The following is a 166,894-nucleotide window of genomic DNA, read 5'->3' as shown; positions in this document are numbered from 1 at the left end:
TTCGCACCAATGAGAATGGCGAGATTGGTCTAGCCATCCACAACATCCGCAAGGAACCGAAGCTCGATTACCCATATTTGGGGTACAAATTCACTGATGATGAGAAAGCGACACTTCAGACCACGGGTAACCTTGGTAAGGTGGTGGAACTGACACCAAAGAATGGCGAACCATTCTCCGCTTATGTCTCCATTGACCCACTGACCAATGAGTTGGTCGCTCTCCGTGCCGATAGAGTCTCCATTCCGAAGGAGATTAAGGGCGTAGAGCTAACTGACCAGCAGTACAAAGACCTCGTGGAGGGCAAGGCGGTGAAAGTAGAGGGGATGCTCTCCAAGAGCAATAAACCTTTTGATGCGACCCTCCAAGTCAATGCGGAGAAGAAAGGCATCGAGTTTATCTTTGATAATACGAAGAGCTACAAACAGCGACTCGAGCAGTCGCAGGAGCAGCAACAGCCTCGTATTCCCAAGAAGCTATGTGGTTTGGAACTCAGCGATAAACAGCACCAAGCTCTCTCCAATGGTGCCACCCTCTATCTCAAGAATATGGTGGATAAGCAGGGGCAGTCATTCAATGCTTATGTCAAGCTGATGCCCGAGGAGAACCGACTACGCTTCTTCCGCTTCAATCCCGACAAGAAGCAGTCTGCCGATAAGGTGGAGGCGGTAGCCGAAGAGCACAAGACCCAAGTGGCGGTTAATAACGAGGGGAAGACCAACGAAGCGACAAAGAAGTTGGAAGAACCCCTCAAACCTAAGCAGACCCAGCCTACAGAGAAGCAGGCAGAGCAGCAAGCAGAAAAGAAGAAGGTCTCACGAGGTCGTAAACTCTAATCCCCCATAGACTATGACAACATGTATTATTGCAGAGAAGCCCTCTGTGGCTCGTGATATTGCCCGTATCGTTGGGGCAACCCAAAAGCAGAACGGCTATATCGAGGGGAATGGCTATCTCGTCACTTGGGCTATTGGTCATCTTATCACCCTTGCTATGCCCGAAGTATATGGATTTAAGGAGTACCGAGCAGACGACCTGCCGATACTCCCCAATCCACACCAGTTGGTAGTGCGACAAGTCTGCAAGGACAAGGAGTACCACGATGACCCATCAGCCCTTAAGCAACTCAAGGCAATTCGTCATTGCTTTACAGAAGCAGACCAAATCATCGTTGCCACAGATGCGGGGCGAGAGGGCGAACTTATCTTCCGCTACATCTATAGCTACCTTGGTTGCCAAAAGCCCTTCCAAAGACTTTGGATCTCCTCGCTTACAGATAAAGCTATCAATGAGGGACTTAGTCATCTAAAGCCAGGCTCTCAGTACGACAACCTCTACCTCTCCGCTAAAGCGAGGAGCGAAGCCGACTGGTGCGTAGGTATAAATGCCAGCAGAGCCATGTCTATTGCAAGGCGTGGCGGTTACTCTCTCGGGCGAGTTCAGACACCCACCTTGGCGATGATATGCTCTCGCTACCTCACGAATAGAGCGTTTCAGTCAGTGCCTTACTGGAAGCTATCCACTTCCATCAACCACCCCGACCTCACGCTCCAAGCCAACTCTCTGGAGCAATATGATAATGAAACGGCAGCCGAGAGTATGCTCGCACAGCTCCGCTCTCACGGCTCGCTTACGGTCACTAAGGTCACAAGAAAGGTGACGGAGACACCGCCACCTCTCTTGTACGACCTGACCGCACTCCAAAAGGAAGTCAATAGTCGCCACGGTTTCTCTGCCGACAAGACCTTGTCTATCGCTCAGAGCCTCTACGAGAAGAAGGTAACCACATATCCACGCACGGGTAGTCGCTATATCTCGGAGGATCTCTTTGAGGAAATCCCGAAGCTCATCGCCAAGGTGCTGAAGCAGACGCTTCCTATCCCTCTCAATCGCCAATCTGTGGACGATAGCAAGGTGACTGACCACCACGCTATCATCCCGACCGGCGAGGAGTCCCCGATGCTCTCCGCGGATGAGCAAACCATCTACACGATGATTGCCCATCGCTTTGTCGAGGCATTCCTGCCACCCTCCCAGGAGGAGCGAATGCAGGTAGAGATGACAGAGGGCATACATCATTTCATCTGGAAAGGTCAGCGATCAGTTGCCCTTGGCTGGAAGGTAGTACAACGTAAGAGGGACGATAAAAGGAAAGAGAGTGAAGAAGAAGAGTTGGATAAGCTCCCAGCTATCTTGGAGGGCGAAACTCTATCCCTACAGAGTGCCGAGCTACTGAAGCAAGCCACCAAACCAAAGCCACTCTACACAGAGGCGACCCTGCTTTCAGCAATGGAACATGCTGGTAAAGAGGTCGAGGACACGGAGAGTAAGAAAGCTCTTGCGGAATGTGGTATCGGCACACCAGCAACAAGAGCCAATATCATTGAGACCCTTATCCTTAGAGATTTCATCCGTAGGGAGAAGAAGTCTCTCATCCCTACCGACAAGGGACTTGAGGTATTTGAGTTGGTGAAAGAGATGAAGATCGCCAATGCAGAGATGACAGGCAATTGGGAGCTCTCTCTTGCTGCTATTGAAGCAGGAGCTTTAGATATTGGAGAGTTCGAGGAGGGTATCAAGGAGTACACTCGCCAAATATGTAGTGAGTTATTGGCACTGACTGTACCTACCAAGCAGTACCCAGTTTACAAGTGTCCCAAGTGTGGTAAGGAGAGCTTTGCTATTTACAATAAGGTGGCGAAGTGCAAAGATGAAGCTTGTGGCTTCAAAGTCTTTCGTGAACTCTGTGGTACTTTCCTCTCGGATAGCAATATCCAAGACCTCATCACTAAGGGCAAAACACCCACCCTCAAAGGAATGACCAGTAAGGCTGGTAAGAAATTCAATGCCCGATTAGTGCTAAAAGAGGACTTCTCCGCCGCTTTTGAGTTTGAGGTGAGAGCCAAGAAAAAGTAGGAACACCCCACGGAGATAAGCGGTATGGGCATATAAGGCAACCGAGATAGCTATCACGCATGAGCGTTTAATGCCGAAAGCATGAACCTTTGATATATATTAATTGGCTCAATTAGTATATATTAAAGTAGGTGATTAGTATATATTAAGGGTCATGCCATATAGCTATAAGGTTCAAGGGATATCCTATCAGTCGTTCATGTCTGATACCTATAGCGTTCATTCTATTGAGAAAGTATTGCTCATCTATAGTAAGATTTCGATATGGCATACAATAAGAAAAAGGTATTGCTAGAGAATAGCGAGGCAATACGAGTGATCCTTAGACTGGAAAAAGAGAGGAGACTACCGACTACTGAAGAGCGGGAGCAACTGCTCCGCTATCAAGGCTTCGGAGGGCTAAAGTGTATCCTCAGTCGCACCGACAGCGATGAGGATATCCGTTATTGGGCTATGAGCGAGCAGTCGCTCTTTGAACCGACTCGTCAGCTGAAGCAACTCATCTATCGGGATGCTCTGGATGCGAATATGGCGAAGCGGTATTGGGATAGCATTAAGTCGAGTGTCTTGACCTCCTTTTATACCGACCAGCGGATAGTAGATGCGATTGCTCAGGGGATAGAGAGCAGTGGCATTCGGCTCAATCGTGTGCTCGATCCATCGGCAGGTATGGGAGCTTTCACCACTGCCTTTGCTACTTCACCAACTACCAAGGTGTATGCCTTGGAGAAAGACCTCTTAACCGCTCGTATGATGCAAGCCCTTTACCCGATGGGCGAGGGCAATATACAAGTCTATCAGAAACCCTTTGAGCAGGTGGACGACCTTGGGGCAGAAGGAGGTGGCTTCGAACTCATCACCAGCAATATTCCCTTTGGAGACTTCTTGGTCTATGACCGAAGTTTCATCAAGAGTGATGAGGTCATTAAGCAGGCTTCTACCAAGGCAATTCATAACTATTTTTTTGTCAAAGGGCTTGATGTGCTGAAGGAGGGCGGGTTGCTCGCATTCATTACTTCGCGAGGTGTCTTGGACTCACCTAAAAATGAGCCTATTCGCAAGTATCTAATGGAGCATAGTAACCTTGTCTCTGCACTGAGACTCCCCTCTGGCATGTTTTCAGAAAATGCTGGGACAGAGGTGGGGAGCGACTTGATTATCCTACAGAAGCAGAGTAATAAGCAAGAGCTGACTCCCACGGAGAAGCTCTTTATTGAGAGCTATGCTGTGTCTAAGGGTGATGGCTTTAGTATCGCTTTTACCCACAATGCTCTTTTTGAGGGAGAAGAAGCTCGCCAGCGGATTATTGCTACAGACAAAAGAATAGGAAGCGACCCTTACGGCAAGCCCACTTGGGTTTATACCCACGAAGGCGGTGTAGAGGGGATTGCCAATGAAATTAGGGAGCAACTGACTATAGATATGGGTAAACAATTTGACCTCTCCCTCTATGAGACTGGAGTGCTAGGGCAAAAGAAAGAAGTAAAGCAAGAGGAGCAGGAGGTGGTTCAAAAAGAGGCTGAGAATGCCTACGACCTGATGCCTAAGCCACTGCAAAAGCAGATCCCTAAGCTCTATGCCACGGAGAAGATAAAGCTATTGGGGGATAAGGTCGCCTATGGTCGTTACTTTTTTCCGATGGGTGCCTACACCTCTTATATTCTAGAATATGACCCGAAGGAGGAAATCGGTTTTGGCTTGACCACTATGGGCTATGGCTGGGAGCTAGGCTATATGTCCCTTGCTGAGATGAGAGAGGTAAAGGTGAGAGGACTAGGCATTGAGCGTGACCTTTACTTTGAGCCGAAACCGCTTCATCAGATTGAGGAACTAAAGGAGTACGTCGGGGAGCAATACACACATAAGCAGGAAGTGGAGGAAGAGGTCGCTCCCGAGGGAGTGCCAGTACTCTCACTTCAAAAGCTCTATGAGAAGCAGCAGCATCAGCAGGAGGAGAGGGTTATTCGCACTGACTTTGAAGCACCGAGGGAGATGGGTGGTAAGTTGGTGTACTTTGACGATGATCATCACCCGATAGATGACCCAACGCTGTACGATGAGAGGTCTGAGGCATCCATGCTACCACTTTTTGCTCCAGAGGAATATACCCAATGGACAAAGGAGGTGGATCGGGTCAATAAGGAACTTCAGACTGAGAAGAAAGAGAAGTCAAAACAAAGTGTGGCTAAGCCTGCCTCTCCAAAAAGGAGTGCCAAGAGAGCTACTCCTAAGATGACCCAGCCATCACTCTTCTCTTTTGATGAGGAGGGGGATATTATACCCAATAAGGGTAAGCCCATTAAAGAGGTGAAGAAGGTATTTGATACATCTCCTCGACCTTTTCTCTCACTTCCCGATAGTCACCTGCGTGATGGATCCATTGTGGTTCAGAATGGTCAGGTCGGTTTCTTGTCGGGAGTAAAGAGTAGTCCTCTTTTCAATCCGATGGACTTGTCCTATGGACAGCTCTCGAAGCTAAAGGAGTATGTGGAGATAAGGGACAGCTATCACCGTCTTTATGACTATGAGGCTCACAATCGGGTGGAGGATAAGGAGGAGCGACAGAAGCTCAATCGCCTCTACGATGCTTTTGTAGCACAAAGAGGACACTTCAATGACCGCTCCAATGTGGACCTTATCAAGATGGATGCTACTGGGGTAGAGATGCTCTTCTTGGAGCGAAGCATCGATGGAAAGCTGGTTAAGGCAGATATCTTTGACCACCCTACCGCATTCTCAAATGAGGAGCTTACAGTCGTGGCAAACCCTTTGGAGGCACTCTCGGCTTCGCTCAATAAGTTTGGGGAGGTGGACTTGGGCTATATGGCTTCGCTACTCCCCGAAACAGAAGAGAGCGACCTCGTGACCGAATTAGAAGACCGTATCTTCTATAATCCCGAGGTGGGTAACTACGAGATTGCCGATAAGTACATCTCGGGCAATGTCATTGAGAAAGCGGAGCGATTGGAGTCATGGCTCTTGGAGCATCCCGACGTGGAAGAGGCGAAGCGAAGTCTTTCGGCTCTCAAAGCTGCTATTCCTACGCCTGTCCCTTTTGCCGACTTAGACTTCAACCTAGGGGAGCGATGGATCCCGAGTAAGGTCTATTCGCTCTTTGCATCGGATCTCTTTGGCACGGAGGTGGATGTCTCGTACCACGCCAATATGGATGAGTATGCTGTACAGTGTGAGCGTAAGAATGCCAATATATGGAACAAGTATGCGGTGCAGGGGGAGTTTAGGCGGTATGATGGTATCAAGCTATTGGGACATGCTCTGCAGAACACCATCCCCGAAATCAATAAGAGTAAGGAGGTGCCAGACCCAGTGTCGGGTATGATGAAGACGATTAAGGTAAGGGATGGGGAGAAGATTCAGCAAGCCAACTCCAAGATTGAGGAGATACGGCAAGGCTTTGTCGATTGGTTAGGAAGACAGCCTGAGACCTTTAAGGAACAGATGGCTGAGCGGTACAATAAGCTGTTCAATTGCTTTGTCCGTCCCGACTTTGATGGTACACATCAGACTTTTCCTCATCTTGACCTAAAAGGACTGGGTATCCCTGCACTCTATAAGAGCCAAAAGGATGCGGTCTGGATGCTGAAAACAAATGGTGGAGGTATCTGCGACCACGAGGTGGGAGCTGGCAAGACGCTCATTATGTGCGTAGCTGCTTATGAAATGAAGAGACTAGGGCTAGCTAATAAGCCAATGATTATTGGACTGAAAGCAAATGTCTTTGACATTGCAGATACCTTTCGCAAGGCATACCCCAATGCCAAGGTGCTTTATCCTGGGAAGAATGACTTTACGAAGCAGAACCGCCAACGCATCTTCAACGACATCAAGAATAATGACTGGGACTGTATCATCTTGACACACGAGCAGTTTGGAATGATACCTCAATCCTTGGAGGTGCAGGAGGCTATCCTTCAAAAAGAGTTAGACTCGGTAGAAGAAAACCTTGAGGTGCTTAGGCAACAAGGGGTGGAGGTATCTCGCAGTATGTTACGGGGGTTGGAGAAGCGAAAGGAAAACTTGGAGGTCAAACTGAAGACCATTGCTGATGACCTTACAGAGCGTAAGGATGACGCAGTGGATTTTAAGCTGATGGGTATTGACCACCTCTTTGTGGATGAGAGTCATCGCTTTAAGAATCTACTCTTTAACACCCGTCACAGTCGGGTAAGTGGCTTAGGTAATCCAGATGGTTCACAAAGAGCTCTCAATATGCTCTTTGCATTACGCACTATTCAGGAGCGGTCAGGCAAAGACTTGGGGGCTACATTCTTATCGGGTACTACTATCTCTAATAGTTTGACAGAGCTATATCTACTCTTCAAGTACCTACGCCCACAAGCATTGGAGAAACAAGGTATTAATACCTTTGATGCTTGGGCTGCCGTATTCGCCAAGAAGTCCACGGACTATGAGTTCTCAGTTACCAATGAAATCATCCAGAAGGAACGTTTTAGGACATTTATCAAGGTGCCAGAGCTTGCCTCCTTCTATGCGGAGATCTGCGACTTTCGCACAGCCAAGGACATCGGTATCGACCGACCCGAGAAGGACGAAATACTCCACAACATACCGCCCACACCCGAGCAGGAAGAGTTTATTGGCAAACTGATGGAGTTTGCCAAGACGGGTAATGCGGAACTCTTGGGGCGTGCACCGCTGAGTGAGAGTGAGGAAAAGGCAAAGATGCTCATCGCCACAGACTATGCCCGCAAAATGAGCCTTGATATGAGGATGATTTCTCAAGAATACTCAGACCACATTGACAATAAGGCTTCTCACTGCGCAAGGATGATTTGGGAGTACTATCAGAAGTTTGATAAGCAGAAGGGGACTCAGTTTGTATTTTCCGATTTAGGGACTTACAAGCCCAATGAGTGGTCGGTTTACTCAGAGATTAAGAGAAAACTGACGGAGGATTATGGTATCCCATCTTCAGAAGTGCGTTTTATCCAAGAGTGTAAGACGGAGCGAGCGAAGAAGGCAATGGTAGAAGCGATGAAGCGAGGAGAGGTTAGAGTGCTATTTGGTTCTACTGAGATGCTGGGTACTGGGGTGAATGCACAGCAAAGAGCAGTCGCAGTACATCACCTCGACACGCCTTGGCGTCCTTCCGATTTGGAACAACGCAATGGGCGTGCCGTCCGTAAGGGTAATGAAGTGGCAAAACTCTACGCAGATAACAAGGTGGATGTGATTATCTATGCTGTGGAGCGGTCGCTTGATAGCTATAAGTTCAATCTGCTACACAACAAGCAGCTCTTCATCAATCAGCTTAAGAGTAATTCGCTTGGTAGCCGAACGATAGACGAGGGAGCTATGGATGAGGATAGCGGACTAAACTTCTCAGAGTATGTGGCAGTGCTTTCTGGTAATACTGACCTCTTGGAGAAGGCAAAATTAGAGAAGAAGATTACTGCTCTAGAATCGGAGCGAAAGGCTTTTAATCGCGAGCGTGACCAGGCACTGAATACAATTGGAGAGATTGAGTTTAAGGCGAATATCCATAAGAGTAGAATTGCTCAAGCTGAGAGTGACTGGAGCAAGTACAACAGTGTGGTCCAGCGTGATGAAGCAGGACAGCCACTCAATGCAATCGTGATAAAGGGTGTAGAAGGTGTGACTGACGAGAAGCAAATTGCAGAGCGACTGCACGAGATAGCTGAGAAGGCTCGTACAGGCAATGAATATCTAGAGGTAGGGCTGGTGTATGGTTTTCCTATCCTCGTAAAATCGGAGAGCTCTGCTAAGGATGGACTGTTTGCACTGACGCAAAACCGCTTTTTCGTGAAGGGCGAGGGTAATATCTACTACACCTACAACAATGGAACTTTGGCAACCGATCCGAAGCTAGCCTGTCGCAACTTCGTCAATGCTCTAGAGCGTATCCCTAAGGTCATAGAGAGTCATCAGAAGGAACTCATCAAAGTGACTGCCTCCATCTCTACTTATCAAGAGATAGCCAATAGCTCTTGGAAGAAAGAAGACGAACTTCGCTCCCTAAAGAGCCAGGCCTCCGAGCTTGACCGCAAAATCGCACTCTCCCTCGCCACACCCTCTGACACCGATGATTCACCTGAACAGCAACTATCTAACCAAGTCAGCGAAAACCCAATGCAGTCGTCCCGAGCTTCTGAGCAACAAACTATTAAGCCACAAGAGAGCCTATCTCAAAAGCTTGACAGCGACACACTCAAGAACGCTTATCGCCCTAAGTGGCGATAGAAAGGCTTCTGTCAAACTTCACATTGGACATTTTGCAAGTATTTCCAATATCAAACTAGAGCGAATTATCAGCAACAAACAAATCCATTGCCAATAATTCGCCAGTCATATACCCACCCTCTCTATTTGACTACCTGATGCTTATTCTGATAACAGAGCTATCATCAATTATATGTGCATTTAAGGTGAGTTCTGTAGCCGTGAAGCTATTTTCGATATGATGACTTCTATAGAATCCATCACTACAGAGCAATAGGATATCACCTGAACTGAGAGGATATAGTTTAATGGATACAGCATTTCGGAATCCCCTACCACTAATGTATGAAGTAAGAAAGGTTTGTCCATCTTGTTCAACTGCATCATCTTTTGTGAGTTGAGTAATTATTCCGTCACTTTTCTGAAGGTACAATCTAACATCCCCTAGCCAAGTATAGTATAGCACTCCATTTTGGATATATATTAAAGTAAGAGCAACCCCCATTTTATATCCCAGCTCCTTACTCCTCTTAGCCAAATAGTTATCTGCATATTCTATACTTGACGTTAACAAACTGACTACTTCAATACCACTATTGCTATTAAGACTCACGTATTCATTAATAGCATTACACACGAATTCAGAACCTAATTTAGGATAGTCTAAACCACCTACCCCATCAGCTAAAAGGATGAGTTTATCTCCATTAGACAAGCTTTTATGTAGGATATAATCCCCATTCTCATCATCATAGGATTTGCTATGAGTTTCAACTAGAATTTTCATCAGCCTAGTTCTTTTTCGAATACTTGAATCATCTTTTGGAAAGCAAGAAAGACTTTCTCATATGGCAATGATCCATAGTTATCTAATATTTGTTGTATAAGTCGGCTATATTCCTCTTTTTCTATTTCATTTTGAAGGCATTGTGCATAGCGTTTAAGATGTTTTTCAGGAAGTAGTTCAACTATATCATATGCAAGCCAATATGCACCTACTATATAATCATCAAAAATATCCCAGTCATAAACTTCAGAATGAAACTGTCTATCCAGATTTGCAATGAAGTAATTGTCAATGATAAATGCCATGTCCTCTGCATCTTTACTTGTTTGAATATTTCGATCCAGCCAAGCGTTAAATTTTAGGATAAATAGACCATGAAGCGATGCTATCTTTATTTCAAAGCCATTGTCAATACTTACGGTTATGGCTTCGGACAAGACTTCTGAAAAGCCCTTAACAGACATCGCAATATTCTCTTCGGGAGGCCAGTAGATATATCCATCATCTTCTGCGACATCTCCATAAGGAACAATATCCAATTCATACGACCCATAATAGAAACGCTGAAGCATACTTGGGTCTTTTTCAAAACCATTCTCCACAAGGGTATGCGATATCTGACTGAATGCCTCCCAATCTGGAATAGCAATGGCTAAGTCTAAATCTCTTGTTCTTCTTTGAGAACTAACCCCCACTAATTGACGAATCAAAATGTCACGTGCCGTAGCTCCGATAACAAAGAAATCTTGATCTATCTCCTTGAAGCACCGACTAATATTTCTCAGAAGTTCAATCAGTAAGGGATTATCTATCTTTTCACTTGAAATCTGAAAGTTCATTGTCTAACAATTTTTGAGCAGCTTCAATACAACGGCTATTCTCACTTCCTACTAAATCAGCATAAATCAATATATATGGAAGTGTATCTCCTTTCCAAAACTTTCGATATACAAGAATTTCGCCATCTGCTGTACGTACTGCCCCTGTTTTCATTATCATTGATATAGGAATGTCAGTAAAAAGTTCAAAAGACTGGGGTAGAAGATACCCATTGAGTATGTAAGACGCTGCTTCTCCACTCCAATACATTCCTTCTGGCAAGGAGATTTCCTGCCACCTTTCCCTATACTGTTGGCTTCGGAATGCTAACCGAGCAACAAATAGTTTTGGCTTAAGTATCCTATTGTAGTTCTCAGCCCATAGATCAAGCAACTGACGACGCTCCTTTAATACTCTTTTCCTTTTTGAGATCAAGATGTATTTACGTGCTATCAATTCATCAATGATATTTTTTACGGTACCGAGAGAGACATCACTTAGCTCTTTAATCTCTCTGTATGTTTTGCTAACATTGTCAGGATTTTGTAAGAGTAAAAAGATTACTTTTAATCCAGCCTCTTGGAACAGAGGATAGCTTTTCTTTATACTCACAGGTTCTTTCTCCCCTGTATGAGAAAGCTGTAACATCACGTTAGCACCATTCGTATATCTTATTTGGCAATTACCAGCAGTGTCAGCAACATTAATATTATGCCTACGCAAATCTTCGTACAGAAATGGATTAACATAACTAGCCACCAACATGAATGGTTCCTGGTTGTTTGACCTATACTCTTCAACTCTATTTTTTATTCGCAAAAAATTCGTTCCATTGACTTCATTCTCCACTATACAATTGAAGTCAATTCCAGAAATGGTTATTACATACATATTCTCTGAGCCTTTACCATTGTAGCATTTGTACGAGATAAAGTTGTCAACATCATTCCATTGAGTGGCTAATGCTCTCACAGTCTGTTCGATAATTTGTATTTCCTCCATATTTTTGTTCAGCGACATATACTTGTTCAATTTTATTGAACATTGCAAATATACTGAACAAAACAAAAGCTGCCAAATACTAATTCATTTAGTTTAGCTCGTTCAATAAAAATGAACGAGAGCTATAATTTGAACAAACTGTTACCATTCATCTCTTCTACGAAGCATATCATCTATTTCGTGCCTCAAGAAGAGGAGACGACCATTAGCTTTGATAAAAGGTATTTTGCCGAGAGACACCCAGTTGTAGATAGTCTTTTGCTCTACTTTCAAGAGCTTTGACACATCAATAATATCTAAGTATTCTGGTCGCATTGGAGGATGAATAGTCGTTTCTTGGAGGGCAAGCAATTGATTTAGCTTACCCTCCATATTGACAAGCATCTCCTTAAGAAGCTCAAACTCGGATTTGTGCTCAGAAGACTCAGGAGGTTCATTTAAGAAGTATGACATAGCTTCCCTTTTATGTAGTTTCCACTGTTTTCCTGAGATAAGATATCTTGATCTCTCATATAAGCTATGTACTTTTTCGCCGTCCTATCTTTGACATCCATCTCCTCCATCACGGCATCAACCAATTCACTATAGGATATAACCTCACGCCCAGCCATAATCTCCTTGGCAAGAGAGGCTAAATCAACCGTCTTTCTTTTCTCTTTTTCTTCCTTGGACTTCTCACCTCTGTAGGCGAACATGTCCAACTCTTTGTCCCAGCCGAAAAGCATCATCGGTACATCCAAAGGGCTACCATCTCTCACTTTAAGTGCTTTGACTACGGAGAGTTCTGGATTGTCGTCTTTTTCTATTGATAAAATCCCAGCAGCTTTTCGCTGAAGTTCAGAGCCGATATGGCCTCGAAGCTTTACTCCATTTGGAACAAAATGAAGCACACAGATAATACATGTATTGTAGATGCCTGCTAGTCGGTAGAGTTCATCCACTATCGCTATACTCTCGCTTTCATCATTGGCAGACCTAATTAAATCCGCAATTCCATCTATAACTACCAAATGGATACCTCCGTGTTCGTGGTAGAGTAAATCCATACTATCTCTGATTAACCTAAGTCTGTCTTGTCGAGATAAAGAGGCTAAGTAAAGAGAGTGATAGAAAGAAGGAACCTGCACCAGTGATGCTCGTCGCAAGGTCTTTCCAAGATTTTTATATAGCTGTGCTTCTGATTGTTCGGTGTCATAATGTATTACAGCTAAGCCATAGGGATTAGGATTCACCTCCAATCCAAGAGTTTCCTCTGGTACAAGAGCATCATATCTCATTGCTCCAGCAAGAATGGCAGATACAAAGTTGCTCTTACCTGTTCCCTCTCCACCTGTGATACAAAACAAATTATCCTGTGTGCCAAGTGGGACATCATTTACAGAAACGATTGCTTTAGACAAGTCTGGAGGATTGGCATAATCTATCTCACATGACTTCATCATCATTAGAGTCTCCGAGTATATTTCTTGCAGTAAAGTAGCTAGAAGACCTCTTAATTCTTCTGATGTATGTCCAAGGGAGAAAAAGTCAGAGACATCCTTTTCAAATTGACCTCCACTCAGTGGCAATTGAATACTTCTGACCTTGTACTTTTCCAAAGCTACTTTCTGTCTTTCACTCTCTCGAATGCCTGTTTCATCAACATCATATAGGAGTACAATATGCCTAAAACGAAGTGACAATCCATCAATTAGGCTCTCAGGAATTACTGAAGTCTCACTATTGAAGCAGATTGCATTGAAGCCATGTGCTGCAAGTGATAGAACATCTTTTTCTCCTCCAGTGATTAAAAGAACATCTCCTTTTGTTGGTAATTGATCAAGCCCAAAACAATAGAGAGAAGGTTTCCTACCTCCATATAAAAAGCGTAGCTTCGTGCTATTGGGTCTGTAAATCTTGACATAATCATACCCCTTATAGCCATATATTGGCTCCGTGCCAGTTGCTTTTATAGTATAAGCCTCACCTTGTGAATTGATGGATTCAAACTGAGAGATATTGATGACATTGTATCTTTTGAGCGTATTCTCATCTACCCCATATCTTCCCCAAAAGGTAAGAAAGGGCTGCGAGTAGGATATCGTTTGGATTTTATATGGCTTATTATCTATCCTCTCTTCTTCTTGGATAGCTTTAGGTCTAACCCATTTCCTCTGAATATGACGCTTGTCAAAACGTGACGGATAATCATCTGTGACCCTTATCGGGAGCATTAAATCTTGAACTATCAGTTTGAGAATATCAAGAAAATCTCGTCTCGTATCCAATCCATAAAGCTCTCCAACAAACCAAAAGCAGTCTCCAGAGTAACTCGGTTCTCCGTGGTCATGAAACTTGTATGATGTACTTTTAGCATCATAGTAGATATGGCATGAAGGCTTTTTATCGTCATAAAAGGGACTTCTGAAGTTCTTATGAGTGTTCACTTCGAAACCCAAGTAGTGGTTATACACATTCAAACCTCCTTGTGTTAGAGTTAATATCTGTTCTTTATCAATCATCACTCTCTTCTGTTATCGATTTTGTTGAACAACAGCTTAGTATTATATTGTCCTTGTATTTGTTTAATTCTCTTAGGGCATCATCTGAAGTAAGCCCCACAACTGTGAGTCGGTTACTCTTAATAGCATTACATACACTTTTATAAGGATAGCGTACATCACCATTGCCCGTAAATCGGAATGGTATCATTTGTGATTTTCGCCATCGATAGAGTGTGGACTTTGATATGTTTAATACGTTCATCACATCTTTAGAGGTCATCTCAAGCTCTTCGTCTATCTCTTGAAGGAGTGAGGAGCTCCGTTCGACAAAGCCCTCAATCTTCTTAATCCGTTCTAAAAGATCTTGAAAAGCATCACTTTCAAATCCTATTACTTCCATTGGTTTGAATTCTGAATAATAATTATTGATTTTGGATTGCAAGATGACAAATACACCAATAGGTTTTTGTATGCTTCCTCAGTATATATTGACACTGTAATATTTGTGATGGGTGATAATTCTATCAAAGGACTTGCAAGTATTGCATATAGTTTTAATTCATTGCCAAAAAACACACGAGAAATTCTCTCAATTTCACTTGAAGATAGTTCCTTTTCACCTCGTTCCCATCGTGAATAGGTACTAGGTGAAACATTGAGCATTTCAGCGACATCCTCTTGTTTGAGGCTCCTTTGCTCTCTCAATTCTCTCAGAATTATATTTATTCTGTTCATATGTTAAAGTTACCAGCACCTAAGAAATGTACCAACCCGATTATTGCAAGAATATGCACCAATTGCAAGTGTTTTCTCATTAGGTGCATAATTAATAGTTAAGAATACTCTAACTTCCTGCATGCGAATTGATTGCAATGGTGATTGCAAAAATCCTGATTGTTTGGTCAAAATCCTCAATTGGCATACTTTGACACATTAGAAATCAATAATCATACAAGGCTTTAAGAGAACCTCAGGTGCAAGGTGCAAGCCTTCTATATATAGAGGCTTGCACCTTGCACCTGGGTTTGTAGCAGGGAGTAGGTTAATGATTTAATTAACAGAGGTTTGGCTGTTAGTTCGTTTTTCGCTAACTTTGTACCGCTGAGAAGGATGCAAGTGTGTGTTCAATAAGTATTCAGAGTAGTAGTCTGTAGATATTCAAAATCGTGCTACAATTTTGCTACAGTGGTATTAGTGGAAAATTAGTAGACTGTAATTAATAACGACTTAGGACGTTTCCGTTCAAGATCCGTCCATACCGCAAGAAGCTAAAGAGAGGTTTACGAGAGTAATCAGAAAAGGCTTCAAAATCAATAGAAAAGTCGTTGTAAAGCAGGTCTTTACAGCGACTTTTCTCATTTTGGTGCATATCACTGAATGACTAAAAAGCCTTCCTTAAATCTTGAATTTACTGATAAAGAGGCTCTTGCTATAGTTACTTAAATTGAACTCACGTTATTAATAATAGTCTGTAAGAGTTTTATCTAGCGTTTAACTTCCATATTTCTAATAAATTCTATCTATCGCATACGAGAGGAATTGGGAGTATAATCCCGATATTCTTCAATTACCTTTTGTCCTTTATTTAGTCTGTACTTGAGGGAAATCATTATAGATGGTCCTATACTGAGATACTGTCCCCAAAAAGTGTGTAAGTCCCAAGAATGTTATCTTTGAAAAGTTAAAAACAAAAGATAAACAAGAAGATGAGACTTACACAAATGCAATTTAAGGAAATTCTATCAAACTTGATGACAGAGCCAAATGGAGTTGGCCGTTTAATGGAGTTAATCATCGAAATAGCGATGCAAGGGGAGAGGGAACTGTATAAAGAAGATAGTGGCGATGTGAGCAATGGATACCGCTCCCGTCGCATCTTTGCGAGTGGTAATATGCTAGAATTACGAGTACCCCGAACTCGACAGCAGGGCTTCATGCCCTTGATTTTAGGCGTTCTCAAAGATCAAGAGAAAGAGATGGGAGAACTAGCAGGTTATCTATATAGCTGCGGTAATACGATGGAGGATATCTCTGGAGTATTCGAGCGTTTGTATGGTAAACGTTATAGTACGAGTCAAATCAATCGTCTCTCCTTATCGACCCAAGAAGCAGTAGAAGAGTGGCGTCAAAGACGTCTACCGAGGACTTTAGAGGCACTTGTTATCGATGCTACATATCTTCCTGTACGGAGAGGAGAAAGTGTGAGCAAGGAGGCATTTTTTGTAGTGATGAGTTTAGATAGCGAAGGACGTCGAGACATCGTGGGTGTCTATAATAATCCAACAGAGGGAAGCGGCATCTGGGGCGAGTTTTTTGAGGATCTAAAAAGCCGAGGACTCGAAGAGGTAGGACTAATCATTTCAGACGGGTTGAATAACATTGAAGAGGTTGCACGTGAGCACTTTACAGAAGTGGAAGTCCAGCTCTGCACGGTGCATCTACAGCGAGAAATAACTCGAAAGATACGCCCTCGAGATAAGTCAGCCATCGCAAGTGATCTACAGGAGGTCTTTAGTAAAGACGGCTCAAGAAGCTCACCTTTAGATGGCCTAGAGAGCTTTAAAAACTTTGCGTTCAGATGGCGTAAGAGCTATCCTTTTCTCACAAAAATAGCTAACGGTCAGAGGATAGAGTATTACTTCACATACCTAAAATACGACGTCAGTGTTCGCAAGTACATTCATAGTACTAACTGGATAGAACGCTTCAATAGACAGGTAAAGAAAGGGGCTCGATATAAATGTGCATTACCTAGCGTAGAATCCGCTCTACACTTGATAGGTAGTATTGCAATCAATGCAAACTATCTGAAGAAAAGAATAGGAGATCTAACTCTTGGACTTAGGAAGAACAATGAAAAGTAAATAACAACAATGTGCTTTATTTTCCAACACAAAGATATCAACCTAAAAGAATACGGCAAGGCGGTGTCTCCGCGGTGCTACGACAGCCTTGCCTTAATTCTTTATTGGTCTATCTTTAATGTTTATGGAAAACAAAGCGAAAAAATATGTAGGTTTGCTTTTCAGAGACGCATTCTGCCGTACACACTTTTGGGGACACTACCTATACTGAAGAACTTTGAGTAAATAGTATTTTCCAGGAAATAAGACTTACTCATACTATCTTGTTCAAAGATATTATACGCTCCTAAAAAAAGCGTTAGATTGCGTTCCTTAAGAAAGGAATAGTTTAACTCTAAATTCCAACTTGTATTCCACGAACGATCTTGCATTGTACCGAAAAATGGCGGATTATAAGAGCCATAAAGAGCAATAGTAAATCGATTAGTTGGAGAATAATTTACATTAATGTTGTAGTTATGTGACCAATAGGATGAGGGTCTGCCCATAGGGAGCATATAGTTGTTTCTAAAGTTGTACGACTTAGCATAAGTACCATTCGCTTGAAAATGCCCCATTAGTTTGTCTTCAAAAAAAGAGAACGGTAGAACTAGATTTGTAGTGAAATATCGATGATCAGAAATATTCTTAGTTGATCTAATGAAATAATCATTTTCTTTTGTGTATGTACTACCAGGGTAATTAGTTACCCAAGCCAACTTAAAATTAAGCTGTGCATATCCAAAAAATGTATTATTAAGTACAAGTCCATAGCCGTTGCTGGGTTTAAGTCTAGGATTACCTGAGTAGTACATATAATCGCTGACCTGTCGTAATCCAGGAATCATCAATTGGTATTTTGGTCGAATGATATTCGAAACTAGTCCTATCTGAAAAGCATAATTAGAGAAGTCTCCATTCATTAGAAATGATGGGAAAAAGGATGTGTAGCTCTTGGTTGGAGCCTCCCCATCGAGGTCATATTGATAGTATGTAGTTTCCATCCGAAGACCACCCTTAAGTGCTAAGTATTTACTAATTGGATATTGGATATGTGCATAAAGAGCGGGAAGGACCTCAAAACCACCAAAGACGGATCGTCTCCCATCTTGATATAAAGACTTATCCCTCACACCATTATAGTCTGCTTGGAGTCCATAGTTAAGCTTCCAATCCCCAAAAGTAGAGTGTAGATCGGCGTAAATAGTATTAAGGAAACCGCTCATACGTACGTCTGAATGATTATACTGCTCACCATCTGAAGAAATGTAATCCGTTTCTTCATAAACCCCTCCATACGAAAAAGCGTATCCGATATTTCCATTAAAAGTAAGATTGGTAGAAGGTATTTGGTAGGAGAGAGAAAAATTATACAGGTCACTACGCTCCTTCCTTTGGATGAGAGACTTATTGGATGGCGTGTCCCACTGCGATGTTGGCTTACCAGTGTCATAGTATATAAACGCATTGAAGCCCAGACTGTGGCTATTAGAGAGCGTATACCGTAGAGAGGCATTGTAAGTTAGTACATTAAGCCGACCTCTACGACTACTTTTGTAGATAAGAGGTACTTGATTTACGAGAAATAGGCTATCACGATAGTCCGAATAAACTTTTTCATTTGAATATGAAAATGAATTATGAAAGAGCAACCGTCCAATTTTAGTCATGTAGAACAAATTGGCTCCGATATTCTTCACCCCGTCTTGAATAAAAGACGAATAAAGTGACGGTTGAAAAGAGTAGCCTAGAGGGATATTTGGATTTATTTTGACATTGATTACAGCCTCAGTGCTTGCGGAGTATTCACCTGAGTTGATAGGAATAAGCTCGACACTAGAGACAGCATCAGCTGGAAGACTAGAAAGGAATGTAGCCAAAGAGCTAGCGGAAATAAATTGTTTGACACCATTAATATATATGACGGCACTCCTACCATTGAGTGAATAATTGCCTTCACCAGTTTTTATTAAGCCTGGGATTCTCGCGAGTATCTGATCAAATTGCAGATTGGAAATATTGGGAATCCGAGAGATATTCACGATAGTATTTCCATCTTTTCTTGAGAGAAACTCTTGCTTGATGACCACCTCGTCCAATAGAGTTGTTTTAGGATTAAGGTAAACCTCTATTGGGGACTCATTGGAGTAGTTAAGCTCCATAGGCTCATAGGACATGTGCGAAAAGACAAATCGCACCAGTCGCATGTCATCCAAAGGTTGTAGTACAAAACGACCTTTTGCATCAGAATATACACAAATCGAGTCAGACTGTCCATAAGCAGTAATCCGCACTTGATTTATTGCAGCGCCGTCTGTAGAGTCTTTAATGATGCCCGTTATAGATTGAGCAAACAGCATCTGATTTACCAATAAAAACAAAAATACAAGTGTTTTTTTTTATCATTTAAAATATAGAAGTGAGGTTATTTAAAACAACACAATTATAGTTAAATTTTCTATAATAACGAACTTCTTCATATTAAAATTCCGTATGGATAGATTCTAGATCAAAATGTGCAATAAAGCAGAAAAATAACTTCATACTGTCCATCAGTTATTTCCTAGCTTTATTGCATTTTACGTATGAGAGTTGTTGTAAATCAGTAAAGCGATGGGTGAAACGTGTGGTATCAATAAACACATCAGCTGGCACAAAGCCCGCCATAGTTTTGTGATGGGCATGAAAGAAAATAGAAATATTAAAATCCTTCCCAATAGACTAATTCCAAATGACAAGTTCCATTTAGTCTTTTAAAACCTCTTATTAATCAAAAGAAAAATCATAATTATATATGAGATCAACGAAGTAAACCGCAAACATATTGTGAAATATAACAATCAACCATCCTATTAAATGATGTTAACAAGAACACGATTTTAATAATTTTATAACTATTATGATTATAATTGTTATAAAATATATTCTTGAATATTAACTATAAAAGTGAAATAATAAAATGAGAAACAACATTTATTCTACTTATTTACGATAATTGTAGCTGGCATCGTTTATCGATTGTAGTCAAAATAATACAAGACCGATAGAAGTAATAATCAATCTGGTTAGAACTTATAGATGAAGTAGAATATATTTCAAATGTACATGGTTATGATATTTATGCACTTTAAGCAAATGAAAAGAATTTTATGTGGGTCCGGACTTATTGGTTTACTCATGCTAGTGTTCTTCCAAGGATGTGCACCGAAGGGAGATGAAATTATTATCCCTGACATCACACTTTCTGTTGAAGAATTGAAGGCAAATGCAAGTGGAGGTACTTTTACCGTTGATATCGAAAGTAACGTCCAGTGGAATGTAGTCGGAGAGTTTACTGATTGGTATCATGCAAGTAAGATTGATGATCATACTCTTTCGGTAGTCATTGATGAAAATACGACAGCTCAAGATCGTAAAGCCTCAATATTATTAGAGGCACAAGATTCGGAGTTGAAAATTCCCCTTGTTCAAAGAGAAAAAGTTGAGATTCTCTTAGAAAATCATGAGATAAGTTTGCGAGCACAAGCTTCAGAAAGACGTATCGAGGTAGAATCAAACTATGCTGAATGGTCGGTAAAATCTAGTGAAGCGTGGTTGACTGTAACAAAGGAACAGGATAATATTGTAAAACTTGTAGCGGAAGAAAACAAGAGTACAGAAAGTACAAGAGAGGCAGTCGTGACGCTTTCTGTTGATGGAAAAGAAGAGGAAATTCTAGTAAAACAGGATTTTACCACGGTTATAACATTATCTAAAAACGCGATTTCATTTCCATGGCAGGGCGGTGAAGAGTGGATTGAGATAGAATCTAACAAAGAAGTAAGTTTTGACACAAATCTGCCTTCAATATTTGAACTCACAGTAGAGGATAAATCCCCAAATAGCAAAAGACTTAATATAAGGATGGGGCGTTACGATAGTGAACGGCAACTCAATCTCTATCTGAACGTCTCTGCAAACGATGTCGATATACCTATTAGCATATCTGTAGAGCCCTCAATGTTTAGGAAAAATCAAATGGAGGCTCTAAAAGCATTATACATGGCTACCGATGGAGATAATTGGACTAGAAATGACAATTGGTTGTCAGATAAGCCCATAACTGAATGGTATGGTATAGTGGGGGCTGATTATCAAATACCCGAAAAAGAACCAACACTAAGTGTAACGAGTATAAAACTTAATAATAATAATCTTGTGGGTGAAATACCAAAAGAGATAGGTTTTCTGGATGATCTTATGATTCTTGAGTTATCAGATAATCATCTACATGGTACAGTGCCAGAAGAACTCGGCTCTATCAGTAATCTTATTGTGCTGGACCTAAGTAAAAATGAGTATAGCGGTGCACTCCCATCATTTTTATTCAAGGACTTGCATTGTACTAATATCTTAAGGTTGAATGATAATAATTTCGAGGGTTACATAGACCTTGACAAGCTAATCTCTCCAGAGGTCAAGCTGTCAACGATAAAGTTACAAATGAACAAGCTACGTGGTCCAAGGCCAAAACAGCTTAAAAATAGAAACATTGAGATCATAATAGATCCCCAGCAGGAAAACTATGGGTTTGAAGATTAATTATTTTTCACCACACATAGAGAATACTACGATTTTAGAGGTGTAACATAGAATTCATCGTAGTCTCTTTTGATAAGACGAGGGGGTGTCAAAACTTTAATTTTGGCACACCCTCGTCTTCTATTAAAACTTTCATCAGACAGTAATAGATCTCAATGCCATTAGGATTTTACAATACCTCTAACTCACATCCATTATGAGATGAGTTACTTAGTGCAAGCCCTTAAAAACTATACTTCACTTTGACCCATGATTCGGAGTTATTTGCGTACATCGCGAACTTCCCTTTCTTCGCATTGAAATAATCATATCCAGCGGTAAGTTCGACCTGATCATTCAGTGCATATGATGCCGAAAGGCGGTTGAATATGCCCCTGTTCGTTACGTCATAATATGCGAAGGTGGAGATTTTTAGCATGTTTTGGAGAAACTCCTTAGAAATTCTTGCTGTCGCAAGTCCTTCATTCCGATGGATGGAAAGGCCTGTCATATTCCCAGATGTATATTTATGGCTGTATTGCACACTGATGTTCCAGTCGCTACCAGGGTACCAGTCCACTCCCAAAAGAGTATTTATCGAATTACGTCTAGGAGCTTCTTGTTGGATAATACCTCCTTGAGCCTCTCCTATGTAATAGGCGGTTTCACACCGGACAACCATCTGACTGATAGGGAAAGAACAGTCCGCCCCTACCATTGTCATGCGATTGTACTTTCCGGCTATCTGTTGAGAGCGTCCATCCTCAGCCAAATTAATACATAGTGCTGGCATCTTGTTCCATGTTCGTAATGCACTTATAGAGAGGTCTATTCCGCGAAGATTAACGGTTATTCGTCCTCCATACTCCATGTTTTTGAGCCTTTTTTCAGGTTTCCCACTTTCTAAATCTATGGTATAAGGCAGTGGTGTATTCTGAAAACGTAATGCCCATGGGTTTTCTTTATCTATGGGAATGATAAAAAAGTTCACTACAGGATTAAGTAAAGCTTCAAAAGTGATAGACTGCCATGTATATTTTGCACGGAGAGCATTTACAGGTATCCGTATGTCATCGTAGTCTTGAGCCAGAAACTCGCTATAGTCGAAAGGGGATACCTTATCCGTGATACATAGTGCATCAGCCACTCCCCATACAATGATCTGACGTCCTATCCTTAGGTCCAAGTTCCCTTTTTCATAAGAGAGATAAGCTTCACGCAAATTCAAGCCCGATCGCTCCTTTAATAATCCGTTATAAGTAGCATTTAGGGAGACTAAAAGAGCGGCACCGCCTTTTTTAAGCCTTAGCTCTCCGCGGGCACGAGTTCTAGAAGCCATAAAGTCCCGCTTGCCACTTGTCCTTACAGCATGGTAAGTATCAAGGAAGCCTTTCACTCTTACTTGTAAAAAGTCATCGTAGGAATCTTCCATAGCTTCTTCTTCGATATAATTCATACTCTCCGGGACGCTGTCGGTTACTACAGTATCCGTTTGTGCCTTTGCCTGTACTGAGAGTAGGGGTACGAGTATGATGACCCACAAACGTTTCGTCTTCATTTCATAGTCCTTTCTCTAGGTTGGCTACAGTGAAGAGGTTTGGTGAGACTTTTATATCAAATTTTTGATTATTCATACGTAGGATAGTCTTATGTCCAGTTTGCATATTTTCCATCTGCATCAGGTGCATGGTCCAGAATCCTTGCATTAACTCAATATTTGAAATGGTCAGTTGACGATGAATCTTATTGAGTTTGTCATAGTATTCAGCCTTGACAGCCAATAAGCAATCTTGCCTTATCCATGTGATTCGATATGAGTATATTTCGTCTTTGTCCTTGGGGATGGACTTAATTACCCAGCATTTATGCTCATCTATGACCTCCTCTTTTAATAGTTCGTGGGTCTCCTCGTCCACATTACGTGAACTCATGTCGTTATAGGTGAAGTCACTACCCATGAAGTAATCAGTTTTGGATGATTTTCCACTGATTCGACGTGTCTTTTTCATTGCAGGTAAGTATAGCCACTTGTCATCCTGCTTACTAGTATCATCATAGTCCCACGTTAGGAAGCCCGTACCTTTCACATCACCAGGATAAGTAAAAAACATAATCTTTTTTGTATCGTCCCCTATATCTATAGCCCATGATTCGAGTTTACGTACCCTTTTGTGTCCACTCTTTTGAATGAGCGTCATTTCAATCGTAGCATATCGAGTATCTCCGTTAGGCCTGTCCTTAGCTTTTTGCATAATGTCCCTCCCTGATAGATCTGCAGCTTGTCCGCTACTAATCGCTAGTAATGCGATGAGCGATAATAATAAATGTTTCGTCTTCATATTATTCATTTTGTTTGAGCTTAAAATTTTTTCAATGACTTGTCTAACAAATTTAGTTCTGTGTAGTCTCTTTCTTCTTTTTCTTGTCAAATACACCTAAGTACTTGAAAAAAGTTGGGGTAAGGAATAAATCAGCTAGCAAAGCCGATACCATACCTGCTACAGCCAATATGCCCCAGTTACGCATTTGGGTAGCATCTGACATGATGAACCCAGCAAAAGTCGCTGAGATGATGACCGTTGACATCACAATTGCCAGCCCCTCAGTTCGGAATGTTTTATTGATAGCCTGCTCATAATCTCTACATCTGTCGTATGCAACATGGCTGTGATTAATGAAGTGGATAGTGTCATCAACAGCTATACCTAATATCATTGGAATGAGTGAAGCCGTCATCATGTCGAGTGGATAGCCAAGCCACCCCATCATGCCACCAACTATAAGAGCAGGAGCGATGTTTGGGATCATACCTACCAATCCTACTTTCCAATTGCCAAAGATGATGACGAGGATAATACCAATGACCAGAACAGATAGTAACATTGACCACATTTGTCCCCGTTCTACATATTGTTGCATCACGGTGAATTGAGGAATATTTCCTACCACTGATATGTGAGCATCAGGAAATAGATTACGAGCTTCATTCTGAAGATCCTCCATCTCTTTTTCCGCCTCATTAGAGTTATAGCTATTTAATTCTAGCTGCAAACGTAGCCGCTTATAGTCATAGTCCATCCAATATTCCGACTCTGTGCCACCTGCATTCTCGTAAAGCAATAGTAACTGAGCCACCATGTTTGGGTCGTTAGGGATCTTGTAGTATTCCGGCTTATTGCTATTAAGAGTACAGTTCATGTCTTTAACAATGTCCGTAATGGAATTGTGACGTTTAGTCAATTCGTAGCGGTCTGCAATTTTTGCCAGTTCATCCAGCTTCTGCAAGTTGGTTGGTTGCTTCGCATCATTATCATTTGGTAGTGTGATCATGAGATCGTAAGCATACATCGACCCAAGCTCAGTTTCACAAAGGTCTAGGAAGCTCTTGACGTACGGAATTTTGCGACCCATTGTTTTCTCAATGTCAAATGCTGGTTCTATCGAAAAAAGTCCTATACTGCAAAATAATGTGACTAGAATAGATAGAGATACGATCATTTTGTGGTTTCGCATAATATAGCTTCCGAACCTCTCGAAGCGTCCGCCTATATATCCTTCAAAACTCTTAGACATATCTACCGCTGGTTTGCGATCCTTACCAAAAGAGAGTAGTATAGGAGTAATGAACAGGCATGTAAGCAGCACCGCAAGCAGACACAGAGAGGTATTGATACCGATGGCTTTCATTGGGACTATTTTCATTGCGAGGAATGTCATCATGGCAGCTATCGTAGTCAATCCCGATAGTAGGACACCCCAGCCCGTTTCACCCATAGCTTCTTTGATTGATGTATGACGCTTTCCTGTCTCTACGAACTGTGTCTTAAAGAAGTTGTAGAGATGGATATTATAGGCGATAGAGCAGGCAAAGGTCAATATCACTGCTATCATAGCAGTGCTCATATCTATATATAGTCCAGTCCAGCCAATAATCCCAAAGCCTATGAGGAGGCCAAAAGCTGAGGTCAATAAAGGTGCGATGACTCCCCGTATTGAGCGTGTTACGATTAGCATTACTATGATGGAGACGATGAAGGCGAATAGGAATAGTCTGCCCATCTCCCCTTGTAAATAGACGAACTTCTCATAGCTCAGGTAAGGCATTCCAGAAGCACTCGGTGATAACTCCGAGTATTTTGCCTTACGGATGATATGCCCAGCTTCCTTACCCGTAAGCATATCTGGAGCAATGTTGCTTTGCTTTTTCCACTCCGAATCCTCAGGGAAAGGACGTAGTTTTACCATTATCCAGGTCATGGTTCCATCCTTTGATACTAATTTCTTAGCCAGATTGGGTTTGCTATACGCCTTTCGTTTGATTTCTTTCAGTGAAGTGATATCTGAAGGTATTTCCTCAGGTACTATTTGCTCTATAGTCATGCCATCATCCGTTCCTACTGCAAACTCAAGATCGGTAAGGGAAATTACCTTCTCCGCATACGAGAGACTGTCCTTCAGTTCATTACTAAGTTCTCGAATGAGCTTGAGGCTATGGTTGGAGAATATGTCCTCGTTCTTAACGAGTACAGCCACGTAGTAGTCGTTGCCAAATATGGATTCGAATTCTTTGGTTTTGAGTAACATGGGATCATCGCTTACGAAATAGTCGTCAAAGGATGTCTTCATCACGATGCGTTTAGTCCCTACGAAAGAAAGGGCTATGATGGTCAAGAAAAGAACTCCTACGATAATCCGATGGCTAAGTATCCAGTCTGCCAAGGCTTTGAACCTTCTGTTGATTTTGATGATATTCATTCTAGTAATATTTATATATTTCTGTGATGCTCTTGTTGTCTTCTGACCATGCGGGCGAACTCGCCATTTTTGCTCATCAGTTCGTCAGGCGTTCCCTGCTCACTAACTTTCCCTCCATTGAGCACTACTATATGATTAGCATTTTGGACGGTCCTCATACGGTGGGCGATGATGATGACGGTCTTGTCTCGGACCAGTTCAGAGAGCCCTACCTGTATTTTCGTTTCGTTTTCTGCATCTAGGCTTGCTGTAGCCTCGTCTAGGAGTATGATAGGGGCGTTTTTCAAAAGAGCGCGAGCAATGGAGATACGCTGGCGTTCGCCACCAGAAAGTGTCTCTCCATTTTCGCCAATGATGGTGTCATACCCCTGCGGCATACGGCTAATGAAGTCATCGCATTGAGCCAGCTTTGCGGCGTGATACACTTCTTCATCAGTGGCATTAAGCTTGCCGATGCGGATATTATCAGCAATAGAAGCATTGAAGAGTATTACATCTTGGAAGACTATGGAAAAGTGTTGTAATAAGCTCTCTGGGTCAATCATAGAGATATCTTTTCCTCCTATTAGGATCTTACCGCTGTCTATGTCCCAGAAACGGGCAGCCAGCTTTGTCGTAGTACTCTTTCCTCCTCCAGATGGACCTACGAGGGCTGTTACATCACCTTGTCGTGCCGTGAATGAAACATTGTGTAAGACCTGTTTATCAGAATCGTATGCGAAGCTGACGTTCTGAAACTCAATGTCATAGTCTTGTATCTCAACATCCTTGCTTCCTTCTTGTGTCGACATCTCCTCGATCTCCTTCATCCTATTGATACGGACGTCCAGAAATGCGAGTACGGCAAGATTATTACATACATCCTGAATAGGATTGTATATCATTGCTGAGATGAGAAGAAAAGCCATATACACAAAGGCTGAAACTTCATTTTGCTGTAGCAGCCATGCACCCACTAGAATTACTGTGGGCATCCCTAATTTTAGAAACACTGTTGAAAGATTGACAAATACACCTGCTACCAATTCATGGTTAATCAGCTCTTTTTCATAGATATTCAATTGCTGGTCAAACCTTCTGCAGTACTCATTTTCTCCATTGTATGACTTGATTTCCTGTACACAATCTAGTCCGTCTTGAACCTGTTCGGTTACTTCACGCTTCACGTGATAGAGATTCTTGAAGGCTTTGTCCAAATTCTGTCTTGATAGAAATAATGTAGCTATAGCTAATGGCACAACCCATAAAAGTGCAGTTGCCAATCTCCAATCGTAGAAGAATAAACCGATGGAAATAATAACCATACTCAGTATAGAGGCGAATAATTGAGGAATAGCATGGGAGAATGTGTGCTCTAATTGTGTACAATCTTCCATCACCGTAGAGGTGAGGTCTGAAAGATTCCTTTCTCCGAAGAATGATAGCGGCAAGCGACGAAGCTTCTCTGCTACACTGATACGGCGTTGAGCACTTTCCGTATAAACCGTAGTGTACGTGCTATTGTACTGCCATATACTGATGATATACATCACGAATATCAGTACGACAGCTAAGAGGATATAGAACAATAGTGTGTGTCTTTGCATTTCTGGCTCATTGCCGATATATTCCATTAGAAAGAGAAATAAGTACGAGGGCGGTAACATTAATGCAAGATTGAGTAATGTCGAATATACTATACCCTTACGCAAATCTCTAGCTCCTTTTTCCGATAGGGCAAAACGGTTCTGAAAGTATTTAATCATTTTGGGATATTTTTTTTAAGGTTATAATCTCCATGCCACTGCCTTTTGGTACTCATTCCACATTTTATGGTATAGCCCTTTCTGAGCTATCAGTTCAGAGTGCGTTCCTTCTTCAGCTATGCTTCCATCATCCATTACCACGATTTTGTCAGCATCCTCTACGGTCGTTAGCCGATGAGCTATCATAAGAACTGTTTTTCCATGAGTAAGGTGTGCTAGTGCTTGGCGGATCAGATGTTCATTTTCAGGATCTGCGAAGGCGGTGGCTTCATCAAGTACCACGATAGGGGCATTCTTTAGGATAGCCCGAGCTAGTACGATGCGTTGTTGTTCTCCACCTGATAGGTAGGTCCCTTCTGTGCCTATTTTGGTGTTTAGACCTAATGGCAGTTTCTCTATGATTTCACGGCTTTGGGATAAATCAATGGCACGATTAATCTCTTCTTCTGTCGGGGAGAGACTACCATAGCATATATTCTCTAAGATAGAGGTCTTAAAAAGTCGAGTGTTTTGAAAGACAAATGAAACGTTCTGCATCAACTCACTCTTATCCATTTGTCGGACATCAATACCACCTATACTTAGACTACCAGCACTCACGTCCCAGAAACGGGGAATGAGCCGTGCTATGGTGGTCTTCCCACTTCCCGAAGCTCCTACAAGAGCGGCTGTCTCTCCCTCCTTAATGGTGAGGTTAATGTTATGGATCGCATCTGTATTTGCCATATCGTATCGAAATGAAACATCCTCAAACTTTATGTCAAAGTTTTTTGCTCTTTCGGGTGTCTTATTTTCAGGAAGCGGTGGTATCGTCGTGAGCTTTTCTAAACGATCTACGGCTTCATTTGCAAGGAAGAGGTTCTGACCTAGATACATTACCTTCATCACATTGGCGGCGATAACAGGGGTGATCAGCACATAGAGAAAGATATCTGCGATGATGATAGCTGGCTCTCCTCCGTGACCTATCATAATGATGCCTGTGGGCACGAGTATGAAGGCGAATGCATTTATGGCTACGGTGTAGGCGGACATCGGCTTACACCACAGAAGCGTATATTTGATAACAAGGTCGCGGTAGCGTATGATACTGTCGTGAAATTTCTTGAATGAGAATACGGTCTGTTGGAATACTTTTACGACTGGTATACCTCGCACATATTCTACAGCATCAGAACTCATCTTCTCCTGAGCATCTAGATACATCCGCTGAAAATGATTGTTCTTGGGATTCATCATATAGCCCATGATCCCAAAGGCTGTCACTAGCGGTACCATAGATGCTATACCTAACTGCCAATCGACGACTAGGAGAAGGATGATGACTCCAATAGGAGCAACGATACTACTAGCAGCATCAGGTAAGATGTGAGCCACAAAGGTATGAGTCTGTCCTGCATCTTCATCTATTATTTTTCGCATTCTACCAGAGTTCTGTGTGTCAAAGAATCCCAGAGGTGCACGCATCAGCCGATTCATGGCTGTACGTCGCATGTTGGTCTCGATCCTAAACGCGGCAATATGTGAGAGCATCAATGCGGCAAAACAGATCAATACATTGACTACAGATACTATAAAGGCCGCTATCGCGTAGTTCCAAATCGGCGTATCTGAAAGATCCCCTTCGGTAGTGAGCAGTGTGCGAACCACAAGCCACACAAGAATAAAGGGTATGAGTGACAGCAGTCCGTTGATTGCTGATAACCAGATGGAGCTAGGCAATAAAGATTTTCGCCCCTCCATGTAAAAGCGTAATCGTTTGAGTGTTTTTATCATTTTTGTTTATGTTTAGTTTGTTATGGTTTCATTAGTTCTTTCCATCCCGCTAATCCATATGACACGTATTGGTCGAGTGCCAGCCTAATTTCCTCTTGGCTGTAATCTTCATGCTCAATAAGTTCGCAGAAAAGTGTCATCCATGAAGAGCTGGTTATGTGGATTAGGAATGGCGATATATTAGTATTGAGATGAGGATATCGTTGTTTCATAAGCCGAAGATATTCATATCCAATCTCCATTTGATAGTTTATGATTATCTCCTTATATCCAGCTAAGGAGGTTCCTTCTGCATTGAAAAGCAATAGTCGAAGTTCAGCTCGGTAGGTTTCAATAAGTTCGAGCATAGCATATAGGTATTCATTCTGACTTTCACGTAAGTTGAATACGGCTAAGGACAGATATTCCTCTCGGTTGTGTGAAAGGATGTAACTATCTAGTGCAGAAAGGAGAGGTTTCAATACCTCGCAGAATAGTTCGTCTTTGCTACTGAAGTAATGGTATAGATTGCCCACTGTAATGCCAGCTTTGCTCGCAATAGTACGTATGGTGGTCTGTCTTACACCGTTCTTTATGAATTCATTATGTGCTATAGATACTATGCGTTGTCTTGTGTCAGTCTTTAATATTTGCATACCAAGTCGGGATTTTTAATAATGAACAAAGTTCTGTTACGTTCATAAAAAAAAGCACCATTCTTTATTCGAATGATGCTTTGGCTTGATGAGAAAAATCTACTTTTCTCTCTATATGTTTACATGATATAATATTCATTTCTTTACGTTTATACTAAACTAAATCTTTAGGATGTAAAGGTAGAAACGAACGGAGCATATTACAATACCCAAAAATCGGTATTTTATACTACAAGCTCCTGTGTCATCTGTTGTCTATCAAATGAACTCTTCATCTTAGGTTTAGACATATTTTTTTTACGAAAAGTTGCTCGAAGTAAGACTTTTATAGTGTCTTCGGTGAGTCAAAAGTGTAGTGTCAAAGTTCTGGTTATATAGAAGAGAAATGTTTCCTATAGGAAACATAATTTTTTCATATGAGAAGAAGATGCCCTTCCTATAGGATGAATTTTTCTGCTCTATTTATATACAAAAACGTTCATTTGACATTGAAATCAAATGAACGTTTTTGAGGAGAGGATTTGTTTAAAGTCCTTTACCCCTTATTCGGTTGATCGACCTAATTATTATTCTGGACGAGTAATACTCTTAAGTACCTGAATTGTTTGGCCCCCGACGCCTTCATCAATGGATGACTTAGCTACACCACGTCCAGGTATAATCCAAAACTTGTATAGGACTTCTCCACTTTTAGTTTGTCCCATAGCTGATACTGTAGATTCTCCCTTTGCTTCTACTACAATAGTCTCAAAGGTACCAGCTGGTACAGTAATCGTTTCCTGCCCTATGATTTTGTTGCTAACAGTTTGTATATCTACATTTTGTGAGAAGCCCATTGCAGAGACGGTGGTGGTGTACTTATTTAGAGGGAATTCATCACCAATATTACCATTAAGAGGGATGTGAAGAGGCTCACCATCAAGGGAAACACTAGTCCCAGAAGCTCCGAGTTTTGACATCTGCTCTTCAAGTAGTTTTTGCATTTCAGCTAGCGGTTGTATGAGCATGCCTCCTTGGATGATGTAGTTGCATGTGTAGTTTAGTACGCCGAGGTTATTAGGCATATCTTGTTTGATCTCTACTTTGAAGCTATCTCCGTTATTCTCAATAAGTTTGATTTCTTGATCTAACTTCACACCTGCAGCTTGGACTTCGTACGTGTAGAGCGTACCAATTGGGTCCTCAGCTGGGACTATTTGAGCCATTGCACCCTGAACCATAATGATGGAGAGTATGGCGAGGAATAATTTTTTCATTGTAAATGTGTTGTTAATGGTTATCAGATTAATTTTTACTATAGCCAAATGTAATCAAAAAAGGGAAATACAATGTATCTATCTATGATAAATTTCAAGTTTGAGATCAATCAAATAGAATTAATCATTAAGGAATTGTTCGAGCTCTACCGAAACTTTTTCCCAGTTAGCCATCTCGTCCTCAAGTGATTGTGAGGTCTTTTCATATTTATTTAATAACTCTGCAGTCGTTCCTTCAGCTAGTTTTTCCTCAAGCTTAGCGATCGTTTCTTCTAGGCTGGCAATCAGTTCTTCTGACTTCTTGACCGCTTGTTCTAGCTTCCGATGTTCCCGCTGGCGTTCTTTTTGCTGTTCGTAGCTTTCTCGCCCTTCTGTCTTTTCTGGAGCTACCCGCTCCCCCGCACCAGTGGTCTCTTTGTTGATCGGTTGCTCTTGCTGGGTCTGAAGTTTCCATATATAATCCTGCATACCCCCGAGGTGATTGACTACTTTCTTATCCTTAAACTCAAAGACTTTGTCCACCAATCCATCGAGGAAGTCACGGTCATGACTCACTATCAGTACGGTCCCGTCATAATTTTGTATCGCTTCCTTAAGCACCGCTTTACTGCTGAGGTCGAGGTGGTTTGTTGGTTCGTCTAGGATTAAAAAGTTGGAGGGTGAGAGTAAGAGTAGAATCATTGCGAGCCTGCTCCGCTCACCACCACTGAGTACCGATATTTTCTTTTCGGAGAGTTCGCCACCAAACATGAAGGCCCCAAGAATATTATTTATTTGTAAGCGAATGTCTCCTACGGCAGCTTCATCTACGGTTTCATAAATAGTTTTCTGAGGATTAAGCAAGGCTGCTTGATTCTGAGCAAAATATGAGATCTCCACTTGGTGACCATCTTTTATCATACCCTCAAACGGGATCTCTCCCATAATAGCACGTACAAAGGTGGTCTTTCCTGAGCCGTTTTTCCCTACGAGGGCGATTTTATCGCCACGCTTTATCTCTAAGTCTATATCGTCCAAGACATTGTGCGTGCCATAAGATACACTTAGGTCCTTAATTATCAATGGATATTCTCCACTCTGTACAGACATCGGGAAGCGGAAGTGAATGGCACGTCTATCAAGTTCTTCTACCTCTATGCGATCCAGTTTGTCCAACTGCTTAATACGGCTCTGTACCTGCACAGCTTTTGTCGCCTTGTAGCGGAAACGTTCGATGAAGTCCTCCGTTTCCTTGATCATCTTTTGTTGATTCTCATACGCTCTGAGCTGTTGTTCGTATCGCTCTTCTCTCAATTGAATGTAGTGACTATAATTGGTCTTGTAGTCAAATGCTTTTCCCAATGAGATTTCCACGGTACGGGTGGTGATGTTGTCTAGAAAACGCCGATCGTGACTCACCATAATCACAGCTGCTGAGCTTTTTTTGAGAAATCCTTCAAGCCAGATAATGGACTCCATATCTAGGTGGTTTGTTGGTTCGTCAAGAAGAATTAAGTCAGGACGCCCTAGAAGGATCTTTGCAAGTTCTATTCGCATACGCCAGCCACCAGAAAATTCAGATGTCTGTCGGTCAAAATCCTTAGGGTCAAAGCCCAGACCCTTCAGTGTGACCTCAATTTCGGCCTCCATCTGAATAGGATTGTAAAGGGCTAAAAGTTCGGTCATGTTAGAGACCCTTTGCACTAGCTCCATGTAGCTTTCACTCTCATAGTCAGTTCGTTCAGCTAATTCTGCACTGTGTTTCTCGACCGCCTTTTGTAATTCTAGTTCCTTAGAGTATGCGCGGCGAGCCTCTTCTCTTACCGTACGCCCATCTTGAGTGAGTAGGTGCTGAGGTAAGTATCCAATATTCATATCCGATGGTGCAGACACAGTCCCGTGTGTTGGCTCTCTCAGACCTGCGATGATGTTCAGTAGGGTGGTTTTTCCTGCTCCGTTCCTTCCTGCAAGAGCTACCCTTTCTTTAGGATTAACTTGAATATTGATATTATCAAATAGGACATTGGCTCCAAAGTGTACACCTATGTTATTGAGTGAAAGCATATTTATTTATTGGACAGAATGATAGTGGCAATTTCCTCTGTAAGAGCGATCTCATCATCTTCTGTTACTAGGGTTTCAGCAGAAACAGAGAAGTGAGCCCTTTCGTATATTGGGATCCTCTTAGGTAATACGTTTTCTACGTGCTTTCGGATACCCTCATCATCAAGTCCCATCACAGTAGGGCGAGAGTCTCGGACTTCGATAAGTCTTTTGGTTAGGGCTGCCACGGAAGCTTCTAGATATATCACAGTACCACGAGCAAGCATGAGATCAATATTATCATCCCAGGTAGGCATCCCACCACCTGTAGCAATCACAGTGTCTTGTAATTGTGAGATCTCGATTAGAATGACTTTCTCTCTCTTTCTAAACTTCTCGATACCGCAGCCCGCCATCATCCCACCAATGGAGCTGTGGTATTTTTTTTCAAGATACTCATCGGCGTCAAGAAAGTTTAGCCCAAGTCTGCTAGCTAGCCTTTTGCCAATAGTAGTTTTTCCGACCGCTGTAAAGCCAATTAAAAATATCGGTTTCATCTTATTGTGTTCAGTGAATATATCTCTACAAAGTTAATCAATCACTAGCATACGCACAACAATAGACGAGAGCTCTTAATGAGTGGAGGGAAATAGAGGATTATCTGCATTGGTGTTTTAAAAGAACTTGATGCGTAATTAAAAGTCGGTTGTCCTCTTTTGGAGGAATAGCATATCTGATGAATGTTATGGAGGGCTACTTATGGCATGTTTTTGATTTGGCTAATGAGTGATGTCTTAAGAGTAGGCTCACGACTTTTATTTGAGGCGACTACGTATTAATATTATAGGCATAATAGTGTTATTTATATCATATCTAATCCGGAATTTGTAAATGTGAGCTTATTTATCGTAGAACATTAACACTATTATCTCAGTATGCAATGTCTCAATTTGTACTATTTGGCGAATTTTTTAGTATCTTTGTGCGTATTTTTTTATAATAAGAAAGATGAATCTATGAGAAAAAATTTAATTTTATTTGTTTTGTTGTCTAGCTTTGTTTTGTTTATGTCTGCTTGTAATGGCAAAAAGAAAGAAAGCAATGAGGGCAAAGAAGCTGTTAATATAAATAGCATCGAGGCCCTAGATAACCTACAGGTTGATACAAAAGCTAGTTACATTGATTGGGTTGGTAGTAAGCCAGGCACTGATCATATTGGAAAGATTTATCTCCAATCAGGTGTGATAGGAGTAGATAAGGCTCAGAAGGAAGTCCTTTCGGGTAAGTTTATTATCGAGATGAACAGTATTGATAATGAGGACTTGGAGGGTGAGATGAAGGCCAAACTGGAAGGACATCTTAAAAGTGCGGATTTCTTCGATGTTGAGAAGTATCCAACTAGTACCTTTGAAATTGCTGAGGTTACTCCTGTAGAAGGAGAGCTGAATAATTACATGGTTACAGGAAATCTTACCATGAAGGATGTTACCCTAAGCATTAGTTTTAAAGCTATGATAAAAGAAGCTGATGGCGTCTATACTGCAGTGTCAGAGCCTATTGTCTTGGATCGTACTCAGTGGGGTGTTAACTATGGCTCCAAGAATATCTTTAAGGATCTTAAAGATAATATCATTAGCGATCAAATCCAGATGACAGTACACTTGGAAGCAAAGTAAGATAGTATATATCATTTTTTTTGATATATGTAAAAAGAGGAGCCTATTCATTGCGAGTAGGCTCCTCTTTATTTTTGTTTATTTCAAGCCATGTCATCTTATTGATGGGTAGGCTTAAAGTCTCATTTACGCTAATGTGATCTTTAGTGGAGTGGAGTTACTTATGGTGTCACTGACTGGACAACGCTCCTCTACTACTTTGATCCACTTCTTAAGGGTATCATCATCCGCATCGGTATCGGGGATGATTTCGACATCCACTTCCTTAAATCCTGCACGATCTGTAGTTTCTTTACCCATTAGTTTGTCAGAATTCAGCGATCCAGCTATTTTGATCTCCACTCCACGAAGGGTGAATCCCATTTCATTGGCGATGAGATGACACATGACGTTTAAACAACCTGAGAGGGCTGCCAATACATACTCTACTGGATTTGCCCCATCATTGGTACCCCCTTGTTCTGTGGGTTCGTCAATAATCATTTCAAAAGAACGAGCCTTCACGACTACTTTTGTAGGGTTCTTACTGCGTGCTTTTACGCGAAATTTAGAATCAGCCATAAAGTTGAAATTTTAAAGGTTATACATACGCTTGTAACTATTAGATGTACAAGCCGTGAAAAAGTTTGAAGGGCGATGTCTAAAGGACTTACCTCTTTTTTGGGGGATATCTAAGTCAAAGAAAGATGACATAGCTCTTCACATCATATATGCGAAATAATCCAAAGTCTCAGATTTCAAATATATTAAGAAAACCAGAATAGAGTTTCGAAATATATTTTTTAGAATCATAAAAATATATATAACTAAAGAATGAAGTATTAGTATTCATTATAGCGAACTGGTTTGCAAATCTGTAATACTTTTGTAGCATGAGACAACGAGCCTATTACTTGAGAGAGCAAGAAGTAATCAAATATGTGGTCAAATCCGAACACACTGCGTTGTTGACGCCGTCAGAAAATATTTTTATGAAAGATCGGTATTTAAATATATTTGAAACCCCATTTGAAAAAGCATCGCTCTTCAAATGGGGTCCCTAAAGAATTAGTGCCAGTATAATTATTTCCCTATAATAAATGGGTTTTCGTATATAACTTGTTCTTATTATTGGAGATAAAGGGAATGAATGTAGTTGTATTCGTGGGAAGGGTGATCAAAGAAGTCAATTGATATGACTTTCCCATTCAAGGTGTATGGTTTAGATAACTCTCTGTCTTCCTCTTCCCGTTTTATAGCCATTCTTTCAAAGATTTCCGCGTCACTATTTTTGGGGGCTTCCCTTTTAAAAGGGGGAAATGCGACAGGGGTATCTATTAATTTCACATATATTGATGCGTAGATCTGATTGATATATCCAATATATTTATCGTTTAATTTTTGTAATGTCAATTCATACTCTTCTGCTTTTCCTGGTGGAAAAAGTAAAAAAGAGGTTCGTTCGTAATCATTTCCTACAAATAAATTGTAGTTCTTATTAATACCAATGACTTGCCACTCATCTAGTCCATAATACCATCTTGATGTAGGGTAGACATAGTATTCACAAGGATAGCCTTGCTTCTTAAAATCATACTCCCCAAATGTAGCATTAAGTTTCACCCTATAGATCTTGGAAAAGTCAAAATGATCAGCTAGCATTTGCAACTCTTTCCTATAGGTTTCTTTCTCACGTTCGAATTTAAATTTGTTAGAAGACAATTCATCGACCAAAGTTTCGTCCTTAGTCATTTTGATATACGACATAACTAAATCATCAGTGATTTCAATCTTATTTACCCTGATGCAATACGCCCATATTAAGTCATCGGTTAGATCTATGGCTACTTTAGAGGTGGGATTATCGCTAAATCTTAGAACTACCTCATGATTGACTACTGCTTCGTCAATATCTATGTATATTTTTGGATATTCCTCCGAAGGTAAGCTAATAATGAGAATATTACTTTCGCTTGAGCTGTAGGTAATATTCTCATTATGAGGTTTTATATCTATGATGGTTCCTTCCATCAAAACTAGATCGTCAGACTTTACTGGATTTAATGAAGTAAAGTCTGGTGACTCATATAGCGTATAAAGAGACCTGTATTCTCCATATTGATTATAACCGATCCGAATGGTGTCTCCTACAGACCAGGTGGTACCATCTAGAGTCTGGTATGAATTTTGTGCATAGATATTATTCCCACTCCATAATAGGGAAATAAATAATAGTAGATATAAAAAATGTTTATTCATGACTTGAATTATTTGTTATGTGAGACTACGGTATCGACGCTTAGGGATAGCATCCTCGCCTAGGCGGCGGAGCTTATCCTCCTCATATTCAGTATAGGATCCTTCGTAGTAGAAGGTATTACCATCGCCCTCGAACGCTAGGATGTGGGTACAGATCCTATCTAGGAACCAACGATCGTGTGAGACCACGACGGCACATCCTGCAAAGTTTTCAAGTCCCTCCTCTAGAGCACGCAAGGTGTTGATGTCAATGTCATTAGTCGGCTCGTCAAGTAACAATACATTGCCACCAGAGCGAAGAGTAAGGGCTAGATGAAGACGGTTACGCTCACCTCCTGATAACACCTTACAGAGCTTCTCTTGGTCGGCACCATTGAAGTTGAATCGACTGAGGTAGGCACGTGCATTGACTTCTTGGTTTCCCACTTTGATGAGGTCTTGACCTCCAGAAATGACTTGATATACAGATTTCTCTGGGTCGATGTCCTTATGCGACTGATCGGCATAGCCAATCACTACTGTTTCACCGACTTCGAAGGTCCCCTCATCGGCTTTCTCCATCCCCATAATCATCTTGAACATTGTGGACTTTCCTGCTCCGTTAGGACCAATCACGCCCACGATGCCATTAGGAGGAAGCATAAAATTAAGGTCATTGAAGAGTACTTTCTCTCCAAAAGCTTTTTTCACAGAATGTGCCTCGATGACCTTATTCCCCAGGCGAGGTCCATTAGGTATATAGATTTCGAGCTTAGCCTCTTTTTCTTTGGTCTCTTGGTTGAGTAAGGCGTCATAGCTATTCAGACGAGCTTTTCCCTTGGCATGCCTTGCCTTAGGAGCCATCCTGATCCAATCAAGTTCGCGCTGTAGAGCTTTAGCTCTCTTGGTGCTTTGCTTCTCTTCTTGAGCCATACGGGTGCTCTTCTGTTCCAGCCAGCTTGAGTAATTGCCTTTCCAAGGGATACCCTCACCACGGTCAAGCTCTAAGATCCAACCTGCGACGTGATCTAGGAAGTAACGGTCGTGGGTGATGCAGATAACAGTACCGGTATATCTCTGTAGGTGTTGCTCCAGCCAATCTATACTCTCAGCATCGAGGTGGTTGGTGGGCTCATCTAGTAACAAGATCTCTGGCTCTTGGATAAGTAAGCGGCAGAGGGCCACTCTACGACGTTCTCCTCCGGATAGCTCTTTCACCGGTTGATCAGCAGGCGGGCAGCGAAGAGCATCCATAGCTCTCTCGAGCTTGGTGTCAAGGTTCCATGCGTCTGAAGCGTCCAGCTTGTCTTGAATATCAGCTTGTCGTGCTAGCAACGCATCCATCTTTTCTGGGTTCTCAAGTACATCTGGATCACCAAACGCATTATTGACTTCGTCAAATTCCTTAAGTAAGGCTACGGTCTCCGCTGCCCCTTGCATCACCACTTCCTTGACTGTTAAGTTGTCGTCCAATTGAGGGTCTTGCTCTAGATAGCCGACACGATATTCAGGGGATGCATATACCACTTCTCCATTGTATTCGCGGTCTATTCCAGCAATAATCTTGAGTAGGGTAGATTTTCCACTACCGTTAAGCCCCACGATACCAATCTTTGCTCCGTAAAAGAAGCTTAGATAAATATTCTTAAGTACTTGTTTGCTTGGTGGAAAAGTTTTGCTTACGCCCACCATTGAGAAAATGATTTTCTTATCGTCTGCCATTTAAATTATATGTCTAATGTTTTTTACTTACAGTACAAATGTAACTCTTTTACTGGAGATAATGCTTTCAAATATTTAGACTCAATTTTCTTTTTATCGGGTTCTTTGATTTTTATCATTTTTATCATTTTTATCATTAGTAACGTGAGTTCGACCTAAGCGATAGCGATTTCGTTAGTTTTTTTGATAATTTCTAAATTCAGCTCTGGCTTCTTAGGCATTAGGTTGTATGCAATTAAACCACAGATGAGATTAACGACAAAGTTATTCACACTTCTATGTCTTGTATGTTCAATTTGACAGACGTTCTTTAGTAAGTCATTCACGGTTTCGATAATAGCTCTCTTTCGCAAAAGAATTTTATCGTAAAGGGACATAAGTGAATTCTTCATATTCTTCTTGATTTTTGTAATTATGTGTATATCATCAATGAAGAGTTTGTCAAATAGAGATTGAGAGATGTATCCTCTATCTCCTATTAATTTCCCAAAAAGCTTCTTTGTGAAGGCATCGTCCTTGAGTGGAGCCCTATCATCAACATTACCAGGAGTGATTTGATATTTGATAATCTCTCCCTTGTCATTGATGACTATATGTAGCTTAAAGCCATAAAACCATCCCATTGTACACTTTCCTTTTGCACCCCACCCCTTCATTGTTTTGTGACTCCTTTCTCGCTTAATATGACAAGCCCTTAACGGTGTAGAGTCAATGAAGGAGATGCCTGTACACTCCCCCAAACAGCACATATTGAGAAAAGCAATCAGTTTATAGGCTACCTTTTGTTGCAACTCCACGAAGCGATTATAGGAGACCGTTTCGGGAAAAAGAGAGTGACACTGTGTGCAAATGTACTTCAGATAGAAAGACTTCAAATCACGGTAATGAGAGTGGTGAAACATTATGAGAATGGTCATCACCTCACTGTCAGAAAGCTTAAACTTCCTATTTCTTCTTCTCTTTGTCTGACCAGTTTCCATAGAATGAGCCTTCATCACCTGATCAAACTTTTTGGAGAAATCATCTAGAATACAAAAAACTTCAACTATATTTGTGAACATAAAAGTGGTATTTTATTTGTTTATCTTATTGATTATCAGTTATAAAGATACAAATAATTTACCACTTTTCCTAATATAATCTCCTCTATTTTAAACTGTTAGAACATCTAACGACTAACAATATTATATCCTTTTCTTACATCGAACTCACGTTTAGTAGAGGATAAATGATCTCTTAGTGGCATGGATAAATGTATTTAGATGTGAAAGTATTGTTATTCGTGGCGAATTTAGGAAAGATTATACTTTAAAATGATGCCCTTTCCACACGAATTCGTTATCTTTGATACAAATGAAAAAGAGAAAGATTTTAAATATATAAAAATTGAAGATTATGATTAAGAAAGAAATACTTAAGAAGATTAATGAGCAGATTAAGCTAGAGTACGAATCTGCATTTATTTATAAGAGAATGTCTATCATGCTTGGAGATATGGGGTGGCCTGGTCTCTCTCACTGGATGCATGAGCAGTATCGTGAGGAGATTCTTCATGCTGAAGAGATGATTGACTATATTATGTCACGCCGTGAGACACCAGAGTTGGGTGACATTAGGATGCCAGAGCTTAGCCTTAAAACCGTGCTTGATTTCTTTGAGAAGTCTTTTGAGCATGAGTGCTTAGTAAGTAAGAAGATCAATGAGATTGTTACCGCTACTATTGAGCAGCAAGACTATGCGACAGAAAACTTCTTCCGTAAATATGTCAATGAGCAGGTGGAAGAGGAAGATACAGTTTCTGATCTTGTAGATCAAATTAAACGTGCCAAGGATGACGGTGGTTTGGTTATCATTGATGGAAGACTTGGTCAGCGTTGATATAGCATAATTGATATAATACATATGTGCTATAGATGGCGATAATTCCCGATTAGGCATTATCGCCATTTTTGTATTTCCCCAAGAAATACGACTTGTTAGAAACTTTAGTTTGTTTCATAGCATCTATAACCATAAAAAATGACCGAATGAAAAAAAGTGTGTTACTGCTGGTGCTGTTACTTCTCTTCACGGCTTGCCAAGAAGGACCTAATGGTGTGTCACAAGTAGAGAAGCAATCATCCAATAAACAGTTTGATGTTAATCCCGAAGAGGCAAGAGGGCTGGCTCAATCAATTTTGCCAGGAAAGACCTTGGAGATGCTGGAGACGGATGTTGCCGATCCCTCTGCGTATTATGTCTTTAATGCACGTGAAGGAGGCTTTGTGATTGTTTCCGCGTACGTCGCAGCTGAACCGATTCTTGGGTACTCTGAGCTAGGAACTATCGACTCCGGTAATGTTCCATTAGGACTAAAGTCCTTGTTAGATGACTACTCTGGAGAAATCATCTCTGCTCGAAAGATGGAACTCACCCCCTCTCGGAAGCGACTAGAAGAGCGGCGGGCTATTTTACGGTCAGGTGATGAGGCGAAGGTTATTAAAGAGCCAATATTAGGAGACTTAAAGTGGGATCAAGGAAATGGATACAATCTTTTTGCTCCGGATTTTACTCCAATAGGTTGTGTGGCTACAGCCACTGCTATGATCATGAGATATTGGGAATATCCAGAGCGAGGCCAAGGTGTGTATCAATATAATTCAGGCCGTTTTGGTATTCAAGGTCATGATTATAATTATACCCTTCGGTGGGATAAGATGCCTATGAATAAAGAGGCGTTAAGTAGACTGAGTGAGCCAGAAAAGGAAGCGGCCAAGTTTCATACTTCACGATTTAATTATGGTGTGGCTGTTGCTTTGGATATGAACTTTGACTATGGTGAGAATGGTGGCAGTGGAACGTACCAGAAATTTGTCCCAGAGATGTTACACCACTTTTATAAATATCCTCCGACTATCAAAAATCTGTATGCCGATAATTATTCGGCTGATGAGTGGCACCAGATGCTCCGGGCAGAGCTGGATGCTGGACGTCCCGTTCAATATGCTGGCAGGGGAGAAGGAGGAGGACACTCCTTTGTGATTGATGGATACAAAGATAATGGCTACTTCTCTCTCAACTGGGGTTGGGGAGGCATCTCTAATGGGTGGTTCAAGCTATCGGCTCTTTCTCCAGATGAGCTTGGCTCAGGAGGAGGTAGCGGCGGATTTAATATGGATCATGAGATGATCATAGGCTTCGAACCCCCAGTGAGAGTCGAAGGTAAGAATAGTGGTAATGTCGATGAACTCGACTCGCCCTTATTTGATAGTCCTGTGGTACTACCATCCCTGGATCTATACATTAAGTACACGAGGTTCAATCAGATAGAGACTTACTCTACAGCTGGTCGGTATGAGGTGTACACAGATAAGATCATTAATGTCGATAATGGGAAGCTTGATGTGGTTATCAAGCCTCATTTTCTTCGTCCCGATGCAGTGGGATATGTATTATTATCTGTAGATCTCAACCATGATGGCATTTTTAACTCAGAAAAGGATCAGGATATTATTCTTTCCTTTGAGAAATTAACCTCTGGACAGGAGATTAATAAGACGATAGACTTCAATACTCTTAAAGTCAAACCAGTAAAGGGTAAAACCTATACCATGCGTGTGAATATAAGTGCCTATGGGTATTCCAATCCCAACTATATGATCTCTGGAGAAGTAGAGGATTACACTATAATGATAAAGTAACATAAGAATGAAGAGAATAATAATACCGACTATCGTCATACTCCTCCTCGCTTCTTGTGGCGGAAAAAATACTCCTAGTTCTGGAAGAGAAGGTGGAAAAAATAATCCTGAAAAGGTCTCTAACTATGTTGCCTTTTTGATTTCTGAAGATCTGGAAGATGAATATAAAACACTCTTTCTATTCATCGATGCCAAACCTGAGGATCGGAAAAATGTATGGATTGATAAGAATGAGAATGGAAAGAAAGACAGTGGTGAAGAGATTACGAAGTTTGGTCTCCATTACGATAAGGAAAACGAATTGAAATTTACAGCAAAAAAGGAGTTGAGACTACATGGAAAGGTGACACACCTAGCTGGCAGAACCAATTTCAGATTTAGTAAATTTACTTCTGGTGTCAATAAAGACCTGACATACCTTGATTTGAGTACCAATTTTATGAAAGAGATAGATATTTCTGGCCTATCTAATCTCCAGTACCTATCTCTGAGAAATAATGTCATTGAGAAGCTAGACTTGACGAAGTTTCATAAATTAAAAGTCTTAGACTTAGGTTATACTAACTATTTTAGTACCGTTCTGGATAACTGTACTGATCTAGAGTATCTAGATCTTTCCGCCAGATACTTTTCAGGCTTTTCAATGAAGCACTTTACCAAGCTACGTACCTTAATTGTTAGAAATAACGAACTGGAGGAGTTTGATGTCAGCACGCTGACCGGACTTGAGGGTTTAGACTTGACCGGAAATAGAATGAAAAAGGATGCTCTGGAAAAACTATATAAGAGTTTGCCAAATAGGAGGGGGTTGGTACCTGGCGTACTGCTTATTAAAGGTAACCCAGGGGCTGTATTGGCTAATCATCAATTAGCTCAGGATCGTAACTGGCAAGTGGATGACACTTCTGAGCGATTGCGTCCTGGGATGAGAAGAGATAATCTCCCTATCGTGAAATGGTAATTATAATTAGTGTATGATGAAAAAGAACTTACTATATATATTCGTGGGTGTCCTTGTCTTAATGACTGGCTGTAATCAAAAGACCCAGATTATGCCAGAGGAAGAACGGACTCTAGAGCTCACCCTTGATAATGATCAATTGCGAAGCTATATTAAGGATCCTAATGGAGAACAAGTACTATTCCGTTGGGATAGAGGAGCCATGGATATCAAGATTGTCTTTAAACAAGGCGATGTCATGGCTTATCTTGGAGGAGTTCAAACCGAAGCGGTGGAAAATGGGAACGCTATATGTACACTTACGATCCCTTCTTCAATTGATCTCACACGCCCTTTTGACCTATACGGCATCATAGCAGATCGAGTGAAAGTCAAGGATGGAAAGATTTTAGTAGGCATAGCAGCTCACTCTACTTATGACCTGTTGTCATTGTCTCCTAATCGAGATGGTGATGTGCCTGTCTATTTTGAATTAAAAGGCGTCGAAGCACGCCAGAAAAAGCTTTCAGCTACCTTTCACCACTTAGGTGCAATGGCTGTTATTTCTATTAAGAATAGTAGCCCTCTTCCGCTCAAGACCGCGGGCTTTGCGATTGTTCCGCATGAGGAATCTTTGGCTTTTTATCATAAAGGAGCACTTCCTTATGTTGGAAATACAGAATTGCCATACCTTGACTTATTAAACCCAGTTGGTCAACCAGATATGATACTAAGCAATGTTGATTATCCTATGGTGGAGATTCCTGCAGGGGGAGTGTCACATGTAGGCTTTTGGTTTGTCCCATTGTCCCATGAGTCTTCAGACATTAATTTGGTGGCGTACCAATTACCAGATAAAGTTCTGCACTCTGAGACTACTCTGCCGGGTCGTCAATTAAAAGCAGGACAAGCTTATGCGATATATGCAGAGTGGAATGGTGAAAAACTTATGATCCTTGATGAAGAGCCTATGAGGCCGATTCCCGAGGGTTTACCTGTTGCTACGTTTGAAACTGCTAAATCTGCTGGAGAGCAGATCTCTATCGGAGTATTACCGAAGGGTGTCGATAGCGAGCCTTTTGTCTTTGTGGATTTAAATGGTAATGCTCAGCCCGATAAAGGGGAGTATATTACCGACTTTACTAATGATATTATGGCGAATAAGGTGATGGACTTCAAGCTCCAGAATTCCAAGTTTGCTATTTATGGTGATGTGGAGATCTTACAAGTGATTGATTCTGGGGTAACAAAGGCCGATCTTTCAAAAATGCCAAATGTGGAAGTGGTTGATTTTTGGAGGAATAATCTCACTACACTAGATCTCAGTAGTAATATTCATCTAAACACAGTGGCGATTCAAGATAATCAGCTATCTCAGCTGATCTTCCCAAGTGAAAATAGGATTCAGTTTCTGTTTCTCGAAAGTAATAAGCTGAGGTCATTGGACATTAAGCCTTTGTCAAGTCTTACGGAGGCGAACATAGCCAGTAATTTATTTGATTCGGCAGCTCTTAATCAGATATACTCAGATCTTCCGACAGCTAAAGACTTGGATGCATCTTGGAAGTACCATTTGTATGTCTTCTCTAATCAAGGCGTGAGCGGTGCTAATGATAGGTTAGCTACTGATAAGGGCTGGACCATACACGCAGATAATCCACAAAACTAGAGTAATAGTTTGGTCATAAAGCAAGCAGGGAGATGGTGGATATCCACCATCTCCCTGCTTTTCTTATTGGTATAAACGGTTTATAGCTTATTGATAGAGCCTAGTACGTTCTCTATCTTGTGCTTATAAAGGTTCTTAAGGCTTTCACGAGCTGGGCCTAGGTATTTACGAGGGTCAAACTCGGCAGGGCTATCGATAAAGACCTTGCGGACAGCTGCAGTCATTGCCAACCTTCCGTCAGAGTCAATATTAATCTTACATACTGCAGACTTAGCTGCTCTGCGTAGTTGATCCTCTGGGATACCAATAGCATCCTTCAATTTACCACCATGACTATTAATGGTCTCAACTAGGTCTTGTGGTACAGAGCTTGATCCGTGTAATACGATTGGGAAGCCTGGTAGCTTCTTCTCGATAGCTTCTAGGATATCAAAACGAAGTGGAGGTGGTACTAGATTGCCCTTCTCATCACGTGTGCATTGCTCTGGTGTAAACTTATTAGCCCCGTGGCTAGTCCCAATAGAGATTGCTAGAGAGTCCACGCCTGTGCGGCTCACAAAGTCAATCACTTCTTCTGGCTGAGTATAGACATGCTTTTCCGCAGACACATCATCCTCGATACCCGCTAGGACACCCAATTCGCCCTCAACGGTAACATCAAATTTGTGTGCATACTCTACCACTTGCTTGGTTAGCTTAATATTTTCTTCGTAAGGTAGGTGACTTCCATCAATCATCACACTTGAGAAGCCCATTTCGATACAACTCTTACAGAGTTCAAAAGTATCCCCGTGGTCAAGGTGAAGTGTGATTTGAGGCTTTTCACAACCTAGTTCTTTAGCATACTCTACAGCTCCTTGAGCCATATAACGCAATAGGGTTTGATTAGCATAGTTACGAGCACCTTTAGATACTTGTAAAATAACTGGTGAGTTTGTCTCAACCGCAGCTTGGATGATTGCCTGTAGCTGCTCCATATTGTTGAAGTTAAAAGCTGGGATAGCGTATCCACCATCTACTGCTTTCGCAAACATTTCTCTAGTGTTTACCAGTCCTAAGTCTTTGTAATTTACCATGGTTGTTCTTTTTTTATAATTGTCATTTATTCTCATTTTCTCTAAATCTATCTACTACAAATATACCAATTTATTTACTACTTGCTGATGAATATAGAGTGAGATCACTTCTAGATATGTGAATGATACTTAATGCTTATTGTCTTTTATTCTCAGCCTTTTTGCTTACTAAGCCTCGCTGCTTTTATCTCGTGTTTTTCTGTCTCTCAAGTGTCTGGTATCTAATCTTCTACGACCCCAATTGTGTTCATGTTTTCTAAATGCGTTATCCCAATGTCAAGAGGTTGTAGTCTGAACGATGAATAATAGAGATCACTTCAAGTTAGGTATAAGAATAGATTAGTTATACTCCCAAGAACAACGAAGATTTTTCTTGGCAAATAGTCGTCTCACATCATAGCTGAAAAGGGATTTTCATAAGGATTATTTTATTCTGATCTCAATTCGACTCGTATTTTGTGTACCTAAATGATGGTATTTCTTAATAAATTTTTTGCTACTGTGACTCTTTTTTGTAGTTTTGCGTAATGAAAAAGCTAAACCACCATATTGTAGGCTGGGCTCTTTTGCTGATTTTTATCGGTTATTTGGGTTCAATAGTCGCTACTACCCACTTCAACTTGATTGATGGGGTATTGGTGGTCCATGCTCATAAGCAAACTGAAAAGCAGAAGAGTGAGCCGTTCCATAAACATACGGCTAGTGAGCTGGTACAGCTTCATCAAATTTCAGACCTTTCAACGACGGGGATTAATACTACTTTTAGTATTTTAGAGCCCCTCTTTTTCTATATCATAAAGCTTGAAACTTGGGAGCAGATATTTGTCTCTTCCCATTTCTTCCATAAGGTCGTTAGACGTGGCCCTCCTTGTATCGAGCTTTGAGTTGAGAGGAAATAAATCGTTTTTTACATAAATTTTTACATACTGTAATGAAATCATTATTTTGGAGAGGTCTGCTATGGACCTCCGTATTTGCTATGTCCATTATTGGCGTCATGGCAGAGAATTTGGGGTATGCAACTGAAATCCCAAGTGAATCAGAAGTTGCATACAAGCTAAAGGGGAAGGTGGTAGACGCCTATGATGATACCCCTCTTGCATACGCAACGGTTGTTGTGTTAGGTACCTCTTATGGAGCTACTACCAATGTTGATGGTTACTTTGAAGTAAAGGATCTCGTAAAGGGAACCGTGACCGTGAGAGTCTCATTTGTCGGATATGGCACTCGTGAGATCAAGCTTGACTCAAAGGGCGACCACGTGATAAAGTTGGAGCCAACCGCCATCAATATGGAGGAGGTTGTCGTGAGTGCGAGCAGGAACGAGACCCGTAGAAACTTGGCACCAGTCTTAGTGAATGTTACAGATGCTAAGTTGTTTACTAAAGTGAATGCTGTCACCTTGGATGAAGCTTTGAAGTACAATCCTGGTGTGAGAGTAGAGGATAACTGTCAGAACTGTGGATTCAACCAAGTTCGTATTAATGGACTTGATGGGACTTACTCTCAGATTGTTATTAACTCACGCAGCATATTTAGTTCGCTGGCAGGTGTGTACGCACTTGAGTTATTTCCTACCTCTATGATAGATCGTGTGGAAGTGGTTCGTGGAGGAGGCTCTGCACTCTATGGCTCAGCTGCTATTGGTGGTACAGTGAATGTTATTACTAAGACTCCTACTCGAAATACCGCTGAGGCGAGCTACATCATAAGTGGAGTTCAAGATAACTTAGGCACTCCTATGCATGATGCTGGATTGTTTGCATCTGTTGTTGATAACAGTGGGAGAGCTGGAGTGAGTGTATTTGGGAAGATGAAGAGTCGTCCAGGACTTGACCTAAAGCGTCCTGGAAGTGCACAACCTAATGGGAAAGATGGTTTTTCTGACTTGCCACAGCTCCACTTTGCCACCCTTGGTACTTCTGCTTTCTATTCTGTTGGTCCAGCTACTAAGCTGTCTCTCGACTATTTCTATACACAAGAAAAACGTAGAGGTGGGGATCGTCTTGATCGTCCCGAACATGAAGCACAAATTGCCGAAGCAGTCAAGCATAGAATCCATACTGGTATCCTTAAACTGGATCAAAATCTTGCCGATGGTATGGGATTCTTGAATGTCTTTGTCGCTGGGTCGCATATTGATAGAGATAGTTATTATGGAGGTGGAAGCCTTCTAGCTAGAGAGTTGCGTGAGAAGCATGAAGCAGGAACATTAACTAAGGAAGATATTGATGGCCTAGTTGGAGCTTTGGGATCATACGGAAATACCAAAGAAACAACGCTCCAAGCAGGTACTCAGTATAGTCATAATTTTGATAAACTCATCTTTATGCCAGCTGAGTTAACAGCAGGGTTCGAGTTTAACCACAATGATCTGAAGGACATCAGTGGGTATCGTCCAGAAGCTATTGATCAAGTCACCAATACTACAAGTCTTTTCTTGCAAAATGAGTGGAAGAATGATGTTTGGGGCTTCTTGATTGGTGGTCGTTATGATCATGTGGATCTTAAGAATGGTGATGATCCAAGTAAAAAACTAGATATCCTTACCCCACGTGTAACACTTCGATTCAATCCAATTGAGAAATTACACATACGTGCTACGTATGGCCAAGGCTTTCGTTCTCCACAGTTCTTTGATGAGGAACTGCACGTGAATTTTGCTGGAGGTGAAGGTAAGCCAAGTGTTCTTAGTGCTAACTTGCATGAAGAGAAAAGCCATAGTACCAGTCTCTCTGCAGATTATTATCTAGCTTGGGATAATGGATTTAAGCTTAATCTAATGGCTGAAGGGTTTTATACACGTTTGCTGGATAAGTTCAATCATGAGGATAGAGGAGATTATCTAGAGGTTGTTAATGCTAGTAATGCCAGTGTCTATGGTGCTAACTTAGAGTTAAGACTAGCATACACTAACATCGCAACTCTTGATATGGGCTTCACAGCTCAGAGAAGTCTTTTTGATGAAGAGGAGGAAGTCGGTATTGATGGTATTAATAGTCGCGAGTTTATGCGTACTCCTAATACCTATGGATACTTTCTTCTAAATTGGACACCAAGCCATCACTTCTCTTGGAGCTTATCAGGTAACTATACTGGGAAAATGTATGTGCCTCATGAGGCTGGTGATCTCGTCCCAGGTTATATCACTATTCAAGATGGTGTGTTAGAGCGTTCTAAAGCTTTCTTCACTCTCGGAACAAAGGTCTCCTATGCTTTCCACATGGAAGATGCTATGATGGAGTTTAGCATTGGAGCACAGAATATATTTAACTCTTATCAAAAAGACTTTGATGAGGGCTCACAAAGAGCATCGGCCTATATATATGGTCCAAAGATGCCAAGAACAATTTTTGCCGGAATAAAGGTGAACCTGTAATCAACATTTATTTATATATATCCAATAAGTATGGGGTGGTATTGCAAGATAGATTGTAGTGCCATCCTTTTTTTTTATACTCATGTGAGTAATATTTCTTCAGTATATCACTGAACTGTTTATGAATGGTTTAATAGTGTGTATTTGATCACCGATAGATTGAGGATGTACGTAATAAGGCGTATGAGAAGTTTAGAGGAGGATGAAAAACCCAATGAAATAGGTACTGATAATTTATTTTTAATTACCAGTGGACATGTATTTATTAAGTCTCATTTGGACTTCACAAAAGTAAGTGAATTAAGAGGTTAGCGAAAAAAAGAATGAGATTTATTTCAAAAACTAGATAAAAAAAGGTATCTTTGCCATCAACTCCTATAAGGCTGACTTTTATAAGGTAGTCTTTTGACATAGGAGGCAATAAAAAGGACGGAATTTGTAACGATAATAATAAAAGATATATAGTATTATGACTAAAGCTGAACTCGTAGGTGAGGTATCAAAACGTACAGGGATTGAAAAGAAGCTCGTGTTAGAGACATTGGAAGCGATTATGGAAACTACCATGGATGTCCTTCAAGATGATGATGCAGTATATCTGCGTGGATTCGGTAGCTTTAGTGTGAAGAAAAGAGCACCTAAGACTGCTCGTAATATCACAAAGCAAACGACAATACAGATCCCAGCCAGAAAGGTTCCTGTGTTTAAGCCTTCAAAGAACTTTTCGGTGAAGATTGATAAGAATAACGCGTGATAAGGGACAGGGTGCTGAAGTTTGTGTTATAGACCTTAATTTTTTTTTTTGAGATAACAATTATTCCTCACTGATGTGAGAGATACAGTATTCACTATAAAATATAAATAATATGCCAAGCGGAAAGAAAAGAAAGAGACATAAGATGTCGACTCATAAACGTAAGAAAAGATTGCGTAAAAATCGTCATAAGAAGAAGTAATACCAAATGAGTAGAGAGGTGATGAAGATCACATCTTACTCGTCGGGTATATACTAGGTCAAACAACTAATTGATTAGTGTGAGATATTAGAAGCGCAAATATACTGTAGGGGCTCGGAGACATTATGTTTCGGAGTTCGGTATGGCATAAGCCTTAGGATATGTTACACGCACAATAGCATAGTAGCAATCTTAAGGCTTGCTTTCTATTTTTGAGATTAGTCTTCTATTAGTTGTTGGGTTTAGTCATATTAGTAATAGAATATTTAATTTTTTAGTAACCATTATTTCGAGTGAAAAGTGAACTGATCATAGATGTTCGCCAGAAGGAGGTCTCTATTGCGGTCCTAGAGGATAGTCGATTGGTAGAGCTTCAGAGGGAAAAGCAGAATATCGCTTTTTCTGTGGGGGATATCTATTTGGGCAAAGTGAAGAAGATTATGCCTGGTCTGAACGCCGCTTTTGTCGATATTGGTCATCGTAAGGAAGCATTCCTTCATTATCGAGACCTAGGCAATGGCTTTCTGACGGCTAAGAGTTTTCTTGCTGCTCAGCGTAAATTCGGTAAAAGCTTTTCTCCGGAAAAGGTGAAGTTGGAAAAGGAGATAGAGAAGGGTGGTGCTATCGCTGATATGCTCAGTCAGGGCGATGAAGTGATGGTGCAGATTACCAAAGAAGCTATCTCTACTAAAGGTCCAAGGCTCTCGACTGAGCTTTCATTTGCAGGTAGATATTTGGTATTAATACCATTTTCTGAAAAGGTGTCAGTGTCTCAAAAGATCCGTTCTGGGGAAGAACGTCAGAGACTTAAAATGCTGGTTCAGAGTATTAAGCCTAAGAATGTGACCGTTATTGTTCGTACCTCTGCTGAGGGGGTCAAGGTTGCGGAACTCCACCATGAGTTGCGGTCTTTGATCAATAAATGGATGAAAACCATTGAAAACCTAGGCAAGGAGCCCGCACCATCGTCCCAACGTAGTGCGAAGGGTAAGAGTAAAAGTGGTAATGGTCAGAAAGATGATGCCATCGGCATGCTACATCAGGAGAGTAGTCGCACACTAAGTCTTTTGAGAGATACGTATAACTCTGGATTTAAGGACATATACATTAATGATCGTTCGTTAGTTCAGGAGGTCACTGATTATATTGAGTTGATTGATCCAGGTCAAGGACGTATCGTCAAGCTTTATGAGGATAAGAAGCCTATATTTGATGCCTTTGATGTCACGAGACAGATTAAGCACTTATTTGGTAAGAGCGTGACTTATAAGAGCGGAGCTTATCTCATAATAGAGCAGACGGAAGCGATGCATGTGATTGATGTCAATAGTGGCAATCGAGCTAGGGGATCAAAGCAGCAAGAGGATACTGCAGTGGATGTTAATTTGTCTGCAGCCGAAGAGATTGCTAGGCAGATGAGACTTAGAGACCTTGGGGGGATCATCGTGGTGGACTTTATCGATATGGCTCAGGCGGCGAATAGACAAAAGCTATTCGAGACCATGAATGAGTATATGAAAAACGACCGGGCTAAGCATACGATACTACCTATCACTAAGTTTGGTTTGATGCAGATTACTCGCCAAAGAGTACGTCAAGCCATGACGATCGAAACTGATGAAGTGTGTCCATCATGCTTAGGTACTGGGAAGGTCAAGCCATCTATATTCTTTACCGATGAGCTAGAGGATATGATTGCTAGACTGATGACACAAGAGGGAGTGAGTAAACTTGTCTTGCATGTCCATCCATACGTAGCAGCGTTTATAAATAGTCGCAAGGGACTCTTAGGATTTGGTAGTTCATTGTTGGCAAAGTGGAGAGGAAAGTACGGCAAGGGGCTTAATATCGTAGCGGACCAGTCGTTGGGTGTCCTTTCTTATGAGTTCTATGACTCTGAGGATAATGAGCTGTCTCATATCTTGGAGGACAATGATGAAAAAGAGGATGATGAGTAATAATTCCAACTTCTTCTTTCTATGAGAGAAGCTGTTAGTGTAAATGTAATTGAGGAGCTATCTGCATAAGTAGGTAGCTCCTCCTTGTTTTTACGCCATATAATTACCTAAATCTAGCGATACCATCATTTAGCTATAGTCATTACCTTTGTGGGGAGTGAGTGAGAGTGATTTATTAATCAAAAATAATAAAAGTGATGAAAATAGGTGTTTATTATGGGTCTTCAACTGGTACCACTGCTGATGTAGCTCAGAGAATAGCTAATGAGTTAGGAGTGGCCAATGGCGATGTTCACGACATATCAAGTGCTAATGCTGCTGATGTAGGGCAATATGACTTGGTGGTGCTAGGAACATCTACTTGGGGGATGGGAGAGTTGCAAGATGACTGGGTTGAATTTAAGGATCAGCTGAAGCCGTATCTTAAGGGTAAGAAAGTGGCTTTATTTGGGCTTGGTGATTCTGAGGGATTTGGTGATACCTTCTGTGATGGTGTAGGAGAGTTGTACGATGAATTTGAAAATGCGGGATGTACATTTATAGGGGAAACCTCCGTGGAAGGTTATAGCTATGACTCTAGTAAAGCCGAGCGAGATGGGCGACTAGTTGGGCTCTTGCTTGATGAGATGAATCAAGATGACCTAACTGACGAAAGAATTGCGGCGTGGGTAGCACAATTAAAATAAATGTGCGATTCTATTGTTTAGTGTATTAAGTTTTGAAAATGAGTCCTTTATGATTTATCTATAAGGACTCGTTTTCTTTTAATTCAGCAAAAAAGATATTTTTTAGCTGTGAAGATTTGGTCAAGTTGAAAAATACTATTATCTTTGCACAAATCATTAGGATGAAAGATGAGAATACTGACCCATGGTGTAATGGTAGCACTACAGGTTTTGGTTCTGTCTGTTGAGGTTCGAATCCTCATGGGTCAGCTTTTTTTCTCACTTTAGGTTATGTATTATGCTAAGAGCGTCTTCGGTAGGCACATCAGCCTCGAGGGCGCTTTCTGATTTTTTTAGTGGATAGTAAATAAAAACGTGATGGAGAATATGTCTGACCCTTTACTGGTGATGGAAACATCTTGGGAGGTGTGTAATAAGATCGGGGGCATTTATACAGTGCTTAGCTCAAGAGCTTCGACCATGCTCATGAAGCACGGTGATGATGGTGTACTTTTTGTGGGCCCTCTATTGCGTGGGGGAGATCAAGATGATTTCATTGCGGAGCACGATAATCGTCTAGCTTCTCAGCTAACTGCAGATTGTGGACTAGAGGTGAGAATTGGGAGGTGGAACATCCCAGATCAGCCTCGGGTAATCCTTGTGGATTATACCTCTTTGTTTGAAGATAAAGGTGCACTCTATTATGAGATGTGGAGTGCATATGGCATACGAGGTGAGCTGGGTTATGGTGATTACGATGAATCCTGCCTTTTTGCCATTGCGGCAGCAAAGGTAATGATAGCATACCAGAAGGTCAAAGAGTCCAGTCTAGTCGTCTCTATTTTTAACGAATGGACTACTGGGATGGGACTCCTGTACTGTGCACTGCATTCGCCCGCTATACATACTATTTTTGTTACCCATGCGACAACTGTTGGGAGGTCCATTGCTGGTAATGGTAAGCCGTTGTATGGTGAACTGCCTAATTATAATGGCTCTCAGATGGCTGATGAGCTAAATGTTACGTGTAAGCACGTTGTGGAGCGATTAGCTTCTCACCAAGCCGATGTGTTCGCAACGGTTAGCGATGTAACCGCTATTGAAGCGGCTCAGCTTTTGGATAAAAAGGTGGATGTGGTACTGTATAATGGCTTTGAGCCGGCTTTTGTTCCTGATGAAAAAGATCAAGCTATACTAAAAGCAGATGGGCGAAATAAAATCATTCGCGTGGCTGAGCGACTGTATGGTACGACCATTTCCAGTGAGGCCGTAATTATTGCCACTTCAGGTCGGAATGAATACCGTAATAAAGGGTTGGATGTTTTTATTGATGCGCTTGGGCGTATTAAGAATCAAACACTTCAGGATGTTATTGCTGTTATCGCAGTTCCCAGTTGGGTTAAGTCACCGCGGAGAGACTTGGCCTTTGCTCTTGAGCGAAATATTGAACTAACGATGCCGATGCAGAATCCATTTCTGACCCATGAGCTAAATGATCCATGGGGGCATCCCATATTTTCTCAATTAAGTGCCTTGAGAGAGCAGTGGGGGCATGGCGTTTTTCCTCTTTTTGTACCAGCCTATTTAGATGGGAGGGATGGAATTTTAGATCTTGAGTATTATGATTTTCTCTCGGCTCTTGATCTTACCGTTTTTGCTTCTTATTACGAACCATGGGGGTACACCCCTTTGGAGAGCATTGCTTTTGGTATTCCTACGATTACAACTGACAAGGCAGGTTTTGGCGTTTGGGCTGAGAAGCATAGCACCGTTGGTAATGACCTTATGAGTGGTGTTCGGGTATTGCATCGAGATGATTATGACTTTGATGGATTGTCTAAATCGCTAGTGGAGAACATTCTGAGTTATATAGCAAAGTCCGATGAGGAGAAGGCAGAGGCGAGAAGAGCTGCTCAAGAGTTATCAGCTGATGCTGAATGGAGTCGTTTCTACACACTATATGAGAGAGCTATCGAAATGGCTCTTAATAGATAGTTGTAGCGAAGAGTAGGCCTATAGTGCTTTGGTTATAGGTGATGAGCTGACTGAATGACGCTTCTCAGAGTAAGGCTCTTGTAAGTATTGGAGTTTCTTCATATAGGAAGAAACTCTTCTACTTATATAGAAAAAATATCGGTCCTATAGGAAACATTTCTTTTTTATATAACTAAGATTTTTGACGGCTTATAGCTTTCGAATGAGACTGTCATGTACATGAAAATCTTGGCTCTTGAAGAGTGGCGTAACTGCTCTCCCTCGTGAAGCACTATCATCGATATGATCGTGTGTCTGCATGAGTTCAAAAATGTTAAAATGGGACATGATGACTTCTTGCTAGGTCGCTAAAATTTGTTATATTTGCTTAGGAGTATGCTGCAGAGTCTAGGTGAGATTCTTTTTTTGTGGATGCTTATTACTACAGATCTTTTGATATGAGTAGAGAGAGTCAATTGTTAGAGGAGGTGGAGCTTCGAATTGCAATGTTTGGTCGGAAATACAACCAAGTAAATGAGGAGCTCGCTGATGCTATGGCGAAGATTGATTTGCTTACAGACCAAAGTAATAAGCAGCGAGAGGAGATCCAGACGCTAGAGCAGAAACTATCTGTGGCTACTATCGCTACTGGCTCTAGCCCTGAAGCTAATCATGCTTTGTTAGGGCTGAGAGAGGAGCTAGATGGGATAGTTGAGGTCATAGATGAATGTATTACTCTGCTAGAAAAGCGAATAGAGTAGTTACGGTGATAAGATACGATTTGGAGTAGGCGGAAGTCCTCCAAATGCATAATAGTATAAATATAAAGAATAATACTGTACGATTGAGTATGAACCATGGATGGTGAACATTCTGAAATAAACAGATTTATGACGCGAGACATTACGATCCGAATAGAGGATCAACGTCTCTCGCTCACTATCCCGCGTACGGAGATCGCAGAACAGAAAATTCGAAGAGCGGCTGACCAGGTTAATTCTGTGTTAGAGAAGTATAGAGTGGCCTTCCCCGATGCTAAGAGGGATGAGCTTATGACCTACGTAGCTCTTCATATTGCTAACAATGCCCAGACGAGTATGCTAGAGATGGAGGATCTTCAGCTAACTAGTAGATTGGAGAAGCTGGTAAAACAGTTGGATCAGCTCGTATAACTTTAGTCTTATAAATTATCATTACGTAATCTTTAATTCACATAACCTAGCAGATGTTTTTCGATTAATTATTTGTAAAAAAACGTTAGGATATGGGTAACATTTTCGTCGCTATTGGGGTGGCTATTGTGTTTCTTGCTGTAGGAGGATTTTTCCTTTGGAAGGAGCTGAAGAAAAAAGCTATCGAAGAGCGAGATGCATATATTGCAAATGCTAAAGAGGATCTAGAGATACTCAAGAAAAATAAGCTTCTGGAGGTAAGGGAAGAGGCCATAAAGAATAAGGCTGAGCTAGATAAGGAGATGCAGCAACGCCAGAGTCGCGTTCAGAGTTGGGAGAGTAAGCTCAAAAATAGAGAGCATTCACTTCAAGGGCTGCAAGACGACCTCAATAAGATTTCGAGGGAACAAGAGGCCGAAAAAGTAAGATTAGAAAAGTCTCAAAGAGAGAATGAGAAGAAGCTTGAGCAGGGCTGGTCTGATATACAAGCTCGAGAGGCAGCTCTAGAAGTCCTAAAGAGTGAAGCTGAGAAGCAACTAGAGGTCATTAGTGGACTTTCGGCAGAGGAGGCAAAAGAACAGTTGGTTAATAGCATTCAAGATCAGGCTAAGGCTGCTGCGGCATCACTTGTGGCTGATATTATTGATGAAGCTAAGATGACTGCTAATCAAGAAGCCAAGAAGCTGGTTGTGAAGTCTATTCAGCGAATTGCTACCGAAACAGCAATTGAAAATGCTGTGACCGTATTCCATATAGAGAATGATGAGATGAAGGGTCGTATCATAGGCCGTGAGGGTCGAAATATACGTGCTCTTGAGGCCGCTACAGGAGTGGAGGTGATTGTGGATGATACTCCGGAGGCTATTGTCTTATCTTGCTTTGATCCTGTTCGTCGTGAGATCGCTAGACTTACCCTGCATCAGCTAGTCCAAGATGGACGAATCCATCCAGCTCGAATAGAAGAGGTGGTGGCTAAGGTTCGGTCTCAAATCGAGGAGGAGATCGTAGAAACTGGTAAGAGGACGATGATAGATCTAGGTGTCCATGGATTGCATCCTGAGTTGGTTCGCTTAGTTGGTAAGATGAAGTACCGCTCAAGCTATGGACAGAACTTATTACAACACTCAAGGGAGACTGCTAACCTGTGTGCTGTGATGGCATCGGAGCTAGGGCTTAATCCTAAGAAGGCTAAGCGTGCAGGCTTGCTACATGATATTGGTAAGGTGAGTGATGAGGAGCCAGAATTACCACATGCTTTACTAGGGATGAAGATCTGTGAACGATATAAGGAGAAACCAGATATCTGTAATGCTGTAGGTGCTCACCACGACGAAATAGAGATGGAGACACTTATCGCTCCTATTGTTCAGGCCTGTGATGCGATCAGTGGTGCACGTCCTGGAGCGCGTCGTGAAATTGCAGAGGCGTACATCAAACGTCTGAATGACCTTGAGAAATTAGCACTCTCTTACCCTGGAGTGATTAAGACTTATGCTATCCAGGCAGGTAGAGAGCTAAGAGTAATTGTGGGTGCTGATAAGATAGATGATGCAGGTGCTACTCAATTATCAGGAGAGATCGCTCAGAAGATACAGGACGAGATGACCTATCCTGGTCAGGTTAAGATCACAGTGATTCGCGAGACCCGTGCTGTAACCTTTGCTAAGTAATCTGTAGAGAAAGTAACAATAAGAATCATCCTATCAGATTTGAGTGCAGATCTGTGGAGATTTTCTTTAGGGTTAGTTGTAAGCCACTATGGCTGAAAGAGTAGGGATTTGCTGAAGTGCGTAATTTATACTGTATGCTGAAAGCAGTAGATTGCTAAAGTAAAGGACATCGCATTCTCTAATGTACTTTGATATATAACGTTGAAGGAGATGATAAAGGTTGTCTCACTTCAACGTTTTTATTATATCGAGTTTTATTCATCATGAATATTATTTTATGGGGAAGCTTTATGAGCTTCATATGAGTTCTTACTATTGTTTAGTCACTTTATGATAGTAACTTACGGTATCGACTCTGTATAAAATACATTCATGAGGAGCTGATTTTTATTTCAAGAAGGTGAATAGTAGTTATGTTTGTGCGGATTTTTCAGTAACTTTGCAAGCAAATTGTACCTTCATAATATCCAAAACTTATAAATAGGAGGAAAACATGGCAAAAATTCTAGAGCAAGTTTCCCATACATTCGGGGAATATCTACTGATACCAGGACTAACCACCAAAGAGTGTACGCCTGAAAATATCAATCTGTCCACACCACTTACTAAGTATTCACTAGGGGAAAAGCCGAAGATTCAGCTAAATATCCCTTTCGTAAGTGCTATAATGCAGTCTGTATCTAATGATACACTGGCTATTGAGCTTGCTAGGAATGGGGGGATATCCTTCATTTTTGGATCTCAACCTATCGACCAACAGGCAGAAATGGTCCGTAAGGTCAAAAAGTTTAAGGCTGGTTTTGTGACTAGTGATTCTAATCTCAAACCAGAGCAAACATTAGCAGATGTATTAGCTCTAACAAAGAGGACCGGTCACTCTACCATCGCAGTGACAGAGGATGGTTCTCCAAAGGGTAAGCTACTTGGCATCATTACTAGTAGGGATTATAGATTAAGTACTACACCGCTTGAAACAAAAGTCTCGTCATTTATGACCCCTTTTGAGAAGTTGACCGTAGGAAAAATCGGGATAACCCTGAGTGAGGCGAATGATATTATTTGGGATCATAAGTTAAATACACTTCCTATCATCGATGATAATCAAAACCTTAATTTCTTCGTCTTCCGTAAGGACTATGATGCTCATCGCAAGCATCCTTATGAATTGCTAGACCAAGATTCTAAGCAGTTATTAGTAGGTGCTGGGATTAATTCTAGAGATTATCAGGAGCGTGTGCCAGCACTAGTTAATGCAGGAGTAGATGTTCTTTGTATTGATAGCTCTGATGGTTATTCAGAGTGGCAGGAAATGACACTAAGATGGGTTAAGGAGAATTATCCTAATATCCCAATCGGAGCTGGAAATGTGGTAGATCAAGATGGATTTAAGTACTTAGTAGCAGCTGGTGCTGACTTTATTAAGGTCGGTATCGGTGGTGGCTCTATCTGTATTACTCGTGAACAAAAGGGTATTGGTAGAGGTCAGGCTACATCTATTATGGATGTGGCAAAGGCTAGAGATGAATATTTCCAAGAGAGTGGGATATATGTACCTATCTGTTCAGACGGCGGAATCGTGCATGACTATCATATGGTATTGGCCTTGGCTATGGGTGCTGACTTCTTGATGATGGGACGTTACTTCGCTCGTTTTGACGAAAGCCCAACGAAGAAGTTGAGAATGCAGGGTAATTACGTCAAGGAATATTGGGGTGAAGGCTCTAACCGTGCTAAGAACTGGCAACGCTATGATAGTGGAAGTGAGTCTGAGGGGATGAAGTTCGAGGAAGGTGTGGATAGCTATGTGCCCTATGCTGGTAAGATGGCTGATAATCTTATTAGTACTCTAAGTAAGGTTAAGGCTACGATGTGTAGTTGCGGCTCCACTACTCTCAGTCATCTAAGAGAAAATGCTAAGATTACCTTAGTATCATCCACTTCTATTGTAGAAGGTGGTGCTCACGATGTGATTCTTAAGGAGTAATGAACGTTAGATAAATGACTATAGATAGAGGGTTTGGGATATTTTGCCCGAACCCTCCTTTTGTTTATTTCAATGGAAACACTGCAGATAGAGAAAAATTCGTGTCAGATCTCTCTTGGGGAGTATCGACGAGAATATCAAGACGTAGAAAAGTTTCAAGGCTATTGTGCTAAGTGCAGGAACTTTGGTCAGCAATGGGTCTGTCCTCCTTTTGATTTTGACCTAAATGCTATTCTTGATCAATATAGTATGGTTGACATCTTTGGGTATAAGATGCTTTTACCAGAGCGATTGCTAGATAAGAAATTCTCCATGGAGGAGCAACGTGAAATTGGGGATATGTATATGACCCAAGTGAGGGCTATTATTGATCCTGAGTTGTGGGACTTAGAGCAGCAGTATCCTGGTAGTAGAGCCTTTTATGCTGGGAGTTGTCATCTGTGTGACCCATATAAGTGTACTAGAGTGGCGGAAAAACCCGCTCCTTGCCGACATCCGTTAAAGGCCAGAAACTCTCTTGAGAACTTTGGATTTGATCTCAAACGTACTGCTGAAGAGCTTCTTGATACTCCGATGCTTTGGGGTAGGGATGGAATGCTGCCCCCATATTACTTCTTTATAGCGGCGTTAATGTATTGATGATATATAAATTTAGGAGCGTCCGATCCCACTGTATTTAAATCCCAGTTCTCTCAGTTCTTCAGGGACAAAGATATTTCGTCCATCAATGATAAGGTTGCCTGTCATCAGCTCTTGGATTCGTTCCCAGTTGGGTAGTCTAAACTGTTTCCACTCTGTGAGCAAGACTAGTGCATCTGCCTCTTCTACAGTCTCATAGATGTTTGAGCAGAAATGAATGCCTTCGGGAAAGAGTGCTCTGGCATTGTCCATCGCGATGGGGTCAAAGGCTTTTACCACAGCCCCTGCTTTGATAAGGCTATCCAGTAGTATGATACTGGGTGCCTGTCTCATATCATCTGTTTCAGGTTTGAATGACAAGCCCCATATGGCAATCGTTTTTCCCTTAAGGTCACCCAAGTGCGTTTTTAATTTTTCGTAAGGACGATGCTTCTGTAGCTCATTTGCTTCGTGGACTTTTGTCACGATTTGAAGTTCTATTTCATGCTGTCTGGCAGTCTGGATTAGTGCTAGTACGTCCTTAGGAAAGCAAGACCCACCATATCCGATACCTGGATAGAGGAAGCTAGTTCCAATCCTCTTATCTGCCCCCATTCCTTTTCTCACGAGTTCTATATCAGCTCCTAGTTTCTCACTAAGATTAGCGAGTTCATTCATGAAGCTGATACGGGTAGCTAGCATGGCATTAGAGGCATACTTTGTGAGTTCTGAAGAGAGTATATCCATGAAAATAACCCTAAAGTTATTGATTAGAAATGGGCGATATAGCTTGGTCATAATTTCCTTAGCTGATTCACTCTCTACTCCTACGATGACCCTATCAGGACTCATGAAATCCTTTATCGCAGCCCCTTCTTTGAGAAATTCAGGGTTGGATGCTATGTCGAAATGTAGATGATGAAGCCCACGTCCGTCTAATTTCCCTCGGATAATGCGTTGTACTTGGTGTGTGGTCCCTACAGGTACTGTACTTTTCGTAACAATAAGAAGGGGCTGGGTCATGAGATCGCCAATCTCTTCGGCTACCTTATACACATAGCTAAGGTCAGCTGTCCCATCATTAGCAGAGGGGGTGCCTACTGCAATGAAGAGTACAGAGATGTCTCCGATACAATCTCTTAATGAGGAGTGAAACACAAGGCGACCTTCGTCTTTATTTTTTTTGATCAGCTGATCTAGTCCCGGTTCGTATATTGGTATCTCGCCCCGTTTTAGAGCTTCGATCTTCTCTGTGTTTGAGTCAACGCAATTGACCATTAATCCCATCTCTGCGAAGCAAGTTCCTGAGACGAGGCCCACATAGCCAGTTCCAACGATTGCTATTTTCATCTTATTGTTCTCTAATATTCTTAAAAGTCAAGCAACTGATACGTCTTCCTTACATAAGAAATAGAATTTCTTTCTTGGAAGTGCCACCATTCTTTGCGTATCGCCCTTAAATCTTGACTGTTCATTAACTGCATGAGATATGCTCTATTATTTGCCGCTTCCTGAGTTATCAATCCTCTCTTCACAAGGGACGCCTCTATGTTGATATGAGCACGCTCTCCAAAATAATCTACGGGACTTCCCATATCTAGCTCTTCGCCTGTGTCTAGGTTGATTATAGTGATGTCCACCGCAGCACCATAGTTGTGCCTTCCGCCACCATTGCTAGGAGGGGCTACGTAAACTGAGTTCGGTGTCCCTTTTACTGAGTTCCACATCTTACGCTGTACGCTGAGGGGTCTAGCTGCATCATGTATGATGAGCGAATACTGTTCTCCCTTTTCAGACTTCAGTTTACGTTGAGCCTTTCTTAGTTTCTCAGCAAAGTGAGGTAAAAGATACGCCTTTTTTAGGTCACCATACATATTAACGCCTACAAAATTATCTGTGCTGGCGTACATGAGAGATACTTGTATCGTTGGGTCTATTTCTTGGATGTCAACCAATCCGGCAGCTCTCATCTTCTGATCAATAGACTGAGATAAGAGTAGGGTGGGAGTGAGTACAAAAAAGAACAGTTGGAACACCAAACGGTGCACCAACTGCCTATGATTATAACTATAAGTCATAACTATTATTCTTTTCTATCATCCTGCTTACCCATTCATGGAGGCAAGGAATTCGATATTATCTACGGTGTTATCTATCCTAGTCTTTAGGAATTCCATAGCTTCGGCTGTGGTCATCTCGCCAATCAAACGACGAAGTACCCACATACGACTTTGAACATCTGGATTTTGAAGTAGATCATCCCTACGAGTACTAGAGCTCTGGAGGTCAATAGCTGGATAGATCCTCTTATTGGATAGTCGACGGTCTAATTGAAGCTCCATATTACCAGTTCCCTTGAATTCCTCAAAGATCACTTCGTCCATCTTAGATCCAGTATCAGTAAGAGCCGTTGCTAGGATGGTTAGGCTACCACCGCCTTCGATATTTCGTGCCGCTCCGAAGAAGCGCTTCGGCTTTTGTAGTGCATTAGCATCTACACCACCAGATAGTACCTTGCCACTAGCTGGCTGTACGGTATTGTATGCACGGGCTAGACGAGTGATAGAGTCAAGTAGGATTACGACATCATGACCACATTCCACCAATCTTTTAGCTTTCTGCAAGACGATATCCGCGATCTTAACGTGCTGTTCGGCTGGTTCATCAAAAGTAGAGGCGATGACCTCAGCATTCACATTACGAGCCATGTCGGTAACCTCTTCTGGACGCTCATCAATCAAAAGGATCATCATATAAACCTCTGGATGATTGTGTGCTATCGCATTGGCAATATCCTTCAGCAACATTGTCTTACCAGTCTTAGGCTGTGCAACGATCAATCCACGCTGTCCTTTACCAATAGGAGTGAATAGATCTACGATACGCATAGCTTGCTTGTCGTACACCTTGGTGCTAGAGGCCGCCTCTAGTTTGAACTTCTCAGTTGGGAATAGAGGTGTAAGATAGTCAAATGGCACCCTGTCACGAATCTTCTTAGGATCGCATCCATTAAGACGTTCTACCCTCTTCATTGGGAAATACTTGTCTTTATCTCTTGGAAGAGTCACTACAGCCTCTACGACATCACCCGTCTTTAGTCCATAGTTCTTAATTTGCTGTTGCGATACGTAGACATCATCTGGAGATGATAGATAATTATAGTCACTACTACGAATAAATCCATATCCGTCAGGTAAGATTTCTAGTACACCGACAGTATGTAGTGAATCTCCAAAGTCATAATGATGGTCATTCTGAGGAGCCCTATTATTAGATGACTGTTGATTTTGCCCCTGACGGTTGTCATGAGTCTTACGTTGTTGATCTTGTTGCTTGGATTGAGCTTGATGCTCTTGAGGCTTATCTTGCGACTCAGCTTTTTGCTTTTCTTGAGCTGCTGTAGCCTGTTTAGTATTATCCTGTTTTGATTCTTCCACTGTTTTTGTCTCTGCTTTTTTAGGTTGAGTGCCCGAAGACATCATACCTATCATGTCCGTAAGGACAGTTTTGTTTTGTGCATTTCTATTGACAAAAACGGTAGGCTTAGAAGTTTCTTGCTTAGAATCAGTAGTCTTGGTATTCTTGTCATCCTCTGCTGATACCTTGTTATTAGGAGTTTCAGCAGGCTTTTCCTCTTGATTGCTTGCGTCGTTCTTCTTAGATGTATCCGCTTCCTTCTTTTGTGTCGCAGCATTCTTTCTAGGACGTCCTCTTTTTTTAGGAGCAGCCTTTGTTGAAGAGTCTTTGTTATTATCATCTTCAGACTCTTTATTCTCAGACTTTTTCGCTGCGGCTCTACGAGGTTTTTCTGTAGCTGCTTTAGCTTTTTCTATAGCATTCTTTTGGGAATCGTCAGCTTGATTTTTTTTGTTGTTTGTGCGTGTGTTTCTAGTATTTGTTTTCTTTTGCGGTGCTCCCTTCTTTTCAGGTTTGTTGTCGCCGCGCATTTTAGCAGCCATCTGAATAGCCTGTGCATCCAAAATCTGATACTCCAAATTACGTCGGTCTGTATCTTTATTAGAGACTTTGATGCCAAGCTCTTTAGCTACATTTTTCAACTCATCTTCATTGAGTTTGTTTAGCTCAAGTAGCGTGTAACTATTTGCCATAAATATTATATTGGTTTCGATTATTTTATTTGTTCTGAGTCTCACAGGTAAGCAAAGCTTACTCCCGATGATTATTGTTAGAAAAGCACTTGACTTGTTAGTGCAGACGCTTTAAATAAAGTAGTGGTTGACTATACCCAGAGTGGATAATCTTCCAAAAACTTTGAATCTCTAAACTTTGAACCTCTTTGTCTATTGAATATAAGTAAGCTAAGTGTTGTGGGCAGTGATGGATTCGAACCACCGAAGTCGAAAGACAGCTGAGTTACAGTCAGCCCCAGTTGGCCACTTTGGTAACTGCCCATGGTAATTCATCGTGTTTCTAGAAAGTCACACAAGTTCACACTTAGCATCTTTGAGTTGCAAACTTACAAATTATTTTTGATTACTCAAAATATTTTGCAAAACCTCCTTTTTGGAAGTGTTATTTATCTGTTCCCTATTGATAATAGGACTATAATAGACTCTGTTCAACCCATTCTCTAATCTGTTCGTCGCTTTCTTTAGCAAGATCAACAAACAATGGATCCATATGGTCAAGAAAGAACCAACGACTGTCAGTAGAACGTCTGTATAGAATGGCTTCGCCGTCCTCTGAGCCGTGGTATGCACGCTCTACTTCGAATCCCTTTTCTTCTAAAATGTTCTTGACTGTTAGAAACATTTTCTCTCTCTTCTCTACGTACGCACGCACATCAGTATTCGGTATCGCGTATGCGTCAATAATAGTATATCCCTCTATCATTCCGTGGTTTGAGGTGCTAAGGCTCGGTACTTCTCTATAATAGATAGTGGCCTTATCAAAGTCATGGAACATAAATTTGGACAATGGGATAATGTTCCCATGAAATTCTATCTCTGTATAGTCTGGTATTTCCAAGGGTAGTAACCACTCCTCCTCTATTGATCCATCCTTATCATTTAGGACATAGTGGTATCCGGGTAGAAGTTTGGTAAACTCTCTACCCTCTTCAAGTGTCTCAAAACAAAGCCACTGAAACTCTCTGTTTTGCTCTGCAATGGTTAATATGTTCATATCGTTATATTGTCTTGAGAACAAATTTAATCAAAAGTTTTGACCCTGTGATTTTTACATGCTTTGTGATGGGTAACTCACTAACCGAGAGGCAAATTGAATTGTGCACCCCTTTAGCCAAGGTGATAAACTCTATTTTTGCGGCTTATGCCATTTATTAGACTTTTCTAAAGGCTCCTTAAGATTTTCTTTGTTCCAGAGAACAGTGGAAGTTATTTTATCTGTGAAAACTATCCGCAAGACTGCTTGTAGATCGACGAGAGTAACACTTTGCTGTTTTTCGTTGTTAATATATTAGTGTAAGGTGTTGGTAACGTGTGTTTTAAAGCACTTTTGTTCGCTACGTTTATCCCTTTGCTTGCTCATTATAATATGAAGGCATAATAAAGCTATTACGGGTCCTTATTTTGTGGATATGGTGAATATCGTTACTTTTGTTACTCGTGCAATAATGTGCCATAACCCTAAAGAAATCAATCATGAGTGAAGGAATAATACTCAGTATATTGGATACTGATCTATATAAATTTACGACTGGCTATGCTTATGCTAAGCTATTTCCGAGAGCAAGAGGTCGCTTTTCTTTCTTTGATCGGAGTGAGACGATTTATCCTCAAGGCTTTGATAAACTAGTACGCGAGGAGCTGGAGAAGATGAGTCAATTAAAATTAACTGATGAGGAAGCTGATTTTTTACGTCGGGAATGTCCATATCTACCTCCTTTCTACATAGACTACATTAAAGGGTATCAATATGACCCTAGAGAGGTGGATGTGAAGCTAGACGAGGAGGGACACCTGAGTATTTCTGCTGAGGGCCTTCTTTATCGTATTACAATGTGGGAGACACCAATATTGGCTATCGTCTCAGAGTTATTCTATAGGGTAGCTGGAGATAAACCAGATCTTGAGCATGTGCGGACGCAGGCGATAGAGAAGGCGAAGATGATGAAGGAAAATGGCCTTCAAGTATCTATCTTTGGGATGAGACGCCGTTTTAGTAGTAGTGTGGAAGACGAAATCACAGGGCTGCTTAAGAAATATGCAGGAGAAAGTCTCTTTGGTACTTCTAATGTGTATTTTGCTATGAAGCACAACATCCGTGTGACTGGTACTCATCCTCATGAATGGGTCCAATTTCATGCAGCGCTCTATGGATACAAGATGGCTAATTATATGTCTATGGAGCATTGGATTAATGTATATGATGGGGACTTAGGTACTGTATTGACTGATACCTATACCACTGATGTGTTTATGCGGAACTTCAGTAAGAAGCATGCCATGCTTTTCACATCCCTAAGGCATGATAGTGGGGATCCTTATCTTTTTGTGGATAAGGCGGTCAAGCGTTATAAGGAGCTGAAGATAGATCCTATGCTCAAATATCTGGTATTTAGTGATAGCCTTAATATTCCAAAGGCAGTTGATATAAAAGAGTATTGTAAGGGTAAGATCACAGCGACATTTGGTATCGGTACTAATCTAACTAACGATGTAGGCCATGATGTCGTCCCTATGAATATCGTCATGAAGTTAGTGGCGTGTCAGGTATCTCCAACACAGCCTTGGCATCACTGCGTGAAGCTGTCAGATGTTGAGGGAAAGCATACTGGAGATCTTGGAGAGATAAAACTAGCTCAGATGACGTTAGGTATTTCCACTAAATAATAATTGTACTAATCATATTTTAACTGAAAATTTAAAACAACATGAGTACCGAACAGCCGCAAGTTAGGAAGGGTGAGCTTCCCGAAAATGCGTACCGTCCGCTCAGGTCAGGTGAAAAATACATACCTGTAGTGAACTCTAATAAAGTGAAGGAGGTTACCGCTTATAGTGTGGGGTGGGGGATCCTTATGGCCGTGATTTTTAGTGCCGCTACTGCTTATCTGGGTCTCAAGGTAGGCCAGGTATTTGAGGCCGCGATACCGATTGCTATTATTGCAGCGGGTATCACAACCGCGACTAAGAGGAAGAATGCACTTCTCGAGAACGTAATGATACAGAGTATCGGTGCCGCTAGTGGTGTAGTGGTGGCTGGTGCTATCTTTACGATTCCTGCCATATTCATTCTTAGTGATAAATATCCTGGGCAGATGCATGTGGATTTCTTCCAGATCTTTTTGAGTGCTTTGCTGGGAGGAATTCTAGGGATATTGATGCTGGTACCATTCCGTCGTTATTTTGTGAAGGATATGCACGGAGAGTTCCCTTTCCCTGAAGCAACAGCTACAACTCAGGTCTTGCTTAGTAGTGAGAAGGGTGGTGCACAAGCGAAGCCATTGCTGATATCTGGAGTAATTGGAGGTCTATATGACTTTGCGGTATCTACTCTTGGTGCATGGCATGAAGTCTTCAGCTCTAGAATTTTGCTATACGGTGCAGCATTTGCTGAGAAGACCAAGTTGGTCTTTAAGCTTAATACAGGAGCTGCCGTGATGGGGCTAGGCTATATTATCGGGCTGAAGTATGCGGCGATTATCTGTGCAGGTTCAGCACTTGTTTGGTGGGTTATTGTGCCACTTATGAGTGCCTTCTGGGGTGGCGATATTATGGCTTTTGGTGATCCTGCTATTACTATCCCTATTGGCCAAATGTCAGCTGAGGAGATCTTCACTAATTATGGTCGAAATATCGGTATCGGTGGTATCGCTATGGCGGGACTCATTAGTATCTGGAATAGCCGTAAGATTATTACAGGGGCGATAAAGCTAGCAGGTACCGAATTAAAGGGGAAGACAGATTCTGTGAAGTCAGAAGATACCCCTAGGACAGATCGTGACATCAGTATGAAGTTTATAGTCTGGGGGGTGCTTTTAGCCCTTGTTGCTATAGGTCTATTCTTCTATATTGCAGTCGTGCATCATAATGCCTTGTGGGCTATTGTGGGTGTGATATTGGTTGCTATCATCGCATTCTTATTTACGACTGTAGCTGCTAATGCCATTGCAATTGTTGGATCAAACCCCGTATCCGGTATGACTTTAATGACGCTTATTTTGGCAAGTGTCGTATTAGTCGCAGTCGGGATGAATGGTCCTAGTGGCATGGTGTCAGCCCTTATTATAGGTGTGGTCGTTTGTACTGCCTTATCTATGGCAGGTGGTTTTATTACAGACCTTAAGATTGGTTACTGGTTGGGTTCGACACCGAAAGCTCAGCAGAGTTGGAAGTTCCTTGGGACATTAGTAGCAGCCGCTACAGTATGCGGAGTGGTCATCATTCTTGAGAAGGCTTATGGATTTACTGGTGAAGGTTCATTGAGTGCTCCACAAGCTAATGCCATGGCTGCACTGATAGAGCCTCTGATGATGGGTGGCGGAGGAAAATGGGCCTTATACGGTATCGGAGCGTTATTAGCATTGGTGCTAACGCTTATCAAAGTTCCTGCACTACCATTTGCTTTGGGTATGTTTATTCCTTTACAGCTAAACCTTCCGCTAATCGTAGGTGGCTTTATTAGCTGGTACGTAGGATCACGCTCTAAAGATGCTGCCCTTAATAAGGCACGTAAGGATAAGGGTACATTATTGGCGAGTGGTTTTATCGCCGGTGGTGCATTAATGGGAGTTGTTAGTGCTATTCTTAAACTAATGGGCGTAGATCTTATTAGCCAAGTGTGGTTAGGAAATGTTTGGAGCCATGTAGTCACTGTCGTGATGTATATAGCGATATTTTATTACTTAATCCGTTCTAGTAAAAAAGTAGAAGTGGAGTGATTTCCATAAATTGATATCTAAGGGTTGGGTTCATATTATTCTCAGTGATGGAGAATGGAAGTGATGCCCAACCCTTAATTAATTAAAGTTTCAGTATGAAGATTGACCTGAATAGAGAGTTAGAGATAGTCGCTAACGAAATGGCGGCCCTAAAGCTCGACCAAAAGCAACCAAAAGGCCTTTACGAGCCGATGCATTATTTATTAGAGCAGGGGGGTAAAAGATTGAGGCCTTTGATTGTCCTACTTGCCTATCAAGCTTATCGAGGAGAGGATAACTATACCCCAGTTTTGCCTATTCTTAGAGCTGTAGAGCTATTTCATAACTTCTCTCTCTTGCATGACGATGTGATGGATGACGCCCCAATGCGTCGAGGAGTGCCCACCGTTTATAAGAAATGGGGTGCGAATACTGCTATCCTTTCAGGAGATGGAATGTTAGTGGAGGCGTATAGACAACTTGAGGATGTTGAGCCGAAATATCTACCCCAAGTGCTGAAACGTTTTAATGAGATGGCTATAGCTGTATGCGAAGGACAGCAGTATGATACCGATTATGAAGATTGTCCATTATCTCAAATTACACTTGGAGAGTATATGGATATGATTCGACTCAAAACCTCTCATCTCTTTATGGGAGCCAGCTCTCTCGGTGCACTGGTTGCTGGAGCACCTGAAGGAGATGTGGCATTGATGGGACGAGGCGTGGAGTTGATGGGTCAGGCCTTTCAAGTCATGGATGATTGGTTGGATGTTTTTGGAGAAGCTAAGTTTGGAAAGATCAAAGGTGGTGACATTTTTGAAGGAAAGAGAACCTGGCTCTTGATCTCTGCTTATGCTAAAGCTTCAGGGCGTGTATCAGAGATTCTAGCCTTAGATGATGATAGTGAAAAGATATCAAAGATGACTCGCCTCTATGAAGAGATTGGAATTGGAGCTTTGGCACTTAAAGAAGTTGATCTCTTAAGCCAAAGAGCAATCGATTGTCTCGACCAACTTTCAATTCCAAATGAAAGGATCTTAAAGATGAAGAACCTTTTTGCTCACTTGGTAGAGCGTAAGATTTGATTTGAAATATGATAATAGATACACATTCACATATATATTACGTCACGGGAGAGGATTATAGTTATGCTGACGATATAGAGCTAGTCCTAGAGCGTGCTAAAGCTGAGGGTGTTAGATGCGTCCTGCTTCCCAACGTGGATTTAGATTCGTTTCCACAGATGATGAGCTTAGTGGCAAGTAATCCAGAGATGTGCTATCCCATGATCGGGTTACATCCTACTAGTGTCGGGGCAGAATATAGTCATGTTCTAGATCGTCTAGAGATTGAACTACGCCGAGATCCCACTCGGTTTGTAGGGATAGGAGAGATTGGCCTAGATTATCACTGGGATCTGACGTATAAGGAAGAGATGATAAAAGCACTCAGACGACAGATTGGGTGGGCTCTTGAGTATGACCTCCCAGTAAGTGTTCATAGTCGAGATGCAGAAGCCGATGTGATCTCTATCTTATCCGAGTATCCAGATTTGAGAGGAGTCATTCATGCCTATGGAGGAAGTCGAGAGGTGCTCATGAAAGCCCTTTCGTTAGAGAATTTTATGATAGGTATTACTGGAGTATTAACCTTTAAGAATGGTGCCCTGAAAGAAGTCATAAAGGGCGTCTTACCTCTTGATCGAATCGTGATAGAGACGGATGCTCCCTATTTAACACCAGTTCCATATCGAGGGAAGCGTAACGAGCCATCATATCTCAAATATGTAGTGAAAGATCTGGCTAGTTTATATGAATGTGAGGAGGAACAGCTGAAAGATAGACTTTTTGAGAATTCCGTTAAAATGTTTAACTTAGCACTCTAATTTGATCTCTGCGTAAGTATCCTGAGGCTATTGGTGATTTTGTAACGTCAGCTTTGAAATAAGCTAAAGCACAGGAAAAGTGATCTGTTTAACTGGGGCGTATTTGAAAAAGTCCCCCTAAAAGTGGGTAGTTACAAAGAAATAAATTAGATTTGTGGAGTAATTGACGAATATCCCTTAGTGTGGGTTGTTCAAAAAAAGCTATTACGATACGGGAGAATGTAGGCGAGTATGCCTTTTTACTATGGGTGGGAGCAACTGGAGAGATGCTCGAGTGGTTGAAGAGGCACGCCTGGAAAGCGTGTATACGCCAAAAGTGTATCGCGGGTTCGAATCCCGCTCTCTCCGCAAAGTAAGTTGTAGAATGATCTGATTATTAGGTCTTGTCTGCTATTTGCTGGTATTTGAAAAAAGAGATATAACATAGAAAAGTAATTAATCACTAATCTTTAAAAAGAACTTACAATGAAAAGATTTTTAGCAAGCATCGCACTGATGGGCCTTCTTACGCTTGGCTTCACCAATGCAGTTTTTGCACAAGATGAGACAGAAAATGCCGCTGCTCCTGCAACAGAGGAGATGACTCAGGAAGCCGCTGCGGTAGAGGATGCAGTTAATGCTGAGGTTCCTGTAGAAGCATCAACAGGTGGCTTTCACCAAGAACTTAAGTCTAAGTTCATTGATGGTGGTGCTGAGTTCATGGCTGCAGTATCAATTGTGCTTATCCTAGGTCTAGCATTCTGCTTAGAGCGTATCATTTATCTAAACCTAGCAGACGTTAATAACGATAAATTCCTAGATCAGATTAACAGCAAACTTCAAGTGAACGATGTAGAGGGTGCTCTTGCACTTGCACGTGACACTCGTGGTCCCGTTGCATCTATCACATATCAAGCACTTACCCGTCTAGGTCAGGGTCTTGATGTTGTAGAGCGTTCTATCACTGCTTATGGTGGTGTTCAAGCTGGTCTTCTAGAGAAGAACATGTCATGGATTACCCTATTTATTGCAATGGCTCCATCTCTAGGTTTCTTGGGTACTGTAACTGGTATGGTTATCGCGTTCGATACAATTGAGATCGTTGGTGATATTAGCCCAACAGTAGTAGCAGGAGGTATGAAGGTGGCTCTTATTACTACCATCTTTGGTCTTATTGTAGCACTTATCCTTCAGGTATTCTATAACTATATCCTAGCTAAGTATGAGGCTATCCTTAATAACATGGAGGATGCTTCTATTACTCTAGTTGACTACGTTGTTGATCACCAAGTAAAGTACGCAAATAAATAAAATAATCATGGCAGTAAAAAAAATACGGAAAATTTCCAGTACTGTCCTACTGATTGTCGCACTTATCACAGTAGTTGTTTTAGGCATATACATCTTTGGTGGATACGTTGACCCAACCGCTGCTAAGCCAGAGCCAGTCTATACCGACCTACTGATGTACACTTGTTACATCGTATTAGGTGTTACTCTCTTGGCGATGATTGTATTTGCAATAGTAGGCTTTGCTGGTAAACTTAAAACGAACCCCAAAGGTGCGTTGGGTGGCTTAGTAGCTATTGTAGCTTTGGCTGTCCTCCTAGGGGTTACGTATGCGATTGGTAGCACAGAGCGTCTCTCAGTAGGCGCAGATTCGGCGAAATATAACACTGATTTTTATCTAAAGTTTACAGATATGTGGCTCTATAGTATCTATGTTATGTTGATACTATGTGTAGCAGGTCTTATCTGGGGCGCTGTTAGAAATGCTATCTTGAAAAGGAATTAAGTAACAATTTAAAAGAAAGATTATAATATGGCACGTCGAAAGAAAAAGGTTCCTAGTATTAATGGATCCTCAACCGCCGATATCTCTTTTATTCTGCTGCTTTTCTTCCTATTGACTACTTCAATGGGTTCTGATACTGGTATTGCCAGACAATTACCCCCTGCTGTTCCACCAGATCAGCAAGATGTGTCAATTGATGTGAATCGTCGTAACATGCTCCGTGTCTTGGTGAATAACCGAGGTCAAATCCTTGCTAATGGAGAAGAACTTTCTCTAGAGGGCCTTAGGATGAAGATTAAGGAGTTTGTTCTTAACGTGAATGACAAAGAGGATTTACCTGAGCGTTCACTTGTGGAATTCCCATACGTTGGCATGCAGAAAGTCACTAAGAATCACGTTATTTCATTAACGAATGACGTGGATACAAGATATGAGGATTATATTGCTGTTCAGAATGAGCTGACAAGAGCCTATACTGAGCTTCGTGAAGAGAGAGCAATTCAGTTATTTGGAGCTTCTTTTGAAGATCTTTCTACTGATCAGCAGAAAGTCCTTGTAGATATGTACCCTCAGAAGATTTCTGAGGCGAACCCGAAAGAATACGGTAAAAAGTAATCGACTAAATTATTAAAGACACATTATGGCTAGATTTACAAAAGATGGAAGCCGTGAAGTTCCTGAACTGAATACCATGTCATTACCTGACTTGATCTTCGCGTTCTTGTTCTTCATTATGATGGTGACCTCTATCCGTGAAGTGACTATGATGGTGCAAGTTCAGCTTCCTGCAGCTACTGAGCTGACGAAGATGGAGAAAAAGTCGCTTGCTACGTATATTTATATGGGTGAGCCACTGAAGCAGTATCAAGCAAAGTACGGAGTAGAAGCCGCTATTCAGCTTAATGATAAGTTTGCTACTACAAATGATATCTTTGACTATATCGCTCAAGAAAAGTCGTCAATGTCTGAGGCTGATGCACAGTATATGACAACAATTCTTAAGATCGATAAAGATGCTAAGATGGGTTTGATTACAGAAGTAAAACAGAAGTTGAGAGAGGCTGATGCTAGAAAGATTTTCTACTCTGCTCGTAGAGCACAGAAATAAGTAGAAGTCCTTCTAAGAGATATTAGTTACCGTTAGGTAACAACTGAAGATAAGTTCGGTAACCACTATGTTAGTGGTTGCCGAACTTTGTTTTGATACGTGGTACAATAATGAATGTAACACTCTTAAGGAGGTTTCGATGATGTTGCTCGTATTGTTAGAAGAATTTACCCTATGAGAACACCTTTTGTTTCTTATAGGATAAATATATGCGTCCTATAGGAAATGTTTTCTTTTCATATAACTAAAAGTTACTTGTTGTTTTATGAATAGTCTTTTTCATCTCTTTTGAATTATTGTATCTACCTTTTGTAGCTTATTTTGTTTTTATTATTCAGTGATATTGGGCGTATAAATGGGTCGATTGGAATACTCACCGTGATGGTGATAAGGCTTTGGATTTGTGCTATGACAGAATGTGATATAATCTATTTGTTTTGTTTATTCTTACAAATCTATTGATAACCATTTAAAATGTCTTTGAGAATTATAACAAGCTGTATATATGATTTAGCTCAATGAAAATCGTTCTGAAATACGAATATATGACTATTTGTTACTTAGTTATCCCAAGCGTTCTCACGTTTCAAAGCGGTTAACGTTCCAAAAATGTGTATATTTGCTTGTTTAAGAATAGTATTATCTACAATAGAGAGACGTTTCATGGCTTTCGGTTATAAAAAATATGGTAGGAAGTTAATGAACTACCTTAGTTCAAGCTCCCCAGATGAGGATCTAACCCTCAAAAGAGCTGTCACAAAATCTGACATTAAAGAATTTGCTGCATATGGCAATGAGTTATACAAAGGGCACCCTTATTATGTCCCAGATTTGGTGGACGACTTAGTGGGTACGCTATCGAGTGATATCAACCCTGCGTTTGACTTTAGCGAATCTGTTTACTATCTTGCCTATAGAGGTGATAAGATCGTAGGACGAATTGCTGGAATCATTAATCACAAAGCGAATGACACTTGGAATCAAAATCATGCACGCTTTGGATTTGTGGATTTTGAGGATGATAATGCTGTGGTGGATCTTCTTTTTGGTGCTGTTGAAAAATGGGCATCAGCAAAAGGTTGTGAAGCGATTAAAGGGCCTCTTGGTTTTACCGACCTTGATCCTGAAGGCATGTTGATTGAAGGCTTTGACCAGTTAGGGACTCTTGTAGCTCTGTATAACTTCCCATACTATCCGAAACAATTAGAGAGGATAGGATATATTAAGGATATCGATTGGTTGGAATTTAAGATATATATTCCTAAATTGATCCCCGAACGTCATCAGCGTATGAGTGACTTGGTCCGAAGAAAATATGGACTACGTACTGTAAAGGCAAGTAGCAAGAAAGAGTTATTAAGGTATGGAAATAGCATATTCAAACTGATCAATGAATGCTATAAGCCACTTTATGGCGTATCTGAATTATCCGAGAGGCAAATTGATTATTACACCAAGATGTATATGCCGCTTGTGAATCAAGACCTAATAAGTCTTATTATTCGTGAGAAGGATGATAAATTAGTAGCCTTTGGAATTACGCTACCAAATCTTAGTAAAGCTCTTCAAAAAGCGGGGGGCAAGCTATTCCCGACTGGGTTTGTACATCTACTTAAAGCGTTAAAGAGTAAAAGACCAGAGGTGGTTGATCTTTTGCTGATTGCTGTAGCCCCTGAATATCAAAATAAAGGGGTAAATGCCTTGATATTTGAGGACTTGATCCCTGTTATGAATGAGTATCAAGTGAAGTATGTGGAGAGTAATCCAGAGCTTGAGACTAATATGAGTGTTATGCTCCAATGGAATAGCTTCAAGAAAGTTAATCACAAGAAGAGAAGATCTTACATTAAAGATTTACTATAAAAAATAGCTATAAGGAAGGTATTAAAGACTTATGAGTGTGGAAGAAAAGGACGATAAGCTAATAGGAACAACCCCAGAAGGTTCGGTCGCTAACTACAATGATGATAAGGTGGCGACCTTAGATCCGATGGAGCATATCCGGCTGCGTCCCGGTATGTATATAGGTAAGCTAGGGGATGGAACGTCTAAGGACGATGGTATCTATGTGCTACTAAAGGAGGTGATCGACAATTCCATCGATGAGTACACGATGGGATATGGTTCGGAGATCATCATTAATATAGATGAAGATATGCGACATGTCACTATCCGTGACCATGGACGAGGTATTCCACAAGGTTCTCTAGTTAAGGCTGTCGGTACTATGAATACCGGTGCTAAATATGATAATGAGGTCTTTAAAAAAGTCGTGGGGCTAAACGGAGTGGGGTTAAAGGCAGTAAATGCACTTAGCACAACCCTCGTGGTAACCTCCTATAGAGATGGCTATGCTAAGCGAGTAGTTTTTGAAAAAGGAAAGTTGATAGAGGACTGTGAACTCTATGAGACTACTGAAAAGGACGGGACAGAAGTAGACTTTCTCCCAGATGATACACTATTTAAGAACTACCGCTACCAAATAGAATATGTTCAGGAAATGCTACGAATGTATGCATATCTTCAACCTGGACTTAAGATGGTATTGAATGGCCATAAGTTTGTCTCCAAGAATGGACTACTCGATCTTCTTGAAGAGAGCATGACTAGTAACCCTCTATATCCAATCATTCACTTTAGAGGGAAAGACATTGAGGTCGCTATAACTCACTCTACGCAGTATGGAGAGGAGTATTATTCATTTGTAAATGGACAGAATACCATTCATGGCGGTACTCACCTATCCGCATATAAGGAGGCTATTGGGCGTACAATACGAGATTTCTTCGGTAAGAATTTTGATTTTAATGACATTCGCTCTGGCATCACAGCTGCGATTAGTATCCGAATTCAGGAGCCCCTATTTGAGAGTCAAACAAAGACCAAGCTAGGGTCAAGAGAGATTGAAGAGGGAGGTACCTCTATTCAAAAGTTTGTGAATGACTTTCTTAAGGAAAATCTGGACGATTACCTTCATATCCATACTGAGACATCCGAAGCTTTGCTGAAGAAGATTCAAGAGAATGAGCGAGAAAGAAAAGCTCTTTCTGGGATCAGTAAAGCGGCGAAAGAGAGGGTGAAAAAAGCGTCTATTCACAATAAGAAACTTCGAGATTGTTCGCAGCATCTCAATGACCCTAAGTCCAAACGAGGTAAAGAGACTCAGATATTTATTACAGAGGGTCTATCCGCTAGTGGGAGTATTACTCAGAGTAGGGATGCTGAGTATCAGGCCGTATTTTCTCTAAGAGGAAAGCCCCTTAATTGTTATGGGAGGAAGAAAGAAGTGGTCTATGAAAATGAAGAGTTTAACCTCCTTCAGGCTGCCCTAAACATTGAGGATGGTATGGATGGGCTAAGGTATGAAAAAGTGATCGTTGCTACCGATGCCGATGTGGATGGTATGCACATCCGCTTGCTCCTCATAACATTTTTCCTTAGATTTTTCCCTGATCTGGTCCGACAAAATCATGTCTTTATCTTACAGACGCCTCTTTTTAGGGTTCGTGACAAGAAGGATAATAATACTATATATTGTTATGATGAGTCCGAACGTAATGAAGCGATAAAGAAATTGGGCAAAGGATGTACCGTGACACGCTTTAAGGGTCTTGGAGAAATAAGACCCGAGGAATTCAAGGAATTCATAGGCGATAACATACGATTAGATCCTGTAAGTATGAAGAAGGAAGATAATGTACAAGAATTGCTAGAGTTCTATATGGGTAGTAATACCCCTGTACGTCAGGACTTCATTGTTAGCAATTTGGAGCCAGAGGATTAAGATCTATGAAGAAGAGGATAGGTATATACGCAGGGACATTTGATCCCTTCACCATAGGGCACCAACATATTGTAGAGAGAGCAGAGAAACTTTTCGATGAGGTGCATATCCTAATCGGTGTGAATTTTAGAAAGTCTCCCTTCCAGCCTACCGAAAAGAGGCTGGAAAGTATCAGAGATCTCTATAAAGGTGATGAGAAAATAAAGGTGGTTCAGCACGATGGAATCGTCGCGAAGTATGCCATCTCTATCAGTAAGGAAGCTGTGCTTATCAGAGGTATCCGGACTGTGGCGGATATGGAGGCTGAGCGTACAATAGCGGATGTTAATCGTAATCACTACGGGATTGATACCATTTTCCTCTTCTCTGATGCTAAATTTAGCAGTGTGAGTAGTTCATTGGTCAGAGAATTAGCTACCTTTGGAGAGGATTACTCTGAGTACCTTCCTAAGAAGGGACGTGCGAAAAAAGAATCTTAAGTTATTATAGAAAAAGAGATAGTTGTTATGTCAATCAATTACTATGAGGATGGCGTGAAGATACCACCCTTTAGAAGAAGAGAAGTAAATGAATGGATTCGTTCAGTAGCTGAAGTTTACAACTTTGAAGTGGGAGATATCTCGTTTCAATTTTGTGATGATGAGCGTATTCTAGAGGTCAACAAGAAATACTTAGGGCACGATCACTATACCGATGTTATCACTTTTGGTTCACCTGTAGATGATTTACTTTTTGCTGATATCGTTATCGGACTCGAGACGGTGGAAAGTAATGCTAAAGAATACAATGAGCCCTTTCAGCGAGAGCTATTAAGAGTGCTGATACATGGAGTGCTACACTTGTGTGGCTTGAATGACATGACTGACGAGGAGAAAAAAGAGATGCGTGCAGCTGAAGAGAATGCATTGGCTATGTTACCTAACGATCTTAGTGAAATGTGGCGAAAAGGAGCCATGTGAATAGGAGACTACTTATCAATAGACTGAATATATAATCTTTAATGGGAGAGAGAGCAAAAGATGGATAATTGGCCATTTTTTGAAGAACGTTTTGCACCTATTTTAAAATCGGAGGCACCAGTTTATCAAGATGGACTAATCGTGACTCTCCTGTTTTTATTACTTGCGACAGCCACTCTTTTCGTCTTAAGACTCCGATATAAAAAGGATACATTTGGACTCCTTTTTCTCTTATTTTCAGCGATCCAAAGTATATTCCTGGTAAGTGTAACATCAGTATTGTTACTTAAGGTCGAACCGACTGTCTTTTGGGAGAATATTATCAATGGTACGTACATAATTACGACGCTCTGTTTTACACGGCTCATTATATATTTTTGGATATGGATTGCTTTTAGTAGAGGGGCGAATAAAGCCGTTTGGTATAGAGAGTACTTTAAGAATTGGAGTTACTTTGGGTATTCACTTTTTATCCCGATCGTATTATTACTGCTAGGTCCTAAGACTCATTGGATAGCGTTATCGATAGCTGGTGTTTCATATTTAGCATACAGGATTGTTATTCTTGTCCAAAGTTTAATGATTTTCCCATATCTTCGCGGATATCCTTTGCATATTATTTTGTATCTTTGCACCTGTGAAATATTCCCTCTGCTTTTTGTTTTTTGGGGGGTGTAATATGATTTTAGGTAACAGTACAATAGACAATAAAAATGTCCAGAACGATATCGCGCGTCCTAGTTTCGCAGCCTAAGCCAACAAATCCTAAGTCTCCTTATTTTGAAATGATTAAGGAGTACGGCGTCGAAATTGACTTCAAACCATTTTTCAAGATAGAGCCTGTCTCAACTCGCTTTTTTAGAGACCAAAAGATTGATATCCTGGAGCATACTGCAGTTATACTGAACTCTCGGACAATGGCGGACCACTTCTTTGCTATCCTCAAGGAGCTAAGGGTTGAACTGCCAGATGATTTTAAATACTTCTGCTCGTCAGAATTTATCAGTCTGTATTTACAAAAATTCATAACCGTTCGTAAAAGGAAAATCTTTTTTCCAGAAAAGAGTTCTAACACTTCGGATCTTCCTTCTTTGGTAAAGAAACATAACAAAGAAATATTTTTTGTTCCTTCTACTGAAGGTTATAAGGATGACCTCCTCCAAGTGATGGATGAAAAAGATATTGCCTACACACAGGGGATTCTCAGTAAGGTTATTAACTCCGAATTCGCTGATGGAGAAATTGAATCCTATGATATGATTCTCTTTTTTAGTCCGAATGGTGTTAATTCTCTTTTGGAGAATGTTCCTAATTATAAGCAAGGCAATCAGGTTATAGGATGTCTTGGAGAGGGTACATTAAGACAGTTAGAGGAGAGGGGACTAAAGGTAGATCTAGCTGTTCCAAATAAGGAATTTCAAAGCATAACAGGAGCTCTCAGTCACTATCTATCCACACATGGTGTAGATAAGCATGCCTAAGAATAATAGTCTGCCCAAAAAGGAACGGCTCTATCTTCGAGATGAATTGCGATTATTATTCGCTTCACGGAAGAGTTTTGTTTGCTATCCATTTAGGGTCCTCTATACTTGGGTGCCATACCAAGAAGGTATACCGCTCAAAATATTGGTGTCAATCCCCAAAAAGAAGCTAAAGCATGCAGTCGATAGGAATCGGATGAAGCGACTCACTAGAGAGGCCTATAGACTGAATAATCACAAGCTGAAGGAGGAACTTGAATGCCAAGATCAGAAGCAGACTTTGCTTGTGGGATTTATATACCTCTCTGACGGATTGAAGCGGTATGAAAAGGTCCAGAATGCTACGATTAAGGCTCTGGATATACTGATACAATCAATAGATAATAAAGAGGAACTAGAGGGGCTGTCATGAAGTTTTTAAAAGATATTATTAAGGCTATTCGAAGTCTGTTAATTTGGCTTCTGCTGCTTCCTATTCGATTTTATAGAAGGTTTATCTCCCCGATGCTTCCTTCATCATGTCGGTTTACTCCGACATGTAGTCAGTACGGGATGGAAGCCATTAAGAAGCATGGCCCATTTAAGGGCTTGGCATTGACTATCTGGCGTATCCTTAGATGTAATCCCTGGGGCGGTAGTGGATATGATCCAGTCCCCTGAAAGGCTTTACTATGAAAAAGTGGCTCGACTATCATACCCACAAGAATGGATGTGAAAAGTATGTGAATGACGCAGAGGTCATTGTTGTTCAGTCTCTACAGCTTGGGGAGACGCCACATGTACGAGCAGATTATCTTACAATTGGACTTCATCCAATGAGTCTTGAGTCTAAAGCGCTAATGGCTGAACCGACTGATAAGGTCAAGCAGACTCTGAAGAATGCTATCGCTGATGCTCCTAAGCCAGTCATTGCTATAGGTGAATGTGGGTGGGATAATAGGAGCTCACTGTCAGAGGATTTACAAGACTTATTAATGGAGATCCAGATCTCAGTCGCTGAAGAGCTTGGCTTGCCTTTGATACTTCATATTGTATCATATTGGCATGTATTACTAAAAAAACAAAAAGATCATAGATCTATACCCTGGGTCGTCCATGGGTTTAGAGGTAAGCCCCAGTTAGCTAGTCAATTACTTAATGCTGGTATTCATCTGAGTATTCATCCAACTTTAATAGAACATACCTCAGAACTTCCCGAATCATTCTTTATTGAGACAGATGAAAGTACTGCAGACCTGAGGTCTCTGTATCGTCAAGTAGCGAATCAAAAAGGTGTCTCAGAAGAGGTTATCAAAGAAAAGACCATTAACTATTTTTACAATCTACATCTTTTATAATAGAATATAAAAAGGTATATTTGTGAACAAGGAGTCATAGAAAATGGCTTAAGTCTTATTTTTTAACCAGAAAAAAACAATTGTTATGAATAGAAATAATGATGGCGTTAAGGTATTAGTTGGAGTTGCTATAGGTGCTGCTATAGGTGCTGCTATGGCTTACTTTTCAGATGCTCAGAAAAGAAACGAGTTTGTTGATGACGTAAATGACCGCACCGGAAGAGTGCGTGATGACTTTAAGGATGCTTACTATGAAGGTAAGATCCGTGCTCGTAAAGCAAAGAGAGATCTGTCACGTTATATGGCTGATGTCAAGGATGATGCTGGTCAGATATATGATGATGTTGTTTCTAGTGCTAAGACTTTTGGTAAGAAGTCAAAAGAAAGTGCTGAAGAGATCATCGAACTAACCGAGGAGGAATTGTCAGAATTGAAGGCCGAAGCTCGCGAAGAGGCTGAAAAATTAGCGAAGAAATCAAAATAATCCATCTTTTTTGGATAAATAATTCAGATGACAGAATAAGTAGAATTGAGAATAGTGAATATAAACTTAAATTCTGCTCATAGCAAATGGGAACCCATGCCTGCCATTTAATCATGGGCGGTTGCATGGGTTTTCTTATATCTTAATATGAACAACCATTATGCCTAACCATACAATAATATCTTTACTCCAAGGAGCAGTAACAGATGTCCGAAATTTGACAGAAGCGAAGCTGGAACTACTCCAGCTGAAGTTGGCAGATAAAGGGTCATCAGCTGCGGCAGGAGGATTATACAATTTTTTTCTTTTTTTGATTCTAAAGCTATTCGTCATAGTATTTTCTGTGACTGGTGGTTTTGCTTTTTCACTATTGTTCATTAAGAGCGCAGTAGTCTTTGAAACTATAAAGGCTCTCCTTTTTGGGTTCTTATGTATGCTAGGTGTGTTACTTATAGTCGTAGGTATAATGCTTCTTCTTAAGAAGAAATTTACTGAGAGTCTTAGAAGCAAAGTTATCAACGAAGTCATAGATCAGCTTGAAGCTCAGGAGAAAGAGCGTATAATTAAGAGGGCTATGTCTCAAACTTATGATGAGACTCGATGCTACGAAGAAAGTTACGCTAAAATCAGGGAAAATATCACAAATCAGGTAAACGAATAAGGATTTATGAATAGTAATACTTTACAAGTCCCAAAATATAAACAGAGGCTTCTAGAAAGGGAGCGACTATTAGAGCAGAAAGCAGACGATAGTATCCGACAGCTGAAGAGAAAAAAAGAATTTCTTCAAGAGAATGGTAAGGACATGATTACTGATGAGATTGTCGTAAATGTCTCAGAGAAAAATTCATTCTTAGGAAAGGTCGCAAATAAGATCCTCGGAGGAGATAGTATCAAGAATACTGCCTATAAGCAGAAGAGATCTCAGAGATCTTCTGGGCTTCTGCTGTCCGATGGCGTTCTTAGCCGCTTTTCAAGAATGGGGTCCGTCCTGATACCGATGCTTTATACTATTGGTGAGAGGAAGCTACTTAGTTATAGCTTTCGAGGAGCAGGCAAACTGATCCGATTCACCCTTAGGAATCTTTTTGGTCTAAAGCGAAAACGCAGAAGATAATACGATCCTCTGATAAATAAATATCCATCCAACGCTTCGGAATACTGAATAATAATCAGTAAATTTGCTAGTGGTTGGATCGTGAGACTATGCTTCTCACAAATACAGTTTTTGATTCATAAGAATCAGCTGTCAACACTTGTGAAAGACAAGGAACTTAGATAATAAATTAATATAATATTTAACTATAAAAATAGGATTATGATCAAAATTGGTATTAACGGCTTTGGCCGTATTGGACGTTTTGTCTTCCGCGCTGCTCAGACTCGCAATGATATTCAAGTTGTAGGGATTAACGACCTTCTTTCTGTAGATTATCTTGCTTATATGCTTAAGTATGATACTATGCACGGCAGATTTGACGGCACTATCAGCTATGACCTCGACAAAAGCACATTGACCGTTAATGGTAATGAGATTCGCTGTACACAAGAGCGTGATCCAAAAAACCTAAAGTGGGACGAGATTAATGCTGAGTATATCGTAGAGTCAACAGGCCTTTTCTTAACTAAGGAAAAGTCACAAGCACATATCGAAGCTGGTGCTAAATATGTGGTTATGTCAGCACCATCAAAAGATGATACCCCAATGTATGTTATGGGGGTAAATGAGAAAGAATATAAGAAGGGTACCCAACTTGTAAGTAACGCAAGCTGTACTACTAACTGCTTAGCTCCTCTTGCAAAGGTTATTAACGATAACTTTGGGATCAAAGACGGTCTTATGACTACTGTTCATGCAATCACCGCAACACAGAAAACTGTTGATGGTCCTTCTATGAAAGACTGGCGTGGTGGCCGTGCTGCTAGTGGTAACATTATCCCATCTACAACAGGTGCAGCAAAGGCAGTGGGCAAAGTTATCCCATCTCTAAATGGCAAGCTTACCGGTATGTCATTCCGTGTTCCTACTATTGATGTTTCAGTAGTAGATCTTACTGTTAATCTTGAGAAGCCAGCTTCATACGAAGAGATTTGCAAGGTACTTAAGAATGCTAGTGAAAACGAACTAAAGGGCATCCTTGATTATACAGAAGATGCTGTGGTATCATCTGACTTCCTAGGGGACACACACTCATCAATCTTTGATGCTAAGGCAGGTATCGCTCTTACAGATTCATTTGTAAAGCTAGTATCATGGTATGATAATGAGATTGGTTACTCTAATCGTGTGCTAGATCTTATTGCTACTATGGCTAAGATCAACGGATAATTAGATAGATAGAAGTCTAATAATATTTATAAAAGAAGCCATCGCATATTTGCGGTGGCTTCTTTTGTTATTCTCATGAAGCCATTCTAAGAAGTCTGAAGTCTCCCCGTCTTTGTTTGTGTGCCTAAAGAGTAAAGGTCGGAAGATACTGTCCCCAAAAAGTGTGTAAGTCCCAAGAATGTTATCTTTGAAAAGTTAAAAACAAAAGATAAACAAGAAGATGAGACTTACACAAATGCAATTTAATGAAATTCTATCAAACTTGATGACAGAGCCAAATGGAGTTGGCCGTTTAATGGAGTTAATCATCGAAATAGCGATGCAAGGGGAGAGGGAACTGTATAAAGAAGATAGTGGCGATGTGAGCAATGGATACCGCTCCCGTCGCATCTTTGCGAGTGGTAATATGCTAGAATTACGAGTACCCCGAACTCGACAGCAGGGCTTCATGCCCTTGATTTTAGGCGTTCTCAAAGATCAAGAGAAAGAGATGGGAGAACTAGCAGGTTATCTATATAGCTGCGGTAATACGATGGAGGATATCTCTGGAGTATTCGAGCGTTTGTATGGTAAACGTTATAGTACGAGTCAAATCAATCGTCTCTCCTTATCGACCCAAGAAGCAGTAGAAGAGTGGCGTCAAAGACGTCTACCGAGGACTTTAGAGGCACTTGTTATCGATGCTACATATCTTCCTGTACGGAGAGGAGAAAGTGTGAGCAAGGAGGCATTTTTTGTAGTGATGAGTTTAGATAGCGAAGGACGTCGAGACATCGTGGGTGTCTATAATAATCCAACAGAGGGAAGCGGCATCTGGGGCGAGTTTTTTGAGGATCTAAAAAGCCGAGGACTCGAAGAGGTAGGACTAATCATTTCAGACGGGTTGAATAACATTGAAGAGGTTGCACGTGAGCACTTTACAGAAGTGGAAGTCCAGCTCTGCACGGTGCATCTACAGCGAGAAATAACTCGAAAGATACGCCCTCGAGATAAGTCAGCCATCGCAAGTGATCTACAGGAGGTCTTTAGTAAAGACGGCTCAAGAAGCTCACCTTTAGATGGCCTAGAGAGCTTTAAAAACTTTGCGTTCAGATGGCGTAAGAGCTATCCTTTTCTCACAAAAATAGCTAACGGTCAGAGGATAGAGTATTACTTCACATACCTAAAATACGACGTCAGTGTTCGCAAGTACATTCATAGTACTAACTGGATAGAACGCTTCAATAGACAGGTAAAGAAAGGGGCTCGATATAAATGTGCATTACCTAGCGTAGAATCCGCTCTACACTTGATAGGTAGTATTGCAATCAATGCAAACTATCTGAAGAAAAGAATAGGAGATCTAACTCTTGGACTTAGGAAGAACAATGAAAAGTAAATAACAACAATGTGCTTTATTTTCCAACACAAAGATATCAACCTAAAAGAATACGGCAAGGCGGTGTCTCCGCGGTGCTACGACAGCCTTGCCTTAATTCTTTATTGGTCTATCTTTAATGTTTATGGAAAACAAAGCGAAAAAATATGTAGGTTTGCTTTTCAGAGACGCATTCTGCCGTACACACTTTTGGGGACACTACCGGTCGGAATCTTCATTCTCGCAGATTAGTCTTAATGCTACTGACGCAGTTCGCATAAGAGATGAGATACATGAGCCGGACAGAGATAGAATTATTGCAATAAATGGCTGCAAGCAACGAACTAAGGTACGTGACATCGTATGTGAGATGAAGACTATATTAAAATGCAATTGTGAATACTCTTAGAGTCATACAGCCCAATTGAAACATACAAGTGAGATGAGTATAGAGCTCAATTATAACCCTCTAGAAGACAATAAAAAATCATCAATAATAGTGATTAAAGAAATAAATAAAAATTAAAGTCTAAAAGCTTGCTGATTAGTCTTAAAAAATCTATCTTTGTAGTGTACAAAGAAATATCAACCAATTTTTTAGATTTTTTACTGTTATATGTGGTTATTTAATTCATCAATCGGCAGAAAAGTAGTGATGAGCGTCACTGGACTTTGTCTGATTTTTTTTCTGCTTTTCCACTCGGTAATGAACGTTGTTGCTGTCTTTTCTAAAGATGGTTATGATTGGATCTGCCACTTCCTAGGCACGAATGCGATCGTTCAATTCATGGTACCGATTTTGGCACTATTCTTCATTCTACACATCATCTTCTCGATCATTCTTACGCTACAGAACCGTAAGGCACGTGGTACAGATAGGTATGCTATGGCTGGTAAGAGCGAAGTGCAATGGACTGCAAAGAATATGTTTGTTCTTGGTCTAGTCATATTAGGCGGAATTATATGGCACCTAACACACTTTTGGAGTGAAATGCAATTACAAGAGTGGACTGGTGGCGAATCAGCAAATGGCTTTGATTTGATCCTATTCCAGTTCTCTAACCTATGGATTGTTATCCTCTACCTTGTTTGGTTCATATTCATTTGGTTACACCTAACACACGGTTTCTGGAGTGCATTCCAGACAATTGGATGGAATAACGCTAAGTGGTACAAACGCCTTAAGACAATTGGCTACATTGTAGCAACTCTTATTTGCGTAATGTTTGCATTTGTTGCCATCGCCTTTTATCTCAAGAGCACTGGTGCATGGGATAGTGTTGGAGCTATCTGGCATCTTGGTGGCAAAAATCTAAGTCCAGTTCTTTAATCAATCTTAAGCTAGTTAATGTATATGTCACAATTAGACGCAAAAATACCTCAAGGTCCACTGGAAAGCAAGTGGAGCAAGTATAAGGCTAACCAGAAATTGGTGAACCCTGCCAATAAGCGCCGCCTCGACGTTATCGTGGTCGGTACAGGTCTTGCAGGATCATCTGCAGCTGCATCACTGGCAGAAATGGGCTTTCATGTTTATAACTTCTGTATCCAGGACTCACCACGCCGTGCACACTCAATTGCAGCACAGGGTGGTATCAATGCCGCTAAAAACTATCAGAATGATGGCGACTCAGTATATCGTCTATTCTACGATACAATTAAGGGGGGTGACTACCGTGCTAGAGAGGCTAATGTCTATCGTCTAGCAGAGGTATCTAACTCAATCATCGACCAATGTGTAGCTCAGGGTGTACCATTCGCTCGTGAATATGGTGGTACTCTAGCCAATCGTTCATTTGGTGGAGCTCAAGTATCACGTACATTCTACTCACGTGGTATCACAGGTCAGCAACTATTGCTTGGAGCTTATTCAGCTCTTTCACGCCAAGTAGGTCTTGGTAAGGTAGAGCTATTTACTCGCCATGAGATGGTAGAGCTCGTGATGATTGATGGAAGAGCACGTGGTATCATAGTACGTGATCTTGTAAGTGGTAAGCTCAAGAGATTCTCAGCACATGCAGTTGTGATCGCATCCGGAGGTTATGGTAATACCTTCTTCCTAAGCTCTAACGCTATGGAGTGTAATGGTTCTGCTGCTTGGCAATGCTACAAGAAAGGTGCTTATTTCGGCAATCCATGTATGGCTCAGATTCACCCAACATGTATTCCACAGCACGGTGATCAACAGAGTAAGTTGACACTGATGAGTGAGTCGCTTCGTAATGACGGTCGTATCTGGGTACCAAAGAAAATTGAAGATGCTGAAGCTATCCGTGCTGGCAAGCTTCGTCCAACTCAGATCAAAGAGGAAGATCGCGATTACTACCTAGAGCGTCGCTATCCAGCCTTTGGTAACCTTGTACCTCGTGACGTTGCCAGCCGTGCAGCTAAGGAGCGTTGTGATGCTGGATATGGCGTTGGTACAGGACAAGCTGTTTATCTTGACTTTGCAGAGCCAATCCAAAGACTTGGTAAGGATGTCGTAACAGAGCGTTATGGTAACCTATTCCAGATGTACGAAAAGATTACAGCAGATAATCCTTACGAGACACCAATGATGATCTTCCCAGCAATTCACTATACTATGGGTGGATTATGGGTAGACTACGAGCTGATGACCACTATACCAGGTCTATTTGCGATTGGAGAGGCAAACTTTAGTGACCACGGTGCTAACAGACTAGGTGCATCAGCATTGATGCAAGGTCTAGCCGATGGATACTTCATTCTACCATATACTATCCAGAATTATCTAAGTGATCAGATTCAGGTGCCACGCTTCAGCACAGATTTGCCTGAGTTCGCAGCTGCTGAAAAGGAAGTCATGGATAAGATCAATAAGCTTATGAATATCAAGGGTAAGCAAACCGTTGATGAAATCCACAAAAAGCTTGGACAGATCATGTGGGAGTACGTAGGTATGGGACGTGATGAAGCAGGTCTTAAGAAGGCAATCGAATTACTTGCTGATATCAAGAAAGAATTCTGGACAGATGTCCGTATCCCAGGCCAAGCAATTGACTTAAACATTGAGTTAGAGAAGGCTCTTCGTCTAGCTGACTTTATTGAGATCGGTGAATTGATGGCACACGATGCTCTGGATCGCGCTGAGTCATGTGGTGGACACTTCCGCCTAGAGCACCAAACTCCAGAAGGAGAAGCTCTACGTCATGATGATCTATTTGCATATGTTTCTTGCTGGGCTTACCAAGGAGAGAATAAGGCCCCTGTTATGTACAAGGAACCTCTTGATTATGAGTTTATAGAACGTACTCAGCGTAACTATAAATCTTAATGCGAACCCTTATTTAGGACTATTTTAGAGACAGAAAAACTTTATGGATAAGAATATAAATATAAAGGTTAGGGTCTGGAGACAGAGAAGTGCTAAAGATAAAGGGCGCTTCGTTACCTATGATCTAGCTAATATTTCTCAAGGAAGTTCCTTCTTAGAAATGCTAGACATCCTTAACAATCAATTGATTCACGAAGGTGAAGAGCCAATTGTATTTGATCACGACTGCCGTGAAGGAATTTGTGGTATGTGCTCTCTCTACATTGATGGACACCCACACGGCCCAGATAATCTCATTACTACCTGTCAGCTTCATATGCGTAAGTTCAATGATGGTGATACCATTACTATTGAGCCATGGCGTTCTGCTGGTTTCCCTGTCATTCGTGACCTTATGGTTGATAGGACATCGTTTGATAAGATCCAACAAGCAGGTGGATTCGTTTCGGTTAATACAGGTAGTGCGATTGATGGTAACGCTATTCCTATTTCGCACGATACAGCAGAGCTAGCTATTGATGCTGCTTCTTGTATCGGTTGTGGTGCTTGTGTAGCTGCATGTAAGAATGGTTCAGCTATGTTGTTTGTTAGTGCTAAGGTGAGCCAATTTGCATTGCTTCCACAGGGACGTACAGAGGCAGCTCGTCGCGTAAAACGAATGGTAGCAAAGATGGACGAATTAGGTTTTGGTAACTGTACTAATACTCGTGCTTGTGAGGTTGAGTGCCCTAAGGGGGTTTCGATTTCCAACATTGCACGTATGAATAGAGAGTTCATCAAAGCTAAGAACAAAGACTGATACTGCATCAGCATTTAGATAGCTGATGAAATATTATAAAGCTCGTAGAGAAGTCATTTCTCTACGAGCTTTTTGTATATAAAAATCATAATTAAGAAAATACAACGAAATAAATTATCCCAACTAAATAGTAATCTGTAAATTAATATTCATAACTGAATATTAATTTTGAATAAATGTATATGAAACGAATTTGGATAACAATCAGCATCATACTTAGTGTATTTATGCTTAGTAGTTGCTCATCAAAAAGTCAAGTGATGAAGCTTAAGGGAGAGTGGTCAATAATAGAGGCTAATGGACAGCAGATCCAGTTAGAAAATGCATTTATTGGCATAAATCCTGAGAGCAAAACAATTTATGGTAATAGTGGATGTAATAATATCTTTGCTAGTATCGACACCGACGATCACCCCAATGAAATAGAGATAGAGGATCTCGCCTCTACACTATCTTTGTGTGAGCATTCTGACGTTGAGATGAGTATTCAGAATGCCTTGAATAAGGTGGAGAAATTTGAGCTCTCTAAAGACGGCAAAGAACTAAAGATGTATGATGAGGATAAGGCTGTAGTCTTAGTTCTCCAAAAAAGAAGTGATGATCTGAAGGATATCTCTAGTAATCAAGACACAAATGATCTGAACACTCCATCACTTTCGGACCAAACCATCATAAAGCCTTCTGAGCTAGATGGTGAGTGGAGTGTACTTCAGGTAGGAGATCTTATCATCAAAGAGCAAAAACTACAGAAGGAACCCGTGATAGGTTTTGACATAGATAAGCTTTCCATTGGAGGGAACCTGAGCTGTAATAGTTTCTCTTCATCCATAAGTTTTAGTGATGAAGATTCAGAAGACTATGACCCAACATGGATTGATATAGAGGCTATTATGACTACTCGCATGGCGTGTGAGAATATGGATGTAGAGCAAGCACTAGCCAAAGCATTGTCCGATGCTGACCATTTCTATATGAATGAAGATGGGACCGTGAGTTTCTATGCTGGTGGAGAAGAAGTTGTAGTACTTACACGAAAGTAACTATCAATCTTTGTCCATAATTTTTAGGCAACGGTGTTGTCGTTATAAGAAGTAAAAATCCTTCCTATAGGAAACAGAAATTTTTCATATGACTAAGAGAACTGTTTCCTATAGGAAGATTTTTGCCCATCATCTGGATGTCTTCTTCTGAAAAAAAAGACTCCGTCTAGAATTATTACTTCTTTATTTTCAACGTGATTAAGACCTCTCTACCACGTAACTGTGTGCTCTTGAATCCTCTATTTATCCCATTTTGCCACACAAAGCGTTGCTCTCTGATATTCGTAAGATTAGTAAGGTCCACCTGTACTCTATATTTATCATGACTATAATAGACCCCAGCACCTAGAAATAGGAAATTTAATGGTTCCCTTCTCTCATTCTTATCATAGTAATGTTGTAGATTTGCAGTAATACCCCATGCGTCACCGAGGAGAATAGTACTCTTGAAATTTTGTTCAAGTTCCCGTATTTGGCTGACGGTTTGCATTTCTTTAGCCTTCACCCATGAGGCATTCCCTCGTACAGAATAATCTAAGGATACAAAGGAACTACCAGTCCAACTCAACCCCAGTTGTCCCGTAAGAACATCCATCTCAAAAGGTAGCAGTTGTGACTGCTGAAAGGTTTCCCCTTTAGAATATTGATAGCCTATCTCCCCTGTCAGTGTCATATAAATGGAGGACAAAAACTTAGAGACAAAAGAGTACTAACAGAGATGACACATGTTAGGAACAATTGGATTAGTATAAGATAAAGAATACGTTTCATAGTACTGTAGTCCTAAAACTTTCATTGGATGACTAAATTTAGGTATAATTAACTATATAACAAAAGGGTCTCCATAAATTTGATCTTGCAAAAAATGTATCTGATTTGGAGAGATGAAGGAATGTAGCTATATTTGTGGTCTCTTAAGTATGAATCTTTAGCTCAGTTGGTTTAGAGCACTACCTTGACAGGGTAGGGGTCGGCAGTTCGAGTCTGCCAAGGTTCACATAATCTTTAATGAAGCACTCAGTAATAGTTTTTTTGAATAATGAATAAACTATTTCTGAGTGCTTTATTTTTATAACTAAAGCTACTATTGTGCAAGAATAGCATACAGCTTCTTTTCCTAAATACCGACTCAGAGCTTTCAAAATTTTGTTATCTTTGAAGATGTGCTTCGTATTGATATGAAGCGGGTTTATCACCATACATGTATAATAAGTAGGTCAATATAATATGCGACAGTTTATCTTCTTTTTTACCTTTTTATTCATTGTTCAGTCACCTATCTTTTCTCAAAGTAAGCAGGGTTACACCCCTAACTTTCAGAAAAATAGAGAACAAATGATTTCTGCAACTGCTTATGCCGATAGAATCATGAGCGACATGAATAGTGAGGAGAAATTGGCTCAGTTGATAATGCCTATGGTATGGCCAAAAGAGGATGCGACCTCTCAGGCTGAGTGGGATAAACTCGTGGCAAAGGGCTTTGGTGGTGTGCTGTGGCAGAAGGGGCATCCCGAGGCTCAATTGAGACTTACTAATAAGATGCGTCAGTCCGCAAAGGTTCCGATGCTTGTGGCAATGGATGGGGAGTGGGGACTGAGCATGAGGCTCTCTAATACCCTGAGCTGGCCACGTAATATTATGGTGGGAGCCGCTAACAGCGTAGCTTTAGCTGAGCAGTATGGTGCTGCTGTGGCTCAAGAAGCTAAGAGAATGGGCATTCACGTGAATTTTGCACCTGTGGCAGATGTGAATAATAACGCTCAAAATCCTGTGATCGGGACTAGGAGTTTTGGCTCTAATCCACAGAAAGTAGCCACACTGACTCTAGCATATGCAAAAGGTCTTGAGGATAATGGAGTCTTAGCTGTTGCAAAGCATTTCCCTGGTCATGGTGATACTAACGTGGACTCTCATAAGGCTTTGCCTATTATTAATAAGAGTCAGAGTGAATTGCAGGCATTGGAGCTGGTTCCTTTCAAAAGGTTTATAGAAGGGGGTATGGGTGGCATCATGACTGCTCATCTTACTGTACCATCTTTAGATGCTTCACGTAGAGCAGCCAGTGCTAGCCATAAGATTACCACAGACCTCTTACAAAATGAGATGGGCTTTGGTGGATTGATTTTTACCGATGGATTAGCGATGCAGGGGATTTTGGATGGTGTAGGAGGAAGTTCCGTGGCTGTCGAGGCTTTCAAGGCTGGAAATGATATCCTATTAGCTCCAAGTAATCCATACGCATCCTTGAGAGAATTATCACAGGCATTGGAGGCGGGAGAGATTTCTCAGGCTGAAGTAGAACGTAGGTGTCGGAAGGTATTAATATGGAAGTATTTACTAGACGTCAATAAGAATAATCCCCTGCCATCAGCTAATCTTTTGAGTGAGATCAAGCCGAAGGGGAGTGCTGACTTACTTAAGGAGATCAATCAAACAGGTGTTACTCTTCTTAAAAATGAATTAGGTGTAGTGCCAATTAGAGAATTAGGAGGACGTAAGATTGCTTTACTTAGATATGGTAATAGCAGGTGTGGTACACTTTACAGTACTCTAAAGCAATATACACCAATAGACTCATATACATTGAAGAGCGGTGCGTCCGCAGGAGAGCAAAGTCAGGTTTTTGCTCAGCTGCAGAAGTACGACCAAGTCATTGTGGTGGTCACATCACAGAATGCTAGGCCTACATCAGGGTTAGAGGAGTTGGCTAGAAAGACCCCTGTAGCATTGGTCTTTATGACAACTCCATATACAGCACTTCATTATGACCGCGTGATAAAATCAGCATCGGTAGTGGCGATGGGTTATGAAACTAAGGTGGAGGCCCAGCGCTCTATGGCTGAAGCTCTCATGGGCGGGATATCATTTAGAGGTAAGCTCCCAGTAGATTTGTCCCCTTTGTTCAAAGAGGGTGAAGGTCTAGAGACGCTCAAGACTCGTTTGAGCTTTGCTTCTCCCCAAAAAGTGGGTATGAATGAAGACATCCTAGCAGGTATAGATAGAATTGCTGAGGAGGGCATTGCTAAGGGTGCATATCCTGGATGTCAGGTCTTGGTGGCAAAAGATGGTTATATAGTGTATAGTAAGGCTTTTGGCTACAAAGATGCGGCCAAGAAGGAACCCAATAGTACGGAGACGCTTTATGATCTGGCTAGTGTGACGAAAGCCGTTGCGACCACACCATTGGTGATGATGGCAAAGGATGCTAAGCTACTATCGGTGCAGGATCGGATAGGAAAGCACCTAGCTTATTTAAAAGGAAGTAACAAAGAGGGGGTGCGTATTTCGGACCTCCTTTTTCATACGGGTGGTATGCCCGCAGTGATTCGCTTTTACTTTACTTTGATTGATTCCAATAGTTATACCTCACCTCTATTAACTTACCGCCCCAGAGCAGGCTTTCCTGTAAAGATAGCCAGAGATGGATGGGTACGCAAAGATTGGCGATATGAGCCTACAATGGTGCAGCGGGACTCTACTTCTCAATTCCCTGTACGTTTTGCTAAGGGATACTACCTTAGCAGCCATGTGAGGGATTCTATTCAACTGGCTATTCGTGATGCTAATCGGAGGACTCGGGGGTATCGTTATAGCGACATTGATTTTTTGCTCCTTCAGGATATATTAGAGCAGGCATATGAGAAGCCACTTAACCAACTTTTTAGTGAGCAGATAGCTCATCCGCTTGGGGCTAGTCGTTTGCTGTTCAAGCCCTATACTTCGTTCGACGTCAATGAGATAGCGGAGGGGCAAAGAGATGATTTCCTGAGAAAGCAGACTCTCCGTGGTGATGTGGATGATGAAGCTGCGGCAATGCTTGGGGGTGTCTCGGGGAATGCTGGTCTTTTTGGTAATGCAGAAGATATGGCGAAGGTCTTACAGATGCTATTAAATGGTGGCTACTATGGCGGGGAGCGTTACATTGATGGAGCAACGGTAAGAGCATTTACTACAGCCAAACACCCAACCTCTCCTTATGCGTTAGGATTTGATAGGCATCGAGGCAATAAGCGTGGGGCGGTAGCGATGGAGGCTCCTAGAACGACCTTTGGCCATACAGGCTTTACTGGTACCTGTTTTTGGATTGACCCAGAAAATAAGATTATATACATATTCTTGAGTAACCGAGTCGCTCCGATACGATGGAATAATAAACTTTCTGCTCTAGATATTCGCACGCGTATCCAATCCGTCATCTACCAGTCGTTATAATACCGTCTCCTATCCTTGGGTATAGGGCTTTTCTCTCATTCAGACTCCCCGTTAGTTCCGAAGATAAAGTCTGGAGGATTAATTATATATAGGTGTTCGGTAGCACGTGTCATCGCTGTGTATAACCAGCGACAAAAAGATAGATCTATCATCTCCGGTGTGAGGTAGCCAAAGCTGAGGTACACGTCTTTCCACTGTCCTCCTTGAGATTTGTGGCAGGTCATTGCGTAGGCATACTTTATCTGTAAGGCATTAAGGAATGGGTCTTTTCGTAGTTTTGCCACGAGATCTCTCCTATTGGTACATTCAGGATAGTCCTTAAGGACACTTTCGTATAGCTTTTCTCTCTGCTCTTTTGTGAGAGCAGGCGATTCAGTAAAGAGGCTTTCCATGATGATGTTGGCCGAGATAAACCCTCCATTAGAGTCTTCTAGCTCAGCCTCACGGAAGGTGAATCCATGTAGTTGTTGCTCCCTCCTTGTATTCAGAACCTTGAGGATTTCGCCATTAGCAATGAAGCTACTAATCGGCTTGCCATGATCGTCAAATGACTGGTACAGGTAATTATTTCGGACCACCATTAGTCGCTCACCGGGTATGACTTCATCGTCATAGTATAGTGAACGGTATCGGATGGCTTTATTAAATTCCTCCGCGTCACGATTAGATCGCGTCACTAGGATTGTTTCGTCTTGGCCTACATTTCTGAATGAATCCTCCATGCACTCGGGCAAGTCATACCCCGAGATAATGCTTACCTCACCATCCTCTTCAGGCATAGGTAGAAGGGGTTCACTCCATTTACCACCAGTTTGGAGATCTAATATTCTAGCTCTAAGTAGATAACTAAGATAGACAATCTCTCCACTCTTTTCCTGGCGGACAATATCTTTGAGAATGCCTTGATATAAACGGCTGCAATATCCAAGTAGGTAATTGGGGTCGAGGGCTGGGCTAAGCTCCGTCCCGACAGGAGGGAGCTGAGCATCGTCCCCAATCATCAGGATCTTGGTGCCATCCACACTAAAGCAAAAGTCTGTAAGGTCATCTAGTAATCTACCCGATCCGAAGCTTCCATATCCATCATTAGAGTTATTAATCATAGAGCATTCGTCCACGATATAAATAGTGCCATAAGGGTCCTTATTGTACCCAATTTCGTAACTAATTCCGGCACTACTGCTACGCTCTCTATAGATCGTCTTATGTATCGTGTGAGCAGGCATTTCGCAATATCCCTGCAGTACCTTAGCTGCTCTGCCAGTAGGAGCCAGTAGGACTAGGTTGATCCCCATACTGCGAAGCATTTTTGCAAAAGCCCCTACGAGACTACTCTTTCCGGTTCCTGCGTACCCTCGTAATAAAAATATGGAATGATCCTCTTGGTCCTCTAAGAATAATTGTAGCTGGTTAATGACTTCAAGTTGGCTTGAAGTGGGAGCGAAAGGAAAAAAATCTACAATCTTGTGGTCTTTATGTGGCATATTCAATAAAAATAACGAAATTTATGCACCTGATTTATTAGTTAATATGAAGAAAGTTTGCTACTTTTGTCTGTAGTATTTCGACTAATAGTTCGGGTACATTGAATTTGACTGCAAAATAACAAATATATTTCATGGTATGAAGATTATTACAAGAATTTTATTGACTATTGCGATCATTGGTTTGGGCTGGGCGTGTTTCAGCAGTATTCAAGGTCCAATAGATTTTAAGCGAACTAAAGATTCGCGCGACCAAGCTATCATCAAGGAGCTTCAAGATATCCGCAAAGCTCAGGTAGCTTATAAGCAGACTTACAATGTACATGCAGCGTCATTTGCTGAATTAAAGAAATGGCTAGAGAGTGGTTCTGTTCGTTCTGTTCGTAAGGAGATGGAACTGACCGAGGATCAGCTAAAGAAAGGAATGACAGAAGAAAAGGCTGTAGAGATAGTGAAGAAGGCTAAGGCTACAGGCAAATGGAATGAAGCTGAGAAGGAAGGGTTGAGTATTGTTAAGGATGGCGTTCGTAGATCTTTTACTCGTGATACAGTCCTTGTAGATGCAATGAGTGCCGTGTTCCCTAATGGAAGAGACTTATCTAGGTTCGGATATGTACCAGGTACAGATATTATGTTTGATATGGATACCGCTAGTGTACAAACTCAGTCAGGATTCAATATTAAGATATTCCAAGCAAGTGTCCTATTCAAAGATTATCTGAATGACCTCAACCAAAATGAGTTGGCTAACCTCATTGACAAGAAGGAGCAGCTAGGTCACTTCCCAGGTTTGAAAGTTGGTTCTCTAACAGAAATTAATAACAACGCTGGTAACTGGGAGTAATCAAAGTTTAGAATTTATAACAAGATGCGTTCCTCACGACTTTACCAAAGTGTGAGAGAACGCATTTCGTTTTTAATCATCCATGGAGAGAACAGGAAATAGCATCAAGATTGTGGATATTCTACGTAGTGATGAATTGCTGGATCAGGGGCAAGAGATAGCATTCACGACAGAATTACACGTACTTATTAGGGATCAAAAGCTGACCTTGATAGCTGTCCCTCAGTCAGGAGACACATCGCACGTATGGCTCGATACTATTGAGTTAGAGATGCCCTTAATGGATGGGTTAAAGAAGATCTTCTTTGAAAAGCCTATTCTTTCATTACCCTATAAGGCTACTCACATATATTTAGATCAGTGGAGATACACATTGGTTCCGAATGACTTGGATAAAAGTGGGACGCCTGAATTGTGGACTGCCCTTCATACTCCTATTGATGAGCAATATGTCCTCTCTCAGCAGATCGCCTCAGAGCAGCTAAGGCTACATTATACAGTTCCGCTTGAATTATATAACTTTTGCCAAAGGTCTTTTTCTCTACCTACGTATGATCATACTCTACAGCCTTTGATTGCTTTAGCAACACGACTAAGCCGGAAGAGTGAGCCAAAGCTAGTGATGATGAGAATAGGAAAGGCGGTTGTTGATGTTCTCTATGTCGCAGATGGGGTATTAGAACTTGTAAATCGCTATCAAGTGAGAAATGAAGTGGACATTCTTTACTTTGTTACCGCCCTTTGGAGACAGTTTTTTCTCTCCTCAGAGAGTGTCCCTTTATTTTTATATAACAGTGATTCATCTTTCATTACCGATACCTTTTTGGATCAATTAAATGAGTATATTAGCAGAGTGGAACTTAATTATTATCCCGGATTATTGTGTCCAGAGGAGGTGATAAAGCGATATGAAGCAGAGTTACCACCAGAGTTTATACTACAGTTATTATGCGAATAGTCAGTGGTAAATATGGGAAGAGACGCTTTCAAACGCCTTCCAACTTTAAAGGCCGTCCTACTACAGATATGGCAAAGGAAGGCTTATTCAATATCCTATCACATCGTATCGAACTTGAAGGACTACGAGTGCTAGACCTTTTTGCTGGCACAGGAAGTATAGGATTGGAGTTTCTGTCCCGAGGGGCTAGTCATGTGGATGCTATAGAGAAGGATTTTAGGCATATTGCATTCATAAAGAGTGTTGTGGAGGAGTTAGGAGACCCTAATTACAAGGTGTTCAAAAAAGATGTCCTTCATTTCATTAAAGAAAATACAGAGGTGAACGGAATTGACCATCCGTATGATTTGATTTTTGCTGATCCACCTTATAAATTGCAGGAGCTCCCAGAGCTTCCTAGTCGTATTCTGAATAGCCATTTATTGGCATCAGATGGTCTATTGATAGTGGAACATCCACGTGATGTTTCATTTGAACAAGAAGATGGGTTCGAAGAGGTGCGGAGTTATGGATCCGTCCACTTCAGCTTCTTTGTCCCCAGTATGAGTAAATAATTTGATAAAGAAAGTAGTATTATGAGTAGTATTTTAGTAGCATTATTAGTAGGACTAATAGCAGGAGTTATCGCTTCATGGCTTATGCCTGGTGGAGCTTCAGGCTGGATTATGAACATTATCTTAGGGCTATTAGGGGGCTTGGTAGGTAACTGGATTTTTGGACTCCTAAATGTTTCCACAGGAAATGGTTTTTGGGGTGCCTTAATTACAGCTGTCGTAGGTGCATGTATCTTAATCGCACTTTATAACTGGTTGATAAAAAAGAATAAGGCATAAGACCTTCTCTATAGTTAAGAAAAATCGTGACACATAGGAATTATAATCCTGTGTGTCACGATCTTTTTTATCGATTTACAGATGCTTCTGAAAGGTCTTCAATCAAGTTTCCAATAGCTTCCTCTAATAGGTCCAATACCAACGTAAAGCCATCTTGGCCACCATAGTATGGATCAGGGATATGATCCCATTTATTGCCCTCATTAAGGTAGTCTGCCATCTTGATAATCTTCCTGGAGGTCTCCAGTGTAGGAGCTTTGTCATACAGGGCTTGGATATTAGAGTCGTCCATTCCTATCAAGAGATCATATTCATCGTAATCATCAGTTGTGACGGGTCTGGAGATGCTCGTCACGTTGTAATCCCGTTTGCTCGCTTCCATACGCATCCGTCTGTCAGCTGGTTCGCCGTGATGCATCCCATGTATTCCGGCAGAGTCAACATAGAATAGATCATGAAGCCCACGTTCGTCTATAATCTTCTGTGCAATAGCTTCCGCAGCAGGGCTTCTGCAGATATTTCCTAGGCAGACGAATAGTAATTTCTTTTTCATTCTTTCTATAATCTATATGTATTCAAGAGTTATAAAGGATCTACGTCACCATAGATATGCAATTGAGGCCCTCTATAATTAGTTATAATATGTCCTATTGTATCATGTAGCACTTCTCTTAGTTCTTTCGTGGAGTGATTAAGAGGGGTTAGTAATGATAACTTATATCCAATCTCCTGATCCTTTTTGTGGATTGGTAGAGGTGCAGGCCCCATAATAGAGCAGTCCTTAAGCTTTTGTGTCAGTATGTTTTGTGTCTGTAAAGCGGCATTGTATGCTTCCTGCTGTGCTGAACTCTCAAAATAGAGGTCTATATGACGTGAGAATGGAGGAAAGAGTACAGTGTGTCGTTCCTCTAATTCATGATCCAGTAAGAGCCTATAATCATTTTCTAAAAAAGCGGTCAGTGCATTTTGCTTTTCTATGAAATATTGAATGACCATCCGTTTAAGCTTAGTAGCCTCGTCCCTACACTTAACGAGGAAGTGAAAAGCCTGCTCATTCGCTCTGAAGTCCGGAAATGTTGTTAGCAAGTCCAGTTGAAGAATCCCAATAGTTGTGGCTTGACGCAGTAGAGTGTGTGGCGGATCGTACGAAGTACTTAAGATGATTTGTGGCGATTCCGTCGCATTCTTTATTTCGTGATCCATGCAGATATTTACCCCTTTGTAGAGGCGCTCTAGAGCCGATCGCACTCTTTCAATGCCAGTCCCTTCAAGCACTAAATTGGGCTTATGACACTCCGGACATAATGAGGGCAGCGGCTCATAGTGCCCACACACCCCGCATACTAGCTTTTTGCTCTCTTGGAAATATCTGTATATAGTATGACACTTAGGGCATCTTGGACTCTCTCCGCATGCACTACACGTAGCCCGCTTGGCAAAGCCTTTTCTCTGATATAGTAACAAGGCTACGCCTTGCTCCTCTATCGCTTCACGAATGGCACCCATGAGCTCAAAGGAGAGCATACGCCCTTGTACCCTCTGACGCTCGAAAGCTTTGGGCATTGAGATCGTCTGAATGTCTATAGGTCTATTTTCATGCGAAACGCTAGCATAGACATACTTCTTCTGGATCGCATTCATGTAGCTTTCTATAGAAGGGGTAGCGGAGATCGATAGGCTTCTAGCCTTAGAGAAATGGCTCAGCATTATTGCTAGATTAGTTGCTGTAAATCTTGGTGCTGGTTCGTATTGTCGGTACCCCTTGTCCTCTTCGTCCATGACGATAGAGACCCCCAAGTTAGAGAATGGTAGCCATGCCGCAGCACGTAAACCCACATATACCCCTGCGTTGCCTTCGAGGGCTCCGAGCCAACTTTCTTCTCGTTCCTTATCTGTTGTCTCACTATAATAACACTTAATAGCCGAGCCAAAGAGTCCTTTTAGCTGAGGTAAAAGCAGTTCGAGTAGATCCAGTGTTGGAAATAGTAGTAATACTTGCTTCTTATCCTCCTCGAGTACACTTTTGATATATCCAAAAGGGATTCGCTCTTCAGCAGAGCTATTCTCCACATGAAGTAATAATATCTGTTGGCTTCCATAGCGGATCCTCTTGGATAGAGAGTCTTCCGTGGTACCCCTTACTGAGAGTGTAGGGGTTGGATCAGCCAAACGGATAGTTTTCTCCTCGATTATATGATGTTCTTTTAATTGCCGTACTACACCTGCACTGACATCTAACCATTTCGCTAAGTCCGCTAAGGACATAGGATTTTGATTTAGTGGGTCAAACTCCTGTGCAAGTTGGTTCATGGCCTTGGTGACCGCTGGCTTCCTCTTCATCTCAACAAAGAGAGAGGCTTGCCATGCTTCACTATTAAGAAAATGTTCACTTGGGACCCACCCTGTAATCGTACGAGCGGGCTTACGCAAAGCCTGATTCTGCTTGCCGTCGGGACGGATAGCTGAGGGCACGGCGGCTACAAATATATCACCCAGGCTACACATATAATAATGGGCAGCCCACTTCCAGAGCTCTATAATCTCCTTGGGAATAGGAGGGTATGGGAGTACTCTCTCCACATACTTATACCTTATAGGTTTATCTGATTTGACTTGACTAGAGATGGATAAGATGAGCCCTGTGTAGGTCTTCCCCTTACCGAAAGGTACCACCACCATTTTACCCACCAAGTTGTCCCATAGCTCCTCCAGTTCTCCCTTTATTTTATACGTGAAGATAGGATGAGAAAGCGGTAATGGTATAAGGATATTGGCGTATGCCGTCATGTTGCTGGATATTGGATTATCGAGGTGCCTTTAGATAAAAGAATATAGCAATAGGGATGAAAATAATATTGGCAAACCAAGCCGCAACCATAGGAGACATCACGCCACTAATGGCATAAGCACTTGATACGGTGAAGAGTAAGATGTATGCAAATGCTAACACCAAGCCAATGGCCATATTGACGCCCATTCCACCTTTTACTTTCCGAGAAGAGAGTGAAACGCCAATTAGTGTTAGTATAAATGCAGCTGGGATACTTGCGAAGCGGCGGTGGTATTCCACCTCAAAGTTTTGGATATTTCCCACCCCTCTCTTTTTTTGCTCCCCAATGTATTTATATAAATCACGTGTGACTAAGAGTTCGCCGTCCTCCGAAGATATCAGGAGATCGCTGGGGGTCAGGGTCAGAAGAGTGTCTTTGGCTGTCCCTATGCTATTCACCTCTTTTAGCCCCTCGAAGGTTCTTTCGCTATAATCATATATTGTCCAGTGGTATAGACTATCGTAGGAGATACGACTCGCGGTTAGCTGACTAACTAATGTGTTTTCGTCAAACTGTTGTAGGGAAAAGTTGTACCCCATATTCTCTCTAGAGTCAAACGTGCTGAAGTAGGCTATGACACCAGGAGACACCGCTACTTGTATGTTTTGGTCCATCTCTAGTTTCTTATTCATCACCCACTTATTAGTGAAGTTGATCCTAGTATTATTAAGGATGGGGATGACCTCACTGCTGAGGATAAATGAAGATAGAGCAATTACAGCAGCCGATATCATATAGGGCTTGAGGATCCTATTAAAGCTCATTCCTGCCGCCTGCATCGCAATAATCTCGGAGCGTCCAGCTAACTTACTGGTGAAGAATACCACCGTAATGAAGGTGAATAGAGGTGCTAGGAGGACTGCGAAGTATGGAAAAAGAGCTATATAATAATTGAGTATTTCGCTGAACTTAAGACCCGGAGCCATGAAGTTCTCAAGCTTCTCCTGGATGTCAATCACAATGATGATGACCATAATCAGCATGAGAATAAAGGCAAAGGTCCCAAGAAAGAGAGATATAATGTATCTATCTATTCTTAGTAATCCTAATTTGTTATATAGCTTATCCAACCGTTTCATTCTTTCTTCTTCACATCTCTATTATAATCTTTGTTCAAGATTAGGGAGAATATTTCTCTTCCACTCCGTGTAATCACCCGCAATGATATGTTTTCGAGCTGTCTTCACGAGATCTAGATAGAAAGCAAGATTATGGATACTAGCTATCTGTAACCCTAGTATCTCCTCACTTTTGATAAGGTGACGAAGATATGCTTTTGTATAAGCTTGATCAACGTAGCTAGTTCCCATTGGATCAAGTGGTGAGTGGTCATTTTTCCACTTCTCATTACGCATATTCATGGTCCCATTCCATGTAAAAAGCTGCCCATTCCTACCATTACGTGTAGGCATAATGCAGTCAAACATATCTACCCCTCTTTCTATCCCCTCTAGGATGTTGGCAGGAGTCCCCACACCCATGAGATATCTTGGCTTATCTTTGGGTAAGACATCATTCACCACTTCTATCATCTCATACATCACCTCTGTAGGCTCACCCACACTTAGCCCGCCGATGGCATTGCCATCAGCTCCTAGCTCAGCCACACGCTCAGCAGCTTCCCTCCTGAGGTCAGCATAGCCAGCACCCTGAACGATAGGGAATAGGCTCTGTTGGTAACCATATAGAGGTTCTGTCATTTTATGGAAATGGTGGTGGCATCGCTCCAGCCATTTCATGGTTAGCTCTAGTGAGTCCTTGGCATAAGTACGGTCGCAATCTCCTGGAGGACATTCATCAAAAGCCATGATGATATCCGCACCTATTGTCCGCTGTATCTCCATCACCTTTTCAGGGGTGAAGAGGTGACGACTACCATCTATATGACTCTGGAACTGCACCCCCTCTTCTGTGATTTTTCGGCGGTGTGCTAGGGAAAAGACTTGAAACCCACCGCTGTCGGTAAGCATAGGTCTGTTCCAGCTATTGAACTTCTGAATCCCACCAGCCTCTTTGATAATCTCTATCCCTGGTCGTAAGTATAGGTGATAGGTGTTACCTAAGATGATTTCAGCTTTTATATCCTCTCTTAACTCGTGTGCATGTACAGCCTTCACACTCCCAACCGTACCAACGGGCATAAAGATGGGCGTGTGGATAGTACCATGCTCGGTCTCTATTACTCCAGCTCTCGCAGAGGAGCGAGGGTCTGTATTTTCAATCGTAAACTTCATAGCCACAAAGTTACTATTTTCTTGAATTATAATTCCTTCTATTTGTAGAAAATACAGTACTAAATCCTCTTCAGCTGAAGTATGAGATAATATTCATTAGGAAGTATCGTTGATGCAGTATGTCCGTATCTTGTTCTCTACTTCCTTGCCCTCTCCCACTGGCTCACCAGAGTTATTCGTAGCTGCTACCACCCAAAAACTCTCTCAATAAAGAGGTGGATGGAATGTCGTTAATATCAATTGGGGTAAATAAGTTGAGCAGCTGTAATAGCCTATATGCTGTAGGGTATGCTGGGCTTATTTCCTGTACACCCATCAGTGCCTGAGATGCTTGTGGCTTCAGTGCTGAGATTTCGTATAGCATGGCACTATTAAGCATCACATCTGCATTCTCTTGGTATGGGAAGATCCATTTTTCCTCACCTCGTCTCACCTCGTCCCATCGCATGATGGTCTCTTCCGCAGAAGTACCACGATACTTTATGTCGCGTACCATACGGCGTAATAGCCTATTGTCACTTGAGCGGATCCAATTATGCTTATCCAAAGAAAGTGGCGTCAGTGCGGATACGTATATTTTGTACAATGCCTTAGCAGGGATAGGTCCCAACAGTTCGGGATTAAGTGCGTGTATCCCTTCCATAATCAAAACCCCATTCTCCTCGAGCCTCATTTTTTTGTACTCATGATACTCTCGCTCACCAGTAATGAAATTGTAAGTGGGGAGCTGAACCTCTTCGCCAGCTATCAACCTCGAGACATCCTCCTGTAATTGCTTTAGGTCGAGAGCATACAAACTCTCATAGTCAGGATTACCATGCTCGTCTAGAGGGGTGTCCACACGATTAATATAATAGTCATCCAAAGAGATCGCATGAGGCCATATTAGATTGGTAATCAATTGTGTCGAGATCCGCTTAGAGGTAGTCGTTTTCCCTGAGGACGAAGGTCCTGAGAGCAAAACCATTCGAACGCCCTCTTTGCTTTTTTGTGCAATGTTCGAGGCGATGTTAGCAATCCTCTTCTCGTGTATGGCTTCTGCCAAAGAGATGAGATGGGTACTTTTCCCAGATCTAACCGCCACGTTGAGTGGAGCAACATCCTCTATTTCAATCATCTTCATCAGGTTGAGATGATGCTTGAGGGCCGCAAATTGCTTGGGCTGTTGGGTTAGTGGGTATAGTTTGCTAGAGTCTTTCATGTCTGGTACCCGAAGGATGAACCCCTTCTCCATCGGTTCTAACCCAAACTTCCATATCATCCCTGTACGAGGGAGTGTGGGAGATAGGATGAAGTCATGGTACCCTTCGAGCTCGATGATAGGGATGTAGTATGACCCCATCTCGCGGATTAGTTCATCCGTTCCCTTCAATCCTTTGCTCTTAAAGTACTCTCTAGCTTTCTTATTTGGAAGCTTTTGATGGGTGATCGGTAGGTTCTCGTCTATGAGCTCTTGGATCCTATTTTCGAGATCTTTTAAAGTTTCACGCGAAGGCATCGCCTCCCCATTTCCTATAACACCGTAGTAACCATTGGATAATGCGTGCTCGATAGCGATTTCAGGAAGTCCTAAGTCTTCAGCAGCCCTGAATAATAGTAGTGTCAGTGTGCTGACATAGACTCTCCTACCTATCGACGATTCATACCCCAACCACTCAATGGATGCAGACTCGAAGATGGGCTTATCCAAAGGGGTTGGGGTATTATTGATAAGAGCTATCATAGGTAGCCCTCTGTCACACGTCTTTAAATCAATATTACACTCCTCCAATACTTCCAATGCGTTCAGTCCAGGCTGTACCTCACAGACTTGATCAAACTGGGGTAATTGGAGGATAATGTTTTGCAAAATCATATTTTATTCCTTTTCAGTCTCTCTGGTGCAGGTAGCTGTCCAGTTCTTACCGTCTTTGTTGAAGAAAATATTGAGCTTATTCTTAGTGATAGTAATTTTGTTGAGGCCTTCTCCCTTATACTCGTCTGCATTCTCATCGCGAGTCTCTAGCTGGATGTTATTAAGTGCTGGAATCTCGTCAGAAAAGACAAAGGTGTAGCTATTGCCAATCTTTGTAACGGTAACGCTACCATCTTTATTGGAGCGAAGGTCTAATCCACCATCTACACTGCCATAAGTCACAAGTCCATTGTACGTACCAACAAACACTTCGTCCTTAGAGGGGTCACTGCTGCATGCAGTAAAGCCAATCAAAAACATTACGACTAGGCTTACACATGATAATAATAAATTCTTTTTCATTGCTTTATATCTTTTGAAATTTTGTAAATAAATCGAGTGTAAATCTAATCAAAAAGAGATTAATTTTCCACACTTAAATAGCTCGTGAATAGTATGTGTTTGATAGTAAGTGTGTTGAGTTGTTTTTCTTTCGCTGTAGGGGCTTTTTTTAGCTCTTTTATTTTTGCCTGCAATTGGAGATGATTTTGGTGACTCTCGACCTGTCACAGTTTAGTTGAGCATAGGTAACGAGATGAGTGTCTTTTCAGAAGAAGACAATGCCCTGAGGGTTCGAAAAATTTATCCTATGAGAAACGTTTTTCCTGCTCATAGGATAAAATTATTTTTCCCGGTGGAACAGTTTTCGTTTCATATAACTAAAATCATGCGTACTATAGCTTCTCAAAAACAAAGCTCCGTTGTGGCGATTCGCGAACAGTCGGAGGTCTCATATTATCAAGGTCTTACAGCTGTCCTTTTTGTCTATTATTATAGATGTTTTTTTTAGTTCTTTATTTGTCTAAATAAATGCCCTTAACTTTTTGCCTTTCCTTCTCACAATAGCTTTATTATAAATCTGGGAAAATAGTCCTGCCTACAATGTTGTTCGCTAATGAAGTACCCGAAATATGAATCATGTAGGGTCTTCAGTATATGTGGCGAGAGCCTTTCCCTACTGTGGAGTATTGGTGCTCTTGGGATGTTCTGAATTAATTTGTATTTTTGTAGTCTATATATAATCACTAGTTACTTAATAATTATTTATGAGTCTTGACAATAAAGGAGTAGATGACAGGCTACTGAAGAGAATTGATGACATGATTGAGGAGCTACACCTCATTCGTCGTAGTGTCGCAGATCTCCTTGTGGCACAGGCTGATTCAGAAGCCCGTGCGTCAAGTTGTGAAGCTTCGATTACTAGCCTTGAAGACCTTTACCGAAAGGATTTTGGTGAAAAGGAGACCTCACAGAAGGCAGAAGAGTTTCCCTTCGTATCTCCTGAAGGCTTTGATAAGGAACCTATTACAGTTGAGGATCTACCTAGTGAAAAGTCGGTATCATCTATCGGAGGGGATGTAGTGAGTGAAGATGAGCCTAAAGAGGGTGAAGCAGAGTCGTTGGATACCTTTAATGAGTTATTTCATCTGGCAGAGCCCCAAGGTGCTATTAACGATATATTTGTGCCTCTGAATGACGAGAGTTCATTGGATACCATTTTTGAGAAGAGCTTGTCATTTGATCATCTTGTGGATAAGTTTTCATTAGCGGATCGATATTTTTATGCGAATGAGCTTTTTGAAGGGGATCAAGTGGCTTTTGATGAGGCCCTGGCAGATATCCAGAGGTTTTCTAACTGGAGTCAAGTAGAGAGCTATGTTTATGATGTGATTCGTCTTAAGAGGGATAATGCCATTGTCAAAGACTTTATGGCCGTTATTAAGAATGCTAGCCATTAAAAATTGATGATACACCCACTAGTGGTCATACCTACTCCTATAGGTAATCTGGAGGATATTACGTTAAGAAGCTTGAGGCTTCTAAAGGAGGCTGACTTGATATTGGCAGAGGATACGAGGACTACTGCACGCCTCTTGCAAGAATATCAGATCTCTGTACCAATGCGTAGCTATCATATCCACAATGAGCATGCTATAGTAGAGGATGTATCTAAGGAGATTTCCTTAGGTAAAAAGGTGGTATTGGTTTCGGATGCAGGAACGCCTGGGATTTCTGACCCCGGTTTTCTATTGGTCCGAGAGTGTATTAGTCAGGGATTAGATGTGGTCTGTTTGCCAGGTGCTACAGCCCTTATTCCTGCTTTGGTAGCGTCTGGGTTACCTGCTGATCGCTTCTTTTTTGAGGGGTTCCTTCCTCATAAGAAAGGGCGGTTAAGTCGTATAGAGCAGATGATCGAACGCGATGCTACGACGATCCTCTATGAGAGTCCTCGCCGACTGGTGAAGTTGCTAGAGCAGCTCTTGGAGGTCTTGGGTGATGAGCGAGAGGTGGTTGTCGCACGAGAGATTAGTAAGGTTTATGAAGAGTATAAGCGGGGTCTGCCAAGTGCCTTGATCCAGCACTTCTCCCAAGAGGAGCCAAAGGGCGAGATTGTGGTCTTAGTTGCCCCGTGTATAAAGGAAGAGAGAGTACATAAGAATAAGTATAAAGAGTAAGCATATCACAGAGAAGTAAATGAACTTATGAGAAAGAATTTTATAATCGTTATCATGATGGCCACCATGCTGCTGTTTGGAGCATGTAATGGCGAAAAGAGTAGCTCGTACAAGAAGCTACAGAATAGCTATGATTCACTTCTGGTGCAGAATACACGGAATAATCAAGAGCTGGAGAATGTGCTCAATCTTATTATGGAGATTGAGACAGAGATTGACAAAGTCGCAGTTACTGAGAATAGAGTGCGCGTAAGTTCGGCTAATGGAGAGTTGACCGAGGATGGCCGTACTCAATTGATGAATGATATCTCTTATATCACTAATTCTCTTCAAGAGAATAAGGAGCAATTGGCTCGCCAGATCGAAGAGCTTAAGAAGAAAGATATCAACCTTAGTGCTCTAAACAAAAAGATTAATAACCTACAAAAGCAAATCACAGAGAAGGAGAGAGAGATTGCTGAGCTGAATAATCTGTTGGCCGCAAAGGATCTAACTATTCAGGAACAAGGTGAGGCTATCACTAACCTGGAAGAGGATAAGCGTGCTAAGGAAGCAACTATCGCTATCCAAGATAGGAAGCTCACTCAGCAGGAGAAGAAGCTTTACACAGGCTATTACTGCTTTGGTACTGCTAGCGAGCTTAAGGAGCAGAACATCCTGTCAGGTGGTGGACTGTTCAGTAAGGCTAAGGTATTACCTGATGGGTTCAACCAAGATTATTTTATTCAAGTAGATACTCGTCAGATCACTACTATACAGCTATTTGCACCTAAAGCTTTGTTGCGTACAGATCATCCATCTAGTTCGTATGAATTAGTTAAGGATAATGAGGGTAATATGACCTTAAAGATTAATGACCAAGAGAGCTTTTGGAGTCGTAGCAAATATTTGGTTGTAGAGATCACTCTATAAAACGTGATTAAGACGGTCCTCATAGATTTAGACGATACCCTCTGGGCTACGCAGGAGAATAATAAGGCTGCATTGGGTGAGTTGTATTTGCTTCATAATTGGAGCTGTGGCTTTACTTCGTTCGAGGATCTTTTTCAGTACTATTATCCCCACAATGAATACCTTTGGGGTGAATATAGAGAAGGACGGATCAGTAAGCATGAGCTAACGATCCGTCGCTTCTCTTACTTTTTGGAAAAGATAGGCTCCTATACTGAGGATGAGATTCTAGCTCTTAATGAGCAATTCTTAGACCGCACAGCAATGAAAGAGGGGGTAGTAGAGGGAGCCTTTGATCTTTTAGAATATCTTAGTTCTCTATACAAAATCGTAGTGGTCTCTAATGGCTTCGTGGAGGTCCAGTATCGTAAGATGGCATCCGCTGGACTTACCCCATACATCGATGAGGTGGTCCTTAGCGAGGAGGTGGGTGTGAGTAAGCCAGCAAGAGGTATCTTTGATCATGCTTTGAATATCAGTCACGCACGAAAAAGTGAGACCATCTTTATAGGTGATAGCTGGTCAGCTGACATATTGGGGGCTCAGAATGCTGGACTTGCCTCCATTTGGTTCAATCCCAGCAAGGCGATGCCACCTAAGCCTCTCTCTGAGTATCGCTACCCTATATACGAAGTGCATACGTTGTTAGAGATTATACCTCTGATGAGATCTCTCTTATTCAAAAGTTTATAGCAATGAGTAGTCCTTCAATTAATAAGCCAGAAAGATCGTGGACTCAAATCTGGCTTTTGGCTAAAACCTTTTTTATCATCGGCGGATTCACATTTGGAGGTGGTCATGCAATGCTCGAATTGATACGGCGTGAGATCGTTGATCGTAGGCATTGGATGGGAGATGATGAGTTTATAGATCTTTTTGCTGTGGCACAGTCACTTCCGGGCATTTTTGCAGTTAATATGTCTATCTTCGTCGGTTATCGCTTGCAGGGAGTGCTAGGTGCTATTGTATGTGCTATTAGCTGTACATTTCCCAGTTTTGTTATCATTATTATATTGGCTATCTATGCCACAAAGTTTAAGGACAATCCAGCTGTAGAAGCGGTGTTTAAGGGAATGCGTCCTGCTGTAGTTGCGTTGATAGCAGCACCTTGTATCTCCGTATGGCGTACTCTAAGACTTGGTTGGAAATGGGTATGGGTACCTACTGTGGTAGCCATATCAGTATGGTTGTTAGGGATTAGCCCTGTTACGATGATTGTCGTGGCAGCTTTTCTTGGGTGGCTCTACACGATGTTTATCTCAAAGAATTTGATGAAAGGAGGGGATAAGAAATGAGTTTGTACGTACAGCTGTTATTCGTTTATCTTAAGATAGGACTCGTTGGTTTTGGTGGTGGGTATGCTATGCTTTCTCTGATTCAGGAGGAGGTGGTGACTAAGCATCAGTGGCTTTCGCTACAGGAATTTACGGACATTGTGGCGGTCTCACAGATGACTCCAGGGCCAATTGGTATTAATAGTGCTACCTATATTGGATATAGTGTTACTGGCTCAGTATGGGGTAGTATTATTGCCACGTTGGCAGTAATGTTACCATCCTTTGTTATAGTCCTATTAATCTCGCTCTCTTTTGCTAAGATCAAGAATAATAAACACTTCAATGCTATCTTTACAGGAATACGACCTGCAGCTGTTGGGTTGATCGCAGCGGCGGCATTACTTCTCTGTAATGGAGAGAACTTCATTGACTATATCAGTTATGCCATATTTGCAGTAACTTTATTATTGGTCGTGAAGAAGTGGATTCATCCCATCGCGTTGATTGTCTTAAGTGGAATTGCGGGGTACCTTATCTACATCTGAGGGAGCCTTTTTTATATCAATCTACTGCGTTCCGCAGTCAGTATTCTGAAGGGTAAGTACTTTGATGTGCTTTTTAATCTTGAAGGTCAGCCTATTGTGGTTTATTGATCATCAAGCATCTTGTCAGATTTATTTACAACCTGGCGAGAAAAGCATTAGGTGCAACTCTGCATCTGACTTATTGCTGAACTGACTCAGGTTCTACTGAGAAAGCCCGATCTTTCAGCCAATTTAATGCCTCTATTGAGAGCACATTATGATTGAGTGGTTCTGAGGAGATGTATGTGTTTTTCCCAAATAAAGACTCCTCCTTTTGCTTTTCAGAACTATCAGGAGAAGATGCCGAGGTAATGGCTAAAGCACTTATCTCTGGAATAAAGGGCATAGCCATAGTGGATTCGATCTTGTACTTAAAGTCTCTAAAAATAGGGAGTTTATTATTTTCATCAGTAGTACGGATCCCACCCATAGGCCAGAAGCTGGAGGGGTAGTAATCATAGCTTGGGACATTTTTAGGGTGCTTTTGTTGATAACTATATATAGTGTAATTGATGGGGATGAAGTAGAATAACTTTTTTTCAAGCTTCACTTCAAGTTTTGTGATCTCATCATTATGTGTGGCACCCGGTGCACAGTATACCTTTCCTTGTATTTTTGTTCTTCCTGGTAATATACTGAGAATGGCGGCTTTGGCATCACTAAGTAGAATCCCTGTGGAGATAGCAGCACTAAAATCCCATATCCCTCCAAATAGTCCTATGAAATCAGACCTTGCCTCAAAGTTCATGTCAATGTATGGCTCCTTCAGAGCAGCATGTTCCTTATTGTCCGAATTGGATATCGCAAAACATTGCATGCTATATCCCATGTCTCCCTTAGGGAGTCCGGCGTCATTCAGTTTTTTCAGCCAAGTATTATGCTTGGTATTATCTATTATTCCATTTGAGAGTACATTCTGAATGACCATCTGTTCAGCTGAGGCAGAGTGCATCGTGCTCCCTAACTGATTTAGAATATAAAGCTCAGCAGATGGTAGATGCTTTACAAATTGTTCTTTTGTCGAACCCAGTTTTGCTGCACCTTGTACGCCATAAGCCAATCCAAGAGGGAAGTGAGCTCCTAAATGGGGCGTGTCATAACTAACATAACAGCCGACCCCATGAGGGATTTGTTTTTCCTCCATTTGAGTAAGAGTCCATCTCCCTACTAAGCCACCCATGGAATGCCCTATGAGAGTAATTCTTTCATTTGATTGATTTTGTGAGAGGACCTCTTGTAGCCATAATAGGATCACCTTGAGGGTTTCACTATTTGATTCAATGGGGGCTTCGGCATCTCTCCAAGCTACATATATGAGATCCATTTCTGGAAAGACCGGACGCACACTTGTGAGTACCTCTGCTCGTATTGGATTATATAGCCCTATCCGGGTTAAGAAGTTTGGAAAGAAGCCTTCAACTATGACGAGAGGGTGGGTGATCTTTTTTTCTTGATTTTCAGAAGAATAAAGGATGTAGACGTCCGCTTCGGTCTGATTATTTTCGTAGGGTAATCCAAGGAAGACCAGGCTCTCATCCGCAACATCCATGATGGCGGTTGGTTGTAGAGTGCTGGTACCTCGACCTATTTGGGCATATGTAGGTATTGCAGCAGTGCTGGAGAGTATGGTAATGATCATTGTCATCAATGCCATCTTACCAAATCTTATGTGATTTCGTGTGTTCATTTTAGGGTAAAAAGAGTTGGTTGGCACGGACCGAAGCTTTTTCGGTGAAGTGGTGAGATTCCATATCGTTGGATCGCAATGAGGTGCTTTTGTGTGCCGTAGCCCATATTATGCTCCCAATCATATTGTGGATAATCAAGGGCGTATGCTTTCATCATATTATCGCGGTACACTTTAGCAAGAATAGATGCAGCAGCGATACTGGCTACTTTGTCATCACCTCCAACGATGGTCTCGTATGGTATCTCGAGTGTCGAGTGAAATCTATTTCCGTCTATGAGTAGATATTCAGGAGCCATCAGAAGCCCCTTAATTGATTCCGTCATAGCTAGGAAGGTAGCTTGTAGGATGTTTACTCTATCTATATGTGCTGGAGAAATTTCTCCGATAGCATAGGCAATGGCTTGTTCTTTTATTTGGACGGAGAGCATCTCTCTCTTGAGAGCCGAAAGTTTTTTGGAGTCATGCAATCCCTCTATTGAGCAATCCTCTGGTAGTATGACTGCTGCGGCGACCACAGGTCCTGCTAGACAGCCTCTACCCACTTCATCAACCCCAGCTTCGAGTCTATCCTTTTTTATCCTGTTTGGTAACTGTATGGTCGTTTTACTTTTCACCTTTTTGAGTCATTTATCTGGTGGGTGTATGGAAGTTTGGGCTCTTGGTGGATAATGATATGAGTGCTTTCACCGAATTGATCTCTTAGTTTTCTCTCAATGATAATAGTATAATCATGAGCCTCAAAGAGTGTGAGGTTTCCATCTACTCTAATATCTAGCTCAATAGCCATCACATCGCTCCCTAGCATTCTGGTCCTAAGATTATGAGGATCATACACACCCTCTACCTCTCCTGCGATCTTGAGGATTTCCTCTTGGATATCCTTCGACAAACTCCCGTCAGTGAGTTTTGCTAAGGATGGTTTCCATATCTCTAATGCCATGCGGATGATGAGAAGAGCCACAATGAAAGCAGCTAGAGGCTCCAGAAGCCTAGCTGTATCACCAATCAGGATAGATCCTGTGGCTCCTATGAGTACTGCTGTGGCACTCAGCACATCACTCCTGTGGTCTAGTGCTTCGGCATGCAGGGCCTCGCTCTTGGTCTCTTTTGCTTTTCTGAGCGTGTACCTGTAGGCCCCGATTTTTAATACAATTGCGAATAGAGCGACTACTACCACGGTCCACTCAGGCTGCTCTGGCAATAGGCCTTTGGTGAAGTAATCAACAAAGGTGATGGTGGACTTTGCAATGATTATCGCTGATGCTACAATCATCATCGCCGATAGAGTGAAGGCTGCGATGGTCTCATACTTACCATGCCCATAGTGGTGATCATCATCTCTCGGCTTCCCAGAGAGCTTCAGGAAGACATAGACAATGATATTACTGAGAATATCAGCTAGTGAATTGATTCCATCAGCTATCAGTGCAACGCTATTACCAATGACGCCCACAAAGAGCTTCAGTGGCGGTAAAATGAGATTAACCCAGAAACTAACCATGTAAGCTCTCATCTTTTCTTGGTGTCTTACTTCGTTAGCATTGTTATTTATTTCTCTTGACATTACATCAATATTCTTTTGACATCCAATTTATTATCTCTCTTTTACAAAGATACTATTTCTTTTGTTCCAAAGTCCAAACTATTATGAGGTAGGGGCTGACCCTTCGTTCAGCAATCTCTAAATGTTTATGGTCGTATCAATTCTTACAAATGGGTGCTTCGATGGCAAAATAATAGGAGCGAAACCTTATAGTTGGTTTCGCTCCTAAGTATGTTTAATACCGCTATGTATCAGTTTGTCTTACTCAGCAGACTCTTCTTTAGTCTCTTCTTCGTCTTCAGGGTTAAGGATAGCCTTGAATTCTTCAGAAGTCACCTCTTTTTTCTCCAGATTTACCTTCTCCTGCATAGCCTTAGCAAGTTTTTGCTCAAGTAGGTTCATCTCAAGAGAGTAAGCAAAGTTAGAGTCTGACAGTTGCTTCAATGCATATTCTTCAACGAACTTAGGATCAGGGTTTGCCCATCCCATTTGAGCAAATTGACTACGAGTGACCTCCATTGCATAGCTCTTAAGGTCATCTTCAGTAACAGTTACCTCATGTTCTTTCGCTAAGTCACGGACATAGATCTCTTCGCGAAGACTCTTCATGAGTGCTTCTTTGTCCACATCTTTATCAGCATTCTCTTCGCTATCTCTCTGCTTACTTTCCTTATACCACTCTACGATGGTATCTTCAGCAAGTTCCAGCTTTGGAGCCTTCTCAGACTTGATGTAATTGATGAAGTCAAGGCTAAACTTATAGTCAGCGTTAGCTTCTTCACGCTTCATTAAGAACTCGCGAATCTTGTCTTTAGCCTCTTCCTTGTTTGAAACCTCGCCTTCGCCAAAGACCATGTTGTAGAACTCCTTGCCTAGCTTAGCTTTTTGCATAGAGCGGATGGTCTCGATTTGGAAGCTAAATTCCTTATCCTTTAGAGATTCTACCTCTTCTTTGTCAATTCCGAAGAGAGAAGATAGCTCAGCTTCGTTTCCATCAAAAGCCTTATAAGGATTGAATACCACTACAGAAGTCTTAGCAGCATCTATGAACTTAGCTTGTTCGTCTGAGTCCTTCATGAACTGAGGGTAGATAGTCACATTCTCCTTAACGATGCCACCTTCCTTGCGAACATCGCCTTCAACCTCAGCAATATCACCACCTACTACAGCATCAGCTGTTACGGTATCAATATCCTTAAGGGTAGCAGCACTCTGCTGAGCACGTTCGAGTTCTTCCTCTACATCCTTATTCGATACGCTGATATCATACTTGGTAAAGGTTTTGTCCGAAAAGTCAAAGTCATGCTCCTTAGGAAACTCTGCTATATTAAAGTGGATGGTGAAGTCGTCCTTCAGCAACTCTTCATTATTCTTCTCGTCTGGTACTGGTGCACCAATCACGCGAATCTCTTTTTCTTCTAGGAAGTTACCTACAGCTTCACCCACTACACGGTTCAGTACCTCTACACGAATGGCTGGACCGTACATTTTCTGGATCATACCGGTTGGTACCTTTCCTTCGCGGAAACCTGATACCTTAGCGGTCTTTGATACCTTCTTTAGTTCGCTTTTGAAAGCGTCTTCGTAATCTGCTTTTACTAGATCAAGGGCTATCTTGGTTAAGCCACCTTTTTGCTCAAGTATTGAGATATTCATAATAATCTATCTACTATAATGTATTAATTCGAATTTTCAAATATCCGCAAAGTTACTCTTTTTTCTTGAATTATAATAGTTTATACATACCCTAATCACCATATTCGGACAATTAATACCTGGGTCTTACAATGTTATTGCTGGGAAGTGTAAGGGTTGTTATTTAGCAAGTTATGTTTATAATGGTAATGGTATCTTATTATGAACTGAGACCTTTTTTCTGAATCTCTATCACGTTTGACAAAAGCCATTTATTCTGATATGAACCTATTTTGTCTCAATTCATGAGAGAAGGTTCTTCTCTCTTTTCTCGTAACGTTGCTTGATAATCTGCACGTCTCTGAAGAAATGTCACCCCATTTCGGACAGTATTAGATAGTCTGGCAGGACATTTTTTCAATTGTTCAGACAATCCTTTCATGGAATAGACAGTGTTGTCAATCAGCACTTTATGGCAAGGGTATTGCGACTATAGTACTGTAAACGGCTGAAGATAAGCCATAGAAATTATAGCTCATCATGAAGCCACATAAAGAAAGAATATATAATAAATAGAATAAGAAAGGATATTGATTATGACACGTAGTTTTTTTGACGCAGTAAATGCAATGTTACCAACTGTTTGGGATTTTGACGATGCTTACCAACCTGTTCGTAGAAGCCTTAGAAATAGTGCACCTCAGCTAAATGTGCTTGAGAGTGATGAGGATTATACCTTACAGATTGCTGCTCCTGGAATGACTAAAGAAGACGTCGAGGTAAAGCTTGATGAGGAAGATGTATTGGTTATCTCTATGGAGAAGAAGTCTGAGAAAGAGGAGAAGAGCGATGAAGCTGAGACTTCAGACTCTAAAGAGGTTGCAAAGGTTGAGGAAAAGCCAGTCAGATATTTGCGTAGAGAATTTACTCATCAGAGTTTTGTACAGCGTATCTCTTTGCCAGAGGATGTTGATAAGGAAAACATCAAGGGGACCATGGAGCATGGTATGCTAGTAGTGGTACTTCCAAAGGTCAAAGTGGAAGAGAAAAAGCCTGTTGAGAGAATGATTTCTATAGACTAAAGAGTTTAGAAGAATAGGGGAGAGAGATTGAATTAGGTTGATATTTCATTGAGTTTTTGTTTAGGTTTAGTTTTTAATTAGGATTCTGTCCTAAGAATGAGGAGAAGCCCCCTGCTGTGTATTACACATAGCAGGGGGCTTTTTTATACATAGGAATGTACTTTAGAGAAGCTCTTTGAACTTCTTGACGTCAATGATATTACCGTGTCCACCTTCGAAGGTGATGATCTTATCATCTACCATTTTTGAGATCTCCCTAGATAAGGATTGGCGGCGGACGCCAAAGTAACTTGCAAGGTCAGTAATGCTATTCTCAAAATGAAATTCGCCATTGTGATTTATGGTTAGGATGTAGTAGGCTAGTTTTGACCTTATCGTTTCGAAGGAGAAGACCTTAAGTCGCTCAGAGAGATGTCTCATTTGATTTCCCAGCAATCCCAGAAAGCCATACAGAAAGGGAGGGCAATTGGATAGCAAGTACTCAATATCTTTCTTCTGAAAAATTGAGATTTCGGTACTCTCATTGGCGATCACATCCACTGGGAAGCGATTGTTCTTGGTGAAGAGAAAAGCGGAAGCTAGGGGAAAGGGTGCTACTACCTCGCCCACATAGAGAGCAAATCCTTGATCAGATGCCATTTCGGTACGAACCTTTCCCTTGGTGAGGAAATAGAGGGCATTGATGGTCTCTCCTTGGCGTGCGATGATGTCCCCTTTGTCATACTGTACGACGCGGCGAGGCACTTCGGAGATCGTTTGGTAATCTTCGGCTGTGAGATCCTCTGTCTTACAGAAGTAGAGTAATTCCATATCGTTTTCTGAATACTTCATGAGACAAATATACATATAAAACGGAAGGTGTCATATATGTGACGGGTACCCTCTTTTATTCTTTATAGATTTGCCATATGATGCAATAAGAATTGTTTTCAGCTAATTTATTTGTAAACAACTAATCAATATTATTATTTATGGGGATGTTTTGTTACCAATGTCAAGAGACAGCGAAAAATACTGGGTGTGTTCTTCGAGGCGTATGTGGAAAAACTGCAGACGTCGCTAATCTTCAAGACCTTTTGGTCTATCTATGCAAGGGTATTTCGCATATTACCACTTATATGCGTTCAGAGAATATGCCGGTTCCGGCAAGTGTCAATCACTTCATTACCAATGCTCTCTTTATGACTATTACGAATGCCAATTTTGATAAAGAGCGTTTCGTCGTTACCATTAAGGAGGCACTAGCTATACGAGATGAACTTCTAGAGGGGGTAGATATTAATAAGTGTAATAATCCTAACTATGACTTCCTAACATGGCATGCTGATACCCTAGAAGAGATGGAGGCAAAAGCTGAAGTGGTGGGAGTATTACAGACTGAGGATGAGGACATCCGCTCACTACGAGAGTTGGCAACATATGGACTGAAGGGGTTAGCCGCTTATGTTGAGCATGCTTGCAATCTAGGCCATGAGGATGATGATATTTATGCATTTGAGCAAGAGGTGCTATATCAGGTGACACAAGATTTGTCGGTAGACGAACTGGTGGCTCTCGTTCTTAAGACAGGTGAGTATGGGGTTAAGGGTATGGCTCTTTTGGATACCGCAAATACTTCAACATATGGTCACCCAGAGATCACAAAGGTTAACATCGGTGTTGGCAAAAATCCAGGTATCTTAATTTCTGGCCACGACCTGAGAGATATGCAGGACTTGCTAGAGCAGACAGAGGGTACAGGTGTGGATGTGTACACGCATAGTGAGATGTTGCCTGCTCATTACTATCCTGCATTCAAGAAATATAAGCACTTTGTGGGTAACTATGGTAACGCGTGGTGGAAGCAGGTCGATGAGTTTGGTCCGTTTAATGGGCCGGTGATTTTCACTACCAACTGTATCGTGCCACCTAGACCTAATTCAACGTATTCTGATAGGATTTATACTACAGGAGCATCTGGATATCCTGGCTTCAAGCACATTCCTGATCGAAAGGATGGAAAGAAAGATTTTAGTGAAATCATAGAGCATGCAAAACGCTGTGCTGCACCTGTTGAGATTGAGTCAGGAGAGATCATCGGAGGATTTGCTCATAATCAAGTCTTCGCACTTGCTGATAAGGTAGTAGAGGCCGTCAAGAGTGGGGATATCAAGAAGTTTTATGTGATGGGTGGCTGTGATGGTCGTCAGAAAGGCAGGGCTTATTACACTGAGTTTGCCGAGCAGTTATCTGATGACACCGTGATCCTAACAGCTGGATGTGCTAAGTATAGGTATAATAAGTTACCTCTAGGAGATATTAATGGTATCCCACGTGTACTCGATGCCGGGCAGTGTAATGATAGTTACTCACTCGCTTTGATAGCTCTCAAACTGAAGGAAGCATTTGAGTTAGACGACATCAATGAACTACCAATTGTATTCAATATAGCTTGGTACGAGCAGAAAGCGGTCATCGTGTTGCTTGCCCTGCTATCTCTAGGCGTGAAGAATATCCATCTCGGACCAACTCTTCCAGGATTCTTATCACCGAATGTTGCTAATGTCTTGGTGGAGAATTTCGGGATCACTCCTATCTCAACTGTAGAGGAGGATATTGCGAAGTTTGCATAACCCGTAAAGCCTTATTATAATCATTCATAACACCGATGACCTCAAGGAAACTGTTGTTATAAGAGTGGTATAATAAAGTAACAATACGAAAAAAATAATAGTGCTAGTGGTTCTATCGTAAGAGCCATCGGCACTATGTATTTTATGATATACAATGTGCATATAATTCAGAATCGTATTCAAGGTGATGATAGAATGATTGTCAGAATATAAACTCTATTCTTTTTCAAAATTGGAGACCAGTGATAAAATGAAAGGTACTCGCAAAAAAAGAGAGGTTAAAAGGGGTAGAAATTCTTCCTATAGGAAACCGTTCTCCTTCTCATAGGAAAAAATTATTCTTCCTATAGGAAGCGTTTCTCTTTGATATAACTAAAACTTTGCCTGCTTATACCATACAAAGATGATGTTCATGGTGAGGATTTGTTGCATGAATGTATGTTGTTGTTTGTCAGTTGGTTGTGGTGGTTATTTCTCTTTGGTAATGTCCATCTATGCCACTATATACTTATTAGCTTGCGAATTGTAAAGGATTGTCCTTCTGCAGAACATTTTTCATTGGGTACGAGATATGCATTATTTTTTTTGCAGGAAAGGGGCTGTTTTTTCGAGGCTAATTATCGTCTTCAGTGTTGATACTCATTTTTTTAGCTTCGTATAGACACAATGAAAATATATGGTTATTAATTGCTGGGATTTGAATATCTTTGCAGGGTTGTAAATGAATTGTAACAGCGTCTAAAAGCTAAAGGTGATGAAACATAGAATTGAATTAAAATCTCGATGGGCCCTAGTCTCATGGCATATCTTTCTTGCAGCTCTCCTGATGACTCTTTGTCGAATAGTTTACTATGGCTATAACTATAGTTATTTTTCGGATATTGAGTTTGGAGAGTTATTGAGAATATTGGTGGGCGGAGTCCGATTTGATCTTGCCATGATTGGGTATGGACTCATAGGTTATCTATTGCTCACGATCGTGGGGGCTTATGTGCCGAGAGACATAGAGTCAAAGCGTTGGTATAGGGGTCTGAAAAGTCTTTTTTATCTCGTCCCGATGACTTTCTATCTATTGATTAATATCTCAGATGTGGGGTATTATCCGTATGTTTTACGACGAGCTACATCTGAGATTTTCTCTGAGTTTAAGGGCAAGAGTATGGCTGGCTTTTACAAGGAGTTCATTGTGGATTATTGGCAATTGACAATTGTCTTCATATTGCTCTTTGCTATCCTGATGGCTGGCTACTTCATGTTTTATTATAAGCGTAGAGAAGAAGAGCCCCGACGGAAGACGGTGGTGCTGACACTTGTGACCATCCTTGTGACCATAATAGCTATGAGGGGAACTATCTATTTCGGTGAGCACCCCCTTGATGAGGCTATTGTAGAGAAGTACACTAGTAATTATAAGCATCGTCCTATAGTTATTAATACTCCATATTCGCTTTCGGTTAAGGGTAAGCTTAAGTATAGGAAGTATCATTTTTTATCAGATCAAGACCTTTCCTCCTTCTTTGTGCCAAAGTATCAGGCAGCTCCGCTCTCAGAAAATGATAGCCTATATGGGTCGTTCAAGGGGCGTAACGTGATGATTATTCTCATGGAAAGTATGGCTAGGGAGTTTATAGGAGGTTTGAATAAAGAAATCAAAGGCTTTGTAAGCTATACCCCCTTCTTAGATTCACTGCTTCAGAAAAGTTTGTATGCGAAGTATGGGTATGCCAATGGTAAACGTTCCGTAGAGTCTTTCCCTGCTGTGTTCTGCTCTCTGCCAACTTTTGGGGGAACTTTTAATGAAGATAATTGGCAAATGGTGCATTATCAGCATTTTAATAGTATCTCTACAGGTATGCCAAAGTCGATGAAAGCTCATCAGTACGATATGTCCTTCTATCATGGGGATAAGCCGTATGCATTAGGATTTATGAGTTTTTTGGAACGCTTTGGAATGGAGAAGCAATACACTTATAGGGAGTATAATAATCCTTCAGACTACGATGGAAAGTGGGCTATATATGACGCTCCATTTTTGCAAGGCGTAGCAAAGGATATGGATCACCTGAAGTCACCTTTCTTGAGCATCTTTTTCTCAGCGACCAATCATGCACCCTTTAACTTGCCTAGTGGATTTGAAGAGCGATTCAAAGGAGGGTCACTCCCAATACATGCGACTGTACAATACGCGGATTATGCCATAGGGCAGTTCTTTGAAAGCATCAAGGATAAGCCATGGTATGATGATACCCTCTTTGTATTAGTGGCTGATCATACCAATCTGACGGATCATCCAGATTACGATTGTGTGCAAGGGCATTCTGTCATCCCTATTATATTTTATGACCCACGGGGTCAGTTAAAGGGAGAGATCTTTGATTATGTTGTTCAGCAGGCTGATATCTATCCTACATTGATGTATCTATTAGGTGATGATACGCCGATTCTGAGTTACGGGCATAATATGCTGAATCCACAAGAGGAGCATTATGCACTTAATTTCTTATTCGATAATTATATTCTCTTTCACAAAGATGTAACTATCGAGATTGATGTGGATGGAAATGTGAGGACTTCTAAGCCAGCTCCATATCTGCAGACCGAGCCAGGTAAGGATGTGGAGCCTTCACAGGCAATTCGGGCAAAGTACACTCATATCATGGAGGCTATCGTCCAAGACTACAATAATAGAGTGCTCTCGAATGGGTTTACTTTGAGTAAAACTGAGTTGGAATCGGAGTGAAAAAACCATTTGGCGAGTGCTGTGTGCCATTCTTACCTATAGTGTTAGGTCGGGATCGGGGAGGGGATTTGATATTAAGGTAAGTGATTGCACACTCCATTCTATTTTTGTATATTTGCTAATAAATAAATAGGTTTTACACGTGGCTCACATCATGATGATATTGATATTATTGATGGTTTGAGGCTCTATAAAAAGTTGTAATAATGGATAAGAAGTATGCTGCAATAACAGCCGTAGGAGGGTATGTGCCAGATAAAGTTCTGACTAATGAATATATAGCAAATAAGTTGGATACCTCTGATGAATGGATCACCACTAGAGTGGGTATAAAGGAACGACGCATCCTTGATATCCCTGGGGCGGGGTCTAGCTACCTTGGTATAAAAGCGGTGGAGGCTATGCTTCAGAATTATAATGTATCGCCAGATGAGATTGATATTGTTATCTGCTCATCAAATACACCAGATTACCATTTTCCCACAACTGCGTCTCTTATTGCAAAGGCAGTAGGGGTGCCAGTAGGGGTGCCTTGCTTTGATTTCCAAGGAGCATGCCCAGGCTTTTTGTATGGGTTGCAAATTGCGAGAGGTTTTGTGGAGAGTGGTCTTTATAAGAAAGTGCTCTTGATCTCTGCTGAGAAAATGAGTTCTATTACGGACACTGAGAATCGCTCAACTTATCCGCTCTTTGGTGATGCTGGTGGCTGTGTGTTGCTTGAGCCAACTTCTGAGAGGTATGGTATCCTTGATGTTGTTCTTCACAATGACAATAGCGGAAGTGAGAGTCTGATCCTAAAGGCCGGAGGTTCGGCTGTCCCTGCGTCGCATGAGACTGTGGATGCTCGCGAACACTATATCTATCAAGATGGTCAGAAGGTGTTCAAGGCTGCTGTGACGCACATGGGCGATAGTGCTGTAGAGATTATGGAGAGGAATGGACTTACCCAAGATGATATTGCATGGGTGGTTCCTCATCAGGCTAACCTTCGCATCATTAAGGCTACTGCTCGTCGGATGAACTTGGATCCCTCTAAGGTGATGGTTAATATTAATAAGTATGGTAATACTAGTTCGGCTACTATTCCGCTTTGCTTATGGGAGTGGAGGGATAGGCTCAAGAAGGGGGACAATCTTATCCTTACTGCTTTTGGTGCCGGATTTACGTGGGGATCCATTTGGATTAAATGGGCTATCTAAATTTTTGAATAGAGAAGTATGTATAAAAGTGGTTTTGTAAATCTGGTGGGAAATCCCAATGTGGGAAAGTCAACCCTAATGAATCAATTGGTAGGAGATAAGATTAGTATCATTACTAATAAGGCTCAGACCACTCGCCATCGAATTATTGGGATTGTCAATCGTCCTGATCTGCAAATCGTATATAGTGATACTCCAGGAGTGGTGCAGCCTGCTTATAAGATGCAGGAGCATATGTTGAACTTCTCTAAGAGTGCCTTGAAAGATGCGGATATTCTATTGTATGTCACAGATGTGATAGAGAATCCAGAAAAAAACACCGCTTTTGTGGAAGGGGTCAGAGCCCTTGATATCCCAGTATTGGTGTTGATCAATAAGAGTGATCTGAGTACACCAGAAAAGCTGACAGAGTTAGTCTCATATTGGGAGGAGCTTCTTCCGAATGCCCTAGAGGTATTGCCTGTAGCTGCTTTGCATAAAGCAGGAGTAGGATATATTGAGAAAAGAGTCGAAGAACTATTACCTGAAAATCCACCTTTCTTTGAGGCCGATGCCTTTACGGATAGACCAGCTCGCTTTTTCGTGTCGGAGATTATCAGAGAGAAAATCTTTCTGTACTATCAGCAAGAGGTCCCATACTCTACTGAGGTGGTAGTCGAGGAGTTTAAGGATACTGACAACCTCTTGAGGATAAGTGCCACTATTATAGTCGAAAGGGAGTCGCAGAAGGGTATCATAATAGGAGCTCGTGGAGCTGCAATAAAGAAACTGGGGACTATGGCAAGGCATGACTTGGAGAGATTCTTCGAGAAGAAGATTTACCTCCAGCTCTTTGTGAAAGTGGAGAAAGAGTGGAGAAATAAAGATGCTTTGCTGAAGAACTTTGGTTATAAGCTAGATTAAGAAATTTAAGGGAGAGAAAATTATAATATTATGGCAGTAAACAGCCTTGTGGCCATCGTGGGCCAACCAAATGTAGGAAAATCATCGCTATTCAACCGGTTGACAAAGAGCCGTACAGCGATTGTAACAGAAGAGCCAGGAACGACTCGCGATCGTCAATATGGTTCGAGTGAGTGGGGAGGACGTACCTTCAGTGTCGTAGATACTGGCGGGTGGGTCGATAGATCGGATGATATATTCGAGGACGAGATAAATAAGCAGGTGCAGATCGCCATTGAGGAGTCGGATCTAATCCTATTTATGGTAGATATTCAGGCAGGACTTGGGGAGCTTGATGAAGCTGTCGGGCTGAAGCTACGTAAGGCTGATAAGCCGGTGATCCTTGTCGCTAATAAGTGTGACAACTTTAATCTGGAGCCATATGCAGCAGAGTTTTATAAGTTAGGTCTTGGTGACCCTATCCCAATCTCGGCGATCAATGGCTCTGGTACTGGAGATTTGATGGATCTCATAATAGAGAAATTACCAGAGGAGGATGAGCGTACTGCAGAGGAGATGATTATCCCTAGGATCTCTGTCGTGGGGCGTCCGAATGCAGGTAAGTCCTCTCTTATCAATGCCTTTTTAGGAGAAGATAGACACATTGTAACGGATATTGCTGGGACTACAAGGGATTCCATTTACACACACTATAATAAGTTTGGTCATGAGTTCAGTCTTGTGGATACTGCTGGTATCCGTAAGCGAGGTAAGGTCAATGAGAACCTAGAGTATTACTCTGTGCTGAGGAGTATTCGTGCCATTGAGAATAGTGATGTCTGCGTGCTGATGCTTGACGCGACAAAAGGAATCGAAGGACAGGACATGAACATCTTCTCTATTATCCAGAAGAATAGTAAGGGGTTGGTTGTCTGTGTTAATAAATGGGACCTTATCGAAGATAAGACTCAAAAAGTAATCGATGGGTATTCTAATGCCATCAGAGAGCGTCTAGCTCCGTTTACTGATTTTCCGATTATCTTTATCTCAGCTACTGAGAAGCAGCGTATACTCAAGGTGCTAGATTATGCGAGAGATATTTTTGAGAAGAGGAAGAAGCGGATCTCTACAGGTGAGTTAAATAGAGTCCTTCTGCCTATCATAGAGAAGACTCCACCGCCATCTATTAAGGGTAAATATATTAAGATTAAGTACATTACGATGCTTCCTAAGGTGCAGGTTCCTAGCTTTGTTTTCTTCTGCAACCTGCCACAGTGGATAAGGGAGCCGTATAAGAGATTTTTAGAGAATCAGATTCGTGCACATTGGGACTTTACGGGTACTCCGATTAATATATTCATTCGGGAGAAGTAAGTTGTTTTTTTTTGATTCTTCAATAGTAGGGGCTAATTAATGGCAACGGACAAGACTAGACAGCTATTTATTTTTCATGCTCGCAGACTCTTTGCAGAGCAGGGCTATCATGCGACTACGATGAATGCTATCGCGAAGGCGGCTGGCAAGGGTCGTCGTACGCTATACAATTACTTCGGAACGAAGTCAGATGTCTATTTAGCTGTTATCAAAGGGGAGTTAGAGCAGCTATACCAAGAGTTACGCACCTTTGTATATGAGCCAATGAACGCGTCTAAGAAGCTTATGCTGTTCATTGCACAAAGACAGAAATCGGTTGGAGAAGTGGTTCAGCGTAATGGGACGCTTGATGCGGAGTTTTTTTATAACATAGCTACAGTAGAAAGGTCGCGTCTGCGTTTTGATGTATTGGAGCGTCAATTGATTATGAAGATGCTCAATGATGGTATAGAGGATGGCTCCTTTAGACAGTTGGATGTTAAGCGTACCACTATGCTGATTCATGCTTGCCTTAAGGGTTTGGAGGTCCCATACATCAGAGGTCAATTAGGGAAGGATGACTTAGCGTTGGTGAAGACATTTAGGGTCGTCAAAAGTTTGATATTGGAGGGGATAAAGAAGTAAAACGAATAGAAGTAACATACGAAGATGAAGATGTTAGAGGGCAAAGTCGCCATAGTGACAGGAGGTAGTAGAGGTATCGGAAGAGCCATAGCAATAGAGCTGGCAAAGCATGGGGCAGCTATAGCCTTTACGGGTCGCTCTATTAATGAAAATACTAGATCGCTAGAGGCAGAATTGACAGAACTAGGGGTTAAGTCCAAGGCTTACGCTGCTGATGCTGCAGATTATGCTACATCAGAAGAGCTGGTTACGGATGTAATGAAGGAGTTTGGTCAGATAGATATCTTGGTTAATAATGCAGGTATCACTAAGGATGGTCTCCTCATGCGTATGAGCGAAGAGCAATGGGATGAAGTCATAAGGGTGAATCTTAAGTCCGTCTTTAATCTTACTAAAGCGGTAACGATGCCGATGATGAAAGCCCGTCAAGGCTCCATTATTAATATCAGTAGTGTGGTTGGGGTCACTGGCAATGCAGGACAGTCCAATTATGCTGCTTCCAAGGCTGGTATCATAGGCTTTACTAAAGCGACAGCTAAGGAGCTGGGTTCTAGAGGCGTTCGCATAAATGCTGTTGCTCCTGGATTTATTCAGACCGATATGACAGATGTGCTGGATCCTAAGATGATTGAGGAATGGAATAAGGGTATAGCTCTTCGCCGTCCTGGCCGTCCTGAGGAGGTCGCACAAGCTGTGACATTCTTTTCTAGTGATGCTGCAAGCTATATTACAGGCCAAGTACTGAATGTGTGCGGTGGTATGGTCATGTGATTGCCGATGGAGATTCTTTACGAGGATAACCACCTCATAGTGGTTAATAAGGCTGCTGGGGAAATTACTCAAGGCGATAAAACGGGGGATGAGCCGTTGCCTGAACTGATCAAGCAGTACCTCAAAGAAAAGTATAATAAACCTGGGAACGTATATCTCGGGGTGGTACATCGTCTGGACCGTCCTACGAGTGGTATAGTGGTTTTTGCTAAGACCTCTAAGGCCTTAAGTCGGATGAATGAACTCTTTCGTAAGGATCAGGTTCGAAAGGTCTATCATGCTATAGTCGAGGCTCCTCCTGCACAATCAGCAGGAGAGCTTCGACATTTTTTAAAGAAAAATCAGCAGCAGAATAAGTCCTATGTCGTCTCAAGAAACACCCCCAATGCAAAGGAGGCTATCCTTGAGTATCGCACCATTGGGTCTAGTGACCATTACACCCTGCTAGAAGTAGAACTACAGACGGGTAGGCATCATCAAATAAGGGTGCAGCTGAGTAGTATTGGTTCTGTTATTCGGGGAGACCTAAAGTATGGTGCACGGCGTTCTCTGCCTGATGCTTCTATCTCATTGCACGCATATAGTATCACCTTTATTCATCCGGTTACAAAGGAGGAGTTGCATCTTACGGCACCTTATCCAGCTCACGATACCCTATGGCAATATTTTGCTGAGCATAAGCTTTAGGGATATTCCCATATTTCTTTTGATGAGGAGTTTTGACGCAGTCTTGCAAATAATCAGTTAAAAATCCTAAGTACTCCTTCTCTGATCAATTTATAATACATTGGCACGTTCAGTGGCTTCATCACGAAAAAGCCTTCTCCCATTATCGTATCTATTGGGATAAAAAAAGTATCTTTGTGGTAGGACGTAATTATAAGTTATATAGAGAAAATGAGAACAGTAAGTAAATTATTTTTAATGCTTACTCTGTTGCTGTTTTTGCCATGTGCTGATGCGGCAGGGAAGCTTGCTTTGAAGGATATTTATTCTGGAGCGTACAGCCCTAGAAGTGCTGGTTATGGTTTTCGCTCAATGGCTGATGGTAAGTACTATACCGTCATCTCCAATGATGGTACTAAAATCATAAAGTACAGCTATGAGAGTGGGAAGGAGGTAGAGGTCCTCTTTGACACTAAGACAGCAAAGGAGTGTACGTTTGATTCATTTAGTGACTATATCGTTAGTGATAATGGGCAACGTATTATTATATTGCGTGACCGTCAAGCCATTTATCGTCGTAGTGCTACCTATGATGCTTATCACTATGATGTTCGCAGAAATAGGGTAGAGCCTTTGAGTAAAGCCGGCAGTCGTGTGAGAGTACCACAATTTTCTCCTGATGGAAGAATGGCGGCCTATGTGATTGATAATAATATCTATATTAAAAAGTTCGATTACGATAGTGAAGTACAAGTCACTACTGATGGAGAATGGAATAAAATACTCAATGGTGTAACTGACTGGGTCTATGAGGAGGAGTTGTATCTGACTCAGTTAATGGCATGGAGTGAGGATAGTCGTTACTTAGCATTTGTCCGTAGTGATGAAAGTGATGTGAAAACTTATGATATGACCATCTTTGGTTCTGGTAATTATCCTTATACCTATAGTTTTAAGTACCCAAAGGCAGGAGAGGATAACTCCAGAGTGAGCATAAGGCTTTATGCTATAGATGACCGTAAAACCTCTACTCTAGATCTCGGTCTGGATGAGGAGTATTATATCCCTCGCATGCAGTTCTATAAAGATAAGCTGTATATATTCACGCTCAATAGACATCAAAATCATATGAGAGCTTTTGAGGTTAATCCCCAGAGTCGTGTGTCTCGTCTCTGGATGCAAGATAAGGATGAATGGTATGTGGACTCGAATAGCTGGGTGTTACAGCTGGCATTTGATGATACTGGTATCTACTATGTTAGTGAGAGGAGTGGGCGACCTCAACTGTACAGATATAGCCATAGCGGCGTAGAGGAGCAGCAATTGACTGATGGAGAGTATGACATCGATACCTTTTATGGGGTGACACCGAATGGAGAGGTGGTCTATTCTCTAGCATACCCTACACCAATGGATCGTACAGTAGTGGCACGTGACAAAAAAGGCCGCACTCGTTATCTTTCTCCAGAGAAAGGTGTGAGTAAAGCAACGTTTAGTTCAGATCTAAGCTATTATTTGCTTTCTCACCAAACGACGACCGATCTTCCTCGCTATGAGATCTATCGTACAAAAGATGCGAAGGCTGTGACGCTATTAGAGGATAATGCAAGTTTGAAGAATAGGTTATCCCAAATCTCTTATGGTAAGAGGGAATTTATGAGCGTCAAGACCAAGAGTGGTCAAGAGTTAAATGCATGGATGATCAAGCCAACAAACTTTGACCCAACGAAGCAATATCCCTTAGTGATGACTCAGTATAGTGGTCCAGGATCTCAGTCTGTAATGAATGAATACTCATTTGGATGGGAAGAATATTTAGCAGAACAGGGTTTCATTATAGCATGTGTCGATGGTAGAGGAACAGGTGGAAGAGGGAGCCATTTCAAGAAGCAAACTTACTTGAATATGGGCCTTATGGAATGTCAAGACCAGATCGAGTCTGCTCAAGCCTTAGGAGAGCTTCCATATATTGATGCTAGTCGTATAGGTATCTTTGGATGGAGCTTCGGGGGTTATACAGTATTGATGTCAATGACCCACGGACAAGGAACCTTCGCTGCAGGAGTGGCAGTGGCTCCACCTACAGATTGGGCACTATATGATACTATCTATACGGAACGGTATATGCGTACCCCAAAAGAGAACCCTAAAGGCTATCATGATACTTCTGTGATGCCATTTGTTGATAATTTACAGGGGGCATTGCTGATTGTCCAGGGTACTGCTGATGATAACGTACATATGCAGAATGTGATGCATCTAACACCAGCATTGATTAAGGCTGATAAGGACTATAGGATGTTGGTTTATACGGACAAGAATCATAGTATCTATGGTGGAAATACCCGCAATCATCTCTTCCGTCAGGTCACCAATCACTTTATAGATAATCTGAAGAATAAATGAGCGTCCTAAGAAAAGAAGGAAAGCCGTTACGCAAACCGGAATGGCTAAAGATTAGTATTAGCAGTACTGATAGCTATAGTAACACTTCTGAGACGATTAAGGAGGCTGCATTGCATACCATCTGCTCTAGCGGTAGGTGCCCGAATCAAGCAGAGTGCTGGAGCCGAGGTACAGCTACATTCATGATCGGTGGTAATGAATGCACTAGAGCGTGCCGCTTCTGTGGTACGTCTTCATGTAAATCTCCTGCCCCCCTTGACCCTGATGAACCTAAGCGGGTAGCTGAGAGTGTTAAGCGAATGAGACTACGTTATGTGGTCATCACTTCTGTGGATCGCGATGATCTGCCCGATGGCGGTGCTCAGCATTGGGCTAACACGATAAGAGAGATCCGGAAGTCTTCGCCAAATACGATTATAGAAGTGCTCATCCCTGACTTTCAAGCAGATTTATCAGCTCTGGATAAGGTGTTAGAGGCAAAGCCCGATGTAGTAGGACATAACCTAGAGACTGTCCGAAGGCTGACCCCCTCTGTACGTCATGTAGCTACATATGATAACTCGCTGAAGGTGCTTAAGTATATTGCAGATCAGGGATTTGTAGCAAAGACCGGTATCATGGTAGGCCTCGGCGAGACCCCCGAGGAGGTTGAGCAATTGATGAGCGACTGCGTCTCGATAGGCGTTTCGACTTTAACTATTGGTCAGTACCTACGTCCAAGTAAAAAGCAGATACCTGTAGAGGAGTATGTGCATCCCGATCAGTTCCTTAGATATAAGGAGATCGGCGAAGCTCTAGGGCTTAGTCATGTAGAGAGTGGTCCGTTGGTTCGCTCTTCATACAAGGCGGATCAGCAGTTTTCTGCCGCCAAAGAGCATCGTTCATTAAGAGATATATAAACTTTTTTCGCCCTCTCTTACTGGGGGTGTGATAAATCAATCGATATTCATGAGAAATATAAATATCATAAGACTTTTACAACTTTTTTTCTTGACTCTTTTTACGGCATTGATTTTTTCTAGCTGTGGTGTCTTGTCGCAAGTCGGACAGGAAAAGCATCCTGAAAGAGTTTCAAAAAGCAGACATGAATTGTTACTCGTTGTTTCTGCGGATGGTTTAGTCAATAGTTATGCTTTTAATCCTACTGCATTAACGGCAGAGCATACCGGAAGTTATTCAACGAAGGCTCCCGCTTCGATCGTCCTCAATCGCACAGATAATGTTCTCTATATTGCTAATAATATATCTAATAATGCTACCGTAACCGCTACAAAATTCAATAAAAGCTCCGGAGAGTTAGCTCCTCTTAATCAGGCTTCTGTGAAGGGAAAGGGGCCAGTAGCAATTGATATTTTTGATGACAGATTAATCTCTGCGAATCAAATCGATGGTAGTATCACTCTTTTCCACCTGGATAAGATTAGTGGCAGTTTATACGAAGCAGACTGGAGAATAGACTTAGGAGAGGGACAGATCTCAAATCCTACAGATGTAACGTTCACAAAAGATGGTGCTCACCTGTATGTCGTGGATAAGGGACAAGATAAGGTCTTTCATTTCAGATCACATGGGACGACACCTCCATTAACTATTGATAATCATAATACCATTTTACCAAAGGGAAGTAAGCCCATCGAGTTAGTTTTCGATAACACTGGTAAGGATGCGTACCTATTGTGTGAGGATGACCCCAATATTTATCACTTCAGATACAATGATGGCGATTTAGAACTAATCAGTAAGTACGATACAAGTAAGGCTAGTGGGACAAAGGGGACTGCAATAGCTATTAATCCGAATGGTCAATATGTGTATACAACACACAGTGGGCGTTCTAATGGTCTGACTGTATTCTCTAGAAATACAAGTACTGGTGCGTTATCCAAGATTGAGACACAAAAAACTGGGCTACATCCTAGTAAGATAGCATTAAGCCCAGATGGTAAACTAGTGGCTATCGCTGCTGAAGGAGATTCCGAAGTGCGGATATATCGTTTTAATCCATCTACTGGCTTGATGACCACCGCTGGAACGGTTATAAAGATAAGTAATCCGGTTGATATTATATGGAAAGCATTCTTTTAATAATCTAACTAAGTAATTAGTATTTATAAAACACTATATCATTTTTAAGAACAATTTATGAGGTATTTAAAAACAATCATTTTAGGACTTGCCCTGATGCTGCTAGCAACAAATGCTAGAGCTGATAAGGGGATGTACCTAATTAATCAGCTGAAGCAAGAGAATATTCAGCGAATGCAGGAACTTGGTCTAAAACTGACTCCTGAGCAGATTTATTCTGCGGATGGCAATAGTCTAAGTAGTGCTGTCGTTATCTTTGGTAATGGATGTACTGGCGTTACTGTTTCGAATAAAGGTCTGATTTTTACTAACCACCACTGTGGTTATGGATCTATTCAGAGCCAAAGCTCAGTAGAGCATGATTATTTGAGAGATGGTTTTGTGGCTCATAATTTTTCAGAAGAGCTTCCAATTCCAAATCTTGTAGTAAGATATCTCAAGGAATTCGTCGATGTCACACCAGAAGTTATGGCTGCAGCTTCAGGTATTGATGATGAGATGGAGCGTATCAAAGCTCAGCAAGAAGTGATGAATCAGATCACTGAGCCTTACAAGGGGATGAAGAATGTAGAAGCTAGTGTCTATGCATTCTATGAGCGTAATGCTTTCTTCTTGGTAGTATATGACGTATTTACCGACGTCCGTATGGTATTAGCCCCACCGACATCTATGGGTAAGTTTGGTGCTGACTCTGATAACTGGATGTGGCCGCGTCACACTAATGACTTCTCTGTATTCCGTGTCTATGCAGACAAGAATAACGAAGCTGCAGATTATTCAAAGGACAATAGACCATACCAGCCAAAGCGTTTTGCTAAGATCTCTCTTAGAGGTGTTAAGGAAGGGGACTATACCATGACCATCGGATTCCCAGGTAGCACTGACCGCTATCTAAGTAGCTGGGGTGTGAAGAATCGTATGGAGAATGAAAATGAACCTCGCATCTTAGTCCGTGGCTTGAAGCAAGATGTATGGAGTAAGTACATGGATGCAGAGCAGGCTATTCGTATTCAATATGCAAGTAAGTATGCAGGCAGTTCTAACTATTGGAAGAACTCTATCGGCATGAATAAAGGCCTTAAGGCTCTAGATGTGATAGGTAATAAGAGGAAAATCGAGAATGATTTTGCTGAGTGGGTAGCTGCTGATGCTGCACGCACCCAGAAATATGGTCAGGTCTTGAATGATCTTCAATCTGCTATTGAAGCTAGTGGAGCACTTACCTATGATCGCATGGTGCTAATTGAAGCTCTAGGTGGTACCGAAATTGGCTCCTTTATGGCAATGCCTGATAAGGACATTAAGAAGTTTGATGCAGATAGATTGTATAAGGACTTCAGTCCTAAGGTAGGTCGTGCTACACTTCCTGTGATGTTGAAAGTCGTTAAGGAGAAGGTACAGCCTGAAAACCTACCATCTATTTATCAGTTAATCGAAGATGAGTATGATAATAACTATGAGCTATTTGCTGACTATGTATATGATAACTCAGTGATCATGAATAAGACCGCTATGGTAGAGGCTCTTAAGAATTATGAGGCTTTTGAAAAGGCTCATGATACAGACCCTGCAGTCGTAGTCTTTGATAGCTTCTATGATAAAATCAAGAGTATTAACGAACAGTTAGCCTCAAACAGATGGGCTAACCTTAAGAATCGTCGTCTCTTCTTTGCTGGTCTTCAGGAAATGAGTGATGAGTATCTGCCAAGTGACGCAAACTTTACTATGCGTCTCAGCTATGGTAGTGTAGGTGGTTATACCCCTTACGATGGTGCGTACTATAAGTATTATACTACTGAGGATGGTATTCTTCAAAAGCAAGATCCTAATAGCAGTGAGTATTACGTTCAGCCAGATCTACTTCAGAAGTTTAGAGATAAGGACTTTGGCCAGTATGCCGCAAAAGATGGCAAGCTACATACCGACTTCATCTCTAACAATGATATTACTGGTGGTAACTCTGGTAGCCCTGTATTTGATGGCGAGGGTAATGTCATCGGTCTTGCTTTTGACGGAAACTGGGAAGCAATGAGTGGTGATATTGAGTTCGAACCAAACTTACAGCGTTGTATCAACGTGGACATCCGCTACGTATTGTGGGCGATTGATAAGTACGCTGGTGCAGATAATCTCATCAAAGAATTAGATTTTGTGAGATAATCATATCTATATTATAAAGCTTTATACGAAGTGATAATCTCGGCAGATTTGCGTGCAAGTCTGCCGAGATTTCTAAAATAGATAAGATACTATGTCAGATGCCGAGTGAGTAAAAGCAGACTAATTGATACGATCAGGTAGTGTCCCCAAAAGTGTGTACGGCAGAATGCGTCTCTGAAAAGCAAACCTACATATTTTTTCGCTTTGTTTTCCATAAACATTAAAGATAGACCAATAAAGAATTAAGGCAAGGCTGTCGTAGCACCGCGGAGACACCGCCTTGCCGTATTCTTTTAGGTTGATATCTTTGTGTTGGAAAATAAAGCACATTGTTGTTATTTACTTTTCATTGTTCTTCCTAAGTCCAAGAGTTAGATCTCCTATTCTTTTCTTCAGATAGTTTGCATTGATTGCAATACTACCTATCAAGTGTAGAGCGGATTCTACGCTAGGTAATGCACATTTATATCGAGCCCCTTTCTTTACCTGTCTATTGAAGCGTTCTATCCAGTTAGTACTATGAATGTACTTGCGAACACTGACGTCGTATTTTAGGTATGTGAAGTAATACTCTATCCTCTGACCGTTAGCTATTTTTGTGAGAAAAGGATAGCTCTTACGCCATCTGAACGCAAAGTTTTTAAAGCTCTCTAGGCCATCTAAAGGTGAGCTTCTTGAGCCGTCTTTACTAAAGACCTCCTGTAGATCACTTGCGATGGCTGACTTATCTCGAGGGCGTATCTTTCGAGTTATTTCTCGCTGTAGATGCACCGTGCAGAGCTGGACTTCCACTTCTGTAAAGTGCTCACGTGCAACCTCTTCAATGTTATTCAACCCGTCTGAAATGATTAGTCCTACCTCTTCGAGTCCTCGGCTTTTTAGATCCTCAAAAAACTCGCCCCAGATGCCGCTTCCCTCTGTTGGATTATTATAGACACCCACGATGTCTCGACGTCCTTCGCTATCTAAACTCATCACTACAAAAAATGCCTCCTTGCTCACACTTTCTCCTCTCCGTACAGGAAGATATGTAGCATCGATAACAAGTGCCTCTAAAGTCCTCGGTAGACGTCTTTGACGCCACTCTTCTACTGCTTCTTGGGTCGATAAGGAGAGACGATTGATTTGACTCGTACTATAACGTTTACCATACAAACACTCGAATACTCCAGAGATATCCTCCATCGTATTACCGCAGCTATATAGATAACCTGCTAGTTCTCCCATCTCTTTCTCTTGATCTTTGAGAACGCCTAAAATCAAGGGCATGAAGCCCTGCTGTCGAGTTCGGGGTACTCGTAATTCTAGCATATTACCACTCGCAAAGATGCGACGGGGGCGGTATCCATTGCTCACATCGCCACTATCTTCTTTATACAGTTCCCTCTCCCCTTGCATCGCTATTTCGATGATTAACTCCATTAAACGACCAACTCCATTTGGCTCTGTCATCACGTTTGATAGAATTTCCTTAAATTGCATTTGTGTAAGTCTCATCTTCTTGTTTATCTTTTGTTTTTAACTTTTCAAAGATAACATTCTTGGGACTTACACACTTTTTGGGGACAGTATCTACGATCAACCCGAAAGTACGTAGAAGGTTGCTATCAAGCGACACTCACAATAGCGAGAAAAGCCCTTGCTTCGATATCGAAGCAAGGGCTTTTTGATTATATATGATTTAGCAAAGTATTTACTTTACCAGCTCTTGTGTATCTCTAGCGATCATTAGCTCCTCATCAGTTGGAACGATCATCACTTTTACCTTAGAAGCATCAGTTGAAATAACGACTTCCTTAGCACGTACACTATTATTAAGCTCTTTATCAAGTTCGATTCCTGCATATGACATACCTTCGCATACATATTCACGAGTCTCAGCCTGGTTTTCGCCCACGCCTCCAGTGAAGATAATAGCATCAGCACCATTCAGAAGTGCTAGGTAAGCACCTACATACTTCTTAATTCTATGGTTGTACATATCCATAATTAGGCGAGCACGCTCGTTGCCTGCCTCAATAGCGGCCTCGATATCACGCATATCACTAGAAACGCCAGAGAATCCAGCAACACCTGATTCCTTATTAACTAAGTTGCTTAGTCCCTTGCTATCCATATTCTCTTTCTCCATAATGAAAGCTAGAGCACCTGGATCCACGTCACCAGAACGAGTCCCCATAATCAAACCTTCTGTAGGAGTAAGTCCCATGCTAGTATCAAGAACCTTACCTCCCTTCACAGCTGCGATAGAACCGCCATTACCGATGTGGCAAGTGATAAGCTTAGCCTTAGAGTAATCTAGCCCTAGTATCTCGCACGCACGCTTGCTTACATAGCGGTGGCTAGTTCCGTGGAATCCATAGCGACGTACCTTTAGATCCTTGTACATGCGGTATGGTAGAGCATAATGGAAAGCATAAGGCTCCATTGTTTGATGGAAAGCAGTGTCAAATACAGCTACTTGCTTAACGTTCGGAAGAAGTTTGGTCACTGCTTCTACTCCCTTAATATTTGCAGGGTTGTGAAGTGGAGCAAGGTCTATAAGGTCATTCATAGCCTTGAGGCACTCATCATCAATGACCATACTTTTAGTGAATGTCTCACCGCCGTGTACCACTCTATGACCTACAGCACCGATCTCATCGTAGCTCTTAAGGAAATTGTATTTAGAGTCGGTAAGCGTGTCTAGGATCAATTGTACCGCCTCTGACTGAGTTGGCAGTTCGCGGTTGATTTGGATCTTTTCGCCATTGTGCTTAAACTTTAGGAAAGAGTCAGGCAGGCCTACCTTCTCAACGGCACCTGAAGTGATTTCAGATTCGTCTGACATATCGTAGAGCTTATACTTTACAGATGAGCTTCCACAATTGAGTACAAGTATTTTCATATCTCTTATGTTGTAATTATGTGATTCCAAAATTATTTCTTAGCCAATGCTGCAGTAGCTTGGTTACTAGTGATAGCTACCATATAGTAGATATCCTCTACAGAGCAACCACGGCTTAGGTCATTCACAGGCATAGCGATACCCTGTAGGATAGGGCCAATTGCAGTAGCACCACCAAGTCTCTGTACCAGCTTGTAGCCGATATTTCCAGCCTGTAGGTCAGGGAAGATCATGACGTTAGCCTTACCTGCCACCTTACTACCTGGAGCTTTCTTCTGACCAGTAGCTAGGTCTAGAGCAGCATCTACCTGTAGCTCACCATCGATGGATAATTCAGGAGCCATCTCTTGAGCCAGTTTAGTAGCTTCAGCGACCTTGTCAACGTTATCATGCTTTGCACTACCCTTGGTGCTAAAGCTAAGCATAGCAATACGTGGCTCCATACCTACTAGAGTACGAGCTGTACTAGCACTTGATACTGCTATCTGAGCCAGTTCGTCAGCTTTTGGATCAGGCATCACAGCACAGTCTCCGAAGACAAGCACACCATCATCGCCATATTTTTGATCATTAACAATCATAATGAATGCACCACTAACGACACGGATCCCAGGTGCAGTCTTAATGATCTGAAGGGCTGGACGAAGTACATTACCAGTGGTATTGAAGGCACCCGCAACTTCGCCATCAGCATCACCATTCTTAATCATCAAGCAAGCTAGATATAGCGGATTCTCAGCTAGTTTAGTAGCTTCCTCGATGGTCATCCCTTTGGCCTTACGAAGTTCGAAAAGGATGTTAGCATGAGTTTCCTTCTTAGGGTTATTAATAGGGCATACAATCTCAGCCTTATCAATATTCTTTAATCCTAGTTCCGATGCTTTAGCCTTAACCTCATCAGGTTTGCCGATAAGGATGATGTGAGCCACTTCATCCTCTAATAGACGATCAGCGGCACGAAGAGTACGCTCCTCAAGTCCTTCTGGTAGTACGATACGGCGTTTGTTTTGTTTTGCCTTTGCTACAAGGTTCTCTAATAACTGCATAGTGTGTTGTTATCTAAATTATATATATGATTATTTTGTTAATTTTATTTCTTTAGGGTTTATGAGTGGGCTCCGAATATACCACTCCGCATGCTAAGCAAATTTACCAAATTAGCACCTTATCCCCAAAGATAATGGTTGCAGGCTACTTTTTTTTTAACATAAGTTCGGGCGAAGAAGAGGCAGAGATAGTTCAGAGATTATAAGAGAATGTCGGAAGTGCTGTTCTTGGTGAATTATTTACAAATCGACTTCGTACATGTAGGTGAGTGAGATTGTGAATATAGTTGATGATTTTTTAGTTATATGAAACAGAAATGCTTCTCATAACAAAAAATATTTTGTCCTATGAGAAGCATTTTTGTTTCATATAAGAAGAATACGTCCTCTCCCTTGGCCCCCATTTTCAGGGTAGTCCCTTTTGATTTGTCATTACCGCCTAGCCTAGATCTAAAAACTAAATGAAATCTTAGCTATGATCTCACGGCCTCTTAGGTTTGTGACAGAGGAACTCTCACGCATAGGGGTTAGCCACCGTCTTACATACTCGGTTGTCCCAAAAATGTTACGACACTCTAACTTCGCTTCATATTTTTTGTCTCGATAAGATATGGAGAGGTCGGATAGATAATTGTTGCTTATCGACTTATCTGGGCTGTGAAAGAAGTTATTTACCCACTCTATGGTCCATTTCCCTGGCATATAAAAGACTTTAAGATTGTGCTCGTATGAGACTATATTTGCTCTCTCCTTTTGCTCCTTAGCTCCCATGGATGAGTGATTGATAGAGCTGCTCAAATCAAATGAAAGATCCGATATAGGATGATAATAGGCGTTAAGAAGTAGTGAACCACGATTAGAGGTATAAGGCATTAGATCATTGCCTATTAGGATATGATAATTATGATGATTATAGTTGCCAAATAAAGAAAGGTTAAGAGTACTCCATCCTATGGCTTGGCTCATTCGTCCGGAGACATTATATCCATGACTATTATCTCTTAGGTCCGTTGCCTCTTGTATGTATGTAATATCACTGATGTTAGCTTTGTAGATGATGCTATTACGATTTTGGTAGTATGCAATGGTTAGATTAGAGAAAAAACTCTTGACGGGATTCTCATATTTAATGTTTCCTGAGATAGCTCTAGTGGTCAAGTGTTCTAGCTTTCCACTCCCTTTCATGATGGTGTTGTAATCTAGATAGAAGGGTATGGTTGATGCCACTTTGATATCTTGCGGAGTATTGTTTTGAGATAAGTTTGCCGAAAATGTGATTTTAGGAGTAGGCTCATAGGAGATACGGAGGTAGGGGTCAAAAAGGAAGTGAGAGCCACTATTTCCTGCTAGTTGTTGCTGAAGAAGGCTTGCTCTCATCTTAGTCGTGAGAGACCAAAGCCCTTTTCTATAATTTATGGAGGGTTCAATAAATTCAGTCCATGCCGAATAAGACTGTTTTTCTTTCGCATTGTTGCTAATCGTATGGCTAAGTTGCTGTGATTTATTTGTCACGCCTATCATATAGTCCATATTTAATCCCCATAGGCGATGCCCAAATGAAGCATAAGCCTCCCAGTCAAAGGCGTTTAATCCCATCTGTTGCCACTCCCCTGATACCAACAATAAGTCTCCAGGCAGATGGCTATACATCATTTGAGATACGACAGACCACTTATGACCATTTTTAGTTTTCTGTATGAGCTTCATGTCGTGCTCGATCCATTGATGCCGTGAGGTTATGTGAGGCTCTATCTTTTGACTATTCAAGTAGGATATACCAGTCGAGCGAATGAGGTCGGCATATCCTTTGAGTTTGGTATTAAAGAAGCCACCACTCTTATTTACTTCATATTTTACCTCTAGATTACCCTCAGCGGTACGATTCTTTGCTGCAATATCTTCCGTGATGGTTTCCCCATGCCCTACTTGCAGATATTTAGTCTGTCTGCTTTGGTTGACCATGCTCTTATCCATATAACCATGTAGCTGGATGCGTAGGTCATTTCCTCCCTTTGTGCGAAATAGCCAGTTGGATGTTCCTAAATAACTATCATTGAACCGATACCTCTCGTAAGCGACCCCCGATGTCCTCAGTCTAATTTCTGATAGCAGTCCCTCTTCTTTCGGAAGAGAACGCTCCGCTGTTGCTAATTGTCTGATGTCAAACTTTGCATCCTCTCCGATATTATTCGTTTTTACCATGGAGATGCTCTGCATCTTTGGAGCGAAGAACATCACCATAGCGCGTGAATCTCTGAGGAATTTTGCTCTTTTCTGCACTTTTGAGCCTATGCCTAGATTAATGACACCCTGCCACACGCTCTTGGCATCATCACTTAGTATAATATTAAGGGCTGCTTGATCGCTAAAGCTAACATTTTGGAGGACTTGGATAGGTTGATGATTCTTATACACCTCTATTTTTTTGACCTTCGAGGCATCAATATTATTACTGGCTATATTATACCTATTGCCGAGAAGGTCCATACCTTCGATATAAAACTTATTGATGCTCTTCCCCTGAAATTTTATGGTCCCATCCGTTTTTACCTCTACGCCGGGAAGTTTAGCTAGAACGTCTGAAATCTTTAGATCCTGCTTATGTCTAAAAGCACTGGCTTGATAGCTCAGCGTATCACCTCTCTGCTCTATCTTACTAGCTTTTACCGTCACTTCATTTAGTTCTATGGCTGTTTCCTTAAGAGTGATGACGCTCCCATTCTTCCACTCAGCTATTGGGGTCGTGAGTGTCTCCCATCCTAATAGGCGCCAAGAGATGTCTGTGGCATCTCGCTCAGATGGGTAGCTGACTACAAACTGCCCATTACTCTCAGATGTGGCGTAAGCGATAGGTTTCTGTTGTGCATCTCTGACGAGTACCAATACCTGAGGGATAGGCCTCTGGTCTTTATCTAATACTGTCCCCTCTATCTTTAGCATTTGACTATATCCGATGAGGGGTAGGAATACTGAGAGTAGGAATAATAATCTGGGAGAAAATCTTATCTTATCCATGAGCAGGAGTGAACATTAATATGAAAAAATATTCTTTGAGTTATTAGTTATCCAGAAAAAGAGCTGTTTGGGGTTTATATTTTATAGGGTTCCCATTGGCATCCCAAGATTGGGTGGCATCTAAACCATATTGTTTCATATAGCCGACAAAATCCTTTTTTGCTCTCCTAATTAATTCCATTAACTCTTGTCGTGTACATGAGACATGTTTTTTTAGTGTAGGGGTAAATAATAGTTTACCCTTCCCCTTTTGAATACCAACGCATTCGAATGAGAAGTCTCCTGTTGAGTCCTCCGCTCTTAATATTAATCCTGGCAATCCCGAGAGCTTCCATGGCCCTGCATCTACAGGGATGGAAAGGGTATAGTATGCTTTCCATTGGCGACCTCGATAGTCACATTCAGCAGCTATACAAGGGTAGCCCACGATACTAAGGGTATCACTCAGCAACCGCCATTGGGGCTGTTCGATATCCTCTTCATACGTGTAATATGTCATCGACTTGTGGGTAGAGGTGAGTTTGCCTGGTTTAGGGAAGTTTATAAAGAATCGGTCTACAAATTTTGGACTGGGGTATTTATATATCTCACTTAGAAATTCATCACGTGAGACGCCTGCCCTTGTTAGACTATCAACTACAAACTCTTTCCGATTCACTATGGGTGAAAAAAAGTTACGACGAACGGCACCTACCTCTAGGATAGTTTTCTCTTCTTGTGGTCTTTTTTGCTCTTCATAAGTTTTGAACTTAGTGATATACCATACCTTTAGTTGAAGCGTATCCTGTTGAGCCTTGACTACATTATCTGAGAGTAGCGTCAGAAAAATAACGAGAAGGCATAAGTCGATCCTATGATTATTCATGTCAATATAATACTAAAATAACGGTTCAAGTGTGTACCCAATTCATGAGTCACAAATAATAAAAACAGTAATCAAAGTGCAGACGTTTGTGAAAACTTTTTTATGAAAATAAAATTTCAAATCAAACAATGTGTTTTTCTGCAGAAAAAGAGTAAGAATACGTATGTTACTCCTACTTAATTGTAAATATATATAAATGTTTGTAAAAAACAATAAAACGTAATATTTTAGTGATCTTTGATTTAGGTGTTTTTTGTTAGAAATGATTGGGAGTGAGTGGATCGAATATGACAGGAATACTATTATTGCTCGTAAATATGACGGAGTATTCTATAAAGGTGAAGATATAAGTTACATCACTTTCTTAAATATTGGTAGAAGGGAAGTATATTAAATGATCAGACTTAGAAGAATAAGTATGCGTTTATTATTTTGTTTTATCGGATGCCAATATTTTTTGATAGACCTGTTGAGAGGTATAGTAGGAGGATTAATTGAAAGAGGCAAGGTTTCACAACTTGAAACCTTGCCTCTATTATTTCTCAAACTAATAGGATGTGTTATACATTGAAACGGAAGTGCATGATGTCGCCATCTTGGACCACATACTCCTTTCCTTCGATGCTTAGCTTTCCTGCTTCTTTGACAGCTTGCTCCGAACCGTAGTGAATGTAATCATCGTATTTGATGACCTCGGCACGGATGAACCCTTTTTCGAAATCGGTATGAATGACACCAGCAGTCTGCGGTGCTTTCCATCCTTTCGTATAGGTCCATGCCCTCACTTCTTGTACTCCAGCAGTGAAGAAAGTCTCAAGGTTTAGGAGTGCGTATGCCGAGCGAATGAGCCTAGAGACTCCACTTTCAGTGAGTCCTGCAGCCTCTAAAAATTCCTGTCGCTCTTCATACGTTTCCAATTCTGCGATTTCGCTTTCAGTCTGAGCTGCGATGATTAGTATCTCCGCATTCTCATCTTTGATCGCCTCACGGACCGCTTCAACGTATTGGTTGCCTGTAGCGGCACTTCCCTCATCCACATTGCATACATATAGGATAGGCTTTGCGGTCAGTAGGAATAATTCACGAGCGGATTTCCTTTCATCCTCTGTCTCGAAAGAGACGGTACGCGCAGAGCGTCCTTGCTCTAGAGCATCCTTGTAAGCCTTCAGTACATTAAATAGTATTTTGGCATTCTGATCACCACCAGTTTTTGCTTGTTTCTCCACCTTGGATATTCTCGACTCGATGGTGTCAAGGTCCTTCAGTTGCAGCTCCATGTCGATGACCTCCTTGTCCCTTACAGGGTCAATCGTCCCATCTACGTGGGTGATGTTATCGTCATCAAAGCATCGGAGCACGTGGATAATGGCATCTGTCTCTCTGATATTTCCTAGAAACTGATTGCCTAGCCCTTCACCTTTTGAGGCCCCCTTTACTAAGCCTGCTATATCAACAATCTCCACCGTTGTCGGAACGATACGATGGGGATTGACTAGCTCAGCCAACTTATTCAGTCGCTCATCTGGAACTGTAATGACGCCGACATTTGGCTCAATGGTACAGAAAGGAAAGTTTGCTGACTGAGCTTTCGCATTGGACAAGCAGTTAAATAGAGTGGATTTTCCGACGTTGGGAAGTCCCACGATACCGCATTTAAGTGCCATATATTATATCTTTTTTATTTATTTTATTTATCCGAGGAATTATCTTTCACTCTGATGGAAAGATCAATAGGGTTTTCTACCTTAGTCTTCGTCAGGGCCACATCAATCACATCCTTAATGTCGGATACGTAAGTGAAGTTAAGACCTTTCAGATACACCTCTTTAATCTCCTCGATGTCTTTTCTATTTTCTTCGCACAGGATAATGGTCGTAATGCCATATCTTTTTGCTGCGAGTATCTTTTCTTTGATCCCTCCTACAGGAAGCACCTTGCCACGAAGGGTTATCTCACCAGTCATGGCGATATTCGCCTTCACTTTCCTTTGGGTAAAAGTAGATATTAGCGACGTTACCAAGGTAATCCCTGCACTTGGTCCATCCTTTGGAATAGCTCCTTCGGGGACGTGGATATGTACATTCCATTGATCGAAAATCTCTACTGGAATGTCGTATAGAGCAGCGTGGCTCTTGATATACTCTAGAGCCAGTATCGCTGACTCTTTCATGACGTCACCTAGATTACCAGTGATAGTCATCTTGCCATTCTTGGAAGGGCTAATAGCACTCTCTATTAGGAGAATCTCTCCACCAACACTGGTCCACGCTAAGCCAGTTACGACTCCTGCATGTTTATTTCCTTCGTACTGCTCGCTGATGAAGATAGGTGACCCCAGATACTCCTTTAGGTCGCTCGGATTAATGGATAGTGGCAATTTTATCGCCTCGTCACCATCCATAGAGGTCGCTATCTTATGAGCTACCTTTCTTAGGACAGCTGCAATCTTCTTCTCCAACTGACGGACACCACTTTCACGAGTGTAATTGTCAATGATGGCCGCAATCGTTTTCTTGCCAATTCGGACTTGAGACTTCTCTAGACCGTGGTTCTCCAACTCCTTTGGTAGCAAGTGACGAGCAGCAATTTCCACCTTCTCCTCCTGAATATATCCACTGACCTCAATCATCTCCATTCTATCTCGTAGAGGAGCTGGAATGGCTGCTACATTATTGGCTGTCGCAATGAATAGAGCTTTGCTTAAATCAAAATCTACATCTAAGTAGTTGTCATGAAAGGTACTATTTTGCTCTGGATCCAAGACCTCTAGAAGAGCACTCGATGGGTCTCCCTTATAGTCGCTAGCTAACTTATCTATCTCATCAAGAACAAAGACAGGATTAGAAGATCCTGCTTTGAGGAATCCCTTGATAATACGTCCTGGCATCGCCCCTATGTAAGTACGGCGATGTCCTCTTATTTCTGCCTCGTCGTGAAGGCCTCCTAGGGAAATCCTAACGTATTTGCGTTTCAGGGCATCAGCAATGCTTTTACCCAGCGATGTCTTTCCCACTCCAGGAGGGCCATATAAGCAGATAATAGGAGAACGCATATCTCCCTTCAATTTCAATACGGCTAGGTGTTCTACGATTCTTTCTTTCACCTTATCTAGTCCAAAGTGATCTCGATCTAAGACCTTTTGGGCATTCTTAAGGTTGAAGTTGTCCTTAGTATATTCATTCCAAGGCAACTCAAGCATCGTTTCAAGGTACTGGACTTGGATGGAATAATCAGGACTTTGCTGCATCATGCGTTGGAGCTTGTTCAGCTCCTTTTCGAATACAGCTTTTACCTCTTTGCTCCACTTCTTCTTTTTGGCTTTAGCCTCAAGTTCGTTGTATTCCCCATCCTCATTACTTGAGAGCTCCTCCTTAATAACCCTCATTTGTTGCTGGAGAAAGTACTCTTTTTGCTGCTTATCCATGTCACTCTTCGTACGGAGTTGGATCTCATGACGCAGTTCAGCCATGGATACAGCTTGGTTAGCGATCTTTTGGATCTGATAGGCTCTTTGCTTTAGTGAGTCCACCATCAGCAAACCAATCTTAGATTCAATAGACTGGCCGAGATAGACACATGCAAAGTTGATGATACTCTCCTCTCTAGTCATTCTCATCACGGAGGTGATGAATTGTTTTGGAGCCTCGCCCAAAAGCATCATCTGCTTTACTAGCGTTTCCTTAATTATGGTCGCAAGAGCCTTGTATTCCATGTCGGATTCTGTGGGGCGTTCCTCTGGCTTCAGGTCATACACCCCAGATAAGAATGGTTCTGAGGCTGTTAGTGAAATTAGCTCAGCTCTCTCCTTCCCTTGAATAATGATGGTGATTAGTTCGTCATTGACTTCCATGACACGAATCACCTCAGCAATGGTCCCAATCTTTACGAGGTCATCAAAGCCCGGGTCTTCGGTTTCTGGCTCTTTCTGCACCACTACCATGACATGCTTATTATCTACACTATCTAGGTAGTCTATGAGCCTTTTGCTTTTTTCCCTAGCCACCATGACGGGCACGGTTACGCCTGGGTATAGCAGCATATCTCTAAGTGGCAGTACCGGTAGTACTGCTGGTATCTTAGAGGGATCTATTTCGTAATTTGAGTTATCCCCATCTTCGGGAATCACAACAGGCATCATCGCTGTGATAACGCCGTTGTCCTCATCAATATCATTCATAAAAAAGTCGTATTTCATCTTCTTCCTCACTGTAGCTAACCTTCTTTAGTGTTGCTCTTTTACATAAAATCTTGGTAGAAGTCTAGTGCTTCGTCCCATTCTTCTCTTGATATCCCTTCGACGACCGTAGGCTCTCCTACAGCTGTCAGTAATACCATCGTAAGTCCATCCTTCCCAGAGATTTTCTTATCACCCTTGGCTAGCTGCCATAGCTGATCGTACTTTCTGCAGGATAAACTCACTTTAGGGAAAATCCCTTTAATATATCTCGCGACAGACGTTAAGGTCTTTTCTTCTAAGTCTAGACGCTTATATGACATGTATAGAGCAATAACTATGCCAGCTGCAACTCCCTCTCCATGGAGAAGCCTTTTCTCCTCTCCAAAAGACATCGCTTCGAAGGCATGCCCTGCGGTATGTCCTAAGTTTAAGTACCTACGGACTCCGTGGTCATACGGGTCCTCGGCTACGATATTTAGTTTGTATTCAATACATTTACTGATCACTTCTACAGGCAAGACCTCATTGTCAGTAATCTCAGAGAGTAAAGGGGGACCTTGTAGCAATCCGTATTTTAGTAGTTCGCCCCAGCCTGATCTCATTTCTTCGGGAGGTAAGGTCTCTAGGAAGTCGAGACAGATCAACTGTTCTTCCGCTTCATAGAAAGTCCCTATTTGGTTCTTTTTACCACCAAAGTTTATCGCAGTCTTACCTCCGATAGCGGCATCTATCATGGCTAAGAGCGTGGTGGGGATGTGTACTAACCGCATCCCTCTCATGTATGTACTAGCGATAAAAGCTCCTAGGTCACAGATGGCACCACCCCCCAAGGTCACGAGGCAGTCATGCCTATCATATTGAAGGTCTTGTAGTGTGCTCCATAGATGCTGTGCCACTTCAATATCCTTACATTCATCTCCCTGAGGTACGCAGAGCAGATCTATATCTTCTCTGCCCACCTTCGGGTAACAAAGCTCCATAGTTTGCTCATCCACAAGGAGAGCTACCTTGCCTTCACTTGTAAGTTGCTGTAAAACAGCTTCGATATCTTCGGTCTCTAGTATTTTTATCACTTTATAGAGCTAATAGTTCTAATACTTTTTCCATGGCATTTGGTAGCCCCTCAGGATTTTTTCCACCTGCTGTAGCAAAGTTCGGCTGTCCTCCGCCTCCTCCCTGTATGAGCTTACCTGCCTCTCTTACGAGCTGTCCTGCGTTCTGCCCTTGCTCTACGAGGCTATCACTAATCATGAGCGTCAGTACGGCTTTGCCATTCTCAACACTGCCAGCTATATAGACAAAAGGTTGTGCCTTCATCCGTGGACGTATCGCAAAAGCAATATCTTTGGCCATCGAAGCGGATATATTATTCTGTAGTTTGAAGATGGTGACCCCATTTCGCTCTACTCCTTGGCTCATGAGCTCATTAACGATATGTTGCTTTTGCATATCTTGTGCCTCTTTCAGTTCTTTTCGGAGAGCTGCATCTTCGTCCTGGAGTTTTTGTACCGCCTTGATGAGATCTGGTGTGTTCTGGAAGATCCCTTGAAGTTCGAATAATGTGTCTTCGAGGTTATATATGTATTGGTCAGCTGCGGCACCTGTGACTGCCTCTATTCTCCTAATGCCAGCCGCAATGGAACTTTCAGATATGATTCTAAAGGATCCTATCACCCCTGTAGCTGGTACGTGAGTTCCACCGCACAGCTCTATAGAGTCGCCATACTTGATGACACGTACCTCTTCGCCATACTTTTCGCCAAAGAAAGCCATCGCACCCATTGCTTTCGCTTTATCTAGGGGGATTGCACGATTCTCTTCACGAGCCGTATTTGCTCTGATGGCCTCATTAACTTTCGTTTCTACTTCTCTAAGCTCCTCTCTACTCATCTTAGAGAAATGACTGAAGTCAAATCTGAGCACTTCTTCAGAGACATATGATCCCTTCTGCTCCACATGCAGACCCAATACTTCTCTAAGAGCATGGTGAAGAAGGTGAGTGGCAGAGTGATTAGCTTCTGTGGCTAGTCTCTTCTTGACATTAATCTTTGCGGTGAAGGTCTGGCTAGGATCTTCGGGAAGCTTTTCGATGATACATATCGGCAAGTTATTTTCCTTGATCGTATCAATGACCTTGACTTCTTCCCCATTATCGAGGCCTACCAAAGAGCCCTGGTCGCCTACTTGACCACCACCTTCTGGATAGAAAGGTGACTTTGAAAGCACCACTTGGTAGATCTTGCTCTTTTTCTTCTCCACTTCTCGGTAACGTAGAATCTCCGTCTCATTCTCGGTGAAGTCATATCCCGTGAATGCCCCCTCGCCAGAGTGAATGGTTACCCAGTCCCCAGCCGAAACTTGAGCAGCACTTCTGGCACGCTCTTTCTGTTTCTGCATCTCAATGGCAAATCCTTCGAGATCAGCTTCCAGTCCCTGCTCCTTGAGTATCAGTTCTGTAAGGTCGGTCGGGAATCCGTAAGTATCATAGAGGTCGAAGACAACTTTCCCTGAGAGGGTTTTCTCTCCATCCTTTAATTGCTCCACATGCTCTCTGAGTAGCTGAATGCCTGTCTCTAGAGTACGCAGGAATGAGGACTCCTCCTGTTGGATGACTCTAGTGATAATGTCCTTTTGTGCTTTAAGCTCAGGGTAATGTCCTCCCATCGAATCTATAAGAGTCGGGATCAGTCGATACATGAATGGTTCGTGGTACCCTAAGAATGTGTAGCCATAACGAACCGCACGGCGTAGGATACGACGGATTACATATCCAGCCTTGGCATTACTTGGCAATTGACCATCAGTGATGCTAAAGGCAATAGTGCGAACGTGGTCAGCTATAACTCGCATCGCTATATCCTGTTCCTCAGTATCACCATATTTGACATGCGACATCTCTGAGATCTTACCGATTAGAGGGGTAAAGACATCAGTGTCATAGTTGCTTCTCTTATCTTGGAGTGCCATGCAGATACGCTCCAGACCCATACCAGTGTCAATGACCTTGTTAGGGAGCGAGTCCAATGTGCCGTCTGCCTTACGGTTATATTGCATGAAGACAAGGTTCCAGATCTCCACCACCTGTGGGTGATCTTTATTGATAAGATCTTTGCCATCTACTATCTTACGCTCTTCGTCAGTTCTCAGGTCGATGTGGATTTCAGAGCAAGGGCCACAAGGTCCTTGATCTCCCATCTCCCAGAAATTATCCTTTTTATTTCCACCGATGATCCGATCTGGCTCAATTAAGGTAGACCAATAACCCTCAGCTTCTGAGTCCTTTTCCAAGCCTTCTGCTGGATAACCCTCAAATATGGTTACGTAAAGCCTATCTTTTGGGAGTTTGTAAACCTCTGTTAGTAATTCCCAAGCCCATGTGATGGCCTCTTTCTTGAAGTAATCTCCAAAACTCCAATTTCCAAGCATCTCAAACATTGTGTGGTGGTAAGTATCGTGACCTACCTCCTCTAAGTCATTGTGCTTGCCACTTACTCGCAGACACTTTTGGCTGTTTGCGACACGTGAATATTTGATAGGGGCATTCCCTAAAATTATATCTTTGAATTGATTCATCCCTGCATTGGTGAACATCAATGTAGGGTCATCCTTGATTACCATTGGGGCAGATGGGACAATGTGATGTCCTTTGGATTCAAAAAAATCCAAGAACATTGCCCTTATTTCATTAACTGTTAGCATAGTCATTCAATCGCTTAAGCGTACAATAAATCAGCTACAAAGGTACCCAAATTCCGCCATACACTACACAATTTATTGTGTTCCCCAAGTAACGCATCTATATCTTATTAAAGTATTTGGTGCGTTGATTTTCGTTTGAAGCTTTTTTATGCAATTATGAGTCGAAACATCTTAACACAAAAAAGGACAAATAGGATGTTTGATTAACGTGATCATATAGACTCTCTTTAGATATTATGAGAAGAATTAATTTTAGTCATATCAAAGAGAAGTTTTTCTCATAGGATATTTTTGTGCGGTACAGTACGCTTTTGCTGCTGAATACTTAAAGTTTATCTCAAGGCTTATAAATAAGACATTTAGGGCTGATTCTCAGAGGAGAAAATCAGCCCTTCCTATTTTGCTCTGTGTAGTTGCTCCCCAAGAAACTATTTATACACTTATTATAATCGTATACTTTTAAGAATTACAAGGCATAGAAGTTTCTATGGGGTGGTGAATCTGTGATTGTTATATGTTATGAGCGTCCTTTAGGTTTTCTTGTGGTAGAAGTCTCTTCGTTTATTTCAGCTAATGCTTCATATAGCTTATCCATCTTTTTTGGGGGGAAGTATGACATCTTGTGGATGCTAGTTAGGTTAGTAGCATCCTTATATGTATAGTAGGGGTAATAGCTATATATTTTCGTCTGTATGATATGTGGTATGCAGTCATTGACGTTCGGGCATCGAATGTCAGACAAAGGCCCCTCTACCAATTGGGTGTATAGAATCTGGAAGAAATAGTAATTGATGATTTTATTCTCATGCTCCCAGTAATAAAGCAGTAAATCTTGGATAGTCCTGGTCATTACGCTTCCTTGCTTTGCAAAAATAGCACTGTTCAGGAGTCTTATCTTAAAGTCTTTGTGCCAGCAGAAATACCTTAGAAACTCATGTTCCCAATAGTCCTTATGCTCCTCCTCATCTGATCTTTCGTGCATAAAGTAATCCATCTGAGTGTATTTATCTGGGAGTTTTCCTGTGAGTAATATGGTGGCATCTAACCAAACCCCTCCGTAAGTGGTGAGTAGAGAGACTCGTAGGAGGTCGGAGAAGAAGGTTCTATTGAACGGAGATTTGTTTTTGACTTTTTCGTACGTAAAGTCGGGAAGATCCAGGTATTCCTTGACCGTCTCATCAGAGAGCCTGATAACCTCGTATTCTCCCTTATATTTATCTACAGAGTCGAAGCATATTCTTACGACCTCAGGTAGAGCCTCCCTATCTGTCACTCCTTGTCCCCAGTATTGCCATATTATCTTTTTTCCCTGCAAGGGCTTCTTGGGTGCAAAATCCCATTTCTTTATCTGTCCCGAAAAGTATTTTTTGATGACAGGATCCCAGTAGTTCGCTACTTTTTGGTGTCGTTTTATGTAGCGTTTGATTCTTATTTGCTTGACAAATTCTATTCTAGAGAGCAGCTTCCATCTCATATTTGAAGTTTGTGCTAAATGTTATTATATGCCAGTTTTATTCCTCTTAAGGCACCACAAACTTAACATTTTTAGCTCTCTATATCCATTGAAGATCGATTTGTAAGGTTTTTTTTTGATGTCGTTTTATTGCAAGGATGGGGATTGGTCTTATTTTTTTTGAAAACTTTCTCTTGCACCTAAAGATGTGCTAAATGCCTCTTTCCTTTTGATCATTATGATGAGCAGAAAATGTGTGTACTAAACGATTAGTAGTGAAAGAGTTTTGGCTACATCAAAAAGATTAGCTAAATTTGCACGCCGATTATTATCAAGTATAGAGGCCTAGATTTAGTGTCGCCAGGTGGTACCCAGCCCCGCATTCCAAGGGGGCAATGATTAGCACATTAAAAACGCCAACTGGCTTAGTGACAGGATATTTATGGCTTGGAATTTGATTGTATAACAATATAACTAACACAATAATTACGTGGATACTTTAAGTTATAAAACCGTCTCTGCAAATAAGGCAACAGTAGAGAAGGAATGGGTGGTGGTAGATGCTACTGGTCACTCGCTCGGACGCCTTGCTAGTGAAATTGCGAAGATTCTTCGCGGCAAGCATAAGGCTTGCTTTACTCCTCATGTGGATTGTGGTGATAATGTAATCGTCATCAATGCTGAAAAGGCTATTTTGACAGGTTCAAAAGCAACTAGTCGCGTATATCTCAGCTTTACTGGATATCCAGGTGGTCAGAGAGAAATGACTCCTGCACGCTTAGTTGACGTACGTGGATGGGATGCTCTTTACCGTAAAGTGGTGAGGGGGATGCTTCCTAAGAATAAGTTGGGAGCTGCTCTTTTGAATAACCTTTATGTTTATGAAGGTAGTGAACACAAGCATGAGGCTCAGAAGCCACGTGCGATTGAACTGAAAACCATCTAAGAGATATTAAGATTACATGGAAATTACAAACGCATTAGGTAGAAGAAAAGCTGCTGTCGCACGTGTGTATGTGCGTGCAGGTAGTGGTAAGATTACTATCAATAAGAAGGATATTAACGAATTCTTCCCAAATCCTCTGTTACGTTTTGTGGTTAAGCAACCACTAGCGACACTTGGTGTTGAGGATAAATATGATATAACAATTAATCTTAATGGTGGCGGATACTCTGGCCAGAGCGAAGCTGCTCGTCTAGGTATCGCACGTGCATTAGTTAAGATTAATCCTGAGGATAAGGCTGCTCTACGTGCTGAAGGATTTATGACTCGTGACTCTCGTGTCGTTGAGCGTAAGAAACCAGGTCAGCCAGGTGCTCGCCGTAAATTCCAGTTCTCTAAGCGTTAATCCGCTCAATGAGTTTTGGAATAATAGATGTAAAAAACGTTTAGTATCTAAGCTGAACAGATGGGAGTCCATGTGGACATTCCTCTACTGTCCATGCTGAGTGAAAAACAATCATTTTATTAAGAAAGTAAACGAAGTAAAAAATTATGTCACAAAGAGTAACATTTGAACAACTCCTAGAGGCTGGCTCACATTTTGGTCACCTCACACGTCGATGGAATCCAGCTATGGCACCATATATCTTTATGGAGCGTAATGGCATTCATATCATAGACCTACATAAGACTGTAGCGAAGATAGATGAGGCTGCTGAGGCCTTGAAGAACATGGCTCAGCAGGGTAAGACTATCCTATTTGTTGCAACTAAGAAGCAAGCCCAAGAAGTAGTTGCTGAGAAGGCATCTGCATGTGGTATGCCTTACGTAACAGAGCGCTGGCCTGGTGGTATGCTTACTAACTTCCCTACTATAAGGAAGACTGTATCAAAGATGGATGTCATTGATAAGATGATTTCTGATGGCACTTTTGAAAATCTTTCAAAACGTGAAAAGCTACAGATCACTCGTCAAAGAGAAAAGTTGGAAGTAAACTTTGGTTCTATCAAGTCAATGAAGAGCCTTCCATCAGCACTTCTTATAGTGGACGTGATGCGTGAGCATATTGCAGTGCGTGAAGCTATCCGCTTAGGTATTCCAATTTTCGCAATGGTGGATACCAATTCTGATCCTAGAGAGATCGACTACGTAATCCCAGCTAATGATGACGCAGGTAGCTCTATTGACTTAGTCATGGGGATCCTTTCTGATGCTATCAAAGAGGGTGTCGTAGAGCGTAAGATTACTAAGGCTGATGCTGCAGGAGAGGAAGGTGCAGATGGTGAGCAACAGGGCGGTCGTCGCCGAGAGCGTCGTCACTCAGGTGTTCGTCGTGAACGTACTAAGCGTGAAGATGCTGAAGCTCTAAACGCTCGTGTCGCTGATAAGTTTGAAAGTGATAAGGACGAGGACGATAAGTAAATAGAAAAGCCTAGAAGAACGCGAGGGTATCGGTTTTGATAGGTGAGTCACTCTGATACATACCCTCTTGCCCCCAAGAGGTTTCTCATGAGGGTGAGGGGGTATTTATATTTAAGAATAATTTTAACCACATAATAAAAAATAGGTATTATGGCAGTAACAATGGAAGATATTAAGGCACTTCGTAACCTTACAGGTGCTGGGATGATGGACGTTAAGAAGGCTCTTGAAGAGGCTAACGGCGACCACGAAAAAGCGGTGGAAATAATCCGTAAGAAGGGACAGGCTATCGCTGCTAAGCGTTCAGAGCGTGAGGCGTTTCAAGGATGTGTCCTTGCTGCAAATGAAGCTGACTTTGCTGCAGTTGTAGCGGTGAAGTGTGAGACTGACTTCGTTGCTAAGAACGAAGATTTTATCGCACTTACTCAGAGTATTCTTGATCTCGCAATGGCTAAAAAGCCAGCCTCTACTGAGGAGCTAATGTCACTTGAGATTGATGGTCGTACTGTAGAAGCTCTTATTACAGACCGTTCAGGTGTAACAGGTGAAAAGATGGAGCTAGGTGCTTATGAGTTTGTGAAAGCTCCTCAGACTATAAGCTATATCCACCCAGGAAATATGTTAGCTGCAATTGTTGGTTTCAACGAAGCTATTGACGAAGCTTTGGCTAAAGATATGGCTATGCAAGTAGCATCTATGAATCCTGTAGCTGTTGACGAAGCTGGCGTTCCTGAGAAAGTTAAGCAACAGGAGCTTGAGATCGCTATGGATAAGGCACGTCAAGCAGGTAAGCCAGAAAATCTACTTGAGCGTATCGCACAAGGTTCTCTACAGAAGTATTTCAAAGAGAATACTCTATTGGAGCAAGACTATGTGATGGACGACGCTAAAAAGAGCGTTAAGGAAGTGCTTAAGGCTGCATCTAAGACTCTTACTGTTACTGACTTCAAAAGAATTAACCTTAACCAAGACTAATTATTTAGTTTTTTAGGATAAAAAAGGGGTGTCACGTTCTTGTGACATCCCTTTTTGTAATATTTTATATATTAGAGCTTTGTCCGTGCTATTCGTGTTTATCTTTTGGCTAAAAGATACATTTTGATTATCTTGCAAGATAGATTTATGTCTGAAAAACTAATCAGACTAGCATATATAAAAAAAGTAAATTATTGATATGAAGCAGTTTTTGAAAATGTTGCTGGCCTCCTGTCTGGGAGTCCTTTTGGCAGGCGGTTTAGTCGTCATAATATTTTTCGCAGTATTGTCCTCAGCCATAGGTGGTGTTATGGACTCCTTCTCTGGTAAGGGCGAGGAAAAGCCGGTTTCCTTAAGTAGTGAAAGTGTGCTTCTAATAGATCAGGTGGGCGTCATAAATGATACTCCTATAATGGATGACCCCTTTGTTGATTTTGGTTCGAAAGAAAATAAAAGCTTTACTCTTCAGGAGATAGTACGTGCCATTAATGTGGCGAGAGAAAACCCCTCAATTGAAGCTATCGTATTGAAGTTAGAAAATAGCGGTGCTGGGTTTGGTACAGCGTATGAGATACGTGAAGCCTTGTTACGCTTTAAAGAGTCAGGCAAGAAGATTTACGCTTACTCTGATTCGTATAATCTTGGTACCTATTATATCAGTAGTGTTGCTGATAAGGTATATGCTGGTCCTAAAGGCATGATGGCTATTGAGGGTATTAATAGCTCTGTGATTTTCAAAAAAGGTCTTCTTGAGAAGTTGGGTGCAGAAGTGCAAGTATTCAAGGTCGGTACATTCAAGAGTGCTGTGGAGCCTATTATGCTTGACAAGATGAGTCCCGAAAATCGTTTGCAAGTACAGGAGATGATCGATGGGCTATGGGTCGGTACCACTTCTGAGATTGCTAAGAGTAGAGGAATAGAAAGAAGTGTTCTAGATGAGTTCGTAGAGAATGTATCTGCTTTTGAACCAATGGAGCATTCAGTGGCACTTAATCTGATTGACTCGCTGGTATATCGCGTAGATATAGATGATGTTTTGGCAGAGAAGATCGTTGGTGATAGAGATGTGAAGCTTGATTACCGCAGGGTAGGTGATGTCCTACGTCACGAGAGCAGAAATAAGTCCAGTGATAAAGTCGCTGTGATTTATGCAGAAGGTAATATTGTTCAGGGAACTGGAGACGATGGCGATAATCCTTTCAAAGGGATGAACACTGAGATAAATGAATCATTAGTAAGCAAACTTCGTAAAGCTGCAGAGGATGAAGATATTAAGGCTGTTGTGCTTCGCGTAAATTCCGGTGGTGGAGCTGCTACAACGTCAGAGATGATCAATCATGAACTGCAGTTGCTGAAGGCCAAGAAACCTGTCGTTGTTTCTATGGGTAACTATGCTGCTTCTGGTGGCTATATGATTTCGGCTCCAGCTAATTTGATTGTTGCTGATCCTTATACGTTGACCGGATCGATTGGTATTTTTGGAGTGATCCCTAATTTACAAGGGACGATGAAAAAGATAGGACTACGTGAAGAGGAAGTCTCTACTTCAGAGGTAGGTTCCTTATCAATTATCCACCCAATGAATGCAAAGCAAAAAGAGGTGATGCAGAAGAATATTGAGAGGGGTTATGACGAATTTATTACACTAGTGTCTGAAGGTCGAGGCGTTTCTAAGGCACACGTTGACTCCGTTGGACAGGGTAGAGTATGGCTTGGTAGCCGTGCTATAGATCTAGGACTTGTTGATAAGCTAGGTGGCCTTCAGATGGCTATCGAAGAAGCAGCTCGTCTGGCAGAGCTTGATAGCTACCGTGTGGTTCATCGGGTGGATAAGATTAGCTTCTTTAAGAAGTTAATGGGTACAGATTTCCAAGCAAGAGTTCATTATTTATTTATGCCTACGGAAGATCGTATCCTTCATCGTGTCAATTATGAAGTGAATAAAGTTTCTGGTGTGCAAGCTATTCCTCCATATCGGATCGAAAATATACAAGCTGCACCTATTGAGTCATTTCAACTTTAATTTAAGAAGATAAGATTTATAGATGTTAAATCATCGTCATTGGTTATTACGTATCCCATCAGCTATATATGGTATGGCTGTTGGGGTGCGTAATTTTGCTTATGAGCGAGGGTGGTTGGCATCTGAAAAGTCTTCTATCCCTACGATATGTGTAGGTAATTTAGCTGTAGGTGGGACGGGTAAGACACCTCATATTGAGTTGCTTATTCGGTTGTTAAAAAATGATTATCGCATAGCTCTTTTAAGCAGAGGTTATGGGAGAAAGACGAGGGGACCCATCATTGCCTCCAATAGGGACACCGCATGGACGATAGGAGATGAACCGTTTCAGATCAAACGGAAGTTCCCCGAGGTTATGGTTTACATAGATGGTGACCGTCGCCGAGCTCTTCATGCTATGGAGGAGATGCCTGAGAATGAGCGTCCGGATGTGGTGTTAATGGATGATGGTTTTCAGCACCGTTCAGTCATCCCTTCATACACAATACTGCTTTCCTCCTATCAAAACCTCTATATAGAGGATTTCTTTATGCCTTACGGATCTCTTCGCGATGGTCGGAAGGAGGCTTTTCGTGCAGATACGATAATTATCACGCACACACCTAGAGATGTGACGCCAGTTGAACTACGTCTGAAGAAGGAGGCTTTGAATCTTCTGGCTTTTCAAGACCAGTATTTTAGTCGAGTCAAGTATGAGTCTCCTAGGTGTTTGTTTGATCCCTCTACTCCAGATGAGCGTCCGAGGATAAGTGGACTTCGACTTAATACCCCTGTGCTTGTACTTACAGGAATTGCTGAGCCTACAGAGTTTCAGGAACTAATCGCGCGCAAATTTACTAATGTAGAGTCTTATATAGAGTATCCTGATCATCACCGATTCACAAACAGCGAGGTCACAGATTTAGTGGAACGGTTAGAGGAGGATCCTAATCTCTTTATCCTTACCACTGAAAAAGATGCCATGAGGTTGCTACCATGTGAGGATTTGATTCCGTCATCAGTGAAAGAAAGGATCTGGTATATCCCTATCTTTATAGATATCTCTCTAGACTGTCGTATGGGGCTTCTTAGAAAGGCAAAGCGTGCGATTAAGAATAATGGTCTTACTATTTGATTTATGAAAGAGAAAGTAAAAGTAAAAATAATAAATAAAAGTGCCAATCCACTTCCAACCTATGCTACGTCTAGTTCAGCAGGCTTAGACCTTAGGGCCGATTTGCTAGAACCAATAGTATTAGAGCCGATGCAGCGATTAGCTGTACCTACAGGCCTTTTCATTGCACTTCCTGATGGTTATGAAGCCCAGATTAGACCTAGAAGTGGTCTTGCTCTGAAGTATGGAATTACACTGATGAATACTCCAGGGACTATTGATGCAGATTATCGAGGTGAAATCAAAGTGATTATGGCGAATCTCTCAACCGAGCCATTCACGATTCATCCAGGAGAGCGTATTTGTCAAATGGTGATTGCACGGTATTCTTCAGCTGAGTTTGAGGAAGTGGATATTCTTAACGAAACAGAGCGTGGTGGCGGAGGTTTTGGTTCGACTGGCACTAAGTAGTTGAGCTTGCTTTTTTATCTCTAACACTATTAAAATATCTCATTCTTTGTAGTATAACTTTGAAGAACTGACTTAAACATCCCCCTTTTCCCAAAAAACATGATCTTTTGGAAAAAGGGGGTAGTTGTGTTTACACTCAAGGTTTATGGAGTGTCAAGTGGTTGAAAATTAGTCAACATTGAGCCTTGCCTTTCCTCCCTTATATATAGATACTGTCCCCAAAAAGTGTGTAAGTCCCAAGAATGTTATCTTTGAAAAGTTAAAAACAAAAGATAAACAAGAAGATGAGACTTACACAAATGCAATTTAAGGAAATTCTATCAAACGTGATGACAGAGCCAAATGGAGTTGGTCGTTTAATGGAGTTAATCATCGAAATAGCGATGCAAGGGGAGAGGGAACTGTATAAAGAAGATAGTGGCGATGTGAGCAATGGATACCGCCCCCGTCGCATCTTTGCGAGTGGTAATATGCTAGAATTACGAGTACCCCGAACTCGACAGCAGGGCTTCATGCCCTTGATTTTAGGCGTTCTCAAAGATCAAGAGAAAGAGATGGGAGAACTAGCAGGTTATCTATATAGCTGCGGTAATACGATGGAGGATATCTCTGGAGTATTCGAGCGTTTGTATGGTAAACGTTATAGTACGAGTCAAATCAATCGTCTCTCCTTATCGACCCAAGAAGCAGTAGAAGAGTGGCGTCAAAGACGTCTACCGAGGACTTTAGAGGCACTTGTTATCGATGCTACATATCTTCCTGTACGGAGAGGAGAAAGTGTGAGCAAGGAGGCATTTTTTGTAGTGATGAGTTTAGATAGCGAAGGACGTCGAGACATCGTGGGTGTCTATAATAATCCAACAGAGGGAAGCGGCATCTGGGGCGAGTTTTTTGAGGATCTAAAAAGCCGAGGACTCGAAGAGGTAGGACTAATCATTTCAGACGGGTTGAATAACATTGAAGAGGTTGCACGTGAGCACTTTACAGAAGTGGAAGTCCAGCTCTGCACGGTGCATCTACAGCGAGAAATAACTCGAAAGATACGCCCTCGAGATAAGTCAGCCATCGCAAGTGATCTACAGGAGGTCTTTAGTAAAGACGGCTCAAGAAGCTCACCTTTAGATGGCCTAGAGAGCTTTAAAAACTTTGCGTTCAGATGGCGTAAGAGCTATCCTTTTCTCACAAAAATAGCTAACGGTCAGAGGATAGAGTATTACTTCACATACCTAAAATACGACGTCAGTGTTCGCAAGTACATTCATAGTACTAACTGGATAGAACGCTTCAATAGACAGGTAAAGAAAGGGGCTCGATATAAATGTGCATTACCTAGCGTAGAATCCGCTCTACACTTGATAGGTAGTATTGCAATCAATGCAAACTATCTGAAGAAAAGAATAGGAGATCTAACTCTTGGACTTAGGAAGAACAATGAAAAGTAAATAACAACAATGTGCTTTATTTTCCAACACAAAGATATCAACCTAAAAGAATACGGCAAGGCGGTGTCTCCGCGGTGCTACGACAGCCTTGCCTTAATTCTTTATTGGTCTATCTTTAATGTTTATGGAAAACAAAGCGAAAAAATATGTAGGTTTGCTTTTCAGAGACGCATTCTGCCGTACACACTTTTGGGGACACTACCTATATATATACTATTTTAGAGGCTGTAACGCTTTAGTCTGATATGAGAAGCACCTCCTAATCTCTAATTAATTGAGACCAGGAGGTGCAATATACGCCTATATGGATATTATAGCCTAATTAGATTATAATAGAGGATTATTTGCTTTTGCTTCCTTAGGTAAGTCTAAAGTATAGCGAGGGTCCTTAGCAGGAAGCACATATTCTTTTCCATATATTGTCTTTCTCAATTCAGGCTGGTCTGTTCGTTTGTAATCATACCAGTCGTGACCTTCAAATGCCAATTCTTTTTGGCGTTCTAGCATCACACGTGATATGAGTTTTTTATCAGATAAATTACTGATAGTTTGTGCTTCAGTCGCATATGCTTCTGGAGTTAGACGGTTCTTAAGTAGAGTAAGCAAATATCCTTTAGCTTCTTCATTCTCGCCGAGTCTAGCACATGCTTCAGCTGCAGTAAGGTATATTTCAGACCTGCGAATCGTAGTCTGTTCTGCTTTGTTCGTCCCTTTTATCGGGATTTGATAACCAAGTCCCATCGTGTCTCCATAATACTTAGTTAATCGAAGATCGCCCTCACCATATAAAGCAAGGGTCTGTTCTGAGATCCCCATGTACATAAGTATATTCTGCTTAATGAGAGCTGTGCAATTAATGATTGCCTCAGATGACTGATAGTTAGTCGGCAGCTTCGTATCGGTGTCATTAAGATTTACCAATTCGTCGCTAATCTTCAGTACCTCTAATGCATATTTCTTTGCTAGCTCCCATTCACTACGATATAGGTAAATACGACTCGTAAGAGCCAATATAGCTTCACGAGAAAAACGATATCTATACCTAGTGTCATCATAACGATTGACTTTGCTAAGGTCTAAGGCTTTATGGATATCGCTTAGAATTAGTTCGTGCAACTTTCCTAGTGTAGTACGTGGAAATTTTTGCTCTGTGTCAATTATGTCATTTATTGGAACGACAAGTGACTCTACATTGTTGCGTTCCCATTTTGGTCCATAGAGATTACACAGTTCAAAGTAGTTGTAAGCCCGTAAGGCATAAGCCTCACTTCTAACTTGCTCAAATTTTTCATCCCTTGAATCCTCTTTAACCTTTTCAGCGTCACTCGTGATGATGGTATTGGCAAAAAATATACTCTTATAGTATGAATAGTATGGATATGTTGCAGCCTTTCCACTATTGTCATCGGTGTCTGCCCAGGTATAGATAGTTTTATAAGTCTCGAACTCATCTAAAGAGAGCCCTAAGTTATCTGGCTGCGGATCTATTACAGTACCTCGCATATTCACTAACGTGAGTTCAGGAAGCTGTGCATAGCCTTGATTAAGGGTAGCACGATACTCGCTAGTCTTACTCGGAATAACCTGTCCCTTGGGTGCTATATCTAAGAATTTATCACACCCTGTTGTCAGTATAGTGATGATGCCAAAGGTAATAATATTACGTATTATTTTCATAATTGTTATTAATCAAGTGATTTATAAAGTAACCTGAATTCCTAATGAAATGGTTTTAGCTATTGGTTGAACATAGATATTACCATAACCCTCGGGATCAAAGAATCCTGAATAATCTGTACTGAATACAAATGGATTCTTAAATTCCAAACTAAAGCGAACTGCGTTTATCGTATGGCTATTAAGCATTTCTGGAGTGAGAGTGTAGCCTAATCTTATACTGTTAACACGGATATAACTCATCTTTTTGTACCAGATGTCATAGCTATTAAATGAGGATGATGGGTCATAACTGCTAATCCACGCACTTGCTAGAGCTTCTGGGTCTTCTCCAGAGATGTTTCCATTAAGGAGTTTAGGAAGGGTTCCTGCTTTGTTGGCAGGAGTCCACATTGATAAAATATCACGAGTGTAATTAACCCCTGGGTTAATATGCGTTGGCTTATAAGGTGGTTGTTTCTGAGCTATCCTATCAATAACAAAGTTTGCATAAATAGAAAAGTCAAAGTTCTTGAATCTAAGTTTACTATTAATACCTCCTGTTAGTTTTGGATCACGGTCGCCGATATATTTAAATAACTGACGCATCTCTTCAGGAGTATATCCACTTATAACATCACCCCATATACCAGAGGAGAGGTTATAAAATTCTTTATACCCCAGTATTTCATCCTCTTTACCACGGAATCTCATTAGACCAGTTTCGGGGTCGATTCCCGCAGTAGGAATTGCAAAAACTGCATTAACAGGATACCCTTCAAGTGATGGGGTATAAGAGTTGTCGGCTACATTGTACTTCAGTACTTTACTTCTGTTTTTTGAGAAGTTAAGTCCTGTGGTCCAAGTCCAATCCTTAGTCGATATATTAGTAGAGTTTAGAGACAATTCCCATCCTCTATTTTCTACTTGTCCCCAGTTAAGGTTCACAAAGTTAAAGCCATTTTCAAGAGGAATTGACTTAAGTGAAATAAGGTCATCCGAATTACGATAATAATAGTCAAATGAAATATCAAGCCTATTCCATAAGCCAATGTCTATACCGGCATTGATGTTGCTAGTCTTCTCCCATCTTAAGTATTGGTTAGGAGGTGATGTAACTGATACAATTTGCTCTGAAATACCTGGGAAGAAGCTGGTGGTGTTCCATTCACCTTTAACGAAAGGAGATGTGTTTTTATCGATATTACCCTGAAGTCCGTAGGATCCACGTACTCTTAGGTTTGAAAGCCATGATACATCTTGTAGGAATTCTTCTCTACCAGCGTTCCAAGCTCCTGAAATTGACCAAAGAGGTAAGTAACGATATTTTGGATCCACTCCAAAAAGATTGGAACCATCTAGGCGTAAGCTACCAAAGATAGTATAGCGCTCCTTATATGTATAGCTAGCTGTGCTAAAAAAAGATACAAAAGCGTTCTCAACAGTCTGTTTGTGATACTGTCGTAATGATGGCTTATCGGTGTCTCTAAACCCTTCTGGAAAGACCAGTGGTTTAGTCGTATTACTATTCGGATCGAATCCAAAACCTTTTGTGTGAATATTATCATACTCATTACGACGCAGTTCTACTCCAGCCATAAAATCAACATCATGATCATTGTTAAAATTATGATTCATGAAAACTTGAGTACGCCAATTATATTGGAAGAAACGATCATTCCAGTTTTGTATAATTCCTCCATCAGGAAGAATGGTTGCGGTCTTGCCATCTTTATTATATCTATTAGATGCTGCGTACTGTCTAGTATAGTACGACTCCTTATCAGCAAATCTCTCAGTTGAGTTATTTTCAAATTGGAGACCTAATTGTGTCGTTGCTTTCAACCAATCAAGTGGCCTATAAGCTAGCTCTAATACCGCTTTGAGTGACTGTCCTTGCAGAGTATATTTAGTATTTTCTTGCTCCTCTCGATAGTTAAACGGGATGGGTTGGTCATCTGAATTTAGTACATCTGGATCATATATGAAGTTGCCATTGGCATCAACGACTTCAAGATATGGATTTACATTTCTAGAGTAATATTGAGCATTAGAATTTTCACCATTCGTTAAGTATGTAGATCTATTATTTTGATTGGCAAAAATGCTCAAGCTACTCGTAACTTTATCACTAATTTTAAAGTCTGTGTTTGACGTTAAGTTATACCTCTTGAAAGATGTTCCTTTGGTTGTTCCGTCTTCAGAATAATAACCACCAGATACATAGTAATGCGTTTTTTCACTACCACCGGATAAGCTGAGTGTATACTGTTGATTGAACGTTGGTTCATAAATCTCCCTAAACCAGTTGGTGCCCTTGTTTCTTAGAGCATCTATTTCTTGTAGAGTTTCAGGGGTGAGAGCATTTATACCATTTTCTTTATATGAATCAGTTAGTCCGTGCCGCTCAATGATTCGAGCAACCTCTCCTTGGTTAGATCTGTATGTATGTAAAGGATTTTTTAGTAATCCTAGCTCTAGATCTACCTTTTCGGAAGGGTTCAAAAGGTTTAGTTTATCAGGATTAGGACGTGCTGTGTAAAACATATCTGCAGAGAATTGTACACGCATCTTACCTTCTTTTCCCCTCTTGGAGGTAATAACAATAACGCCATTCGCAGCACGTGCACCGTAAATAGCAGTAGCTGCGGCATCCTTTAGGATTGTGATATTTTCAATGTCAGCTGGATTGAGTCCTGCGATAGAGGTGTTTCTTAGTTCATCAAGAGAACTTTGAGAGTTAAAGTCACTTGGGATTTGGTCTCCATCCAATGGAATACCATCAAGTACCCAAAGAGGTTCGGAGCTACCAGATAGAGAGACAGTACCTCTAATTCTTACTTGGCTTGAAGCACCAGGAGCACCAGAGAGGGGTGTCACTACCACTCCTGCGACTTGACCAGATAGCATTTGATCAACACTAGGAACTCCTACCTGTGCTAATTCCTTACTATCAAGTGTTTTTACGGCTGAAGTCAATTTTCGGCGTTCGATTTTTTGGTACCCTGTAACGACGACTTCGTCTAGTACAGCTCTATCTTCTTCCATCGACACATCGTAAACAGACTGTCCATCTATTAGGTTTATCGTATGAGGTTGAAACCCTAAATAGCTAACGATGACTTTCTTTACGTTCTTCGGGATTGTTAAGAGATAGTTGCCATCATAGTCTGTTATTGTCCCTTGAGGCTGATAGTCGTCAACGCCCTGTCCCTCAGCAATAAAAACAGTTGCTCCAGGCAATGGGATATTTGTATCAGCTTCGGTAACTTTACCTTTAATAGTCCTTACTTCTTGTGCATTGATAGCTATCAACGAACTCAATAGTATAGAGACTATGTATAATATTCTTTTCATAATGAAATGTTGTATAGTCAATATGAGTTTATTATTAGTTTACTTCTCAATTGCATTTTCGATACGAAGCACTAAGTCAATATAGTGTCCTCTCATCTGTTCAGAACCTCTATTTTGAAGAGGTTTAATAGTTGTATATATTTTATTTAAGAGACCTCTTTTGACTGAAATAGCATCAGAGATTCGGTCTGCTAAACTTCCGTGAAAATTGACATCTCTGATTACATCCAATGATTTGCTGTCATACGAGATATTTGTCATTGATGTCAAACTATTCTTTTTTGTGACTTTAGAAGTTGATACACTTTGTATAAGAGCATCTACTAGTCCCTTTTGTACTAAGCGTTCTTCCACTGTTAGTTCTTTCCCCTTCACACTTTTATCAAAGATGACATCAAAAAGTCTATTTGTAAGATCTGTAGGTGTAAAGGCACTTGATCCATTACGCCATTCATTTTCACTCATCCTAATTAGCCGTCTGTCGTCTAACAGATCCCAAAAAATATAGCTCTGGGCATTTTTTAGTAGTAGAGATGGGGCTTGCTCTATTAAACCAGCAGGAGACTCCTTGATTGGGAAAGTTTTTTTGTATACCGGCGCATTGAATAGCCAGTCTATGTCTGTGA

129 protein-coding genes, 4 tRNA genes and 1 pseudogene (1 of these 134 only partly in view) are annotated in these 166,894 nt (G+C 41.5%); 82 read left to right on the top strand and 52 right to left on the bottom strand.

Annotated features, from left to right (window positions below):
- From QYZ87_06705 to QYZ87_06695, 3 genes are all read left to right on the top strand, one after another.
- On the top strand, positions 1-836 hold an 836-nt coding region (locus QYZ87_06705), incomplete at its 5' end, for a DUF3945 domain-containing protein (GenBank protein ID MDN4754215.1).
- 13 nt (positions 837-849) lie between these two features.
- A complete protein-coding gene (locus QYZ87_06700) occupies positions 850-2,916 on the top strand; it encodes a DNA topoisomerase 3 (GenBank protein ID MDN4754214.1) in 2,067 nt (688 codons plus the stop codon).
- A 264-nt stretch (positions 2,917-3,180) separates the two neighbouring features.
- Positions 3,181-9,159, top strand: a complete 5,979-nt coding sequence (locus tag QYZ87_06695; GenBank protein MDN4754213.1) for an N-6 DNA methylase — start codon at positions 3,181-3,183, stop codon at positions 9,157-9,159.
- A gap of 130 nt (positions 9,160-9,289) precedes the next feature.
- Here the strand turns inward: QYZ87_06695 and QYZ87_06690 are convergent, their stop codons facing one another.
- From QYZ87_06690 to QYZ87_06665, 6 genes are all read right to left on the bottom strand, one after another.
- Positions 9,290-9,925, bottom strand: coding sequence for a protein phosphatase 2C domain-containing protein (locus QYZ87_06690; GenBank protein MDN4754212.1), 636 nt, complete (start codon positions 9,923-9,925; stop codon positions 9,290-9,292).
- The gene (locus QYZ87_06685; GenBank protein MDN4754211.1) at positions 9,925-10,764 is read right to left on the bottom strand and encodes a nucleotidyltransferase; all 840 of its coding nucleotides are present in this window, start codon (positions 10,762-10,764) and stop codon (positions 9,925-9,927) included. Before QYZ87_06685 ends, QYZ87_06690 begins: the two co-directional genes overlap by 1 nt.
- Positions 10,742-11,746: a type IV toxin-antitoxin system AbiEi family antitoxin gene (locus QYZ87_06680; protein ID MDN4754210.1), complete on the bottom strand. Its 1,005-nt coding sequence runs from the start codon at positions 11,744-11,746 to the stop codon at positions 10,742-10,744. Before QYZ87_06680 ends, QYZ87_06685 begins: the two co-directional genes overlap by 23 nt.
- 141 nt (positions 11,747-11,887) lie before the next feature.
- Positions 11,888-12,199: a helix-turn-helix domain-containing protein gene (locus tag QYZ87_06675; protein MDN4754209.1), complete on the bottom strand. Its 312-nt coding sequence runs from the start codon at positions 12,197-12,199 to the stop codon at positions 11,888-11,890.
- Entirely contained in the window at positions 12,184-14,247 is a 2,064-nt protein-coding gene (locus QYZ87_06670) for a bifunctional DNA primase/helicase (protein ID MDN4754208.1), read from the bottom strand. Before QYZ87_06670 ends, QYZ87_06675 begins: the two co-directional genes overlap by 16 nt.
- Entirely contained in the window at positions 14,240-14,629 is a 390-nt protein-coding gene (locus QYZ87_06665; GenBank protein ID MDN4754207.1) for a helix-turn-helix domain-containing protein, read from the bottom strand. The genes QYZ87_06670 and QYZ87_06665 overlap by 8 nt, the downstream gene beginning before the upstream one ends.
- A gap of 1,321 nt (positions 14,630-15,950) precedes the next feature.
- On the opposite strand from QYZ87_06665, the gene QYZ87_06660 reads away from it, so the two are divergent.
- Positions 15,951-17,093 carry an IS256 family transposase gene (locus QYZ87_06660; GenBank protein ID MDN4754206.1) on the top strand — a complete coding sequence of 381 codons (1,143 nt, stop codon included), beginning with the start codon at positions 15,951-15,953 and terminating at the stop codon, positions 17,091-17,093.
- A 161-nt stretch (positions 17,094-17,254) separates the two neighbouring features.
- Here the strand turns inward: QYZ87_06660 and QYZ87_06655 are convergent, their stop codons facing one another.
- Entirely contained in the window at positions 17,255-19,432 is a 2,178-nt protein-coding gene (locus QYZ87_06655) for a TonB-dependent receptor (GenBank protein ID MDN4754205.1), read from the bottom strand.
- A 221-nt stretch (positions 19,433-19,653) separates the two neighbouring features.
- Here QYZ87_06655 and QYZ87_06650 point away from each other — a divergent pair.
- A pseudogene (locus tag QYZ87_06650) lies at positions 19,654-19,796 on the top strand (site-specific integrase).
- A 411-nt stretch (positions 19,797-20,207) separates the two neighbouring features.
- Positions 20,208-21,653: a BACON domain-containing carbohydrate-binding protein gene (locus tag QYZ87_06645; protein ID MDN4754204.1), complete on the top strand. Its 1,446-nt coding sequence runs from the start codon at positions 20,208-20,210 to the stop codon at positions 21,651-21,653.
- A 223-nt stretch (positions 21,654-21,876) separates the two neighbouring features.
- Here the strand turns inward: QYZ87_06645 and QYZ87_06640 are convergent, their stop codons facing one another.
- The 9 genes from QYZ87_06640 to QYZ87_06600 all read right to left on the bottom strand — a co-directional run bounded on the left by QYZ87_06640 (position 21,877) and on the right by QYZ87_06600 (position 34,378).
- Positions 21,877-23,190, bottom strand: a complete 1,314-nt coding sequence (locus tag QYZ87_06640) for a hypothetical protein (GenBank protein MDN4754203.1) — start codon at positions 23,188-23,190, stop codon at positions 21,877-21,879.
- Between the two features lies 1 nt (position 23,191).
- A complete protein-coding gene (locus QYZ87_06635) occupies positions 23,192-23,971 on the bottom strand; it encodes an outer membrane lipoprotein-sorting protein (GenBank protein MDN4754202.1) in 780 nt (259 codons plus the stop codon).
- Positions 23,972-24,023: 52 nt separating this feature from the next.
- Positions 24,024-26,387, bottom strand: coding sequence for an MMPL family transporter (locus tag QYZ87_06630; protein ID MDN4754201.1), 2,364 nt, complete (start codon positions 26,385-26,387; stop codon positions 24,024-24,026).
- A gap of 11 nt (positions 26,388-26,398) precedes the next feature.
- Positions 26,399-28,132 carry an ABC transporter ATP-binding protein gene (locus QYZ87_06625; protein MDN4754200.1) on the bottom strand — a complete coding sequence of 578 codons (1,734 nt, stop codon included), beginning with the start codon at positions 28,130-28,132 and terminating at the stop codon, positions 26,399-26,401.
- Between the two features lie 21 nt (positions 28,133-28,153).
- The gene (locus QYZ87_06620; protein ID MDN4754199.1) at positions 28,154-29,908 is read right to left on the bottom strand and encodes an ABC transporter ATP-binding protein; all 1,755 of its coding nucleotides are present in this window, start codon (positions 29,906-29,908) and stop codon (positions 28,154-28,156) included.
- Between the two features lie 20 nt (positions 29,909-29,928).
- The gene (locus tag QYZ87_06615) at positions 29,929-30,543 is read right to left on the bottom strand and encodes a TetR/AcrR family transcriptional regulator (protein ID MDN4754198.1); all 615 of its coding nucleotides are present in this window, start codon (positions 30,541-30,543) and stop codon (positions 29,929-29,931) included.
- Positions 30,544-31,109: 566 nt separating this feature from the next.
- A complete protein-coding gene (locus QYZ87_06610; protein ID MDN4754197.1) occupies positions 31,110-31,799 on the bottom strand; it encodes a hypothetical protein in 690 nt (229 codons plus the stop codon).
- A gap of 120 nt (positions 31,800-31,919) precedes the next feature.
- Positions 31,920-33,842, bottom strand: a complete 1,923-nt coding sequence (locus QYZ87_06605; protein MDN4754196.1) for an ATP-binding cassette domain-containing protein — start codon at positions 33,840-33,842, stop codon at positions 31,920-31,922.
- Between the two features lie 2 nt (positions 33,843-33,844).
- The gene (locus tag QYZ87_06600) at positions 33,845-34,378 is read right to left on the bottom strand and encodes a shikimate kinase (GenBank protein MDN4754195.1); all 534 of its coding nucleotides are present in this window, start codon (positions 34,376-34,378) and stop codon (positions 33,845-33,847) included.
- 459 nt (positions 34,379-34,837) lie between these two features.
- On the opposite strand from QYZ87_06600, the gene QYZ87_06595 reads away from it, so the two are divergent.
- A complete protein-coding gene (locus QYZ87_06595) occupies positions 34,838-35,497 on the top strand; it encodes a YceI family protein (GenBank protein MDN4754194.1) in 660 nt (219 codons plus the stop codon).
- A 126-nt stretch (positions 35,498-35,623) separates the two neighbouring features.
- Here the strand turns inward: QYZ87_06595 and QYZ87_06590 are convergent, their stop codons facing one another.
- The 4 genes from QYZ87_06590 to QYZ87_06575 form a co-directional block, all read right to left on the bottom strand.
- Positions 35,624-36,058 (bottom strand): OsmC family protein, encoded by a 435-nt coding sequence (locus QYZ87_06590; GenBank protein MDN4754193.1) that lies wholly within the window; start codon positions 36,056-36,058, stop codon positions 35,624-35,626.
- Positions 36,059-36,604: 546 nt separating this feature from the next.
- Positions 36,605-37,735, bottom strand: a complete 1,131-nt coding sequence (locus QYZ87_06585) for a DUF4852 domain-containing protein (GenBank protein MDN4754192.1) — start codon at positions 37,733-37,735, stop codon at positions 36,605-36,607.
- A 15-nt stretch (positions 37,736-37,750) separates the two neighbouring features.
- A complete protein-coding gene (gene ettA / locus QYZ87_06580) occupies positions 37,751-39,436 on the bottom strand; it encodes an energy-dependent translational throttle protein EttA (GenBank protein MDN4754191.1) in 1,686 nt (561 codons plus the stop codon).
- Between the two features lie 155 nt (positions 39,437-39,591).
- Entirely contained in the window at positions 39,592-40,497 is a 906-nt protein-coding gene (locus tag QYZ87_06575; GenBank protein ID MDN4754190.1) for an IS982 family transposase, read from the bottom strand.
- 334 nt (positions 40,498-40,831) lie between these two features.
- Between QYZ87_06575 and QYZ87_06570 the strand changes: the two genes are divergently transcribed.
- From QYZ87_06570 to QYZ87_06555, 4 genes are all read left to right on the top strand, one after another.
- Positions 40,832-41,314, top strand: coding sequence for a ferritin (locus QYZ87_06570; protein ID MDN4754189.1), 483 nt, complete (start codon positions 40,832-40,834; stop codon positions 41,312-41,314).
- 149 nt (positions 41,315-41,463) lie between these two features.
- Positions 41,464-43,116, top strand: coding sequence for a C10 family peptidase (locus QYZ87_06565; GenBank protein MDN4754188.1), 1,653 nt, complete (start codon positions 41,464-41,466; stop codon positions 43,114-43,116).
- A 7-nt stretch (positions 43,117-43,123) separates the two neighbouring features.
- Positions 43,124-44,077, top strand: coding sequence for a hypothetical protein (locus tag QYZ87_06560; protein ID MDN4754187.1), 954 nt, complete (start codon positions 43,124-43,126; stop codon positions 44,075-44,077).
- 13 nt (positions 44,078-44,090) lie between these two features.
- The gene (locus QYZ87_06555; protein ID MDN4754186.1) at positions 44,091-45,725 is read left to right on the top strand and encodes a hypothetical protein; all 1,635 of its coding nucleotides are present in this window, start codon (positions 44,091-44,093) and stop codon (positions 45,723-45,725) included.
- An 80-nt stretch (positions 45,726-45,805) separates the two neighbouring features.
- Here QYZ87_06555 and QYZ87_06550 read toward each other — a convergent pair whose 3' ends face one another.
- Positions 45,806-46,801, bottom strand: coding sequence for a class II fructose-1,6-bisphosphate aldolase (locus QYZ87_06550; GenBank protein ID MDN4754185.1), 996 nt, complete (start codon positions 46,799-46,801; stop codon positions 45,806-45,808).
- Between the two features lie 527 nt (positions 46,802-47,328).
- Here QYZ87_06550 and QYZ87_06545 point away from each other — a divergent pair.
- From QYZ87_06545 to QYZ87_06490, 12 genes are all read left to right on the top strand, one after another.
- Entirely contained in the window at positions 47,329-47,685 is a 357-nt protein-coding gene (locus QYZ87_06545) for a hypothetical protein (GenBank protein ID MDN4754184.1), read from the top strand.
- 47 nt (positions 47,686-47,732) lie between these two features.
- The gene (locus QYZ87_06540; protein ID MDN4754183.1) at positions 47,733-50,180 is read left to right on the top strand and encodes a TonB-dependent receptor; all 2,448 of its coding nucleotides are present in this window, start codon (positions 47,733-47,735) and stop codon (positions 50,178-50,180) included.
- 469 nt (positions 50,181-50,649) lie between these two features.
- Complete coding sequence (locus QYZ87_06535; protein MDN4754182.1) at positions 50,650-50,934, top strand: HU family DNA-binding protein; 285 nt, start codon at positions 50,650-50,652, stop codon at positions 50,932-50,934.
- 495 nt (positions 50,935-51,429) lie between these two features.
- A complete protein-coding gene (locus tag QYZ87_06530; GenBank protein ID MDN4754181.1) occupies positions 51,430-53,094 on the top strand; it encodes an Rne/Rng family ribonuclease in 1,665 nt (554 codons plus the stop codon).
- A gap of 194 nt (positions 53,095-53,288) precedes the next feature.
- The gene (locus tag QYZ87_06525; GenBank protein ID MDN4754180.1) at positions 53,289-53,780 is read left to right on the top strand and encodes a flavodoxin; all 492 of its coding nucleotides are present in this window, start codon (positions 53,289-53,291) and stop codon (positions 53,778-53,780) included.
- 178 nt (positions 53,781-53,958) lie between these two features.
- Positions 53,959-54,029 (top strand) — tRNA-Gln (locus tag QYZ87_06520).
- A 117-nt stretch (positions 54,030-54,146) separates the two neighbouring features.
- Complete coding sequence (locus tag QYZ87_06515) at positions 54,147-55,754, top strand: glycosyltransferase (protein ID MDN4754179.1); 1,608 nt, start codon at positions 54,147-54,149, stop codon at positions 55,752-55,754.
- Between the two features lie 437 nt (positions 55,755-56,191).
- Positions 56,192-56,494, top strand: a complete 303-nt coding sequence (locus QYZ87_06510; GenBank protein MDN4754178.1) for a hypothetical protein — start codon at positions 56,192-56,194, stop codon at positions 56,492-56,494.
- Between the two features lie 129 nt (positions 56,495-56,623).
- Positions 56,624-56,905: a cell division protein ZapA gene (locus QYZ87_06505; protein ID MDN4754177.1), complete on the top strand. Its 282-nt coding sequence runs from the start codon at positions 56,624-56,626 to the stop codon at positions 56,903-56,905.
- A gap of 92 nt (positions 56,906-56,997) precedes the next feature.
- Positions 56,998-58,575 (top strand): ribonuclease Y, encoded by a 1,578-nt coding sequence (gene rny, locus QYZ87_06500; protein MDN4754176.1) that lies wholly within the window; start codon positions 56,998-57,000, stop codon positions 58,573-58,575.
- A gap of 493 nt (positions 58,576-59,068) precedes the next feature.
- Positions 59,069-60,559, top strand: a complete 1,491-nt coding sequence (locus QYZ87_06495) for an IMP dehydrogenase (protein ID MDN4754175.1) — start codon at positions 59,069-59,071, stop codon at positions 60,557-60,559.
- Positions 60,560-60,631: 72 nt separating this feature from the next.
- A complete protein-coding gene (locus QYZ87_06490; GenBank protein MDN4754174.1) occupies positions 60,632-61,198 on the top strand; it encodes a DUF2284 domain-containing protein in 567 nt (188 codons plus the stop codon).
- Positions 61,199-61,210: 12 nt separating this feature from the next.
- On the opposite strand, the gene QYZ87_06485 is transcribed toward QYZ87_06490, so the two are convergent.
- From QYZ87_06485 to QYZ87_06465, 5 genes are all read right to left on the bottom strand, one after another.
- The gene (locus QYZ87_06485) at positions 61,211-62,527 is read right to left on the bottom strand and encodes a UDP-glucose/GDP-mannose dehydrogenase family protein (GenBank protein ID MDN4754173.1); all 1,317 of its coding nucleotides are present in this window, start codon (positions 62,525-62,527) and stop codon (positions 61,211-61,213) included.
- A gap of 20 nt (positions 62,528-62,547) precedes the next feature.
- On the bottom strand, positions 62,548-63,147 hold the full coding sequence (locus tag QYZ87_06480) for a M15 family metallopeptidase (protein ID MDN4754172.1): 600 nt from the start codon (positions 63,145-63,147) through the stop codon (positions 62,548-62,550).
- A gap of 135 nt (positions 63,148-63,282) precedes the next feature.
- A complete protein-coding gene (gene rho, locus QYZ87_06475; GenBank protein MDN4754171.1) occupies positions 63,283-65,286 on the bottom strand; it encodes a transcription termination factor Rho in 2,004 nt (667 codons plus the stop codon).
- Positions 65,287-65,506: 220 nt separating this feature from the next.
- Positions 65,507-65,589: transfer RNA gene (locus QYZ87_06470), tRNA-Tyr, on the bottom strand.
- Between the two features lie 151 nt (positions 65,590-65,740).
- Positions 65,741-66,322: a hypothetical protein gene (locus QYZ87_06465; protein ID MDN4754170.1), complete on the bottom strand. Its 582-nt coding sequence runs from the start codon at positions 66,320-66,322 to the stop codon at positions 65,741-65,743.
- A gap of 479 nt (positions 66,323-66,801) precedes the next feature.
- On the opposite strand from QYZ87_06465, the gene pncB reads away from it, so the two are divergent.
- The 26 genes from pncB (at position 66,802) to QYZ87_06335 (ending at position 91,657) form a co-directional block, all read left to right on the top strand.
- A complete protein-coding gene (gene pncB / locus QYZ87_06460) occupies positions 66,802-67,992 on the top strand; it encodes a nicotinate phosphoribosyltransferase (protein MDN4754169.1) in 1,191 nt (396 codons plus the stop codon).
- A 41-nt stretch (positions 67,993-68,033) separates the two neighbouring features.
- Positions 68,034-70,043 (top strand): oligopeptide transporter, OPT family, encoded by a 2,010-nt coding sequence (locus tag QYZ87_06455; protein ID MDN4754168.1) that lies wholly within the window; start codon positions 68,034-68,036, stop codon positions 70,041-70,043.
- Between the two features lie 95 nt (positions 70,044-70,138).
- Positions 70,139-71,110 carry a polyprenyl synthetase family protein gene (locus tag QYZ87_06450; protein ID MDN4754167.1) on the top strand — a complete coding sequence of 324 codons (972 nt, stop codon included), beginning with the start codon at positions 70,139-70,141 and terminating at the stop codon, positions 71,108-71,110.
- A gap of 8 nt (positions 71,111-71,118) precedes the next feature.
- Positions 71,119-71,910 (top strand): TatD family hydrolase, encoded by a 792-nt coding sequence (locus QYZ87_06445; protein MDN4754166.1) that lies wholly within the window; start codon positions 71,119-71,121, stop codon positions 71,908-71,910.
- Positions 71,911-72,170: 260 nt separating this feature from the next.
- Positions 72,171-72,258: transfer RNA gene (locus QYZ87_06440), tRNA-Ser, on the top strand.
- Between the two features lie 117 nt (positions 72,259-72,375).
- Positions 72,376-73,200, top strand: coding sequence for a MotA/TolQ/ExbB proton channel family protein (locus tag QYZ87_06435; GenBank protein ID MDN4754165.1), 825 nt, complete (start codon positions 72,376-72,378; stop codon positions 73,198-73,200).
- Positions 73,201-73,207: 7 nt separating this feature from the next.
- Positions 73,208-73,684, top strand: coding sequence for a hypothetical protein (locus tag QYZ87_06430; protein ID MDN4754164.1), 477 nt, complete (start codon positions 73,208-73,210; stop codon positions 73,682-73,684).
- 27 nt (positions 73,685-73,711) lie between these two features.
- Positions 73,712-74,299, top strand: a complete 588-nt coding sequence (locus QYZ87_06425) for a biopolymer transporter ExbD (protein MDN4754163.1) — start codon at positions 73,712-73,714, stop codon at positions 74,297-74,299.
- A gap of 25 nt (positions 74,300-74,324) precedes the next feature.
- Positions 74,325-74,792 (top strand): biopolymer transporter ExbD, encoded by a 468-nt coding sequence (locus tag QYZ87_06420; protein ID MDN4754162.1) that lies wholly within the window; start codon positions 74,325-74,327, stop codon positions 74,790-74,792.
- A gap of 699 nt (positions 74,793-75,491) precedes the next feature.
- Positions 75,492-76,655, top strand: a complete 1,164-nt coding sequence (locus QYZ87_06415) for a hypothetical protein (GenBank protein ID MDN4754161.1) — start codon at positions 75,492-75,494, stop codon at positions 76,653-76,655.
- Positions 76,656-76,782: 127 nt separating this feature from the next.
- Entirely contained in the window at positions 76,783-78,576 is a 1,794-nt protein-coding gene (locus tag QYZ87_06410) for a DNA topoisomerase IV subunit B (protein ID MDN4754160.1), read from the top strand.
- 5 nt (positions 78,577-78,581) lie between these two features.
- Positions 78,582-79,055 (top strand): pantetheine-phosphate adenylyltransferase, encoded by a 474-nt coding sequence (coaD, locus tag QYZ87_06405; protein ID MDN4754159.1) that lies wholly within the window; start codon positions 78,582-78,584, stop codon positions 79,053-79,055.
- Positions 79,056-79,082: 27 nt separating this feature from the next.
- The gene (gene ybeY / locus QYZ87_06400) at positions 79,083-79,535 is read left to right on the top strand and encodes an rRNA maturation RNase YbeY (protein MDN4754158.1); all 453 of its coding nucleotides are present in this window, start codon (positions 79,083-79,085) and stop codon (positions 79,533-79,535) included.
- Positions 79,536-80,248: 713 nt separating this feature from the next.
- Positions 80,249-81,016 (top strand): uroporphyrinogen-III synthase, encoded by a 768-nt coding sequence (locus tag QYZ87_06395; GenBank protein MDN4754157.1) that lies wholly within the window; start codon positions 80,249-80,251, stop codon positions 81,014-81,016.
- Entirely contained in the window at positions 81,009-81,428 is a 420-nt protein-coding gene (locus tag QYZ87_06390) for a ribonuclease P protein component (protein ID MDN4754156.1), read from the top strand. The genes QYZ87_06395 and QYZ87_06390 overlap by 8 nt, the downstream gene beginning before the upstream one ends.
- Complete coding sequence (yidD, locus tag QYZ87_06385; protein ID MDN4754155.1) at positions 81,425-81,676, top strand: membrane protein insertion efficiency factor YidD; 252 nt, start codon at positions 81,425-81,427, stop codon at positions 81,674-81,676. Before QYZ87_06390 ends, yidD begins: the two co-directional genes overlap by 4 nt.
- 11 nt (positions 81,677-81,687) lie before the next feature.
- Positions 81,688-82,353 carry a TatD family hydrolase gene (locus QYZ87_06380; protein ID MDN4754154.1) on the top strand — a complete coding sequence of 222 codons (666 nt, stop codon included), beginning with the start codon at positions 81,688-81,690 and terminating at the stop codon, positions 82,351-82,353.
- An 85-nt stretch (positions 82,354-82,438) separates the two neighbouring features.
- Positions 82,439-82,837 (top strand): YtxH domain-containing protein, encoded by a 399-nt coding sequence (locus tag QYZ87_06375; protein MDN4754153.1) that lies wholly within the window; start codon positions 82,439-82,441, stop codon positions 82,835-82,837.
- A gap of 160 nt (positions 82,838-82,997) precedes the next feature.
- Positions 82,998-83,498: a hypothetical protein gene (locus tag QYZ87_06370; protein MDN4754152.1), complete on the top strand. Its 501-nt coding sequence runs from the start codon at positions 82,998-83,000 to the stop codon at positions 83,496-83,498.
- Between the two features lie 6 nt (positions 83,499-83,504).
- On the top strand, positions 83,505-83,954 hold the full coding sequence (locus tag QYZ87_06365) for a hypothetical protein (protein MDN4754151.1): 450 nt from the start codon (positions 83,505-83,507) through the stop codon (positions 83,952-83,954).
- 201 nt (positions 83,955-84,155) lie between these two features.
- Positions 84,156-85,166, top strand: a complete 1,011-nt coding sequence (gene gap / locus QYZ87_06360; protein ID MDN4754150.1) for a type I glyceraldehyde-3-phosphate dehydrogenase — start codon at positions 84,156-84,158, stop codon at positions 85,164-85,166.
- Positions 85,167-85,401: 235 nt separating this feature from the next.
- Positions 85,402-86,544, top strand: coding sequence for an IS256 family transposase (locus QYZ87_06355; protein ID MDN4754149.1), 1,143 nt, complete (start codon positions 85,402-85,404; stop codon positions 86,542-86,544).
- Positions 86,545-87,139: 595 nt separating this feature from the next.
- Positions 87,140-87,853, top strand: coding sequence for a succinate dehydrogenase cytochrome b subunit (locus QYZ87_06350; protein MDN4754148.1), 714 nt, complete (start codon positions 87,140-87,142; stop codon positions 87,851-87,853).
- 24 nt (positions 87,854-87,877) lie between these two features.
- The gene (locus QYZ87_06345; GenBank protein MDN4754147.1) at positions 87,878-89,818 is read left to right on the top strand and encodes a fumarate reductase/succinate dehydrogenase flavoprotein subunit; all 1,941 of its coding nucleotides are present in this window, start codon (positions 87,878-87,880) and stop codon (positions 89,816-89,818) included.
- Between the two features lie 43 nt (positions 89,819-89,861).
- On the top strand, positions 89,862-90,617 hold the full coding sequence (locus QYZ87_06340) for a succinate dehydrogenase/fumarate reductase iron-sulfur subunit (GenBank protein MDN4754146.1): 756 nt from the start codon (positions 89,862-89,864) through the stop codon (positions 90,615-90,617).
- A 182-nt stretch (positions 90,618-90,799) separates the two neighbouring features.
- On the top strand, positions 90,800-91,657 hold the full coding sequence (locus QYZ87_06335; GenBank protein ID MDN4754145.1) for an META domain-containing protein: 858 nt from the start codon (positions 90,800-90,802) through the stop codon (positions 91,655-91,657).
- Between the two features lie 175 nt (positions 91,658-91,832).
- On the opposite strand, the gene QYZ87_06330 is transcribed toward QYZ87_06335, so the two are convergent.
- On the bottom strand, positions 91,833-92,330 hold the full coding sequence (locus tag QYZ87_06330) for a hypothetical protein (GenBank protein ID MDN4754144.1): 498 nt from the start codon (positions 92,328-92,330) through the stop codon (positions 91,833-91,835).
- Positions 92,331-92,579: 249 nt separating this feature from the next.
- Between QYZ87_06330 and QYZ87_06325 the strand changes: the two genes are divergently transcribed.
- Both QYZ87_06325 and QYZ87_06320 read left to right on the top strand, forming a co-directional pair.
- Positions 92,580-92,654 (top strand) — tRNA-Val (locus QYZ87_06325).
- 338 nt (positions 92,655-92,992) lie between these two features.
- The gene (locus tag QYZ87_06320; GenBank protein ID MDN4754143.1) at positions 92,993-95,869 is read left to right on the top strand and encodes a glycoside hydrolase family 3 N-terminal domain-containing protein; all 2,877 of its coding nucleotides are present in this window, start codon (positions 92,993-92,995) and stop codon (positions 95,867-95,869) included.
- 35 nt (positions 95,870-95,904) lie between these two features.
- Here QYZ87_06320 and QYZ87_06315 read toward each other — a convergent pair whose 3' ends face one another.
- Positions 95,905-97,353 carry an AAA family ATPase gene (locus QYZ87_06315; GenBank protein MDN4754142.1) on the bottom strand — a complete coding sequence of 483 codons (1,449 nt, stop codon included), beginning with the start codon at positions 97,351-97,353 and terminating at the stop codon, positions 95,905-95,907.
- Between the two features lie 139 nt (positions 97,354-97,492).
- Here QYZ87_06315 and QYZ87_06310 point away from each other — a divergent pair, with 139 nt between their 5' ends.
- The 4 genes from QYZ87_06310 (at position 97,493) to QYZ87_06295 (ending at position 99,988) form a co-directional block, all read left to right on the top strand.
- Positions 97,493-98,197: a hypothetical protein gene (locus QYZ87_06310; GenBank protein ID MDN4754141.1), complete on the top strand. Its 705-nt coding sequence runs from the start codon at positions 97,493-97,495 to the stop codon at positions 98,195-98,197.
- An 82-nt stretch (positions 98,198-98,279) separates the two neighbouring features.
- A complete protein-coding gene (locus tag QYZ87_06305; protein MDN4754140.1) occupies positions 98,280-99,155 on the top strand; it encodes a DUF3822 family protein in 876 nt (291 codons plus the stop codon).
- The gene (gene rsmD, locus QYZ87_06300; protein MDN4754139.1) at positions 99,146-99,709 is read left to right on the top strand and encodes a 16S rRNA (guanine(966)-N(2))-methyltransferase RsmD; all 564 of its coding nucleotides are present in this window, start codon (positions 99,146-99,148) and stop codon (positions 99,707-99,709) included. Before QYZ87_06305 ends, rsmD begins: the two co-directional genes overlap by 10 nt.
- 21 nt (positions 99,710-99,730) lie before the next feature.
- A complete protein-coding gene (locus QYZ87_06295; GenBank protein MDN4754138.1) occupies positions 99,731-99,988 on the top strand; it encodes a GlsB/YeaQ/YmgE family stress response membrane protein in 258 nt (85 codons plus the stop codon).
- A gap of 67 nt (positions 99,989-100,055) precedes the next feature.
- On the opposite strand, the gene QYZ87_06290 is transcribed toward QYZ87_06295, so the two are convergent.
- The 6 genes from QYZ87_06290 to QYZ87_06265 form a co-directional block, all read right to left on the bottom strand.
- Positions 100,056-100,541 (bottom strand): low molecular weight protein-tyrosine-phosphatase, encoded by a 486-nt coding sequence (locus QYZ87_06290; protein MDN4754137.1) that lies wholly within the window; start codon positions 100,539-100,541, stop codon positions 100,056-100,058.
- Between the two features lie 29 nt (positions 100,542-100,570).
- On the bottom strand, positions 100,571-102,775 hold the full coding sequence (priA, locus tag QYZ87_06285; GenBank protein ID MDN4754136.1) for a primosomal protein N': 2,205 nt from the start codon (positions 102,773-102,775) through the stop codon (positions 100,571-100,573).
- 16 nt (positions 102,776-102,791) lie between these two features.
- Positions 102,792-103,898 carry an LptF/LptG family permease gene (locus tag QYZ87_06280; GenBank protein ID MDN4754135.1) on the bottom strand — a complete coding sequence of 369 codons (1,107 nt, stop codon included), beginning with the start codon at positions 103,896-103,898 and terminating at the stop codon, positions 102,792-102,794.
- Between the two features lie 21 nt (positions 103,899-103,919).
- Complete coding sequence (gene tgt, locus QYZ87_06275) at positions 103,920-105,053, bottom strand: tRNA guanosine(34) transglycosylase Tgt (GenBank protein MDN4754134.1); 1,134 nt, start codon at positions 105,051-105,053, stop codon at positions 103,920-103,922.
- Positions 105,054-105,225: 172 nt separating this feature from the next.
- A complete protein-coding gene (locus QYZ87_06270; protein MDN4754133.1) occupies positions 105,226-106,908 on the bottom strand; it encodes a nucleoside kinase in 1,683 nt (560 codons plus the stop codon).
- A 3-nt stretch (positions 106,909-106,911) separates the two neighbouring features.
- Positions 106,912-107,310, bottom strand: a complete 399-nt coding sequence (locus tag QYZ87_06265) for a hypothetical protein (protein ID MDN4754132.1) — start codon at positions 107,308-107,310, stop codon at positions 106,912-106,914.
- Positions 107,311-108,053: 743 nt separating this feature from the next.
- Between QYZ87_06265 and QYZ87_06260 the strand changes: the two genes are divergently transcribed.
- Genes QYZ87_06260 through QYZ87_06235 form a run of 6 tightly spaced genes read left to right on the top strand, consistent with a single transcriptional unit; the run spans position 108,054 to position 112,236 of the window.
- Positions 108,054-108,746: a hypothetical protein gene (locus tag QYZ87_06260; protein MDN4754131.1), complete on the top strand. Its 693-nt coding sequence runs from the start codon at positions 108,054-108,056 to the stop codon at positions 108,744-108,746.
- Between the two features lie 6 nt (positions 108,747-108,752).
- Complete coding sequence (gene rsmI, locus QYZ87_06255) at positions 108,753-109,463, top strand: 16S rRNA (cytidine(1402)-2'-O)-methyltransferase (GenBank protein ID MDN4754130.1); 711 nt, start codon at positions 108,753-108,755, stop codon at positions 109,461-109,463.
- A gap of 27 nt (positions 109,464-109,490) precedes the next feature.
- Complete coding sequence (locus QYZ87_06250) at positions 109,491-110,375, top strand: hypothetical protein (protein ID MDN4754129.1); 885 nt, start codon at positions 109,491-109,493, stop codon at positions 110,373-110,375.
- Positions 110,376-110,378: 3 nt separating this feature from the next.
- Positions 110,379-111,107: a YjjG family noncanonical pyrimidine nucleotidase gene (locus QYZ87_06245; protein ID MDN4754128.1), complete on the top strand. Its 729-nt coding sequence runs from the start codon at positions 110,379-110,381 to the stop codon at positions 111,105-111,107.
- Between the two features lie 2 nt (positions 111,108-111,109).
- Positions 111,110-111,709 carry a chromate transporter gene (locus tag QYZ87_06240; protein ID MDN4754127.1) on the top strand — a complete coding sequence of 200 codons (600 nt, stop codon included), beginning with the start codon at positions 111,110-111,112 and terminating at the stop codon, positions 111,707-111,709.
- Positions 111,706-112,236: a chromate transporter gene (locus tag QYZ87_06235; GenBank protein ID MDN4754126.1), complete on the top strand. Its 531-nt coding sequence runs from the start codon at positions 111,706-111,708 to the stop codon at positions 112,234-112,236. The genes QYZ87_06240 and QYZ87_06235 overlap by 4 nt, the downstream gene beginning before the upstream one ends.
- Before the next feature lie 178 nt (positions 112,237-112,414).
- On the opposite strand, the gene QYZ87_06230 is transcribed toward QYZ87_06235, so the two are convergent.
- The 4 genes from QYZ87_06230 to QYZ87_06215 form a co-directional block, all read right to left on the bottom strand.
- On the bottom strand, positions 112,415-113,929 hold the full coding sequence (locus tag QYZ87_06230; protein MDN4754125.1) for a hypothetical protein: 1,515 nt from the start codon (positions 113,927-113,929) through the stop codon (positions 112,415-112,417).
- A gap of 29 nt (positions 113,930-113,958) precedes the next feature.
- Positions 113,959-114,579, bottom strand: a complete 621-nt coding sequence (locus tag QYZ87_06225; GenBank protein ID MDN4754124.1) for a ribonuclease HII — start codon at positions 114,577-114,579, stop codon at positions 113,959-113,961.
- Positions 114,576-115,529, bottom strand: a complete 954-nt coding sequence (locus tag QYZ87_06220) for a cation diffusion facilitator family transporter (GenBank protein ID MDN4754123.1) — start codon at positions 115,527-115,529, stop codon at positions 114,576-114,578. The genes QYZ87_06225 and QYZ87_06220 overlap by 4 nt, the downstream gene beginning before the upstream one ends.
- A 240-nt stretch (positions 115,530-115,769) precedes the next feature.
- Positions 115,770-117,164 (bottom strand): trigger factor, encoded by a 1,395-nt coding sequence (locus QYZ87_06215; protein ID MDN4754122.1) that lies wholly within the window; start codon positions 117,162-117,164, stop codon positions 115,770-115,772.
- A gap of 575 nt (positions 117,165-117,739) precedes the next feature.
- Between QYZ87_06215 and QYZ87_06210 the strand changes: the two genes are divergently transcribed.
- Positions 117,740-118,225: an Hsp20/alpha crystallin family protein gene (locus QYZ87_06210; protein MDN4754121.1), complete on the top strand. Its 486-nt coding sequence runs from the start codon at positions 117,740-117,742 to the stop codon at positions 118,223-118,225.
- A gap of 162 nt (positions 118,226-118,387) precedes the next feature.
- Here QYZ87_06210 and QYZ87_06205 read toward each other — a convergent pair whose 3' ends face one another.
- The gene (locus QYZ87_06205; protein MDN4754120.1) at positions 118,388-119,056 is read right to left on the bottom strand and encodes a Crp/Fnr family transcriptional regulator; all 669 of its coding nucleotides are present in this window, start codon (positions 119,054-119,056) and stop codon (positions 118,388-118,390) included.
- A gap of 146 nt (positions 119,057-119,202) precedes the next feature.
- Between QYZ87_06205 and hcp the strand changes: the two genes are divergently transcribed.
- The 12 genes from hcp to QYZ87_06145 all read left to right on the top strand — a co-directional run bounded on the left by hcp (position 119,203) and on the right by QYZ87_06145 (position 135,744).
- Positions 119,203-120,837 carry a hydroxylamine reductase gene (gene hcp / locus QYZ87_06200; GenBank protein MDN4754119.1) on the top strand — a complete coding sequence of 545 codons (1,635 nt, stop codon included), beginning with the start codon at positions 119,203-119,205 and terminating at the stop codon, positions 120,835-120,837.
- Positions 120,838-121,591: 754 nt separating this feature from the next.
- Complete coding sequence (locus QYZ87_06195; GenBank protein MDN4754118.1) at positions 121,592-123,577, top strand: LTA synthase family protein; 1,986 nt, start codon at positions 121,592-121,594, stop codon at positions 123,575-123,577.
- 206 nt (positions 123,578-123,783) lie between these two features.
- Positions 123,784-124,776, top strand: coding sequence for a beta-ketoacyl-ACP synthase III (locus tag QYZ87_06190; protein MDN4754117.1), 993 nt, complete (start codon positions 123,784-123,786; stop codon positions 124,774-124,776).
- Between the two features lie 18 nt (positions 124,777-124,794).
- Complete coding sequence (gene era / locus QYZ87_06185) at positions 124,795-125,679, top strand: GTPase Era (protein ID MDN4754116.1); 885 nt, start codon at positions 124,795-124,797, stop codon at positions 125,677-125,679.
- A gap of 30 nt (positions 125,680-125,709) precedes the next feature.
- Positions 125,710-127,032, top strand: a complete 1,323-nt coding sequence (gene der, locus QYZ87_06180) for a ribosome biogenesis GTPase Der (GenBank protein ID MDN4754115.1) — start codon at positions 125,710-125,712, stop codon at positions 127,030-127,032.
- 39 nt (positions 127,033-127,071) lie between these two features.
- Complete coding sequence (locus QYZ87_06175) at positions 127,072-127,656, top strand: helix-turn-helix domain-containing protein (GenBank protein ID MDN4754114.1); 585 nt, start codon at positions 127,072-127,074, stop codon at positions 127,654-127,656.
- Positions 127,657-127,680: 24 nt separating this feature from the next.
- Positions 127,681-128,427 (top strand): 3-oxoacyl-[acyl-carrier-protein] reductase, encoded by a 747-nt coding sequence (gene fabG, locus QYZ87_06170; protein MDN4754113.1) that lies wholly within the window; start codon positions 127,681-127,683, stop codon positions 128,425-128,427.
- Between the two features lie 6 nt (positions 128,428-128,433).
- Complete coding sequence (locus QYZ87_06165; protein MDN4754112.1) at positions 128,434-129,114, top strand: RluA family pseudouridine synthase; 681 nt, start codon at positions 128,434-128,436, stop codon at positions 129,112-129,114.
- A gap of 210 nt (positions 129,115-129,324) precedes the next feature.
- A complete protein-coding gene (locus tag QYZ87_06160) occupies positions 129,325-131,499 on the top strand; it encodes a DPP IV N-terminal domain-containing protein (protein MDN4754111.1) in 2,175 nt (724 codons plus the stop codon).
- Complete coding sequence (gene lipA / locus QYZ87_06155) at positions 131,496-132,398, top strand: lipoyl synthase (GenBank protein ID MDN4754110.1); 903 nt, start codon at positions 131,496-131,498, stop codon at positions 132,396-132,398. The genes QYZ87_06160 and lipA overlap by 4 nt, the downstream gene beginning before the upstream one ends.
- A 49-nt stretch (positions 132,399-132,447) precedes the next feature.
- Complete coding sequence (locus QYZ87_06150) at positions 132,448-133,584, top strand: beta-propeller fold lactonase family protein (protein MDN4754109.1); 1,137 nt, start codon at positions 132,448-132,450, stop codon at positions 133,582-133,584.
- 57 nt (positions 133,585-133,641) lie between these two features.
- Positions 133,642-135,744, top strand: a complete 2,103-nt coding sequence (locus tag QYZ87_06145) for a S46 family peptidase (GenBank protein MDN4754108.1) — start codon at positions 133,642-133,644, stop codon at positions 135,742-135,744.
- Positions 135,745-136,083: 339 nt separating this feature from the next.
- Here QYZ87_06145 and QYZ87_06140 read toward each other — a convergent pair whose 3' ends face one another.
- The 10 genes from QYZ87_06140 to QYZ87_06095 form a co-directional block, all read right to left on the bottom strand.
- Positions 136,084-137,226: an IS256 family transposase gene (locus tag QYZ87_06140; GenBank protein MDN4754107.1), complete on the bottom strand. Its 1,143-nt coding sequence runs from the start codon at positions 137,224-137,226 to the stop codon at positions 136,084-136,086.
- A 211-nt stretch (positions 137,227-137,437) separates the two neighbouring features.
- Positions 137,438-138,631: an acetate kinase gene (locus QYZ87_06135; GenBank protein MDN4754106.1), complete on the bottom strand. Its 1,194-nt coding sequence runs from the start codon at positions 138,629-138,631 to the stop codon at positions 137,438-137,440.
- Positions 138,632-138,663: 32 nt separating this feature from the next.
- The gene (pta, locus tag QYZ87_06130) at positions 138,664-139,677 is read right to left on the bottom strand and encodes a phosphate acetyltransferase (GenBank protein ID MDN4754105.1); all 1,014 of its coding nucleotides are present in this window, start codon (positions 139,675-139,677) and stop codon (positions 138,664-138,666) included.
- A gap of 450 nt (positions 139,678-140,127) precedes the next feature.
- Entirely contained in the window at positions 140,128-142,692 is a 2,565-nt protein-coding gene (locus QYZ87_06125) for a hypothetical protein (GenBank protein MDN4754104.1), read from the bottom strand.
- Between the two features lie 43 nt (positions 142,693-142,735).
- On the bottom strand, positions 142,736-143,557 hold the full coding sequence (locus tag QYZ87_06120; GenBank protein MDN4754103.1) for a GLPGLI family protein: 822 nt from the start codon (positions 143,555-143,557) through the stop codon (positions 142,736-142,738).
- Positions 143,558-144,117: 560 nt separating this feature from the next.
- Positions 144,118-145,221: a redox-regulated ATPase YchF gene (gene ychF / locus QYZ87_06115; GenBank protein ID MDN4754102.1), complete on the bottom strand. Its 1,104-nt coding sequence runs from the start codon at positions 145,219-145,221 to the stop codon at positions 144,118-144,120.
- A gap of 23 nt (positions 145,222-145,244) precedes the next feature.
- On the bottom strand, positions 145,245-147,752 hold the full coding sequence (lon, locus tag QYZ87_06110; GenBank protein ID MDN4754101.1) for an endopeptidase La: 2,508 nt from the start codon (positions 147,750-147,752) through the stop codon (positions 145,245-145,247).
- A 41-nt stretch (positions 147,753-147,793) separates the two neighbouring features.
- Entirely contained in the window at positions 147,794-148,807 is a 1,014-nt protein-coding gene (locus QYZ87_06105) for a 3-dehydroquinate synthase family protein (GenBank protein ID MDN4754100.1), read from the bottom strand.
- A gap of 1 nt (position 148,808) precedes the next feature.
- Positions 148,809-151,433 carry an alanine--tRNA ligase gene (gene alaS / locus QYZ87_06100; GenBank protein ID MDN4754099.1) on the bottom strand — a complete coding sequence of 875 codons (2,625 nt, stop codon included), beginning with the start codon at positions 151,431-151,433 and terminating at the stop codon, positions 148,809-148,811.
- A gap of 517 nt (positions 151,434-151,950) precedes the next feature.
- Complete coding sequence (locus QYZ87_06095; protein MDN4754098.1) at positions 151,951-152,907, bottom strand: capsular polysaccharide synthesis protein; 957 nt, start codon at positions 152,905-152,907, stop codon at positions 151,951-151,953.
- Between the two features lie 469 nt (positions 152,908-153,376).
- Between QYZ87_06095 and rplM the strand changes: the two genes are divergently transcribed.
- The 8 genes from rplM to QYZ87_06055 all read left to right on the top strand — a co-directional run bounded on the left by rplM (position 153,377) and on the right by QYZ87_06055 (position 161,255).
- Positions 153,377-153,832: a 50S ribosomal protein L13 gene (gene rplM / locus QYZ87_06090; protein ID MDN4754097.1), complete on the top strand. Its 456-nt coding sequence runs from the start codon at positions 153,377-153,379 to the stop codon at positions 153,830-153,832.
- A gap of 16 nt (positions 153,833-153,848) precedes the next feature.
- Positions 153,849-154,235 carry a 30S ribosomal protein S9 gene (gene rpsI / locus QYZ87_06085; GenBank protein ID MDN4754096.1) on the top strand — a complete coding sequence of 129 codons (387 nt, stop codon included), beginning with the start codon at positions 153,849-153,851 and terminating at the stop codon, positions 154,233-154,235.
- A 146-nt stretch (positions 154,236-154,381) separates the two neighbouring features.
- Positions 154,382-155,251, top strand: a complete 870-nt coding sequence (rpsB, locus tag QYZ87_06080; GenBank protein MDN4754095.1) for a 30S ribosomal protein S2 — start codon at positions 154,382-154,384, stop codon at positions 155,249-155,251.
- Positions 155,252-155,401: 150 nt separating this feature from the next.
- Positions 155,402-156,226, top strand: coding sequence for a translation elongation factor Ts (tsf, locus tag QYZ87_06075; protein ID MDN4754094.1), 825 nt, complete (start codon positions 155,402-155,404; stop codon positions 156,224-156,226).
- 199 nt (positions 156,227-156,425) lie between these two features.
- Positions 156,426-158,249 carry a signal peptide peptidase SppA gene (sppA, locus tag QYZ87_06070; protein MDN4754093.1) on the top strand — a complete coding sequence of 608 codons (1,824 nt, stop codon included), beginning with the start codon at positions 156,426-156,428 and terminating at the stop codon, positions 158,247-158,249.
- Positions 158,250-158,271: 22 nt separating this feature from the next.
- Positions 158,272-159,363 (top strand): tetraacyldisaccharide 4'-kinase, encoded by a 1,092-nt coding sequence (gene lpxK, locus QYZ87_06065; GenBank protein ID MDN4754092.1) that lies wholly within the window; start codon positions 158,272-158,274, stop codon positions 159,361-159,363.
- 3 nt (positions 159,364-159,366) lie between these two features.
- Positions 159,367-159,813, top strand: a complete 447-nt coding sequence (dut, locus tag QYZ87_06060) for a dUTP diphosphatase (protein MDN4754091.1) — start codon at positions 159,367-159,369, stop codon at positions 159,811-159,813.
- A 299-nt stretch (positions 159,814-160,112) separates the two neighbouring features.
- Positions 160,113-161,255, top strand: coding sequence for an IS256 family transposase (locus tag QYZ87_06055; protein MDN4754090.1), 1,143 nt, complete (start codon positions 160,113-160,115; stop codon positions 161,253-161,255).
- Between the two features lie 327 nt (positions 161,256-161,582).
- Here QYZ87_06055 and QYZ87_06050 read toward each other — a convergent pair whose 3' ends face one another.
- The 3 genes in view from QYZ87_06050 to QYZ87_06040 are tightly spaced (at most 39 nt apart) and all read right to left on the bottom strand, a layout consistent with a single transcriptional unit that may run on beyond the window.
- The gene (locus QYZ87_06050; protein MDN4754089.1) at positions 161,583-162,932 is read right to left on the bottom strand and encodes a RagB/SusD family nutrient uptake outer membrane protein; all 1,350 of its coding nucleotides are present in this window, start codon (positions 162,930-162,932) and stop codon (positions 161,583-161,585) included.
- Between the two features lie 21 nt (positions 162,933-162,953).
- A complete protein-coding gene (locus QYZ87_06045) occupies positions 162,954-166,268 on the bottom strand; it encodes a SusC/RagA family TonB-linked outer membrane protein (protein ID MDN4754088.1) in 3,315 nt (1,104 codons plus the stop codon).
- Between the two features lie 39 nt (positions 166,269-166,307).
- Positions 166,308-166,894 carry the 3' portion of a zinc-dependent metalloprotease gene (locus QYZ87_06040; protein MDN4754087.1) on the bottom strand. 1,912 nt of this gene lie beyond the right edge of the window, so the window shows 587 of its 2,499 coding nt (coding positions 1,913-2,499); the start codon falls outside the window, past its right edge — the gene reads right to left on this strand; it ends in the stop codon at positions 166,308-166,310.

The organism is Porphyromonadaceae bacterium W3.11 (assembly GCA_030434245.1).
In the GTDB taxonomy this organism is placed as follows: Bacteria; Bacteroidota; Bacteroidia; order Bacteroidales; family Porphyromonadaceae; genus Porphyromonas_A.
The sequence above is the reverse complement of the archived record's forward strand: the minus strand, read 5'-3'. Positions and strand labels throughout refer to the sequence as shown.

Excerpts from the sequence above, each read along its gene's own strand:
- QYZ87_06655 (MDN4754205.1), bottom strand. The coding sequence starts at position 19,432 with ATGCTGTTTGCTCAATCTATAACGGGCATCATTAAAGACTCTACAGAC.
- QYZ87_06485 (MDN4754173.1), bottom strand. The coding sequence starts at position 62,527 with ATGAAAATAGCAATCGTTGGAACTGGCTATGTGGGCCTCGTCTCAGGA.
- tsf (MDN4754094.1), top strand. The coding sequence starts at position 155,402 with ATGGCAGTAACAATGGAAGATATTAAGGCACTTCGTAACCTTACAGGT.
- QYZ87_06445 (MDN4754166.1), top strand. The coding sequence starts at position 71,119 with ATGATAATAGATACACATTCACATATATATTACGTCACGGGAGAGGAT.
- QYZ87_06140 (MDN4754107.1), bottom strand. The coding sequence starts at position 137,226 with ATGCAATTTAAGGAAATTCTATCAAACGTGATGACAGAGCCAAATGGA.
- QYZ87_06505 (MDN4754177.1), top strand. The coding sequence starts at position 56,624 with ATGACGCGAGACATTACGATCCGAATAGAGGATCAACGTCTCTCGCTC.
- QYZ87_06645 (MDN4754204.1), top strand. The coding sequence starts at position 20,208 with ATGAAAAGAATTTTATGTGGGTCCGGACTTATTGGTTTACTCATGCTA.
- sppA (MDN4754093.1), top strand. The coding sequence starts at position 156,426 with ATGAAGCAGTTTTTGAAAATGTTGCTGGCCTCCTGTCTGGGAGTCCTT.
- QYZ87_06425 (MDN4754163.1), top strand. The coding sequence starts at position 73,712 with ATGGCACGTCGAAAGAAAAAGGTTCCTAGTATTAATGGATCCTCAACC.
- QYZ87_06625 (MDN4754200.1), bottom strand. The coding sequence starts at position 28,132 with ATGATTAAATACTTTCAGAACCGTTTTGCCCTATCGGAAAAAGGAGCT.
- QYZ87_06365 (MDN4754151.1), top strand. The coding sequence starts at position 83,505 with ATGAATAGTAATACTTTACAAGTCCCAAAATATAAACAGAGGCTTCTA.
- QYZ87_06270 (MDN4754133.1), bottom strand. The coding sequence starts at position 106,908 with ATGATTTTGCAAAACATTATCCTCCAATTACCCCAGTTTGATCAAGTC.
- QYZ87_06150 (MDN4754109.1), top strand. The coding sequence starts at position 132,448 with ATGAGAAATATAAATATCATAAGACTTTTACAACTTTTTTTCTTGACT.
- rsmI (MDN4754130.1), top strand. The coding sequence starts at position 108,753 with ATGATACACCCACTAGTGGTCATACCTACTCCTATAGGTAATCTGGAG.
- QYZ87_06175 (MDN4754114.1), top strand. The coding sequence starts at position 127,072 with ATGGCAACGGACAAGACTAGACAGCTATTTATTTTTCATGCTCGCAGA.
- QYZ87_06390 (MDN4754156.1), top strand. The coding sequence starts at position 81,009 with ATGCCTAAGAATAATAGTCTGCCCAAAAAGGAACGGCTCTATCTTCGA.
- QYZ87_06250 (MDN4754129.1), top strand. The coding sequence starts at position 109,491 with ATGAGAAAGAATTTTATAATCGTTATCATGATGGCCACCATGCTGCTG.
- QYZ87_06585 (MDN4754192.1), bottom strand. The coding sequence starts at position 37,735 with ATGAATAAACATTTTTTATATCTACTATTATTTATTTCCCTATTATGG.
- QYZ87_06395 (MDN4754157.1), top strand. The coding sequence starts at position 80,249 with ATGTCCAGAACGATATCGCGCGTCCTAGTTTCGCAGCCTAAGCCAACA.
- QYZ87_06670 (MDN4754208.1), bottom strand. The coding sequence starts at position 14,247 with ATGATTGATAAAGAACAGATATTAACTCTAACACAAGGAGGTTTGAAT.
- QYZ87_06310 (MDN4754141.1), top strand. The coding sequence starts at position 97,493 with ATGAAGATTATTACAAGAATTTTATTGACTATTGCGATCATTGGTTTG.
- pta (MDN4754105.1), bottom strand. The coding sequence starts at position 139,677 with ATGCAGTTATTAGAGAACCTTGTAGCAAAGGCAAAACAAAACAAACGC.
- QYZ87_06055 (MDN4754090.1), top strand. The coding sequence starts at position 160,113 with ATGCAATTTAAGGAAATTCTATCAAACGTGATGACAGAGCCAAATGGA.
- QYZ87_06600 (MDN4754195.1), bottom strand. The coding sequence starts at position 34,378 with ATGAAACCGATATTTTTAATTGGCTTTACAGCGGTCGGAAAAACTACT.
- QYZ87_06320 (MDN4754143.1), top strand. The coding sequence starts at position 92,993 with ATGATTTCTGCAACTGCTTATGCCGATAGAATCATGAGCGACATGAAT.
- rny (MDN4754176.1), top strand. The coding sequence starts at position 56,998 with ATGGGTAACATTTTCGTCGCTATTGGGGTGGCTATTGTGTTTCTTGCT.
- QYZ87_06685 (MDN4754211.1), bottom strand. The coding sequence starts at position 10,764 with ATGAACTTTCAGATTTCAAGTGAAAAGATAGATAATCCCTTACTGATT.
- rho (MDN4754171.1), bottom strand. The coding sequence starts at position 65,286 with ATGGCAAATAGTTACACGCTACTTGAGCTAAACAAACTCAATGAAGAT.
- QYZ87_06380 (MDN4754154.1), top strand. The coding sequence starts at position 81,688 with ATGAAAAAGTGGCTCGACTATCATACCCACAAGAATGGATGTGAAAAG.
- fabG (MDN4754113.1), top strand. The coding sequence starts at position 127,681 with ATGAAGATGTTAGAGGGCAAAGTCGCCATAGTGACAGGAGGTAGTAGA.
- QYZ87_06550 (MDN4754185.1), bottom strand. The coding sequence starts at position 46,801 with ATGGTAAATTACAAAGACTTAGGACTGGTAAACACTAGAGAAATGTTT.
- ychF (MDN4754102.1), bottom strand. The coding sequence starts at position 145,221 with ATGGCACTTAAATGCGGTATCGTGGGACTTCCCAACGTCGGAAAATCC.
- QYZ87_06120 (MDN4754103.1), bottom strand. The coding sequence starts at position 143,557 with ATGAATAATCATAGGATCGACTTATGCCTTCTCGTTATTTTTCTGACG.
- QYZ87_06340 (MDN4754146.1), top strand. The coding sequence starts at position 89,862 with ATGGATAAGAATATAAATATAAAGGTTAGGGTCTGGAGACAGAGAAGT.
- QYZ87_06695 (MDN4754213.1), top strand. The coding sequence starts at position 3,181 with ATGGCATACAATAAGAAAAAGGTATTGCTAGAGAATAGCGAGGCAATA.
- QYZ87_06145 (MDN4754108.1), top strand. The coding sequence starts at position 133,642 with ATGAGGTATTTAAAAACAATCATTTTAGGACTTGCCCTGATGCTGCTA.
- QYZ87_06465 (MDN4754170.1), bottom strand. The coding sequence starts at position 66,322 with ATGAACATATTAACCATTGCAGAGCAAAACAGAGAGTTTCAGTGGCTT.
- pncB (MDN4754169.1), top strand. The coding sequence starts at position 66,802 with ATGAGTGAAGGAATAATACTCAGTATATTGGATACTGATCTATATAAA.
- QYZ87_06605 (MDN4754196.1), bottom strand. The coding sequence starts at position 33,842 with ATGCTTTCACTCAATAACATAGGTGTACACTTTGGAGCCAATGTCCTA.
- QYZ87_06330 (MDN4754144.1), bottom strand. The coding sequence starts at position 92,330 with ATGACACTGACAGGGGAGATAGGCTATCAATATTCTAAAGGGGAAACC.
- ybeY (MDN4754158.1), top strand. The coding sequence starts at position 79,083 with ATGTCAATCAATTACTATGAGGATGGCGTGAAGATACCACCCTTTAGA.
- QYZ87_06195 (MDN4754118.1), top strand. The coding sequence starts at position 121,592 with ATGAAACATAGAATTGAATTAAAATCTCGATGGGCCCTAGTCTCATGG.
- QYZ87_06415 (MDN4754161.1), top strand. The coding sequence starts at position 75,492 with ATGAACTACCTTAGTTCAAGCTCCCCAGATGAGGATCTAACCCTCAAA.
- era (MDN4754116.1), top strand. The coding sequence starts at position 124,795 with ATGTATAAAAGTGGTTTTGTAAATCTGGTGGGAAATCCCAATGTGGGA.
- QYZ87_06660 (MDN4754206.1), top strand. The coding sequence starts at position 15,951 with ATGCAATTTAAGGAAATTCTATCAAACTTGATGACAGAGCCAAATGGA.
- QYZ87_06420 (MDN4754162.1), top strand. The coding sequence starts at position 74,325 with ATGGCTAGATTTACAAAAGATGGAAGCCGTGAAGTTCCTGAACTGAAT.
- QYZ87_06235 (MDN4754126.1), top strand. The coding sequence starts at position 111,706 with ATGAGTTTGTACGTACAGCTGTTATTCGTTTATCTTAAGATAGGACTC.
- QYZ87_06315 (MDN4754142.1), bottom strand. The coding sequence starts at position 97,353 with ATGCCACATAAAGACCACAAGATTGTAGATTTTTTTCCTTTCGCTCCC.
- QYZ87_06125 (MDN4754104.1), bottom strand. The coding sequence starts at position 142,692 with ATGGATAAGATAAGATTTTCTCCCAGATTATTATTCCTACTCTCAGTA.
- QYZ87_06095 (MDN4754098.1), bottom strand. The coding sequence starts at position 152,907 with ATGAGATGGAAGCTGCTCTCTAGAATAGAATTTGTCAAGCAAATAAGA.
- QYZ87_06215 (MDN4754122.1), bottom strand. The coding sequence starts at position 117,164 with ATGAATATCTCAATACTTGAGCAAAAAGGTGGCTTAACCAAGATAGCC.
- QYZ87_06490 (MDN4754174.1), top strand. The coding sequence starts at position 60,632 with ATGGAAACACTGCAGATAGAGAAAAATTCGTGTCAGATCTCTCTTGGG.
- QYZ87_06350 (MDN4754148.1), top strand. The coding sequence starts at position 87,140 with ATGTGGTTATTTAATTCATCAATCGGCAGAAAAGTAGTGATGAGCGTC.
- QYZ87_06615 (MDN4754198.1), bottom strand. The coding sequence starts at position 30,543 with ATGCAAATATTAAAGACTGACACAAGACAACGCATAGTATCTATAGCA.
- QYZ87_06570 (MDN4754189.1), top strand. The coding sequence starts at position 40,832 with ATGATTAAGAAAGAAATACTTAAGAAGATTAATGAGCAGATTAAGCTA.
- QYZ87_06375 (MDN4754153.1), top strand. The coding sequence starts at position 82,439 with ATGAATAGAAATAATGATGGCGTTAAGGTATTAGTTGGAGTTGCTATA.
- QYZ87_06640 (MDN4754203.1), bottom strand. The coding sequence starts at position 23,190 with ATGAAGACGAAACGTTTGTGGGTCATCATACTCGTACCCCTACTCTCA.
- QYZ87_06135 (MDN4754106.1), bottom strand. The coding sequence starts at position 138,631 with ATGAAAATACTTGTACTCAATTGTGGAAGCTCATCTGTAAAGTATAAG.
- ettA (MDN4754191.1), bottom strand. The coding sequence starts at position 39,436 with ATGGCAGACGATAAGAAAATCATTTTCTCAATGGTGGGCGTAAGCAAA.
- alaS (MDN4754099.1), bottom strand. The coding sequence starts at position 151,433 with ATGCTAACAGTTAATGAAATAAGGGCAATGTTCTTGGATTTTTTTGAA.
- QYZ87_06635 (MDN4754202.1), bottom strand. The coding sequence starts at position 23,971 with ATGAAGACGAAACATTTATTATTATCGCTCATCGCATTACTAGCGATT.
- QYZ87_06280 (MDN4754135.1), bottom strand. The coding sequence starts at position 103,898 with ATGAAACGGTTGGATAAGCTATATAACAAATTAGGATTACTAAGAATA.
- QYZ87_06680 (MDN4754210.1), bottom strand. The coding sequence starts at position 11,746 with ATGGAGGAAATACAAATTATCGAACAGACTGTGAGAGCATTAGCCACT.
- QYZ87_06665 (MDN4754207.1), bottom strand. The coding sequence starts at position 14,629 with ATGGAAGTAATAGGATTTGAAAGTGATGCTTTTCAAGATCTTTTAGAA.
- QYZ87_06205 (MDN4754120.1), bottom strand. The coding sequence starts at position 119,056 with ATGAAGTATTCAGAAAACGATATGGAATTACTCTACTTCTGTAAGACA.
- QYZ87_06265 (MDN4754132.1), bottom strand. The coding sequence starts at position 107,310 with ATGAAAAAGAATTTATTATTATCATGTGTAAGCCTAGTCGTAATGTTT.
- QYZ87_06220 (MDN4754123.1), bottom strand. The coding sequence starts at position 115,529 with ATGTCAAGAGAAATAAATAACAATGCTAACGAAGTAAGACACCAAGAA.
- QYZ87_06555 (MDN4754186.1), top strand. The coding sequence starts at position 44,091 with ATGATGAAAAAGAACTTACTATATATATTCGTGGGTGTCCTTGTCTTA.
- QYZ87_06560 (MDN4754187.1), top strand. The coding sequence starts at position 43,124 with ATGAAGAGAATAATAATACCGACTATCGTCATACTCCTCCTCGCTTCT.
- QYZ87_06230 (MDN4754125.1), bottom strand. The coding sequence starts at position 113,929 with ATGGCATTGATGACAATGATCATTACCATACTCTCCAGCACTGCTGCA.
- rpsI (MDN4754096.1), top strand. The coding sequence starts at position 153,849 with ATGGAAATTACAAACGCATTAGGTAGAAGAAAAGCTGCTGTCGCACGT.
- QYZ87_06620 (MDN4754199.1), bottom strand. The coding sequence starts at position 29,908 with ATGATAAAAACACTCAAACGATTACGCTTTTACATGGAGGGGCGAAAA.
- dut (MDN4754091.1), top strand. The coding sequence starts at position 159,367 with ATGAAAGAGAAAGTAAAAGTAAAAATAATAAATAAAAGTGCCAATCCA.
- QYZ87_06045 (MDN4754088.1), bottom strand. The coding sequence starts at position 166,268 with ATGAAAAGAATATTATACATAGTCTCTATACTATTGAGTTCGTTGATA.
- QYZ87_06240 (MDN4754127.1), top strand. The coding sequence starts at position 111,110 with ATGAGTAGTCCTTCAATTAATAAGCCAGAAAGATCGTGGACTCAAATC.
- tgt (MDN4754134.1), bottom strand. The coding sequence starts at position 105,053 with ATGAAGTTTACGATTGAAAATACAGACCCTCGCTCCTCTGCGAGAGCT.
- QYZ87_06575 (MDN4754190.1), bottom strand. The coding sequence starts at position 40,497 with ATGTTCACAAATATAGTTGAAGTTTTTTGTATTCTAGATGATTTCTCC.
- QYZ87_06535 (MDN4754182.1), top strand. The coding sequence starts at position 50,650 with ATGACTAAAGCTGAACTCGTAGGTGAGGTATCAAAACGTACAGGGATT.
- QYZ87_06050 (MDN4754089.1), bottom strand. The coding sequence starts at position 162,932 with ATGAAAATAATACGTAATATTATTACCTTTGGCATCATCACTATACTG.
- QYZ87_06410 (MDN4754160.1), top strand. The coding sequence starts at position 76,783 with ATGGAGCATATCCGGCTGCGTCCCGGTATGTATATAGGTAAGCTAGGG.
- QYZ87_06450 (MDN4754167.1), top strand. The coding sequence starts at position 70,139 with ATGAAGATTGACCTGAATAGAGAGTTAGAGATAGTCGCTAACGAAATG.
- QYZ87_06260 (MDN4754131.1), top strand. The coding sequence starts at position 108,054 with ATGAGTCTTGACAATAAAGGAGTAGATGACAGGCTACTGAAGAGAATT.
- der (MDN4754115.1), top strand. The coding sequence starts at position 125,710 with ATGGCAGTAAACAGCCTTGTGGCCATCGTGGGCCAACCAAATGTAGGA.
- QYZ87_06515 (MDN4754179.1), top strand. The coding sequence starts at position 54,147 with ATGTCTGACCCTTTACTGGTGATGGAAACATCTTGGGAGGTGTGTAAT.
- QYZ87_06160 (MDN4754111.1), top strand. The coding sequence starts at position 129,325 with ATGAGAACAGTAAGTAAATTATTTTTAATGCTTACTCTGTTGCTGTTT.
- QYZ87_06700 (MDN4754214.1), top strand. The coding sequence starts at position 850 with ATGACAACATGTATTATTGCAGAGAAGCCCTCTGTGGCTCGTGATATT.
- QYZ87_06510 (MDN4754178.1), top strand. The coding sequence starts at position 56,192 with ATGAGTAGAGAGAGTCAATTGTTAGAGGAGGTGGAGCTTCGAATTGCA.
- QYZ87_06190 (MDN4754117.1), top strand. The coding sequence starts at position 123,784 with ATGGATAAGAAGTATGCTGCAATAACAGCCGTAGGAGGGTATGTGCCA.
- QYZ87_06690 (MDN4754212.1), bottom strand. The coding sequence starts at position 9,925 with ATGAAAATTCTAGTTGAAACTCATAGCAAATCCTATGATGATGAGAAT.
- QYZ87_06430 (MDN4754164.1), top strand. The coding sequence starts at position 73,208 with ATGGCAGTAAAAAAAATACGGAAAATTTCCAGTACTGTCCTACTGATT.
- priA (MDN4754136.1), bottom strand. The coding sequence starts at position 102,775 with ATGACGGCATACGCCAATATCCTTATACCATTACCGCTTTCTCATCCT.
- QYZ87_06210 (MDN4754121.1), top strand. The coding sequence starts at position 117,740 with ATGACACGTAGTTTTTTTGACGCAGTAAATGCAATGTTACCAACTGTT.
- gap (MDN4754150.1), top strand. The coding sequence starts at position 84,156 with ATGATCAAAATTGGTATTAACGGCTTTGGCCGTATTGGACGTTTTGTC.
- QYZ87_06610 (MDN4754197.1), bottom strand. The coding sequence starts at position 31,799 with ATGAAAAAATTATTCCTCGCCATACTCTCCATCATTATGGTTCAGGGT.
- rpsB (MDN4754095.1), top strand. The coding sequence starts at position 154,382 with ATGTCACAAAGAGTAACATTTGAACAACTCCTAGAGGCTGGCTCACAT.
- QYZ87_06345 (MDN4754147.1), top strand. The coding sequence starts at position 87,878 with ATGTCACAATTAGACGCAAAAATACCTCAAGGTCCACTGGAAAGCAAG.
- hcp (MDN4754119.1), top strand. The coding sequence starts at position 119,203 with ATGTTTTGTTACCAATGTCAAGAGACAGCGAAAAATACTGGGTGTGTT.
- QYZ87_06335 (MDN4754145.1), top strand. The coding sequence starts at position 90,800 with ATGAAACGAATTTGGATAACAATCAGCATCATACTTAGTGTATTTATG.
- QYZ87_06495 (MDN4754175.1), top strand. The coding sequence starts at position 59,069 with ATGGCAAAAATTCTAGAGCAAGTTTCCCATACATTCGGGGAATATCTA.
- QYZ87_06305 (MDN4754140.1), top strand. The coding sequence starts at position 98,280 with ATGGAGAGAACAGGAAATAGCATCAAGATTGTGGATATTCTACGTAGT.
- QYZ87_06295 (MDN4754138.1), top strand. The coding sequence starts at position 99,731 with ATGAGTAGTATTTTAGTAGCATTATTAGTAGGACTAATAGCAGGAGTT.
- lon (MDN4754101.1), bottom strand. The coding sequence starts at position 147,752 with ATGAAATACGACTTTTTTATGAATGATATTGATGAGGACAACGGCGTT.
- QYZ87_06565 (MDN4754188.1), top strand. The coding sequence starts at position 41,464 with ATGAAAAAAAGTGTGTTACTGCTGGTGCTGTTACTTCTCTTCACGGCT.
- QYZ87_06545 (MDN4754184.1), top strand. The coding sequence starts at position 47,329 with ATGAAAAAGCTAAACCACCATATTGTAGGCTGGGCTCTTTTGCTGATT.
- QYZ87_06435 (MDN4754165.1), top strand. The coding sequence starts at position 72,376 with ATGAAAAGATTTTTAGCAAGCATCGCACTGATGGGCCTTCTTACGCTT.
- QYZ87_06675 (MDN4754209.1), bottom strand. The coding sequence starts at position 12,199 with ATGTCATACTTCTTAAATGAACCTCCTGAGTCTTCTGAGCACAAATCC.
- lipA (MDN4754110.1), top strand. The coding sequence starts at position 131,496 with ATGAGCGTCCTAAGAAAAGAAGGAAAGCCGTTACGCAAACCGGAATGG.
- QYZ87_06480 (MDN4754172.1), bottom strand. The coding sequence starts at position 63,147 with ATGAGAGCTGCCGGATTGGTTGACATCCAAGAAATAGACCCAACGATA.
- QYZ87_06370 (MDN4754152.1), top strand. The coding sequence starts at position 82,998 with ATGCCTAACCATACAATAATATCTTTACTCCAAGGAGCAGTAACAGAT.
- QYZ87_06165 (MDN4754112.1), top strand. The coding sequence starts at position 128,434 with ATGGAGATTCTTTACGAGGATAACCACCTCATAGTGGTTAATAAGGCT.
- QYZ87_06355 (MDN4754149.1), top strand. The coding sequence starts at position 85,402 with ATGCAATTTAATGAAATTCTATCAAACTTGATGACAGAGCCAAATGGA.
- QYZ87_06630 (MDN4754201.1), bottom strand. The coding sequence starts at position 26,387 with ATGAATATCATCAAAATCAACAGAAGGTTCAAAGCCTTGGCAGACTGG.
- yidD (MDN4754155.1), top strand. The coding sequence starts at position 81,425 with ATGAAGTTTTTAAAAGATATTATTAAGGCTATTCGAAGTCTGTTAATT.
- QYZ87_06455 (MDN4754168.1), top strand. The coding sequence starts at position 68,034 with ATGAGTACCGAACAGCCGCAAGTTAGGAAGGGTGAGCTTCCCGAAAAT.
- QYZ87_06290 (MDN4754137.1), bottom strand. The coding sequence starts at position 100,541 with ATGAAAAAGAAATTACTATTCGTCTGCCTAGGAAATATCTGCAGAAGC.
- QYZ87_06590 (MDN4754193.1), bottom strand. The coding sequence starts at position 36,058 with ATGGCTGATTCTAAATTTCGCGTAAAAGCACGCAGTAAGAACCCTACA.
- lpxK (MDN4754092.1), top strand. The coding sequence starts at position 158,272 with ATGTTAAATCATCGTCATTGGTTATTACGTATCCCATCAGCTATATAT.
- QYZ87_06595 (MDN4754194.1), top strand. The coding sequence starts at position 34,838 with ATGAGAAAAAATTTAATTTTATTTGTTTTGTTGTCTAGCTTTGTTTTG.
- QYZ87_06540 (MDN4754183.1), top strand. The coding sequence starts at position 47,733 with ATGAAATCATTATTTTGGAGAGGTCTGCTATGGACCTCCGTATTTGCT.
- coaD (MDN4754159.1), top strand. The coding sequence starts at position 78,582 with ATGAAGAAGAGGATAGGTATATACGCAGGGACATTTGATCCCTTCACC.
- rsmD (MDN4754139.1), top strand. The coding sequence starts at position 99,146 with ATGCGAATAGTCAGTGGTAAATATGGGAAGAGACGCTTTCAAACGCCT.